General features: G+C 41.7%; 178 protein-coding genes and 2 tRNA genes (2 of these 180 only partly in view). 112 read left to right on the forward strand and 68 right to left on the reverse strand.

Features of this window, described 5'->3' with window-relative positions:
* The 19 genes from rplN to carA all read left to right on the forward strand — a co-directional run.
* Window positions 1–100 carry the 3' portion of a 50S ribosomal protein L14 gene (gene rplN / locus AAG747_RS01350; RefSeq protein WP_346819319.1) on the forward strand. It extends 269 nt beyond the left edge of the window, so only the last 100 of its 369 coding nucleotides appear in the window; the start codon falls outside the window, past its left edge; it ends in the stop codon at window positions 98–100.
* Window positions 101–103: 3 nt separating this feature from the next.
* Window positions 104–439, forward strand: a complete 336-nt coding sequence (gene rplX, locus AAG747_RS01355) for a 50S ribosomal protein L24 (protein ID WP_346819320.1) — start codon at window positions 104–106, stop codon at window positions 437–439.
* On the forward strand, window positions 439–990 hold the full coding sequence (rplE, locus tag AAG747_RS01360) for a 50S ribosomal protein L5 (RefSeq protein ID WP_346819321.1): 552 nt from the start codon (window positions 439–441) through the stop codon (window positions 988–990). The genes rplX and rplE overlap by 1 nt, the downstream gene beginning before the upstream one ends.
* 6 nt (window positions 991–996) lie before the next feature.
* Window positions 997–1,266 carry a 30S ribosomal protein S14 gene (rpsN, locus tag AAG747_RS01365; protein ID WP_346819322.1) on the forward strand — a complete coding sequence of 90 codons (270 nt, stop codon included), beginning with the start codon at window positions 997–999 and terminating at the stop codon, window positions 1,264–1,266.
* 50 nt (window positions 1,267–1,316) lie between these two features.
* On the forward strand, window positions 1,317–1,715 hold the full coding sequence (gene rpsH, locus AAG747_RS01370; RefSeq protein ID WP_346819323.1) for a 30S ribosomal protein S8: 399 nt from the start codon (window positions 1,317–1,319) through the stop codon (window positions 1,713–1,715).
* 54 nt (window positions 1,716–1,769) lie between these two features.
* A complete protein-coding gene (gene rplF, locus AAG747_RS01375; RefSeq protein WP_346819324.1) occupies window positions 1,770–2,324 on the forward strand; it encodes a 50S ribosomal protein L6 in 555 nt (184 codons plus the stop codon).
* Between the two features lie 8 nt (window positions 2,325–2,332).
* Window positions 2,333–2,683, forward strand: a complete 351-nt coding sequence (gene rplR, locus AAG747_RS01380; RefSeq protein WP_346819325.1) for a 50S ribosomal protein L18 — start codon at window positions 2,333–2,335, stop codon at window positions 2,681–2,683.
* A gap of 18 nt (window positions 2,684–2,701) precedes the next feature.
* Window positions 2,702–3,217: a 30S ribosomal protein S5 gene (gene rpsE / locus AAG747_RS01385; protein WP_346819326.1), complete on the forward strand. Its 516-nt coding sequence runs from the start codon at window positions 2,702–2,704 to the stop codon at window positions 3,215–3,217.
* A gap of 16 nt (window positions 3,218–3,233) precedes the next feature.
* The gene (gene rpmD, locus AAG747_RS01390; RefSeq protein ID WP_346819327.1) at window positions 3,234–3,413 is read left to right on the forward strand and encodes a 50S ribosomal protein L30; all 180 of its coding nucleotides are present in this window, start codon (window positions 3,234–3,236) and stop codon (window positions 3,411–3,413) included.
* A 69-nt stretch (window positions 3,414–3,482) separates the two neighbouring features.
* Window positions 3,483–3,929, forward strand: coding sequence for a 50S ribosomal protein L15 (rplO, locus tag AAG747_RS01395; protein WP_346819328.1), 447 nt, complete (start codon window positions 3,483–3,485; stop codon window positions 3,927–3,929).
* Between the two features lie 6 nt (window positions 3,930–3,935).
* Entirely contained in the window at window positions 3,936–5,261 is a 1,326-nt protein-coding gene (gene secY, locus AAG747_RS01400) for a preprotein translocase subunit SecY (protein ID WP_346819329.1), read from the forward strand.
* 35 nt (window positions 5,262–5,296) lie between these two features.
* A complete protein-coding gene (gene infA / locus AAG747_RS01405) occupies window positions 5,297–5,515 on the forward strand; it encodes a translation initiation factor IF-1 (RefSeq protein ID WP_346819330.1) in 219 nt (72 codons plus the stop codon).
* Between the two features lie 22 nt (window positions 5,516–5,537).
* Window positions 5,538–5,654 (forward strand): type B 50S ribosomal protein L36, encoded by a 117-nt coding sequence (gene ykgO, locus AAG747_RS01410; RefSeq protein ID WP_028981563.1) that lies wholly within the window; start codon window positions 5,538–5,540, stop codon window positions 5,652–5,654.
* 39 nt (window positions 5,655–5,693) lie between these two features.
* Window positions 5,694–6,071 (forward strand): 30S ribosomal protein S13, encoded by a 378-nt coding sequence (rpsM, locus tag AAG747_RS01415; RefSeq protein WP_346819331.1) that lies wholly within the window; start codon window positions 5,694–5,696, stop codon window positions 6,069–6,071.
* A gap of 38 nt (window positions 6,072–6,109) precedes the next feature.
* On the forward strand, window positions 6,110–6,502 hold the full coding sequence (rpsK, locus tag AAG747_RS01420; RefSeq protein ID WP_346819332.1) for a 30S ribosomal protein S11: 393 nt from the start codon (window positions 6,110–6,112) through the stop codon (window positions 6,500–6,502).
* A gap of 43 nt (window positions 6,503–6,545) precedes the next feature.
* Entirely contained in the window at window positions 6,546–7,151 is a 606-nt protein-coding gene (gene rpsD / locus AAG747_RS01425; RefSeq protein WP_346819333.1) for a 30S ribosomal protein S4, read from the forward strand.
* Window positions 7,152–7,212: 61 nt separating this feature from the next.
* On the forward strand, window positions 7,213–8,202 hold the full coding sequence (locus AAG747_RS01430; protein WP_346819334.1) for a DNA-directed RNA polymerase subunit alpha: 990 nt from the start codon (window positions 7,213–7,215) through the stop codon (window positions 8,200–8,202).
* 40 nt (window positions 8,203–8,242) lie between these two features.
* Window positions 8,243–8,761 (forward strand): 50S ribosomal protein L17, encoded by a 519-nt coding sequence (rplQ, locus tag AAG747_RS01435; RefSeq protein ID WP_346819335.1) that lies wholly within the window; start codon window positions 8,243–8,245, stop codon window positions 8,759–8,761.
* A 103-nt stretch (window positions 8,762–8,864) separates the two neighbouring features.
* Window positions 8,865–9,953: a glutamine-hydrolyzing carbamoyl-phosphate synthase small subunit gene (gene carA / locus AAG747_RS01440; protein WP_346819336.1), complete on the forward strand. Its 1,089-nt coding sequence runs from the start codon at window positions 8,865–8,867 to the stop codon at window positions 9,951–9,953.
* Window positions 9,954–10,153: 200 nt separating this feature from the next.
* Here carA and AAG747_RS01445 read toward each other — a convergent pair whose 3' ends face one another.
* The 4 genes from AAG747_RS01445 to AAG747_RS01460 all read right to left on the reverse strand — a co-directional run bounded on the left by AAG747_RS01445 (window position 10,154) and on the right by AAG747_RS01460 (window position 17,084).
* A complete protein-coding gene (locus AAG747_RS01445; protein ID WP_346819337.1) occupies window positions 10,154–10,807 on the reverse strand; it encodes a response regulator transcription factor in 654 nt (217 codons plus the stop codon).
* A gap of 218 nt (window positions 10,808–11,025) precedes the next feature.
* Window positions 11,026–12,396: a sensor histidine kinase gene (locus AAG747_RS01450; protein ID WP_346819338.1), complete on the reverse strand. Its 1,371-nt coding sequence runs from the start codon at window positions 12,394–12,396 to the stop codon at window positions 11,026–11,028.
* 65 nt (window positions 12,397–12,461) lie between these two features.
* The gene (locus AAG747_RS01455) at window positions 12,462–16,199 is read right to left on the reverse strand and encodes a PAS domain S-box protein (RefSeq protein ID WP_346819339.1); all 3,738 of its coding nucleotides are present in this window, start codon (window positions 16,197–16,199) and stop codon (window positions 12,462–12,464) included.
* A 150-nt stretch (window positions 16,200–16,349) separates the two neighbouring features.
* Window positions 16,350–17,084, reverse strand: a complete 735-nt coding sequence (locus AAG747_RS01460; protein ID WP_346819340.1) for an L-type lectin-domain containing protein — start codon at window positions 17,082–17,084, stop codon at window positions 16,350–16,352.
* Between the two features lie 298 nt (window positions 17,085–17,382).
* Between AAG747_RS01460 and AAG747_RS01465 the strand changes: the two genes are divergently transcribed.
* Window positions 17,383–17,814, forward strand: a complete 432-nt coding sequence (locus AAG747_RS01465) for a Fur family transcriptional regulator (protein WP_346819341.1) — start codon at window positions 17,383–17,385, stop codon at window positions 17,812–17,814.
* 256 nt (window positions 17,815–18,070) lie between these two features.
* The gene (lpdA, locus tag AAG747_RS01470) at window positions 18,071–19,465 is read left to right on the forward strand and encodes a dihydrolipoyl dehydrogenase (RefSeq protein WP_346819342.1); all 1,395 of its coding nucleotides are present in this window, start codon (window positions 18,071–18,073) and stop codon (window positions 19,463–19,465) included.
* A 144-nt stretch (window positions 19,466–19,609) separates the two neighbouring features.
* On the opposite strand, the gene AAG747_RS01475 is transcribed toward lpdA, so the two are convergent.
* The 4 genes from AAG747_RS01475 to ruvC all read right to left on the reverse strand — a co-directional run bounded on the left by AAG747_RS01475 (window position 19,610) and on the right by ruvC (window position 23,856).
* Window positions 19,610–21,127: a GH3 auxin-responsive promoter family protein gene (locus AAG747_RS01475; protein ID WP_346819343.1), complete on the reverse strand. Its 1,518-nt coding sequence runs from the start codon at window positions 21,125–21,127 to the stop codon at window positions 19,610–19,612.
* Between the two features lie 113 nt (window positions 21,128–21,240).
* The gene (gene lptB, locus AAG747_RS01480; RefSeq protein WP_346819344.1) at window positions 21,241–21,978 is read right to left on the reverse strand and encodes an LPS export ABC transporter ATP-binding protein; all 738 of its coding nucleotides are present in this window, start codon (window positions 21,976–21,978) and stop codon (window positions 21,241–21,243) included.
* Window positions 21,979–22,274: 296 nt separating this feature from the next.
* Window positions 22,275–23,087: an enoyl-ACP reductase FabI gene (locus AAG747_RS01485; protein WP_346819345.1), complete on the reverse strand. Its 813-nt coding sequence runs from the start codon at window positions 23,085–23,087 to the stop codon at window positions 22,275–22,277.
* A 199-nt stretch (window positions 23,088–23,286) separates the two neighbouring features.
* Window positions 23,287–23,856: a crossover junction endodeoxyribonuclease RuvC gene (ruvC, locus tag AAG747_RS01490; RefSeq protein ID WP_346819346.1), complete on the reverse strand. Its 570-nt coding sequence runs from the start codon at window positions 23,854–23,856 to the stop codon at window positions 23,287–23,289.
* A 168-nt stretch (window positions 23,857–24,024) separates the two neighbouring features.
* Between ruvC and AAG747_RS01495 the strand changes: the two genes are divergently transcribed.
* The 8 genes from AAG747_RS01495 to AAG747_RS01530 all read left to right on the forward strand — a co-directional run bounded on the left by AAG747_RS01495 (window position 24,025) and on the right by AAG747_RS01530 (window position 32,400).
* Window positions 24,025–25,023, forward strand: coding sequence for a hypothetical protein (locus AAG747_RS01495; protein ID WP_346819347.1), 999 nt, complete (start codon window positions 24,025–24,027; stop codon window positions 25,021–25,023).
* Window positions 25,024–25,184: 161 nt separating this feature from the next.
* Window positions 25,185–26,255 (forward strand): M42 family metallopeptidase, encoded by a 1,071-nt coding sequence (locus AAG747_RS01500; protein WP_346819348.1) that lies wholly within the window; start codon window positions 25,185–25,187, stop codon window positions 26,253–26,255.
* A gap of 619 nt (window positions 26,256–26,874) precedes the next feature.
* Window positions 26,875–26,946 (forward strand) — tRNA-Glu (locus AAG747_RS01505).
* A 33-nt stretch (window positions 26,947–26,979) separates the two neighbouring features.
* A tRNA-Glu gene (locus tag AAG747_RS01510) sits at window positions 26,980–27,051 on the forward strand.
* Window positions 27,052–27,384: 333 nt separating this feature from the next.
* A complete protein-coding gene (locus AAG747_RS01515) occupies window positions 27,385–28,716 on the forward strand; it encodes a cytochrome ubiquinol oxidase subunit I (protein WP_346819349.1) in 1,332 nt (443 codons plus the stop codon).
* Between the two features lie 106 nt (window positions 28,717–28,822).
* Complete coding sequence (locus AAG747_RS01520; RefSeq protein ID WP_346819350.1) at window positions 28,823–29,815, forward strand: cytochrome d ubiquinol oxidase subunit II; 993 nt, start codon at window positions 28,823–28,825, stop codon at window positions 29,813–29,815.
* Window positions 29,816–29,908: 93 nt separating this feature from the next.
* Window positions 29,909–31,609 (forward strand): DNA polymerase/3'-5' exonuclease PolX, encoded by a 1,701-nt coding sequence (gene polX, locus AAG747_RS01525; RefSeq protein WP_346819351.1) that lies wholly within the window; start codon window positions 29,909–29,911, stop codon window positions 31,607–31,609.
* A gap of 287 nt (window positions 31,610–31,896) precedes the next feature.
* Window positions 31,897–32,400 carry an outer membrane beta-barrel protein gene (locus AAG747_RS01530; protein WP_346819352.1) on the forward strand — a complete coding sequence of 168 codons (504 nt, stop codon included), beginning with the start codon at window positions 31,897–31,899 and terminating at the stop codon, window positions 32,398–32,400.
* 165 nt (window positions 32,401–32,565) lie between these two features.
* Here the strand turns inward: AAG747_RS01530 and AAG747_RS01535 are convergent, their stop codons facing one another.
* From AAG747_RS01535 to AAG747_RS01545, 3 genes are all read right to left on the reverse strand, one after another.
* On the reverse strand, window positions 32,566–32,907 hold the full coding sequence (locus AAG747_RS01535) for a YraN family protein (RefSeq protein ID WP_346819353.1): 342 nt from the start codon (window positions 32,905–32,907) through the stop codon (window positions 32,566–32,568).
* 149 nt (window positions 32,908–33,056) lie between these two features.
* Window positions 33,057–34,232 (reverse strand): sensor histidine kinase, encoded by a 1,176-nt coding sequence (locus AAG747_RS01540; protein WP_346819354.1) that lies wholly within the window; start codon window positions 34,230–34,232, stop codon window positions 33,057–33,059.
* Between the two features lie 90 nt (window positions 34,233–34,322).
* Window positions 34,323–35,921, reverse strand: a complete 1,599-nt coding sequence (locus AAG747_RS01545; RefSeq protein ID WP_346819355.1) for a leucine-rich repeat domain-containing protein — start codon at window positions 35,919–35,921, stop codon at window positions 34,323–34,325.
* Window positions 35,922–36,216: 295 nt separating this feature from the next.
* On the opposite strand from AAG747_RS01545, the gene AAG747_RS01550 reads away from it, so the two are divergent.
* Together AAG747_RS01550 and AAG747_RS01555 are read left to right on the forward strand one after the other, a co-directional pair.
* Window positions 36,217–37,971: an alanine/glycine:cation symporter family protein gene (locus AAG747_RS01550; RefSeq protein WP_346819736.1), complete on the forward strand. Its 1,755-nt coding sequence runs from the start codon at window positions 36,217–36,219 to the stop codon at window positions 37,969–37,971.
* Between the two features lie 377 nt (window positions 37,972–38,348).
* Window positions 38,349–39,326, forward strand: coding sequence for an NAD(P)H-dependent flavin oxidoreductase (locus AAG747_RS01555; protein ID WP_346819356.1), 978 nt, complete (start codon window positions 38,349–38,351; stop codon window positions 39,324–39,326).
* Between the two features lie 57 nt (window positions 39,327–39,383).
* Here AAG747_RS01555 and AAG747_RS01560 read toward each other — a convergent pair whose 3' ends face one another.
* Entirely contained in the window at window positions 39,384–41,801 is a 2,418-nt protein-coding gene (locus tag AAG747_RS01560) for a penicillin-binding protein 1A (protein WP_346819357.1), read from the reverse strand.
* A 1,260-nt stretch (window positions 41,802–43,061) separates the two neighbouring features.
* On the opposite strand from AAG747_RS01560, the gene AAG747_RS01565 reads away from it, so the two are divergent.
* The 3 genes from AAG747_RS01565 (at window position 43,062) to AAG747_RS01575 (ending at window position 46,308) form a co-directional block, all read left to right on the forward strand.
* Window positions 43,062–44,360 (forward strand): mechanosensitive ion channel family protein, encoded by a 1,299-nt coding sequence (locus tag AAG747_RS01565; protein WP_346819358.1) that lies wholly within the window; start codon window positions 43,062–43,064, stop codon window positions 44,358–44,360.
* A 74-nt stretch (window positions 44,361–44,434) separates the two neighbouring features.
* Window positions 44,435–44,986, forward strand: a complete 552-nt coding sequence (locus AAG747_RS01570; RefSeq protein WP_346819359.1) for an HdeD family acid-resistance protein — start codon at window positions 44,435–44,437, stop codon at window positions 44,984–44,986.
* A gap of 239 nt (window positions 44,987–45,225) precedes the next feature.
* Window positions 45,226–46,308, forward strand: a complete 1,083-nt coding sequence (locus tag AAG747_RS01575) for a transporter substrate-binding domain-containing protein (RefSeq protein ID WP_346819360.1) — start codon at window positions 45,226–45,228, stop codon at window positions 46,306–46,308.
* A gap of 1 nt (window position 46,309) precedes the next feature.
* Here the strand turns inward: AAG747_RS01575 and AAG747_RS01580 are convergent, their stop codons facing one another.
* Complete coding sequence (locus AAG747_RS01580; protein ID WP_346819361.1) at window positions 46,310–48,022, reverse strand: FAD-dependent oxidoreductase; 1,713 nt, start codon at window positions 48,020–48,022, stop codon at window positions 46,310–46,312.
* Window positions 48,023–48,282: 260 nt separating this feature from the next.
* Window positions 48,283–48,855 carry a hypothetical protein gene (locus tag AAG747_RS01585; protein WP_346819362.1) on the reverse strand — a complete coding sequence of 191 codons (573 nt, stop codon included), beginning with the start codon at window positions 48,853–48,855 and terminating at the stop codon, window positions 48,283–48,285.
* Between the two features lie 175 nt (window positions 48,856–49,030).
* Between AAG747_RS01585 and AAG747_RS01590 the strand changes: the two genes are divergently transcribed.
* Window positions 49,031–49,870 carry an SDR family oxidoreductase gene (locus AAG747_RS01590; protein ID WP_346819363.1) on the forward strand — a complete coding sequence of 280 codons (840 nt, stop codon included), beginning with the start codon at window positions 49,031–49,033 and terminating at the stop codon, window positions 49,868–49,870.
* Window positions 49,871–49,980: 110 nt separating this feature from the next.
* Here the strand turns inward: AAG747_RS01590 and AAG747_RS01595 are convergent, their stop codons facing one another.
* From AAG747_RS01595 to AAG747_RS01615, 5 genes are all read right to left on the reverse strand, one after another.
* Window positions 49,981–50,130: a hypothetical protein gene (locus AAG747_RS01595; protein WP_346819364.1), complete on the reverse strand. Its 150-nt coding sequence runs from the start codon at window positions 50,128–50,130 to the stop codon at window positions 49,981–49,983.
* Between the two features lie 70 nt (window positions 50,131–50,200).
* Window positions 50,201–51,508 carry a ribosome biogenesis GTPase Der gene (gene der / locus AAG747_RS01600; protein WP_346819365.1) on the reverse strand — a complete coding sequence of 436 codons (1,308 nt, stop codon included), beginning with the start codon at window positions 51,506–51,508 and terminating at the stop codon, window positions 50,201–50,203.
* 283 nt (window positions 51,509–51,791) lie between these two features.
* Entirely contained in the window at window positions 51,792–52,895 is a 1,104-nt protein-coding gene (locus AAG747_RS01605; RefSeq protein ID WP_346819366.1) for a mechanosensitive ion channel family protein, read from the reverse strand.
* A 403-nt stretch (window positions 52,896–53,298) separates the two neighbouring features.
* Window positions 53,299–54,333, reverse strand: a complete 1,035-nt coding sequence (mltG, locus tag AAG747_RS01610) for an endolytic transglycosylase MltG (protein WP_346819367.1) — start codon at window positions 54,331–54,333, stop codon at window positions 53,299–53,301.
* Between the two features lie 319 nt (window positions 54,334–54,652).
* Window positions 54,653–55,930: a UDP-N-acetylmuramoyl-tripeptide--D-alanyl-D-alanine ligase gene (locus tag AAG747_RS01615; RefSeq protein WP_346819368.1), complete on the reverse strand. Its 1,278-nt coding sequence runs from the start codon at window positions 55,928–55,930 to the stop codon at window positions 54,653–54,655.
* A 343-nt stretch (window positions 55,931–56,273) separates the two neighbouring features.
* On the opposite strand from AAG747_RS01615, the gene AAG747_RS01620 reads away from it, so the two are divergent.
* Window positions 56,274–56,987, forward strand: a complete 714-nt coding sequence (locus AAG747_RS01620) for an RDD family protein (protein ID WP_346819369.1) — start codon at window positions 56,274–56,276, stop codon at window positions 56,985–56,987.
* 246 nt (window positions 56,988–57,233) lie between these two features.
* Here AAG747_RS01620 and AAG747_RS01625 read toward each other — a convergent pair whose 3' ends face one another.
* Window positions 57,234–57,401 (reverse strand): hypothetical protein, encoded by a 168-nt coding sequence (locus AAG747_RS01625; protein ID WP_346819370.1) that lies wholly within the window; start codon window positions 57,399–57,401, stop codon window positions 57,234–57,236.
* Between the two features lie 94 nt (window positions 57,402–57,495).
* On the opposite strand from AAG747_RS01625, the gene AAG747_RS01630 reads away from it, so the two are divergent.
* From AAG747_RS01630 to AAG747_RS01660, 7 genes are all read left to right on the forward strand, one after another.
* Complete coding sequence (locus AAG747_RS01630; protein WP_346819371.1) at window positions 57,496–59,247, forward strand: peptidase domain-containing ABC transporter; 1,752 nt, start codon at window positions 57,496–57,498, stop codon at window positions 59,245–59,247.
* Window positions 59,225–60,592: an HlyD family secretion protein gene (locus tag AAG747_RS01635; protein WP_346819372.1), complete on the forward strand. Its 1,368-nt coding sequence runs from the start codon at window positions 59,225–59,227 to the stop codon at window positions 60,590–60,592. Before AAG747_RS01630 ends, AAG747_RS01635 begins: the two co-directional genes overlap by 23 nt.
* A 136-nt stretch (window positions 60,593–60,728) precedes the next feature.
* Window positions 60,729–62,126, forward strand: coding sequence for a TolC family protein (locus tag AAG747_RS01640; RefSeq protein ID WP_346819373.1), 1,398 nt, complete (start codon window positions 60,729–60,731; stop codon window positions 62,124–62,126).
* Between the two features lie 462 nt (window positions 62,127–62,588).
* The gene (locus AAG747_RS01645; RefSeq protein ID WP_346819374.1) at window positions 62,589–65,042 is read left to right on the forward strand and encodes a bifunctional UDP-N-acetylmuramoyl-tripeptide:D-alanyl-D-alanine ligase/alanine racemase; all 2,454 of its coding nucleotides are present in this window, start codon (window positions 62,589–62,591) and stop codon (window positions 65,040–65,042) included.
* Between the two features lie 828 nt (window positions 65,043–65,870).
* Window positions 65,871–68,507 (forward strand): tetratricopeptide repeat protein, encoded by a 2,637-nt coding sequence (locus tag AAG747_RS01650; RefSeq protein ID WP_346819375.1) that lies wholly within the window; start codon window positions 65,871–65,873, stop codon window positions 68,505–68,507.
* 47 nt (window positions 68,508–68,554) lie between these two features.
* Window positions 68,555–69,112 carry a SiaB family protein kinase gene (locus AAG747_RS01655; protein WP_346819376.1) on the forward strand — a complete coding sequence of 186 codons (558 nt, stop codon included), beginning with the start codon at window positions 68,555–68,557 and terminating at the stop codon, window positions 69,110–69,112.
* 5 nt (window positions 69,113–69,117) lie between these two features.
* Entirely contained in the window at window positions 69,118–69,519 is a 402-nt protein-coding gene (locus AAG747_RS01660; protein WP_346819377.1) for a DUF1987 domain-containing protein, read from the forward strand.
* Window positions 69,520–69,605: 86 nt separating this feature from the next.
* Here the strand turns inward: AAG747_RS01660 and AAG747_RS01665 are convergent, their stop codons facing one another.
* The gene (locus tag AAG747_RS01665) at window positions 69,606–70,526 is read right to left on the reverse strand and encodes a WD40 repeat domain-containing protein (protein ID WP_346819378.1); all 921 of its coding nucleotides are present in this window, start codon (window positions 70,524–70,526) and stop codon (window positions 69,606–69,608) included.
* Window positions 70,527–70,847: 321 nt separating this feature from the next.
* Between AAG747_RS01665 and AAG747_RS01670 the strand changes: the two genes are divergently transcribed.
* A complete protein-coding gene (locus AAG747_RS01670; RefSeq protein ID WP_346819379.1) occupies window positions 70,848–71,465 on the forward strand; it encodes a 4'-phosphopantetheinyl transferase family protein in 618 nt (205 codons plus the stop codon).
* A 15-nt stretch (window positions 71,466–71,480) separates the two neighbouring features.
* On the opposite strand, the gene AAG747_RS01675 is transcribed toward AAG747_RS01670, so the two are convergent.
* Window positions 71,481–73,886 carry an alpha-ketoacid dehydrogenase subunit alpha/beta gene (locus AAG747_RS01675; RefSeq protein ID WP_346819380.1) on the reverse strand — a complete coding sequence of 802 codons (2,406 nt, stop codon included), beginning with the start codon at window positions 73,884–73,886 and terminating at the stop codon, window positions 71,481–71,483.
* A 437-nt stretch (window positions 73,887–74,323) separates the two neighbouring features.
* Here AAG747_RS01675 and AAG747_RS01680 point away from each other — a divergent pair, with 437 nt between their 5' ends.
* Window positions 74,324–75,079, forward strand: a complete 756-nt coding sequence (locus AAG747_RS01680) for a DUF1573 domain-containing protein (protein WP_346819381.1) — start codon at window positions 74,324–74,326, stop codon at window positions 75,077–75,079.
* A gap of 82 nt (window positions 75,080–75,161) precedes the next feature.
* Here AAG747_RS01680 and AAG747_RS01685 read toward each other — a convergent pair whose 3' ends face one another.
* A complete protein-coding gene (locus AAG747_RS01685) occupies window positions 75,162–76,355 on the reverse strand; it encodes an acetate/propionate family kinase (protein WP_346819382.1) in 1,194 nt (397 codons plus the stop codon).
* 269 nt (window positions 76,356–76,624) lie between these two features.
* On the opposite strand from AAG747_RS01685, the gene AAG747_RS01690 reads away from it, so the two are divergent.
* From AAG747_RS01690 to AAG747_RS01705, 4 genes are all read left to right on the forward strand, one after another.
* Window positions 76,625–77,035 carry a thiol-disulfide oxidoreductase DCC family protein gene (locus AAG747_RS01690; RefSeq protein WP_346819383.1) on the forward strand — a complete coding sequence of 137 codons (411 nt, stop codon included), beginning with the start codon at window positions 76,625–76,627 and terminating at the stop codon, window positions 77,033–77,035.
* 437 nt (window positions 77,036–77,472) lie between these two features.
* The gene (locus AAG747_RS01695) at window positions 77,473–77,883 is read left to right on the forward strand and encodes a MaoC family dehydratase (RefSeq protein WP_346819384.1); all 411 of its coding nucleotides are present in this window, start codon (window positions 77,473–77,475) and stop codon (window positions 77,881–77,883) included.
* Between the two features lie 191 nt (window positions 77,884–78,074).
* Window positions 78,075–78,761, forward strand: a complete 687-nt coding sequence (gene mnmC2 / locus AAG747_RS01700; RefSeq protein ID WP_346819385.1) for a tRNA (5-methylaminomethyl-2-thiouridine)(34)-methyltransferase MnmC2 — start codon at window positions 78,075–78,077, stop codon at window positions 78,759–78,761.
* A 288-nt stretch (window positions 78,762–79,049) separates the two neighbouring features.
* Entirely contained in the window at window positions 79,050–82,292 is a 3,243-nt protein-coding gene (locus AAG747_RS01705) for a hypothetical protein (protein WP_346819386.1), read from the forward strand.
* 174 nt (window positions 82,293–82,466) lie between these two features.
* Here AAG747_RS01705 and AAG747_RS01710 read toward each other — a convergent pair whose 3' ends face one another.
* The 4 genes from AAG747_RS01710 to AAG747_RS01725 all read right to left on the reverse strand — a co-directional run bounded on the left by AAG747_RS01710 (window position 82,467) and on the right by AAG747_RS01725 (window position 87,461).
* Window positions 82,467–84,830 carry a TonB-dependent receptor gene (locus AAG747_RS01710; protein ID WP_346819387.1) on the reverse strand — a complete coding sequence of 788 codons (2,364 nt, stop codon included), beginning with the start codon at window positions 84,828–84,830 and terminating at the stop codon, window positions 82,467–82,469.
* 315 nt (window positions 84,831–85,145) lie between these two features.
* Window positions 85,146–86,540 carry a methyltransferase RsmF C-terminal domain-like protein gene (locus AAG747_RS01715; RefSeq protein WP_346819388.1) on the reverse strand — a complete coding sequence of 465 codons (1,395 nt, stop codon included), beginning with the start codon at window positions 86,538–86,540 and terminating at the stop codon, window positions 85,146–85,148.
* Window positions 86,541–86,564: 24 nt separating this feature from the next.
* The gene (locus AAG747_RS01720) at window positions 86,565–86,999 is read right to left on the reverse strand and encodes a hypothetical protein (protein WP_346819389.1); all 435 of its coding nucleotides are present in this window, start codon (window positions 86,997–86,999) and stop codon (window positions 86,565–86,567) included.
* 102 nt (window positions 87,000–87,101) lie between these two features.
* Window positions 87,102–87,461 (reverse strand): DUF4296 domain-containing protein, encoded by a 360-nt coding sequence (locus AAG747_RS01725; RefSeq protein ID WP_346819390.1) that lies wholly within the window; start codon window positions 87,459–87,461, stop codon window positions 87,102–87,104.
* A gap of 124 nt (window positions 87,462–87,585) precedes the next feature.
* Between AAG747_RS01725 and AAG747_RS01730 the strand changes: the two genes are divergently transcribed.
* The 3 genes from AAG747_RS01730 (at window position 87,586) to AAG747_RS01740 (ending at window position 90,471) form a co-directional block, all read left to right on the forward strand.
* The gene (locus tag AAG747_RS01730) at window positions 87,586–88,458 is read left to right on the forward strand and encodes a DUF58 domain-containing protein (protein WP_346819391.1); all 873 of its coding nucleotides are present in this window, start codon (window positions 87,586–87,588) and stop codon (window positions 88,456–88,458) included.
* Between the two features lie 74 nt (window positions 88,459–88,532).
* Window positions 88,533–89,435 (forward strand): hypothetical protein, encoded by a 903-nt coding sequence (locus tag AAG747_RS01735; protein WP_346819392.1) that lies wholly within the window; start codon window positions 88,533–88,535, stop codon window positions 89,433–89,435.
* The gene (locus AAG747_RS01740) at window positions 89,428–90,471 is read left to right on the forward strand and encodes a vWA domain-containing protein (protein WP_346819393.1); all 1,044 of its coding nucleotides are present in this window, start codon (window positions 89,428–89,430) and stop codon (window positions 90,469–90,471) included. The genes AAG747_RS01735 and AAG747_RS01740 overlap by 8 nt, the downstream gene beginning before the upstream one ends.
* Window positions 90,472–90,724: 253 nt before the next feature.
* On the opposite strand, the gene AAG747_RS01745 is transcribed toward AAG747_RS01740, so the two are convergent.
* Window positions 90,725–91,339: an FMN-binding negative transcriptional regulator gene (locus AAG747_RS01745; RefSeq protein ID WP_346819394.1), complete on the reverse strand. Its 615-nt coding sequence runs from the start codon at window positions 91,337–91,339 to the stop codon at window positions 90,725–90,727.
* A gap of 426 nt (window positions 91,340–91,765) precedes the next feature.
* On the reverse strand, window positions 91,766–93,046 hold the full coding sequence (locus AAG747_RS01750; protein ID WP_346819395.1) for a DUF5689 domain-containing protein: 1,281 nt from the start codon (window positions 93,044–93,046) through the stop codon (window positions 91,766–91,768).
* Window positions 93,047–93,470: 424 nt separating this feature from the next.
* Between AAG747_RS01750 and AAG747_RS01755 the strand changes: the two genes are divergently transcribed.
* The gene (locus tag AAG747_RS01755) at window positions 93,471–94,961 is read left to right on the forward strand and encodes an aminotransferase-like domain-containing protein (protein ID WP_346819396.1); all 1,491 of its coding nucleotides are present in this window, start codon (window positions 93,471–93,473) and stop codon (window positions 94,959–94,961) included.
* A gap of 156 nt (window positions 94,962–95,117) precedes the next feature.
* On the opposite strand, the gene AAG747_RS01760 is transcribed toward AAG747_RS01755, so the two are convergent.
* Window positions 95,118–97,931, reverse strand: a complete 2,814-nt coding sequence (locus AAG747_RS01760; protein ID WP_346819397.1) for a CHAT domain-containing protein — start codon at window positions 97,929–97,931, stop codon at window positions 95,118–95,120.
* 76 nt (window positions 97,932–98,007) lie between these two features.
* Complete coding sequence (locus AAG747_RS01765) at window positions 98,008–98,811, reverse strand: hypothetical protein (protein WP_346819398.1); 804 nt, start codon at window positions 98,809–98,811, stop codon at window positions 98,008–98,010.
* Between the two features lie 484 nt (window positions 98,812–99,295).
* Between AAG747_RS01765 and AAG747_RS01770 the strand changes: the two genes are divergently transcribed.
* The 7 genes from AAG747_RS01770 to AAG747_RS01800 all read left to right on the forward strand — a co-directional run bounded on the left by AAG747_RS01770 (window position 99,296) and on the right by AAG747_RS01800 (window position 109,680).
* Window positions 99,296–101,014, forward strand: a complete 1,719-nt coding sequence (locus AAG747_RS01770; protein ID WP_346819399.1) for an amidohydrolase — start codon at window positions 99,296–99,298, stop codon at window positions 101,012–101,014.
* A gap of 345 nt (window positions 101,015–101,359) precedes the next feature.
* Window positions 101,360–101,977 carry a YceI family protein gene (locus AAG747_RS01775; RefSeq protein WP_346819400.1) on the forward strand — a complete coding sequence of 206 codons (618 nt, stop codon included), beginning with the start codon at window positions 101,360–101,362 and terminating at the stop codon, window positions 101,975–101,977.
* A 362-nt stretch (window positions 101,978–102,339) separates the two neighbouring features.
* On the forward strand, window positions 102,340–102,687 hold the full coding sequence (locus AAG747_RS01780; protein ID WP_346819401.1) for a PadR family transcriptional regulator: 348 nt from the start codon (window positions 102,340–102,342) through the stop codon (window positions 102,685–102,687).
* Window positions 102,684–105,164: a PspC domain-containing protein gene (locus AAG747_RS01785; RefSeq protein WP_346819402.1), complete on the forward strand. Its 2,481-nt coding sequence runs from the start codon at window positions 102,684–102,686 to the stop codon at window positions 105,162–105,164. Before AAG747_RS01780 ends, AAG747_RS01785 begins: the two co-directional genes overlap by 4 nt.
* Before the next feature lie 507 nt (window positions 105,165–105,671).
* Complete coding sequence (locus AAG747_RS01790) at window positions 105,672–108,302, forward strand: AAA family ATPase (RefSeq protein ID WP_346819403.1); 2,631 nt, start codon at window positions 105,672–105,674, stop codon at window positions 108,300–108,302.
* A gap of 8 nt (window positions 108,303–108,310) precedes the next feature.
* On the forward strand, window positions 108,311–109,048 hold the full coding sequence (gene lipB / locus AAG747_RS01795; protein WP_346819404.1) for a lipoyl(octanoyl) transferase LipB: 738 nt from the start codon (window positions 108,311–108,313) through the stop codon (window positions 109,046–109,048).
* Between the two features lie 221 nt (window positions 109,049–109,269).
* On the forward strand, window positions 109,270–109,680 hold the full coding sequence (locus AAG747_RS01800; protein WP_346819405.1) for a response regulator: 411 nt from the start codon (window positions 109,270–109,272) through the stop codon (window positions 109,678–109,680).
* 69 nt (window positions 109,681–109,749) lie between these two features.
* On the opposite strand, the gene guaB is transcribed toward AAG747_RS01800, so the two are convergent.
* Window positions 109,750–111,219: an IMP dehydrogenase gene (gene guaB, locus AAG747_RS01805; protein ID WP_346819406.1), complete on the reverse strand. Its 1,470-nt coding sequence runs from the start codon at window positions 111,217–111,219 to the stop codon at window positions 109,750–109,752.
* 733 nt (window positions 111,220–111,952) lie between these two features.
* On the opposite strand from guaB, the gene AAG747_RS01810 reads away from it, so the two are divergent.
* The 3 genes from AAG747_RS01810 to AAG747_RS01820 all read left to right on the forward strand — a co-directional run bounded on the left by AAG747_RS01810 (window position 111,953) and on the right by AAG747_RS01820 (window position 117,642).
* Window positions 111,953–115,141, forward strand: coding sequence for a CHAT domain-containing protein (locus tag AAG747_RS01810; protein WP_346819407.1), 3,189 nt, complete (start codon window positions 111,953–111,955; stop codon window positions 115,139–115,141).
* Between the two features lie 66 nt (window positions 115,142–115,207).
* Window positions 115,208–116,758, forward strand: coding sequence for an NFACT RNA binding domain-containing protein (locus AAG747_RS01815; RefSeq protein WP_346819408.1), 1,551 nt, complete (start codon window positions 115,208–115,210; stop codon window positions 116,756–116,758).
* 452 nt (window positions 116,759–117,210) lie between these two features.
* Window positions 117,211–117,642 (forward strand): hypothetical protein, encoded by a 432-nt coding sequence (locus tag AAG747_RS01820; protein ID WP_346819409.1) that lies wholly within the window; start codon window positions 117,211–117,213, stop codon window positions 117,640–117,642.
* Window positions 117,643–117,744: 102 nt separating this feature from the next.
* Here the strand turns inward: AAG747_RS01820 and AAG747_RS01825 are convergent, their stop codons facing one another.
* The gene (locus AAG747_RS01825) at window positions 117,745–118,833 is read right to left on the reverse strand and encodes a leucine-rich repeat domain-containing protein (RefSeq protein ID WP_346819410.1); all 1,089 of its coding nucleotides are present in this window, start codon (window positions 118,831–118,833) and stop codon (window positions 117,745–117,747) included.
* Window positions 118,834–119,231: 398 nt separating this feature from the next.
* Here AAG747_RS01825 and sufC point away from each other — a divergent pair, with 398 nt between their 5' ends.
* Entirely contained in the window at window positions 119,232–119,993 is a 762-nt protein-coding gene (sufC, locus tag AAG747_RS01830; protein WP_346819411.1) for a Fe-S cluster assembly ATPase SufC, read from the forward strand.
* Window positions 119,994–120,079: 86 nt separating this feature from the next.
* On the forward strand, window positions 120,080–121,450 hold the full coding sequence (gene sufD, locus AAG747_RS01835) for a Fe-S cluster assembly protein SufD (RefSeq protein WP_346819412.1): 1,371 nt from the start codon (window positions 120,080–120,082) through the stop codon (window positions 121,448–121,450).
* Window positions 121,451–121,656: 206 nt separating this feature from the next.
* Here the strand turns inward: sufD and AAG747_RS01840 are convergent, their stop codons facing one another.
* The 3 genes from AAG747_RS01840 to AAG747_RS01850 form a co-directional block, all read right to left on the reverse strand.
* A complete protein-coding gene (locus AAG747_RS01840) occupies window positions 121,657–123,078 on the reverse strand; it encodes a DUF5723 family protein (protein WP_346819413.1) in 1,422 nt (473 codons plus the stop codon).
* Window positions 123,079–123,255: 177 nt separating this feature from the next.
* Complete coding sequence (locus AAG747_RS01845; RefSeq protein WP_346819414.1) at window positions 123,256–124,749, reverse strand: DUF5723 family protein; 1,494 nt, start codon at window positions 124,747–124,749, stop codon at window positions 123,256–123,258.
* Window positions 124,739–126,796, reverse strand: coding sequence for a hypothetical protein (locus tag AAG747_RS01850; RefSeq protein WP_346819415.1), 2,058 nt, complete (start codon window positions 126,794–126,796; stop codon window positions 124,739–124,741). Before AAG747_RS01850 ends, AAG747_RS01845 begins: the two co-directional genes overlap by 11 nt.
* 523 nt (window positions 126,797–127,319) lie before the next feature.
* On the opposite strand from AAG747_RS01850, the gene AAG747_RS01855 reads away from it, so the two are divergent.
* Window positions 127,320–128,294: an aldo/keto reductase gene (locus AAG747_RS01855; protein WP_346819416.1), complete on the forward strand. Its 975-nt coding sequence runs from the start codon at window positions 127,320–127,322 to the stop codon at window positions 128,292–128,294.
* Window positions 128,295–128,373: 79 nt separating this feature from the next.
* Here the strand turns inward: AAG747_RS01855 and AAG747_RS01860 are convergent, their stop codons facing one another.
* From AAG747_RS01860 to AAG747_RS01870, 3 genes are all read right to left on the reverse strand, one after another.
* A complete protein-coding gene (locus tag AAG747_RS01860) occupies window positions 128,374–129,009 on the reverse strand; it encodes a peroxiredoxin (RefSeq protein ID WP_346819417.1) in 636 nt (211 codons plus the stop codon).
* Between the two features lie 378 nt (window positions 129,010–129,387).
* The gene (locus tag AAG747_RS01865) at window positions 129,388–131,193 is read right to left on the reverse strand and encodes a caspase family protein (RefSeq protein WP_346819418.1); all 1,806 of its coding nucleotides are present in this window, start codon (window positions 131,191–131,193) and stop codon (window positions 129,388–129,390) included.
* Between the two features lie 350 nt (window positions 131,194–131,543).
* Window positions 131,544–132,455, reverse strand: a complete 912-nt coding sequence (locus AAG747_RS01870; protein ID WP_346819419.1) for an ROK family protein — start codon at window positions 132,453–132,455, stop codon at window positions 131,544–131,546.
* A gap of 545 nt (window positions 132,456–133,000) precedes the next feature.
* On the opposite strand from AAG747_RS01870, the gene AAG747_RS01875 reads away from it, so the two are divergent.
* Entirely contained in the window at window positions 133,001–137,953 is a 4,953-nt protein-coding gene (locus AAG747_RS01875; RefSeq protein WP_346819420.1) for a translocation/assembly module TamB domain-containing protein, read from the forward strand.
* 80 nt (window positions 137,954–138,033) lie between these two features.
* Window positions 138,034–140,376 (forward strand): translocation and assembly module lipoprotein TamL, encoded by a 2,343-nt coding sequence (gene tamL, locus AAG747_RS01880; protein ID WP_346819421.1) that lies wholly within the window; start codon window positions 138,034–138,036, stop codon window positions 140,374–140,376.
* A 47-nt stretch (window positions 140,377–140,423) separates the two neighbouring features.
* Here the strand turns inward: tamL and AAG747_RS01885 are convergent, their stop codons facing one another.
* Window positions 140,424–141,230 carry an exonuclease domain-containing protein gene (locus AAG747_RS01885; RefSeq protein WP_346819422.1) on the reverse strand — a complete coding sequence of 269 codons (807 nt, stop codon included), beginning with the start codon at window positions 141,228–141,230 and terminating at the stop codon, window positions 140,424–140,426.
* Window positions 141,231–141,731: 501 nt separating this feature from the next.
* Between AAG747_RS01885 and AAG747_RS01890 the strand changes: the two genes are divergently transcribed.
* From AAG747_RS01890 to AAG747_RS01905, 4 genes are all read left to right on the forward strand, one after another.
* Entirely contained in the window at window positions 141,732–142,184 is a 453-nt protein-coding gene (locus AAG747_RS01890; protein WP_346819423.1) for a GNAT family N-acetyltransferase, read from the forward strand.
* Window positions 142,185–142,477: 293 nt separating this feature from the next.
* Window positions 142,478–143,434, forward strand: a complete 957-nt coding sequence (locus AAG747_RS01895; protein ID WP_346819424.1) for a DUF4178 domain-containing protein — start codon at window positions 142,478–142,480, stop codon at window positions 143,432–143,434.
* A gap of 307 nt (window positions 143,435–143,741) precedes the next feature.
* Window positions 143,742–143,993 carry a hypothetical protein gene (locus AAG747_RS01900; protein WP_346819425.1) on the forward strand — a complete coding sequence of 84 codons (252 nt, stop codon included), beginning with the start codon at window positions 143,742–143,744 and terminating at the stop codon, window positions 143,991–143,993.
* Between the two features lie 308 nt (window positions 143,994–144,301).
* Window positions 144,302–145,048 carry an IclR family transcriptional regulator gene (locus AAG747_RS01905; protein ID WP_346819426.1) on the forward strand — a complete coding sequence of 249 codons (747 nt, stop codon included), beginning with the start codon at window positions 144,302–144,304 and terminating at the stop codon, window positions 145,046–145,048.
* 73 nt (window positions 145,049–145,121) lie between these two features.
* Here the strand turns inward: AAG747_RS01905 and AAG747_RS01910 are convergent, their stop codons facing one another.
* Window positions 145,122–146,804: a sodium:solute symporter family protein gene (locus AAG747_RS01910; protein WP_346819427.1), complete on the reverse strand. Its 1,683-nt coding sequence runs from the start codon at window positions 146,802–146,804 to the stop codon at window positions 145,122–145,124.
* Window positions 146,805–147,091: 287 nt separating this feature from the next.
* Here AAG747_RS01910 and AAG747_RS01915 point away from each other — a divergent pair, with 287 nt between their 5' ends.
* Window positions 147,092–147,268: a hypothetical protein gene (locus AAG747_RS01915; RefSeq protein ID WP_346819428.1), complete on the forward strand. Its 177-nt coding sequence runs from the start codon at window positions 147,092–147,094 to the stop codon at window positions 147,266–147,268.
* A 74-nt stretch (window positions 147,269–147,342) separates the two neighbouring features.
* Here AAG747_RS01915 and AAG747_RS01920 read toward each other — a convergent pair whose 3' ends face one another.
* Both AAG747_RS01920 and AAG747_RS01925 read right to left on the reverse strand, forming a co-directional pair.
* A complete protein-coding gene (locus tag AAG747_RS01920) occupies window positions 147,343–149,718 on the reverse strand; it encodes a PIG-L family deacetylase (RefSeq protein WP_346819429.1) in 2,376 nt (791 codons plus the stop codon).
* A gap of 416 nt (window positions 149,719–150,134) precedes the next feature.
* On the reverse strand, window positions 150,135–150,752 hold the full coding sequence (locus AAG747_RS01925; RefSeq protein ID WP_346819430.1) for a DUF2911 domain-containing protein: 618 nt from the start codon (window positions 150,750–150,752) through the stop codon (window positions 150,135–150,137).
* Between the two features lie 38 nt (window positions 150,753–150,790).
* Between AAG747_RS01925 and AAG747_RS01930 the strand changes: the two genes are divergently transcribed.
* Window positions 150,791–150,973 carry a hypothetical protein gene (locus AAG747_RS01930; RefSeq protein ID WP_346819431.1) on the forward strand — a complete coding sequence of 61 codons (183 nt, stop codon included), beginning with the start codon at window positions 150,791–150,793 and terminating at the stop codon, window positions 150,971–150,973.
* 79 nt (window positions 150,974–151,052) lie between these two features.
* Here AAG747_RS01930 and AAG747_RS01935 read toward each other — a convergent pair whose 3' ends face one another.
* The 3 genes from AAG747_RS01935 to AAG747_RS01945 form a co-directional block, all read right to left on the reverse strand.
* A complete protein-coding gene (locus AAG747_RS01935) occupies window positions 151,053–153,689 on the reverse strand; it encodes a type ISP restriction/modification enzyme (protein WP_346819432.1) in 2,637 nt (878 codons plus the stop codon).
* A gap of 110 nt (window positions 153,690–153,799) precedes the next feature.
* The gene (locus AAG747_RS01940; protein WP_346819433.1) at window positions 153,800–157,195 is read right to left on the reverse strand and encodes a hypothetical protein; all 3,396 of its coding nucleotides are present in this window, start codon (window positions 157,193–157,195) and stop codon (window positions 153,800–153,802) included.
* A 561-nt stretch (window positions 157,196–157,756) separates the two neighbouring features.
* On the reverse strand, window positions 157,757–158,977 hold the full coding sequence (locus AAG747_RS01945; RefSeq protein ID WP_346819434.1) for a tetratricopeptide repeat protein: 1,221 nt from the start codon (window positions 158,975–158,977) through the stop codon (window positions 157,757–157,759).
* Between the two features lie 931 nt (window positions 158,978–159,908).
* On the opposite strand from AAG747_RS01945, the gene AAG747_RS01950 reads away from it, so the two are divergent.
* From AAG747_RS01950 to AAG747_RS01965, 4 genes are all read left to right on the forward strand, one after another.
* Window positions 159,909–160,538, forward strand: coding sequence for an AlbA family DNA-binding domain-containing protein (locus AAG747_RS01950; protein WP_346819435.1), 630 nt, complete (start codon window positions 159,909–159,911; stop codon window positions 160,536–160,538).
* 179 nt (window positions 160,539–160,717) lie between these two features.
* Window positions 160,718–161,110: a YbjN domain-containing protein gene (locus AAG747_RS01955; RefSeq protein ID WP_346819436.1), complete on the forward strand. Its 393-nt coding sequence runs from the start codon at window positions 160,718–160,720 to the stop codon at window positions 161,108–161,110.
* Window positions 161,111–161,120: 10 nt separating this feature from the next.
* Complete coding sequence (locus AAG747_RS01960; RefSeq protein ID WP_346819437.1) at window positions 161,121–161,870, forward strand: PspA/IM30 family protein; 750 nt, start codon at window positions 161,121–161,123, stop codon at window positions 161,868–161,870.
* 145 nt (window positions 161,871–162,015) lie between these two features.
* On the forward strand, window positions 162,016–162,354 hold the full coding sequence (locus AAG747_RS01965; protein WP_346819438.1) for a hypothetical protein: 339 nt from the start codon (window positions 162,016–162,018) through the stop codon (window positions 162,352–162,354).
* Window positions 162,355–162,376: 22 nt separating this feature from the next.
* On the opposite strand, the gene AAG747_RS01970 is transcribed toward AAG747_RS01965, so the two are convergent.
* The 5 genes from AAG747_RS01970 to AAG747_RS01990 form a co-directional block, all read right to left on the reverse strand.
* A complete protein-coding gene (locus AAG747_RS01970; protein ID WP_346819439.1) occupies window positions 162,377–162,943 on the reverse strand; it encodes an HD domain-containing protein in 567 nt (188 codons plus the stop codon).
* 51 nt (window positions 162,944–162,994) lie between these two features.
* The gene (locus AAG747_RS01975; RefSeq protein WP_346819440.1) at window positions 162,995–164,239 is read right to left on the reverse strand and encodes a DUF3570 domain-containing protein; all 1,245 of its coding nucleotides are present in this window, start codon (window positions 164,237–164,239) and stop codon (window positions 162,995–162,997) included.
* Between the two features lie 95 nt (window positions 164,240–164,334).
* Complete coding sequence (locus tag AAG747_RS01980) at window positions 164,335–164,544, reverse strand: DUF4266 domain-containing protein (RefSeq protein ID WP_346819441.1); 210 nt, start codon at window positions 164,542–164,544, stop codon at window positions 164,335–164,337.
* 29 nt (window positions 164,545–164,573) lie between these two features.
* Window positions 164,574–165,974, reverse strand: a complete 1,401-nt coding sequence (locus tag AAG747_RS01985; RefSeq protein ID WP_346819442.1) for an FAD:protein FMN transferase — start codon at window positions 165,972–165,974, stop codon at window positions 164,574–164,576.
* Window positions 165,975–166,125: 151 nt separating this feature from the next.
* Entirely contained in the window at window positions 166,126–167,379 is a 1,254-nt protein-coding gene (locus AAG747_RS01990; protein WP_346819443.1) for an ABC transporter permease, read from the reverse strand.
* A 302-nt stretch (window positions 167,380–167,681) separates the two neighbouring features.
* On the opposite strand from AAG747_RS01990, the gene queA reads away from it, so the two are divergent.
* Complete coding sequence (gene queA, locus AAG747_RS01995) at window positions 167,682–168,728, forward strand: tRNA preQ1(34) S-adenosylmethionine ribosyltransferase-isomerase QueA (RefSeq protein WP_346819444.1); 1,047 nt, start codon at window positions 167,682–167,684, stop codon at window positions 168,726–168,728.
* 128 nt (window positions 168,729–168,856) lie between these two features.
* Here queA and AAG747_RS02000 read toward each other — a convergent pair whose 3' ends face one another.
* The gene (locus tag AAG747_RS02000; RefSeq protein ID WP_346819445.1) at window positions 168,857–169,489 is read right to left on the reverse strand and encodes a hypothetical protein; all 633 of its coding nucleotides are present in this window, start codon (window positions 169,487–169,489) and stop codon (window positions 168,857–168,859) included.
* 490 nt (window positions 169,490–169,979) lie between these two features.
* Between AAG747_RS02000 and AAG747_RS02005 the strand changes: the two genes are divergently transcribed.
* The 10 genes from AAG747_RS02005 (at window position 169,980) to AAG747_RS02050 (ending at window position 179,373) form a co-directional block, all read left to right on the forward strand.
* Window positions 169,980–170,606: an L-threonylcarbamoyladenylate synthase gene (locus AAG747_RS02005; protein ID WP_346819737.1), complete on the forward strand. Its 627-nt coding sequence runs from the start codon at window positions 169,980–169,982 to the stop codon at window positions 170,604–170,606.
* A 5-nt stretch (window positions 170,607–170,611) separates the two neighbouring features.
* Window positions 170,612–171,475: a glucose-1-phosphate thymidylyltransferase RfbA gene (gene rfbA / locus AAG747_RS02010; RefSeq protein WP_346819738.1), complete on the forward strand. Its 864-nt coding sequence runs from the start codon at window positions 170,612–170,614 to the stop codon at window positions 171,473–171,475.
* The gene (gene rfbC, locus AAG747_RS02015; RefSeq protein ID WP_346819446.1) at window positions 171,476–172,030 is read left to right on the forward strand and encodes a dTDP-4-dehydrorhamnose 3,5-epimerase; all 555 of its coding nucleotides are present in this window, start codon (window positions 171,476–171,478) and stop codon (window positions 172,028–172,030) included.
* Window positions 172,002–172,892: a dTDP-4-dehydrorhamnose reductase gene (gene rfbD, locus AAG747_RS02020; protein ID WP_346819447.1), complete on the forward strand. Its 891-nt coding sequence runs from the start codon at window positions 172,002–172,004 to the stop codon at window positions 172,890–172,892. The genes rfbC and rfbD overlap by 29 nt, the downstream gene beginning before the upstream one ends.
* Window positions 172,889–173,911, forward strand: coding sequence for a dTDP-glucose 4,6-dehydratase (rfbB, locus tag AAG747_RS02025; RefSeq protein WP_346819448.1), 1,023 nt, complete (start codon window positions 172,889–172,891; stop codon window positions 173,909–173,911). Before rfbD ends, rfbB begins: the two co-directional genes overlap by 4 nt.
* 123 nt (window positions 173,912–174,034) lie before the next feature.
* Complete coding sequence (locus AAG747_RS02030) at window positions 174,035–175,369, forward strand: UDP-glucose dehydrogenase family protein (protein WP_346819449.1); 1,335 nt, start codon at window positions 174,035–174,037, stop codon at window positions 175,367–175,369.
* Entirely contained in the window at window positions 175,369–176,301 is a 933-nt protein-coding gene (locus AAG747_RS02035) for a UDP-glucuronic acid decarboxylase family protein (protein WP_346819450.1), read from the forward strand. The genes AAG747_RS02030 and AAG747_RS02035 overlap by 1 nt, the downstream gene beginning before the upstream one ends.
* 163 nt (window positions 176,302–176,464) lie before the next feature.
* Window positions 176,465–176,830 carry a hypothetical protein gene (locus AAG747_RS02040; RefSeq protein ID WP_346819451.1) on the forward strand — a complete coding sequence of 122 codons (366 nt, stop codon included), beginning with the start codon at window positions 176,465–176,467 and terminating at the stop codon, window positions 176,828–176,830.
* Between the two features lie 256 nt (window positions 176,831–177,086).
* Window positions 177,087–178,685: a sensor histidine kinase gene (locus AAG747_RS02045; RefSeq protein ID WP_346819452.1), complete on the forward strand. Its 1,599-nt coding sequence runs from the start codon at window positions 177,087–177,089 to the stop codon at window positions 178,683–178,685.
* Window positions 178,672–179,373 carry a response regulator transcription factor gene (locus tag AAG747_RS02050; RefSeq protein ID WP_346819453.1) on the forward strand — a complete coding sequence of 234 codons (702 nt, stop codon included), beginning with the start codon at window positions 178,672–178,674 and terminating at the stop codon, window positions 179,371–179,373. The genes AAG747_RS02045 and AAG747_RS02050 overlap by 14 nt, the downstream gene beginning before the upstream one ends.
* A 68-nt stretch (window positions 179,374–179,441) precedes the next feature.
* On the opposite strand, the gene AAG747_RS02055 is transcribed toward AAG747_RS02050, so the two are convergent.
* A complete protein-coding gene (locus AAG747_RS02055) occupies window positions 179,442–180,956 on the reverse strand; it encodes an NAD(P)H-hydrate dehydratase (RefSeq protein ID WP_346819454.1) in 1,515 nt (504 codons plus the stop codon).
* Window positions 180,957–181,377: 421 nt separating this feature from the next.
* Window positions 181,378–183,018 carry a tetratricopeptide repeat protein gene (locus AAG747_RS02060; RefSeq protein ID WP_346819455.1) on the reverse strand — a complete coding sequence of 547 codons (1,641 nt, stop codon included), beginning with the start codon at window positions 183,016–183,018 and terminating at the stop codon, window positions 181,378–181,380.
* A 342-nt stretch (window positions 183,019–183,360) separates the two neighbouring features.
* On the opposite strand from AAG747_RS02060, the gene atpD reads away from it, so the two are divergent.
* Both atpD and atpC read left to right on the forward strand, forming a co-directional pair.
* Window positions 183,361–184,866, forward strand: coding sequence for a F0F1 ATP synthase subunit beta (atpD, locus tag AAG747_RS02065; RefSeq protein WP_346819456.1), 1,506 nt, complete (start codon window positions 183,361–183,363; stop codon window positions 184,864–184,866).
* Between the two features lie 33 nt (window positions 184,867–184,899).
* Window positions 184,900–185,151 (forward strand): ATP synthase F1 subunit epsilon, encoded by a 252-nt coding sequence (atpC, locus tag AAG747_RS02070; RefSeq protein WP_346819457.1) that lies wholly within the window; start codon window positions 184,900–184,902, stop codon window positions 185,149–185,151.
* 216 nt (window positions 185,152–185,367) lie between these two features.
* Here the strand turns inward: atpC and AAG747_RS02075 are convergent, their stop codons facing one another.
* From AAG747_RS02075 to topA, 4 genes are all read right to left on the reverse strand, one after another.
* A complete protein-coding gene (locus tag AAG747_RS02075; RefSeq protein WP_346819458.1) occupies window positions 185,368–187,767 on the reverse strand; it encodes a TonB-dependent receptor in 2,400 nt (799 codons plus the stop codon).
* Between the two features lie 187 nt (window positions 187,768–187,954).
* Window positions 187,955–188,764 (reverse strand): DUF4625 domain-containing protein, encoded by an 810-nt coding sequence (locus AAG747_RS02080; protein WP_346819459.1) that lies wholly within the window; start codon window positions 188,762–188,764, stop codon window positions 187,955–187,957.
* A gap of 505 nt (window positions 188,765–189,269) precedes the next feature.
* A complete protein-coding gene (locus tag AAG747_RS02085) occupies window positions 189,270–190,106 on the reverse strand; it encodes an energy transducer TonB (RefSeq protein ID WP_346819460.1) in 837 nt (278 codons plus the stop codon).
* 214 nt (window positions 190,107–190,320) lie between these two features.
* Window positions 190,321–192,657 (reverse strand): type I DNA topoisomerase, encoded by a 2,337-nt coding sequence (topA, locus tag AAG747_RS02090; protein ID WP_346819461.1) that lies wholly within the window; start codon window positions 192,655–192,657, stop codon window positions 190,321–190,323.
* A gap of 916 nt (window positions 192,658–193,573) precedes the next feature.
* Between topA and AAG747_RS02095 the strand changes: the two genes are divergently transcribed.
* Window positions 193,574–194,860 (forward strand): citrate synthase, encoded by a 1,287-nt coding sequence (locus AAG747_RS02095; protein WP_346819462.1) that lies wholly within the window; start codon window positions 193,574–193,576, stop codon window positions 194,858–194,860.
* Window positions 194,861–194,942: 82 nt separating this feature from the next.
* Here AAG747_RS02095 and ppk1 read toward each other — a convergent pair whose 3' ends face one another.
* Window positions 194,943–197,009 (reverse strand): polyphosphate kinase 1, encoded by a 2,067-nt coding sequence (gene ppk1, locus AAG747_RS02100; protein ID WP_346819463.1) that lies wholly within the window; start codon window positions 197,007–197,009, stop codon window positions 194,943–194,945.
* Window positions 197,010–197,297: 288 nt separating this feature from the next.
* Here ppk1 and pruA point away from each other — a divergent pair, with 288 nt between their 5' ends.
* The 6 genes from pruA to AAG747_RS02130 all read left to right on the forward strand — a co-directional run bounded on the left by pruA (window position 197,298) and on the right by AAG747_RS02130 (window position 202,233).
* Window positions 197,298–198,929: an L-glutamate gamma-semialdehyde dehydrogenase gene (gene pruA / locus AAG747_RS02105; protein WP_346819464.1), complete on the forward strand. Its 1,632-nt coding sequence runs from the start codon at window positions 197,298–197,300 to the stop codon at window positions 198,927–198,929.
* Window positions 198,930–199,032: 103 nt separating this feature from the next.
* Window positions 199,033–199,389, forward strand: coding sequence for an arsenate reductase family protein (locus AAG747_RS02110; RefSeq protein ID WP_346819465.1), 357 nt, complete (start codon window positions 199,033–199,035; stop codon window positions 199,387–199,389).
* Window positions 199,390–199,511: 122 nt separating this feature from the next.
* Window positions 199,512–199,925, forward strand: coding sequence for a Holliday junction resolvase RuvX (gene ruvX, locus AAG747_RS02115; protein WP_346819466.1), 414 nt, complete (start codon window positions 199,512–199,514; stop codon window positions 199,923–199,925).
* A gap of 79 nt (window positions 199,926–200,004) precedes the next feature.
* Complete coding sequence (def, locus tag AAG747_RS02120; RefSeq protein WP_346819467.1) at window positions 200,005–200,562, forward strand: peptide deformylase; 558 nt, start codon at window positions 200,005–200,007, stop codon at window positions 200,560–200,562.
* 132 nt (window positions 200,563–200,694) lie between these two features.
* The gene (locus tag AAG747_RS02125) at window positions 200,695–201,180 is read left to right on the forward strand and encodes a CAP domain-containing protein (RefSeq protein ID WP_346819468.1); all 486 of its coding nucleotides are present in this window, start codon (window positions 200,695–200,697) and stop codon (window positions 201,178–201,180) included.
* 177 nt (window positions 201,181–201,357) lie between these two features.
* A complete protein-coding gene (locus tag AAG747_RS02130; protein ID WP_346819469.1) occupies window positions 201,358–202,233 on the forward strand; it encodes an N-acetylglucosamine kinase in 876 nt (291 codons plus the stop codon).
* A 12-nt stretch (window positions 202,234–202,245) separates the two neighbouring features.
* Here the strand turns inward: AAG747_RS02130 and AAG747_RS02135 are convergent, their stop codons facing one another.
* Both AAG747_RS02135 and AAG747_RS02140 read right to left on the reverse strand, forming a co-directional pair.
* Window positions 202,246–202,536 carry a hypothetical protein gene (locus AAG747_RS02135; RefSeq protein ID WP_346819470.1) on the reverse strand — a complete coding sequence of 97 codons (291 nt, stop codon included), beginning with the start codon at window positions 202,534–202,536 and terminating at the stop codon, window positions 202,246–202,248.
* A 181-nt stretch (window positions 202,537–202,717) separates the two neighbouring features.
* The gene (locus AAG747_RS02140; protein ID WP_346819471.1) at window positions 202,718–203,371 is read right to left on the reverse strand and encodes a protein-L-isoaspartate(D-aspartate) O-methyltransferase; all 654 of its coding nucleotides are present in this window, start codon (window positions 203,369–203,371) and stop codon (window positions 202,718–202,720) included.
* Between the two features lie 339 nt (window positions 203,372–203,710).
* On the opposite strand from AAG747_RS02140, the gene AAG747_RS02145 reads away from it, so the two are divergent.
* From AAG747_RS02145 to rpsP, 5 genes are all read left to right on the forward strand, one after another.
* Complete coding sequence (locus AAG747_RS02145; RefSeq protein ID WP_346819472.1) at window positions 203,711–204,967, forward strand: DUF819 family protein; 1,257 nt, start codon at window positions 203,711–203,713, stop codon at window positions 204,965–204,967.
* Window positions 204,968–205,074: 107 nt separating this feature from the next.
* Window positions 205,075–205,599, forward strand: coding sequence for an acyl-CoA thioesterase (locus AAG747_RS02150; RefSeq protein WP_346819473.1), 525 nt, complete (start codon window positions 205,075–205,077; stop codon window positions 205,597–205,599).
* Between the two features lie 356 nt (window positions 205,600–205,955).
* On the forward strand, window positions 205,956–206,423 hold the full coding sequence (locus AAG747_RS02155; RefSeq protein ID WP_346819474.1) for a c-type cytochrome: 468 nt from the start codon (window positions 205,956–205,958) through the stop codon (window positions 206,421–206,423).
* 43 nt (window positions 206,424–206,466) lie between these two features.
* On the forward strand, window positions 206,467–207,255 hold the full coding sequence (locus AAG747_RS02160) for an SDR family oxidoreductase (protein ID WP_346819475.1): 789 nt from the start codon (window positions 206,467–206,469) through the stop codon (window positions 207,253–207,255).
* 150 nt (window positions 207,256–207,405) lie between these two features.
* Window positions 207,406–208,002 carry a 30S ribosomal protein S16 gene (gene rpsP, locus AAG747_RS02165; protein ID WP_346819476.1) on the forward strand — a complete coding sequence of 199 codons (597 nt, stop codon included), beginning with the start codon at window positions 207,406–207,408 and terminating at the stop codon, window positions 208,000–208,002.
* A gap of 75 nt (window positions 208,003–208,077) precedes the next feature.
* Here the strand turns inward: rpsP and recG are convergent, their stop codons facing one another.
* The gene (gene recG, locus AAG747_RS02170) at window positions 208,078–210,171 is read right to left on the reverse strand and encodes an ATP-dependent DNA helicase RecG (RefSeq protein ID WP_346819477.1); all 2,094 of its coding nucleotides are present in this window, start codon (window positions 210,169–210,171) and stop codon (window positions 208,078–208,080) included.
* Between the two features lie 183 nt (window positions 210,172–210,354).
* Here recG and AAG747_RS02175 point away from each other — a divergent pair, with 183 nt between their 5' ends.
* Window positions 210,355–211,410: an ArnT family glycosyltransferase gene (locus tag AAG747_RS02175; protein ID WP_346819478.1), complete on the forward strand. Its 1,056-nt coding sequence runs from the start codon at window positions 210,355–210,357 to the stop codon at window positions 211,408–211,410.
* Between the two features lie 354 nt (window positions 211,411–211,764).
* Window positions 211,765–214,692, forward strand: coding sequence for a DEAD/DEAH box helicase (locus AAG747_RS02180; RefSeq protein WP_346819479.1), 2,928 nt, complete (start codon window positions 211,765–211,767; stop codon window positions 214,690–214,692).
* Window positions 214,693–214,768: 76 nt separating this feature from the next.
* On the opposite strand, the gene AAG747_RS02185 is transcribed toward AAG747_RS02180, so the two are convergent.
* The 3 genes from AAG747_RS02185 to trpS all read right to left on the reverse strand — a co-directional run bounded on the left by AAG747_RS02185 (window position 214,769) and on the right by trpS (window position 218,123).
* Window positions 214,769–215,584, reverse strand: coding sequence for a hypothetical protein (locus AAG747_RS02185; protein ID WP_346819480.1), 816 nt, complete (start codon window positions 215,582–215,584; stop codon window positions 214,769–214,771).
* A 100-nt stretch (window positions 215,585–215,684) separates the two neighbouring features.
* Window positions 215,685–216,809 carry a DNA polymerase III subunit beta gene (gene dnaN, locus AAG747_RS02190; protein ID WP_346819481.1) on the reverse strand — a complete coding sequence of 375 codons (1,125 nt, stop codon included), beginning with the start codon at window positions 216,807–216,809 and terminating at the stop codon, window positions 215,685–215,687.
* Window positions 216,810–217,148: 339 nt separating this feature from the next.
* Complete coding sequence (trpS, locus tag AAG747_RS02195; RefSeq protein WP_346819482.1) at window positions 217,149–218,123, reverse strand: tryptophan--tRNA ligase; 975 nt, start codon at window positions 218,121–218,123, stop codon at window positions 217,149–217,151.
* 367 nt (window positions 218,124–218,490) lie between these two features.
* Here trpS and AAG747_RS02200 point away from each other — a divergent pair, with 367 nt between their 5' ends.
* Both AAG747_RS02200 and AAG747_RS02205 read left to right on the forward strand, forming a co-directional pair.
* A complete protein-coding gene (locus AAG747_RS02200) occupies window positions 218,491–219,009 on the forward strand; it encodes a gamma carbonic anhydrase family protein (RefSeq protein WP_346819483.1) in 519 nt (172 codons plus the stop codon).
* Between the two features lie 64 nt (window positions 219,010–219,073).
* A complete protein-coding gene (locus tag AAG747_RS02205; RefSeq protein WP_346819484.1) occupies window positions 219,074–221,311 on the forward strand; it encodes a DUF4838 domain-containing protein in 2,238 nt (745 codons plus the stop codon).
* A gap of 107 nt (window positions 221,312–221,418) precedes the next feature.
* Here AAG747_RS02205 and sppA read toward each other — a convergent pair whose 3' ends face one another.
* Complete coding sequence (gene sppA / locus AAG747_RS02210) at window positions 221,419–223,182, reverse strand: signal peptide peptidase SppA (RefSeq protein ID WP_346819485.1); 1,764 nt, start codon at window positions 223,180–223,182, stop codon at window positions 221,419–221,421.
* 344 nt (window positions 223,183–223,526) lie between these two features.
* On the opposite strand from sppA, the gene AAG747_RS02215 reads away from it, so the two are divergent.
* Both AAG747_RS02215 and AAG747_RS02220 read left to right on the forward strand, forming a co-directional pair.
* Window positions 223,527–225,098 carry a DUF4384 domain-containing protein gene (locus AAG747_RS02215; protein WP_346819486.1) on the forward strand — a complete coding sequence of 524 codons (1,572 nt, stop codon included), beginning with the start codon at window positions 223,527–223,529 and terminating at the stop codon, window positions 225,096–225,098.
* Between the two features lie 367 nt (window positions 225,099–225,465).
* Window positions 225,466–226,794 (forward strand): CsgG/HfaB family protein, encoded by a 1,329-nt coding sequence (locus AAG747_RS02220; RefSeq protein ID WP_346819487.1) that lies wholly within the window; start codon window positions 225,466–225,468, stop codon window positions 226,792–226,794.
* Between the two features lie 104 nt (window positions 226,795–226,898).
* Here the strand turns inward: AAG747_RS02220 and AAG747_RS02225 are convergent, their stop codons facing one another.
* Complete coding sequence (locus AAG747_RS02225) at window positions 226,899–227,246, reverse strand: mercuric transporter MerT family protein (RefSeq protein WP_346819488.1); 348 nt, start codon at window positions 227,244–227,246, stop codon at window positions 226,899–226,901.
* 295 nt (window positions 227,247–227,541) lie between these two features.
* Between AAG747_RS02225 and AAG747_RS02230 the strand changes: the two genes are divergently transcribed.
* From AAG747_RS02230 to AAG747_RS02240, 3 genes are all read left to right on the forward strand, one after another.
* Window positions 227,542–228,393 carry a helix-turn-helix domain-containing protein gene (locus tag AAG747_RS02230; RefSeq protein ID WP_346819489.1) on the forward strand — a complete coding sequence of 284 codons (852 nt, stop codon included), beginning with the start codon at window positions 227,542–227,544 and terminating at the stop codon, window positions 228,391–228,393.
* Between the two features lie 97 nt (window positions 228,394–228,490).
* On the forward strand, window positions 228,491–229,042 hold the full coding sequence (locus tag AAG747_RS02235) for a carboxymuconolactone decarboxylase family protein (protein ID WP_346819490.1): 552 nt from the start codon (window positions 228,491–228,493) through the stop codon (window positions 229,040–229,042).
* Between the two features lie 113 nt (window positions 229,043–229,155).
* The gene (locus AAG747_RS02240) at window positions 229,156–229,497 is read left to right on the forward strand and encodes a tRNA-binding protein (RefSeq protein ID WP_346819491.1); all 342 of its coding nucleotides are present in this window, start codon (window positions 229,156–229,158) and stop codon (window positions 229,495–229,497) included.
* Window positions 229,498–229,565: 68 nt separating this feature from the next.
* Here AAG747_RS02240 and ilvA read toward each other — a convergent pair whose 3' ends face one another.
* On the reverse strand, window positions 229,566–230,686 hold the 3' portion of the coding sequence (ilvA, locus tag AAG747_RS02245) for a threonine ammonia-lyase (protein ID WP_346819492.1). 145 nt of this gene lie beyond the right edge of the window; 1,121 of the gene's 1,266 nt are visible here — the last part of the coding sequence; the start codon falls outside the window, past its right edge — the gene reads right to left on this strand; its stop codon occupies window positions 229,566–229,568.

Raw genomic sequence — 230,686 nt, forward strand, 5'->3', positions numbered from 1 at the left:
TGACGAGCCTAGAGGAACCCGTATTTTCGGCCCGGTGGCCAGAGAGTTGCGTGAAAAGCAATTCATGAAAATTGTATCTTTAGCTCCAGAGGTATTATAAATTATGAAAAATACGAAGAAGTTTAAATTCAACATCAAGAAGGGAGATAAAGTCGAGGTGATTGCCGGAAACCATAAAGGTAAGACTGGAGAGGTGCTGGAGGTGTTGCGTGAAAAGCAACGGGTGATCGTAGAGGGAGTCAACCTGGTGACCAAGCATATCAAGCCTTCTCAGCAGAACCCAGAGGGTGGTGTGAAGAAAACTGAGGCCGGAATTCATCTGAGCAATGTGATGCTGATCGACCCTAAGACAGGGGAAAAAACCCGGGTAGGTCGCAAGCAGGATGAGAATGGTAAATTGAAAAGATTTTCTAAGAAAACTCAAGAATTTATTGACTAATGGCTCAAGCTAGATTAAAAGAGAAGTATCTCAGCGAAATCGTGCCAATGCTTAGGGAAAAGTTTGCCTACAAGTCAGTGATGCAGGTTCCTAAACTTTCCAAAGTATGTATCAATAAGGGCATTGGCGATGCTGTGGCTGACAAAAAGTTGATCGATACAGGCATTGAGGAGTTAACATTGATTGCAGGACAGAAAGCGGTGCCTACAATTGCCAGAAAGTCCATTTCAAACTTCAAATTGAGAGATGGGATGCCGATCGGTACCCGGGTGACCTTGCGTGGGGAGAAAATGTATGAGTTTTTGGACCGGTTAATTGCCATTGCCTTGCCGCGGGTACGGGACTTCCAAGGAATCAACGAGAAAGGATTTGACGGAAGAGGAAACTATACCTTAGGCGTAAAAGAGCAGATTATCTTCCCTGAAATTTCCATCGACAAAGTGAAGCGGATTTCGGGAATGGATATCACTTTCGTAACTACGGCTGAAACAGACGAAGAAAGTTACGAGCTCTTGAAAGCATTTGGAATGCCTTTCAAAAATCAAAAATAATTCGATATGGCTAAAGAATCAGTAAAAGCAAGAGAAAGAAAAAGAAAAAAGTTGGTGGCCAAATATGCTAAGAAGCGGGAGGAATTGAAAGCCAATGGCGACTGGGTTGGATTGGACAAGTTGCCGCGCAACTCTTCGAAAGTGCGTATGCACAACCGTTGCAAGCTGACGGGTCGTCCAAAAGGATATATGAGAAAATTTGGTATCTCTCGGGTTACGTTCAGAGAACTAGCCGCCCAAGGGAAGATACCAGGTGTTACAAAAGCAAGCTGGTAATTTAGAATTGATAACTTGAGTCTTCAGCGAAGGATAAAATATAAAAAGTAATGACAGATCCTATTGCAGATTATTTAACAAGAATACGGAATGCTATTAAAGCGGGCCGTAGGATTGTGGAGATTCCTGCTTCCAATGTGAAAAAGGAGATCACCAAGGTGCTGTATGATAAAGGCTTTATTCAAGGCTACAAATTTGAAGAAGGAGTGAGCTCTCAGGGCTTGATTAAAATCGCCTTGAAGTACAACCCCTCTACAAAACTTTCAGCCATAGTCAACTTAGAAAGAATCAGTAGACCTGGTTTGAGAAAGTATGCGAAGGCAGGTGAGTTGCCTCGCGTTTTGAATGGCCTGGGAATAGCTATTTTGTCCACTTCAAAAGGTGTGATGACCGACAAAGAAGCGCGTCAGCATCATGTGGGAGGTGAAGTGTTGTGTTACGTTTACTAGCCAACACCAACCTCATAAATGTAGAATAGTCTTGATCTAAAAAATATAGTTAAAATGTCAAGAATAGGAAAAAAACCGGTAGCAATTCCAGATGGCGTGACTGTGGATGTTCAAGCAGGGAATCTGGTGACTGTGAAAGGCCCCAAAGGTACTTTGTCTCAACAGGTTGATCCTGAGATGAAGATTGAGGTAGAAGGGAGCGAACTGACTATCGATAGACCGAACGAACAGAAGAAATTTAAGTCGATGCACGGTTTGTACCGCTCGCTTATTTTCAATATGGTGGAAGGGGTAACCGATGGTTATAAAAAGCAACTTGAATTGGTTGGTGTAGGTTTCCGGGCGAGTACTAAAGGCAACCTCTTAGAACTGAACCTAGGATATTCTCATAATATCTTCTTCCAGGTGCCTGAGGAGTTGACAGTCATTGCCGAGACCCAAAAAGGAAAGAACCCTACCATCACTTTGGAAGGTATTGATAAGCAGTTGATCGGATATGTGGCCGCGAAGATCAAGAGTCTGCGGAAAGTGGAGCCTTACAAAGGAAAAGGTGTTCGATTCGTTGGTGAAGTTATTAGAAGAAAAGCTGGTAAAGCTGCTGGTAAATAGAAATTGATATGGCTACTAAGAAGATATTACGAAGACTTAAAATTAAAAAAAGCATCAGGAGTAAAATTTCCGGTACTCCTGAAAGGCCTAGGCTTTCAGTTTTCAAAAGCAATACTGCTATTGTGGCCCAATTAGTAGACGATACTAAAGGCCATACTCTAGCATACATAACCTCTCGTAGCGTATCCGATGCCAAATCGGTGAATATAGAACTGTCGAGAAAGGTGGGGAGTCTTTTGGCTGAAAAAGCCAAAGAAAGCGGAATTGAAACAGTGATATTTGATAGAAACGGATATTTGTATCACGGAAAGGTAAAAGCGTTAGCAGAGGGAGCTAGAGAAGGAGGATTAAAATTCTAATTTTGTAATCATATTCTAATGAAACAGAATTTAAAAAGAATTAAAGCGAGCGAAATTGAACTACAAGAAAAAGTAGTGGCAATCAAGCGCGTAGCGAAAGTGGTAAAAGGTGGTAGACGGTTTAGCTTTTCTGCAATTGTAGTAGTAGGTGACGGAAATGGAGTTGTAGGGTACGGTTTGGGAAAAGCAAATGAGGTAACGAACGCTATTACCAAAGGGATTGATGACGCTAAAAAGAACTTAATCAAAGTTCCGGTATTAAAAGGCACTATCCCGCATGAAATGATTGGGAAATACAGTGGAGGTCATGTCTTGATCAAGCCTGCGGCTGCCGGTACAGGAGTCATTGCCGGTGGGGCAATGCGTGCCGTATTGGAATCGGCCGGTATTCATGACGTTTTGGCAAAATCAAAAGGATCGTCGAACCCTCACAACGTAGTGAAAGCGACTTTTGACGCCTTGTTAAAACTGAGAGACCCTTACACCGTAGCCCAACAAAGAGGAGTTTCCTTAAGCAAAGTATTCAACGGTTAGTCGAAAAAGAATTGTCATGGGAAAAATTAAGATCACGCAAATTCGCAGCACCATCAAACGCCCCGAAAGGCAAAAACGGACAATCGCTGCTCTAGGGCTAGGTAAAATCAACCGCTCAAAGGAAGTAGAAGCAACTCCCCAGATTCTTGGCATGGTGAATTCCGTAAGTCACCTGTTGAAAGTTGAAGAGTTGTAATATCTTTCATAACTTTGCAAATTATTGCAGGCAAAATCGTATTTTTAGATTTTGAATTTAGGAAAAGTCATGAAATTACATACATTAAAACCTGCTCAAGGTTCAACTAAGAATAATAAACGAGTAGGACGAGGACAAGGTTCCGGACGAGGTGGTACCTCTACCCGTGGACACAAAGGAGCTAAATCAAGATCAGGATATTCGAAGAAACTTGGTTTCGAAGGAGGGCAAATGCCTTTACAAAGACGAATTCCTAAATTTGGTTTTAACAATCCGAACCGGGTGGAATATGTGCCTGTGAACTTAGATGTCATCCAAAAACTTGCTGAAGAAAAAAATATTCAGAAATTTGGCATGGAAGAGTTTATCGCAAACGGATTGGTTTCCAAAAACGACAAAGTAAAAGTGTTAGGCCGGGGTGAGATTAAAGCAAGTGTAAAGGTAGAGACACATGCGATTTCCGCTTCAGCAAAAGAAAATATTGAAAAAGCAGGAGGTTCAGTAACAATTCTCTAACAGATTATGAAAAAGTTTTTCACAACCATCAAAAATATCTTTTCGATCGAAGAGCTCAAAAACCGGATCCTCTACACTATTGGCCTCTTGGTCATTTTCCGACTTGGCTCTTTTATCGTACTCCCCGGAGTCAATCCCGATCAGTTGACCGGTAGCTCCGAAGGTATTTTTGGAATGCTTAATGTATTTTTAGGAGGAGCATTTAACCGGGCATCTATCTTTGCCTTGGGAATCATGCCTTATATTTCGGCATCCATCGTGATCCAATTGCTATCCGTAGCGGTGCCTTACTTCCAAAGAATGCAGAAAGAAGGAGAGTCTGGCCGTAAGAAGATTAATCAAATTACCCGGATTCTGACAATCATAATCTGTTTAGCCCAGTCATCAGGGTATTTGGTGACAACTATCCCTTCTGAAGCAATCACCATCAACCCCTTATTTTTCAAGCTCTCTTCTACCCTGATTCTGACTTCCGGTACCATCTTCTGTATGTGGCTGGGAGAGCGGATTACAGAGCGGGGAATTGGTAATGGGATTTCCATGCTGATCATGATCGGTATCATTTCGGGACTGCCAGCTGGCTTATACGGCGAAGTAGAAACCCGGGAGTTCAATGGAATGTTGGTGTTGCTCATCGAATTTATCGTCTTGTTTTTCATCGTGATGGGTGTGGTAGGCTTGACTACCGCAGTGCGGAGAGTACCCGTGCAATATGCCCGCCAAGTAGTAGGGGCTGGCCGGAAGCAAGTCGGTAAAAGCCAGCGTTCATACTTACCGTTAAAGGTGAATGCAGCGAATGTAATGCCGATCATTTTTGCTCAATCGTTAATGTTTTTACCTTCTTTGGTAGCGGGCATTTGGGCAGAGACCAACGATACGGCCCATTACATTAATACGAAGTTTTCTACTTTTACCTCTTGGGAATACAACCTGACATTTGCAATTCTGATCATTTTATTTACCTTCTTTTATACTGCAATCACCATTAATCCGAACCAGATGGCAGATGATATGAAGCGTAATGGTGCATTTGTGCCCGGAGTGAAGCCAGGAAAACCAACCTCCGATTTTATCAGTACAGTGCTGGACCGTATTACTTTACCAGGGGCACTGTTTTTGGCTGTTGTGGCCATTTTACCCGCCTTTGCCAATGGCGCAGGGGTGACTTATGGCTTCGCACAGTTTTTCGGAGGTACTTCGCTGATCATTATGGTTGGGGTAACGTTGGATACCTTGCAACAAATCGAGAGCTACTTGCTGATGCGTCATTATGAAGGAATGATGAAATCCGGCAAGATGAAAGGCCGCAAAAATGTAGCCGCGGTACAATAGCATGAGAATCAAGAACACAAAAAACTAGAAAGTATATGCCAAAACAATCTAATATCGAGCAGGATGGCACTATCGTGGAGGCGCTTTCTAATGCGATGTTTCGAGTTGAGTTAGAAAATGGACATCAAGTGATTGCTCATATTTCCGGAAAAATGCGGATGAACTATATCCGGATTCTGCCGGGTGACCGTGTAAAGCTGGAGATGTCCCCTTACGATTTATCAAAAGGAAGAATTGTTTATCGATATAAATAATTGCTAGTAAAAAGATAGTATTATGAAAGTTAAGGCTTCAATCAAAAAGCGCAGCGCTGATTGTAAGGTGATCAGAAGAAAGGGTAAATTATACGTAATCAATAAGAAAAACCCTCGCTTTAAGCAACGACAAGGTTAATAGTATAGGCTTGGTTAAAGTACAATAAATAGAATATTTATGGCACGGATTTCAGGAGTTGATATTCCAAATAATAAAAGAGGGGTGATAGCCCTCACATACATTTTTGGTCTCGGAAAGCCTTCTGCTCAGAAAATTTTGGCAAATGCCGGAGTCGATGAGAACAAGAAAGTAGCCGATTGGACAGATGATGAAGCAAGTAAAATCAGGGACATCATCAATCAAGAATATAAAATCGAAGGTGGGCTTAAGTCAGAAGTACAATTGAATATCAAGCGATTGATGGATATCGGTTGTTACCGTGGATTAAGACACCGTAGAGGTCTCCCTGTGCGTGGGCAAAAAACTAAAAATAATTCCAGAACCAGAAAAGGTAGAAGAAAAACGGTTGCTAACAAGAAAAAAGCAACAAGGTAATTCTTCCTTGAGTAGCAATTTTTAACTATTGTTATAAGATGGCGCAAAAAAGAAAGGACAAAGCTAAAAAGCGAGTAGTAGCTGTTGATGCAGTAGGAGAAGCTCATATCAGGGCTTCATTCAATAACATCATTATTTCTCTGACCAACAAAGACGGACAAGTGATTTCTTGGTCTTCGGCAGGGAAAATGGGATTTCGCGGTTCGAAGAAAAATACTCCCTATGCCGCCCAAACGGCAGCAGCTGACTGCGCAAAAGTTGCCTATGATTTAGGCCTGCGGAAGGTAGAGGTGTTTGTGAAAGGACCTGGTTCAGGAAGAGAGTCTGCGATTAGAACCATCCAAAACAGTGGGATCGAAGTTACCTCCATCCGTGATGTAACCCCATTGCCGCACAATGGATGTAGACCTCCAAAGAGAAGGAGAGTATAACAAAGTTGGATTTTGTTTGATTATCTTTTAAAAACATAAATAAATGGCTAGATACACTGGTCCTAAATCGAAAGTAGCAAGAAAGTTTAACGAACCTATATTTGGCCCTTGCAAGGAGTTAAAAAGGAAAAGTTATCCTCCTGGTCAACACGGTCGTAACCGAAGAAGAAAACAGTCTGAATACGCTGTCCAATTACAGGAAAAGCAAAAGGCTAAGTACACTTACGGGGTTTTAGAGCGGCAATTTAGAAACGTGTTTGAAAAAGCTGCCCGAAAGCAAGGTATCACAGGTACTAACTTGCTGCAATTGTTGGAGTCTCGTTTGGACAACACCGTATACCGCTTAGGTATATCTCCTACACGTAGAGGCGCAAGACAATTGATCTCTCACAAACATATCACCGTAAACGGACAAGTAGTTAATATTCCTTCTTATTCGGTACGTCCGGGAGACATCATCGGAATAAATGAAAAGTCAAAAGGAAGAGAGTTTATCAAAAATACTATCGAAGGTAGACAAACTTCTCGTTATAGCTGGCTAGAGTGGGATTCCTCTCAAATGCAAGGCAAATACTTAACATTACCTGAAAGGGAAGAAATTCCGGAAAACATTAAGGAACAATTAATTGTAGAATTATACTCAAAATAATTTCTGCATACTATACAAGTTTGTTTACCTTATTTTCAAGTAACTTTAGAACCAATCACTTATGTCTATTTTAGCTTTTCAGATGCCCGATAAGGTGGTGATGGAGAAGGCGGATGATTTTCATGGAACGTTTGAATTTAAACCACTGGAAAGGGGGTACGGAGTTACAATAGGTAATGCCCTGCGCAGGATCCTAATGAGCTCGCTGGAAGGATATGCTGTTGTGGGGGTGAAGTTTCCGAACGTTTTACATGAATTTTCTTCAGTAGAAGGAATCGTAGAAGATGTAGAGGAATTAATTCTGAATCTTAAAATGTTGCGGATTAAACGCCAAGTGGATAATCCCAACTTAAAGATTAACGTCAACATATCAGGTAAAGAAACCTTCACCGCAGGAGATATCGGAGAGTTTACCTCGGACTTTACCGTCTTAAACCCCGATCATATAATCTGTCACCTGGATCCTTCCGTTAATTTGCAGATGGAAATCCACGTCCAAAAAGGAAGAGGTTTCGTACGGGCAGAGGAAAACCGCACAGGGGATGAACCTTTTGGCTATATTGCTACGGATTCTACTTTTACCCCGATCAAAAACGTGATGTTTAGTGTGGAAAACACCCGGGTAGAGCAGCGAACGGACTATGAGAAGTTGATCCTCGAAATCAAGACTGATGGTTCTATCCATCCGGAAGATGCATTGAAAGGAGCTGCCAATATTCTGATTCAGCACTTCATGTTGTTCTCAGATCAGACCATGACCTTCCAGCACGAAGCCAAGCCTGAAGAGGAACCGATCGATGAGGAATTCTTGCATATGCGAAAGCTGCTGAAAACACCTCTGTCTGATTTAGACCTCTCTGTAAGAGCTTATAACTGTCTGAAAGCAGCGGATGTGAAAACGTTAGGAGATTTGGCAAGCCTTGAGATCTCTGATATGATGAAATTCCGGAACTTCGGTAAGAAATCATTGACTGAATTAGAGCAGTTGATGGCCGATAAAGGGCTTACTTTTGGGATGGATGTATCTAAATATAAATTGGACGAAGATTAGGAGTACAATCCTGTTGGGATAGATAAACTTTTTCTTAAAAATGAGACACGGGAAAAAATTCAATCATTTAGGTAGAACTGCGTCACATAGAAAAGCTATGTTGCAAAACATGGCCAATTCTTTGATAGAGCATAAAAGAATTTCTACAACCGTAGCGAAAGCGAAAGCTTTGAAGAAATTCGTAGAGCCTATTCTCACGAAAGCGAAAAACGATTCGCAACACTCTAGAAGAGTAGTGTTCTCTTACCTGCAAAATAAACAAACTGTCAGTGAACTCTTTAACCGAGTGGCTGACCGTATCGCGAACCGACCTGGAGGATACACCCGTATCATCAAAACTGGCAACCGTTTGGGTGATAATGCTGATATGTGTATCATTGAGCTAGTGGATTATAACGAAAACTTGTTAGCTCCAGTAACCGAGAAGAAGGCTAAGACTAGAAGAAGCCGCAGAGGTGGAAAATCAGCTTCCAATGAAACGACTGCTACCGAGGCTGTAGATGAGTCTTCAACTCAAGAAGAAGGAACTGATACTACAGAAAAAAATAAAGATGAATAAGGAATTGGTTTCTTTATCGGCTAAAAGGAAATAATCTTAGTATTATTTCCTTTTTTTATATCTACTATTTTATATTAATTGATTTAACTCGAAAAATTATCCAATGCAAAGAAGAGCTGTGTTGTTACTTGATGATGGAAATGTGTATCATGGCAAGGCAATTGGTAAAATTGGTACTGCTGCTGGTGAAATCTGTTTTAACACCGGTATGACCGGTTACCAAGAAATTTACACAGACCCGTCTTATTATGGTCAAATCATTGTAAATACCACATCCCATATTGGTAATTATGGAACGTACAAGCCCGAAGAAGAGTCGGAAAATGTGCAAATCAGAGGGGTGGTAGTCAAAATGTTTTCGGAAGTAGCTTCCAGAAACCTGGCTGATGACTCCCTTCAAAACTATTTGGAAAAAGCTGGTATTGTAGGTATTTGTGGTGTAGATACCCGGAAAATCGTAAAGCATATTCGCCAAAAAGGAGCGATGAACTGTATTATATCTTCTGATATTGAAGATATTGCGGAAATAGAAGCAAAACTGAAAAAGGTGCCTAGTATGGAAGGCCTGGAGCTTTCTTCTGAAGTAACCTGTAAAGAACCTTATTTCCTTGGAAAGGAGGATGCGGCTTTCAAAGTGGCGGTTTTGGACTTAGGGGTCAAAAAGAGTATTTTAACAAACTTGGCCGAAAGAGGCTGTTATTGTAAAGTGTTCCCTGCTAAAACCTCTTTTGAAGAAATGAACGCATGGAACCCTGACGGATTTTTTATTTCCAATGGGCCTGGCGATCCGGCAGCTACGGATTATGCATTGGAAACCATCAAAGAAATTCTGAATCAAGATTTACCTCTGTTCGGCATTTGTATGGGACATCAACTTTTGGCCAGAGCCATGGGAATCCCTACATTTAAAATGCACCAAGGACACAGAGGCTTGAATCATCCGGTCAAAAATCTTGTGTCAGGTTTGTCGGAAATCACTTCCCAAAACCATGGTTTCTGTGTAGAAAGAGAAGCTGTAGAAAAACACGAGCAGTTGGAGTTGACACATATCAACTTGAATGACGAAACAGTGGAAGGAATCAAATTGAAGAATAAAAAAGCTTTCTCAGTGCAATATCACCCTGAATCATCTCCGGGGCCGCATGATTCACGCTACTTATTTGACAATTTCATTGAAATGATGAAGGCCTAATAATAATTTTATTGAAGTGGTTTACACTTATAGTTTTTGCCCGAACATGGAATCAAAATCGACTCGTCAAGGTATTTTTTGAAGAGAATAGCCAAAGCTATTGTTGAAAAAAGTAACACAGAGGAGGCGTTTTTGAAACATTTTTTAGGAAAAAGAAAAAGGGTATTTCACTTCATTAGTATAAATATACCTCGGAGCAACTACCACTTGTTGATGCTTTCGAGGTATATTTTTACTAATTCTACCGTATTGGTAACATCGCATTTTTGAAGCATATTTGAACGGTGATTGGATACCGTACTCTCACTGATAAATAGCTTCTCCGAGATTTGCTTTGTATTGAGCCCTTCAGCCAGTAAACTTAAGACCTCTTTTTCCCGCTTTGACAATTGGTCAATGGGGTTCGCACCATTGCCATCTTTCCTGCTTTTATATCCTTTTACAATGACTTGAGTGATCTCATAACTATAGTATTCTTTGCCTTTGTGCAAGTAGCGAATTGCTTTGATCAGCTCTCCTTCTTCGGTGATTTTTGTAAGATAACCCGATACACCATATTCCAATGCTTTGAATACATAATCGGGGGTTTCGTGCATGGTCAATAAAAGGATCTGGGTAGAATAATTACTATCTTTGATCTGTTTAATCACTTGAAAGATCGATTTTCCCGGCATATCGATATCGGAAACCAACACATCCGGCTGATATATATCCACTAATTTTTGTACTTCGTCTCCATTTGAGGCCAAACCCACAATATCAATATCCTCATAGTCCGAAAGGATAGCAGCAGTACCTTGACGTAATATGGAATGATCATCTGCAATTACGACCTTTATTTTGTTATGATTCATACTACTTAAAGATTAAAAAAATAAGATATATAACTCCAATAGTATACAGTTTGTAAGATTTAGCCCCCCTTTACTTTCATAGCTCAAGCATTTTCCGAATTGAAGCAGTAGTTGGTTTTTCCCTCGGGTTGGAAGGCATAAAAAATTACCTGTTAGAATGAACACGCTGATTCCTATGTAATTAAGGGGATGAAGGAGTGTATATAAAAAATCTTTACTTAAAACTTAATCGTTACACAAGCACCATTATCATTAAAAACGTCCATTTCTCCGTTTAAGTCTTGTGTGAGCATATTTATTAACTTGATCCCAAGGGTCTTTCTTTCACTTTTGGCGTCCGAAAATCCTTTCCCGTTATCTTTTATTTTTAATTGGTAGGAAGTATCTGAGTTGGTAAATTCGATCGTAATACGACCCGGTTCGTTTTGAGGTAAACCGTATTTAAAGCAATTGGTCACTAATTCGTTGGTAATTAATCCTATGGCAATGGATTTATTTAAATCAAAACTGACAGGGGCTACTTTCAATTGGAGTTTGACTTGCTCCTCTTCGTAGCGAAACGATTTGGAAATATGACGTACCAATTCTTCTAAATAAGAAGACAAATCAATTTTATCCAAGGTATGTGATTGGTAGAGGTTGCGGTGAATAATGGCCATGGAGTGGATTCTCCTTTTTAAATTTTCAAAAACTTTTCGCAACTCCTGGTCTTGGGTCATTTGTTTTTGCAAAGTCATAAACCCCTCAATCATTGCCAGGTTGTTTTTCACCCGGTGGTATACCTCTTTCAGCAGTACTTCTTTTTGTTTTAAAGCATCTTTTACTTGTTTTTCAACAATTTTTCTTTCTGTAATATTCCGGGAGTTGGCCACGATTCCTTGGATAGCAGGATTTTCCAGCATATTGTTCGCCAAGGTTTCTATCCATAAATACCCTCCGTCTTTTTGCTGAAGGCGGTATTCAAATTTTACATTTTTATGATGAGAGATACCTTGGAGAATTTCTTGTACTTTGTCCACATCTTCGGGGTGAATGAACTGAGTGTAGGGTTGTTTTGCAACTTCTTCTTCCGTGTACCCGAGTAATTTATAAAAAGAAGGACTTTGGTAAAGTACATATCCACTGAAATCCAATACGGTAATGATGTCCGAAGCATTTTGAACAAGCGCACGGAAACGGGCCTCACTCTGCTTCAATTTCTTTTCCATCTCATGTTTGTAGGAAGCAATTTCTACCGCTACTTTCAATTCCGTTTCCTCAAAGGGTTTTAAGAGGTAGCCGAATGGACCTGTGGCTTTTGCCCGCTCTACAGTAGTTTTATCAGAGTTGGCAGTTAAATAAATGATCGGAATGTCCATATATTCCAAGATCCGCTCGGCACTGGCAATCCCATCCAGCTCTCCTGAGAGGATTACGTCCATTAAAATAATATCCGGGCGGCTTTTTAAAGCCGTTTCGATGGCCTCTTCACCGGTAGATTCGGTACTGACCACCTCAAAGCCAAACAGCTCTAATTGCTGCTCTAAAAGCAGAGCCGTTACACTTTCATCTTCAACTATGAGAATGCGTTTTTTTACGGTTTCATTCATGGAAATTGTAATTTTGAATCAAGTACTGTTGAGTATACCTCGATAGTCTTTCCTTTGAAAGGAGTTTATCCTTCTTTGAAGGCAGTTTTAAACTGAATCCTGAATTCCGTACCTGAATGATTGTCAAACTCTATTTCTGCTTTTAGTTGCTTACTCAAGGCATTGATGAGTGTGAGTCCAAGGGTTTTTGATTTTTTCAAACTGACCTCTTGTTCAAAACCTACTCCATCATCTTTCAAAATTAGTGTATATAAATCTCCCAGTTTGTCAAATTTTATATAAATATGCCCTTTGTCTCTACCCAGAAAAGCATGTTTATAGGCATTGGATAAGATTTCATTGATTAACAACCCACAGGGAACAGCCATATTGATATCCAGATAAGCCGGGGATAAATCCAATTCTGCCCGGATCAAGATTCCGGGAGGGCAATATGCATTTTTGATATATCCGATAATGTCTCGTATATAATTACTGAACTCTATCTTCGAAAGGGTGTCGGATTGATAGAGTTTTTCATGAATCATGGCCATTGACCGGATCCGGTTGGCACTTTCCTGAAACAGGTTTTTATACATGGGGTTGAGTATGTAGTTGGATTGCAACATGATTAGCCCTGATACTACCTGCATATTATTTTTGACCCGGTGGTGAATTTCTTTCAGCAGAATCTCTTTCTCATGTAGTGATTGTTTAATCTTTTCTTCCGCTTTCTTTTGGACGGAGATATTCTGAGAAACCACCATGATTTTTTCGATATCCCCGTTTTGTTCAACCAAAGGTACCGTATGCATTGCATAATGATTTCCATGTACTTGTAGCTGGAAATGTTGCGAAACCCCTTTAAAGCTTTCTTTATACTTAGTTGTTACCAAAGGCTTGTTTTCCGGAGTTACAACTTCTTGCATGGCTTTGCCAATGATATGCTCGGCATTAATGGGAATATTGTCAAACTCCCGGCCTTCCGTGAACACTATCCGGTAGTGGTTATCCAAGAGCGTAATCGTACCGTTAGGAAAGTTTTTGGCAATGGTACGGTAGAGTTTCTCGCTTTCAATAACTTTTTCCGAAGACCGGGTACGTTCTATGGCATGGCCGATAAACTCTGCCAGAATTTTCATCAAAAATACATCGTCCGAGTCCCATTGTTTGCTTTTGGAAATAGTGTCAAATCCCAAAATTCCCAACATTTTATTGTTGACCTTGATAGGGACACTGATATGAGATTCTATGTTCAGCTCCCAAGGAATATGAGGTTTGTCCTTTTCCATAAATGGATTTTGTTGGAGGGAGGGTAGGCAGAGAACATCTTCGTTTTTGAATTTCTCAATCCACCACTGCAGGTTGTTCACGTCTAAATATTCGGCAATACTATGGGTAGATTTAAAGCCTTCCTGCACCCACTTACCCTGTAACTGCATCCTTGTATTATCCTCTGACAATACATACAGGTAAGAAGAATCAACTTTGGCAAACTGCCCTACCCGGTACATGGTGTCTTGGATTTGCTTCCGTAACTTCCAAATAGTTTGTGTATTGACAAAATTGGAAGAGATGGATGTGATAAAATTCTGTAGGTCCAAGTTGTGTTTTAGTTTTTGCTCGGATTGTACCCTTACAGTCACATCTTTGGCAAATACGGATACTTTTCTGGAATCTGGAGCTCCCTTGACAAAGTTGTAGGTGAACTCGTAGTATTTGTTAGGTTCGCCTGTATGTTGGATAATTTTCGTAAAGGATTCACCTTGCAAAGCGCGTTCGATAAATGCTTTATGAAGGATATGGTAATCTTTATGAATAGAGGCAAACAGTTCAAGAAGGTTGGCCCCCTCTTTAAACTCGACCTGGTAGCTTTCTTTGTAGAGTTGATAGGCCATATGATTAAATGTCTCAAGGCGGTAGGATTCATCTACTAACCAAATGGCCAAATCATTACTTTCTAAGATGGAGCGTACGGTTGCCTCACTATGCTTTAGTTGGTTTTCGGCTTGCTTCCGTTCGGTAATATTCGTGAGAATGATAATGTACTTCAGTAAATTCCCTCCTTCATCCAATACAGGAGAAACATTCATATGTGCCCAATAATGTTGACCGTTTTGCTTGGTATTACATACTTCGGCATTGAAAGCTTGTTGTTTCTCAAGTTGTGCTTTTACCTGTTGAAACTCATACTCACTTCCCAAAAAAGCCTGAGGGGTGCTTCCTATCACTTCCGGGTACGAAAAGCCGCTTAGTTGAATCAAACTTTCATTGGCCCATTCCACCCGGTTTTTATGGTCTACTATGAGTACGGCATTTTGAGTTTTACTGGCTACTAATGAAAGTGTTTCCAGCTCCACTTCCAATTGTTTTTGGGGAGTGATGTCCTGAATGGTGCCAATTAATTTGGTGATCTTATTTTGTAATTGGATGGGGTTGCAAGTTACCCGGCACCATTTGGCTTGTCCTTTGGCACTCTTAATTTTAAAGCTTACATCAAAGGCTTCCCCTTCGTTCAAAGCCTGAATCAGGTGCTTTCTTAATGTGAAGTAATGGTTTTTTTTACAAAAATTAAACAGACTTTTTACCGTGATGGGCTGATCATCGGGAATATCCAAAATTGCGCTGAATTCGGGAGAATATTCAAAGCGAGGGTAGGTGAGGTTGTATTCCCATCCTCCGATTTGGCTAATTTCCTGTGTGTCCTGTAGCAAGGCTTTGTAACGCCTGTACTCCGAAAGGTCCTTTATAATGCAACATAAAGTAGAAGGACGGCCTTGAGCCGAACACCGGCTGATATGCAATTCGATTTCTAATAAGTCTCCGTTTTTTTTTCGTATCAGCCATTCCCCATTGCTGGATTGGTTTTTTTCCAGTACCTCCCGGATGTTAGTATCAATCGATTGGTCCTCTTTATGTTCTACCAGTTGTGATATGGGTTTTCCTATCAGTTCCGAAGATAAATACCCACTTAAATCGCTAAAACCTTTATTGATACGGGTAATACAAAAGTTTTCATTCAGTAGAAAAAAATTAAGACCGGAAGATTGTATGATGTTTTGGACAAAGTTTTTCTGAAAGATAAGCTCTTCCTGTAATTGCTTCTGATGAGTGATATCTTGTATCGTAAGCAGTGCGAATGTTTGCTTTTGATATGTAAGTGAACCAAGTGTACAGCTCAGCCAATGCTTATTCCCTTCGAGGTCTTCTAGCTCAATCCGGTTTCTGCTTTCTTGGCCGTTAATGGCATTGATTGTATTAGTCTTGAAAGCTTCCGTTTGGTCTTTGGGTAGGTAGGGTAGTAAAGAATCGGATGTTTGCAAAGGTTTTCCCTTTAACTTGGAACTGGTTTTCCGGGCTTCATCGCTGAAAGCAATTACCTGACAGTCTTGGTTCAGAATGACTTGAATTTGAGTGGAATACGTTAAATATGTGGAGACACCGCTTGAGTGTTGAGGTGCGTGAACGGTTTTTTCAATGAGCTGTTGCAATGAAGCACCTAGTTCCGCTTTTTCGAAGGCAATCAGATAACCTTGAGCCTCCGAAGATATAATAATGCGGCCCGAAAGTATTTCTCCATTACATTCGAAAACTCTGAGTTTTCCCTGTATTTTTTGGGAAAGGGGAGGCGACTGTAAGATCAGTTCTACGTCCGGATGAAATTCAGACCGGAGATGATTCAGTAAATAAATATTGGTCTTTCGTACCGAGGGAAGTAAAAAAGGGGCTTTTTCTTTGGATTGAGCGGTGATTTTCAGCGCATTATTGGTCCTGATCCATGCGGTATTTTCACTACTCACTTTTGAGGTATGTTCAGCATGCATTCTGCTTGTATAATAATTGGTTTACAAAATATCCGGAATGTCTCAATTATTATACCTTGTTGAGCCCCTGTATATTGTTTGTTCGTTATATATTAAAACTACTTCTTGTAATAATGCAAGTAGTGTTGTATTTATTTGATATTCAGTATTTTAATCCCCTTCTTTTTCTGCGGGTTTTACTTGAGGAAGTGTGTATTTAGCCCATCTTCTCAGGCAAAAGTATTGCAAATTGTGGGCTCTTCCCGTTGAGGCTGTAAATCCCCAGATCACTTGTGTTTCCCCGGCAAATATTTCATTGACCAAATCCTTATTACTTTCATATACCTTTTGGCGGTCCAGCCATACTTGAAGTTGATGATTTTTGGGGTTCCAGTTCAGGCGAAAATTGTGCATCAGGTCATCTTCCAAGTTAAAGTTTTTATTATTGCTGTTCCAGTATACTTCGTGGTAGTTTGTCCCATTTTCCAAGTAGGCGATATGATCACTGGTCGGGTCATTTTGCCGGAAGTTTTCATAGGTATCGAATTCGATGGCAATAGAAGGGGAGATGAAATCACCGGAAACATAAAACTTACTCCAACGGCCATAACTCATACATTCGCCCCAGGTACCGTAGGCATTAAATCCGCGGGGGTCATTGTGCATGACAAACACAATTCCGTCAGCACCTTCGTCTTTATTGCCCAAGTAGATATCGAATTCAATTTCAAACTGATTGCTTAAATCTACTTTGGTGGTGTGAAAGGCAAGGCCCCGTACATATTGTTCATCGGGGGTAAGCATGATGCAGTCGGCATTCATGCGTTGGGCAGCTCCACTTAATTTAAATTGGCTGTAGCCGGGGAGACAGGTAAAAAATAAGAAGGCTAAGAGTAAAATTTTCATAAGATGCAAAGGTGTGATGGACCAAAAAAGTAGTCGACAGGAACATTTGGTTGGGAGGATCATTTCTAATGACTAAGCATGTAAGGAGGTAACAAAATCCGGGGTGGATTGATTTAAGCGGAAAACAAGAAATTTTACCTTCTTGAACAAAGAATAAGAAGGCCGCAGGAATATCTTGCAAGAAGTTGACACGTGTATTGCTTGAGCCGAACGGGAAAGGGGGGGATGAACCCAAGTCTTCTTCTTTTGATTTTTAAAGTAGAGGTACTAATTTAGTTCGGATTTATCAGGGATATGTATGAGTATTGAACAACAAATCAGATCAATTTTAAAAAAACATAGCTTACGCAAAACGGCTGCCCGGCAGGAAGTCTTAAGTGTGTTTTTACATTCGGATACGGCTTTGTCGCATAGCAAGTTGGAAGAGGTGTTTGATAATAAATTTGACCGGGTCACTTTGTACCGTACGTTGAAAACCTTTGAACAAGAAGGCTTGATTCACAAAGTGTTGGACGACAATGCAGTGGTCAAGTGGGCGGTGTGTAAAGATGACTGTTCTTCCGGCCATCACCATGACGATCATGTGCATTTCAAATGTGATATTTGCCATGAAACCTACTGCCTGACCAATGTACCCATACATTTGGCCCAGCTTCCAAAAGGCTTTCAAGTCAATAGCTTTCAATTGTTGGCCACCGGAGTATGTGATAAATGCAATGCTTTGGCTTAAGCTAACTGGTACGCCTTGTGGCTCCTTCGAATGGGAATAGAGTAGGTGCTGGAGGAGACTTTTTATTTGTTAAGTTCATCCTAATAATGGAATACTTGCCTCCATTTACCCTGCCTATAGCCGTGTGGATAGAACAAATACAAAATGATTTCACGCAATTTTTTTATGACCGCAAATGAATTAAATTTGCGATGCCTTCTCGTGGGGCAAAGGACTTGTCAATCAAATTTTTAAACTTACTAAATCAATATATACTATGTCATCAACATTTGATCTGATCGTCATTGGTAGTGGACCGGGAGGTTATGTAGCAGCGATTCGGGCTGCTCAGTTGGGTATGAACGTAGGAGTGGTGGAGAAAGAAAACCTGGGCGGTATTTGCTTGAACTGGGGCTGTATCCCTACCAAGGCTTTATTAAAAAGTGCACAAGTTTTCGAATATATCCAACACGCAAAAGACTATGGAGTAGATGTAGGAGAAGCCACAGCGAATTTTGAAGGAATGGTGGGCCGTAGCCGTCAGGTTGCTTCAGGAATGAACAAAGGCATTGAGTTTTTATTTAAGAAAAATAAAATCACCAAAATCTTTGGCTTCGGAAAGCTCGTTTCTAACAATACGGTGGAAGTCACTGCAGAAGATGGCTCAAAAGAAACTTACAAGGCTAAAAATATCATTTTAGCAACCGGTGGCCGTTCCCGAGAGCTTCCTAATATCAAAATCGATAATGAGAAAGTAATCGGCTACCGCAAAGCCATGACTTTGGAAAAACAACCAAAGAGTATGTTGGTGATTGGATCCGGAGCGATCGGGGTGGAGTTTGCCTATTTTTATGATGCAATTGGTACAGAGGTGACTGTCGTGGAATTTATGCCAAGCTTGGTGCCTTTGGAAGATAAAGATGTTTCCAGAGAGTTGGAGCGCAACTTTAAGAAGAAGGGCATTAAAGCAATGACCAAGTCTACTGTGGAAGCTGTCGATACTTCTGGCGAAGGGTGTAAAGTAACGGTAAAAACTCCTAAAGGGGAAGAAATCATCGAAGTCGATGTGGTTCTTTCTGCTGTAGGAATTGCTACGAACATCGAAGGTATCGGCTTGGAAGAAGTAGGTGTTGCGACTGACAAAGGAAAAGTATTGGTAGATGATTATTATCAAACCAATATCCCGGGAGTATATGCCATTGGGGATATCGTAAAAGGTCAGGCGTTGGCACACGTAGCTTCTGCCGAGGGAATTATTTGTGTGGAAAAAATTGCCGGACAAGATCCCGAGCCGTTAAACTACAACAACATTCCCGGGTGTACCTATTGTAGCCCTGAGATTGCTTCTGTTGGTTATACGGAAGAGCAAGCAAAAGAAGCAGGTTACGAAGTGAAAGTAGGTAAGTTTCCCTTCTCGGCATCAGGTAAAGCCAAAGCTGCCGGAGCTCCGGAAGGTTTTGTGAAGGTGATTTTTGATGCGAAATACGGTGAGTGGTTGGGAGCGCATATGATCGGAGCAAACGTAACGGAGATGATTGCCGAAGTAGTAGCCGCCAGAAAACTGGAAACTACCGGACATGAGATCATCAAATCGGTACACCCTCACCCAACCATGTCAGAAGCTGTGATGGAAGCAGCCGCTGCCGCTTATGATGAAGTGATTCATATCTAAAATTAATGCACCTCTTGTGAAAGAGGTATTATACCTTGAAAAGGGTTAAATCTTATCACATTTGTGTTGAAGGTTTAACCCTTTTTCTATGATGTATAAGAAAGGCAGAGCAACGTATAGGGAGTTGCCGTAAAATTTTGTCTGTTATAAGCTCGCCATCATTGTCAACAAGTCATCCAGGTATTCCCGGTTGTTTGCAAGCCGTGGCACTTTGTTTTGGCCTCCTAACTTCCCTCTTTTTTTCATCCATTGATAAAAAGTATGTTCCGGTGCGGCATGGACTACCGGTTTTACCAAAGCAATATCCATATACCGTTTGGCATCGTAATCCGAATTGACCTTCCGCAAGGTTTCATCCAATGTGTCTACAAAAAGCGTAAAATCACTAGGACTTTGAATAAATTCAATGACCCATTCATGCCCTCCTTTCTTTCCTCTTTCCAGGTAGATAGGGGCTGCCGTAAAGTTATTAATACGAGCTTGGGTGATTTTGCAGGCTTCAGTAATGGCTGTTTCCGCATTTTCGATCACCACTTCCTCCCCAAAGGCATTGATAAAATGCTTGGTCCTTCCGGTGATTTTAATGCGGTAAGGGGTTTGAGAGGTGAACTTTACCGTATCCCCAATTAAATAGCGCCAAAGCCCTCCGTTGGTGGAGATCACCATTGCATAATTTTTCCCCAACTCCACTTCATCTAAGGTCAGTGCTTTCGGCTGCTCCTTATCCATCTCTTCGATAGGAATAAATTCGTAAAATATTCCATAATCCAGCATCAACAGGAGTTCGTCAGGGTTGTCCGTATCCTGCATTCCGAAAAAGCCTTCGGAAGCATTATAGGTTTCCATATAGTGCATCTTTTCACTTGGAATCAAGGGAGTAAACGTCTCCCGGTAAGGGCCAAAAGCTACGGCTCCGTGGAAAAAACATTCCAAGTTTGGCCATACTTCCGTGATGTTGTCTTTGCCCGTAATTTCCAAGATGCGTTGTAAGAGTACAAGTGTCCAAGTGGGAACTCCGGCAATATTGGTGACATTTTCTTTGGCAGTCAATTGGGCCATTTTTTCAATTTTCTCCTCCCATTTATCCATCAGAGCTACTTCCAGGCCCGGAGAGCGGATAAACTCAGCCCACATGGGCAGGTTTTTCATGATAATGGCCGAAACATCTCCGTAATACGAATCGGAATTCAGATGGTTTTTTTGGTAACTCCCCCCGATGGAAAGGCTTTTTCCTAAAAATAACCTGCTTTCAGGGTTTCTTTGAAAATAGACCGATAGTAAGTCTTTTCCGCCTTTATAATGGCAGCCGTCCAATGCCTCGTTTGACATGGGGATAAATTTACTTCGGGCATTGGTTGTACCGGACGATTTGGCAAAATTCTTAATTTCGGTAGGCCAGAGGATGTTTTGTTCGCCTTTCATCATCCGTTCGATGTAAGGAAATAAGTCTTCATAACTGGAGATGGGCACCCTTTGTTGGTACTCACGCACAGAGCTGATTTCAGAGTAGTGGAATTTTTTCCCCCATTCCGTATGACGGGCGGTACCTATCAGGCTGCTGAATACCTCATATTGTACATCATGAGGATGCTGCATAAAGTGTTCAATTTGCTTTATCCGCCTGCTCATTACCCAGTTAAAAAACTTATTCAGTAGCTCCATAGGTTTTTGCAATCTAGTAGTTAGGAGTTAAGGAATTTTAGCGTGTTGTTGATAATATGAATATTTCCCTTTGTAGATAGGATCATTTAGTTTGTTGATCAAGAAAATGATTACTAGAAAAAGACCTTTCGTTTGAATTCGTAATGTTTTCCTAAGTAAGCTTCCCGTACCGTTTGGTTTTCGGCTAAATCTTCAGGGATTCCTTCGGCCAGTATTTGTCCTTCCGATAAAATATAGGCACGGCTGGTAATGGAAAGGGTCTCGGTAACGTTGTGGTCTGTAATCAATACCCCAATATTACGCTCCTTCAGTTGGGCCACAATTTTTTGAATTTCTTCCACTTGAATGGGATCTACCCCGGCAAAGGGCTCGTCCAACAGTACAAAGTTCGGGTCTACGGCCAGGGCCCTGGCAATTTCCGTTCTTCTTCTTTCTCCCCCGGACAATACCATCCCTTTACTTTTACGCACTTTTTCCAAGCCGAACTCTTCCACTAAGGCGTCCATTTTGTGGCGTTGTTCTTTCCGCGATAGTTTGGTCATTTCCAAAGGGGCTAAAATATTCTCTTCCACGGTGAGGGTACGGAACACAGAGGCTTCTTGGGCCAGGTAACCAACGCCTCTCCGGGCCCTTCTGAACATCGGCAATGCCGTAATGTCTTCTTTGTCCAAAAAGATATGCCCTTGGTTAGGCTTGATCAAGCCTACAATCATATAGAAAGTAGTCGTTTTCCCGGCTCCATTGGGGCCTAATAAACCCACAATTTCACCTTGGTTGACATAGACTGAGACATCGTTGACAACATTTCTGCTTTTGTAACGCTTAATAAGATTTTCTGCCTTTAGTACCATATATCGTGGATTATTCTTGGTGAATCGCAAAAATACTGCTTGCCGTACATTTTTTATGGAAACCGACTTGGCCTCATCTGTTATTAAGACGCATTTGTACAGCCGTTTGACAAAAATATATAAAAGTTTGGATAACAATTCATCCCTGCCCTCTTAGCACTTCACCAAGATGAGCCGTCAAAAGTTGAGAGTGGCCGGTAGAGAAAACCTGTTTCTTCTGTATCCCCTCCATAAACATTCAGGGAACCCAATTCCATTGGGCTCCCTGAATAAGAAAAGACTGTATGAAACCTTCGTTATTTGCTAAGCTTTTCTACTAACTCTTCCGTGATCCCTGAAGTAGAGAAACCTCCGTCATGGAAAAGATTTTGCATGGTTACTTTTCGGGTGAGATCAGAGAAAAGGCTGAGGATATAGTCTGCACATTCAGCGGAAGTGGCATTTCCCAAAGGAGAAAGCATTTCTGCATAATCGAAGAATACATCAAACCCGGAAATTCCCGATCCGGCAGTAGTTTTGGTAGGCGATTGAGAAATCGTATTGACTCTTACCTTTTTGTTTCTACCCAAGCGCTGGCCATAGCTGCGGGCAATGGACTCCAACATTGCTTTGGCTTGCGCCATATCGCTATAGTCCGGATAGGTGCGTTGTGCTGCGATATAAGATAAACCTACCACAGAGGCCCATTCGTTGAAAAAGTCCATTTTCTCAGCCACTTGCATCATCTTGTGGAAAGACAAAGCCGAGATGTCTAAGGTTTTTTGAAACCAGTCATAGTTCAGGTCACCATAGGTTTTCCCTTTTCTCACATTAGGACTCATGCCGATAGAGTGCAACAAGAAGTCAAGGTTTCCTCCCAAATGCTCGGCGGTTTGAGTATACAGCTTTTCGATATCTTCTAAGGAGGTTGCATCTGCAGGGATCACAATGGTCTTGCATTTTTCTGCTAACTCATTGATTTTTCCCATCCGCATGGCTACGGGGGCATTGGTCAATACAAATTGAGCACCTTCTTCATGAGCGCGCAGAGCTACCTGCCATGCAATAGAGTTTTCGTCCAAAGCACCGGTAATAATCCCTTTTTTACCTTTTAATAAGTTGTATGCCATATTCCGTGGTCTTTATTAGTTTATTATAAATATTACTTTAAAGCACATATAAATGCCAAACGAGAGTACAATTTCAGAAAATGCGTTCCCCGTTTTGCTTGTGAAGAGATAAAACCCTCCCGCAAAAATAGTGTTTTTTAAGAATTCGGGATTATCCGGTGTAAGGGTTTCATTATGAGAGGACTCAAAACGCTCCTGTTTATCGCTTCACCCTGTCCGGATTTTCTTCAATGAATGAAGCCCAGGATTTGGTTTTTCTCAGGTTATCCCCTTTTTGATAGAAATGACAAAGTGCTACGCCCAAGGCGTCTGTAGCATCCAACATTTTATTTTCGTCTAAGTCAAACTTCAAAATATTCATCAACATTTTAGCGACCTGTTCTTTGCTGGCATTCCCGTTTCCGGTTACGGCTTGCTTAACTTTTTTAGGGGCATATTCCACAATGGGGATTTCGCGGGATAATGCAGCGGACATGGCAACGCCTTGTGCCCGTCCCAGTTTTAACATAGATTGCACATTTTTTCCAAAGAAGGGGGCTTCCAGGGCCATTTCATCCGGGTTGTAATCATCGATCAATTGTAAGATACGGTCAAAAATTTTTTTGAGCCGCAGTGCATGGGTAGCATACTTCTTTAAGTGAATTACGCCATATTGTAAAAGTGTAGGCTTGTTGTTTTGTATCAAAAGCAGACCGTATCCCGTTACCTGGGTGCCAGGGTCTACGCCTAAAATAATTCGCTCCTTGATATCTTTGTTTGTTCTCGCCATAGTCTATCTATTAAACGGCAAGTTATAAAATATCTAACAGTAATCCGTGAAGCCTGATCAGTTATCAAGAGTGTCTGTCAAGGCCAGGGAAATTTTAACCTGTAAGGAGGGACTTGTTACCCAATTGACCGGGTTTAAAATTGGAGCCTTATTTGAAAGAAAATAATTATGGAACATACAAAGCGTAAGTATTCGGAAAGTCTTTTTACAGGGTTTAAAATCCTGGTATTGGGAGGGGCTTTGTATTACATCTATTTTATCTTGCAGGGGAATGAAAATCTCAATGAGCAATTCATCCGTTTGTTCACCGGTAGTTTGTCGGTATATAGTTTGCCTCTGTTTGCACTGTTGATGGTATTGATGTTATGCAACTGGGGAATAGAAGCTTTTCGATGGCGATTTTTAGTGAGCCGGGTACAGTATATTACCTTTCCGAAGGCATTTAAAAGCGTGTTGACCGGTTTGGCTTTTTCTTTTTTTTCCGAACAAAATCTGGGGACTTTTTTCGGGCGGGTGTGGCAGCTTCCTACAGAAGACCGCTACAAGGCTTTGGGGCTTACCATAGCCGGAGGTATTTGTCAAAATTATATTACCTATGTAGCCGGGGGCTTGGGCTTGGTAAGTTTTTTATACAAAAAAGCAATTATCTCTTCTTCGTTGGGCTTGGGTTTGTTATCCTTTACCATTTTGATAGCCATAGGAGGCTTGCTGTTGTTGGCCCAAATGAATAAGCTCAAAACATTGATTGAACGCCTGCCCCGCTTCAAGGATTACTTGTTGCCTATGACGGAGTTTTCCCCCAAAGAAATTTTGTACCTGATCGGCATGTCATTGCTCCGGTACGGAATCTTTTTCTTTCAGTTTTATAGTGTGTTTTTGCTGTTACAGGTGCTCATCCCGGTAAGCGATTTTCTCTGTGGTATTTCTTTGGTGTATTTGTCCAAGTCTTTAGTGCCTAAGTTTAGTTTTTTAAGTGACCTGGGCATCCGGGAGTTTTCCGCTTTATTTTTTTTAGGGCAATTGGGGCTGGAAGATCCTGTGATCCTTACCGCTACCTTATCACTTTGGCTGATCAATATCTTACTTCCTACTTTTTGGGGTTTGTATTATAGTTGGCACTTACCGGTAAAGCCTTCTGTTTTCAAAATCCGTACACCTTGGAAGTAAGACTTTTGGTGTGTTCTGCAATACTCGGTTTTATGAAGTAAATTTAGACTCAGAATGTTTGGCGATGCTACCGGATTCTTTGGGGGCAATGCTTCAATAATTCCGTTTAACGTTTAATTTTGAGAGTTCCGTTTTAGCACATTTATAAATTTAAAATAATTATGAGCGCAGATCCTAAGAAATTTTTGTACGAATATTTGAACAATGCTTCTCCTACAGGTTTTGAAGCCTCCGGGCAAAAGTTGTGGCTGGATTATGTAAAACCCTATGTGGACAATTATTATACGGATACCTACGGTACGGCTGTAGGAGTGATTAACCCGGACGCTCCGTATAAAGTGGTGATCGAAGCACATGCCGATGAAATTTCCTGGTTTGTGAATTACATCTCTCCGGAAGGCTATATTTATGTGATCCGGAACGGGGGTTCCGACCATCAAATCGCACCTTCTAAGCGAGTAAATATCCATACGAAAAAAGGGGTTGTGAAAGCGGTGTTTGGCTGGCCGGCCATTCATGTTCGCGACAAAGCCAATGAACCAAGCCCCAACCTGGATAATATCTTTTTGGATTGCGGGTGTAGTTCGAAAGAAGAAGTAGAAGAATTAGGTGTACATGTAGGGTGTGTGATTACCTATGAGGATGAGTTGACCGAGCTGAATGGAAAGTATTACACCGGAAGGGCTCTGGACAACCGTATTGGAGGGTTTATCATTGCCGAGACGGCACGCCTTCTCCACGAGCGCGGAGTGAAACTACCTTTTGGATTATACATTGTCAATGCCGTTCAGGAAGAGATCGGTTTGCGTGGTGCGGAAATGATCGCGGCCCGTATCAAGCCCGATGTAGCCATTGTCATAGACGTATGCCATGATACCACACCTCCTTTGTACGATAAGAAAAAACAAGGAGAAACCAAGTGTGGCGCAGGACCTGTCTTGACTTACGGCCCGGCCGTGCAAAATAACTTGCTGAACATGCTGTTCCAACGGGCAGAGGAAGGTAATATTCCGGTGCAGCGCTCAGCCGCTTCTCGGTTTACAGGCACCGATACGGATGCATTTGCCTATTCCAACGAAGGAGTAGCATCCGCCCTGATTTCTCTTCCGATGCGATATATGCATACTACTGTGGAAACGGTAAATAAGGAAGATGTACAACATGTGATTGATTTGTATGTGGAATTTTTGACAAAACTGGAAGCAGGTCACGATTTCAGATATATAAAGTAATCCAAGTTGCGAAGGGTAGTTTCTGATTAGTGAAGTGGTTTACACGTATAGTTTTTGGCCGAAAATGGAATCACAATGGGCTCATCAAGGCACTTTTTGAAAAGATTTGAAAAGAATAGCCAAAGCTATTGTTGCAAAAAGTAAGACAGAGGAGGCGTTTTTGAAACCTTTTTTAGGAAAAAGAAAAAGTTTAATTCACTTCAGTGTATGAATGAGTGAAAATTGAAGAGGCATTGCAAAAAAGGTTGAGATCTCAATATAAAGTTTTGTGCCGGTGCAATCCAGGATTAGTTTCAAACAGTCTACTCACTATTTCACTCGATGATTTATTTCAATAAATGATAGACTGCCACTTGATCCGGAATAGATTGTCGAAATCAACACAAAGGGGTATGCATTTGTATACCCCTTTGTGTTGATTTGTAGGGTGTTGTGATTTTTTTTTGAATTTTTTTGTGAAAATTTTGGGAAAAGTGATTTGCTCTTTTATATCTTTGCACCCGCTAAGACAGAGAAAATCCAGGGAAGCTGGAAGCAAAATAAAAAGTTCAGGAAAAAAATCCGAAAGTTTTTGGAAAAAGAAAAATCTTGAATACTTTTGCATCTCCTTAGAAAATATGCTCCGTTCGTCTAGGGGTTAGGACGCCAGGTTTTCATCCTGGTAGCAGGGGTTCGAATCCCCTACGGAGTACGATAAGTTTAGTAAACGTGGCAGTGCAAAAATGCTCCGTTCGTCTAGGGGTTAGGACGCCAGGTTTTCATCCTGGTAGCAGGGGTTCGAATCCCCTACGGAGTACTACAGGTCAGCTTGAAAGAGCTGACTTTTTTATTTTATACTATTTATTCCTGTTTGTTACCCCCTTATAAACCTCTCTCTAACCCCTTAATTCCTTACCTGTTTTTTCTTCTTTTTTTCTGCATTTTCATTGAGGAATTAGATTTTATAGTCTTACTTTGTAACACACCTGAAATGTTGGAAAAACTTAAATAGATTGCCTTGTAAGTGGTTGAATTTAAGTGGTTTGTAATTGTTTTGCTTTGGTTTTTACAGTAAAATGATATCGTCAGAATCACACGATTATATATTTCTTTTCATATATTATCTTCAACCTGTTAATAGTTTTCAGCTATGGATGACTTACTAGCTGCCAGACTTCAAATGGCAATTTCTTTAGGTTTTCACATCGTCTTTGCATGTATCGGTATCGCCATGCCCTTTTTTATGGCCTTTGCCGAATATAAATGGCTCCGGACCGGAGACGAACAGTATAAAAAACTGGCCAAAACCTGGTCGAAGGGAGTGGCGATTTTTTTCGCTACGGGAGCCGTATCGGGCACGGTACTTTCTTTTGAATTGGGCTTGTTATGGCCGACTTTTATGGAGCATGCCGGGCCGATTTTCGGAATGCCCTTCTCCTGGGAAGGAACCGCTTTTTTTCTGGAAGCCATCGCTTTGGGTTTGTTCCTGTACGGATGGAACCGCTTGAATAAATGGGTGCATTTTGCTTCCGGGATTGCCGTAGGACTTTCCGGTGTCGCTTCCGGTATATTTGTGGTAGCAGCCAATGCCTGGATGAATAGCCCCTCCGGTTTTGATTGGGTCAACGGGCAAGCTATCAACATCGATCCGGTAGCGGCCATGTTTAACGATGCCTGGTTCAGTCAGGCTTTGCATATGACCATTGCCGCTTTTGAAGCTACGGCTTTTGCCGTAGCCGGACTGCACGCCTTTCTTCTGTTACGCAATCCTCAATTTGATATCCACTTAAAAGCGCTGAAAATTGCACTGACCATCGGAGCGATCTCTGCAATTTTACAACCTTTAAGCGGTGACATTGCGGCCAAGGATATTGCCGTACGGCAACCCTTAAAACTGGCAGCCATGGAAAGCCATTTTGAAACCTCTAAAAATGCCGGTTTGTTGATTGGTGGTTTGCCAAACGTAGAAGAAGAAAAAGTTGACTATGCGATAGAAATACCCGGTTTATTGAGTTTCCTGGCCTTCGGGGATTTGGATGCGGAAGTAAAAGGGTTAAAAGAATTTCCCAAAGAAGAATGGCCTCCGGTATTGGTGGTCCATATCGCTTTCCAAATCATGGTAGGAGCAGGGTCTGTTATGGCCTTGATTGGTCTGCTGTTCTTGTTGTTTTACTGGAAGTGGCCTCAACAAATTACAACCAAATGGTTTTTGAAAATTCTGGTTGGGGCTACTCCTTTGGGATTTATAGCCGTAGAAGCGGGTTGGACAGTGACGGAAGTAGGAAGACAGCCCTGGATCATTTATGGCATCATGAAAACCAAAGATGCCGTCTCCAATATGCCGGGATTGGAAATTCCGATGCTAACGATGACCTCGGTATACTTGTTGTTGACCGTTGTGTTGGTTTGGCTGATGCAACGTCAGATCAGTAATTTACATTATGAGCTGTCTTCTAAAAGCGAGGAGTCAAAAGTGATGTAAAACATTCCTTCTCATGATGAAAAGCCTTCCTTCCCGGAAGGTTTAACAGGGCTGTTCTTTTTGGAAATAGGCCCTTTTCTACCAAATCTTTAAGCCTGATAGTTCTATGTTAGCAGTTATTATTTTCTTCCTGTTTACCGCTTTAATCTTATATGTTTTATTTGGAGGCGCGGACTTTGGTGCAGGTGTGTTGGAGACCTTCTTACCAAAGAAAAATAGAGAAACCATTGCCCATGCCATTGCACCGATCTGGGAGGCCAATCATGTGTGGCTGGTACTGGTGGTGGTAATTCTGTTTGTGGGCTTTCCCAAAGTATATGCTACGGTCAGTAATTATTTGCATATACCTATTTTGATTGTTTTATTAGGGGTAGTTCTTCGAGGTACGGCTTTTACCTTCCGCTATTACGATCCTCAAAAAAAGCGTTCCGAACCTGTGTATTCCATTATTTTTCAAATTTCCAGTTTTGTCACCCCGTTATTTATCGGAGTAACGGCCGGAGGCATGTTTTTGGGTAAAATCCATGTGCAAGCCAATACTTTTGCAGAGGGGTTTATCAATCCCTGGTGGAATGCCTTCTCTTTTTCCCTGGGTTTATTTACCTGTTGTTTATTCACCTTTTTAGCTGCGGTTTACCTGATAGGCGAAGCTGCCAATGAGGCTGAAAAAAAGAATTTTATCAATGCTGCTAAAATCAGCAATATCATTTTAGTGGTTTTGGGCGGTTTGGTGTTTATCACAGCTAATTGGAACGGGTTTCCCTTATTAGAAATGTTTTTAGATTCGACCGGGGCGATTGTTGCCGTGGTGATTGCCACCGTGAATTTGCCTTTGTTATGGCGTTTTATTCATCATGGGCAGGTGCAGTTAACACGTATTTTGGCCGGAGTCCAAACCATATTAATCATCGGTGCATTTTTATTAGAGCAGTATCCCGTTTTGGTGCATATTGCCGATACCGACTCCCTGACCATTCAAAATACCGTGGCACCTGATGCCGTCATCAAACAATTGATGATTGCTTTGATTATTGGCTCCAGTTTTATTTTTCCAAGTTTAATTTATTTATTTAAGATCTTTAAAAGAGAACAGTTTTAAACGGCTGTACTACTTTTGATACATTCATGACCCAATATTGACTCTGTCGTTTAAGCAAGTTACTTTTGGGCATCTGTTTAATAAAAAAACTGCATGGGTTTGACAAATAAAGAAATCGTAAAAATATTAAAGACCGCTTCTTCTTTAATGGAGCTACATGGGGCCAATGCGTTTAAAGTGCGTGCATACTCATCGGCAGTGATGCATTTGGAGCGCTTGGAACAGGCGGTAGAAGGAAAAAGCAAAGAGGAATTGTTGGCATTGGAGTTTTCCAAAAGTATTGCAGAAAAAATTGCTCAGATTGACCAGACGGGTAGCTTTACGGAGCTGGAGGAACTGTTGGAAAAGACCCCTGAAGGCGTAGTGGAAATGCTGGAAATTAAAGGCATCGGAGCAAAAAAGATTGCCACTCTTTGGAAAGAACTGGGAGTAGAAACCATTTCTGACCTTTTGAAAGCATGCCAAGAGGGAAAAGTGGCGCAACTCAAAGGCTTTGCAGAAAAAACACAAAAGCTCATCATTGACCAGATTACCTTCCGGGAGGGAAATCAAGGGAAGTTGCATTTTTCAGATGCAGAGCAATTGGCAAAAAAGCTTGCGGACTATTTGTCCGGACAGGTGGAAGGAGAGGTGAGTATGACCGGGCAATTGCGAAGGAATTTGGAAATCATTGATACCGTGGAATTGATTGTAGGGACTGATGATTTTGAAAAAGTGCGGAATGCCTTAAACGAACAGCCCGAGCTGGAGTATTATGAAAAAAAATCGGGACCCTTTGTATGGCGGGGGGAAATCAAAGACGTTAGTATGCCTTTGGAGGTGCTGCTCTCTTCTCCACAGGACTTTGCCAAAAACCTATTCATTCATTCTTCCTCGCCTGAACATTTGGCCGCTCCGGTGGAAGCCTATGGAACCCTTCGACAGGCGGCAGCCCAATTGCATCCTTCTTCGGAGCAAGAATTGTATGAAAAGCTTTCCATGGACTTTGTACCTCCTGAAATGCGGGAAGGGACCTTTGAATTGAAATGGGCCAGAGAGAAGAAAATTCCCCGGTTGGTAGAGATGGAAGATCTGAAAGGAATTTTGCATAATCACTCTACCTATAGTGACGGGCAACATACCCTGGAAGAGATGGCGGCTTATTGTAAAGAGCTGGGATACGAATACCTGGGAATTTCCGATCATTCCCAGTCGGCATTTTATGCCAATGGTCTTTCTCCTGAGCGGGTAGAAGAGCAACACAAAGAAATCGATGCCTTGAATCATAAGCTGGCTCCTTTTAAAATATTCAAGGGAATTGAATCCGATATTCTCAACGATGGGAGTTTGGATTATGAAGAGGAGGTATTGGCGAAGTTTGATTTTATCGTGGCCTCTGTTCATTCCAATTTAAAGATGGATGAAAAGAAAGCTACAGAGAGATTGTTGAAGGCTATTCGAAATCCTTATACCACCATACTCGGTCATCCTACGGGGCGCTTATTGCTCAAGCGGGAAGGCTATCCGATAGATCATAAAGCCGTGATTGATGCGTGTGCAGAACACAAGGTTTCCATTGAAATCAATGCAAACCCCTGGCGCTTGGATTTGGACTGGCGTTGGGTGCGCTATGCCTTGGACCAGAATATTATGATCAGTATCAACCCCGATGCACATGAGAAAAAAGGGTATCATCATATGCGTTATGGATTGTTGGTAGGGCGTAAAGCAGGGCTTACCAAAGACATGACCTTGAATGCGTTGAGTGTGGAAGAAATAGAAATTTTTTTTAGTAAAAAGGGAAAGAAAGTGTAGCAACCTTACCCGAAGCTCAGTAGGTTGAGTGGGGAGTGTATCATCTGGCCTATATGCCTTTTGTTCTTTTACTATATTATTGTAAATAAAAAGATATGGTAGAAAATTAAAGGCACATAGGCTTTATAGTTAGAGCATTATGAACAAAATAAAGGCTGTGTTTACTCCCTTTAAATACTGAAAAAATACCCTACTTCTTACTTATGGCATACTTTTTAATGAATTTGTACTTTATTAAGAAGAAACTTCTAATTTTTTAAAAAACATTGAGTTTAAATTTTTTTACAATGAAGAAAATCGCAGCAACTTTATTTGGGGTTTTACTTATCAGTACAATGGCCCTGGCACAGAGTCCGATAGGGAAAGGTGGAAAGCAAATAAACTTTGGTATTGGTCTTGATGGGTGGGGAGTGCCTATTTATGGTGGAATGGACTTTGGTGTTCACCCGGATATCAGTTTAGGTTTTGAATTGAGTTATCGTTCTTATGGTAGAAAATATAGGACCCATAAGTATAATAGCAGCATTTTTGGTGTAGCTGCCCGTGGTAATTATCACTTCAATACGGTATTGGATATTCCTCAAGAGTGGGATTTATATGCAGGGTTAAACCTTGGATATTACCACTGGAGTACAGACAATGACTATCCATGGGATGACGATTCTGGTGTAGGATTAGGATTACAACTTGGTGGCCGTTACTACTTTTCAGACAAATGGGGAATCAATTTGGAGTTTGCCGGAGGTAATGCGGTATCCGGAGCAAAATTTGGTTTGAGTGTGAAAATCTAAAGCACTTTTACCTATACATTCTATAAGCCCGCTTTGAAGATGCAAAGCGGGTTTTTTTGTGAGTACAGCTCCGAGAAGAAAGAGAAATCACCAAAGCTTCAACTCATCCATCAATCCTCCCTTCCTTCAATCCATCAATCCTTCCATCCTCCAATCCCTCTGAAATTAGCCGATAGCGTCTTCAAAATGCCGTACCGTACTCCGGTTGGCTTGAAGCGTGATGCTGAGAATATCAAACCGTATCTGGCAATGTTTGTTGGGGTGGGTGTGTAAATAATGCTCAGCTGTGGCCAGAAGTAATTCCTCCTTTTGGGCCGAAATACTTTGCTCCGGATAGCCATAGGCATCGTTGTTTCTTACCCTTACTTCTACAAAAATCAACCAGTTATCCTTACTGGCAATTAAGTCGATCTCGCCTTTTTTATATCGGTAATTTTGCTCCAATATGTCAAATCCCCGCCGTTTTAAATACCAACAGGCTATTTCTTCCCCGCGTTTTCCTATCATTAGATGTTGATTATTTCTCTTCATATGTCCACCGGATGTTCCTAATTTAAATGATGGCCGGCAACAAATATTTTTGAGTAGTGAAGTCAATTCAATGAAGTTCCTGAAAGAATGCTATGGATCCTGAAGAAGGTGCAATCGCCACAGCATTATTTTTTAGGAATCAATATCCGGAAGGTGGTTCCTACTCCCGGTTCGGATTGCCACACAAATATTTTTCCTTGATGATACTCTTCCACAATGCGTTTTACCAAGGTAAGCCCTAGGCCCCAGCCCCGCTTTTTGGTTGTAAACCCCGGTTGAAATACGGTTTTGAGTTTTGATTTGGGAATCCCCTTTCCCGTATCACTGATATCGATCATCAATGTTTTATTGTCGCGGGAGTTGCGGAGAAAAATATCGATTTTCCCCACTCCACTCATCGCATCTACGGCATTTTTACACAAGTTTTCAATTACCCACTCAAACAAGGGTTCGTTGATATTTCCCGAAAACTCTTCGCCGTGTTTGGGAACGATATTAATCCGTACTTTGGTAGAAACCCGCTTGCGCAAGTAAGTGACAATCCTTCTGACAGAGCGGAGTACATCGGTGGATTTGGGAACCGGCACGGAACCGATGCTGGAAAACCGAGATGTAATCATTTCCAAGCGTTGGGTATCTTTTGATAATTCTGTTAGAATGGATTCATCCACAGCATTGTCGGCCCGTAGGTATTCGATCCAGGCCATCAAGGAAGAAATTGGAGTTCCCAATTGGTGGGCCGTCTCTTTGGCCAAACCAACCCATACCCTGTTTTGCTCGGCTTTGCGGGTAGTGCTAAAAATAAAATAAGCCAAGATGCCCAGTATTCCGATAACGGTCAGCTGGATATAAGGGTAGTACCTAAGCAACGTGATCAAACGGGAGTTGGAGTAATAAACATAGTTACGGATGCCTTCCAGGTTGATTTCAATTGGCTCATACTCCTCTTTCATTTCCTGCATTTTCTCTTCCAGAAAATCCCGCTTTTCAAAAGGGTTAAGTCCTTCGGGCATACGGATGTTCCGGGCATCATACGGAATATCATGCTCATCCGCTACAATACAAGGCACTGACTCGTTTGCTACAATCACCTCTTCAAATAAGGTATTGAGGTTTTCGCTGGGCTCTAAAGAGATGATGAATTCCAAACTCCGGGCATACAATTGCACCTGTTTTTTTTCCCGTTCGGCTAATTGCTTCACCAGCCAATTCGTATATAACAAGGAAAACAAACCAATGAGTAATGCCGAAGAAACGATGATCCATTTCGCCTTATTCTTATTATAATACAAGTTGATCAAAGCCAGTCAAATTTTAGTGATGGAAATTAAAAAGACATTGGTTACCCTGTTGTTAGCCAGCCAATGCCTTTCCCTTTGCTATCTCTCAACTTAAAATACGAGTGTGTTGGGTAGCATCGAGCGTATTTTAATCAATTGTTCTTCTTCAATCGGGTTATCCGCTAACATGATGATTTGCAGTTTGCCAAGGCTACTCATGGAAGCCGGTAGTTGAGTTAATTCGTTCCCATTTAAATACAATTGCAGCAAATTACCTAATTCTCCTATCGTTTCGGGTATTTCCTTGATTTTGGCATTGCGAATACTGAGCACTTGAATAGTAGGAAGCTTTTTGAGTATATCCAGACTTTGCCGGAGATCCAGGCCGGGGTTTTCATCCAAGACTAGTTTCTCCAATTTTGGCAGTTGTGTGACCAATTCCGAAAGTTGTTCCAGATTTTGATTGGTCAGGTTTAATACACGCACTTTGTTGGGCTCTTTCAAAGCTTCTGCGATAGACGTATACTCTTTGGCAGGAATCAAGCTTTCCGGTTCTGGCTGAATGACAGTTGCGGGTAATTTCTTTTTCAAGGCAAACAGGGTGTTGACCGGAATAGGGTTGTTTACCAAAAGCAATTGTTGCAGGTTAATGAGCTTTTCAAAACTCACCGGGAGTACTTCCAGGCGGTTATTGACCAAGTTTAACTCTCTCAAATTGTTGAGGTTTCCAATAGAAGATGGTAAAATATCCAGGCGGTTTTGTCGGAGGATCAACTTTCTAAGATTGGTCAAATCGCCAATTTGGGAGGGAATAATGGAGATTTGGTTTTCGCTCAGTTCCAAAGATTGTAAGTTTTTCAACTCTCCAATGGCAAAGGGAACCAAGGAAAGTTGGCAGTACGAAAGGTCCAAGCTCTTCAATCCCGGTACTTTTTGAAGGATATGTACGGTTTGTTCGAAGTCAATCCCGGGGTTTCCGGCCAGGTTAAGAATGATTAAAGACTTTAATTGCCCCACTGTGGATGGAGTGGCCTTTAAACTGTTTTGTTGCATATTAAGGGAAAGCAATTGCTTTAGTTGTCCCATTTCCGAAGGTAAAGTCTTTAGTTGATTTCCGGCCAGGTTCAGTTGTTTGAGTTTGCTTAATTTTCCGGTAGAGGCTGGCAAACTTGTCAGTTTGTTGAAACTCAAATCCAACAACAAAAGGTTGGGTAGTTGGGAAAGCATTTCAAAAGACTTGTCCCAGTTTAGCGCAGGGTTATTACTCAAATGTAAAATTTCCAAGCCCTTAAGCTCCTTTATTGCTTCCGGTAGAGTCGTTAATTCATTATTGCTCAAGTATAATTCCCGCAAATTACTGAGGTTGCCCATACCACCGGGAAGCTGTTTCAATTGATTTTGAGACAAGTTTAAAGCAACTAAGTTTTTGAATTTTTTTACGGTTTTGATGACCTCTTCTATATTCAATTGAGGGTTATTGGTCAAATCCAGTACATATAAGTTTTTTAGCTTTTTTAAGTCTTTGGGCAATTCTTTTAAGTCTTGTCCTTCCAAACTCAGTTTATATACCTTATCCGTTTCCTTCAGTGCTTCTTCCAAACTGTAGTAATATTTTGCTTTCGCCAGCTGCTGGTTGTTGAACTCTTGGGCTACTGTTTGGAACAGTGTGAATATTCCAAGTAACAGAGCCATTACTAGTTTCCTGATCATTGATGTATTTTTTAGTGGATTGTCAGTTTATTTAAATTGAAAACGGTCATAGCCAAGCGGCTTTTTCATCCCCTTTTACAAAGATGACCATCACCAAAGATAGAAAACTAATACTGATTCGAAAAAAGGAGGCGGGCGTAAGCTTTATGAAAGCGAATAGGAGGGAACGAAGTGCAGAGGGATTACTACTATAGTTACCTGTTTTATTGAAAATTGGATATTTACTCATTAGGCTGTATCTTCCGGGATTGAGTCAAAATCAGAAGCCTTGAAGACGTTAGAACTGTACTTAAAGATGTTTAGCGAAGTAGCTTGGGGGACCCCCTTGTTACTTTTATTGTTAGGGGGAGGGTTGTTTTTTACGGTGTACTCCCGCTTCCTGCCTTTCAAATATTTAAAACATGCCATTGATGTACTCCGGGGAAAATATGACAAAGACGATGATCCCGGGGATATCAATCACTATCAAGCTTTGGCCTCAGCAGTAGCGGCTACTGTCGGAATGGGTAATATCAGTGGTGTGGCAGTGGCCATTACTACCGGAGGCCCCGGTGCATTGGTGTGGATGTGGTTGAGTGCCGTTTTAGGAATTTCCACCAAATTTTTTACTTGCTCTTTGGCCATTATGTACCGGGGAAAAGACTCTGCCGGGCACTTGGAAGGCGGACCCATGTATGTGGTGCGGGAGGGCTTAGGCCCCAAATGGAAAGCATTGGCAGTTTTATTTTGCGTAGCCGGACTGTTCGGTTGTTTGCCTGTTTTTCAAGCCAATCAGTTGACACAAGTCATCCGGGATTTGCTTCTGATCCCCAATGGATGGATGTTGCAAAACAGTTGGTTTGAGGCCAATTTGGGGCCTACAGCCTATTCTGATTTTTTGACCGGCACGGTGATTATGCTGATCGTGGCCACTGTCACTTTTGGAGGTTTACACCGGATTGCCAACGTAGCGGGAAAGTTGGTGCCTTTCATGGTGCTTACCTATATTTTGATCGTTTTATATATTCTCATCACGAATATCAGTGAAATTCCGGCAAGCTTTGCATTGATCTTTTCCGATGCCTTTACAGGAAAAGCCGTATTGGGTGGCCTGGTAGGGGAAGTAATCCGGCAAGGAGCCAGAAGAGCGGCCTTTTCGAACGAGGCGGGTATCGGTACGGCCCCGATGATGCACGGTGCAGCCAAAACCAAAGAACCTATTCGCGAAGGGCTTGTGGCAATGCTGGGCCCCGCCATTGACACCCTTTTAGTTTGTACGATGACGGCCCTGGCAATTATTGTAACCGGTGTGTGGGATCAAAAACACAAACTCAACATAGAAGTATTGGATACGCAAGGGAACCCTGTGATAACAGGTAAAATATATACACCTACCGATGAAGAGGAAAACAATGCTGATGCCTATCCGATTATTTATACTTCCACCACCTTGCTTGACAACATAGATTATGAACAAGCATTAGGTGTCTTTCATTTGGATTCATTAAATTCTACCGTGCAGTTACAATTACCTGTTGCTGCTTCGGAGGTATCCCTTGGTACGATCCGCTTGGTAGTCAATACTCCTTTCAAATCCTATAAAAAACACCAATGCATTGCTACGGCTTCTATGGGTGCTTTTCAGCTGGAAGGTGATCATACCTTAAAAGGAGCTTTAAGCACTCCGGGCGGTTTTTATCAGAGCTTTGTAGAAAGTAAAGTGAAAAATGGTGTGACCCTGACCGCTACGGCATTTCAAGCCGAAATGTCGACCACTGGCATATTGCTCTTGGGTATTTGTGCTGCGGTATTTGCCTTTTCTACCTTGTTTAGTTTTTCCTATTACGGAGCCAAATGCAGTTCGTTCTTGTTTGGGAGTGAATCTGTCAAAATTCACCGCTATTTTTATGTATTGACGATTTTGTGGGGAGCGGTTGTGTCCATTGATTCGGTGATTAATTTAATTGACGGAATGTATGCCTTGATGGCGATACCGACCATGGTGTCGGCTTTATTACTTTCACCGAAAGTGCTACAAGAAGCCCGGAAATATTTTGAAAAATACGGTTGATACGAATAGTGATTGGGGCTGGGCTTTGAGAAACAGGTCAACATAAAAGCACTCAGGAAGTAATTTGTATAGGTGAGTTTACTGATATCGAACTTTAATCACCGGAAGTTTGAATGCCTAATGACAGTTTTAATTTATGAGAAAATTATTAATTTCGTGATAACTAACATTTTTGCCTCTTCTCTCTTTCCTATTAAAAGCAAATAAAACTCCCGCATATTTACTTCTGAAGCGAGGGTCGTTTTCAATATATTTTATTAAGTGTGGACTGGTGAACAAGGTTATACTTTTTATGCTTGTTCATTTTTTTATTGGAGAATAAAAGCAGGAGGTATTGTCATTAATGTATTTTACAAAAATCAAGAAATCCACACTTTATGAAAATGGAAAAAATTGATACCACGCTTACCCGAATGCTAGGCATTCGCTATCCGATTATCATGGCTCCTATGTTTTTGGTATCCAATACAGCGATGAGTATTGCCGCCATCCAACAGGGGATTACAGCGGCTATACCTGCTTTAAATTACCGGACTGAAGAAGAGTTTAAATCGGCTATCCGTCAAATCAAGGCACAGGCAAAAGGTCCTATCGGAATTAATTTAATTGTGAATAAGTCGAATTTCCGGATGAAAAAAGACTTGCAGACCTGTTTGGATTTGCATGTGGATTTTATCATTACCTCCTTGGGAAGTCCTAAAGAAGTCATCCGGGCTTGTAAAAAAGAAGGGATTAAAGTGTTTTGTGATGTTACAGAAGAAACCTATGGCCGGAAAGTAGAAGATCTAGGGGCGGATGCTCTGATTGCTGTGAATAATCAGGCCGGAGGCCATGCCGGAAAGCTGTCTCCGGAAGAATTGATTTCCATCTTAATAAAAACTTGTGAGATTCCGGTGATTTCTGCCGGAGGAGTGGGAAATGGTCAACAATGGAAGAAGGTGTTGGAATTGGGGGCTTGTGGCGTTTCCATGGGCAGTCCTTTTATTGCTTCGCACGAGGCGGCTGTTTCTCAGGAATATAAAGAGGCGATAGTACAGTATGGTGCCAAAGATATTGTGATGACCACGAAGCTTTCGGGGACTCCCTGTACCGTCATCAATACTCCTTATGTACAAAAAGTAGGAACCGACCAGAGTTGGTTGGAAAAACTGTTGAATAATAATAAGAAGTTGAAAAAATTTGCCAAGATGCTTACCTTCCGGAAAGGCATGAAATCACTGGAAAAAGCAGCTTTCAACACAACCTACAAAACGGTATGGTGTGCAGGGCCATCTATTGAGTTTGTCAAGGAAATCCGGCCGGTAAGCGAAATCATAGCTGCAATGGTGGAGGAGTATGAGGCTGTGCCCCAATGACCGAAACCCGGAACGGACTTATGCTATAGGCAGTGACAATTCCGGGTTTCTTTTGTATTATCTTCTTTTTCTGAATTTGATACGGGGATGCGATTTGCGTCTCCGTTGGTTTCTTTTTCGTTTTTTCTTGGCCTGTTTTACATTGGGCTCTTTCTTGCGAGGACCAAAGAGGCTTTCAAAGAAATTGGCCATAAAGGGGGCATTGTCTTTAAAAGCCGGACAGTCCAACAGTCGTAACACTTCTCCGGAAGGCCTTTTAAAACGGGCCCGTGATACGGCCTTGAGACTTTCGTCTTTGTTAAGTTGTTGCATGAATTTCCCCCAAATGGGCAGGGCCATGGTGGCGCCTTGTCCTAACTTAATAGAGCGGAAATGAATGTTGGGGTAATCAGAGCCTACCCATACCCCCATCACCAAATGAGGAGTATATCCCATAAACCACCCGTCAGCATGAGATTGAGTGGTTCCGGTTTTTCCGGCAATATCATTGCGCAAACCATATCGCGAACGCAAGGAAGCCGCTGTACCACTATCTACCACACTTTTCAACATTTCCGTAATGAGTTGTGCGGTTTGAGTGGACACTACTTTTTGGGGGGAAGTAGCTGGCCGGAAGTTTTTCAATACTTTTCCATGCTTGTCTTCTATCCGCAGTAAATAATGGGGCTTTACTTGATAACCTAGGTTGGCAAAGACAGAGTAGGCGTTGACCATTTCGTACAAAGAAATATTGGCTGCTCCCAAGGCGATAGAAGGGACCGGTTCGATATCGCTTTCAATTCCCAGTTTTCTTGCAAACTGGATGGTATTATCGATGCCGTTTTCTAATATTAGTTTTACGGAGACCGTATTGACCGATTTGGTCAGGGCTCCGGTCAGGGAGTATTTTCCTTCGTAGTTTCCATCGGAATTTTTGGGTGTCCAATCGTCGTATTCCGCATAGGAGACAAGCTCGTTGGAAAAATATTGACAGGGAGAAATGCCGTTTTCCAGGGCAGCTGCATAGACAATAGGCTTGAAGGTAGAGCCCACTTGCCGTTTGGTTTGGGTATTGACATGATCGTACTTGAAATACTTATGATTAATACCGCCTATCCATACTTTCACAGCACCGGATTTGGGGTCCATGGCCAATACTCCCGCGTGTAAAAAATGCAAATGATGCTTGACCGAATCCAAAGGACTGATTTCTTTCTCTTCCTCACCTTGCCAAGTGAAAATAGTAGTTTTGACAGGTTGTTCAAAAACTTCCCGGATCTGTTTTTCTTTCAGTCCTTGTTTTTGTAATTGTTGATAGCGGGGAGACTGTTGGGCCAGCTTCCAGACAAAGGATTCATCTTTGCCCCAGGGAGTGCGGTTTTTCCAATGTTGGAAGAAGAGTTTTTGCAGCTCTTCCATATGTGAACTCATTGCCTTCTCAGCCATAGTCTGAGCGCGAGAATCTATCGTTGTATAGATTTTAAGTCCGTCTGTGTATAAATTATACGGAGTGCCGTCTTCTTTTTGTAAGGACGCTACTTGCTGTTGAAGTTCTTGCCGGAGGTGTTCTCGGAAGTAAGTCGCCAGGCCTTCGTTATGGGTTTGATATTGATAGTCCAGCTCAATGGGAAGTTGTTGTAAGGAGTCTTTTACACTACTTTCCAAATAGCCATATTTTTCCATTTGACTCAGGACTACATTTCTTCGCTCTTGAGATTTTTCCGGAAATAACCGGGGATTATAAGTATAATTGGCCTTGAGCATCCCTACCAATACTGCGGCTTCCGCTACATTTAGTTCAATCGGTTTTTTATTAAAAAACCGCTCCGCAGCAGTCTCAATTCCGAAAGAGTGATCGCCAAAAGGAACCGTATTGAAATACAAAGTCAGGATTTCCTCTTTACTATACATCTCTTCCAAGCGATTGGCAATGATCGCTTCTTTAACTTTGCTTACTAATAATGCAAAGATACCGTAAGCCTCCCGGGGGTATAAGTTTTTGGCCAGCTGTTGGGTGATGGTGCTTCCTCCACCGGAACTGGCATCCTGCATCAGGATAGTTTTGAAAAATACTCTGAATAAACTTTTGTAATCGATACCGTTGTGTTCGAAAAAACGGGCATCTTCTGTTGCTACCAAGGCATCCGTTACATTTTTAGAAAGCTGTTCATAAGTAATATTGGTTCTTTCCTGAATGAAATATTTACCCAGTAGCAGGCCATCGGCCGAGTAGATTTCGGAAGCTTCGTGATGTTGAATATGAGAAAGCTCTTCGGAGCTAGGGAGTTTGCCAAAGCTTCCTTGGTGGACAGCCAATAAAAAACCGAAGGCGCAAAGAAGACCAAAGAGAAAAATGCCTATGATTCCCAATAATAACCACTTCCATTGGAAGTGCGTCCGTAGGTACTCTCCCATATGCCGGGCCTTGGCCGGGAACTGCTTGAGCTTTTTACGAAGATAGGTCAGTACGTTTTGTAAGTTGTTTGTCAGTTTCACTAATTCCTCCTCTTTCAGTTTGTTTATATAATCTTCACAAGCACAATGCCGTTTCTGAACACATGTGCGGGGAAGTAGTAGTTATTCTGCAAGTAATAGGGGAAGTAATTAAGATAAGTTGGGGAAGCATTTTTCTCTTGATGCCTCCAACAGTTTTTTCGTAAATTTGTACAAGGGCTTTTTGGCTGAGTGCAATAGCTCATGTGCAAACGTACTCTTGGTTAATTAATTTAAGCGAGTGTTAGCTAATTAAAGAAAATATTTGAGAGAACGATGCCTAACGGTGATTTTTTTGAATATGTAAAACAATTAACCGCCAGGTATTGACCCGTTTAGCTAAGAGTGACTTGGCTGAGTCCGTACAAAAGTACACACAAATCATGAGCTCCATAAAGATAGATATGATATTTTGATGTTAAATTTGTAAGAAACCCAAAAAAAGTGTAGAAAATATGTAACCTTTGTCAGTTAGGTTGCATTCATATAGATAAAGCTTTTAACAAACGGAATATCGATCTCGATGGAGGTTACTTTTTGACCTGAAATAAACAAATAGAACACTTACTTCGCTAGCTATTTTGACCAACTACTTCATGAAAAACTGAAACCAACCAAAAAATAGTTTTAACAAATAGTGTCAAGTTATGTTTTTGCTTATTTATCTCCGTTTTTTGGTCTTTTGCAGCATTTTTAGCGTATTGCTTCAATGTCCTTCAAACTCCACACAGCATCCTAAAGAAGAAGCTGAGCAAGAAGTCGAGTCCGGGGTATCCTGGTTGGGGGTGTGAGGTGTGTCTGTAGTTTTCGCTTGGTAGATGACCGTGAAAAGGTACATTGGAAAGTCGTAACGGAATTGATGTTCTTTTTTTGATGATGAAGTCGGGTGGTTTGCCTGTAACTCTTTTCAAAAAAGAAAAGCAAACCCGGTTTACTTTTTCTTTGGAAAAAACGACACGGCCATTATTACGCTACTCAAGGCATTTTGATGTTCGCAAGATTCGGTACCTCTGTCAGCACACAACTGTTCGCTGATGGAAGTACTTTTTTACTTTACAGCTAGTTCTATATTCTCGATCGACTATTCCTTCCAATCTCTCGTACAGCCTGGCAAAACATTGAGATTTGATAAATGTCCCATCCGGTAGCGGACTGCTATTAAAGAAATTTTCCTGTATTTTTGATGCGCTTAGTATTGGAAGTTTTTCCTTGACAGTGATGTGAAGGAACGAAATTAACGATGTGCTCTACTCGATTGCGATTATGAAAGAACAGAGGTTAAACATGCTGGATAGTTGGTTGGAACAAATACTGTCCGACTACGCTATCCCGGAAGATTGGATCATTTACATCATCCTTTTTATCAACTTAGCCCTTATAGGATTTCTGGGGGTTTTGGGATACTACTTTATCAAGGAAAGTGTCGTTCGTTTTTTTTCGAAGTATTACCAACGAACCGAATCAAAAATTGTTCAGGTACTGCTTAAGGATGAGATCGTCCGGGCCATAGCCCGTTTGTTTCCGATATTTCTGTTCGTATCGTCCGAGCCTTATTTGTTGCGAGCGTTTAAAAATGCACAACCTATAGTGTTGAAGCTTTCATATCTGGTTCTTCTGTACTTTATTTCTTCCAGTATTATCCGTTTTCTGGACTTTTTAAGGGAAATTCTCACGATTAGTGCCCGTACCAAAGACAAACCCATTGATAGTTATATTCAACTGTCCAAAATCATAGTATATGCCTTTACCACTATTTTATTCCTGTCCATTCTGGTAAACAAAGACCCCTTGTTGATTTTGGGAGCTTTAGGTGCTACCTCTGCCGTAATGCTATTGGTGTTTAAAGATACCATCTTAGGTTTGGTAGCCAGTGTTCAAATATCGGCTTTGGATATGGTAAAAGTGGGAGACTGGATACAAATGCCCAAATACGGTGCTGACGGAGATGTTATAAAAATCACATTGAATACGGTGAAGGTTTTGAATTTTGACAAAACGATTTCCACCATTCCTACTTATGCTTTGATTTCCGAATCGTTTAAAAACTGGCGTAATGTGTATGAAGTAGGGGGGAGAAGGATTAAACGTTCTCTGTTGATCAATATGAACAGTGTGAAATATTGTGAGCGGGAATTGTTGGAAAACCTACGTTCATACCGGCTTATTCAAAAAACAGTTGATAATTTGTTAACAAAGCTAGAGGAGGAAGAAAGCAGTAATACTATCGAAGAGCTGAAGAAAAACCAGGCCGATGAACAAAACTTCACCAATCTGGGACTGTTCCGGCAGTATGCCGAAAATTATTTAAAACATTCTCCCCGGATCCGGCAAGACATGTTTTTGATGGTGCGTCCTCTGGAGCCCACACCCCGAGGAATTCCCTTGGAGGTTTATGGTTTTACCAACGACACCTATTGGCCCAATTACGAGCGGATACAGGCCGATATCTTTGATCATTTAATTGCAGTAACCCAGGATTTTGATCTGGAAGTCTATCAGGAACCTACAGGTTTGGATTTTCAAAACCTTTCCAAAATGGGTTTCAACGGGGAAAAGAGTTGATATTGAGGAAGAAGAGTGATATCTTATTAAAAGAATCTCTTTATTTCTACAAAGTAAACTCTAAACCAAACACTATGGCAAAACTTATCAAAAAACGCTTGATCAGAAACTGGTGGCTGTTTCTGTTAAGGGGGATCCTGATTTTGGTATTCGGTATACTCGCTTTGATAAACCCGGGCAGTACACTTTTGGCCCTGGCAGTGGTATTTGGCAGTTTGATCATGGTAAGCGGTTTCTTTTTCATTTTGGCCGCTTTTTTTAATACGCAAAACGAAGGTTGGGGCTGGGTACTTTTTGAGGGCCTGGTGGATGTGTTGTTTGGAATTGTCGTGCTTTCCTACCCGATAGAGGTTGTCAAAATATTCATTCTGATTTTAGCTATCTGGGTCTTGATGATTGGAATTGTTCAAATTGTGGCTTCATTACATTGGCGGAAAATTTACGATGGCTGGTGGATTGTTTTTACCGGAGGGCTGGCATCCGTGATTTTTGGCTTTTTGTTTTTGTCGAATCCCTTCGGAGGAGCAGCAGCACTGATGATTGTGATCGGCATTTACGCAATGCTCCTTGGCGCTTCCGTCATTTACTTGGCTTTCCGTATTAAAAATCTCACTTCAGACGGATAAGAATCCATCCTATCCAAACGGATGAGATAACGCTGCGTTGAGCAATGCAAAAATATGAGTTTCAACGTTGCGACTGGCTCATCGTCTTGGTTTCCTCTCAAGCAATTCTGAAACGAAGGGTTGAGAGGAAATACCCTGTTGTTTTATCCTTGAAAAAGGTACTTCGAAATTGATCTTTTCAAAAGATTAAATATCATTGGAGAGATTTGAAAAATGAAATTAATTTTTTTACACATTACATGATGCGGATATTTTTACTGATCTTTTTATGCTCACTCTCCTCTTCTTTTTTAAGTCAAAGTTTTGCTCAAGATACTCTTCGAGTGGGCTATTCTCCTTCTCCTCCTTTTGTTACCACTACAGCCAATGGCTCTGTGGAGGGAATCAGTGTTTGGCTATGGGAAAAAATTGCCGATGACCTTAACATTACTTACCAATTGGAAGAAATGCATTTGAAAGAGTTGCTGGCAAAATTGGAAACCGGGGAAATCGATATGAGTCTGAACCCCTTGACCGTGACCAGCGAACGAAATGAAGTGATCCGGTTTTCCTATCCTTTTTTTGTTTCGAATTCCACCATTGCCACCAGGTCCCAATCCACTTTTGAGCAAAGTATTGCATTTATCACTTCTTTCTTCTCATTTAATTTTTTTAGTGCTGTGATGGCCTTGTTTGTGGTGATTTTGTTCTTTGGTTTCTTTGTTTGGCTGTTTGAGCGAAAGCAAAACCCGGAAGAATTTCAGCCGGGTATCGAGGGTGTTTGGAGTGGTATCTGGTGGTCAGCCGTGACTATGACAACGGTGGGGTACGGAGACAAATCCCCTCAGACTACCGGAGGCCGGTTGGTGGCTTTGGTTTGGATGTTTACGGCGATTGTGATTGTTTCGGGGTTTACGGCCAGTATCGCATCCGCACTTACGGTGAACCAACTTAGCTGGGATCAGAATAAAGTTGAAGATTTTAAAGAAATACAAGTAGGCACGGTAGTATCTTCCGCCACACAGGAATATTTGGATAAAAAATTCTTTAAAAGTGTTAATTCCTATTTGAATATTGATGAGGGGTTACAGGCTTTGGAAAAAGGAGAGATCAGGGCGTTTATGTACGATGAACCCATCCTCAAGCAAAAAATTTACGGTGATAGTTTGTACAGTACGATTGAAATAATGCCAATCAAATTCAATTTACAATTTTATTCTTACGGTTTCTCCCAACAGGTCGATTACGATTTGCGGGAACAAATCTCCGGAAGAATCATCGAAATGACCGAACGGGCAGAATGGAATATATTGCTTGCCGAGTTCGATTTAGTCCGTCAATAGTTTAAGGCAACTGCTTTGCTACTTTAGGCTTTGGAGAAGGGTTGTTTGGTTTTTTCTCTTCCAAAGGGTTTGTGATCTGTTGCCAGGCTGTATACCCCCCGGCCAGGTTACGCACATCCTCAAAACCATAGTGTTGCAAGATCAAACAGGCCAGATAGCCCCGGAGTCCTTTTTGGCAGTAGACGATGATAGGCTGGGTACTGTCCAATGTTTGAATATGCTCGCGTAAGGTATCTAAAGGAATATTATGAGCTGTTAAGATTTGTCCGTGCCGTAACAGTTCCTCCGGGTTGCGTACATCCAGTAGAGTAAATGCACTGGAGGGATGTGAGCTTAGTATGCGTTGCAACTGAATACTATCGATCAGGTTAAATTGTTTGCGTTGGAGGTTTGAAGCGATATAGCCCGCCACAATGACCGGATCTTTGGCCGGGGAAAAAGGAGGGGCATAGGCCAAGTCCAATTGAGGCAGTTCATCAATAGTAAGTTTTGCATAAATACAAGTACTGAAAACATCTACCCGTTTGTCTACTCCTCTTTTGCCAAATACCTGTGCGCCCAATAGTTGATGGGTTTCCGTATGATGATAAATTTCCACAAAGATATCCGAACTATCCGGGTAAAAACCGGGAGTAGCTTGCGTAATAAAAAATGTAGATTGGAAAGGAATGCCTTTGCTTTCCAATTCCCGGGGAGTGCAACCGGTTTTGCCCAAGGTATATTCGAATATTTTTAAAATGGCCGTACTGTTGGCTCCTTTAAATTGCTCTTTGCCCCCGGCGGCATTGGCACCGGCCGTGCGGCCTCCTTTATTAGAGTGGGTTCCCATGGGGAAAAAACTATGCTCTCCGGTAACCAGGTTTTTCAAACTGGCACAATCACCGGCAGCATAAATATCCGGAAGGTTGGTTTCCATTTTTTCATTGACGAGTAATGCTCCGTTTTTTAATGCCACGGCTCCCTTGCTGGTGAGCAATTCCGTATTGGGGCGTACTCCCGTACCGATTAAAAGATAATCCGTTTCAATGCTTTTATCATCGTCCAGGTATAGGATGGAGGTTTGAGGGTCAATATAATTAATTTTCTTTCCTGTGTATAGAGTGATGCATTTTTCTGCCAGCAAGTGTTTGGCCATCAAAGAAAATTTGGTTTCGAAAGCCGGGAGAATGGTAGGAGCCATCTCTACAAGGCTTACTTCTTTCCCTGCTTTAAACAGGTTTTCGGCTACTTCTACTCCGATTAAGCCCGCTCCGGCTATGGTGATATGCTTCGCATTGGCAAGCACTCCTTCCCGGACGATTTTATCAAAATGTTCTAAGGTTTTACAAGGCGACCATGCTTCAAAAAGTTCGAGCTTGCCAATGGGTGGAATCACGGCATTTCCTCCTGCCGCATAAATCAATTTATCGTAGTTATATTCTCCCTCAGTAGTGTACACTTTATGCCGGATCGGGTCAATTTCTACCACCGGTTCATTCAAGCGCACGTCAATATTAAACCGTTGGCGTAATAAGTCGGGTTTTACCACCATCAATTGGTCTCTATGGCTGATTTTTCCTGACAAGGCATAAGGAATACCACAGGTGGCATAACTGATATTGGCCGTTTTTTCAAAAAGAATGATTTCACAGTGCTCATCGGTTCTCCGGGCTTTGGCTGCTGCGGACGGACCTGCCGAAAGCCCTCCTACTATAATGATTCTCTTGGGAGTCATGGTTCTTATACTGATGGATATTTATTAAGGCTGTATTGTTATTGTATGCATTTCCCCACTGGTCCGGGTAAATGGCTTGTATCATGCACTTTTGGAAAATTGATATACGGTTTTCCAAAGTGGGTATTTCTCACGAGTACAAAGAACTACAGAGAACGCCTGAATTCTAATGACTTAAATCATTAGAATATGAAACAATCATCATGTGAGAAAGGCTGCGTCTGGTAGAGACTAAAAGCGGAAATAAAAGGGCGGGTTATTTAAATCAAGCTTATCCGTTTCTGAATTTTTTGGTCAATCAAGTGGCAAAATACCTGGGGCTTTAAAGTACGCCAGTTGACAATCTCCATGTCTCCGCCATAATTGATGTACCAGTCGAGGTTGTATTTCTTCCATTCATCGATCACAAAATCCCGGAAGTTGATTCCGGCTATCCAACCTTCTTCCACATCATCAAACCACTCTTCGTAATAACAATCGTCCGATCCATGGAAATTCAGCACGTTTTCTCCGATAAGAATAAATTTGTTGATGGATTTTTTTAGAAAATGATCGACAATATTGCGCTTGAGAAACATGATATCGTTGTACAAAGTATCGTTCCACTCACCCAACATTTCAATGATCATATACCCTTCGTCATAATTGGCATAAAGCACTTTGATATAGAGCGTCTCCGAACCTATATAGTCCCAAAAGGGATGGATGTAATAGCCGTAAATATCATTGGTATAATAAGTCGTTTCGTATTGCTTGCCATAGAAGGGAGATTGGGCGTCTTCCGTGGCGTTGTAATATTTTTCCCACCGGTAAAAAGGCTCGATTTCGTGCATGATGGGTAATTGATTTTCAATAATTTTAATATAACACAGCTCCTTTCAGAGAGCTGGATTAACTTTACAAAGGTACGCTTTCTGAAGAGAAAGCAACTCGCTTTTTTCTGAATTTTCAAAGGGATTTTTACTTTGCGAATAAGGAGTGAAGTGGAAGTAATAAAGAGCATAATTTATGGAAAAAAAGAATACTATTAGCCTGTTGGGCTGTGGTTGGCTGGGCTTGCCTTTGGCAACCGCATTAGTCAAAGAAGGATATGACGTGAAGGGCAGTACAAGGCATACGGAGAAGTTTGCGCTTTTGGAAAAGGAAGGGGTAAAGCCCTACCGGATTGATTTGGATGATGAGGAAGAGCGTTTGGATTGGGGGGACTTTTTGGATACCGGTATTTTGTTGATCAACATACCGCCCGGAGTAAAAAGAAACCCTTCCGAATCGGCCTATGCACAAAAGATGGAAAAAGTAAAGTCGGCTTTGTTAGTGAGAGGACTTAGACAAGTGATTTTTGTCAGTGCCACATCGGTGTATGCCAACACAAATGCGGAGGTGGATGAGACGGGGCCTTTGGAGCAAAGCCCCAGAGCAAAAGCCCTTTGGAAAGCAGAAGAAGTATTTGTGAAAGACCCTCGGTTTCAATGCACGGTTTTAAGGCTTTCCGGACTCTTGGGGTATGACCGGGTTCCGGGAAAATACTTTGCCGGGAAACAAAACCTAACTACCGGCAGTATTCCCGTGAACTACATCCATCAAGACGATGCCGTCTTGCTGTTAAAGACTTTGGTGGAGCAGCCCCATTGGGGGACTGTTTTCAATGGGGTGGCTCCCTTGCACCCGGTCAGAAAGGATGTATACGAAGCGAATGCCAAAGAATTAGAATTTACTCCTCCCACATTTGCCGAACCTGAGGAAATACCTGCTTTTAAAGTGATCCGGGGGAGAAAGGCGGAAGAGCTGTTGCATTTCACCTTTAAATATCCGGACCCGATGAAGTTTTATTATGAGAAAAGCGAGTAAAGAAGGGTAGGGGGGCAGGTCGGGAGACAAGTTAAAATAAACCAATTAAAAAAGGAAATACCTAAGGTACTTCCCTTTCTCATTTGTTGCATACAAGTAGAACAATAAAATTAAGGAAATTTAGATTGAGTGATTTTAATATCTTTATCTGCGGCTTGAGATTCTATGTCAATATTTTCAGTTGAATGAGCTTGCACATGGTAAATGACGAAGGCAAACATACTGGCAATCAGTATGAAAGCAAGTAGTTTTTTGTTCATAGGTCATAGGTGTTGTGGTGTGATCGAGCACACAAGTAAAGAAAATAATTATACTATTTCAAGTATTTTTTTATTTTTTTCTGAAGAAAATTCTCAAAGGTACCCCTTCAAACCCAAAATGCTTGCGAATCTTGTTTTCCAGGAAACGCAGATACGCTTCTTTGATATGTTTGGGGTGATTACAGAAGAAAGCAAATACCGGAGATTTGGAGGGTAATTGCGTAATATACTTGATTTTAATATGTTTTCCCCGGTAGGAGGGAGGCGGAGTTCGTTCGATTTCTTTTAATAAAATATCGTTGAGTTGTGAGGTCGGAATCTTTTTGGTTTTGTCTTCATAGACTTCAATGGCTTTCTCAATCACTTTGAAAATCCGTTGTTTGGTCAGTACGGAGGTGAAAATAATCGGCAAATGGTCGATGCCGGAGAGCTTTTCCCGGAGTGCCTTTTCAAAGGTGTCTGCCGTACGGGAATCTTTTTCTACCAAGTCCCATTTGTTGATCATCAATAAGATCCCCTTATTGTTCTTTTTTGCCAGGTGAATAATGTTCAAATCCTGGGCTTCCAAGCCACGGGTTGCATCGACAATAACAATACAAACATCCGAATGCTCAATGGATTTGATGGCTCGCATCACCGAATAAAACTCAATGTTTTCACTGACTTTAGCCTTTTTCCGGATTCCGGCTGTATCGGTTAGGATAAAGCTTTTGCCATAGGCCGTATAGTGAGCATCCACAGAGTCGCGGGTAGTGCCGGCTTCATCCGTAACAATGCTGCGGTTTTGATTCAATAAGGTATTGACAAAAGATGATTTTCCCGCATTGGGCCTTCCCACTACGGCAATTCTGGGAATTTCTTCCTCTTCCACCTCTTCTTCGGGTTCGTCAAAGTGGGATACGGTGATGTCCAACAGGTCTCCGGTACCGGTGCCATTGGCAGAAGAAATGGCATGTACTTCTCCCATTCCCAATTCGTAAAATTCTGCGGAAGCATGCATGCGCTCGGTATTATCCGCTTTGTTGGCAACAATCAATACCGGTTTTTTCGAACGTCTCAGGATTTTTGCAAAATCCTTGTCCAAATCGGTGAGACCGGTATTACAATCTACCATAAACAAGATGATAGAAGCCTCTTCAATCGCTATGTTTACTTGTTCCCGGATGGCCTCTTCGTATTTATCGTCTGATCCGACTACATACCCCCCGGTATCAATGACGGTAAAAGGTTTTCCTATCCACTCGGCTTTCCCGTAATGCCGGTCACGCGTCACCCCACTGACATCATCCATAATCGCTTCCCGCTGCTCTATCAGCCGGTTAAACAAGGTAGATTTCCCTACATTCGGCCTTCCTACAATCGCCACTATATTCGCCATAGCTTTAAATATGTTTTTTGGATCTCTTTGAATCTTTCAGTTAAAGGCAAAACCATCCCAGAGGCTTTGCCAACAAACTTCTGTTGAGCGCTTTCCAGACAGGTAGAAGGAATGCTAAACAGAACGAACCCGCAAATATCGCAATCATTTGGGAAAGAACAGAGTATTCCGCAGGGAAATCAACGAAAGCTTTATGAAGTGGCCTTGTGTAAACTGCTCCGGTCATTTCCTTTGATAGAGAGAAAAGCGTATTGGCAACGTATTTTTTCTACAAAAACAGTGTTTAACGATTGACTTCTTGTTGTTGCTCTTTGGGTGCCTTTGCAAACCCGTTGTCGGAAGGGCTTTCCAGGTATACTCTGGATTTGGGCAAGTACTCCGGGTAGTGGTGTTGGATATAGTGGATTAATTTTTCCCGGACGCTACAGCGGAGGTCCCAGGTAAGACCGGAATTGCGGGCAGACATCAAGGCCCTCAGTTGAAGGGTACGTTCCGTATTGTCTACCACCTGAAGCACACAGGTATTCCGGTCCCAGTGAGGTTCCTCTTCCAGGATTTCTTTAAGTTTTTGACGGATTTTATCGACCGGCATTCGATAATCAGTATATAGAATCACATTCCCAATTAAGTCGGCAGTGGTTTTTGTCCAATTTTGAAAGGGCTTTTCTATAAAGTAAGTGATGGGTAAGATTAACCTGCGCAAATCCCAAATTTTGACCACTACATACGTGAGGTTGATTTCTTCGATTTTTCCCCACTCTCCTTCTACCAGTACGGCATCATCCAGTTTGATGGGTTGCGTAAAGGCAATTTGAATGCCGGCCAGCAAATTGGCGATGGACCGTTGGGCGGCAAATCCTACAATGATACCCGCCACTCCGGCAGAAGCCAACAGGCCTTTTCCAAAGTTTTGCAGGGCATTGATATTCATCGAAATAGCCGCAATGCTAATGATCACAATGGCGATGACGCCTATGCTTTTTAAAAACTTCAGTTGGGTTTGCATTTTCCGGGCCTTGAAATTGTCTTCTACCGAAATATCGTATTTCTCCAACAGCAAATCTTCAAAAAGATATAACAAACGGATTCCTATCCAACTTAAAGAGATGATGAAGGCAACCTGAAAGATTTTAATCCAATAAGGGTTTACCAGTTCTTTTTGTTGGGTGAGAAGGAATAAGGTAATGAAGAAAGGAAGCAGGCTATATAAGGTACCGTGCAAGTGTTTTAGCACCTTGTTTAAAAAAGAGTGGTTTTGCTGCTTTTGATAAAATTCGAGGGTTTTGATGACCATAAACCGCAATACCAAACCGCTGAAAAGCCCGGTGGAAATTAACAGACTATGGATCAAGAGAGAACTTTCTATTTGCCAGTGTAAAACGTTCATGTTTTTGAAGTTTATCTTTTATCGGATATGATAGTAAATTGTCAAAAACAAGCCTGTTGTAAGTGGATAAAGATTCCATGTTTGAATGTCGGAGTGAGACTTTTAATTGACAAGCTTTCCTAGGGGAATCGTACGATAGAAGGTAATAAAAAATAAACATTATCAGGAGCTTATACAAGAAGTGCTCGCTTTCTTTTTACAAAGGATTGGAGAGGCAATACGCTTTGCCGCGGATGAAAATATAGGAGGAGTTTGTAAATAAAAAGCTTGGGGAAGGAAAGGGAAGTGAAGTCTTGTTATATATGCCAATGACTGACGAATGTAAAAATACGGAGCAAGTTATATGTCCGAAGTTCAACATACAACTTGCTCCGCCTTGAAAAATAAGCTACTTGGAAAAGGCTTAGTTCTTAATGCCTCTTCTGGACAATGCTCTCCGGTAGCGGTTAGCATTGTTGACGTGCTCCCGGTTGGTAGCGGCAAAATTATGATAGCCTGAGAAATCTTCTTTGGCACACATAAAAATATAATTGTGCTTTTTATAATTTAAAACCGCTTCAATGGAAGAAATCTCCGGGATGTTGATTGGGCCGGGAGGCAGGCCGGAGTATTTATATGTATTATACGGAGAGTCTACTTTTAAGTGTTTGTTCAGCACCCGGGTAATGGTAAAGTCTTTATTGGCGAATACCACTGTAGGGTCGGCTTCCAATAACATACCCCGGTTGAGCCGGTTGATATACAGTCCCGCAACGGTGGATTTCTCATCGGACTTGATGGTTTCAGCTTGTACGATCGAAGCCAAAATAGACACTTGAATAGGGGTGAGCCCAAGCGCTTCGGCTTTTTTTCTCCGCGCTTCATTCCAAAACCGGTCATATTCTCGTTTCATCCGGGCCATGAGTTCTTCGGCATTCGTAGTCCAATACATTTCATAGGTATTGGGCAAAAACATGGCGGCAATGGTGAGGGAATCGAAACCCAGCTCTTTTACCTTTTTTGGGTTGGTCAGTAAGGCATAAAACTCATCCGGGTTGGCAGTGATATTCCGGCAAAGCTTTTCGGGAAGCTCTTCTTTTAAACGAGCATTGGTAAATGTGACATTGACAGGCGTCTGGGCTCCCGAGCGTAAGCGCCTGACGGCATCGATGTTTGTTAAATTTTTGCTCAGGATATACCGTCCGGGTTTTATATTATCGTGGTAGCCCAACAGTTTACTTACAAACATAAATGAAACAACATCCTCTACGTATTGATGGGCCGTGAGAGAATCAAGGACTTGTTGGATGGTGGCCTTTTCGGGAATCAATAACTCCCCTTGCTCCTGACGCACGATCAGGTTTGGGTTTTTAAAAACCTGATAGGAATATACGATCAACATAATTCCCAATACGGATACTCCGGAAAATACGACCAAATATATGTTTCTGGCTTTCATTATAATGAGATCATTGGTTAAAAATACGAACCACTTCAGGAGTATATCTTACTCTTTCCTGAGTTGGACGTACATGACAATTTGTAAAGTGTTGGAAACCTTTTTCGATGAATACATTGCTTTACAGAGTGATTTTCATTGTGTTTATGTATTGCTCATAGCAAAGGCTCCGGATAGCAAAGTTAATGAGCACTTATCAAAATCAGGAAATCAGAGGAAAGAGTATTTTGGTCGGCAGGTACTTGAAGGGGTGTTTTGCTTTGTCCTAAAATAGGAAAAAGGATAGCAGGTAATACATTTGCTATCCTTTTTCTTGTGGTTATAGGGATTTTAAGACCGATTCCAGAGCCATTCCGCGAGAGCCTTTGACCAAGATAAATCCTTTGGATATTTTTTGTTCTCTCAGGTAGGTTTCAAGATCTGATTTATGCCGGAAAAAGAGAGAATCTTTGCTCTTGGCATTGAAAAAATGTTCTCCGCAAAACAAATTGAGGTAAAAATTTTTGCTCTCTACCAAGTCCACAATTTTTCGGTGTTCTTCTTTGCTGATTTCCCCCAGTTCGTACATATCTCCCAAAATGATGATTTTCGCCTTTTCGGTTTTCATTTGCGAAAAGCTCTCAACAGCGGCCTCAATGGAAGAGGGGTTGGCGTTGTAAGCATCCAGTAAAATTTCATTTTTGCCTTGTTGGATCAGTTGTGAGCGGTTGTTGGAAGGAAGGTAGTTGCGAATTGCATCATTCATATCAGCCGTTTCGATTTCAAAATACTTTCCGATACAGAGGGCAGTCTGAATATTTTCAAAGTTATACTTGCCCAATAGTTGAGTAGAGATAACCTCTTGGTTCAGCCGGTAGCGAATATAGGGGTCGGCTCCTATAAATTCGGCATTGGAAAAGTCGCCTTCATTGCCATAAAAAACAGGTTTTTCGAAGCGTTTGGCCATATTGGCAAGGAGGGGATCTTGCGAATGGATGAATGCCTTGCCCCCATGCTGTATAAGGTAATGATAGAGTTCGCTTTTGGCTCGTACATTGTTCTCAAAACTGCCAAAACCTTCCAGGTGATCTTTGCCGATATTTGTGATGAGACCAAAGTCAGGCTCGGCTATTTGGCACAATTCTGTGATTTCTCCCAAATGATTGTCGCCCAATTCGATGATCGCGATTTCAATATCTTTTTCCAATGCGAGCAAAGTCAAAGGTACGCCAATGTGGTTGTTAAAATTACCGGGCGTGGCAGCCGTTTTGTATTTCTTTTTCAATACCTCAAAGCTCAGCTCTTTGGTGGTGGTTTTGCCATTGGAACCGGTAATTGCGATAAAAGGAATGTTAAATTGCCTGCGGTGATGGCGGGCTAGTTGTTGTAAGGTTTTCAAACAGTCGTCTACCAACAGACATTGCTCCGAACTTTGGTATTGGGCTTCATCTATCAGGGCATATTTTGCCCCGTTTTCCAAAGCTTGTTTAGCAAATTTATTTCCATTAAAATTGGGCCCTTTTAACGCAATGAAAAGTTGGCCGGCTTGGAGCTGCCGGGTATCAGTACAAACTCCGTTACAGTCTAAAAAATAGTGATATAGTTTCTCAAGGTCCATAGGTATTGTCGGGTCAGATTGTTTGAAGTAAATTTACAAAAAAACAGAAGGCTTCGTCAGAAATCAAGAAGAATGCCTTAAAAAACATACAAACCGGGAGTGGTGGGGATGTATGGACAAAAAAGTTGTCTGTATATTTATGGATGAAAAACAACTAAGACCGGAGGAGGAGGATGGCTGAAATGCATAAAAATATGTTTTTTGTAACTCAAGACATTCCAATGAAAGTATATACAAGTCTGGCCCATATCCTGAAAGGGTGAAGTGAACAATAGGTTGTTCGTTATGAAAACATGTGTGAATCCCATGCATTTGTACTTTTGTTAAAATTAACTTTATCATAATGTCTAAAATTCATATTCAAACCACCCAGAACGTTGCTGTTGAATACGAAATAGCAAGTGCCGGAGACCGTATGATGGGATACTTGATTGATATGTTCGTGATTGTAGCATACATTGTTTCGGTTTCATTGCTCTTTACGGAAACATTGGGAAATGTGCCTATGTACATCTGGGTGATTGTCTACCTACCGGTTCTTTTTTATGATCTGCTTTTCGAAGTGTTTTTTAATGGACAGTCTCTTGGGAAAAGACAAATGAAAATCAAAGTGGTAGCCCTCAACGGAGGAGAAGCTACCCTGGGAAGTTACTTGATTCGCTGGATTTTACGGCCGATCGATTTTTCCCTGTTTGGGCCATTTGTCGCGTTGGTTACGGTAGCGGCTTCGGGAAAAGGACAACGTATCGGAGACTTGGCAGCGGGTACTTCGGTGGTGTATGTAGCGGAAAAACGCAAGCGTTTTACTCCCCGGATGCCGGATATGGAAACCGAGTATATACCTACTTTCCCTAGTGTGATCACCCTATCTTCCAGAGATATAGCGATTGTAGAGCAAGTAATGGCCAGCTATGGCAAAGGCGATAATAACGATGCCTTGTATATCATGCAAGAGAAAGTAAAACAAACCTTAGAGGTGGAAAGTGACTTGCCTCCCATGACCTTTTTACGGACGATTGTCAAAGATTACCATCATTATATGACCACAGGACATTAGTGGAAAGTTAAACATGCTCTAAATTGAATACTATTGACAGAGCCTTCTGCCAATGTTATGTCCGGTGAGTGTGCACCCCTTTCTTTTTCCAAGCCTCCTCCGGAGCTATTTGTAGCGGGTCTATCTTTATAAAGGTTCACCCCTTCAAAACATACTGTGTAGGGAGGTACCGTGTTTTTACCCGGACCGGAGCCGTTGTTCGAAAGCAAAGGCTACTTTCTGAAAAAAAAATCCGGGATTTTGAGCTCAATGGGTGGTCCGGTCCATTTTATCGGCCAGTTCGGAAAACACCACCGAACGGCTGGCGATTAGCCCAAATACCAGGGATACTAAAGATTCCTGAGACTTTTTGTGTTTGATCACCTGTAAGCTTCTGGCTAATTTGTATATCTTTGTGCGTAGATCTTTTTCCATAAAAAAGCTGGTTTTGCGGTGTGGAAACTTCAAAATTCAGCTTTTCTTTTTAATTATACATCACTCAAAACATAAATCACCGTGTAGAGTACGAATGATGAATAATATAGTCAGTATATCGCCTATAAAGCGTTTCATCAATTTGCTTAAAATTGACAAACAGGGAATTTTGAGCATTTATATTTATGCACTGTTCAATGGACTTGTTACTTTGTCGCTTCCACTTGGTATTCAGGCTATTATTAACCTGATTAGCGGTGGGCAGGTCACTAGCTCTTGGATCGTGTTGGTTATATTTGTAATTGCTGGTGTGGCAATTTCAGGGGTGATGCAGATTATGCAATTGGTTATATCGGAAAACCTTCAGCAAAAGATATTTACCCGTTCCGCTTTTGAATTTGCCTACCGTATTCCGAAAATGAAACTGGAAGCGGTAGACAAAGCCTATATTCCGGAATTAGTCAACCGTTTTTTTGATACCCTCTCCGTTCAAAAGGGCCTGTCGAAGATTCTGATGGACTTTTCAAGAGCTTCCTTACAAGTAATATTCGGACTTGTTTTGCTTTCCTTATACCACCCCTTTTTTATACTGTTTAGTTTGGTTTTGGTGACCATAGTGTATTTAATATTTCACTTTACGTCACCACAAGGGCTAAAAACCAGTTTGATCGAATCTAAATACAAGTATGAAGTAGCTCACTGGCTTGAGGAACTGGCCAGGGTCATGGGAACGTTCAAGTTGGCCGGGAAATCTCCCTTGGCAATGGCTAAAACGGACAATGCCGTTGCCGGATATCTTACTTCACGTAAAGCGCATTTCAAAACCCTGATGGTACAATATATTAACTTGGTGGGTTTTAAAGTGATCATAGCTGCCGGGTTATTGCTCATTGGGGGGCTCTTGGTAATCAATCAACAAATGAATATCGGGCAGTTTGTTGCCTCGGAAATTATCATCATTTTGGTATTGACTTCAGTGGAAAAACTCATCTTAAGTATGGAAATTATTTATGATGTGTTGACGGCCATTGAGAAGATTGGGAATGTGACAGATATCCCCCTTGAGAGAGATACCGGTACAAAGCTTATCTTAAAGAAAGAAGAAGGCCTTTCGGTTAACCTGAACAACCTCTCTTACCGCTTTAGCGATGTGAAAGGCGATATTTTGAAGGAGATTCATTTGGACCTTAAGGCAGGGGATAAGCTTTGCCTGTCGGGCTTTGAAGGCTCGGGCAAATCGTTGCTTCTTCAGATTATAGCGGGGTTATATGATGACTTTTCAGGAGTGATTGCCTACAACAATATTCCCCTTAGGAATTTGAATAAAGAAGAGCTCCGTTCGCTCATAGGTGATAGCCTGAACATCGAAGATATTTTTAAAGGAACCCTGGAAGAAAATATTACCCTGGGCAAACCGGGCATAGACCTTGAACAGCTTCGAAAGGCAGCCGAAGTTGTAGGGTTGACGGAATTTGTGAGAGCTCTTCCGGAAGGTTATGATACGATGTTGCTTCCGGAAGGGAAAAACCTGCCCAAAAGTGTCCGGTTGAAAATAATGCTGGCAAGAAGCCTGGCCGAAAATCCCCAGCTTATTCTGGTGGAAGATAATTTTAACCATCTGAACCCTATAGATAAAAATCGCTTCCTGGATTATTTGCTTACTAAAAAGTGTACCGTAGTAGTGGTGTCTAATGATCCCTATGTGGCAGCAAAATTCGGTAAGGTGGCCGTGTTGGATGACGGGCGGTTGATAGCCCATGACCCGTTTGAAACAATAGTAAATAAGGAATGGTATTTCAAGGTATTCCAAACCAAACTTACTTATGCTGAATTTAAGTCAAAATAGAATCGAAGGAAAAGTAGACATTAATTCCCTTCATTCATTTTCAATGCTAGAGGATTATCGAGCGAGTAAAATATTTTCCAGCCTTCTCGTCATTTTATTTTTTCTCTTATTTATCGTGATGTTTTTACCTTGGACACAAAGTATCCATTCCAAGGGATATGTGACTACCTTGCAGCCTAGCCAACGCCCTCAAACGGTACATTCGATTATTGGCGGGCGAATTGAAGAATGGTTTGTTCATGAGGGAAGCTTCGTCAAGAAAGGGGATACCATTTTATTTATGTCAGAAATAAAAGAGGATTATTTGGACCCTCAACTTCTGTCTCGCACGGAAGATCAGGTAAAAGCCAAAGAACTGACCGTAGAATCTTATACGAACAAAGTGGCAGCTCTCAACAGCCAAATAGGGGCTTTGTTAAAAACCAAAAGGCTAAAAGTGGAACAGGCGAAGAATTATATTCAACAGATCAAATTCAAGATACAGTCAGACAGTATCGATCTTCAGGCGGCAATAACCAAGAATGCGATAGCCCAAAAACAATGGGAACGGATGGAGCTGCTTTATAAGGATGGCTTGAAATCTTTGACCGAATTGGAAACAAGTAAGTTGAAATTACAAGAATCCCAAGCCAAAAAAATCAGTGCGGAAAATAAGCTGTTGAGTAGCAAAAATGAACTTATCAATGCAAAAGTAGAACTGCTTTCTGTTGAGAATCAATATAGGGATAAATTATCCAAAGCGGAATCGGAAAAATACACGGCGCTATCCAGTAGGTACGATGCAGAAGCGATGGTTACCAAGTTGCAAAACCAATATATGAATTATTCCGTAAGGTCAGGATTATATTACGTCACAGCTCCTCAAGATGGGTATATTATCAAAACGATCCGGTCCGGAATCGGGGAAACGGTAAAAGAAGGGGCTGAATTAATCAGCATTATGCCTACCCGTTATGAACTTGCTGTCGCAATGTATATCCGCCCGATGGACTTACCCTTGGTTTCCAAAGGCCAAGACGTCCAGTTTATCTTTGATGGTTGGCCATCAGTAGCTTTTTCAGGCTGGCCTAACCTTTCTTACGGAACCTTTGGTGGGAAAGTGGTCGCAGTTGACAACTTTATTAGCGAGAACGGTCAGTATCGTGTGTTGGTGGTTCCGGATCCTCAAGGGGAAAAGTGGCCTGTTGCATTGAGAGTAGGCTCGGGCGCATTTGGAATGGCCTTACTCAAAGATGTACCGATATGGTATGAGTTGTGGCGAAATTTCAATGGTTTCCCGCCTGACTATTATCAAACACAGTTTGAAAAGAAAAACACTCACAAAGCATTATCAATAGATAAATGAAATGCCTCTCGTGAGAACCACAAAAGAACATTGAATCTTGAAGTTCTTTTTGAACATATGTTTTCTGGGATATGCCTATTTATTAGCCCATCTTTTACGATAATTTTTAGCTTGTCAAAAAAAATCATTGTTGGCCATGCACTACTTATTGCTGTTAATGTTGGGGTTGCCTCTTGCTGCATTAGGGCAGGACTCTACAACCGAATTTACCCAAGAACAGTTGATTTGGTTTGTTAAAAAGTATCATCCGGTTTCTGTTCAGGGAGCATTGTTCTTGAAGGAAGGAGAAAGTACCGTAAGAAAAGCCAGAGGAGCATTTGATCCGTATCTTTTTACTCAACTGGACCAAAAGTATTTTAAAGATAAAACATACTTCAGCATCTTAAACGGAGGGTTAAAAGTGCCAACCTGGTACGGTGTTGAAGTGAAAGCTGAGTTTGAAAAAAACAAGGGCTTGTTTCTGAATCCGGAAAACAAGGTCCCTCTTTCCGGTTTGTGGAAGGTCGGGGTATCCGTCCCTATCGGGAAAGGGCTATTTATAGACAAGCGCAGGGCAATATTGAAACAGGCAAAACTTTTTGCTGAATCGGTACAGGCAGAGCAACAGAAGTTAATGAATGATCTATATTATGATGCTATCCAACATTACTGGAAGTGGGTAGGAGTATGGCATCAGTATCAGATATATGTTGAATCGGTACAACTGGCTTTGACCCGTTTCAATGCGGTGAAACAAAGTTTCTTATTGGGAGATAAACCGGCTATTGACACCCTGGAGGCCTTTATACATCTTCAGAACCGGATGATGGATAGGAATCAATATCAGCTTCTTTATCAAGGGGCTACTTTAGAGATGTCTACTTTCTTATGGTTTGAAAACAATACTCCTTTGGAGATTACGGATAGTTTACGTCCGCCCGTTATTGAAAAAATAAATTTAATTAATGCAGTCTCTTCGGATACGCTGGAAACCTTTTTGACGCAATTGGAGGCAACCCATCCCGAAATGCAATTGTACCGTTATCAGTTGACTTCTATGAAAGTGGAAAAGCGATTGAAAATCGAAGGCTTAAAACCTAAAATCAATTTGAACTATATGCTATTAAATGAGCCATCTGGTGTTGATTTTATAAATGGTTTGTCCAGTCAAAATTATAAGTGGGGGGTAGAGTTCGGATTTCCTCTCTTTTTGCGACAACAAAGGGGGGATTTGCAACTCACCCAATTGAAAATGCAAAAGACGGAATTGGGACAACAACAAAAGTTGTTAGAACTACAAAATAAGGTAAAAGACTATTATAATAAACAAATAAGTTTGCAGGAACAAGTAGTGCTTTTTACGGGTGTTGTAAATAATTATCGCCGGTTATTGCAAGGCGAAAGGCAGAAATTTAACAATGGAGAGAGCTCCCTGTTTCTGATAAACTCAAGGGAGAGAGATTTAATCCAGGCAAGGGCAAAGCTCATTGAGTTGCTCGTAAATTTTAATACAGCCCGTATGGGTTTGTATTGGGCTGTGGGACGCTTATATTGATACATCGCTCTACTATTTTTCGAAAGCCGGTCCACCGAATGTCGGTCCACCGAATGTCGGACCACCGAATGTCGGACCACCGAATGTCGGACCACCGAATGTCGGACCACCGAATGTCGGACCACCGAAATGTCGGACCACCGAAATGTCGGACCACCGAAATGTCGGACCATAAAGATGACCTTCTGAGCATTCTAAACTGAAAATTTTCATCCTCAAAAGGGGGGGACTTGAAGGGGCATCTCCTACAGCGAATTTGTAAAACTGTTATACAGTTCTTGGCTACAGCTTCTACTGGTTTTTGTTCGAAACTTACCTGAAGATTGAATGCTAGTGTATAAATTTGAAAACATAAGTCTTATATAGTTGTTTTTGAGGCTTCCTTGCGCAATTTTTTACAATTCCTCCTCAAAAAACCTTATAAAGAATAATGTTTTAACCTGATAAAACCAGATTCGAATCATGTTTCCTCTACAAACCGATTTCAACGAAGCCTTTTGGCAATGTGAACATATCCTGATTGACAGCCGGAAACTGATCAGCGGGGAGGGAACGGTATTTTTTGCTATTTATGGAGAAAGGCACGATGGGCATCACTATATAAAAGACTTGTACGAACGGGGGGTAAGGCGCTTTGTTGTGGAAAAAGATCTTTCGGAAGAAATTCATCAACTACCAGGAATACAATGCTGTCGGGTGAAAAGCTCTGTCAAAGCCTTACAAGAGTTTGTGGCGTATAAACGGGCACGGTTTTCACTTCCGGTGATCGGGATTACAGGAAGCAATGGCAAGACGATTGTCAAGGAGTGGTTGTATAGCTTACTGGAAGATGATTTTTCCATTGTGAAAAGCCCTAAAAGTTATAATTCCCAGGTAGGGGTACCCTTGTCCGTATGGGAGTTGAACCAACAACACAATCTGGGCATTTTTGAAGCGGGTATTTCGAGGGTGGGCGAAATGGAACATTTGCAGAAAATGATTCAACCTACCATAGGGATATTTACCAATATAGGTCCGGCTCATGCAGAAGGCTTCTCATCTCAAGAGCAAAAAATTAAAGAAAAACTGAGTTTGTTTACTGCTTGCCAAGTGTTGGTGTACTGCAAAGATCACCGGGCCATTGATGAACAAGCACAAAAACTGCCCTGCAAAAAACTTACTTGGGGTCAAGCGGAAGAGGCGGATATTCACTTTCAATTGTTTTCAAAAGATACCTGGAAATCCAAGGTGAAAATTGTTTGGCAAGAGCAATCCTTTGAAGTGGAATTGCCCTTTTCCGACCGGGCTTCCGTAGAAAATATCCTTCATTGTATTGCGGTTTATAGCTATCTGGGTATGCCGTTGGACGATTTGGAAAAGCGTCTTCAACGCTTGCGTTTACCCAAAATGCGTCTGGAGATTAAAGAAGGAATTAACAACTGTGTGTTGATAGATGATGCGTATAATAACGACCTGGCGGGCTTATCAGTAGCGCTTTCGTTTTTGGACCAACACAGTGAGTTTCGAAAGAAAACCTTAATTTTGTCCGACATGCTGGAAGCGGGAGGAAATGAGCGGAAACAATGCCAAGCCATCCAAAATCTACTTTCGCAAAAAGGATTACACAAGTTTATCGGGATTGGACGGAAGCTACTAGCCCATCAGGATGTATTTCAGTTTTCCGAACAGGCTTTTTATCCTTCTACTCAAGACTTTTTAGCTCAATTTCAACCGGAAAGATTTCAAAAAGAGGCGGTATTAATCAAAGGGGCCAGACGGTTTAACTTCGAACGAGTAAGTGCTGCTTTAGTCCAAAAAGTGCACGGTACCCGCTTGGAAGTGAACCTGGATGCAATTGAAGCCAATCTGAATTTTTATAAAAGCCTTTTACATGCGGATACGAAGGTGATGGTGATGGTAAAGGCTTTTGCCTATGGAAGTGGAAGCTATGAAGTGGCCAGTTTGCTGCAATACCACCGGGTAGACTACCTGGCGGTCGCCTATGCTGATGAAGGAGTATACTTGAGACAAAAAGGTATCCGCTTGCCGGTGATGGTGATGAATCCGGCCACGGAAACCTTTGATAAGTTGTTGGCTTATAACCTGGAACCAGAGATTTATAACCTTCATTTATTGGAAAGCTATGCCGGGTATGTAAAGCATTCCCGGAAAAATCGAAAATCTCCGGTGGCAAAAGTTCATATCAAATTTGATACGGGAATGCATAGGTTGGGCTTCGAAGAGAAAGATTTTGAAACACTCGCTCGGCAACTCCACCAATATAAAAATACCCTGAAAGTAGTCAGTGCCTTTTCACATTTGGCCGGAGCCGATGATGAAATGCACAATGCATTTTCAAAACAACAGATCGAGACCTTCAACACATTAAGCCATCGTTTGGAAAAAGCCTTGGGCTATTCCTTTATCAAACATATATGTAATTCAGCGGGCATTACACGCTTTCCGGAGGCGCAATTGGATATGGTTCGCTTAGGTATTGGTTTGTACGGGGTTGATGTTAACAACTTGTATCAGCAGCAATTACAATGTGTGGGAACCCTGAAAACGTCTATCTCTCAAATTAAAGAAATAGCAAAGGGAGAAACCATTGGATACGGACGGGCCGGGCTAGCTTCTAGTCCCCTCCGGATTGCTACGATTGCCATTGGGTATGCGGATGGCTTTGACCGCCGGTTCAGCCGAGGTACGGGAGAGGTGTTTATCCGGGGAAAATTGGCTCCGGTGATTGGCAATGTCTGTATGGATATGACGATGGTAGATATTTCTCATATTCCCGAAGCAGAAGAGGGGGATGAAGTCATTGTATTTGGCGAACAACCTACGATTTCTACCTTGGCAAAAGCGATCGGAACGATCCCCTTTGAAATTTTGACCAACGTGAACGGCAGGGTCAAAAGGGTATTTTTTACAGAGTGATGATTACTGGTAAATGACTTGGAAGTTGAATGTGTTGAAATAGAAGTGGTTTAAACTTATGGTTTTTGAACGAAGGTGGAAGCCAAATCGGCTCATCAAGGCACTTTTTGAAGAGAACAGCCAAAGCTATTGTTGAAAAAAGTAACACAGAGGAGGCCTTTTTGAAACATTTTTTAGGAAAAAGAAAAAGGTTAATTCACTTCATATAGTCTTTTATGTAGTTGTTTGATTTGTGCCGTAGTACGCGTTTTAATTCGTATTTTTTTTTATTAAAAAACCTCAATTCTTCCTTCTTTTTATCCTTTTTTGTTGTGCAAGTAGCTGATTGTTAATGCTTTTGTTCTTTGCTTTTTTCTGAATAGTTCATTTTGGGTTTATATAGTTTTGATCACTTATACTTGGTAGTTAGTAAGGTATGAAACGTATTGTTTCAAAGAATTGCCAATTCATAAGAAGTGTTATTTGAACCTTACTTGCCGATTGTTTGATGAGGACTTAAAAAGCTATTCTTTTTAGTTGTAAAATTACATTGATAGGTTTTTCTGTGAACCTTGTAGTAATTTCTCGGATTTGAAAAGGTATTGTGGAAAATGATTGTATTTTTTGAAGTAATAGAGGGGCTGGTTTCTTTAGGTAGGTGTAGTTTGTGTTGAGATAATGCAATTTTTGAACGGTGATAAATGCAAATTGAGTATTTTATCTTACATATACTTTTGCTCGTATTTTGTCATTTGTTTTGATTATCCTGAAAAAAGAAACTAATTATCGTTTTAAAAGTACTTTTTACATAAGAAGTTTTTTAATCTCTTACTCTAAATTTTATTGGGTATGCACGATAAAAAAAATCGCTTTTTAAGAGCGTTTTTCCCCTTAATTCTCCTAATTATCGCATTATGTCAACTAGCATTAGCTCAGGACATTGAAAAGCTACAGGACCAACTTGCGCTCTCCAAAAGTGATACGGCTAAGGCCACGGTTTTGGCAAGGTTAGCGGAAGCGGAATTACAAAATGACCGTCTGGAAGAAGCCCTGGAACATGCTTCACAGGGGTACCGACTTTCCCAAAAACATCAGTTTTATAATGGAATTGTTGGCTCTGCCAGGGTGCTTGGAAAGATTGAAATGATCAAACGGCAATTTCCGGCATCATTGGATTATTACCTCAAAGCCATGCAAGCCGTGGAAAGAGGAGGAAATGATCCTAATCAAAAAGTGGATTTGAATATCGACATCGGAAATTTGTATCAGAACTGGGATGCCAATGACAAAGCAACAGACCATTATGTGAAGGCTTTGGAAATAGCAGAGGAAGTGAACGATGAAGCCTTGCAAATTAAAATCCTGCAAGTGATAGGGTATGCACGGCTCAGAGTGAACGACTATAAGGAAGCCATGAAGTACTTTCAGGAGGTAGCGGAATACTACCAAGTGAAAAACGACTTACACAATTATGCCCTCTCCTTAAAGCGCCTTTCTGATATCAGCCTTCAGGCCAAAAAGTATGAAGAAGCCTTGGATTATAATGTGCAAATTTTAGGCATTAAACGCGCACAGAATGACAAGGAAGGCGAAAGTCACTTCTTGAATGAGATTGGAGTGATCTATAAACAGTTAGGAAAAGATGATCTTGCCTTGAAGCATTTTGAAGAGGCGTTGAAAATCAACCGGGATAATAATCTGGACAAAGAGGCTAGCATCAGTATGTTGATCAATGTGGGGGTGATTTACCAACGAAACCGCGAGTTTGACCGGGCCTTAGATTCCTTTAACGAAGTATTGGACATCCGGAAGCAAATTGGCGAGCCGGTAGGAATTGCCAATGCTCATATATACTTGGCTTCCATCTACCAGGGCTTGGGCGATTTGCCCCGTGCCCGGAACCATATCCAAAAATCCATCGATATGGCTGAAAAGGGTGGTGACCGCAGGTTGATGGAAAAAGGTTATCGTAAGCTGGCCGAGATATACGAGGCTACCGGAAGTAATAAAAAAGCCTTGCATGCATACAGGCGCTTTGTGGAGCTTCGTGATGAAGTAATTGAGCAAGAACGTAAGTATCAGGAGGAATTGCTACAACGGCAGTTGGAAGCAGAAAAGAAGGAAAAAGAATTAAAACTTTTATTGAAAGACCAGGAAGTGTCCAAGCTTTCCGTGGAAAAGCTACAAGTGGAAGCCGACCGGAAAGAACAGGAACTGGCACTCTTGCAACGGGATAAAGACTTATTGGAGCGCGACCGAAGGTTGAAGGAAGCCACACTCCGTGCTCAGGAGCTACAAAAAGAACAAGCATTACAAGCATTGGAATTGGCCAAACGAAAACTGGATGCCGAGCAAAAAGACAAGGAAATTACCTTGTTGAATAAGAATAAGCGTATCCAAGAGTTGGCTTTAAAACAAAAAGAGCTACAGGATAAAGAACAAGCGAAAGCCATTCAACTTCTGGAAAGGGAAAAAGAACTGCAAGATGTGAAGCTGGAAGAAGAGAAGACCATGAGGAAGTTTGGGATTGGTATTATCGTATTGATTGTGGCCGTTTTGATCTTGATTATTGCCGGATATATCGGAAAACAAAAAGCCAACCGGAAGCTGGCGGATCAAAACGAGAAAATCCAGAAGCAAAAAGAACAAATTGAAGCCTCTGCCAACCAGCTGCGGGAAGCCAGCATTGAGATCAACCAGCAAAAAGAAGAGTTGGAAGAGAAAAATGCCAGCATGACAGCTAGTATTCGTTATGCAAAACGTATCCAGAATGCGATCCTTCCTCCTCCGGAAGTACTGAATAAGCATTTTGCAGAGCATTTTGTGATCTATCGCCCGAAAGATATGGTATCCGGAGACTTTTACTGGTTTACCCATGCAAAGCCCTATTCCTTTATTGCGGCTGTGGATTGTACGGGGCATGGTGTGCCGGGCGCATTTATGTCGATGATTGGAAATACATTGCTCAACCAGATCGTCAAAGAAAAGAAAATCTATCAACCGAATAAAATCCTGGAAGAACTTCACAATGGGGTGAGAGAAGCTTTGAAGCAACGAGACTCCACCAATGTAGACGGTATGGATGTTTGTTTGTGCCGGATTGAGCACGGTGAAGGAGATATCGTAAATGTGGAGTACAGTGGGGCGAAATGTCCTCTATTATTTGTGAGCGATGGGGAAGTCGTGATGCTGGAAGCTGACCGGAAGTCTATTGGAGGTTGGCAAAAAGAGAAAGTCCATACCTTCTCCAACCACAAAACACAATTGCAAAAAGGCAGCATGGTGTACTTGACTACCGATGGTTACATCGATGCAGCGAATGGTGACAGAAGACGTTTAGGCTCTAAAAAGTTGCGTGAAATTGTGCGCAATGAGGCTTATCATGATATTCAAACCCAACTACAGCGTTTGGAAGAAACGTTGGATACTCATCAAAAAGACGCAGATCAGCGGGATGATATCACTTTGATTGGGGTGCGTTTATAGCATTTTTTCTACTAATATTAATTAACTCGACAAATTTATAGAAGACAATGACAAGTTCAATCCAAAATTTAAGCTTGTACGATTACTACAATTTCACCAATCGTAGTAGTGTAGTCATATCTTACAAAGGACCTATTACAGATGTGTTGATGGCTGAAATAAGTAGGGACATCAGAGACAAGTTTAGTGACAATCCCCGAGTAAGCAGAAAGGTGTTTTCGGTATTTATGGAGCTTGCGCAAAATATGCTTTTTTATTCCTCTGAAAAAGTGTTTTTTGCCAATCGGAAAGATAGTGTCGGTACACTGTTGCTCACAGATTCTGACAATGCCTATAAGTTTTCTTGTGGCAACTTGGTTAAAAATGAATATGTGGATGAATTGCTCTCCAACTGTGCCATTATCAACTCTTTGGACAAAGAGGAGTTGAGAAAGTATAAACGGGAGCAACGGAACAAACCCCAAGGCGAACGCAGTAAAGGTGCGGGGATTGGGCTGATTCACGTAGCGTTATTGACGGGCCAACCTTTAGACATAGAGGTCAGAGAAGTCGACAACGATTATTCATTTTTTTCATTAACTGTTACCATCACAAAAACTGTATAATTCTCATGGAAACAATCAAATTAGACAGACTGGAATTTGAATCAGAAAACAATACCTTCTTTAAACCTCATATCCTTTTTGATGCGGAAACAGGGGAGTGCCTTATTGAAGGTGAATCGTATTTGGAAGATACCTGGGAGTTTTACTCAAAGCCTATGGAATGGTTGAGAGCCTATACGACTGCTGAGGTGAAAAAGCCAATTGATTTTAAATTTAAATTGAGTTATTTTAATACCAGTTCTTCCAAGTGTATCCTGGATATTTTGAAATTGCTCAAGCAATATCAAGAGAACGGAGGAGAAGTGACCGTGAGTTGGTACTATCCGGAAGATGATGAAGACAACTTGATGGAAGCGGAAGATTTTATTGCCGATACCGGCATTGATATGAAACTGGTTGAGTACTAGTAAATCCTTAGAGCTTTTCATATAAGCAACAGCGGGTACTCTATCTGAATAGAGTACCCGCTGTTGCTTGTTAAAGAGAGGGAGAACTACACTTCGTAAAACTGAAGCTCCCATAGAATAGCAGAGCGGTCATCACTGATCGTAATCAGTTTATGTTCATCCACCCAACGCACTTTGTTGACCGAATTAGCGTGGCCTGTATGCCTTGCTTGGTCGATAACTTTTAACAATTGATGTTTTTTGCCATCCCAGATCTTTACGGTTTTATCCTTACTGACGGTAGCAAAGTAGTTGCCATCCGGCCGGAAAGCAATATCATTAATGGTGTACATATGTGCCACAATATCTTCACGTTGGGTATAGTTGCCCTGCTTCCAAACTTTTAAATGCGCGTCCATACTACCACTTAACAACAGGTCATTTTCCGGTGAATAGGTTAAGCCAAAAACCGATTTGGTATGAGCAGCCAGCTCTTGTTTTAGCTGAAAGGTATTCAAATCAAATATCCGGATACATTGATCGCTGAATCCTACGGCAAATTCTTCATCTTTTGTGTTGATGGCAATTACTCTGGCATTTTCTTTGGAATATTGTTGATGGTGTAGAATTCTCCATCGGTCCAAATCCACCACGAAAACCCCTCCGGTACCGGTAGCAATGTAGCACTTTTGCCGGTGGTATTTAATATCATAAATAAAGGTATCTGCTAACTTTAGCGTTTTGATTTCCTTCTTCTCCACCAAATCCAATAAGTGTATGCCTTGGGTGTTTTGCCCTACCAATAGCAGGTCTTTGCCGGGTATTTCTTCCAGGGTGTACACGGAGTTAGGCATTTGGGCAATGACTTCTCCTTGATCCGGACTTTCCAGTGACCAACGTACCACCAACTGATCGCCTCCACTGGTATAAAAAACCGAACTTCCCACTAAAGAAGATAATGCATAAATACTATCGCGATGCCCGGTAAAAGAGCTGAGTTTCTTTACGTCAACGTTAGTTCGCCTCATAAGATCTGTATACTTTTCAATGAAAACCTCCTTGCAAGTTTATCCTAAACAAGTCAGAAAGTAGTTGGCACAAGGGAAATATTTATATATAAGGCTTTATGGCATCGGTGGTGAAGGAGGGGTGCCTATTCTTTTTATAAATTTTCTTATAAAAAGAATATCATTCTAACAGGATAAAAGGTAGTTTTGAAAGATCATTCAATTTGTATGTGAAATTTTCCGGCCATCAAACAATGCTGAAAACCGGATGAATATCAGTACACTTGAATGGCTGATTTTGGAAATTGTACTATGAGCCGTCTGTTCACATAAGTAAGAGAAATGCCTTTAATAAATATCCGACAAATACATAAACACCTGCATTGGGGAATTTGGGAAATAACCGAGGAGGAACACGTCTTGTCCGAATGGTTAGACAATACCTGTGATTTGACAGAAGTAGGACAAATCCGGAATGTTTTGAAACGCAAACAATCCTTGGCTGGAAAGGCGGTAGTGAAAGCATTGATGGAGTATAAACAGTTGCCATTTGCCGGAATGGATAAAGATGCTTGTGGCAAACCCTTTTTGAAAAATAGTAATTTTCATATCTCGGTTTCCCATTCGGATACATATGCATTGGGTATTCTCCATGAACAAAAACCTGTGGGCATCGATATCGAAAAGGTTACTCCCCGGATTTTCCGGGTGGTTGATAAATTTTTGTCTTCAGAAGAAAAAGCTCAACTTTCCATGGAGGATGCCCATGAGTTGACCCGGTGTTGGTGCGCCAAAGAAGCCTTGTATAAATTTTTTGGCAAGAAGCAATTAAGCTTGAAAGAGGATATATTTCTGGATTTGGCATCGTCTGAAGGCACCATAAAAAAAGGAGAACATATACATCATGTTCCCCTTCATTTCCTACGGCAGGATCAATATATGATTGCACTGACCAGTTGATTTGGCATCCTCTCTCTAATAAAGTGGTGGAAATTGAGTCGGGTTTACCTCATGCATCATCTCGTACACGGTATCAAAAACGTCTTCCGGATTCGGTTTGGAGAAATAATCACCGTCACTGGCGTATGCAGGACGGTGCTCCTTGGCCGAAATACATACCGGCTTGGAGTCTAACCAACGGTAGGCGTTTTGTTCATCCACCACTTTTTGCATCATATAGGCGCTGGTACCACCCGGTACGTCTTCATCGGCAAAGATCACCCGGTTGGTTTTCTTGATGGATTCTACGATTTTATGGTCGATGTCAAAAGGCAGCAAAGACTGTACGTCAATTACTTCGCAATTAATCCCTGTCTGCTGTAATTGTTCGGCTGCTTCCATCACTATCCGGCACATAGACCCATAGGTGACAATGGTGACATCGTCTCCCTCTCGAATGGTTTCCGGTATACCCAGCGGTGTCGTGATTTCAGCAATGTTCTTTGGCATTTTTTCTTTCAGGCGGTAACCGTTGAGGCATTCGATAATGATAGCAGTGTCATCCGATTGCAACATGGTATTATAAAAACCGGCTGCTTTGGTCATATTGCGGGGGACCAACATATAGATTCCCCGGGTACAGTGCAAAATAGAACCGATGGGAGAGCCGGAATGCCAGATGCCTTCCAGGCGGTGCCCCCGGGTCCGGATGATCATAGGAGCTTTTTGCCCGCCTTTTGTGCGGTATTGGATGGTTGCCAAGTCATCCGTCATCGTCATAAAGGCATAGAAGATATAATCGATGTACTGAATCTCCGTGATAGGGCGAAGGCCTCTGAGGGCCGCTCCGATGCCTTGCCCGATGATGGTTGCTTCGCGAATCCCCGTATCGGTAACATGCAGCTCTCCGTGCTTTTGTTGCAAACCGGCAAAGCCTTGGTTCACATCACCGATTTTCCCTACGTCTTCTCCGATGGCAAATACGCGCGGATCCCGGCTGATCATCTGATCAAAACAGGCATTTAAGACTTCTCGGCCATCTACTATTTTACTTTGCTCGTTAAATTCCGCTTTGACTTCCGCTACATTTAAAGCCGATTCCGCTGACTCACTGTATAAATGTGAACTATAGCGTTCCCGGTTTTCTGCCATCACCTGTTTTAGCCATTGCCGGGCTTTTTCTTTGACTGGGTTTTGCTCAAAACGCAATTCCCGTAAAGCAATTTTGATAGCCTTAATGGCATCCAGGCGGATCGGGTTTAAAGTTTTCTCCAGCTCGGTTTTAATTTGTTTGAGCTCCTGGTTGTTTCCTGCCAGTTCCGAGATTTCGCTTAGAATGGAAACTGCTTGGGAATGTTCGTCTTTCATAGAGTTGACAAAGGCCTTCCAAGCATTTTCCCGGGCTTCTTTGGTTCGTTTTTTAGCTGCACTTTCCACTTCCCGGATTTCTTCTTCAGTGGCCAATTCTTGGCTCAATATCCACTCCCGGAATTTTTTATTACAATCGTATTCTTTTTCCCAGGCTAAGCGCTCTTTGCTTTTGTACCGTTCGTGCGAACCGGAAGTAGAGTGGCCTTGGGGTTGGGTTAATTCGTTGACATGGATCACCACCGGAATATGTTCCTCCCGGCATAAGCTTTCCGCATTTTGGTAAACCGCACATAACTTCTCATAGTCCCAGCCATTCACTTGATATAGTTCTATTCCGTTGGATTCCTCGCTTCTGTGCATCCCTGATAACAAATGGTACAGGTCTTTTCCGGTGGTTTGATATTCATGCGGTACGGAAATTCCATACTGATCGTCCCAAATGGACATCAACATGGGAATTTGTAATACCCCGGCCGCATTGATGGCTTCCAGGAAGGGGCCTTCGGCACAAGCTGCATTGCCAATGGTACCAAAAGCAATTTCGTTTCCATTGACTGAAAAGCCTTTGATTTCGGCCAGTCGAGGGTTGTTGCGGTAAAGTTTGGACGCATAACCCAAACCCACCAAGCGAGGCATTTGCCCGGCGGTAGACGATACATCCGGACTGGAGTTTTTTTGTTGGGTTAAGTCTTTCCAGCTACCGTCTTCATTCAAACTGCGGGTAGCAAAGTGAGCGTTCATGCAACGGCCGGCAGAAGAGGGGTCTGCCTGTACGTCTGTATGAGCATATAGTTGCGAAAAGAAGGCTTCCAGCGTCAGTTGACCGATGGCAAGCATAAACGTTTGGTCCCGGTAGTACCCTGAGCGGAAATCTCCGTTCTTGAACGCTTTTGCCATGGCAATTTGAGCAACTTCTTTTCCGTCACCGAAAATCCCAAACTTGGCCTTGCCCATAAAAACTTCTTTGCGCCCGATATAACTGGCTTCCCGGCTTTCGCATACAAGGCGGTAGTCGTTTAGCACTTCCTCTTTGGTAAAGTGGCTTTTTTTAGTAAGGTCTTCTACGTACACGGTAATGGGGTTTTAGTAATTGTTAATGGTGTTTTGATTGATTAAGGGTCTAGCAAATTTAATAAAAATAAGGCATTGTACGTGGCTGCCTTTATAATATAGCCCCTAGGGCTTTTTAACAAGGTTTTTGGAATAGAAAAGAGGTGGATTTACTTGAGTAACAAGGGAAACGGAGGAAGGGTTTGACTTCATGGCAGTGGCTTTTGCTTCAGAAGATTTGACTTGTAGAAAAATCTCTTTTACCTTTCGGAAATAATTGTGACGTACCATTGATATAAAACGAACTTGAAGGCTTAGGCTTAAGTATATCAGAGGGGACCTCTTTCATAAAGGCTTGAAAAGTAACCAATAAGCAGACTTGGGTACGTTGAAGTATTGATGTAATTTAGTAGTCTTTCCTATTTTTGTATTATTCAATACTATAACCATATAAAGAAATGAAACATCTATTTGCCACTATCATCAGCGTATGCATCGCTTCCTGGTGTTTTGCTCAAGGGGATTTTAAGTTTGAAGCCACAGAACATGACTTTGGGCAAATCTTGGAAGGGGAGTTGGCCAAACATACGTTTAAATTTGAAAACATCGGCAATGCCCCCATTGTGATTTCGGCTGTAAGGGCTTCTTGCGGATGTACGACTCCGGACTGGCCTAAAGAACCGGTCATGCCAGGGGAGACCGCTAATATCCAAGTGGTTTTTAATAGCAAACACCGGCCGGGAAATTTCTATAAAAGCATTACCATTACTTCCAATGCCAAATCTCCATCCATGGTGCTGAAAATCAGAGGGTTTGTGATTCGGGAAGAAACGGATAAAGTAGATCCCGAAAAATCACCGGAACTGAACTTAGTGGATAAAGAATACAACTTTGGCAAAGTAGAGGTGGGGGAGAGAGTTACCCACAAATTTACTTATGAGAATACCGGGAAAGGGGATTTGAAAATCAAGTCCTTGTACAGTGATTGCCGTTGTGTGGCATACCGCAATTCCAAATTAATCCTGAAGCCGGGAGAGAAGGCGGAACTGGAGGTGATTTATAATCCTAAAAAAGTGAACGACCGGCCGGAGAAAGTATATGTCATTACCAATATTCCTAAAAAGTCCTCTGACTATTTGTTGTTGAAGGGGCAGGTGGTGAAAAGCATTGTGCCGAAAAGTGTAGTGCAGGAAAATATGGTAGGCTTTAATTAATACGGAATAAAATAAGGAAATGGTAAAAAGGGAAGGGGCTCTCAAGCTCCTTCCTTTTTTTATGTAAGTGGGCAGGACAGCATCATTTTAATAGTTCAAAACTTTGCCGGGCTATTTCCAGTTCTTCATTGGTGGGAATGGCCAATACTTTGACAGGACTTTGACCGCTATGAAGCTCTATAATTTTGCTGGCCCTGCATTCGTTCTTTTCCCGGTCCAAACGAATGCCCATATTTTCCAGTCCCTCACAGGCATGCCAACGGACATAACTGCTATTTTCTCCTACTCCGGCTGTAAACACCAATGCATCCACCCGGCCTAATGCGGCATAATAAGCCCCGATGTATTTCTTGATCCGGTAGGTATACATATCCAGGGCCAATTGTGCCTGTGTATCGCCCCCTTCGCTCATTTTTAAAATATCCCGGAGGTCGTTACTGCCTGTCAGGCCTGTCAGGCCACTTTTCTTATTGAGCAATTGGTCAATTTCTTCAAAAGACATTCCCAGCTTCGTACCCATGAAATAAGGAACGGTTGGATCGATGTCACCACTTCTCGAACCCATCATCAAACCCGCCAGAGGGCTTAAACCCATCGTAGTGTCGATGCACTTTCCTCCCCGGATAGCGGCCATGCTACAGCCATTACCCAAATGAAGGGTGATCAGGCTGGTTTGCTCCAAAGGTTTTTGCAGGTAGTTGGCTGCTTGGTTGGTTACATACCTGTGAGACGTTCCGTGCATGCCATACGCCCGGATACCGTGTTCTTGATAAAAACTGTGAGGGATGGCGTAGCGGTAAGCTTTTTCCGGCATGCTTTGATGAAAAGCTGTGTCAAATACGGCTACTTGTTTTGCTTTGAAGAATACTTTTTGGGCTACTTCGATTCCCGTCAGGTTCGGTGGATTGTGTAGCGGAGCCAATGGAAAGAGTTCTTTGATTTTCTGCTTTACGGCTTCATCTATCAGGGTGGTCTTCCGGAACAGTTCTCCTCCGTGTACCACCCGGTGACTTACGGCAAAGACTTCTTCGGGCTGTTGTATACTTCCATACTGTTTGTCCATTAGCAAGCGGGCAATGATCTCAAATCCTTCTTGATGGTGTGCAACCGGCTTGTCTTCCGAATAAGTGTTCCCTTGAACATTGCTATGCCGGGTATGCCCCTGTTTTTCTCCGATTCGCTCGATGATCCCGGCTGCCAGTACTTTTTCTGCCGGCATTTCATACATTTGGTATTTGATCGAAGAACTTCCGGAGTTAATGACTAATATTTTCATAAATACGATGAATCAGTTGATGTTTCTTAAAAAGGACAAAGCATTGTCCTGGCTCAGGTAAGGTGCTGAAGGTTGGTGGTTTTATTTAATGTTGCAAAAATTCGAAATTAGTACCTGACTATAGATGATCTAGGTCAAATATAGAAAATTACCTTTATCAATAAATCAACGAGAGCAAAAGGGATTTTTTTGAGTGAAAAGGAGGTCGTGATACAAAGTGAATCGCTTTCGCAATTGTAAATTGTAATAGGTATAAATAGGAGAATACGATGAGGAAAACAAATATCATCCTTTTTGACGGGATTTGTAATTTCTGTAATGACAGTGTCAATTTTATCATTGACCATGATCCTAAAAAGAAATTTAAATTTGCTGCATTGCAATCGGAGGTTGGAAGGCAGCTGCTACGCTCCCTGGGTCAAGACCCGGATAAGATGGACAGTATAGTGCTCATAGAGAAGGGGAAAGTGTTTAAAAAATCGACTGCTGCTTTGAAGGTTGCCCGCTACTTGTCTGCGCCTTGGCCCTTGGCCTATGGCTTTTTGATCGTGCCGGTGTTTATTCGTAACCTTGTTTATGACTGGATTGCCAGGAACCGGTATAAGTGGTTTGGAAAGCGGGAACAGTGCAGAATGCCCAATGAGGAAGAAAAACAGCGATTTCTGGGGGAAAATTTTTGAAAAGAAAAGATTAAGCTTATATTAGCCATCGCTTTAAAATAAAAAAGGCCTCGTCAGTGACGGAGCCCTTAGTCTAGTAAATATGAAAATGAAAAAAATTTATCTTTAAAGCATCTCTTTACTCAACCTAAATTCTTTAGAACTTATTTGCTGATCTGTGCAGGATCAGCTGATTGATTGTAGTACAAAAGTACATTCGATTATACAAATATCAAAATTGTATACACGAATATGCAAATTGGAAACGCCTTTTCTGAGGATTTAGATTGTCTCTGTTTTCTTGTTTTATTGAATTATTTGAAATAAAAAAGGAGGTAACTTGCAAATATGGCAATGCTACCCCCTTTTTTATTTGTGTTTTTTAAAATTTCAAAAACAGGCTTTTTCTAAAATTAACAGTAAAATAACTTCATTTTTAACAAAAATTAATATCAACAATGGCGAAGTTACAAGTAGGGGATATGCACGAAAGCGAATTTTCGCTTTTGCAAAATCAGGTAAATGCTTTTGCCGAACTGACCGGTGATCACAATCCTTTACATCTGGATGCGGAATATGCCGCCAAAACGGTTTTTAAAAGGCCGATCATTCATGGCTTTTTGTCAGCGAGTATTTTTTCGAAAGTCTTAGGAACGGAATTTCCCGGAGAGGGCTCTGTTTATTTGTCACAACAAATGGCTTTTAAGCGCCCTATGTATGTAGAGACGCTTTATAAAGCCGTGTTTACGATCGAAGAAGTGAATGAGGCCAAACATACCGCCCGGATTTCAACCCGTATCTTTGATGCCACTACGAATAAACTAACCGTTGAAGGTTCGGCAGAGGTGATGAATAAAGAAATGCTGTAAACGTAAAGAAATCTGAAAGAGCGCTGCCTGAAGAGAATGCTCCGGACCCATTTGTAAAATGATAAATGGACGGACTGAGTAAACGGATCTCCTTTTCTTGTTCGATATGTACTCATGTATATTGAACAGGAAAAGGAGATTATTTTTCTTCTTGGCAGTTCTTCTATACCTTTGGATATAGTGTTATAATCATGGAAAAACATCCATCTGATATTCAAGTAATCAAAACAAGTGATGGTTCTTCCACTTTGTATAATAAAAACTTGGATGAAACCTATCACTCAAGTCATGGTGCCATTACGGAATCAAGGCATGTCTTCTTAAAAGAAGGGATAGAGTTCTTTTTGCAACGCCAACCTAAAAAAATCAGCGTGTTGGAAGTGGGGTTCGGTACGGGTTTGAATGCTTTGCTCACCTTAGAGTTTGCCAAGAAGCATTCTATAGAAATGAAGTATGTTACCCTGGAGCCCTTTCCGGTCAGTGAATCCTTGGTAAAGGAGTTGAACTATCCGGAATATTTTGAGTCCGAAGAACTGCGTCAGGCTTTTTATCAATTGCACGAGCTGCCTTGGGACAAAGAGCATTCTCCGGAGAGTAATTTTTATTTTAAGAAAGTGAATGCTCCCTTGTTGGAGTATAGTGAAGAGGGTTGTTTTGATGTGGTCTATTACGATGCCTTTGCCCCCCGTAAACAGCCGGAAATGTGGGAATTGGATAACTTGCAAAAAACCTTTGACCTGTGCAATCCCCAAGGAATTTTGGTGACGTATTGTTCCAACGGTCAATTTAAGCGGAACCTGAAAGCCGTAGGGTATAAAGTGGAAGGGATACCTGGCCCTCCCGGCAAAAGGGAAATGACCCGGGCGTACAAACTATAATTGATAAAAAATTCCGGGAATGGGTGGAAGGCATCCATTCCCGTTTCCCTTATGTTTTTACAATACCGTAGTTGATGAATTCCGGGTGGAAGGAATGCATCGCATTGAGAATACAAAGGCTTCTCCAAAAGCCTCCTGTTAATCTTAGTATTAGTTAAGGCCCTGTTCTTCCGAGTGAAGATTCCTGTGGGAAAGGAACCTTAAAAGCAATTGAACTATCCCTATTTTTAAAATAAACTAAAACCCCTGGCCTTGTCATAATCAGAGGCTATCCAAAAGAATTTTTATATGTTAGTAGTAGAACAATGCCGTGCTTATTTAAATGAAGCATTCAATGAACAAGAGTCCAATACTATAGGCAATCTCAAACAGATCATAGAAGCGGGCAGTGAATTATCCGAAGGTGAATTTTTAGAATTTGCTCAACAACATCACCGGGAGATGCTTTACCTTTCTTTTTTATTTTTGATTGCCAAAGGCCCTCAAACGGGACTTTCCCAACCGGCATTGCAAAAATTAATCAAAGTAGCTCTTCCCTGGCTTCAACAGAAGCCTTGCAAAGGCCCATCCAAGGAACTGGTGAAAGAATGGATAGAGGCTTGCTATGAGTTATATGGCCTGGAGACCACCGTATTACTTATCAAGAATTCTTATTGGAAAGACTATGTAGCAGCGAATTTGGTACATCCGCTGTTGCTTGCACAACACTATACTGAAGCCTATGCCATAATGAAATTAATTTCGGTACAGGAAAGGAAGTATATTGTAAAAGCAAGAGTAGAACTTATCCTTTTGGCTGAGGGTTGGGTAAAATCACATACGGGTATTAGTGATTCGTGGACATGGGCGTTGCAACCGGCAATGGAGCGCTCTTATATTCAGGATGGGGATGAGGAAAGCGAGGGATTTCAACAGGCGTGCATGTTGATTTTAAATGACGAGAAACAAGCTGAAAATCCGAAAACAGTAGCACTGCTTGAAAAAATATTCTCCAAGGTGAAGAGATTTGCCTGGTACAAAGGCCAAGCCTACCGTTGGTCAAGTTTGGCTTCCGGCTTGGTGCAGTGGTGCTTGGAAAACCGGGAACATTCCTTGGTCGCCCTGTGTATGGATTGGGCCAAGCAGTTTTACGAATGGCATGGAGTGCACAATCTGTTGTATTATGTAGCTCATTACCTTCTTTTGAAAGAACCGGAAGAAAAATTTCTTAACGCTTTAGGGCGAGTCAACCACTTTGAAGAGTTTGAGCAGCTTGAGCAATACATAAGCGATACCGTATTGCTTGGGAAAGTATACGATGTATTGGCAAAGCAATTGATGGAAGGGGAGGAAATTATGGACAGGTATTCAACAGTCTTGATGTTGGCAGAAAAGATTACCACCGACCATCCCATTCACGCATGGATGCAAGAGAAGGTGGCGAAAGGTACCTACAAGGAGGGTTTGGTTGCCTATGCGATGAAATACAGTGGAGGGAACCACTTAGATGCTTTGATGAAAAGTGCAGAGGAAAGCCCTTCTTACTGGAGCAGTATATATGCAAAAAGCGAATACATTCAAGCCTTGGCTTCCACCCAAATAGACGAGGCCATTTCCAGGGTGAGTGAGAGACCGAAGCTTACGATTATTAATCAGTTGATTAAGTCTTTTACAAGAGAAGAGCATTGGTTAAAACTGTTTGAGGTACTCAAATCAGTTGACAATCATGACAAGGAAGATATTGTAGAGGGTTTGAAGAGTCTTTGGACGTCTCCGGCAGTGATCGAGGCCTTTGTGGATTTGGCAACCGGGTTGACAGAGGAAGAGGCCAAGATTGCTGCCATTGCTTTGTTGTCTCATTATGAGGATACAAAGGCTACGGCTCAATGGATGGAACGGCTACAAACCGGTAGGCCCAAGTTAAGCGGCCGGCTCTATGGCAGCGGCTCTGTTTGGACCATTGCCAAAGCGGAAGGGGGAGATATAAATACATTAAATAAATATATCATCGAAAACCCGAGCATTAAAAAACTGAGTGAAATTGAATTTGCACATTATATACAATCCGGAAAAATATCCACGGAGGCTTGTAAACGTTTGCTGGAAGCGGTAAGTGATGAACCGGAGAGCCTTCAGTATTCCAGAGAAGGCCGGACCTCTTGTACACCGACAGCTTCCATCATTCATACCTTGCAATTGCTTGAGTCGGACCCGGCGTACGAGAGTCATCTCAAAGCGTTGTTTACAGCCATCCGGCAATGCCCTTATTACTGGCAAGTTACCTACCATTGTGCTGTCAAACATTTCCTTGCGACTGCTTCTTTAGATCAACAAGAGAAATATATGCCTTGGATTTTTGAAGAAGCGAGGGGAATGGAGTATTATTCACTGCTGGGAAGTTTTGCTCCTTGGTTGGTAAAAAATAGCTCATTCGACGAACTCATTGACAGGGTAAAGAAGATTGAAAGTGAGAAACCAAGAAACTTTGATATATCATATGATGCCTTGGTAATTGCCTTTGCCGTGGCACTTTCTGATCAGAAAAGGTACGGAGACAGTTATCAATTGATTGTTCAATTGGATTCTCATAAACGGAGGCAGTTAGAAAAGCTTGCCGATGTGGCTGGGACTTCAAACCATGGAGCCGAGTTTGCTCAAACGGCAATACACCTTTTGTTTTCGTCTAGACGGCCACGGCCTACAACATATCGCTATGGAGGTTTACAAAAAAATCAATTATGGCTTGCCTGGACAGCTTTGGTACAATTGGCGGTACAAGCCGGAGACGATGCTTTTGCCACAACCTTGATACAAAATGTGCCGGCCTCCGGAGTGAATAAAAGTAAAAGGTTTGCAACCGCTTTGACTGAATTGATCGCTTCTACAGCGGACCAGGCCTTGATAGAATTGTGTCTGAATGCAGTGTTTCCTCATCTGGGTGCGGATTATTTTGAAAAACATGCAAAGTGCATCTTTCAAACCATCATGGTTGCCGAAACTTCGAAGTTGAAAAAGTTATTGGAGATGATTTTTGGTGCACAAAAGCTTACACGAGGAGTGGCCTTGGTGGTGAAGTATACGGCTGTGATTGCACTTTGGGAAAGAGGTGAAGAAACGCTTTATCAGGAATATGCTTCGCAACTGAATGGTAAACCTAACTCTTTGAACGACCCTGCACTCATCAGTTTGTTGTTGAATGACATTCCTGCCGGAAATGTAGAGCAGCACTTTAGCCAGGTAGTCAACTTGTATGGAACAGAACATATCGCTTCGGCCTTGAAAAAATGCGGACAGAGTGATCGCTTATGGGACTGTCTTTCGTGCTTGCAATGTTCTGATGTGGAAATACAGTCCATTGTGCGTTTGTTCTTGTTTGAGTTTACCCAAAGTAGCTTCATTTTACAAGCAGTGCCTTATGTACTCAGTAATTACAAAGCTTTATTTTTGGCACTTTGGAACTTGTCACTGGCTTTATTAAAAGAAGGAAAGTTAGAGGAAGCCGAGGCGATCGTTTCGGAAATTGAGGTAATTGATAAAAGCGCTTTATCATAATACTAGTTATGGATACTTCACTCAGGTTGAGGACGCATTGCGATTGGCCTTTCTTTGTTAGGATCATAACAATAAAGTAAGCGGACCATGTACGACCAAAAACTCTGAGCATCCACAAGTAATCGTGATTTGATGCTCAGAGTTTTTATGGTTCAATTTAAAATGAACGTACCCTTAAAACTGAAAAAACACGCTCATTTTAGCATTTATCCCTTGGCCTTTTACAATGAATTTACCCAGAGGAGAAGACCATTGCGATCGGGCCGGGAAGTAGTCCGTGTTCAAAATATTGTTGATGGTTCCCGACACTTTGAGGCTTTTGTGTACTTGATAACTCGCAGAAAAATTCACCAAATGGTAATCTTCTTTTACGGAAGTTTTTCCATAGTCGTACACCCCTTGGTCGTTTGTTGAAAAGCGATCGCGCTCCCCTACATATAAATAGGAGATTAACAATTCCAACTGACGGGTTGGTTGTATGGAAACAAAGGTTGTAAACTTTGGAGGAGCGATTTTGTCACCGCCAATGTACGTGTAATTGTTTGTATTCTTTACTTTGGTCAACCCCTCGACCCAGGTATAAGTGGCTCCGGCTTTTAAATAACCGGTAAAGCGGTAATCGACAGACAGTTCCGTGCCGAAAATCCGTTGAGGGGCTCTTTGTAATTCAAAGCGATTTTCCGCCTCATTCAAGGACAGGCCGGTGCCTAATTCGGAAGTATTTACAAACCCGGCAACTTCTAAACGGAAATTTTTGAGCCGGCTGCTAAAACCCAACTCATAGTTATTGGTCAGCACGGGTTCCAGGTGAATGTCTTGGATGGAAGCTGCTGAGGCATTGCGCAAGGTGAGTCCTAGGTCAGGTAGGGAAAAAGCCTGGGAAAAGCTAAGGTAAGGGTTGAAGACCGGGTCTTTCATCAAGCGCAAACCAATATTAAAAATCAAACTGCTGTAGTTGAGTGATCCTCCGGTTACGCTTTTGGATTTTGTAAAATTGCCGTCTTCTTTAGGGCTGTAGGGCAAGGTGTTATAGTCATCTATAGCAAGGAATACGTTTTCATACCGGAGGCCGGACTTTATAACCAATGCTTCACCGAGATTGAGTTTGAGCTGGGCATAGGGTGCAACACTGTGCATTTTAATTTCCGGTACCCATTTTCTGCCGTCCGTCAGGGGTTGCGAGGTGATATCTCTTAAATAATCGATACCATACAATAGGTTTCCTTTAAGTTGCGCAGAGAGAGGCAATGAAGTGGTGAACAAGGGTCTGGCTCCGTATTTTTTAGATAGTATCCTGGATTGCCCGCCCCCTTCAAAGGTATTGGCATAGAAAAAAGTATTGTCTGTTTTTTGATAGTAGACGTCCATAGAAAAATCCGTATGTCCGCCAATAAGTTTTTGATGGCTGTATTTCAAAATGGCATTGGTCGTTTTGGTTCCCGGAGTTGTACCCGGGTTTTCTCCTTTGAGCCCATAGGCCTTTTCCAATCGGTAACCGGACTCATCGGCAACCTGCCGACCGAATACCGGAATGTATTCGGTATCCTGATGACTGTTGTAATAGTTGTAAGTTGCCTGAAGGCGTTGAGTAGGAGTGAAATTGTAGCCGGCTTTTGCAAACAAATTATAACTTTTTGTGTCAAATACGCCATAAGTAGGCACCAGAACATCCCCTTCGCTGTCCCGTTGTACTCCGGTATGTTCCCAGCCGGCATTGCTAACAAAATCAACTTTACCGGTTTTTCCGGATAGCATAAGATTAGCACCATAGCCCAGTGTTTCATTGGTTTGCTTAAGTGAACCCATACCGTCCAATCTTAACCTTCCACTGAAGTCTTGGCCGGAAGCTTTTTTAGTAATGTAATTGATAATCCCTCCATCGGCCCCGTTGCCGTAAATGGCGGTTGCACCTTTGATTACTTCCACTCTTTCAATGACATTCGGGTCCAGTCCCCTGATGTCCAGTTGTCCGTTGCGCAAGGTTGTGGATTGAGGTACACCATCTACCATGACCAAAACACCTCTCCCTCGCATGGTTTGCCCCCAGTTGCTTCCGGTACCTGTGGAAGGGGCCAGGCCGGGTACCAATTGTGCCAATATTTCATTCACGTTGGATGTGGCGTTGAGTTGGCTTTCAAGTTCTTTTGCCGATAAAGTAGTGATTGCCCCAGGTACTTCGTCCAGTGCTTCCGGTGCCCTGGTAGCAGAAACAACCAGCTCCTCTAGCATGGTATCTTCTTTCTCTATGCGAAGGGTCAAAGTCAACGTTTGTCCGGCTTGTACGTTAATCGTTTGCCGTGATGGACGATAGCCGACACCGGATACCGCTATTGTATAGGTTCCTGATGTAATGTTGCGTAGTTCAAAACTACCGGAAGGATCGGTGGTCGTACCTATTTTGGTTTGGGTTAAATAGACATTCAAGTAGGCCCCGGGCTCCCCGGAGGAATCGATTACTTTTCCTTTTATTTGAGAGGACTGTGCCAGTAGTTGTAAGGTACTTAATAGCAATAGAATAGTAAAGTTGTAGATTTTCATTCGATGTTATTTAGACTAAATATAAATAATTGCACGAAGCTAAAAACCAAGAACTTGTTTCACAATACTCAGGGTAATAAATTTACAGCCTTAAGAAGGCTTTTTGGAGAAAGCGATAGGACGCAGTGTGACCACTGATGTAGTGTTTTGGTAATTTGTACCAATACAATAGACACAGCAATCGCCAAAGGGGGCAGTAAACCAAATGCATACTTTAATTCATACATTCACAAGAGAGTTGTGCCTATACTTTGCAACTTGAAGGAAGGTAAAGCCCCTTGGACATCTGAGCAATCCAAGGGGCTTTACCTTTATCTAAATTTCTTTCCGGATTCGCCAATCCATCGGGTAGTAGTTATTGATACGGTTAGAGAGAACTTTGATCCATCCCAAAGTATTCCCCTGATAACTCACCTGAAACCAGCCTTGTTTTCCGGAAGTATCCAGGGAAAATTCGGCTCTTCTCAAATAGCTGATGGCCTGTTCATAGTCCAATTCTACGGACGGCAAGTCTTCATGCCCGAGCGGACTCATCGCCAAATGGTGTGAAGGAATGAGTTTTTCATTTTTAAATTTTCCGACTTCTATTCCCGCCAGTTCGATGTTGAGTTTGTGTTGCAGCAATTTGAAATCCTCTTGCAGGAAAGGAGGCAAAGCCCACAATTGGTCGCCTTGCATTACATAAAAATGCTTTTCGGAATCCTTCACCCACTTTTTCAAATGATTTAAATATTTCTTAGGGAAAGGTTTGAACTTCTCTGCTTGTTTTTTCTTTTTCGAAAGTTTGATTTTGGGAGGTTTAAATCCATGCTCTTCTTTGCGAAGGCAAGACAAGAAGAAGCCCTCTCCCTCTGTTTGGTGAAAGTAAAACCGGTAGCCGTATTGCTCTGCTTGGAATTGAGTTTCTTCGATCTGCCAAGAGGCATCGATAGGGATTCTGACAGATTGAAAAGGGTAATTTTCCATTAACCATTGTACATTTTTCTCATTTTCATCCATCGAAAAGGTACAGGTACTATAAACCAACAAACCGCCCGGTTTCACTGTATCGGCAATGCTGGTAAGGATACTGCGCTGCGTGTGTGCGCATGATTTTACCAGATGTTCCGACCATTGTGCCCGGGCCTTGTAATCCTTCCGGAACATACCTTCGCCCGAACAAGGGGCGTCAATCACGGCAATGTCAAAAAACTCTTTTAAATCTTCAAAGTCCTGTGGGTTGTTATTGGTTGCCAAGATATTCGGGGCTCCCCAACGCACGATGTTTTCGCTCAAGGCATTTAAGCGTTTTCTCACCAATTCATTGGAAATGAGATAGCTGTTTTCATTCAATAAACTATTCACCAACGTACTCTTGCCTCCCGGAGCAGCACAAAGGTCTAGTACGCGTAATGGAGCCGTCAAGTCAGCAGTTTGTTCCAAGGCATGTTGTAAAAACATGGAAGAGGCTTCTTGCACATAGTAAGCACCGGCAAAAATATGCGGGTCTTTCACAAACTCCGGACGTTCGGGCAAGTAGTAGCCGTTTTTACACCAAGGGATCTTTTTCCAAGTCTCTGGGATGGTAAATTTTTTCAGGGGGTTGGTACGCAAAGTAGTGGGTTGCTCCTCTTTGCTTATGGAAGCTGCAAAATCCTCAAAGGTATCCCCTAATTGCGCTTGCATCCGGGCGACAAAGTCCTTGGGCAATATATCTAAAGTTGTTGACATCAGTTTATGGGTTTCTTTTTTTCCTTACGGGCACTCATCTATCAGCGGGTATCGCTTCATTTCATCTTCTTTGACAAAAGCCAACTCCTGTTCAAAAATCATCATCAGGTATTCCCGGGTTACCAGGTCAAAATACAGAATGGCCATTTCAGGGTTTTGTTCTCCATCCTGATAGCGCAATAAAATTTCCGTGTCAGATTCTCCGGCTTGTATCTCAAGGATTTGGTACAGGGTGTCCCTCAGTGCAAAGTAACCGCTTTGCTGGTTGCTTTCAAATACAAAATAAAGTTTGCTTACTGCTTGTTGGCAGTGGGTGTGGATGATGGAATTCCCTACCGTATCCAAGTCCACTTCGATGAGCTTTTGTTTATGTAGGGAAGACAGAAATTCCGGAGATTGGGCTTTGGCCATTTGAGGCATGAAGCACATAACTAAAAACAACGCCAGTAAAACGGGCATGATGTAGCATTTTCGAAGTTAAAAAAGCTGGTCGTAGGTTGTAAGAATCTATTTAAGAATGCAAGAAATAATGTTCTTTTTTCTAAATAGAGCCGGTAACTTTTAGGGAGTGTCGCCCTTGTCCATTCTTTTCTGCATTATCCGCTCCATCCGTTGATTGAGTGTGTCTTCCAGGGCTTTGTAAATTGTTTGCAGTTCTTGAGGGTTATCGTTGTAATACCGATCACTGTGCTTGTAAGTAACCGTATCGATACCTCTTTCCTGGAGTTTTAAGAAAAAAAGACTGTCAAACAATATCTCTTTGACATTCATGGATGTCTTCTCTTGAAAAACCTGAACTTCCAGAATATTTCTATCGGCTAAAACCTCGATCATGGTTTTGTGATCCAACACACCTTCCGGTAGTTTCTCATTGGAGCAGGCTGCGAAGAGCAACAGAAATAAGGGTAAAACTCGTTTCATGGCTTAAAATTAGCCAGATTCCCCGTAACTTTGATGGGTGCAGGGTTAAAATCTGTTAAATCCTGTGATAGATGTATTGAATAATACATATTCGCATTAGAATCGATTCAAATTGCCTGTTGACATGAGGGACTTAGTAAAAAGACTGCGTAAGTACGAAATCCGCATCCGGAAAGCCATTAATTCTCAAATGCAAGGAGACTTTCATTCGGTATTTAAAGGCTCGGGGTTGGAGTTTGATGATGTGCGTGCCTATCAATACGGAGACGATGTGCGACATATCGACTGGAATGTTTCTGCCAAGGGGCATGGTACTTTCGTCAAAACATTTAAGGAAGAGAAAGAGCAAAATATCTTTTTTATTCTGGATGTCAGTGCCTCTCAGGACATTGGCAAACCCTCACAGAAGAAAATTGACATTGCCCGGGAAATTTGCGGTATTCTTACCCTGTCGGGCATCAAAGAATCCAGTTCGGTGGGCTTGCTTTGCTACAGCGATACCAAAGAAAAATACATCAAACCGAACAAAGGCATTAAACATGCCTATGAAATTGTCAATGCAGTGTATAAATTAGAGCCCAAGTCGACAAAAACCGATATTAATGCGGCTTTAAGTTTGGCCTTGAGTACGATCAAGCGAAAAAGTATTTTTGTCATCATCTCGGATTTTGTAGATGACGGTTATGAAAAGAACCTGAAAGCCATTGCACGGAAGCACGATTTGGTGGTGATTCACCTTGCTGACGACCGGGAGGCCAAATTCCCCCGAATCGGAATTGTGCCCTTGTATGATAAAGAAGCAGGTAAAACCGTGTGGGTGAACACTTCTTCCGCAGATTTTCGGGGGAAATTAGACCGCTACTACAGCAAAAACCGGGAAGAACTGGACGAACTTTGTCGGAAAAACAATGCCAATTACCTCTTTGTCAACACGCAGGAAGATTATGTTCCTAAATTGGTAAAACTGTTTAAGATCCGCAACCGGATTCGAAGGTGATCATCCCTTGGATTCGTTCAAACGATTTTAGGGTGTTCCGGTTCAATCTTTGTCTCATGACTACTAATTAACAAATGACCAAAAATATAGCTATACTTCATAGAATAGTGATTTTGCTTGTGCTGTTGGGAGGAGGACAAGTGCTGGCTCAACAGGCTTTACCAAATGGCCGGTTTCTACAAGACAGTGTAAAACTTGGAGAGCCTGTCAAGTATATTCTTACCTATAAGCACTCTCCGGATCTGGAAGTTTTCTTTCCTGATTCCTCTTATGATTTTTCTCCTTTTGAATATATCGATAAAGAATTTTTTCCCACAGTTACCGATTCCACCGGGAGCCTGGACAGTGTGGTATATACTTTAGCGACCTTTGAAATCGAAAACATTCAAGGGCTTGCCGTTCCTGCTTTGATCCACAAGGAAGATCAGGAGGAATCGGATAAAATCTACCCGGAAAAAGATCAGGTTGCCCTGATAGAATTGGTAGAGCAAGTATCCGACCCTGCTGAACTATTTGAAAACACCACTGCAGCAAAAGTTAATCGGCAGTTTGATACGGAAAAATGGAGCCTGATAGCCGGGGGCGTGCTTGGAGTGGTCGTGATCCTTGGCTTGGTATTTAATAAACCTGTTCGCAAAGCGTACCGTCTGAAAAGGTTACGTAACCAACATCGTCATTTTATGGCTACTTATGAAGGTTTGATTCATAAGGATATAGATGATCAGAAACTCGAAAAGGTGATAAAATTGTGGAAGGGATACACGGCCAAACTGGTAGATATGCCGCTGTACAGTTATACCACCAAAGAAATCCAACGGACTATTCCCGATGAAAAACTCAACGATTCCTTGAAAAATATTGACCGCTATATCTATGCAGGTTTGCAAGATGACCAAATCAAAGAGCACTTGCACTATTTGAGGGACTTTTCATTGGATGCCTTTAATAAAAAAGTGGAGGAGGTGAAACATGCTTGATCTGTATAAAGATTTTTGGAGTATAGAATGGTTTCTACCCGAAACCTTTACCAGCTTTGACTGGGAACACATGTATTTTTTATATTTGATTCCGGCCATTCCTTTATTTTTTCTGTTCCGTTGGCTGTTTCATGTGAAGTTCCGGCAAAAGCTGGATATTGCCATTCCGGAAAGAAAACTGGAAGGTAACTGGACGGCCTGGATGCGGTTTGTCCCCAAAATTTTACTCTCCATTTGTTTGGGGTTTATTTTGGTAGCCTTGGCCCGGCCTCAAAAAACCAGCGAGCAGGTGGACCAATGGACCGAAGGAATTGACATTATGCTGGTGTTGGATATCTCCGAATCCATGCAGATTGAAGATTTTTCACCCAACCGCCTGGAAGCGGCCAAAGATGTAGCCCGTAAGTTTATTGCCGGGAGGTTTCAAGACCGGATCGGACTGGTCATTTTCTCCGGGGAGGCAATTTCCTATGCTCCTTTAACTACGGATTATGCTTTGCTGAATACCTTGGTTGACGAGATCGATTTCACGATGATTGATAAAGGAGGAACAGCGATAGGCAGTGCCATAGCTGTAGGAATCAACCGGATGAAAGAATCGGATTCCAAGTCAAAGGTGTTGATTTTACTGAGTGACGGAGAGAATACGGCCGGAAGTATTGATCCGATAACAGCAGCCGAACTGGCTCATGCTTATGGTATTAAAATGTATTCTATCGGGGTAGGTAAAGAAGGAAAAGTGCCTTTTGGAACAGATATGTTTGGCCGGCCCCGTTACATTGAGCAAAGTCTGGATGAAACTGCCCTACGGGAAATAGCCCGGATCGGGGAAGGACAGTATTTCCGGGCCACCAACAACCAGGCCTTGGTAGAAGTCTTTAACCGGATTGACACTTATGAAAAAGCCGAAATCAAGGAAACGCGCTTTAAGGACACCAAGGATTACTACCAAGTGTATTTGCTGTATGCCTTTTTGTTGTACTTTATTTGGATGTTAACAAAGAGTACTTTTATGGTGAATGCTTTGGAAGATTGACGCTTTCACGATGAAGTGGTTTACACGTAAAGTTTTTGAACGAAGATGGAATCAAAATCGGTTCATCAAGGCACTTTTTGAAGAGAATAGCCAAAGCTATTGTTGAAAAAAGTAACACGGAGGAGACGTTTTTAAAACATTTTTCAGGAAAAAGAAAAAGTTTAATCCACTTTGATAAAAAAGTCTGATTTTCATTGTCAGGTATTTACAATCTTCCGGTTTCTCCGAAAGACTGTAAATCCTTGGTTTCTGGTTATTCGGCGATATCCTTCTTCATATAAACACCTAAAGCCTGTTCTACTTCACTATCACTACTGGTGAGGTGTTCGATAATTTTTTTCTGCTCATTTGCAGTTTTGTTTTGGCTTAACTTTTTCTGCCCCTGAAGTTCGGTGATTTCGATTTCAAAGGCTACAATCCCATTCAGCATTCCATTTTTAAAGCGTTCCGGAAGGCCATCCCATTGTGCTTTATAATCTTTTTCATAAAAGGCAATCGTTTTTTCTATTGCTTTTTGCTTTGAAGCAATATCGCTAATGATTTTTGCTTTGCCATAAGCATGAACTGTAATATAATCCCAAGTGGGTACATTCTCATTTCTGTCGTAGTGATTTGGAGAGATGTATGCGTGGGGTTCTGAAAAAATGATTAATGAGGTGGTGTTTTCAAGTACCTCAATCTGTTCATTCGCTTTGGCAAAATGTGAACTGATGAAGATGCTATCATCAATCTGTTCAACCACAAATGGTAAATGTGTGGCTATAGGTATACCTTCTTTTGCATTTATAATCGTAGCAAAGCTATATTGCTGCATAAATGCAAGGATTTCTTTTTGATTAGTGAATCTGAACGAACGAGGAGTATACATATTACTAGTTTTAATTTTTCAGTTTATTGTGATGGTTTTATTTTTCTGCCAGCCTATTGGCTACTTGATCGTGCTCTACATGCTTTTGGCATAGAGCTAAAGCTTTGGAGCATGTTTAAATTTTACCCTTTGGATCAAAACCTCCCGTTTCATGAACCTCAGTGCAGTATTTTGTGTGGTCGGCATTCCGATGGCCGGCATTCCGGTGGCTGGCTACCGGTCAAATAATGCTATTATTCTCCGGTATGCCGGACCATCGAAAGTCGGACCACCGAAATGTCGGATCACAACAATATTATGTTGAGAACCCTAAACTGAGAATTTTTACCACCAAAGGGGTGCTCCTTTGAGGGGCACCCCTTTGGTGATTACCAATGTCCTCCTTATTCGAGACATTGGTCAGGTTCAAGCGAAAGAGATGGTTCTTTACTGTCCAGCTTTTTCCGTTTCCGTAGGTTGGGCATAATTGTCCAGATCTATCACTCCGGGTTGATCATAGAACGTTCGCAATGACCCGCTCACCCGTAACACTAGACCCAGCTTTTCCGGATTGTCCAGTAAGTTTAGGTTTGTTTGAGCATAATTTTCCAATTCAACGGGCATTACTTTGACGGGGTTGGTTTCGCCTTGTTTATCTGCGATGGCCAAATTACTGTTTACCGCTCCTTCCGTACCCGGGTAGAAGGTATTGTCTTTAAAATATCCTACGATATATCCTATTACCCATTTATTGTCAGGGTTTCCCTGGTTAGCCCGGGCGGCACTGATATTGTAAGGATTGGCCAAGGTGCCGTTTCCTCTCGGAGGCTCAAGGGTATTCGGATCGTCAAAGCGGAGGTTATTAAAGTTTACATCTTCCGTACGATTTAAAAATAACTGCAAAACTCCGTTGTCTACACTTAAAATACCACTGACAGTTCCGCTTCCATCGTGAAGAGGCGCTTTGGCAAATGAAGCATTGTTACTTGTATGGACGAAGATGGTTTCTCCCGTACGGGTAATCAAGGTACGATTGGTAGGGGCTTCCCCTTCAGTATATAGAAGTTGATATTCATCATCAGGAAACATCACGTCTGACACTTTTACCCAAGTACCGTAATGGTTCTCCATATTTGTAGGCAGGTTGGTGAGGTCCAGGGCAAAGGCTTCGGGTTGTCCACCTGTTTCTCCTTCCACCACATGGTCTTTGATACGACCTTCTTCCAGGCGGCCAAACTGACCGTTGTCATTTCCTCCCAACTGAATCATACCTTGATCATTGCCCATTTGCATTCCTTTGGCTTTGATATACAGCTTTTTTCCAATCGGGTAGCTCTTGTACAAATCGCTTTTGTCCAGACGCACTACAATTCCGGCAGACTCGTCCTGTAGGTAGAGTTCTTTGTGAATATTTCCGGTTTCGTCCGTAGAAATTACCACTCCACCAATCACAATTTCTTCTTCAATCGTATACATTTCGGGCCTGTTGGCATCAATGTATATCTCTTTAAGCGCAGTAATGGTATGGGTTACTTCTACTGTGGGATTCGGGTCAGGATCTGGGTCTGGGTCAGGGTCCGGTTTAGGGTCCGGGTCAGGTTTGGGATCCGGATCCGGTTGTGCAGGAGGAGGAGGCTCCACCGGGTCACTGTTATCACAGGCCGTAAAGGGTAAGGCAAAAAGCAATCCCAGTAGAAGGATGCGATAGATGGTTGAAAGTTTTTTCATTGCGTTAATTAATTTGTTTAGAAAAATAGGGTTTGATATAAATTTTACTGGTTAAAAATTTCATCTTCTGGATCAAAACCTCCCATTTCAGGAACTTCAGTGCAGTATTTTGTGTGGCCGGCATTCCGGTGGCCGGCTACCGGTCAAATAATGCTATTATTCTCCGGTATGTCGAACCACAACAATATTATGTTGAGAACCCTAAACTGAGAATTTTTACCACCAAAGGGGCAATCTCTTGAAGGGTCAGAACCTCTCAAAGGAGCACTTCTCGAAGGCGGGTCGGCCCCCGTAACGAATTTCAAACATGCTCTTTTCTAAGCTATTCTTTGTATAAAAAATACTCCATATAGAGTACTTTTTCTTTTTCTTATGGCAAAAGTAAGATTATATTGGATTATCTTTGTAATCCAATTTTTATAAAATGAGTAGTCCAATATTGATTAGTTTATTTGGTGGTATTAAATTAAACCCATCCTCAGACAGGGCCATATATCTCCAATTAGCAGATATGATCCTGGCATTGATTAAACAAGGCAAACTGGGTTCTGATCAAAAATTGCCAAGCTCAAGAGCAGTAGCCGATTTGCTTAGCCTTAATCGTCTTACGGTGACGAAAGCTTATGCTGAGCTACAAATGCAAGGCTGGTTAGAAAGTTTTGTGGGTAAAGGGACTTTCGTTTCTACTCATGTTCCGGAAATTCAACCAAAACAGTTAAAGTCTACATCCACTACAAAGGGTCAAAAACAAGCTGGTTTTGCGCTCGACAGCAAGTCATATCGTAAAAATCCTTTTTTTGTTTCAACCGCTCGACTGCATTTGGATCACGGTTATCCGGATCCTACGTTAGCGCCATTAAAAGAACTATATCGCGCATACCGTACCCAACTTAGCTGTGAAAGCCGCTTATATCCGAGATTTGGAAGTTACGGTCAACCGGATGGGGCCGATTTTTATAAGGAGGCTTTGTCTAAATACCTTAATGAAACAAGAGGTTTAAAAACAACACACAGAAATATTCTTTCTACCAGAGGGACTATAATGGGTATCAACCTTGTGTGTAGTGCCTTGATTAAACCGGGTGATGTAGTTGTTTCGGGAATACCGGGTTGGCAAAGATTAGAGCATAATTTTATACACTCTTGGGCAAATCATATTGGAATACCCGTAGATGAAAACGGTATTGTTGTAGATGAATTGAGAAAGATTTGTGAAAAGAGAAAGGTGAGGATGGTGTACATTACTCCTCACCATCACTATCCTACCACGGTATCACTCAGTATTGATAGAAGGCTGGAGTTATTAGCGCTTGCCAAGGAGTTTGGTTTTATCATTTTTGAAGATGATTATGATTTTGATTTTCATTACAATCATCGCCCTTTGTTACCTCTTATAAGTGCTGATGACCAGGGTATGGTAATCTATGGTGGCTCTTTCAGTAAAAGTATTTCCCCTGCATTTCGCGTGGGGTATTTGGTCGCTCCGGAAAATGTGATTGAACACCTATCTAACACACGCATGCTATTGGATAGACAAGGAGATCATATTTTAGATAATGCCATGGCTGAACTTTTAAATGACGGAACTATTACGCGATACCTGAGAAAAGCGTTGGCGGTTTATGAAAAAAGACGTAACCATTTTTGTGATTTATTGAGAAGTGAGTTGAATAATGTGGTCGACTTCGTTGTCCCTGAAGGAGGGATGACCGTTTGGACAACGTTTGATAAATCGATAAACCTTTCGGAACTGTCAACGCAAGCCTATGAAAAGAACCTTTATATTTCAGATGGTCTTGTCCATAAATATCCTGATTATGATGAGAATGCCATAAGGCTAGGGTTTGCTTCCTCTACCATAGAAGAATTGTCTGAAAGTGTAAATATTTTAAAAAGCCTGATTTTTAAAGGGTAAATCTCAAGGTAATTACTTGTGTTGGCAATGTATTCTTTGAAAATCTTTCATCGCCGGACGGACCCAGCCGTTAGTCGCTTTTTTATAATAAAAACTCGCACCCAAATGGCTTTTTTCAGGCATCATATAAAGCACAGCCCAAAAGTTAAATATGCTCTAAGGAGTGTACATTTTCCTCTTTTTCCAAATCCAACCACCTGCTAAAAGCATTATCAGAAGCAAAGCACCTGATCCTACAATGTACAACCACTCCATGGAGAAATACATGGGTTGGGGATCTCCGACAAAGACAAAGTTGGCCCAATAGAAGGGGTCGCGGAGGTGAGGGTCTTGATTGGCTTTGAGATAATCTGTTTTGGCTTTTTGCAGAGCTTCATCTTTAGAAAATCCTTCTTTTAAATACCGGTGAAGTGCTACGGATAGTTGAGCGGTAATATTGTCTTCTGCTTTCCATAAAGTAGTGATGATGTTAGGGCAACCCGCATAGGTAAAACCCCGTGCCAGACTGATAATCCCTTCTCCCCGTACTAATTTTCCCATACCCGTTTCACAAGCACTCAATACCACCAATTTTACATTCTTCAGATTCAGGTTGTAAAGCTCATTGGTATAGAGGCGGTAGTCAGAAACGGAATCGAAGTTTTGCGGATAAAAAGCAATATAAGAATTGAGAGGGTCTTCACTATCGGCATTGGCATGAGTAGCTAAATGAATGATATTGAAATCACTTGAGGTTTTTAAAAACCGGGATTTGGTGGCTTTTTCTTTCAGGTAAACTTGGCCGCCAATGGTTTGAACTTCCCGGGCAGAAGCATTGAGCGGACGCAAATAGTTATTGCGGTATTTTTCTTGGGAAGAACCGCTAAAGGGTGCCATGGCCAGCAATAAATTTTGCCCGTTGTGTTGTTCATGCAAGGAGGATTCCAACATCAGTTTGGCCGAATAGCCATAGCTCATCACATAGGTTTGGATCAGGAAAGGTGCGTATTGTCCGTTGGATTCCGTAAGAATCTCGAAAGGCAGGTAGTGTAAATCACCATCCGGTACAATGCGAAGGTATTTCTTTCCTTGTACCATGTCCTCGATAGGCGCGATCAGATGTTGGTATAGCCGTTGGGAATGTGTATAGCCTTGGTAGGCCTTACCGGCCGGGTGCTGATAATGCCAATCTTTTAAATAATGAAAACTTTCCCAGAATGCAGGGCTTAGGTCGATCTTTTTCAGGCTTTTTTGTGTAGAGGTCAGTACAAAAATATAGAGATGTTTTTTACCCAAAAAGTATTCAACCAATGCAGACTGGCGATTCAACAGATTTTCTTGTACTTGCCGGGTAGTAATGGCACTGGTGTCGTATTTCAACCGGTAAAACTCAGGGTTGGCTTCAAACGCTTTATACACGTTCCCCAATTCGATTTCCAAATCACGGATTTCACCTTGCAATTGAGCGGATTGACCACTGTCTGCGCTGGAAGTAAGACGGATTTTTAATGCTGTCACCTGTTTTTTCATATTACTTTCTTGGGAAAGCAAGGAATCGGGAATATGTGCCACTGACATAATTTCCAAATTGCGCAATGATTCGCTTAATACAGTGGACTTACTTTTTTCGGAAAGTTGAAAGGCCGCCTCCAGATTGCTTTCGGTCGGGTTGAGTTGATACAGTTGATAAGCCACTTCAAGGGCTTTTTCAAATACGGGAAATACCTGGTTGACAAAAAACAATTTGGCTTCGTCCGAATCATAGCTTTTACGGATATGCTCTGACAGGTATACGGCTTGTTGATAGGTTGCCAGGGATGCTTCCAGGTATTTTCCGGAGCGATTATGTGCATAGGCTGAGTGTAATGCATGAGCTTTGGCATCCAAAACTTCAAACATCTTTAAGCCGGAAATGGTGAGGGTAGGGGTTTCAGGATTAGCAAAAATATCCGCAGCTTCGTCAAAGCTACTGTGTAGAGTAACTAGCGCCTTTTGATAAAAATTTAAACTTTGTGAAAACTCTTTTTTCTCTTCATAAATTTTTCCTAGACCGATATAAGACGTTGCCAGGTCTTCATTTTTGAAGTGGAATTGCTCTGTATTTAATTGTATGGTTTTTTTATAAAGCTGTTCGGCATGATCGAACATTTTAAGTCCGGAATACGCTTGGGCCATTCCATTATTCTGTACAATTTTATCTTTAATTGTCGTGAACTTTGCTTTATTGAAATAGTGTAAAGCACTGTCATGATTCGCTAAAGCCAGGTGCATTAATCCGATATTGTTGAAGAGGTTATTTTGATTGGTATTGAATCTTAATAAGTGATAGCAATGAGTCAAAGCAAGGTTGTATTTTCCCAGTTTTTTTAGAGCTGAGGCTACGTTGTTTTGAATGGGGATGGTTTTCTCTAATGAATTAGGGTAATTATGCTTGATCACTCGGATAGCCTTGTTAAAGTAGTTAATACTTTGTGAATAATTCCCCAGGCTGAAATACATGGCTCCTATAGAGTTGTAAAGACGCTCTTGTTCATATACTTTTTCTTGTGTAGTGGCCGTCTTTTCAGCTAATTTGTAATAATATTCACTAGAGTCAAATTGAAATTGGTAGTAATAAATATTTCCCAAGTACAATTCCGTAGAGAAGGAAGAGTAGTTTTTTAGCGGTTTTAGCCGCTCAATCAGGTTTAGCCTTTTTATATAGTATTTTTTTGCTTCTTCGAATTGCTCGGCTACTTGGTATAGAATCCCGATTTGATTATAGACCGTAAGCAAGGTAGTGTCTTGTGGCTGCTCGTTCCGGTAAAAGTCATTGGCTTTTAAATAGAATGACAAGGCAATGCTATCACTTTGGGCGGTAGGTGCCGGAACGTTGAAGAGGCTATCTGCCTTTGACAATAGATGTATGATCTCTTGATGTGTTTGGCCTATTAAGGGATGTGAGAGGCTAATTAGGCATATATAAAAGACCAATTGTTTGGAGTATTTCATGTTGGGAGACATTCATTTTTAAAACCTTATTGTCAGGAACCTCCTTCGGCCCCTGACAATATTTGTTAACCAAAGCTTATTGATACTTGCCATATACAATCACATAGGGAGGCCTGGTGCCGTCCGTCTTTCCACCTTTCGGATATAATTGCTTTTCTTCCAAAAGTTGCAATAATTCTTCTGGAATCCTGTCTCTGGATGTAAAATAAAATACCTGGAGGGTGATCCTGGATTTTACCTCTATGGGTTGATTGTTTTGAATGACATTGTAGGAATAAGGGATTTCAAAGCGTTTGGTAAAACCATCTTCCAAAGGTGTCCCTTGTAGACTTTCCTGGTTTTGTAAAGTTTCTTTCAGTTTGATTGCACCGGTGACGAGGTCTATTTCCAACCCTTCTTGAACGGCACCACCTTCCGCATCAAAAAAGATAGAACTCGGAAGGGCTAAATCCGGGTCCTCGTCCAGAATGGGCAAGGCCAGGTCTTGTCCTTCGTCCAAATTATAAAGGCTGTCTGCATAATCAATCCCGGAAATCAATAAGGAGGTATCGCCAAGGTAGCGGTTATCGTCCGAAGTAAAGTTAATGTAATAACGCTGCCCGGCTTCGGAGGTGTTTACGTTGATTACCCCGGTACGGGAATCGATATCCAGGCCTTCGGGCTTTACGGTGAAGGTCCCTTCTATATTTTCCGGGCGCAATTGTGGCTTGATCAGGGTTGTTTCATTGGCATCTTCGTTGGCATAAAACACCTCTGCGCCATAGTCAATCGTCAGGTTGTTGATGGGGGTTTCGTCATCATCGTCTTTACAAGCCCATAAAGCAATAGGAAGCAGAGCTATCAGAAAATAGCGAGTGAAGAGTGTGTTTGAAAATTTCATCGTGAGTTTGTTTCGTTTTAAGTTTGGTATCAGGATAAAACCCGATCTTGTATCGAGGTAATTCGTTGATAGTCGATCCTCCTATAGGAAACATCAATAGGTGGATATCTTTTTTGTCAAAAGGTCAGGATATTTGGTAGTCAGTCAAAATGTATCCGTACCAAATACATAGAGTATGCCGGGGGATACCTGTTTGCAAGCTAGCATTTTAAAGAGAATAATGCTGTTAAACGTATTCTTTTATTATGCCAAAACTGTCCCTATGACACCTGAAGCCAAAGTATGAACCATGTTATTGAGATTTATTAAGAAATTAGATTGACAACTTTTGGGAAAAGCTTCGGGCAGTCCCAAAATTCTTATCCTGAGAGTAGCGCTTTTCGTACAGGTTACTCTCTTGTAAAAACCTTTATTTCAACTTGAATTACCTGTTGAAAGGGTTAATTTTGAGAAAACTTTATCCTACAAAAACAACACTCCAAAAATGATGAAACAGATTATCCCGATACTTCTGCTTTTGAGTGCACTATTTTCCTGTGAACCTAAGCAAACTTTTTACGATATGGTCATTTATAACGGCATTGTCTATACTTTGGATGAGGAGCAACCTCAGGCGGAAGCCGTAGCAGTGGAAGATGGAAAAATCGTATTTGTGGGAAGCAATGAGGAGGTACAAGCGTTTATTGGCGACAGCACACAAGTGTTGGATTTACAAGGGAAAACCTTACTGCCAGGTTTGATTGATGCGCATGCGCACTTAATGGGAATCGGTGAAAACCGGATTCAGTTGGACTTGAGCCAAGTGAAGAGCTACGAAGAATTGGTAGAAATGGTAAAGAAGAAAGCCGGATCACTGAAACCGGGAGAGTGGGTGCTGGGAAGAGGTTGGCATCAAGATAAATGGATGCAAATGCCAGAACCCTCGGTCAAAGGTTTTCCGGTGCATGAGCTTTTAAGTGCCGCCTCACCGGACAATCCTGTGTTTTTACGTCATGCCAGCGGACATGCCGGGTTAGCTAATCAGAAAGCGATGGAAGAAGCGGGGCTGATTCAGTTAACAGCCCAGGAAATAGATGCCTTGGAAGGCGAACGGGGAGAAATCATCCGGGATGGAAAAGGGAAGCCTACCGGAATTTTTAATGAAACAGCCATGGAGGCCATTGCTTCTCATATTCCCACTAGTTCTGCGGAATACTATCAAAAAGTTTTGCAATTGGCCATTGAGGAGTGCCTTGCCAACGGAATCACTTCTTTACACGATGCCGGAGTGGGGCCTGAGGTTATAGAATTGTATAAAAAACAAGCGGCCGAAGGACAGTTAGACATGCGTTTGTATGTCATGTTGGATGGTAGTAATGAGGAATTGTTGAAGCAATATTTTCAATCAGGACCGGAATTGAACCTGGGGCAAGGTTTTTTGGATATCCGTTCGATCAAGTTGTTTGCCGATGGGGCTTTGGGCTCACGAGGTGCTTGGTTATTGGAACCTTATGACGACCGGCATGAACATTCCGGTCATGCCGTCACTCCTATGGAAGAGATTGGAAATATCGCCAAAAAAGGGTTTGCAAATGGCTTTCAGGTATGTACTCATGCAATTGGTGACCGGGCCAACCGGGAAGTGCTTAATTTATATGAAGAGGCCTTTCGGCAATCTGCCGATGCATCCGAGGATCACCGTTTCCGTATAGAGCATGCCCAGCATATTAGTATAGAAGATATTCCCCGGTTTGCCGAGTTGGGTGTGATACCTTCCGTGCAAGCCATTCATATGAGTTCCGACCGGCCTTGGGCCATCGATCGTTTGGGAACACAACGGATTGAAGAAGGGGCTTATGTATGGCAAAAGTTATTGCAATCCGGAGCAAAGGTGATCAACGGGACGGATGCTCCGGTAGAACCTGTGAATCCAATGGCCTGTTTTTATGCGGCAGTGACGCGCAAAACGCTGAAAGGAGAACCGGAGGGAGGTTACGAACCCGGGCAGAAAATGACCCGGGAACAAGCGTTGAAAACGTATACCTTAGAGGCCGCTTACGGTGCCTTTCAGGAAACTTGGAAAGGCTCGGTGGAAGTGGGCAAGGTGGCTGATTTTACCATTCTTTCTCAAGATATTATGAAAGTACCGGAAGAGGATATATTGAATACTAAAGTGGCGTATACAATAGTAGATGGCAAAATAGTATTCGAACGGAAGGAGTAGACCGAAAAGCATCTTCCGGTGTAAACGGGGGAAATCCGGCTTTTACCCAATTGATTTCCCGTATACTCTGCTATTGGAGGACGCAGGTATTTTCCATTTCTTTCACCATCATTGTTATGTCCAAATTTTCCTTTGAACCGGGCACTCTTTAACGGATCTTGATTGTTGTATATACAAATTTCAAGGAGTTGTCAGATGGGTGACCGAGTTTGTGAAGAAAAAGATTTAAACTTGTTTGAAGAAATCAAAAGCTAATGTTACAACTCTTTGAATGTGAATCCTTGAAAAGGACTTGTAGTCTTCATTTTCAATAAACTGGAATTTTCATTCAAACAATCACGTATCATGAAAGCAAAGCTATCCACAGCCCTGATTTTGATGGCCTCCGGATTCTTAATGGCCTTTCAACTATCCACAGATCCCATAAAATCCTTGGATGCGCCCGAATGGGAAGTAGATCCGGCCCATAGCTCCATTTCATTTACGATCACCCACTTTTTTACCCCGGTACAAGGTCGCTTTGACGAATTTGAAAGTATGTTGATGTTTTCTCCCGAGCACTTGGAGGAAAGCAAAGCGGAGTTTACCGTAAAGGTGGCCAGTATTAATACTCAACAAACCAAACGGGACAATCACTTGAAGTCCGTAGATTTCTTCCATGCAGAGAAATTTCCTGACATGCATTTTGAGTCTACAAAGTTCAGAAAGAAAGGCCGGGATGTGTATGTAGTTCATGGAAATCTCAAAATCAGAGATGTGATCCAAGAAGTAGCAGTGCCTTTCCAAGTATTGGGAACCATGGACAATCCCATGAAAGAAGGATATGAACTAACCAGTTTACGAGCCGAATTTACCATTGACCGAACGGAATTCGGGGTGGGTACAGGAAGCTGGGCGGCCACTACTGTAGTAGGAGACGAAGTAAATGTAACCCTCTTTTTCGAAGCAAACAGAAAAAAATGATTGATTGTTAATAATGGCCGTTAAAAGCTTTTCTACTTTAGAAGGGCTTTTTTTATGTTTATACAGCCGGTACAATGAGTGTTAAATTTGCGGATAGGGTGTTCGTATTTGGACAAAATTTTCGGAAGTGAACAATTGAGCTATGAGCAATTTTTGATGATAAATAAAAAAGTATCTTTTGTAAGTAATTGATTATTAATGGTATATATGGCTTGTTTAAGAGGGTACTATGCATTGCCAAGTTCTTAGCATTGAGTTTGTAAATTTGATACTAGCGAATGAAAAAGTGGCCATAAGTGAGTCGGATAAGGAAGCGAGCTACTTTTTGGAAGGTAAATCTTAGGCTTATTGAAACCTGAACGATGAAACTAGCCAATACACAAGTACAAATGCGTAAAGGAATTTTAGAATATTGTATCCTCACCATTATCTCAAAAGGCGAAGTGTATGCTTCGGACATTATTCAAGAATTGAAAGAGGCGAAAATGATGGTAGTAGAAGGAACAATGTACCCTTTGCTTACCCGCTTACACAGAGCCGGATTAGTTGAATACCGTTGGGTGGAGTCCAATGCCGGTCCTCCCCGGAAGTACTATCAACTGACTTCTCAAGGAAAAGCTTTTTTGGAAGGCTTACAAATGACCTGGGAGCAGTTGACTTTTTCGACCAATCATATCATTTCTAATTTTGAAAAGCCGGACGAATCATGAAAAAAAATATATCCATCAATATCAGCGGTATCATCTTCCATATTGAGGAGGAAGGGTATGAAACCCTAAAGGAATACTTACAGGCCATCAGTGCTTACTTTTCGTCTTATGAAGACCATCAGGAAATCGTGTCGGACATTGAAAGCCGGATTGCCGAGATTTTTTTAGCCAAGCTGGATGAACACCGGCAGGTAATCACCCTGCAGGATGTAAATGAGTTGATTGCGAATATGGGGCAAATTTCTGATTTTGAGGCGGCCGAAGCCATTTATGAAAGTCCCTATGAGCCTGCGAAAGAAGCCGAAAAACAAGAGGAAACGGTGTTTTATCAAGAATATACCGGGCAGGAACAGTATGAACAGGAAGCTGCGGGAGAAGCCGGCAGCAAAAGAAAATTGTACCGCGACCAGAAACGAAAGCTGGTAGGTGGAGTGGCTTCAGGGGTTGCACATTATTTACGTATCGACCCGATTTGGATCCGGCTTTTGTTTATTTTGCCCCTTTTATTGTTGATCATGGATGTGTTCAATAATGCGGACAGCTTGTTTATCATGAGCATGGTTTTGTATTGCGGGATTTGGTTTTTTGTCCCTGCTTCCGATGCCTTGGAAGAAGATACCAAGGTGAAGCGCTTGTTCCGGGACCCGGAAGACCAGGTGATCGGTGGGGTGTCCAGCGGATTGGCAGCCTACTTTGGCATCGATGCTACCATAGTACGGGTTTTGTTTGTTGCCGGGATGTTTTTAGGCGCTGTAGGATTGATTATTTACTTGATCATTTGGTTTACCACCCCGGAGGCCAAATCCATTACCGAACGGATGCAAATGGAGGGAGAACCCATCACCTTGGAAAACATTGAGAAAAAAATCAAAGACAGTTTTCAACTGGATGAGGAAGGGGAAGAAAGCTGGTTTGCCAGGGTTTTATTGTTTCCTTTCCGGTGTATCGCAGCCGTTCTTACTTTTTTAAGTGAAAATTTAAAGCCTGTTGCCCAGTTGCTGTTCAAATTGTTTTTAGTCGTACTAGGGGTGGTACTTGCTTTGGAGTCGATCTTTGGCGTATTGGTATTGTCGATATTATTGTTTTTGATTTTAGGCCTCTTGCACAATTGGGATGTTATCATGCAACTTCAACAGTATGTCTTGTATGAAATCGATGCCTTTGACCTCGAAGTATTAACAGCCATCAGAGATATTATTCCTGTCAATGCCGCGGTTTCCGTATACGTGACCAGTTTGATTCCCTTGATTTTTTTAGGAATTATCGGTTTTTCTTTAATTAGCAGACGGATCATGATTTCTAAACTGATGACTTGGGGGCTGTTGTCGGTATGGGTGCTGGGTATTATTGGCACGGTGATTACCGTTCCGGCTGTGGCGATGGAGTTTAAATCCGAAGGTGTGGTGAAAGAAGTTCAATACTTTGCGCTTCCGGCAAAAGGAGAAATGCTGCGGATTGCATTGAATGATATCGGAACCAGTGAAGTGAGGGAAGTAAACTTGACCATCCGAGGGCATGATAAAGAAACCATAGAAATGATACAACGAACCTCTGCCAAAGGAAAGAGCCGCCAGGAGGCTTTGGACAATGCCAGGGCTGTGCGTTATCAAACCAAGCAGGAGGGCAATCTTTTATCCTTTGATTCTAAATTCACTTTACCGGAAAACCAGCCTTTTCGTGTTCAGTCATTAGATATCAATTTATATTTGCCTTACCATATGGATTTTGAAATGGACCCGGCATTGGGCAATATTTTGAATGCCACTTTGTATCCTAATGGCTATCGTGTGGGGCAATTGGAAGGCAACTTCTGGACCTTCAATCAAGAGGGCTTACGGTGCCTGAGTTGTCCGGACCAGCATGGAATTGCAGCTGAAGCCAAAGAAGGAGAACGCGTATTTTCACCGGAGGAGTTTTCTTTTGTAACCATATCCGGAATGTACGATGTAACCTTTCGGGAAGGCCCGGCTAAAATACAGGTAAAAGGGAGGGAAGAAGACTTACAACACTTTGAATTGAAGATCGAAAACAAACGCTTATTGATTGAAAATCAATCGTCTGGTTCCAATGATAAAATTGAGTTACTTATCCAAAGTCCTGAAATTGTTGCGATTGACTTATCGGGGCGGATGTATGTCAAATTCCATGAGTTTCATCCTGAGGTGTTGCATATGAATATGGAAGGTGCCATCAATTGCGAGGCCGAAATGTTCAACGAATTGCTCAACCTGAAGCTGTCAGGGGCTTCGGAAATGAAATTAAAAGGAAGAGGGGAAGTGTTTAATCTCGAAGTAGACGGGGCGTCTCAAGTAGATGCATTTGATTACCCGGCTGAGGTGGTCAATGTGCAAAATATGGGAATGGGAAAATCAAAAGTTTACGCCCAAGAGGTGTTGAATATTTCTTCGAGTTATGCAGACAATGTAAGTTATAAAGGTTCCCCGGAGTTTGTGCAACAAAAAGAAAACTGGAAATAAAGGAGGCAATCCACAGGGCTGGTTTGTGAATGAGTGACAGGCATTTTGTAGAATCGTATAGACAGGGTCGGCTGTTGTGCCGACTTTTTTTATTATTTTAGAGAAAGAGTTTGTTAAATATTTGCAAATTAATTTTTAAAATAATCATACATATATCTATTTTGGCTTAGAATCTTGTTGTGTAGAGAAGGTACATTCCCTGTAGCATCTACAAAACTGAATAAAGGGAGTAGATTTTTGAAGGGGCTTTGACTGACAAAACTAAGAGAAATTGCGTTTGGGCTGGGCAACCAACAATATTTTGATAAAATAGACACCAATCTTAAAAATTACGGTATAAAACAATATAATCCTCCAGTTCTTTAAAGCATATTTAACACTTAGCCTTTTGCCTTATAAGGGAATGGCATCCATCTCAATTGCCATCCTTATCGTAAAACATTAAAGATGCTCTTAGTGATGTACAAGACCATTCCACCAGCGGAGAAATTTAACCGTAGTAATTAGATGATTTTCAGGAATAAAAAAAATAACGGGCGGAAATATAAATTCAGAGACCTGAAAGTATATGCGTCTACAGAATGGCTGGCCGAAGGCAAAAAAAAGTACCGGAAGGTATTTGAAAATAGTGAGGCCACTTATCTGTATGCAGAATTATCCTTTTACAATAAACTGTTTGATGACGAAGAATGGGATGCTGATATACGCCTGAAATGTTTTCGTTTTGTGGAAACCGGAAAAGAAGAACTTTGCGACTTGGATATTCATCAAAAGGTTTCGGTCGACCATAATATTATTTATATCCGCGAAGGCTGGGGGCATGAAGAACCAGGCTATTTCTGGAAACGGGGCGATTATTTATGGGAAGCGTATATCGATGAGGAGTTTGTCGGCTCCACCCGCTTTTATGTGGAAGACGGAGGGCCTGTTTCCCAAAATTTTAATCCCTATTTTGACATTGATACCATCAAATTGTATGAGGGTTCTAATGAAGGAGTAAGGCCGGAAGACCGCACCTTTTTGAAAAAGTTCAATGCCTCGGACACTCGCTACATTTGGGCGGAATTTATCCTGGACAACCTTCAGGACCGGCCTTGGTTTTGTGAATTGATCTTTAACTTTTACAACGAAGCGGGGCTGCTGAAAGGTACTACGGCCGAACTCAAACAAATCAAATCCGAAGAAGATACGATTACAATTATTACCGGCTGGGGGTCCGACTCGAAAGGGACATGGTATGAAGATAAATACACCCTGGAGGTCATTTTTATGGACCGCCTGATTGCCGTGGTGCCATTTGAGTGCGGAACGGAAAACGTACCCGGAGCCGTACAAATTCTGACAGGTGAAGAAACCAGCTTGAAAACCGCTCCGGAGCCGGAAGAAATCCAGGAAGTGGAAAGCCTGGAGAGTATCATGGACCAGCTAAAAGAGTTGGTAGGGCTAAAGGACATTAAAAATAAAATCAACGATTACCTGGAATACCTGGAGTTTTTGAAATTGCGCAAAGAAAAGGGTTTTGACGAAAACGAAAGGATCAACCTGCATTCTGTTTTCACCGGAAATCCGGGGACCGGAAAAACAACCATTGCCAAACTACTGGGGAAAATTTATCATAAAATGGGTTTTCTCAGCCGGGGCAATATTACGGAAGTGGGGCGTGCCGAATTGATTGGGCAGTACATCGGGCAAACAGCTCCGAAGGTAAAGGATGTGATTGAGAGTGCCCGGGGGGGAGTATTGTTTATCGATGAAGCTTATGCTTTGGTGCGCAATGAAGAAGATGACAAAGATTATGGTCATGAAGTGGTGGAGGTATTGGTAAAAGAAATGTCCGATGGGGAGGGAGATATCGCTATTTTTGTAGCGGGATATCCCAAAGAGATGGATGTGTTCCTTAACTCGAACCCCGGTTTGAAGTCTCGCTTCAATATGTTCTATGACTTTCCTGATTACCTGCCACAGGAGCTGATTAGTATTGCAGATCTGATCGTAAAGAAAAGAGAAGTGGTGTTGACTCCCAAGGCCCGGAAGTTCCTGGATAAGAAGTTGACGGATTTTTACCGGAACCGGGACCGGAGTTTTGGAAATGCCCGCTTGGTCGCCTCCATTGTAGACGAAGCCAAAATGTCTATGGGATTGCGTGTAATGCGCGATCGACACCTTAGCGAAGTGACCAATGAAATGCTTCAGACGATAGAGTTACAGGACCTGCAAAAGGTTTTTAAAGAGAAAAAACAAGGAACACCTAAAATCGGCATTGATGAGGCCTCGTTGACGGAAGCCTTGAGCGAATTGAATACCTTGGTGGGCTTGCGTAGTGTGAAAAATGAGATTCACGAGCTGGTGAAGTTGGTGAAATTCTATCTGGAAACCGGAAAGGATGTATTGAATAAGTTCTCTCTGCACACTGTATTTAAGGGCAACCCCGGTACGGGAAAAACCACCGTAGCCCGGGTATTGGCCAAAATTTATAAAGCCTTAGGGATTTTGGAACGGGGGCACTTGGTTGAATGCTCTAGGCAAGAGCTGGTAGCCGGTTTTGTCGGACAGACCGCCATTAAAACCAAAGAACTTATTGATAGGGCCCATGGAGGGGTATTGTTTATCGATGAGGCCTATTCCCTGTTTTCCTCTCATGGCGGACATGATTATGGCAAAGAGGCCATAGAAGTATTGCTCAAAGAAATGGAGGATAAAAGAGGGGAGTTTATTGTGGTGGTAGCGGGCTATACCGAACCCATGGAGAAGTTTCTGGAAATGAATCCCGGCTTTAAATCGCGATTTGATAAAGAATTATTCTTTGAAGACTTTACAGAAAAAGAATTATACGATATTTGCACATATATGCTATCGGAAGAAGAGCTGGTATTGGATACAAAGGCGGAAAAGCATTTGCAAGATTACCTGAAATTCTTGTTTATGCACCGGGATAAATTCTTTGGCAATGGCCGGGCAATGCGTAAAATTGTCAGCAAAACGGTGAAAAACCAACACCTGAGGATGGCATCGTTAAAACCTGAAGAACGGAGTGAACAAATGCTTCAGGAAGTAACCTACGAAGACATTAAGGAATTTGATAATAACCGGGAGGAATTGCTTCGCAGTCAGAAGACAATTGGGTTTAAGATTTATTAGACATTTTGATGTACCAACAACCAAATAAACAAACTGTTTTTCGGCATTTAGGCCTTATTGACTATCAAGAAGCCTGGGACTACCAGACGAACTTGTTTCAACAGACGGTGCAACAGAAATTGCAAAACCGCAAAAACGGAGAGGCTGGTTTGCCATTTACACCCACTCAAAACTACCTTCTTTTTTGTGAGCACCCGCATGTGTATACCCTTGGAAAGAGTGGCAAAGAAGATAACCTTTTGCTCAATGAAGAGGGCTTACATGCCAAGCATGTACAGTTTTACAAAATCAACCGGGGAGGGGACATTACGTACCACGGACCCGGACAGATAGTAGGCTATCCGATTCTGGATTTGGACAATTTTTTTACGGATATCCATAAATACCTTCGCTTAATGGAAGAAGCCGTGATTCTGACCTTAAAACAGTATGGAATAGAAGCCGGAAGAATTGAGGGCTTGACCGGAGTGTGGTTAGATTATGAAAAACAACAGAACCCCCGGAAGATTTGTGCCTTGGGGGTAAAGGCCAGCCGGTGGGTTACGATGCATGGTTTTGCGTTGAATGTTAATGTAGATTTATCTTATTTTAATAATATTGTACCTTGTGGTATTTCTGACAAAAGTGTAACCTCTATGGCCCGAGAATTGGGAACAGAAGTTGCCATTGAGGAAGTGCAGGAAATTTTAAAAGGACATTTGGTCGAATTGTTTGACATGGAATTAGTGCAGGAATCCCAAGTCTAAACAATTATTATCAACATATTGAGGGTGAGTTGCTTTCTTTGAAAGTTACTGCCCTTTCTCTTTTCAAGGTGAAAAAACTCAGAACTTTTTTATGCCTTGAGTAGTTTTAAAGACTATTCACTTTTTTAAAGAGTGACTAAAAGCTGACTTTGAAGCAATTTTACATACTTAATTATCATTTAACTATAAAAAGTATCTCTTTAACCCAAACCTAATTTCCAATGACAACTATCAGGACCGTGTATACGCCAACCAGCACTGATACACATGCCAAGAGCATCTTGTTGGTAGATGATTTTTCAGCAAAGCGGCAAATCGCTTCTCAAGCGCTGGAAAAGGCCGGTTTTCATACCATCCAAGGAACGGATGGAGGAGAGGCCTTAAGTCAATTAAGAGCTGAACATAAGGTGGATTTGATCGTTACCGATTACCATATGCCTTATATGGACGGCATTAGTTTTATAAAAAAAGTCCGGAAAATGGCCCAATTTAAAGACGTACCGGTCATTTTGGTTTCCTCTACCATCAATGAAGAAGTCAAGCAGAAAGCGGCAAAGTATGGAGTGACTGCCTTTATGCAGAAGCCATACAAAGCAGAAGATTTGATCCGGAAAATCAATGAGATGTTATAAAGTTCATATCCCCAAAAAGAAAGGCCTCTGAGTTCTCAGAGGCCTTTCTTTTGAGTACAAATATTTGAATTATCTACTGTAGTTAGGAGCTTCCCGGGTGATGGTGATATCGTGCGGGTGGCTTTCTCTCACCCCTGCAGAGGTGATTTGAACGAATTGAGATTGTTGTAGAGCCTTGATGTCTTTTGCCCCACAATATCCCATTCCGGCTCTTAAGCCTCCTACAAGTTGATAAAGTACTTCAGAAACCAGCCCTTTGTAAGGGACTCTGCCGCTGATTCCTTCCGGCACTAATTTTTTGATATCATCTTCGGCATCTTGGAAATAGCGGTCTTTAGAACCTTTATCCATCGCTTCCAACGAACCCATCCCTCTGTATGATTTGAATTTTCTTCCTTCGAAGAGAATCATTTCTCCTGGTGCCTCCTCGGTTCCGGCAAGTAATGAACCCACCATGACGCAATCAGCTCCTCCGGCAATGGCTTTAACCAAGTCTCCGGAAAAACGGATACCACCGTCTGCGATGAACGGAACGCCTGTTCCTTCCAGACCTTTGGCGGCTTCCATGACTGCAAACAGTTGAGGAACACCCACACCGGCAATAACACGCGTGGTACAAATACTTCCGGGGCCTACACCTACTTTTACTCCGTCTGCTCCTGCATCAGCCAAGGCTCTTGCACCGGCTGCCGTAGCAATGTTTCCGGCAATTACATCCAAATCAGGGTATTGGGCTTTCACCTTCTTTACAGTATTGATGACATCTTTGTGTTGGCCATGAGCCGTATCGATACTCACAACGTCTACCCCCGCTTTTTTCAATTCGTGAATTCGCTCCATTATGTCAGGAGTGACTCCCACTGCAGCACCTACACGAAGTCTTCCGAACTCATCTTTACAAGCATTCGGGCGGTCTTTGTTTTTCAGGATATCTTTGTATGTGATAAGCCCTACCAATTTGTAATTTTCATCTACAATGGGTAGTTTCTCAATTTTGTGTTCCTGTAAAATCTCTTCGGCGTTTTCCAAACCAATACCTTCCTTGGCTGTAATCAGGTTTTCTTTGGTCATAATTTCCTTGACCGGAATGCTTAAATCCTTTTGAAAACGCAGGTCTCGGTTGGTGAGGATTCCAATGAGTTTTCCGTCATTGTCTATAACAGGAATCCCTCCAATCTTAAATTCCCGCATTAAGTGATTTGCCTCCGCTAGTGACACACCGGGTTTGAGTGTCACCGGGTCTAAGATCATTCCACTTTGTGACCGTTTCACTTTACGGACTTGCTCCGCTTGTTGCAGGATGCTCATGTTTTTATGAATAAAACCTAAGCCCCCCTCCAAAGCGATCGCAATGGCCAGCTCATATTCCGTTACGGTATCCATAGCAGCCGCCAGGATAGGAATATTCAACTTGATGTTTTTGGTCAAATAAGTGGAAGTGTCCGTCTCACGTGGTAATACCTCAGAATAGCTCGGCACCAGAAGCACATCGTCATAGGTTAGCGCTTCTTTCAAAACTTTAGGATGATCTGATGACATGGCAAATAAATTAGTTCACATTATTTGCCGGACAAAATTAGATAGAATTCTTGATTATAAAAAACAACCCAGGTGAGAAAGAATATTTTTTTTGAAAAGCAGGCATTTTGTTACTTGTAAAAATCGAGGTGGAAAATTCCTTTTTCCGGTCTTAATGAAGGAAAAAGGCCATTCTTCCCCCTTTGAAACTAAGGAGATTTTGAGAGGTATTTTTTTATACGGTCGTTTCCTTGGATTGTGTTTACTGGGACAAGGCAGCACTTATCGCTCCAAAAAAGCATATCCCTCCCCAAGTTGTCAACAGGGAAAATCCGGCTACAAAGAGGAGGGCTTCATTGTAGCACCTCTGAATATTTGACAAATTTTGCTGTAAAATACCACATTGCCGGCGTAAATGACTTCATGTATACAGCATATTGTTGACTAAGTTAGTAGTGGTAAAACCTATGCCCTTTTTTTCAAGGCCTTTACCTCAGACTGAAGAAGACCCTATACATATTCGGTTTTTTATATTCACATCAAAATAATCTAATCGGCTTGGCTTTGTTACTATAAGAATTTTTACGATTGGATGAAAAACAAATCCGGAGGCAAAGAGCTTTTACAGGCATACAGTCAGAGATTGGATGGTCGTGGTATGGCTCGTACGAATTTTGAGTGGCATCCTCTTGTATGTCAATAATTTGATAGGAAATTAGAATAGTAAACGTACTTGACAAAACAGCTTTATCCCATGCGCGTTTTAGTTTGTTTGAGTGTTTTTCACTTTGTTATATCTGTTGCCTTTGCACAGTCCCCACAGTCATTGCAAGACGCTGATAAAACGTATCTTACAGTCGATTCGTTGATCCTGGAATTACAATACGATCAGGCAGTTGGCAAACTCCGAGAAATCTACCCGGTATATGAACAACACAAACAGTGGGAAAAGTATTTTCAGTGCTTGTATATCCTCAAAGATATCATGGCCAGTAAAGGGGATAGCACAGAGGCCCAACACTATGCATTGAACCTTCGAACAAAAAGCCAGGAACTGAGTACTGCTGCAGATCAATACTTTAAAGCGGGTAATCAATACCTCAACCAGGGCAATTATGATATGGCAGTGGAATATCATCAAAAGGCGATTGCTATTCGGGTAGCCGTATCCAGTGACCAACCTTTGTCGACCGAAGCTTCTTTTGAAGAAGTAAGTGAATATTACGAAGAAAAAATCCGCTCCGGGATTGCCTCTTTAAGTTATTTTCAAAAGTCCATTGAAGCATACAAAAAAGCTGGGAAGGGTGAAAGTCCTGAAATGGCTTTTGTGTATTTGCAAATGGGAAAGCTTTACTTCCGGCTAAAGAGCTATGGATTTTCAGAGCAGTACTTACAAAAAGCACTGGGTATTTATCAACATCGATATGGAGCCGAACATATTAGTTTGGTGGAGATTTATCAAGAGTTGGGCAAGACGTACGGTGCTTCTCTCCAATACGAGGATGCCATCGATGCCTATAAAAGTGCTTTGTTGATTCAACGCAATGTACGGGGAGACCGGCAGGGCCTGACCGTAGCATTTCTCAACCAAATAGGTACGTTGTATTTGCAATTGGGCTCTCTGAATCAGGCGCTGGATTATATTCAACAGGGGCTATCGATACATATAAATTTGTATGGTAAAGAAAGCCCTTCATTAGTAGAGTCCTACAACAAATTAGGAGATGTTTACCGGGCATTTTCAAAATGGGACAAAGCCATTGAATATTATCAAAAAAGTTATCAGTTATTGCTCAAAAATCATGGCTATAGTGAAATGTTGGGGGAAACCTATATAAAATTAGGAGATGCTTATCACTATCGACAAAGTTTCGATACTGCGCTGAACTACTACCAACAAGCATTTGACATATTGCAAAAGCTTTACGGTACCCGTCATCAAAAAGTAGCGATGGCCTACAGCCAGTTGGGAAAAGCGTACCGGAGCATTAAAAATTACCGGAAGTCTGTAGATAATTATCAAAAAGCCTTGGGAATTTACAGGTCGTTGTACGGGCTCAAGCATGCAACGGTGGCCATAACCTATTTTGATTTGGCTGAAATGTATTTGGAACGAGGGCAATCCGGCCGGGCACTGAACAATTTTCAACAGGCAATTATGGCGAATGTGGAGGGATTTGACAATACAAATATGTATGCCAATCCGGGGTTAAAACGGTATTACGATCAGCGTTTGTTGTTACAATCTTTACGGAAAAAGGCCGACTTATTGGAGCAGCGTTTTCAAGAGTCCCGAAGCAAACAAGACTTGCATGCGGCTTTGGAAGTGTATCAGCTCTGTGATACATTGATTGATCATATCCAACAGTCGTTTGTATCTCAATCAGATAAATTGATGTTGGCACAGACCGCTACGGAAGTCTATCAAGCCGGTATCAGCTTGGCCTATGTCATGGAAAATCCTTACTTGGGCTTTTACTTTTCCGAAAAGAGTAAATCGGGTGTACTGTTGGAGTCAATTGTTGATTCGGAAGCAAAAACGTTTGCCGGTATACCGGATTCGCTTTTGCGGAATGAACGAAAGTTGAGAGCAGAATTGGCAGCTTTGAACAAACAGTTGGTTGAAGAAACAAGTACAGCTTCGTATGAGACCCTACAGGAAGAACTTTTTAAGAAAAAGCTGGCGTTTGAAGAGCTTACGCGCCTGTTTGAATACAAATACCCCAAATACCATGAATTGAAAATAAAGAACGAAACAGCACAACTCCCGGAGATTCAAAAAGTCCTTCATCCCGAAATGGCTTTGATCGAATATTTTTTAACAGATGATGCGTTGTACGTCTTTACGGTGTTAAAGGATGATTTTTTTATGGATAAAGTCTCCTTGGAAAAAGACTTTTCCCGTCAAATTACCGGGTTGCGCAATAGCATTCTGTATAAAATTGACGATCTCTATGTTTTGTTCGCTTCTGAGTTGTATGAAACTTTGTTCCCGCGCGAATTACCTGCTCAAGTGAAAGAAGTCGTAATAATTCCTGATGGTCCTCTTAGTCAGGTTCCTTTTGAAGCCTTGTTGACCCATGGCGATGGAGATCCGGAAGCTTTGAGTGAGTTGCCTTATCTCATCAAAAAGTGGGGAATGAGCTATGCCTACTCGGCCACCTTGTTTGAAGAAACCGTAAGCCGGTATTTGCCCCTTGCCAGTTTTGATTTCGTAGGGTATGCTCCGGTTTTTTCCGAAAAGAAATCCACTTCTGCGAGTCATACGACCCGGAGCTTATTGTCTCAGATTAATACCTTGGATTCTACAAAAACCAGAGGACTACTGGACGAAAGGGGAAACATCGTTCCGATTCCGGGTACTGAGGTGGAGATAAAGAAAATAGCCCGGATTTTCCGGAAAAACGATAAAATTACCCAACTCTATACCTATGATGATGCCCGGGAAGGTTACTTAAAAGAAGGGCGGTTGGGGGATTACAAATTTTTACATATTGCCACGCACGGCTTTGTAAATGAGGAAGAACCGGAGCTTTCCGGGATTTTATTTGCTCAAGAAACTGACGATAAAGACGATGGCGTTTTGTATTCGGGAGAATTGTATAACTTACAGCTAAATGCTCAATTGGTGGTCTTATCCGCCTGTGAAACGGGTTTGGGAAAATATTCCAAAGGTGAAGGAATTATAGGATTGACCAGGGCTTTGCTCTATGCCGGCACTAAGAATATTCTGGTGTCACTATGGCAAGTATCCGATAAATCTACTACGGAACTAATGGTAGATTTATACGATGAGGTATTGCAAAATGAGTTTGAAGACTTTTCCTCTGCACAGGAAATGCACATCACCCGTGCTTTGAGAGATGCCAAACTGAAGATGATAGAAAAGGGCAACTTCGCACACCCTTATTATTGGTCACCATTTGTTTTAATAGGCCGCTAAAGTTTCCTTTGTAGCTTTGGGGCATTGTGGTGCTCTGATTACGTCATTGGGTAAAGATCGAGATTCATGCATAATAATTATTATTTTCTCAAACATTTGAGTACGGCTTTGGCAAAACCGTTGACCGGTTTGGAGTTGGCCACATGTTTTAGCCAAAATAAAGATGAACTGGTTCTGGGTTTTTGCAACCCGGAAAGCGAGTTTTGGATAAAAGCATCTTTAGTCCCCAATCTAAATGTGCTCTCTTTTCCCAAAGACTTTAAACGCTCAAAGAAAAACAGTGTGGATTTGTTTAGTGATGTGTTGGGGAAACAGGTTACCGGAGTCCGGCAGTTTGCGAACGAAAGGTGTTTTGGAATTGAGCTAGGGGAGGAGATGTTGTTGTTCAAGTTATTTGGCAACCGGTCCAATATTTTGTGGATCTCCGATGGAACAGTACAAGAGGTTTTTCAAAATAAATATCAGGATGATTTTGAAATAGACATCCGGCAGTTGGACAGGCCTTTAGACCAAACATTTGAAACTTTTGAACATCAGGGCTTAAAAGCGACTTTCCCAACTTTTGGCAGGGTAGTAAAAAAATACTTGGAAGCACAAGGTTGGAAGGATCTATCAACTCCTGCCCAACAATGGGAGCTCTTGCAACACGTGTTGTCGGAATTAGAGACGCCTTCTTTTTATGTGTGCAATATTGAGGAGAAGATACAATTACTTTTGTTTGAGCAAGGGGAAGTCTTGGCGAAGAGTACAGACCCTATTCAGGCCAGTAATGAGTATTATTATCATTTTTCCAAGAGCTTTTTTCTAGGCAGGGAGAAAGATCAAATCATAAAAATATTAGAAAAAAAACTCAGCAATGCGGAAAGCTATATTGCCAAAAATGAGGCGAAATATGGCGATTTGAGAGACAATTCCCGCTATGAGGAATTGGCGAATATCCTGATGGCCAATATTCATCAAATTCCTCCGCGAAGCCAAGAGGTGGAGTTGTTGGATTTTTACCGGAATGAAATGATAAAAATCAAATTGAAAGAAAAACTCTCTCCGCAAAAAAATGCCGAAATACTGTACCGTAAGGCTAAAAACCAAAAAATAGAATTACAAAAACTTCAGGAAAACATAGACCGGAAGTATTCGGAATCAGAAGCCCTTCAGGAACATTTAGAGGAGATTCGAGGCATTGAAAATGTCAAAGAGTTAAGAAAGTATTTGAAGCATCATCATTTGGAGACTAGTAGAACACAGGAAAACCAGTTTCCTTTCAGAAGGTTTGAAATAGAGGGTTTTGACATTTGGATCGGTAAAAATGCCTCTAATAACGATTTATTGACTCAGAAGTACGCGTATAAAGAAGATTTGTGGTTACATGCCAGGGATGTATCCGGTTCGCACGTTGTCATCAAATACCAGGCAGGAAAAAAGATACCGGATACGGTAATTGAGAAGGCAGCCGCAATAGCCGCATATTACTCCCAAAGAAAAAATGACTCTTTGTGTCCGGTGATTTATACCCCGAAAAAATTTGTGCGCAAGCCGAAACACCTTCCTCCGGGAGCAGTGATTGTCGACAAAGAACAAGTGATTTTGGTGGAGCCCAAAGCGTATTCAAAGATTTAAAAGGCTTTTCTGAACGGACTTTTTTGCAAAAAATCAGAATACCTTACTTCTATCAAAATATTGAGCGTTTTGGAGATAAATAAATAGAGTATTCTTGTATTTATCTCACAATCAGTTGCCTGTGTGTTCCCCGGATGGGAAGGAAGTGCCTTGCCCGGCAAATGAAATTTTACCGGATGCCCGTTGAATGCATTTTCGTTCTATGAAAGGTACAATTTCACAAGAGAATAGTTAAACGATGAGCACTGAAGGTTTAGAAGATATTGGAAAAGTACAAATCAATATCAGGATTGTGAGTCGAAGACCGTAGTGCCTGTCTTTTATCATTCCTCATGGGATTTTTTTTGATTGCTCTTCAAAAATTACCTCCTGAAAATATCCCCTTATTTTTGATGATCTCAGAAATGATTAACTTAGAAATGTTATTTTTTTGATTTTAAATCAATACGGCCATGAGTCTGAGAATACTTTTACATTTGTTGATGCTTTTTTTGTTTTTACTTGCCATTGCAGCTTGTAATCCTTCTGCTGAAAGCTCCCAAAAGGACTTGACTGTGAACATTACAGGAACGTTTGAAGGGGTGTGGATGGCCACCGGAGGTACTCCGCAAACCGTATCCGTATCCATTGAAAAAGTTGATAACGATGAAATACGTTTTACGAGTAAAGGCCACACCCTGTTGGTGAATTTAAGTGGTGATCCTGAAAAAATAATATTCAATGTTCCGAAACAAGATTACAAAGATATTGTAGTAACAGGTACTAAAAAGGAGCATGGAGGGGCTGGAGATTTTAATTTGAAAACCAGGAAATTATCCTTATCTATTCATGCGGATGAGAGTTTTGATGAAATTTATCTGGAATCGTTTGCCTTGGAAATTTAATATAAATGTAAAATAGATTTATCAGAGTTATAACTTAGAAAAAAGGTATAGCGTTTTGCTATACCTTTTTTCTTTGCGGATAAAATGGAGTGTTGTTTTTTATTAAAAATAATCGGTTTCCACATTAGGGTATTTATCTTGGAAAGCTTCAATTTCTTCATCCGGTATTTTGCTATCTCTACAGTACAACACAGTCAATGCTTTGGCATTTTGAATAGGAGACAGGCTGCTGATTGGGGTTTCTACAAAAATTAGAATCGAAAGATTCGGCAATTCAGTCAAAGGACTTAAACTGTCAATTTGCGTTTGGGAAAAAGTAAGTTCTTTTAACATTTTTAGTTTGGTGAGAGCTCCGATATCTTTCACTTTCGTATGGGAGAAGAAAAGCCTTTCCAAGGATTTCAATTCTTTGACAGCGTCAAGAGAAGAAATTTCTGTTTCATTCAGGTTAAGAGTTTCCAGGGCTTCCAGCTCTTTTAGCGGGTGGAGGTCAATGACCTTTGTTTTCCGGATCTGCAGGTGCTTGAGGAGCTTTAATTTTTTCAGGGGTTCAAGGTCTTCCACATCCGTTTCGGATAGTTGAAGAGACTCCAGTTTTATCAGTTTAGCCAAAGGTTCTAATGATTGAATATTGGTATTATCCAGTGAAGCTTTCTTGAGAGAAGTAAAGGCACTGAGTTCGGACCAGTCTTTTAACCGAACCTCAAATAAGTCCACCTTCTCAAGGTTGGCCAAATCATGGATGGAAGCCAAAGAGGTAATCCGGGTGCCGGCACAAATTAATTCTTTCAGCCCTACCAGTTCATTGAGCGGAGCCAGGTCTTCCACATATGTGTATGCACAGTTTAACTTGGTTAGGTTTTTTAAAGAAGAAAGGGGACTAAGGTCATTTATAAAAGCATAGGAACAATCTACTTCTTTCAGATGGATCAATGATTGAATTGGTTCAAGAGAATTGATATTCCGTTCGTCACCAAAGTCATCTATTCCCGTACAAGTGATTTTTTCCAAGGCGTATATTGTATCCAGCCCTGCCTGGGTGAGGGGTTCTTCCAGCCCCGTTTCATTGAGAAAGCATTCTTTCCATTCTTTAGTCAAACCGTTCCACCAATCCAGTGTCAATGGTTGCTCTTGTGCTTGTACAGTGCCTCCTAAACAAAGAAGTCCTAGAATAAGTATTTTCCATTTCATGTAGCACTAATTGATTAATATGACTAATTAAAAAGCAAAACACTTCATTGTTTACTTTTTTTACTTTACCATTTAGTATAATCTTACGCTTTTATTACGGTGTAATGTTTAAAATCTGATTTAAAAAGGATAAAATTTGATAAGTAAGCGAAAAAGGGATATGAGTATGGGTTATCTCCGGTTAACAACATGGGGGCTGTGCTAAACCGGAGCGTGATCCGGCGTTTTTTGTAGAGGATCCTGATCACTTATCGCATTTTAACTCAATAGTTTAGAATAATTTTAAATAAAATAACTAATTTTGAAGCCCCTGTGGCTTTGCCAAGCAATTTTAGGGAAAATTTATAAAATAAATATACAAGTTTAGCTGGCTGATTTTAAACAGAAATCTTTTTACAATGCTGAAAATTGAGAATTTACACGCTTCGATAGAGGGAAAGAAGATTTTGAATGGAATATCTTTAGAAATAAACCCTGGAGAAATACATGCGATTATGGGACCCAACGGCTCCGGAAAGAGTACTTTGGCTTCTGTATTGGCAGGCCGGGAAGAGTATGAAGTGCTGGAGGGTAAAGTTACATTTGCCGGGCAAGATTTGTTGGAGATGGGGCCTGAAGAAAGAGCACAAGCAGGCTTGTTTTTAGCATTCCAGTATCCGGTCGAAATTCCTGGAGTAAGTAATACTAACTTTTTGAAGACGGCTGTCAACGAAGTGCGCAAAAGCCGTGGACAAGAGCCTTTGGATGCGGTGGCCTTCCTGAAGTTGATGAAAGAAAAAATGAAAGTGGTCAATATTGATCAATCTTTAATGACTCGATCGTTGAACGAAGGTTTTTCCGGTGGAGAAAAGAAACGAAATGAAATATTCCAAATGGCGATGTTAGAGCCAACCTTATCTATTTTGGATGAAACGGATTCCGGTTTGGATATAGATGCGCTTAAAGTAGTAGCCAATGGGGTAAATACTTTGAAAAATGATCACAATGGTTTTATTGTGGTTACCCACTACCAACGCCTGTTGAACTATATTGTACCTGACTTTGTGCACGTATTGTACAAAGGAAAGATTGTAAAATCCGGTACGAAAGAGTTGGCTTATGAGTTGGAGGAGAAAGGCTATGACTGGATTAAGAAAGAAATAGAGGGAGCCGTGTTATAATCTACCGGGTGAATGCCTATCCATCCGAAAAGAAAACGGAGGAATGGCACCGTAGAAAACCAAATTTTTTATACCAACCGGAAACGATGAGCTTGAAATCTCCTTTTGACCGGATTGGTAGCATCAAAATCGGAATTTCTTTTATCATGGACGCAGAATTGACGTTAGTCGACTTAAAAGATAATATTACAGAAACCTTTGCCAAGTTTGAAGAAAACTTGAACGGGGCCGGAAGCTCTCCTTTAAAAGCATTGCGTGCACAAGCACTTACTGCTTTCAAAGAGACGACTTTCCCAACGATTAAGCATGAGGAGTGGAAGTATACGAACTTACGAAAATTACTGAGTATTCCTTTTGCTTGGGAAGGAGTGGAAGAATCGCAATCCACAGAGTTGAATCCAGATTGGTATTTTGGCTTGGAAGAGGCGAATTTACTGGTGTTTGTCAATGGTAAGTTCAGTGTAAACCTTTCCAAAGTAGTGGATACCGCGTTTGAAGTAACTTCAATTGCCGAGGCCGACGGGGAGTTGATTGAACAACATTTTTCAAAATATGCAAAAGTGGAAAGTGAGCCGTTTACAGCGCTTAATACTGCCTTTGCAGCTGAAGGAGTATTCATTCATGTTCCTAAAGGAAAAGTTGTTGAAAAGCCCGTGGTCTTGTTGTACATCAACAATGTGCAAGAAAAAGCCGTTTTTTCACAACCTCGAAATTTGATTGTGGTAGAAGAAAGTGCCCAAATCAATTTGATCGAGAATTTTGTGAGTGTAGGAGCTGAAAAAAGCTTTAGCAATCTGGTTTCTGAAATTGTGGTAGAATCTAATGCCCGGGTAAACCATTACAAATTACAGAATGAACAACCGACAGTATTTCATATAGGAACGACACAAGTCTTGCAACACCGGGATAGTTACTATAACAACCTGACCTTTACACTGGCCGGGGGCTTGACCCGGAACAATGTGAACTTGGTGTTGGATGGGGAGAATTGTGAGTCGCATTTGTTTGGGCTTTATATGATGCATCGCCAAGATCATGTGGACAATCATACCAGTGTGGATCATAAACAACCGCATTCGTTCAGCAATGAGTTGTACAAAGGTATATTGGACGATGAAGCCAAAGGGGTGTTTAACGGGAAAGTATATGTGCGGCAATATGCTCAGAAAACCAATGCCTTTCAATCCAATAAAAATATTTTGCTTTCTCCTAAAGCTTCTGTGGATACAAAACCACAGTTGGAAATTTGGGCTGATGATGTGAAATGTTCGCACGGAGCCACTACAGGTGCGATGGATGAGGAACCCCTGTTTTATTTGAGATCCAGAGGTATCGGAGAGGACAAAGCTAAAGCGTTGTTGATGCATGCATTTGCAGCGGATTTATTAGAGGAAGTAAAAATTCCTGAAGTAAAAGATCATATTGAAAAATTGATAGACCAACGGTTGTTGGTATAAGAGGAAGGGGGGGCTTTTTTAGCCCCCTTTTTATGTTTATGAAGTGAATTAACCTTTTTATTTTTCCTAAAAAATGTTTCAAAAACGCCTCCTCCGTGTTACTTTTTTCAACAATAGCTTTGGCTATTCTCTTCAAAAAGTGTCTTGATGAGCCTGTTTTGATTCTATTTTCGATCAAAAACTATAAGTTTAAACCACTTCTATAATTAATTTCCGTTCAATGAATTCCTCTCCTTTCTTTTTTCTATAGCCATTTTATGTCCGAATACTAAATTCAGGCCTACACGTGCACTTAAAGACCTGCTGTCTCTGTAGCCGAATGCACCGCTAATCATTTGGTCACTCACCGCATAAAGTTGCACAGGTCCCAAGTTGAAGTTGACTCCCAAACCCATGTTTGTATAAGAGTGAGGGTATATAGAATAACTGGCGGCCAGCCCAACCCATCGGCTTATGTCTTTTCTGATATTTATACCGAACCCCGGCTGAAAAACACCTTTATAGTAAATAGCAGAAAATATTGCCCCAGTTGTAAAGCCTTTGGTCAGTTCATAACTCATGGCAAGGTGAGTACGCACCGGGAGTCCTGTAGAGTAAGAAGAGGGTTCTTCTCCGTCATCTTTTTTTTGGATAAAAGTGTATACTTTCTCTAAACTATCGGCAAGCGCTTCAAAAGCCTCCGAATCTTGCTCTTCATTGACCAGAGTAGCTAAATTCAGTGCATCAAAGGTTAGAGTGCGGTCATTGCCATTGATGTCACCCAGCCGGAATTCTTGTAAGTTTGACTTCCATTGGATTCTCCCAATATCCAAAATACTTGCCTCGAGTTGTATTTTGTCCGTAAGTTGATACGTTGCTCCCAAATCAATGGCAAATCCGGGGTTCCCAAAGTTTGCAAAATAATCCTCGGCATCTATATCATCATCTATCAAATTAATAATGCCGGACGTTTGTGCTATACCTCCGGAAGTAAAGGTAACCGGGTAATTATCAGTGTTTTCCGTATAAATACTGCTATGAAGATTAGTGCGGATATGCCCAATCCCAAAAAGAACTTTGACATTGGCACCAAGGGTTAATTTTTCGCTGAGGGAATAGGCCCCTCCCACAGCAAACTCCCGCCAGTGAATAAATCCCATCTTAGGTTCAATAGAAATGGTTTTACCTAAATAATCCACATGGGTATTCCCTTTTTGAATAACCTCTAAAATAGCTTGAGGGGACTTGGCAAATGTTTCTACACGTTCTCTGACAAATACATTGAAATTTACTTTTTTCGTATTGATATACACTCCCAAAATGTCAACACTGGAACTACTGGTAACTTGAGGGTTTTTCTTAAAAGCCTTGATAATACCAGGAATGGAGGCAATATTCTCATTATCCCGATTTTTTTCTACAACCTTATTGTAAGAGCCTCCCTGGTAGATGGACGCATAGACAGAAGATATACCCGGAAGACTGAGGGATACCTTGTGATCTAATTGTTTAGCAGGGTTATACCCTGTGCTTTGAGGAATTCCATGCATATGAAAGAGTGTTTTTTCTGTTTGCGCAAGCGCGGAAATTCCAAACATTTGCAATAATAAGACGTAAAGAGCCAATTGTTTTCTTGTACTTATTGTCATTATTTTTTCAATTTTGACTATTAAAATTTCGTGCTCTGTTCCTCATTATTACATTTCTCAGTAAGAAAAAGTTGAGTGAAAACGAGCATTTCTTTCAAACAATTACTACTGGTTTCAATGAAAAAAGGGAGCTTTTAAAGCTCCCTTTCCATGAATTTTCATTTTCTATCATCCTTCTTAAAAATCATCTTCCAACAAGGCCTCTTCTTTTCTAAGGGTTTGTTTATGACCGAATACGAAATTTACTCCCGCTCTGGCAGTGATCGTATGTGTCTTTTGATAATTTAATGCAGTGCTGATCAACTGGTCGCTTACTGCATAGACTTGTAAAGAACCTAAATTCAGGACAAGGCCAGCTCCAAGGTTTTGAAAAGAGTGAGGAGAGGCCGAATAACTTGCCGAGAGGGTGATCCAACTTCCAAAGTTCTTTTGAAGACTAAGCCCCAAGCTGGGTTGAAATATTTGATCATGAATGACGCCTGAAATTAGCAAGCCGGTGGTGAAGTTACGGGCAATTTCATATTGAAGGCTTAAATGGCTCCGGATCGGCAATGTGGTAGTGTAGGCTTCCGGTGATTTTCCATCTTCTTCAATATTGGTAAACGTTACGACTTGCTCCAAGCTATCCAATACCTCTTCAAAGGCCTCTGATTCGGGGTCTTCTGTGACCAGTTTGGCTAAATCCATTCCTTCAAAAGTATAGGATTGATCACTGCCGTCTTGATGGCTCAGCCGGTATTCCCTTAAATTTGTTTTCCAGGTAATTTTACCTAAGTTTAACACACTGGCTTCTAGTTTTACCCGCTTGCTAAGTTGGTAAGCCATTCCAAAATCTATCGCAAATCCAGGGTTTTTGTAATTATTCAAGACATATGCATCTTGGGTCATTTTTTTGTCAAGGACGTTGAAAATTCCTGCGGACTGTACCCTTCCCCCGGAAGTAAGGGTAACCGGGTAATTGTCAGAATCTTCTGTCAAGAGGCTGAAACGGAGGTCCGGGCGGATATTCCCCATGCCGAATACGGCTTTTGCATTCAGGCCAATGGTGAGTTTCTCGCTGAAAGTATAGGCTCCTCCGATTCCAAATTCCCTCCAGTGGATCAAGTTCATGTTGGGTTCGATAGGAATACGTTGATTCAAATAATCTGCATGCCCGTTTCCTTTCAATAATACCCCGAGTAGTTCTTTGGGAATGCTTGCATAGGATTCTCCCCGTTCTTTGACCGAAAGATTAAAATTGACTTTATCATCACTAAAGTGTACACCGAAGATATCCATTGAAAAGCTACTGCGCACCAAATTGTTTTTTTGGAGAGCATTGACGAGCCCGGAAATAGAAATAATTTTATCATTATTATCGTCCAACTTAACCACATCTTTATAAGTGGCGCCCTGGCTGCCCGCTACATACAAGGATGATACGATCGGTAAGGCGATAGCAAACTCAAAATCCATTTTTTTTGCAGGGTTGTAAGAAGTGCTCTGAGGAACAGAATGCATAAAGTAAAATGTCTTTTCCTCTTGTGCCGTGGCCGTTTGCAAACAAAGTTGACTGAAGATAAAGATGTATAAACTCGTGAACACAACTTGATATGGTATTATCAACTGTTTTACAAGAGCTGAAATTCGAACCCATAGTGGCTGGCTGGAAAGCGTAATTTTATTCATCATGATTGATAGTGATTTTGAGGTTAGAAAGGATGCCCATTTTGACTTTTAATTCGTAATGATCCAAGATTTTGACATCTTTAGCTCCTCCGCCTTCACTGGCCAACTCGGCTGCGATCACTATCTTCTGAGCATTCAATAAATGTAAGAGTTGCTCTTCTTCCAGGTCCGTTTCATCCGCTTTTACAAAGTTTTCTATGGTAACCCCGTTTACATCGGTTTTTGCTGATTCTACCAATAGTTGAGCTCCTTCACGGTAAAGAGAATCGGTCACTTGGTTTTCACTATCGACAAAATAAAATTGAACCTTCATGGCTAAAGGAAACTCATTTTCTACCTTGGTTTTAAGACTGGCATTTCCCACCCCTAAATCACTGGTATTTATTTCTAAGCCAATTTCCACCGTATCCTGAAACTGGATACTTGTTAAGCTTCCGTATAAAGGCACTTTGGTAGTGGCAGTAATATAAACATTGGAGGTATCAGTCAAAAAGTTTACGGATTTCCCATGAGGGTTGATATGCATGGTGCCTCCATAATTTAGCTTTGTCGGTTTAAATGGAAGAATTTCGGATGTATTGGTGATGTGAATGTCCTCCACAACTTCAGTACTTAGGTAATTGCTTGCGGCAGGTACATGGATAGTACTTTCATTTACTTGTAACGGCAATTTGGACCGGTCTTCTTCCCTTTCTAATTCCAATTGATCCAAAGTAAGATCAATAGGAAACCCGTATTGGTTGTAAATCGCAAAATCAATGGAGAAGTCTTTTAAATTGAACTGGCCATTAGTAAGTGTATTTTGAAAAATACCGATGTCCACTGTTTTATTCGGGAGATTTCCATTGAACTGTCCAAAATACCCTTTTACAGACGAAATGTTAAGTTCTTTAAGCGTTATCTGACATTGGATTTTTTCATGGTTCGTTAGCCGGATGGTTTGCCCGGTTACCGGTAGACTTGTAGTCGTTTGAACAAGAAGCTCATTATACCCGGTATTTGTTTGTGTCAGGTCCAGAGAGGCTTTATCAATGGATATTTCCTGACTTTTACTTAGTTGGGAAGAAAATTGTAAGGGGGTTCCCTCCAGATGAATCCCGGGAAAAGAGACGTCAAGCGTAACAGCATTGGTAAGGTCTGATTCAACTTGTAAGTTAAGCGTACCCTTTTCTAAAAAAGCCTCATATATTTCAAAAGAAACGGCTAAGGGCAATATTTCTTCCGAATGGACTTCCAAAGGTTCTTCTAAAATCAATTCTACCTCTTCTACGGCTAAATCCAGGTAGGAAGCCTTGAAGAAAATCCCGTCAATGTATTCCAAGCGTCCATGAGGATTACCCGGACTGCTTAACTCCGTGATGATCACTTGCATCTCTTTCGTAATGGTCATGCCGGCCAAGTCAAGGTTCACGGTCTCCTTTCCGCCATTGTCTTCCAAATTCGATAAATTTATAGGGGTTCCTATCAATACACCTTCTGCATTGCGCACTTCAAAACTTAGGTTCACCATAGCATCAAACATATTGATGACTTCTAAAGAGATTTTTCCCTGTTGAAAACGGGCGTAGTTTAGGTTTTCGATTTCGGGAAATTGGAAAGGCTCAATATTGTCGATTTTGAAAGGCGGAAAAGGTTTGACATTATCTTTCAAACCGGTATTCGCTGCAAAATCAGCCAGTTTGGCGTATTTTTTTGAAATGGAAAGAGGCAACGGAATTTCCGTGAATTCCAATGAGAACTCATGGCGGATGTTGCTTAATTGAGTAAAAGAATTCAGAGAAGGCCCCATTAAGGTATCCGTGTACATAAAGCTTAATAGCCCATCCTTTTCGCTGTCTAGAAAATCTTGATCAACGGAGTTAATTAAATGGGAATAATTTAATTGAGAACTGAATAAAGGAAGAGCCAGGGTAGGTGAAATTTCTTCAAATTTCGCTTGATCAAAATTAAAGTCTTCTTTGTCAAAATTACAGCCTTGTAGCATTGCAAGCCCAAAGGAGACAATGTATACACAAAACCATAACTTCCTTGAAGTGGTAGTGTCTTTCATGTTAATATGGTATTAGGGGTAAAGGGTAAGTTTGTAGGGAGAACGAACGGAAGAAAACTATACGCTTGTGCGCTATAAGCCAAATGCGAAAAAGCTGAGAAAGCTATATGGGAATATGTCAGGAATAATTGTCGTGAAGCATGATCTGAGGAAAAGCCTTACTTGGATTATTCTGTGAAACAAATTTTGAGCTAGGCGAAATTTACAGGAAGAAACTCAAAGAAATCCTAATTTCTTACTTTATCTGCTTGCTCATGATAGGGCTTGTAATGACTTAGTGCAATTTATGATAGTGGATTATACCTATTTGGAAAATACGAACTGCTTCCCTTTTTACAGATATATTACATTGAAGGGAATCTTAAGTTTTATAAAAACATTTTGCTTAGGGTGCTAACGGACTTTGCAGCACAAATGCTGCTTATGGGAATTGTACAGTGTTATGCTTCTTTGAGTAGAAGGTAGTATCTTAAGGTAAGATATGAAAACACCTATTTCTTTTACATAAAAAAAAATTAGCTTTATGAAGTATAGAGGTTTAGGAAAAACGGGTTTAAAAATTTCAGAAATCAGTTTTGGTGCCTGGTCCATTGGAGCTTCTTGGGGAGAGCAAAGTGAAAAAGATTCGATTGCCGCATTGCATAAAGCTTTAGATCTGGGAGTGAACTTCATCGATACGGCTTTGGCATATGGGAACGGAAAAAGCGAAAAAATTATCGGCAAAGTGCTGAGTGATCGAAGTGAGGAAGTATATGTAGCTACCAAGATTCCTCCCAAAGTGGGTGCGTGGCCTCCTACACCTTATTGCAAAATTGAAGAGCGGTACCCTGAAGAATACTTGCGGGAATCTTTGGAAACTTGTTTGAAAAACTTAAATACCGAATGTATCGATATTTTACAATTGCATACATGGACCCGTGCCTGGAACAAGTACCCCAGTGCATTGGAAGTATTGCAAAAGTTTAAGAAAGAAGGAAAAATACGATATATAGGTGTTTCTACACCGGAGCACGACCAAAACGCCTTGATAGGATTAATGAAAGGCGGATGGTTGGATACCGTACAGGTCATTTATAATATCTTTGAACAGGAACCGGTAGCCGAGTTTCTTCCTACGGCATTGGAACAAGAAGTTGGAGTCATAGTCCGGATGGCTTTTGACGAAGGAATCCTTACCGGAAAGTATACCCCTGATCATCAATTTCCCAAGGAGGACTTCAGAAGTAAGTATTTTGAGGGCGACCGGCTGGAAAGGGCAGTCCGCCGGGTAGAAAAAATTAAGAGTGACCTTCAAACTAGTGGCTTTACCATGCCGCAAGCAGCATTAAAGTTTGCCATGAAGCCTCCGGCGGTAAGCACGGTCATTTCGGGTATCCGCAATGCCCAACAAGCAGAACGAAATACTGCAGTAGCCGATATGCCTGATTTGCCGGAGGAATATATGGAAATGCTTCGTCATCATTATTGGGTCCGTGCCTTTTGGTACACTGGAAAATAAAGTGGAAACCGCAGAAAGCTCAACAACCCTCCAACAGATAAGATCGCGGAGGGTTGTTAACTATTAAATGGGCACTATTTTATTTATTCGGTTGTGGGGTCATCCGTAAGTAAGGCTTAATCTCTTTAAAACCTTTTGGAAACCTCTCCGGGATTTCTTCGGTAGGAATGGCAGGGGCCACCACTACATCTTCTCCTTCTTTCCAGTCTACCGGAGTGGCCACACTATAATCGGCAGTCAACTGTAAAGAATCAATGACGCGAAGAATCTCATTGAAATTACGTCCGGTAGAAGCCGGATAAGTAATCGTCAATTTGATTTTTTTATCCGGGCCGATAATGAATACAGATCTCACTGTCATGTTATCGGATGCATTCGGATGTATCATATCGTATAAGGTGGAAACTTTCCGGTCTTCATCGGCAATCAATGGAAAGTTTACCTGGGTATTTTGAGTTTCATTAATGTCTTTGATCCAACCGGTATGCGAGTCCAGATCGTCTACACTCAAGGCCAGTACTTTCACATTCCTTTTTTCAAATTCGCTTTTAAGCTTTGCAGTTTGCCCAAGTTCTGTGGTACATACAGGAGTATAATCTGCCGGGTGAGAAAACAACAAACCCCAGCTATCGCCTAAGTATTCATAAAAATCTACTTCTCCTTCACTGGTTTTTGCAGTGAAATTAGGAGCGGTGTCACCTAATCTAAGTGCCATATGTTTCTTCGTTTTTAAGTTTAAAAATGCTCTGGTTCTATTAAGTTAAGTTAAATAGTTCGGTTGGGATTAGCAACTGAATAAACTGATTTTAACGGAGAATTTTTATGCGTGTAAAAAAACTTATTTTCAGGGTTTCAACATAAACTGTTAACTGATGACAGTTACCCTGTAAAACAGCAAAATCATCGGATTTTATAAGCCGAACACCTATGGGGGAATATTGTTGTCACCGAGTCAGTACCGGCTTTGTTAAACAGTTGTGAAGTCTATATGCTTTACCTGGTGTATATTATCAAATGAAAAAACTTACAAAAACAAGTGAGTGTTTTCGGTATCCTCACCTGCTTTTCCCAGTCAAAGCATTACAATAAACGTTTATTCCAATTCGATCAGCACCTTATCCAAACGGCCATACATTTCCGGTTGTTGATCTCTCCGGTATAGCTTACGGCTCATAGAGGGGACTTTGCTTTCGATATACTGACTCAATTCTTGTAAAGTAATACTTTTGTCCGAATCGAAGTCTGCAGAGCCGCGAATAGCTTTCAGGAAATAATAAGTGAACAAAGAGTGTTTTTTTTCAGGGTACCAGGAGGATACTTGGTCACCTCCCGTAGAGGTAAGAATAATCGCATTGGGATCTTGAAGAATTTTGTTTTTGACATTGATAAAAATGGGGGACGCGTTGCGGATTAACATGCCTTTGTTCGAGCCTCCGCTAAAACAGGCATCAATTACTACCGTGAGCGATTTATACGGTAAACGGGATAAATTTTGATAAAAAACATTGACTGGATATCCATTGAGAGTTACCGTGGATGGCTCACAATCTACCGGGACAAAATACCCCTCCTGGCTTTGAATATCCGGAGCTCCGTGCCCACTGTAGTATACAAATACATCGGAAACCCCCGGCTTGATCAAATCGTAAATGCGCCCTTTGTGATTCAACGAGGTACCAAATACACTGTTAAAATTTCCCTGAGTGGCATCTTCGTAATAGAGAATGTTTTCCTCTTGAAAGCCAAAAGTTTTAATCAAATAGTTTTTGACAATGCGGGCATCTTGTTGGGCAAAGTCTACATTGGGTACATCTCTGGCTACGTAGTTTTTATTCCCAATGATCACCGCTATGGCATCGGGGTTTACCAATCCGGTTTCCGGAATATCGATATCTACGTCCGAAAATGTATTTGTATCAGTTTCCGTTTCCGGGATGGAAGGGGTATGTGCGATAGGGTCGGGTCTCAATTGATCAATGGAGGAGGCCGTAGCATAAAAGACTTGAACGGAGGAGGCCGGTAGCCAACCTTTCTTTTGCCTGAAGGTAACTTCCAGCCAAGTGTCTTGAGTGTTCTTCCCGATGATTTCTCCTTGCATCCCGTAATTGGCCAGGCCCATTACCGGAGAATGCTCAAAAGGGGAACTATGTAATTTTACCGAACTCAGACCCACCCGGGCAATGGATTTCATCCAGGTGTTGCTATTGAGCGTAACCGACCCGGCATTTTTTCCTTGGTGTGCAAAATGAAAGTCGAAATCCCGGTGGTAACTGAGTTGGGGAAATTGAAAATCTTGAAGATGAACAGTTGTTTCTCCAAACGCATTGGTGAGGAAATTCCGGCTAATCCGGTTGGTTGATACACTTAATTGACTATCCTTGAGTGGAACAGGACTTTTTTGTTCGGTTTGAGGGGGACCGGGTACGGTATATTCCCGGTAATCCCAGTCAATATATTTCCCTTTGAATAAAGAAGTCAAAGACATGGAAGTAAAAAGTAACCCGCCTGCAAAATGTCCCCAACTGATATCGTCTTCTGCAAAATTGCTGGCTTCAATTCCTTTTGCCACGATTAAGGTGCCTATGGCAGCCGGTACCCCCACCTTAAAGATGAATTTCCCGGCATTAAATGTCCCTCTGGGTTTGTAATTAATATGTTGGGTTTGGTATTCATACGTATTACTGACGGTTACCCTGGCGCGAAAATCTTGGTTTTGCACCGAAGGGGGGCGTACCATATTGACTTGATATTGCCGGTCAACCAGCCTTTCAGAGCCTGCAATGCGCTGAATTTTCGGGGAAGGGGCTTGTGCGACTTTTTTTGAGCTGCCACAACTAAAACAAATGAATAAGAGACTTAACCCGGTAAATTGAATTAGGAAATAGGAAAAAGACTTCATTACATTGATTTTGGGGTTTGACAATACTTACGGCTTATCGCGGAATTATTCGGAAGGAGTAAAGGCATTACATACATAATTCTTTAATCATTGACTTTTAAAGGTAGTCTTATACACTAGCACGGGATTTCAAGTAGAAAGTTTCGGAATTTTTGCGGATTTTTTAGAGGTACTATTTATTAATAGATCGTCAGCAAAAAGTAACCTTACCAACGAAGTTTTAACGTCTGTAAAAATGAAAAAAATCTGCTGAAAACAGAATGCCCCACTTGAGTCTTTTTTTACTCAAGTGGGGCAAATGAACTATATTACTCGAGCGTAGCCTTATCCGGGAAATGTACGGCTGGCTTTTAGTCTTCGATAAAACACAAGGAAGCAGCTCCGATGATGCCCGCTTCGTTGCGAAGGGAAGCAAGCCGGATACGCAAATCGTCCGTGTAATAAGGAGATAAGAAATCGTAGATTTTTTTATACATGCTTTTTTCTACCAGGTGAAAGGTTTTGGATACGCCTCCACCAATAATGATGGTGTGAATATCAAAAAGCCTCACCGCAGATACAATGGCTTCACCCAGGTACTTACCTACCTCGTGAAAAATTTCCATGGCAAGTTTGTCTTCTTCTTGTGCGGCTTTGATTACTTTTTTGGCATTGAGGCTTCCCATGTCAGACAAAACCGATTTGCCTTTATAACCTTCCAATGTGGTCAGGGCCATGCCCAGGATTCCTTTCTTTCCGATATTGTTTTCGATGGTTTTGCCATTGCCGGCTATGATATGTCCGATTTCCAGACCGTTACCATTACCGCCTTTAAAGATCTTCCGGTCCATGATGCAAGCGCCTCCTACCCCGGTACCCAACGTGATAAATATAAAATCATCCGGCATTGTTGCTTTGGAAAAGTAGAATTCACCCAAAGCAGCCGCATTTGCATCATTTTCCATATGAAAGATAATATCCGGGTAAGCTGCCTTCAGAGTACCCATCACATTGGTATGGGCCAGATCAGGTATATTGGGCAAATCAATGGTGGAGTTGCGGTCTTTGGATAAGGTACCAGGGATACCGATACCCACCTTTTTTACATTGGAGTGTTTTTCTAACTCCCAACCAATTACTTTCACCAGGCTCTCCATGGTACTGTTTTCCTTCTGGAGTTCTGTAGTGGCGTATTTGGTTTTCTCTAATAGTTCTCCCTCACTGCTCACCAAGCCACATTTTACATTTGTACCACCGATATCAATACCTAAAAAATGCTCCATATTTGTTATTTTATATTACACATTTTAAAAATCTGCTATGCCTCTTTGGCGAGTAGCCATATCAAATCATTGTTCAATAACCTTAAGAAATAAGTTTTGCTTTCTTGAACTTTGAATGGTCAATTTGTGCTAACACAAAAAGAGTGAGTACTTGGCCTTGTATGGACTCCTTTTCGACTCAACAAAGAATGTATGAAAACGAAAGGGAATCGCTGCTTTTCCCAATACTCATTCTCCAATGATAATAAAAGTGGCATTTTTATTCAATAAAACTTTGTTTTAATTACATTTTAAAAAACAGACTTATTCACGAATTTTGTCAATGAGAATGGTTGAGTAGTCAGAAAAACACAGGGTGTTCCCTGGCAACAATTCAATGGTATAAATTTTAATTTGCTGATTTCCAGTTCCGACATTGTTAAGACGAATGTTGACCCATTGATTTGAGCCTTTCAAGCAAAATTCATGATCACAATAAACAAACAATAGCTATCAAACAAACAACTCACCATAACAAGATAGGGAAAAGGCTGCTCAAAATAGTCTTGTGGGTTTTATTGGTTCCGCATATACTATTACTCGCGATCTACCTTCTCTTACAAGTTCCCATAGTTCAGTCTTTGGTCTTGGAGAAAGCGGAGCAAATTCTTGAAGAACAACTCCAAACAGAAGTCAAGATTGGCCGCTTGCAAATCGATCTCCCTTCTTCTATCGCCATCAAGGAACTCTTGGTCAGAGACCTGTCCAAGGACACTTTATTATATGCCGGGAATATTTCTTGCGACCCGTATTTATGGGACTTGACAAGGCAGCGCATTTCTTTGGGAAATGTACAACTGCAAAATCTTACCGGAAAACTGAAACGGAATGTGCAAGATTCTACATTTAACTTTCAGTTTATTATCGATGCCTTTTCGGATTCGGTAAAAACGGCCAAACCGGAAGCGAAAGAACCCTCTCCCTGGCAATTTGTGCTTACTAACGGAACCCTGGAAAATATTCGCTTTGTCTTTGAAGACCCTGTTAGCGGAACAGACTTTTCAACGCAATTGGGTACGTTGGTTTTAGATATAGATGAGTTTGATCTGAATGCTAACCGGATTGCCTTAAAAGACATCATTTTGGAAAATACCAATGCTTCTCTGGCTTTTAGCGAAGTAGTGAAGGCGGTAGAAACGGAGGTGCAGGATACCTCTACCGAAGCATCGGGTATGATAGACATCGATGTACACCGGTTGACATTACGAAACTCTTCTTTTGAAATGTCAGGCCCAGGAAAAAATACGATGCAGGTGAAGATTGGAGAATTTTCCGGGACGTTGGAACGGTTGAATTTACCTGCCCGGGAAGTAATCATTGATGAATTAGAGCTGAGCAATTCCCGTTTTGAAATGGGGTCTGTAGCAAGTAAAGACACCGTGGCAGAGCCATTTGAAGGTTTGAACCTGGAATGGAAGCTACACGCACAAACCATTTCACTTTCGGGAAATGAGGTGAACCTGAAGCAACTTGACGCTCCGCAAAAGGGCCAGGGTTTTGACCCAGGGCATATATACTTGACTGATATGGCAACCCAACTGGAAGACATCTATGTGCATCAGGATACCGTATCGGCCATTTTGGCGGGTTTGAGTTTTCAAGAGCAAGGAGGGCTGTCTGTCAATGCATTGAAAGGAGACCTTTTTTTAAACCGGAAACAAGCACATGTTCATAAGTTTCTGTTGAAAACGCCACATACTCTCTTGCAAACTTCCACTGCGTTGAATTTTCCTTCTTTGGCTGCCCTTGCGGATTCATTGGAAGGGCTTGTAATGGATTGCTCCATCCCTCCTTCGTATATTGGCATTTCCGATATCCGGTATTTGATGGGAAACCAGTGGGACAGTTTAGGGTTCGGCATTTCTCCCACTGGCACCGTACATTTCTCCGGGGAGGTAAAAGGAGGAATCAAAAATCTGCAAATCAATTCTTTGAATGCTCACGGGTTGGATAGCTTTTCCTTAGCCCTTCACGGGAAGATGAAAGAGGTGTTAAGTGTAGACGCTATGGAAATGGATTTGGTATTGGATTCCTTGACTGCCACTCGCTCGTTTCTCAACAGTCTGGTGGCAGAAAGTCCGGTTCTTTTTCCCAAGTCTAACCATCTGAAAGGTAAGTTAAAAGGGACTCTTGGAAATATGAAGGGAAGCCTGGCTTATGCATCGGATATGGGACAAGCTTCCATCGAACTACAAATAAAGCCTGAAGATAAAAGCGAACGCTTTGATACACAGATTGCCTTATCTGATTTTCAGATAGGAAAGGTACTCCGGCAAGACAGCCTTTTAGGCAAGATGAGCGTTGACTTGACAGCCTGGGGGTACAATGTGTTGGAAGACTCCAGAAAGGTATTTTGGGAAGGAAACTTGCCTTTATTACAGCTTAATCGTTATGATTATTCTACCCTTACCCTTTCCGGTGAATACGGTGATTCCACACTAATTGCAGCGATAGAAGTTGGGGAAGAAGACCTGACGGCTAAAGTACAATCGCGTGTAGAAATAAAAGATACCATTCCGGTGATCTCATTGACAGCGGAGATTGAAAAAGCAAATATCACAGAACTGAATTGGTCGGAAGAGGAACTTCGTATGCACACGCGGTTACAAGCTGAATTGGAAGGCAATTCGATGGATGTGATGAAAGGTTTTGTACAGTTAAATGATTTTCATTTATTCTATGACCAAGATCCATTGGACTTGTCCATCATCCGTTTGGAAGTAGATAACTCCCCTTCCAATACAGCTGTTGCCTTGGGATCAGAGGCGTTTGATGGGAGAATAGAAGGGAATTTTGCCTTTTCCGAAATGCCCAAAGTGATTAAAAGCCATATTACAGGGTATTTGATCCAGGAAGACAGTAACCAACATGCTCACCAACTGGAAATGAAACTGGCAGTATCTGATCCGGTAAAAGTGATCAAGCCTTTTGCTCACGAATTGGATAGCATGGCTCCCTTAAACTTATATGCCTTTTTAAATACCGAAAAAAATAGCTTTGATCTGGACTTGTCATTGCCCAATGTCCAATACGGAGATTTAAAATTGGATTCCCTGAAATCCTTAGTACAGGTAACCAACAAAGGGCTGGAGTATTTACTGGGCTTTTCAAGTCTACAGGGAACGAGTTTTAAATTGCATCATACTCAGGCAAACGGTTTGCTTAAAAGAGACTCAATGAGCTTGGCATTATACATTGCTGATTCTGTTGGGACATCCCGTTTCGGAGTGCAAGGAGCTTTGTCCATTCAAGACAGTAGTTATTCCGTGCATTTGGACCCTAATGGTTTTTTGATTGACTATGTTCCTTGGATGGTGCCCGTTGACAACGCTTTACATTTTTCTAAAGGTAGCCTTCGTGTACATAACTTTTCCCTGACCCATCAACAACAACGGATACTGATCGAATCACAGCAAGGGGAAGAGGCCAGTTGGCTGACTGTCGGATTTCAACAATTTGATTTGTCATTGGTAAAAAGGATACTCAATTCTGAAGACTTGATTGGCGGAATATTGGAAGGGAAGGTATCATTTGCCATTTTACCGGAATTTTTCGGCCTGGAAGGAGATTTGAATATCCATCAACTAGCCGTTTTGGGCGATACCCTGGGCAATTTGGCTTTACAAGCAGAAATGCCAAACCCGGAACATATTATCTTTGATACACAATTGAAAAGTGCGAAAAATGATATACAGGCGAAGGGGCAATTGAACAACAAGGAAAAAGATCCTTTGGATTTGGCTTTGACAATTCACCATTTGGATCTCCAATCACTGAGTGGTATTCTGGAAGAAACCTTGGGGGACCTTTCGGGAAGTGTACAAGGGCATTTGAATTTGAAAGGCGAGCTCCCCCTTCCTCAGAGAGGAGATGGTGAATTTACTTTTGTAAAAACGGGCTTCAACTTTAAAATGCTCAACACCTACTTCACGGTGGACCAACAAAAGTTACGTTACCAGGATCGCAAAATGCTGTTTGATCAGTTTACTTTGATCGATAAACGGGAAAAGCAAGCCCGTGTGGATGGGAATATCACTTTGGATGAAGGCTTCAACCTTTTACTGGGTTTGGATGTCCATACGGATGATTTTCTGGTACTAAATACCACTCAGGAGGACAATGACCTGTATTATGGAACCATACTGTTGACAAGTGATGGAAAAATCCGCGGGACGGCTGAAAATCCCATTATCGATATGTCGATTCGTTTGAACGAGGGTTCGCAACTGACCTATGTGCTTCCGGAAGAAGAGTTGGAAGCAGTACATGGGGCGGGGGTCGTGCAGTTTGTAGAGAAAAATGCAGAGAAAGAATTGGTGCCTGTAGAGGAGGACTCCTTAAGTTCTCTGATTTCCGGGATAGGAATTGACCTGAATACCACCATAGAAATCGATCAGGCAACTGGGCTGAACATTATTGTGGACCCTAAAGCCGGAGACCATTTGAATATGACGGGAGGTGGAACCCTGAACTTTAAAATGGATCCCCTGGGGGATATGAAGCTGACCGGTGTTTACCAAATTGAAAACGGAGAGTACCAGTTTACTTTTTATGATCTGATCAAAAAGAATTTTACGATCCGTCAGGGAAGCTCGATTATTTGGAACGGTGACCCCATGAATGCTACCATGGATATCACGGCCAGTTACGAAACCCGGACTGCTCCTTACGGGATTATGAACCGCATTTCGGATAGCGAACGGGAAGCTTACCGGAAAAAATATTGGTTTGATGTAAACTTGAATCTGGACGAAGAACTGTTGGAACCGGACATTAGTTTCGATATTCAAATCAGTGATAAAAATTCTGACGGAAGAGTGAGTACAGCGTTGAGGTCCTTGAATGAGGATGAGAGCGAGTTGAACAAACAGGTATTCGCCCTGTTATTATTTGATTCGTTTATTTCGACCGCCTCAAGTTCAGGGGGAGGAATGAATGATATGATGGCTTCCACCACCCGGAACAGTGTGAGTGGTATTTTGACCGATCAATTGAATAACCTCTCCGATAAATTGATTACGGGAGTAGACTTGAATTTCGATTTACAATCTTATGAACAAAATACCGAATCGGGTAAACAGGAAGTTACCGAACTGGGAGTGCAATTAAAAAAACAGTTTTTAAATGATCGTCTGGAAGTGAATGTGGGAGGAAACGTAGAGTTGTCAGGGAATAAAACCGATAGCAACACTGGCTTTGCCGAAAACATTGTCATTGAATACAAACTTACCAAAGACGGTCGCTACCGTTTGAAGGTGTTCCGGAATAACCAATACGATGTCATTGTAGACGGGCAGGTGATCGTGAATGGCGTTTCTCTGTTGTTTACCAAGGATTATAACCGTTGGAAAGATTTATTCCGAAAGAAGAAAAAGCAAGAGAAGGCAAACGGCATTGATGAAAAAGAAGAGAAAAAAGAAACCAGTAGGAAGAAAAACAAAAAGGTAGAGGGGAATTAAGGGAAGAGCATTTGTGGGAAAATTACTTCGTGATAAGATCTTAAATACACAGAGGGGGACTCTGTAAGCTTTGTACAAAGATGAAGACAACATGTCAAAAGAGCAATAGCCGGCTTGTGATGCAAAAGCCGTTGTATTTTATTGGAATAACTTTACTTTTATTATCCGGCTGTACCGGTCTCAAGACCCTGAACAAAGGAGAAAAACTGTATTCGGGAGCCGAAATTCACTACAAAGGAAAAGGGAAAAAAAGCTTAAAAGGCAAAGTGGAAGCGGAGTTGGAAGAGGTGATCGAAAAGCCGGTCCCCAATGAAAAGCTACTTGTTTCTCGTCCTAAGTTATGGCTCTATCGTATTGCAGGTACACCCAAAAAAGAGAAGGGGTTTAAGTACTGGATGAAAAACAAATTAGGATCACCTCCGGTACTTTCCACGGAAGCCGACCCGGAAAGGGCCAGTTTGCTGTTGGAAAATCGTCTGGCTAATAACGGTTACTTTGCTGCAAAAGTGGACTATGAGCTTTTACAACACCCTAAAACGATGGGTGTCCGTTATTGGGCGGAATTGCAGAACCCCTATTACCTTGATTCGATTTATTTTCCGGAAGGAGATACCCCTCTCATTCAGGCCATTCAAGAGCAGAAAAAAGAAAGTAGTTTAGAACCGGGTAGTATGTACAACTTGACGGGTTTGAAATACGAACGGGCCCGGATAGAGGCCGCTTTGAAGGAACAAGGGTACTATTTTTTTCATCAGGAGTATTTATTGTTTAAAGTAGACAGCACCGTGGGAGATAAACGCATGCATGTGTACCTTGATCTCAAAGAGGAAATTCCCGAAAAAGCCAAACATCCTTACACTATTCGCAACATCTATGTGTACCTGGATCAAAATCGCAACTCGCTCCCGGAAGGGCAAGATACTCTGAAAATTGACCAATATTACTTTTTTGAAGGACGGAGAAAAGTAAAGCCCAAAGCCTTGATTCATAATATTCTGTTATCGCCCGGGGAAACATACAGCGGACTGGCCTTTCAAAGAACCCTCAAGCGGCTCAATGCTTTGGATATTTATAAATTTGTGAATGTCTCGTTTGAAGAAACCGGTTCCGGTGCACAGTTGGATATGCATATTGAACTCCTACTGAACCCTAAGCGCTCTTTGCAAATGGAGTTTAATTATGTCACCAAATCAAATAATTATACCGGACCTTTTGTCTCCATTACCCAAAGCAACCGGAATTTGTTTAGTGGAATGGAAAACTTGTCGCTTCGTTTGCGTTCCGGCTTTGAGACCCAGTGGGGACAAGAGCAGAATAACCAAACCTCTTATGAATTGGGCCTGGAAGGTGAAATCCGTTTCCCGAAGGCTTTTTTGCCGCTGGTCTTGGGAGAACAACGCTCCCGCAGATATTTGGCGCAGTCCAGGCTGAAGGCGGGGGTAACTTTACTCAACCGGCCCCGGTATTTTAAAACAGCTTCTTTTGATGTAAGCTTTGGGTACCGCTGGTGGACAACGGAGCGAAATAGCTTTTCCTTTGACCCGGTAGCCGTAAATTATATCCGCTTGTTGGAAGCACACGAAGGGCTGGATTCATTATTACAAGTGAATAAGCAATTGGAGGACCAAGTCGGAAATCAAATGATTTTGGGCAATCGATTTGTGTTTACCTATAATACGCCTTTTACCCCCAAGGATTTGACCTATTTCTATTGGAATGTGGATATTGAAATGGCGGGAAACCTGATGTATTTGGGAGATAAAATTTTCGGAGGCCGTACTGCTTCGGAAGGAGGTCCCAGAAATGCCCTGGGTGTGCCTTATGTGCAATATGCCAAAGTGAGTAATGAGTTCCGGTTTTATAAACGGCTTTCCAAAAATAGCCTTTGGGTCAATCGCTTGTTTGTAGGTGTGGGCTATCCTTATGGCAATTCGGAGCTGATACCTTATGCCAAACAGTATTTTGTAGGGGGGGCGAACAGTATCCGGGCTTTTGTGGCTCGACAAGTAGGCCCCGGTTCTTTCTTGGCGCAAAACTTACAAGAAAACCAAGTGTTTTTGGACCAAACGGGGGATATTCGTTTGGAACTCAATACCGAGTGGCGCTTTCCCGTATTCTCCTATTTAAAGGGAGCTTTGTTTGTCGATGCGGGCAATGTCTGGTTGGTACGAAAAGACGAACTGAGGAAAGGAGAAGGGGTGTTTTCCATGGACCGGTTTTACAAAGAACTGGCAGTAGGAGCGGGTTTTGGTTTGCGCTTGGACGTGGAGTTTTTCGTACTGCGCTTGGATTGGGCCTTTCCCTTGATGATTCCGTATTTACCAGAGGGAGAGCGTTGGGTAGGAGGAGAAGTAAACCCCCTGAAAAAAGAATGGCGACAGAAGAATCTGCTGTTTAATCTGGCAATCGGTTATCCTTTCTAAGAAAAAACACACCCTTCCGGCAATTCGCCGGAAGGGTGCTGACCGGATTATCTTGAGTTAAATTCACTCAATTTGATTTCCGTCAATTTATTCTTTGTATTTAATGGAAATTCTCCTTTCATCATCCAATCATAATAGCTGGGCTCTTGTTTGAGGACCTCCAGCACAGGACGGTTGCGGTGTTTTCCAAAGTTGAAAACCGGTACCCCCTGAAGGTTATACACCATTCTTCCGGCAAAGTCAATCATCCGGGATGAGGTGATTTCATGGAGCGCCTCCACATCATTTTTCACCGGGGTATACAACTTCCCGCTTTTATCTTTGATTTCTCTGCCTTCGTATTTTTTCACTTGTGCGTCCAATACTTCAAAGGTTGCCAAGGTATCGGCTTCGGCGGAGTGTGCATCGGTCAATTCTTTGTTACAGTAGAATTGATAGGCAGCTCCCAAAGTACGGGGCTCCATCATATGAAAGATTTTTTGGGCATCTACAATCTTGCGGTTACTCACATCAAACTCTACCCCTGCGCGCAGGAGTTCTTCCACCAACACTGGCAAGTCAAACTTCAATACATTGAAACCCGCTAAGTCGGCCCCTTCTAAAAACCGGGCCGTCTCTTTGGCAATTTCTTTGAAGGTGGGAGCGTCTTTGATATCTTCATCGTAAATTCCATGAATCATGCTGCTCTCGGCAGGGATAGGAATGGTAGGATTCACCCGCTTTGTACGGATTTCTTTGGAGCCGTCTGGCATCACTTTGACGATAGAAATTTCGATAATCCGGTCGCGGATGATATTGATTCCGGTGGTTTCCAGATCAAAGATAGCCAGTGGGTTTCTTAATTTTAAATGCATAATATGGTAAACGTGCGAGTTTTAAGTAATTGCTAACTTCTTAAATGTACAAAAAATATCAAATAAGTAAAGAGCAAAGATAGAAATAACGGGGAGCATACTGACGCTTCGTTCTACATTTTAAAAGGAAAGGGTAGGGGGCTGTCTTGTATAACCGGGGATTTCGCAATGGAAGTTAATTGGGCTGCTTTACGGTACTACAAGTATTCCAATGGACTGATGGGAATAAACCGGTACTGCAAAATGCAGAGAGAGTATCCTGTTTTGTTAAGTTTCTGTAAACATCGGATTTTTAATCGGTATTTAAAGGGATATTTGGCTACTTTGTAAGTTGGAGACTAAGCAAAAAGTAACTTGGGATAAAAGTCTTGTACTTGACAGAAGCAAAAAACGAGAAAAGTTATATTACAGAAGTGAGGCTTGATACAATGAACACTTCTTAGAGGGGCTTGAATGCTTAGGATTCAATTTTTTATTTTTTGACTATAAATTGACATTTTTATGAAAATTATCAGAGCAACTACCGATGATTTGGACCATTTGACTAGGTTATTTGATAATTACCGTCAGTTTTACCGGCAAGTGTCAGACTTGGATGGAGCCAAGGTATTTTTGAAAGAGCGGATTACTCAATTACAATCTGAAATATTTATTGCTTACGATATTAGTGAAAACGGCTATCAAGAAGGGATGGGGTTTATACAATTGTATCCGGTGTTTTCCTCGGTTTCGATGAAGAAATTGTGGTTATTAAATGATTTGTACGTAAAAACGGAGTATCGAGAACAAGGGGTAGGAGTTGCATTACTGGGTGCTGCCAAAGAGTTGGCCCGGGAAACAGGAGCAAAAGGCCTGATGTTGGAAACCGAATGCACGAATGAAAATGCTCAGCGCTTATATGAAAAGCAGGGGTTTAAGCGAAATGAAAACTTTTTTTACAATTTTGATATTTAGGTTTGGGAGGAGGCTTTCTATGCATGAATGCATAACTGGCGAAGAAATATAAAAGCTGCATTTCCGGGAGGGAAGCAAGGAGGGTTCTATATACTTCGGTGTTCCCCCTGAGGTATTTATGTTTTCCACTTATCTTCCTGCTCTTACCATTAAGCTTTGCCACTTACCATTCAAAATAACCCTATAACCCCCTAATATGAAATGCCGTTGAAATTAATAAGGGAGAAAAAAGATTTTTTCTTACCTTTCTTATGTATTTCAACTACTCAATAAAGTAGTACAACAGATCTAAAATGCCTGTGTCCCAATCCCATATCTTCGATAAAATTACAACGTTTTTTGGTCGTGTCAAACGGAGTTTTGAGCGCATCGGATGGCCTGTGTTTAGTGAAAGAGGGCTGCCAATTGCCATGCACCAACAAATACAGGACTTAACGCCCAAACAACGGCAATCGTTTTATTTCCTGTATACACAAGCCGTAAATACACATCGCAAAAGGCGGAATATTGCGATCGTATTATCCGCCTGGGCTTTTTTTGCCGGATGGTTTTGGGTAGGTGTGGGCCTGTTGGTGTATTTGTGGTATTTGAAAAACCGGACCATTCCGGAGACTTCCCAAAGAATATTCCAATTGGCAACCATGTCTGCTGCGAAACCCGGTAGTCGCTTTACCCCTTCCTCAAACAACCCTTATACAAGGTATGGCTTTACGGTTCGGGAGCCGAAAGAAATGGATTTTTCTTATGATCCGGCCAATTTATCCGTAGAAAATCTGGAAACCGGTTATTTAGTCGATTACGATTTGAAAACCTGGCAGGTCGCCCAACACGAACAGTATGACTGGAATGAGACGGCATCGGAAAAGGTGGTGACATTGGTGCACGAAACCGAAACACTGATTCTGCATTTGTGTAAGGAATATAATTTTACGGTGATTCAACGGATGGACCCCTTAAGTATTCACGCCATCCAAAACGGGTTGGAACAAAAATTATTAAAAGGAATAATGCCCGATAATATTTTGACTGTGAAAGACCGGCTTTTTTACCGGGATACCCGAATGGAAGGTTGGTATTTTAACTTAAGTAAAAATAAAAAAGCCCAAAAAGTGACCCTCTGGGAATATTTTGACGAGTCCAGAAAACAACATTTGCGTATAGAAGTACGGGGGAAAAATGTAAAAGCCTGGACGGGCGTTCAACTTTCTGTGTACGAGTTTGATGAAGTACTGCCAAATAAAACCAAGTAAGCAGCAGCGTAGTGGAAGGAGTTTCTTAAAATAGTTGTTTTGACAGTGAAGTGGTTTACACGTATCGTTTTTGACCGAAGATGGAATCAAAATCGGCTCATCAAGGCACTTTTTGAAGAGAATAGCCAAAGCTATTGTTGCAAAAAGTAACACAGAGGAGGCGTTTTTGAAACATTTTTCAGGAAAAAGAAAAAGTTTAATTCGCTTCAGTATATTCGTTTTCTATCCTGTACTGACTATGAGTTATATATTTTTTTTCATTGTACTAATTCCCATAATAGCCATCTTAAGCGACACCGTAGTGAAGATGAAAAAGCTACAAGTGCAAAAGGAAGGACTAAGTACAAAGGACAAACAACTGTTAGAGAATTTACTGGAAGAAAATAAGGACTTGAAAAAACGTTTGGAAAACCTGGAAGTGATTGCTTTGGAAGGTAGCACCATCGCCTTAGATAACCCCTCCTTAAAAGAAAAGGAATTGCAAAATCAGATTAATTACCTGGCGGATGAAATTAAAAAGCTCAAAGACAGCCAAAACCCTACTGCACCTGAAAGCTAGGGATGTTTGCGATCCGTTTCATTACCCGTATGCATAATTTCTATACAATGCCTTTCATTTCTGTTAAAAAGTCATTTTTTTGTACTACTGATTGCCCGGAGAATTTATCCGGAAAGCAGTAAGTCAATAAAAGTCTTCCAAAACAAATACCGGGAGAGACTTTAACTTTCAACATTATCGTGATCATATGATTTATTTGAAAAGCAAGTGGGCTGGGCTGTCTCCTAAGGCGCCGGTTTGCCTGTACCATTGGGATTGCGAGAATGTCTATTGTAAAACGAAAAATTAAAGTATCAAGCTGATAAGGGATGATTCAGGTAGTGAACAGGGCAATGGATATTTTGGAATATATTGCTCGCAATAACAATCAAGAACCTTCATTAAGTGTAATTGCCAATTATTTAAGTCTGAACCATGGAACTTGTGCCAATATTCTGAAGACCTTGGTGAACCGTAACTATGTAGAACAAATTGGCAGAAAAAAAGGCTATCGCTTGGGACCGATGGCCTATTACCTTACCGGCAATTATTCCTACCGGAATGAATTACTGAGCGCTGCCAAAATTCCTATCGAAGAATTGACCCATTCTATCAATGAGGGGGCGATACTGGCGATTCTGAAAGACAACCTCCGGGTAATCATCCACGAAGTAAAAGCCAATCATGAGTTACAAGTAATGAACCTGGTGGAGCGGAATGTGTATATGACTTCGACCGGGCGCTTGTTGATTGCTTATTTGAACGATCAGGAAAGGCAATTTTTTGTGGAAAAGTACGGATTGCCCAAGCGGGAGATTTGGCCGGAAGTGGAAGATACCCAAGACTTTTTTGCTCAACTCGATAAAATAAAAAGGGAAGGGATGGCCTTTCAAACCTCAGCATCTCATGTGACGGGTGTATCCGTGCCAATCTGGAAAAATGAAAAGGTCATTGCCAGTTTGGGCGTGTATTTGCCCGAAATGCGCTTTTCAGGAGAGTTGAGAGAGATTATTATCGAACGGCTTTTACAAACTTCTCAGATTATCAATAGTAATCTGAATACCCAGCAAAATTAAAAATAAAGAGAGTGTTGGCCCATTGTGGCAAACACTCTCTTCTACAAATTTTTATCTTTTATAAAATCACATCTTATTTCCTTAGAAAGGGCTGTAAAATGAGGCTAAATATCATCACAGCTCCACAGCCAATAGCATTGTACCATAAGTAGCCGATATCAGTAGTGGCAAACAAGATAAAGACCATCATTTGGGCCAGAATGGCACTGATAAAAACAGCATTTCCACGAATAAACCGCATGAAAAAAGCGATCAGGAAAATGCCTAGAATGGTGCCATAGAACACAGAACCCAGAATATTGACCATTTCAATCAGGTTTTCGGCCAGTTTGGCCAAAAAGGCAAATACAATGGCCATAACGCCCCAAAAAGCCGTGAGCATTTTTGACATGACCAAATAATGCTGCTCGCTGCCGTTTTGCCGGACGATCCGTTTGTAAAAGTCCACGGTGGTGGTGGAACCCAAGGCATTTAATTCCCCGGATGTGGAAGACATGGCTGCCGAAAAAATGACGGCCAGCAGTAGCCCGATGATGCCTTCGGGCATGTATTTCATAATAAAGGTCAAAAAGACATAATCCGAATCTTTCGTTTCATACTCGATGTCCCGGGTTTTTAACAATGCCTTTACCTCACTACGTATGGAATCCCCCTCTTGCTGGATCGCTTTTACATGTTGTTCGGCTCTTTGGATTTCCTCCTCCGAGCCGTTGTTCATCGCGTATGCAAAATTCTCCAACTGCTCTTTTTTATTTTGAAAATTCTCGGAATAAGCCGCATCCAGTTTTGAAAACTGTTCTGCATACTCGGAATTTTGAAGCAAGGTTACTCCTTGTTCTTTAAAAAAAACAGGAGGTTTTTCGAATTGGTAAAAAATAAAGACCATCACACCTACCAGCAAGATGAAAAATTGCATGGGAATCTTCAGCATCGCATTGAACATGAGTCCCAGCCGGCTGGCGGTGATGTTCTTTCCGGATATGTAACGTTGTACCTGCGATTGATCCGTACCAAAGTAAGAGAGGGCAAGAAACAAACCTCCTGTTAGCCCTGACCATAGGGTATAGCGTTTGGTATAGTCAAAGGAAAGGTCAACGACTTCCAGTTTGCCCATTTTACCCGAAATCTTCACAGCCTCCATAAAGCCAATATATTCGGGAAACCGTTGTATGATGAGGAAGAAAGCAGTAAACATTCCCAACATGATTACCCCCATCTGGTATTTTTGGGTGAGGCTGACGGCTTTGGTCCCTCCGGATACCGTATAAATAATTACCAAAATCCCGACAAATAAGATGGTATAATCGAGATTCCAATGTAAGATGGAAGAAAGGATAATGGCCGGTGCGTAGATGGTAATCCCCGCAGCCAATCCCCTTTGCAGCAAAAACAAGAAAGCTCCTAACAGGCGGGTCCTCAGATCGAAGCGTTTTTCTAAAAACTCGTAGGCGGTATATACCTTAAGCCGGTAATACAAGGGAATAAAAACGGCCGAAATAATGACCAAGGCTATGGGCAAGCCAAAGTAATTTTGAACAAAAGCCATCCCGCTTTCATATGCTTGGCCGGGCGTGGAAAGAAAAGTAATGGCACTGGCTTGTGTTGCCATCACGGAGAGTCCGATGGTCCCCCAACTCATACTCTTGTCGCCCAGGAGGTACTCCTGAATATTTTTGCTTCCCCGGGTTTTCCATACACCATAGATCACGATACAACCCAAAGTGCCTAACAATACGGTCCAGTCTAGTGTGCTCATTGGAAAATAACGGTAAATAAGTAAAATAGTAGAATCAATAATGCTAACTCACCCAATACAAAACCATACAGTTTTTTCCAGGATCGCATAAAGGAGGGTAAACCAAATTCCCTCAACTCCCTCTCTTCCTCATTATTAAGTTGCTTATTCATAGGTTGTGATTAGATAATATTTGCAGTTATCTGGAATTATTAACATCTGCTGATTTTTGTTAACGATTGAGCTAAAAGCAATTCTTTAAATTGAATTTATGTTTGAGAATTCATTCTTGGTTAAAGCATATCGTTATGAAATTTCTAGGAGCAGACCTACCCGGAACTTACCATAGACCAACCCCTTCCAGTGAGTACTATCCTATTGAGCCTGCTTTTAGCCCGGCACAGGAAAAAAAGTTTGTAAAACGCTTGGGATGGGGGGCTCTCGGATTACTTGTGATTGTTATCCCTTTGGTCGTTTTGATATGATCCGAAATCCCATTCCTTCAAAAAATAGGGCTTTTCTATTCAATCCATAATCAATAGAGCAGCCCTATTTCAATTTAATTTGCTTGTGGGTTCCGGTAGGAAATCAAATTGACAAATAATCGAAAGGCACCGGGCACTCCTGCCGGCAATTGCCTGAACCAAGAATATCCTGTATAAATATAGGACCCTTTGCCGTAATGAGTCACTAACAAACCTCCCGGTTTGGGGCTTTCTCCCGGGTCATGGGAAGAGAGAATCGGGATATAGTGCTCGTCCCATTTGTTGGGAAAATACAAACCCCGTTCTTGTACCCATCCTTCAAAATCCTTTGCCGTAATTTTATTGGGACTATTTAAAATTTCGTGTTCCGGTGTCAAAATTTTTACCGGACTTTCTTCTACGGTTACCCGGTCACGGGAAAGCTTTAGCGGATAGGGACCTAATTCATCCGTAACCAGACGGTGAGAAGTGTTATATTGTACAATTAAATTCCCCCCTTGATGTACGTAATTCATCAACGTTTCCTGAATAAATTTCATACGGGAGTTGGTATTGTAAGCCCTTACACCGGTAATGACCGTCCCGTATTTCTTTAGATTTTCCAAGGTAATATCGCCATTGGTGAGGGCATCCACCTGATAACCGATTTCCCGCAGAGCTTCGGGGATGGCATCGCCTGCCCCGGGAATATACCCTATGCGTTTCCCTCGGCTTTGCAAATTGATACGCACCAGTTTGGCTTCTGCCGGAGGAAACAGCGTTTGCACGGGGATATGAGCATATTCAATGCTTTTTAAACTGTATGAATAATGTTCTTTTCCTGTGTGAATGGAAATGGAAAGTGTACCTTCCGACTGAGTAGCCGGTGGGAATAATTCCACCTCTACGGTTTTTTCTTCAAATTTTTCCTTCAAATCAAAGGCGATGGTTGCAGGTTGGGCTTTCCATCCGGGTGGAACGGAAAGGGACAAGTTGCCTTGAACTTGAGCCGTATGCGCTTTAACTAACAGTTTTATCTTTTTACTTTTCTCCGCACTGAAAAGATAAACGGGTTGGGGCAAGTTGACTGTAACGGATGGACGGATTTCCAGAGGACGCAATCGCTCTCCGTCTACAGGGTCTACCCATTTGTAATTTACAGGAGCTGTTTTTTGAAAGGTAGCCCCTTGGATTTGAAAGGTAAAAGTCACTGGGAAAGGAACAGGGTTTTCCGGTAAACCGACCATACGTGGATCGGCCACTTTAAACATACCATTCGAAGAAGCTTCTTGTAGCCAATAAGGTTGGGTAATTGCTGTGTGCCCGGAAGTCTTGATGGCAAGGGGAAATTTGTATTCCCGGTTGGTAGTTAGCGTGGAATCAATACGTATTTCTTTTTTGCCCAATTGCACTTTCAGCAGCTTTACCGGAGTATCGCCTAGTTGTTTTACCAGTTCGGCTTCCAGTTTAAGACTGTCGCCCGGGCTAATGCTGTAGACCGGAGCATTGGCCTCACACCAAATTCCGGCACAAGCCAACATTACGTCTTCCAGCTCTTGTTTTTTTGTTTTCACCCAAAAGTTTTGTGCTTTTGGATATTTTTCCAACAATTGATAAGCCTTGGCTAATAGAGGTAAGATTCGATGAGGTTGTTCCACATCAAATTGCTCAAAAGCCGTTTGTAATTTGTCGCCAACGGCTTTGCCTTCGGGAATTCTTTCCCAGGAAAAGTCGATACCTTCAAAGAGGTCTTTCATGACAGAAGTACCTGCCAAATGTTGGAAATATTCCATTTCTTGCCCTCTGGCCATGCCTGAGCCAAAGCCTTGACTTTTATGCATGGTGCGACTGATGGCGGCCATTTCGCCATAAGATTTACCTAAAAGCGGGTTGAATTGTCCTACATCCAACTTGAGAAAGTTGTCTTTTTTCAAACTGGCATCCCGTTGAAAGCTCCACCAGGAAGCGTTCCAGAAGATACGCTTGGGTTGCCAGGGTTCTACATATTCCAACTGTTCGGGAAAGTTGAGTTTGTTTCCCGCTGCATGAAATGCTTCGAGGGCCAAAATGGCTGAGGTGGTATGGTGGCCATGAGTTTTTCCGGCACTGTTAGGAGAAAAGCGGGTAATGATGACATCGGGCCGGTATTGACGAATGGCCCAAACAATATCTGCCAGCACTTTTTGTTTGTCCCAAATATTCAGGGTTTCATTGGGGTGTTTGGAGTATCCGAAATCATTTGCTCTGGAAAAGGCTTGTTGACCCCCGTCTTTTCTCCGGGCAGCCAGGAGCTCTTGTGTGCGGATAATGCCAAGTTCTTCTCTTACTTCTTTCCCGATCAGGTTTTGCCCCCCGTCTCCCCGGGTAAGGGATAAATAACGGGTTTCAAAGCCTTTTTCATTGGCTAAATACGCAATCAGGCGGGTGTTTTCATCGTCAGGATGGGCAGCTATGTACAATACACTGCCCAAGGTTTGTAGTTTTTTGAGTGCAAGTTTAATTTCGGCCGAGTTTTTTAAAAGCCTGGGTCCGGGTTGTGCGTAAAGGCTCTGAGTCAAAAAAAGTAAGAAACCTATACAAAAAAAACGCATCTTGCTGGTGCTAAGCATTAGAGTGAAAATTGATCTGAAATGAAAAATAGTACTGCCCGTTCATTCGAAAATTTGTATTGCGAACTTTTAATTCTGCAAAAGTGAGGGGGTAAAAGTTATAAGTATTACCCTTGTAACCAATGACTGTATTGAGCAGATCATCGCAACCGTACGTCAAAACTTGGGGAGGACAGTTGATTTCCCCAACTGAAAGTTGTCAAAGAATGTAATATGAGCAAATGACAAAAAAGGCCTGTTTTAAATAAAGTTGAAAACAGGCCTTTTTATTTTTTAAATTAATTTTCAGGTTGCTGAAAAGCCGCTTCAATGCGTTTCATGTTTTGATCGGCTTTGGTATCTACTTCCATAGACAGCCATACTTTGTCCCAACCGAGCATTACGGTAGCCGTTTTGTTATCGCCGGCCGAAATCATATATGCCAGACGTTCCATCGCGTAATCACTCATTTGAGGTTTTACTTTAACACTTACTACCGCTTCAGAAGCTAATTTGGTCTCGTCTATTTTGTTGTCTTTCATGTAATTGTAGACGGATTTTCCTTCTTCGTGTAAGTAAACAACCCAGTCCCCGTTTTTCATGGGTTTTACCATTAGACTGTAGCTGCCAGGCCTCACATCTTTTCCTCCAATCTTTACACCAGTGCTGAAAGTAATCTTGGTAGGCGCATTGGCTCCTGCTCTCCAGGTAGTTCCATAAGGCAGGAGTTCACCAAATATTTTTCTTCCTTTTACTCCCGGAGAAGAGTAGTCGATACTGATTTTAGTAAAACCCACTACTTGTGATACCGAAGCAGCCGGGCTGGGTTGAGGCATTTCTGATTGTGCCTGTGTTTGAGTGCCGATTACTAAAGCAATAAGGAAAGCAAATAAGGTAAGAGAATTCTTTAAATTCATGAGTTTTCAAATTTTTAATGTTTATAAATGTTTCATTTATGTGGCCAAATGCATTTGCCAATAACAGTACAGAAATTGGTTACAAGGGTAAGAAAGGCAAAACTTTTCAAAAGTACATTGCTTTGATTTTTCTTTTTGTTAAGGAGATGTTAAAGGGTTTTTTGACTGATTATCCCTTGTTTTTATCTCTTGCAATTTTCATTGGCCAGTCTATTCCTTAAATATACAATTTGTTTTTGCTTTGTTGGAGCTAGAAAAGCAGGTTTTCCCCTGTGATAAAGTCCTTGTTACCACTTGTTCCTATTCAGCTTGGGTCAACGCATGTAATTCTTCCAACAGTAAACCACTTTTGATAGCAAAGTATATTGCTTTGCTTACTTCGTCCTGAACGGGTACTGTTGGCTTTTCCGAATATCGGGTTTCTATTGAATGTAAAATCTTCTCAAGAACTGATTTACTTCCTACTTTGTACTTCCAGGCAATAGGAGGGATATTGCTCACTAGCAATTGCTGTTTGGTATAAATTTCCCCTTTGCGCTTGTTTACCTTTAATGGAGAAGAAAGTGTTTGGAGCTTTTTTTTATGCCAGTGTAACTCTACCTCAGCATTTTCAGGAATATCATTGGTTAAATGCAATTCGAAAAGTTGCCGGCCAAGCCGGGTGATTTCCCAAAATGAGTTATGAAAAGGGATTGAATCGGTTTGCCCGGAAACTTGCGCAATGGCAAAGAGGTAGTAATAAACCGTCTCTTTTGTAATCGCCTCTATTTTTGTCCGGATGTTTTTTTCTTCTTCAATAGCATCTTTTAAATAACTCCTTAATTCTTGACTTCTCCCAAATAGCTTGTCCAACGCATTTTTACGGTCTTTGGCGTCTTTTCTCAGCATCTGCACTTTTTTCTCAAGTTTATCAAGGCATTCATCTATGGCTAACAGTTGTTGAGCTCCTGGCGAAACCGTATGAAGTTGGTCATGTATCCTTTGGTTGAATTTATAGAGTACAGGCAAACTGCGGGTAAATTTGATCATTTCCTGATTATTGGCCGCTATTTGTTGATTCAGGCTTCCCGCATCGGTATGTGTTGACTGTTCTTGTTCAAGTACATTTTGATAATGGTCGATAAACTGTTTTAGCAGTGAATCTGTAATATTGATTTCTTCGGAGTTATTTCTGTAGAGTGGGTAAAACTTGCCTGAAGGTAAATATTTTATATCATACAGGCCTTGCTGAGCAAATGCCAGCCATTTGCCTTGAGCGTTGATTGATAAAATAAACCCCTTTGTGGTGCCTTCCTCCGAGGGAATGTTAAAAAACATAGGACTGGCATACACATAAGCGGATGTAAAAGGCTTTAATTGGATTTTACGGATGTATTTTGCGTTGAAAGTAAGTTTTTTCCCTTCCTTGATGTATTGTTTGATAGTAGTATTCCAAGGAAAGTCACTGGGGGGCCTTACCGGTTGTATCGTTGATTTTGCGACTTTCAACAGCGCTGAATATGTTTTGTGAAAGGCTTTCACTTGACGGATAAGTTGTGCTTCTGAATCAGCAAGTAAAATTTCATGATGTGAAAGAGATACACCGGGTATTTGCTCATAAAAATACTGCTTCAACGAACGGTTTTCCGAGGTGCTTTTCTTCCAGGGGCTTGTTGGTGTTTGCGGGTTTACTTTTTGAAAATCAAGCTCGTTCAATAGTGGTTTGCTTTTTAAAAGTTGCCAAGAGGTTTTGGCCAACGATATTCTGGCGGATGATTCCGGTTGCCGGTTCCAAAGGTAAAGTAAATGAAGTGTGGGAGTGCTCCCTGAAATGGACATTCCGTAAATATCGGAATAGTGTTGATTGCAATAGTTGCGAAAAGCAGCGAACTTGGCTCCTTCCCAAAGTGGTTCTTCTGTCAGGATTGTAATAAACCCTTGTGGGGATACATGGAGCTCGGCAAGGTAAAAATCAGCCCAAAAAGACCAGACAGAGCGGGAAAGCCGTGAGTTGAGTTTATATTTTTTGAGGATTTCCTGCTGCAATCCGGAAGAGAGCTTGTTTACTTGTGTTTGTTTGCCTCTTAAAATTTGTACCCATTCAAATGAATGTTGAGAAAGATGTTTGGCTTCTTCTGTATTTTGATTTTGTGAAAGCTCAAAAATCTTGGTTTGTTTTGCATTTTTCAAGCTTTCCCAACGACTAGTCGCTTCGGATGGCAAGGTAGTCTTTGTAACTGTAGTAGAAACACTGCTTGGTAAATAATTGAGAGTTACTTCACTGAAGTAGTAACCTGTCAAATTGGTTTTTCCGGTGACCACTTGCTCAAAAGCCGGAGATACATGGGATAAAGCAAAAGGTATATCCAAGGAAAGCCAGGAGCTTTGTATCCGGGAGCGGAGCCGGAGAGGAGACTTTTGCAAATGTTTTTTATACAGACGATCGGCTGTATCTCTTAAAAAATGAAGGAGAGCTTGGTTTTCAGGTTCATCGAAAGCCAAATCAGTTAAAGGTGTAGGAGATAATTGATTGATATATTGGCAGTATTCAAGTAAAAGCGTTGAATTTTCTTTTGAGAATAATGCTTTTTGGCTCTTCAGGGTGTTGGCATAATCCTCCAGCAGTTGACTGGTGGAAGAGTTGGTTAACAGGGGAAGTTTTTCTTCGATTTGTGTCGCAAGAAAATTCTCCTGAATAAATGTAGTCTGTCCGGTGACTTTAGCAATCACAGGTCGCAATAATACATGTTGAGTAAAGGCAGCAGCGACTAATTCGATATCAGTACTTCCAAATGCATTTTTTAGCAATGCTTGTACAGACGTATCGGGTGTAGTTTGGAGTTTTTGTGTAAAGGAAGCGTGGATTTGTTGGTAATAACTGGCCAGTTCTCTACGAAAAGAATTTCTGAGTTTTGCGTCCAATGTTGTAGAATGTGAATGTCCGTATTCTTTAGCCATGATGATATCCGGATCGAATGATTCTGTGCTTAATACCTTCCTTACTGCCTTTTGCCAGTCATAAAAGCAATAGTAAACACAAAAGGGAAAGAATACAAAGGGATTGGGAACTAGAATAGGGCCGTTACCTGCATCCTACCCAAGTGGATGCTGTCCTGTTGGGGAGGTTTCCGACCATGGTAGATGACTTTGAGTTGTAGTCCGTTGGTAAGGCGTTGTATCCAATTGAGGTTCCAGGTAAAGTTGGTGCCAGGTTGTAAAGCTTCCAGTATCTCGTAGCCTACCGGAGAGTTGACCACGCCCTCGTAATCAATATGGATCAAATTAAATTGGGCATTGATGGTGCGTTTTACAGCTTTTGACCATTTTAAAGAAAACTTCATTTGTTTGATGAGGGCATCTTCTGGAGGGACTTCCGTTTCCGACTGATCTTCTTTTTGTTTTACTTCCAAAGTAGTAGAAAAACGAAAGTAAGCATTGGGTTGCCAGGCCCATTCGGAAGCAAGCCGGTAGTGTTGGATCTGGTAATTTCGCTCCGTCAAAAAATTAGAGGTGTTCTCCACACTCCCTTCGGCCAATTCCCAACCTGAAAATAATACGGAAGTCAGGTTCCAACGGCTGTTCAGCAACCATTCGCGGTTGCTCCGGTTTTCAAAGCCATTGGATAATAATTGTTTGTTTCTGGCCAATAAGGTTCTTAATTCCATTCCGAATTTTGGACTTTTCCGGTTAAAAAACAAAGTGTTTCGTAACACACTTTGATCGGCCAGTAATTCTTCCTTGCTGATGCCGGTGTCCCAGGGAAGTATTCTGGTCCAGATGGATTCGCTGGTTACCTTTTTGTTGACAGCTACGGACGAACGCATGGAAAAGCGCTGCAAGAAACGTTTGAACCCCCTTTGGTTTTTCCAGCCTCTCGGCATTTCCCAGTAGAGTTTATATTGAAAATTAAGAGCAAAAGCATTGATGTATTCCGTGGAAGGCAAGAAAAATTTAGCATAGTTCATTTCATCGGGAAGAACAGCCGGGTAAAATTCATTCAAGTCCTGGATACCATCGTTATTGTCGTCTCGCCAGGTATGTGTTCCTTTACCTGGCTCTACTTTTACAAAAATATATTCCCGTTTAAGTTCTCGTCCGGAAGTCGAAGCATAACTGAGTTCCGAGCGGATATGCTTGTCGAGCCAAGAGGTATTCCAGTCCAATCTCCCCATTACCGTTTCTTCATCGGGTTGTTTGGCCACAGAAAGGTTTTCTAATAACCGGTAAGTAAATACAAAATTCAATTGTTGGTGTGTTTGCTGAATGGCGTAGTTTGCCTGAACCGTTTGTGAGTGGCTGCTATGAGAGAGTTGTCCTTCCAGCGGTTGGTAATCGTCCCGGAGTGTATAAGCAATCCGGTAGCGATTTTGAGTACTGTCTCCATTTTGAATAAACCATTCGTGGGCTTCGTAATTCATCAAAGAATTGACAATAGAGTCATTGGCAATTGTCCGTGTGCTGTTTTTATCCAGCTGGTATTGATACCCCGGTTGGAATTTGTTGCCTTGATAAGCCAATTGCATTTGCAAACGCTGCCAATCAGAGTTGACTTGAGGGTGTTCACTTTTGAGTAAAAAAGCCTGTGATTGTAAGTAAAACTTTCCAAGGCTTTTTTTGAGTTCGGCCCAGTGTTGGGTTCCCGAGACTACATTTTGTTTGTCACGTATCGAAAAACGGTATTTGACAGCGTTTTTCGAATCTTTTTTGAGACCGATATGTGCATTTAAAATCTGGTCTTCCCCGGTACTGTCTTGCTGTATGGCCCAGTTCCGGTCATATTCTATAGAGCGAAAGCGATCGATAGGTGTGAAGCTTTCCTGGTTAAACTCCCAATCAACCCCGTAGTCCAATCGGTAAGTATTGCCAGACGAAAGCGGAAGGTTTTGCGCATAATATCCTCCCTTTATAGCCATCCCACGGTCATCTTCCCGGTCCAATGAAGAGAATAAATTTTTATCAAATTCGGAAAATGCGCCTTCTACAAATACCCGGTGATGTTTGTTCAGCCGGATATTTACTCCTGTAGTCACCATTTGTTTTTTAGTAGGAGGCACCAACAAACGCACCGGAGCGTAATTGCCTTGGGGGATACCATCCACCGGAGGGTGCCAACGGTAAACACGACCATTCGCAGTATTTTGCTCAAGGCGATAATTGCCTTGGTTCGTCCCTACTTCCGAAAAAGCCACCCGGTAATAAGGAGCTGCCGATTCTTTCGGAGCCCATTCAAAATAAAAGCGCTTTTCCCCATCCACCAGAGTTTCTTTTTGTGTGTATAGAATTTGATTGACATCAAACTCTTCTAAGGTATCCACAGCAGGAGAAAAAGCCTGGGTTGTATTGTCGCCCAGGTCGCTGAGCAATTGTTTGTCCGCCTCGCTTAAAGAGAATAATAAGGAACTGTTAGGGTTGTCTTTTTCTTGGTAAAAGTGCACGTACGTATTGATGTTTTTTAACCGTTGTTGATGGCTTGCCTGGAAAATGCTACGACTGTATTGCTGCACAGCGTATTCGAATTCCACTTTGATCCGTGAAAACTTAGTGATGAGGATTTGATTGGTAAATGTAATTTCAGCCGTATTATAGTCAATGGTATAGTCATTTTGATAGCCCCTGGTGAGTTGTCTTCCGTCTAAGTATACTTTTTCCGAGTTGGCAATGACTACCAGGAAACTTTCGTGATTAGGACCTTGTAACCTGTAGGGACCTGATACTCCTTCCAAGGGACTGATATTATCAATATGAAATTGCCCTTTGGCTACGGAAACGGCCGCACTACTGGTAGATTCAAAGTCACCCCCTTGTCCCAAATACACTTTTGCCTGACCTCCTTGGATGTTTTTGAGATATTTCAGAAAATACGAAGAGTCGCTTTTTAATACGATATCCCCAGCTGAAAGCTCGGCATGTTTGTGTTTGAGTTGGACAAATACTTTGTCCAGTTCTTGTAGATGTAATGTGTTACCTTCCGGTTGGAAAGGAACATTTTGATCGTTGATCACAGCCGTTAAATGGATGTCTTCAGTAAGTTGGCCTTCCAGTTGCAAATTAAGAGCCGAGTTGACTACAACGTCCTGGCTGTTTCCCACCGAAATGCCTCTACTGATACTCCCGGTTTTATATAATTGATTACTACTGAAGATTTCTTCTTTCTCTAAGGGAGCTTGCTCCTTTGGCAAGGTTTCTTCCTCCGGGATGCCGTAGTAGCCCGTATCGTAGGCTTCCAGTGACCGGTGATAAGTCATTTCCGCAAAATTGACCGGGAATACTTGGTAGCAGATCCGGACGGAATCAATTTGTGGAGGTATTTGAAGTTGGTTGGAATCCAAACGAAATCTGAGTTGGTTGGTATTGAGGTCGTATTGAGTGGAAAGCCAATGTTGTTGAGCGGTGTTAGGCTGTATATCGGTTATCTGAATGGATGAGGCGTGAAGGGAAAGTGTGTCCACTTGTATTGCTTCCATGCTGAAGGGCACCCACTTGCATCGACTGGCCGTTTGTGCATGGGCTAACCGGGTGCTAAAGCTAAAGCAAAAAAACAGAACAATGAGGCGAAAAAAATGGCTATATGTAAGTCTCAAAAAAAATCCCTGCTTGAATGAAAAAACGAATGAGGCTTATATCCTTTGGTTGTATAACGTTATAAATGTATAAATTTTTTGGTACTAGCATCGTGGATGAGCATTTTCAGGAAATCTCCTCTCTTTTTCACCCATAGTCCGATGAATAACTCAATAAGTTTTATTTTCCAAACAAAAATAAAAAGTTATCTCAGAATACGTCTTTTCTATAGTTATAAGAGCATGTTTAAATTTCATCTATTGGGTCTGAAACTCTCATTTCAAGAACCTCCGTGCAGTATTATTTCGTTTAATAATGCTATTCTGAGAACCCTGACCTGAGAATTTTTTACGGCCTATTGAAAGGGGATCTCCCGTAATGAATTTTAGGTATGCTTGAAGTATAGCTATAAGATAGTGGGCATGGTGTGCAATGCTTTGGTTGTCGTAAATCCAGCCGGAGTTTTAAGAGCTGCAGTTCTGAAAATATTTTTTACGGGCCGGCTTCGAACCCTTCTGTATGGCAAGTAGCCAATCTTTACAGGCTGCCCCGTATTGGTGAAGCCGTTCTTTACAGTTGCCGCGCAAGTAGTAGGTAATGGCCTTGTCCGGACGAAGAAATACTGCCCAGCTACAGTCTTTCATTGCGTTTTGGTATTGTTCTGTTTCGAAATAAAGTTTGGCCCTGGTATAAAAAATTTCATAGTGAATGCTCGGCGTAGAGGAGGGATGCACTAACATTGAATAGGCTTCCCCATAGGTACTTTTATATTCGTCAATAATTACATCCCGTGCTTCGTCCAAATGTTTTAACGCTGCCCTATAATTTTGATAATTGTCGATATAAATATTAGCAATCTCCATCCGGGCTTTTAAATCATACGGATTGGTATTGATAATTGTGCTGAGTACCTCAATGGCTTCGTCATACATATTCAACTGTTGATAACAAATAGAAAGCTTATAATAATACCGGATGGGAAGGTTGTATTCAAAATCCTGAATGATTTGCAGGTTCTTCAGTGCTTTTTGATAAGCCTGGTTTTCAAAGTCAATTTCAAGTTGATCTTTCACCTTACTCAGGACTCTGTCTTTAAAGAGTTGCGCTTCAAGATCTTCCGGCCGAAGCGAAACCAATGAGTCCAGTTCATTGAGTGTGAGCCGGTATTGTTGATTCCGGTAGTATTCCAAGGCTTTGCCATATAAAGCCATCCGGGCTTTTTGCATTTCTTTTTCATGTTGCTGGTTGATATAGGAATTTACAAAGCCAAAAATGACAATGACTAACACCATGACCCCCATGAAGGCAGAAATCCAATAAAGTGCTATTTTCTCATCTCTGATCCGGTCTTCTTTGGAGTAGCTCTGAAAAATCGTAGAGCGTCCGGTGTTTTTTTTAGGCGCGGTTTTTTCAGCTTGATAAGCACTATGATATTGGTGGTTTTGGCTATAGGTAGTAGAAGTTTGAAAAGTATAATAGCTTAATAATAAGTCGTATTGCGCTTTTTTATGTTCATCCGAGAGTACCTGATAGGCATTATTGATGATTTTAAACAGTTCTTCTGCTCGGGGGTTATGGGGGTTGCGGTCCGGGTGGTATTGGAGAGCTAGTTTTTTATAAGCCGACTTTATTTCAGCTTGTGTTGCATCTGTGCGAATTCCTAATATATCATAATAACTATTCATTTATTTGGAGATAATGTAGAATAATTACGTATTTATTTGCATCTTTGTTGGTGTAACTTCTTGATTCTATTGTTTAAGGAAAACATTTTGAATCTTGATTGATTTAGAACTGCCTGTAAATTTAAAGTATTGTAAGTATTCATTCCATTTAAAAAAACAAATAATACTTAACAAATACTTTCCTAAAACAAGGCCTTTGAGTATCAAAAAGCGATAAGAGCATGTTTAGAATTCTTTGTGGGGAACCACCCCTTTGGTGGTAATAATTCTCAGTTTAGGGTTCTCAGCATAGTAGTTTTGTAGTTCGACACTCAAAATACTGAAATGAGCTTCCTGAAATGAGAGTTTTTGGATCAAAGAGTGAAATTTAAACATATTCTAACTTTACCAACACAAAATTTAATCCATTTCAGGAATCTGTGTTCTTGTCTTTTTTCTATCATGGAATGTGTAATTGATCTATATTATTACATTCTATCATTTCATTTCATCTTACTCAAAAGATACTATCAGAGAGGTATTGTGCTTTTGTATTCGAAATAAACCATTGTTTTTTTCGTAAATATTACAAGTAGGAACTTTCCAGGGCAGGCAGATTCACATCCGAATCTAACTATTTTAGCCGTATACTTTTAAAACTAAGGATAATATTGATTTTAATTGTAAACTAAGAAATCACATATGAAAAAAAATAAGTACTCAATTGAAGTAGAAGTGAATTCTGAAGAGAAGGCAAAAGCATTATATGCAATTATTGGGAAAGCAATGTCATCAAAAAAGCCGACAGATAAAAAATAAGGCATTATTTGAGAGTTCATATTCTCTAAAAGGAAGGCTACTGATAGCCTTCCTTTTTATTTTTCTCTTGGTGTACAGATTGGGATAATTGATCGATATCTTTTAACTTACATCAAACCTCAACCAGTTATCTGTGGAACTAAAAGAACTCAAAAGCTTGATCCGCAAAGGAGAATCCGGCACCTTGGATTTTAAACAACAAATATCCAGTGTTTATAAAATAGCAAAAACGATCGTGTCTTTTGCTAATACTAGAGGGGGGAGAATTTTGGTAGGAGTGACGGATGCCCGGGAACTGATGGGTGTGGACCCGGAAGAGGAAAAATATTTGATCAATGAGGCGGCTCGCTTTTACTGTCGCCCTCCGGTAACCCTTTCTTTTGATCAGATAGAAGAAAAAGGAAAAGTCATCCTGATTGTAGAGATCGCCGAAAGTGAGGTAAAGCCACATACTTGCTTGGGATTGGATGACACTTGGACGGTTTATGTGCGGATGAATGATAAAAGTGTGATGGCAAGTAAACTTGTGGAGGATAATTTACGTAAAAATGTTATCGAACCCATCAAGAAAACCGATTTGACTTCCAAGGAGAAGAATTTGTTGGATTTTTTGAAGAGACATGAACGGATCACCGTAAAACAATACTCCTCGATGATCAATGTCTCGGAAAGGCGGGCAAAACGCATTTTGATCGATTTGACGGAAAAAGGATTGTTGCTTTTACACGATTTTGAGAAAGATGTTTTTTATAGCCTCGCATAAGATAAGGGAGCGATGGGATAGCATTGTTTTTCAATGTTTATTCCAGTAAATTTATAGTAAAAGCAGAATCATCGCTTTTGATTTTTTGAGTGAAAGCAATCAAAATGATTAGGAAAAATTGTTCATTAACAGATTGAACACGATTTGACCTTTGTACAACAAGCATAATAGTTAATTTTATGAACCATTTTGAAAAAGTAAAAGATTATTTACGTGAACTGGACTATGACATTGTTCATGAAGATGAAGATGAACAGTTAGTCGTAGTGGACAAAGAAGATCATGGAATCAAAAACTTGGTAATCGATTGCGAAGATCCTATTTTGGTGATCGAGCAACACTTGTTTGATTTGAAAAATGATTCTTTGGACGTTTACAAACAGTTGTTGGTCAAAAACAGGGAAATAGTACATGGGGCTTTTGTGATGGATGAAAGTGGGAGAAAGGTCCTGTTTAGAGATACTTTGCAATTAGAAAATCTGGATTTGAACGAGCTGGAAGGTTCTCTCAATTCCTTAGCATTGCTATTGAGCGAGTATTACAATGAATTAATTGAGTTTTCAAAAAACTAAACAATAAGCTATGTCTTTTTTTAAGCGACTTTTTAATATAGGTTCAGCGGAAGTGCACTCTGCCATCGATAAAATTGAAGATCCTGTGAAAATGACAGAGCAGGGGATCCGCGATTTGAAGTCGGATTTAGATAAGAGTCTGAAGGGACTGGCCGAAGTAAAAGCCATTGAAATCCGTACCCGGAAAGAAGCTGAACAACAAAAAGCCCTTGCCTCAGATTATGAAAATAAAGCCATGATGCTCTTAAAACGGGCTCAGGACGGACAGGTAGCTCCTGAAGAGGCGGACCGTTTGGCAAGCCAGGCACTGACTAAAAAAGAACAGGCTTTGCAGCAAGCGGCCAACAGTCAGAAAATGCTACAAACTCACGAAGCTTCCGTGGCAAAAATGGAGCAGAATGTACATCGTTTGAAAAACCAGATCAGCACTTGGGAAAATGAGCTGAAAACCTTGAAAGCTCGCTCTAAAGTGTCTCAAGCGACTACAAAATTGAACAAACAGCTGGCTAATATTGATTCGGGAGGGACCATCACTATGTTGGAGCGTATGAAAGAAAAAGTGGACCAACAGGAGGCGCTGGCCGAATCCTATGGAGATCTTGCTAATACAGCAAAAAGTGTGGACGAAGAAATCGACCAAGCCTTATTAGGTTCGGGTTCCTCTTCTTCCTCCTCTTCCGATTCACTGTTGGCACTGAAAGCCAAAATGGGGTTAAATGCTCCTAAAGAAGACTCGGGTTCTCAAGGAACGAATTCATAAAGAAACAACTCATCATATCCCGATAGCGTCAGTGCACCACTGACGCTATTTTTCTTCTATGGTGTATACAATTGCTCCGTGTAGTTATTCCAACTCTGGGTAAATCAATCGGTTAATCCTGGAGTTTATCCGAAAAAATTTTACAATGATTGTGGTTACTGCCTCTTGGCTGAAATATATTAATCCCTTTATTCGAGCGATGGCTTTGTTCCCTTTTGTATTGGTAGCGGAAAAGTCATTTAAGGAAGATGATGTACTGATCAATCACGAAAAGATCCATTTACGCCAACAGCTTGAGTTGTTGGTGCTGCCTTTCTACATTTTATACCTCATACATTATTCCATTAACTTGCTCAAGTATAAATCCCATTGGGAAGCCTATCATCATATAGTGTTTGAAAGGGAAGCTTATCAAAATGAGCGAAACCTGGATTATTTAAACTCCAGAGGGGTATGGGCTTTTCAAGGCTATTGGAAGAAATGACTGAAGGCTAAGTCACTGCCATTTAGTTGTTGAAAAACTGCTGATACTCCTCAATTTTCCTCGTAAGCCGTTTTGCCAAAACTTCATTGGCTTGGGAAAGAGTTTGATAAATGACTTGAGCTTCTTCCCGGTAAGCGATTTTTTTCTCCGTATTCCAATAAAAGGGAGGTTGATACAGGTTGGTAACCCGGTCAGCCATTTTTACCATCCATATTTCCTTAGGCTGTTGTCGAATCCTTTCCAGGCTGTCAGCCATTTGGGCTTCTTTGGAAGGCAGGTTTTTGTTTTTGGTTAAGGCCTGTACCCCATGAGCCACTTCTTCGCCAAAGTGTTGTTGTAATTCGTCAAACGTATGATGGGTGTCTTCCAATATATCGTGCAATAAAGCACACTGAATAGCGAGATTTCCATTCAGTCCACCGGACTGCGCCAGGGCATTGATAACCTCCATTGCCACATTGCCAATATGGGTCAGGTAATCGAGGTATTGGTCCTTTTGGGAGCCTCCATAGTTTTGTCCTTGATGGGCTAGGCTGGCGAAGTGCCAGGCTTTCCGGTAAATTTCAGGAGACCAGTTACTCTTCTTCATTTGTATATCCTATTTAGTGAAATTTCATTGAGAGACATTGGGTGTGGGCCGTTACTTTTTTTGCCTTTTGAGCTTTTCCCGGTGTATTTCAAAATCGAACAATACACTGAAAATATGGGCATCTAGGCCATCACTTCTGGAGTAATAGGCGTACCGAAGGGTGGTTTCTTTGAAGTATTTTTCCTTCTTTCCCAGTTTTTTAAAGGGGGCAAAACGAACTCCCGCACCCAGTTTATAACTATAAAATCCGGAGAGGTCATAATCGGAAGTATAGAACAGGCTTTTTTCCAGATGTTCTTTATAAGGCCGGAAATAGTCGGCTTGTGTTTGATGGTAATACCTAAGGATCGGGTATACGGAAAATAAATGGTTGATTTTAAATGGAACTTCCAGGTTGATGGTGTGCGCCCGTATCCCAAAATTATCCCAGTAGTACCGGTAATAAGTCCGCAAAATCCACTGGCTCCCCAAAAAGTAATTAAATTGAATTCCCAAAGGAATTTTGACCCGTTCTTGAGGGAGGTTTTCCACTTTTGCTTGTTCTGATTCTACAAAATAAACCCTGTGAAAGGGAGTTGCTAATAATCCCTTTTGGTAAACCAGGTTGGGGAATATGCCCAGCGTCATTTTCGTGTTGATGACTTGGTATAGGCTCATAGACCAGCGAAGAGAGTTGCGTTTGTACTCATCAAACCACTCTTTGTTTCGAAGTTCTTCCGGGTAAATTAGCTTTTTTGCCTGTAAGAAGTGATTAGGATTTAACCTGCCCCAACGCAGATCGTCAAAATATCCTTGTAAACCTAAGGACCATTTCCGGGTTTGTGCCGGGTTTTGATGGCTAAGCCAAATATCTGCTCCCCGTGAGAAGTAATCCGATTCAATCGAAAAAGATAGAGTGCTTCCCCATTCCCAACCGCTTTGTTTCATTTTCCTTCCGTAACCTACGGAAAAATGAGTCCGTGCATCTTTACTGGATGCCGAAGACACATCAAAGTCGATTTTATCGGTGGATGCCGAGCTGATGACATCAACTCCCAGGTTAACGTGAATGGTATGCGTACTGTCGATTGTATGGGCGATGATCATCTCCGGCATGTTGGCTGTCAACTCCTCGGTGCCTTTTCCTCCGGTCACGGCAGAATGTTTTCCGCCTTGGGCGTAATGAGAATATAAAAGTTGTACGGATGTGGTTGAAACTTTCTTTTTCTGGTAATGGGAAGAACTGCTTTGTGGCGCTTGGCTAAAGGCGAAGTGAAGGATAAAAAAGCTAGTGAACAGGGTGAATATAATTTTCATAAGTCGGAAGAATGTTGTTTGTCAATTTTTAGGAATGATGTGCGACTACTGTGTAAGTGTATTGGTGTAGATGCGTCTCTGTCATTTCTTGTTAATTAATTACAACCACAGCCACCACCCGATTTTTTTCCCATTCCACCGGAGGCTCCTTCCCTGTAGGATTGAAAATTATCTTCAAATGATTCCAAAGGTTTAGTACCTAATTGCATTTCATGATCATTCAGGTAGGCTCTTTGGTAAGGCTTGACGGGCTTGCAACTGAATAAAAATAATAGGATGGCGAGAAGGGGAATAAGCTTTTTCATAGGTAAAAAAATAGAATATGACCGGGAAATTACTGTCTTTCCGTTAAGGCCCCGTCTGTTTGTTGATATTTAATATGTTGAGAGTAGTGAATGTTCTTTTGACTATCCACAATGATACATTCCGTATCAGGCAATTGGTTGATTAAGTCCAAGCCAACTTCTACTCCTAGTACGAATACCGCAGAGGCCAAGGCATCAGCCAATTCCGCACTTTTTTGGACTACTGTTACACTGACCACCCCCTGGGCCGGTTGGCCTGAGCGAGGGTCAATAATATGCGCATATCGCTCTTGCCCTACCTGAATGAATTTTTCGTAATTGCCGGAGGTGACAATGGCTTGGTCTTGTACTTCCAGCCACATGAGGATATCTTTTTTGTTAAAAGGATCTGCAATGCCTATTTTCCAAGGGCTGCCGTCTGCTTTTTTGCCCCAGGCTACCAAGTCTCCCCCTGCATTGATCAAGCCGCTTTTTACCCCTTGGTTTTGTAATAGTTTTTTTACCTTGTCAGCAGCATAGCCTTTGCCAATGGCTCCAAAGCCTATTTTCATGCCTTTAGTGGGTAAATAAATCTGATCAGGGGGGGTGAGTTGTATTTGTCGGTAGCCTATGAGTGGAAGTGTCTTATTTATCACTTTGGGATCGGGTAAGCGATTTTGAGTGCCGTCAAAATGGTAATACGGGTCCAAAGCGGCAAAAGTAATATCAAAAGCCCCTTGGGTTAATTGAGAGATTTCCGCACTCCGTTTGATCAGTTGAAATAGCTCATCATCCACTTTTACGGCTTTTACTCCTGATGCGTGATTAATACTTGCCGTCTGAGAATCGTCTTTCCAAGAAGAGATAAGGGCTTCAATCCGTTTGACCTCCGCTTCGCCTTGCTTTAATAAATGCTGAGCTTTGGCCGCATGGTGTGACGGTGCTACTACAGCAAATTCAAAAGCACTGCCCATCAATTGCGTTGAATACCGGTATTCTTTCCTGGGCAAAGGGGCTTTACCCAACAGTGCTTGCAGTTGTTCGATAAATTCCCTAGGAGTTTGATTTTGAAAGGAGAGGGTTTGGATCACCGTACGGTTGGAGTTCAGTAACAATATATGAGGGAAATACCCTTGAGGGTTGTATGTTTCGGCTAATTGGTCGTTTTGTTCCCGGATATGCTTGGAAAGCTTTTTACGTTGGGGAAAGTCGGCTTTTAAAATCGTCAGAGTCGATTGAGAAAAGTGTTGAAATGCCTCGTTTTGCAGTATTGTTTTATCGAAACGAATACAGGGGGCGCACCAGTCCGAACCCGAAAATACCAATAAAACCGCTTGATTTTTTTCACTGGCTTGTAAAAAAGCAGTGTCTGCCGAATGGAAAACTTGGCCTAGGAGAGCTTGGGTTGAAAGAATAAAAAAGGTCAGCCACCAGGATATTTTTAACATCATGATTGAATCGTTCTACTTAGTAAGGCAAAGGTAGAGGAATATCTCTTTTTTAGAAGCCTCTAAAACGGATATTTCAGTTGGTTAAACTCTACTTTACACAGCTTTGTTTCTTTCTACTGCTTTTTTCTTTCAAGGGTTGCCGGTTGTTCTGTTAGGTTGAGCGAATGGCAATCACCGGGTCCATCCGCGAAGCCATCATTGCAGGGATAATACCCGAAAGGATACCTATCACAGAGGCTACTGTTAAGCCTAAAAAAATATTTTCAATGGATAGGGTAATGATAAATGTCTCGGTGGAAAACAGGCTTAACAGGGAAACCAGTAATAAGCCGAACATCCCTCCGAACACACTGAGAAAAATGGCTTCAAAGAGAAATTGAAGCAAGATAAAGTAATTTTTTGCCCCTAATGATTTCTGAATGCCGATCAAGTTGGTCCGCTCTTTTACGGATACAAACATGATATTGGCAATGCCGAACCCTCCTACCAATAGAGCAAAACTACCGATACACCAACTGGCAAACTTTAATACGCCAATAAGGGATTGCATAAAGTCGGCGAACGCTTCTGTCCGGTTGAGGGCGAAGTTATCTTCCTCTTTGGGTTTCAATCTGCGATGGGCCCGTAACAAGCCTCTGGCCTCGGCTTCCAATTCTCGGAGCGAGGGGTCCGTACTTTTACCTTTCAGGGAAATGATCGGACTAAGTCCCCGGTTTCTTGATGCGTACATTTTGGCCATACTGTAATAGGGAATCATACACATCTCATCAAAGTTGGGAGTGGGCAGTAGGTTTTCTCCCTGTTTTTCCAAAATTCCTACCACATTGAAGCGAATGCCTTTGATCTTGATTTGCTTGCCCATGGGTTCCGCTCTTCCGAACAATTCCTCTGCCACCGTGCTACCAATGACCACCACATTTTTTGCATGATCGGCCTCTTGTTTGCTGAAGAACCGCCCTCTTTCAATCTTCATTTCCGACACCTGGGTTTGTGTGTGGGTAGCCCCCATGATGGCCACCGATGTCATACTGTTGTTTTTATATTTTAATGTAGCTCCCCCTTTTACATCAAACAAAGATATGGCTTCTACCTGAGTCAAATTGGCTTCCAAAAACAAATAGTCTTCCAAATCGGGTTGAGGGCGTTTGATATATTTCCACCAAGGGTATTCTCCGCCTCCGAATTGCCAGGGCCATTTTTCTACATAAATAACCCGGTCTCCCAGAAAGGAGAAACTTTTTTTCAAACTGCTGTCCAAGGCGTCCACTACTGTCAATACCGCTACGATGGAAAAAATCCCAACGGTCACTCCCAGAAGAGAAAGGGTGGTCCTCAGCAGGTTTCCACGCAAGGCTTGCCCGGCAAAACGGAAGCTTTCTTTGAATAGTTTGAAGAAAAGTATCATAGTGTTTGGTAAATAGGGTCAAATAACTATCTTGCTTAGTACCAGTAAATCAAAGGAGTATTAAAATGTTTAACAACAAATTATTAACTTTGCGTGCCTATTTTTGGATAAGTGGTATTTTATTAATTTATCTGTAGTTTTTACAATGAAGAATATTAGTTAGGTTTAAAGGGTCAGAAATTCTCTCTAGAGAAGGATGAATAGCAAGCAGCCTATTCTAAGGCAGTACTAACCCTTACCTGGAGCCACGCTGAATCCGGCATTTAAAATTTTACTTCTTAAACCCATATAGTTGCAGCTAAATGAAGTTATCAGCATTTAAGTTTGATTTACCTGAAAATCTCATTGCCAAGTATCCTACTGAGAACCGGGATGAGTCCAGGTTGATGGTGGTGCATAAAGACACTGGAAAAATCGAACATAAAGTATTCAAAGATATAGTTAACTATTTCGATGATGGGGATGTATTTGTGGTGAACGATACAATGGTATTTCCGGCCCGGCTTTATGGCAATAAAGAAAAAACCGGGGCTAAGATTGAGGTGTTTTTGTTGCGAGAGCTGAACAAAGAGTCTCATTTATGGGATGTACTGGTGGATCCGGCCCGTAAAATCCGGGTAGGAAACAAATTGTATTTCGGTGAAGGGGAGCTAGTAGCGGAAGTGATTGACAATACCACTTCACGAGGAAGAACCGTCCGCTTTTTGTTCGAAGGTACTGATGAAGAGTTTTACAAAACGATTGAGGAGCTTGGAGAAACACCTTTGCCCAAAGACTTGAATCGTGGGGCGGAACCCGAAGATCGAGAGCGCTTCCAAACAATCTTTGCAAGGCATAAAGGAGCTGTAGCAGCACCTACGGCAGGCTTGCACTTTACGCCTCAAATTACCAAACGATTGGAAATCAAAGGTGTGCAAATGAGTCCGATCACTTTGCATGTTGGCTTGGGTACTTTTAGAGAAGTAGATGTGGAAGATTTGACCAAGCACAAGATGGATTCGGAAAACTTTAATGTTCCGGAAGAAACGGTGACTATTGTCAACGAAGCATTGGACCAAAAGAGCCGGGTGTGCGCAGTCGGGACCACGGCCATGCGGGCCTTGGAGGCTTCCGTTTCCGCCTCAGGCAGGTTAAAAGCAAACAAAGGGTGGACTGACAAGTTTATCTTTCCTCCATATGATTTTAAAATTTGCCGGGCTTTAATCACTAATTTTCACAAACCAATGTCTACCTTATTGATGATGGGTTGTGCTTTCGGAGGATATGATTTGGTGATGGAAGCTTATGAAACAGCCCGTAAAGAGGAGTACCGCTTCTTAGATTACGGGGACGCGATGTTGATTATTTAATGATTGCCCCCACTTTGTACATGCTTTCAAAATATGAGGCAGTGCAATGACGGTTAATCTTATATGAGAAAAGAAAACCCCTCCTGGAGAGCTTCTTCAGGAGGGGTTTTTACATCATTGCGGCTAACTTACAACTTGTTGACAACGGAGTAGTACCCTTCGTGAATCTTACTCATATCAGGTCCGTAAAAGATGTACCAATCCAATTCTTTGGAATTAAGCGATAATTCCAAAGGCGTATTGGTGAAGCCTGAGAAATTGGGTTTGCTTTTGAATAAATAGCCATACCCCGAGCTACTGATGTAGAAAGCATTTTCATCAGGTAAGTCAATGGCATTTGCCGTGTAAAAGTGGTCTTTCTCTCCTTGGACTTTTACGGAAAAGTTTTTTGCCCATTCCGGGTTGGAAGAAAGCCGGATGCCATTTTTAACTTTGGTGATTTTTAGCTCCGCTACATTTTGTGTACCGGTACTCACCCCGTCCAGGCCTACTTTTAACGTAAGTTGGCTGGAACTCATGCTTTCAAACTCCATTGACTCCAGGGAAGAAACGTCAATGGTGATTCCTGTAACTTCTAAAAGCTTTTTGTCATCCGCAGCGATACTCAATGTGCCTTCTTGAAGAGTAACCTTGAAGTTATCATTGACCCAAGTATCCTGGGCCTGTGTATCAAGGTAAAGAAACGCGGTCATGGCTACAATCAGAATTTTTTGTAGCAAAGACGGCAAGCCGCCCTTAGTTTTAAAGGTTACGAATTTCATTGGTTGTTGGTGGTTTAATTGTTTATAAGCTTGTAGTAAATATAAATAATTTAATAATAAACCGTGCCAAAATGGGATGATGAAAGAAAAACTTTCGGGTATATTATTAAATACTTGTTAATAATTATAAGAAAATTACTATTCTTGAACTTGCCGGAAAACGCAGTATGCTGGATAAGTAACTTTCTGTGTATTACGAACTTGTCAATAAAAGGTTAAAGCTCTTATTGTAAAGAGAATTTACTAAATTCAGGTTGGAAATCAAATAAAAAACGGCTGCTTTTAAGGGAACCGAAGCAGAGGTAAGAAAAATTGTGAATTTGTACCTTTAAATGAAGATCCGGAGAGTGTGCTCTAAATGTTAATAAATATTACAAATAGGCAAATTATAATGTAAAATTTTTCTGCCTGGGATTTATTATCCAATTTTGGGGCTGTAAATGTAAATGATAATTTTTTGCTTTCAAAGTAGATTAACCCTGCTTTTAGTATTATGGCCGAGCTATTAAAGATCAACCCAGATAACCCGCAAATCGCTAAAATCCGGAAGGTGGCAGAAGTGTTGCAGAGTGGGGGACTGGTGATTTATCCGACAGATACTGTATATGGCCTGGGGTGTAACCTCTTCCATCAAAAAGCGATTCAGCGCCTTTGCCACTTACGCGGCCTGAAGCCCAATAAGCTGAACCTTTCGTTTATTTGTCATGACCTGAGCAATATCAGTACTTATGCGAAAGTCAGTGACCCGGCTTTTAAACTGATGAAAAAAGCCCTTCCCGGGCCTTTTACATTTATATTGCCATCCAGTAATAAGGTACCTAAAATATTGGAGGCTAAGAAAAAGCAAGTGGGAATCAGGGTGCCTGAAAACCTTATCCCCCGGGAAATAGTTAAGGAATTGGGGAATCCGGTGATCTCTGCTTCAATCAAAGATGAAGATGAAATTTTGGAGTATTCCACAGACCCCGAACTGATTTTTGAAAAATACCAAAAACATGTAGATATCGTGATAGATGGTGGGTTTGGGGGAAATATCGGTTCCACGATTATTGATTGTTTCACAGACGAATTTGAAATCACCCGCGAAGGAAAAGGAGATATTAATCAATTCTTATAATGACTATGAAAGGAATTATTTTAGCCGGAGGCTCTGGTACTCGTCTTCATCCGCTTACCTTGGCGATGAGCAAACAGTTGTTGCCTGTTTATGACAAACCCATGATCTATTACCCTTTGTCCGTATTAATGCTGGCGGGGATTAAAGATATTCTGATCATTACCACCCCTCAAGACGAGCATTTGTTTAGCCGCTTGTTAGGAGACGGCTCTCATTTGGGTTGTAACTTTACGTATACGGTTCAGGCTGCGCCTAACGGTTTGGCACAAGCCTTTGTGCTGGGGAAAGAGTTTGTGGGCAATGACAGCGTGGCTTTGGTATTAGGTGATAATATTTTTTATGGAAACGGGTTAAGTGAATTATTGCAAAAAAGCACCAACCCTGAGGGTGGTACCGTGTTTGCCTATCACGTTTCCGATCCGGAGCGCTACGGAGTCGTTGAATTTGATGAGAATCACCGGGCATTGTCCATCGAAGAAAAACCGGCACATCCCAAATCAAATTTTGCAGTAACAGGCCTGTATTTTTATGACAATAATGTCGTGAACATTGCCAGTGAGATACAACCTTCGGCACGGGGAGAATATGAAATTACCGATGTGAATAAAGTGTACCTTGAACAAGGAAAATTAAAGGTGAATATTTTTAACCGTGGCATGGCTTGGTTGGATACGGGGACATTTCCCAGTTTGATGCAAGCAGGTCAGTTTGTACAGGTGATCGAAGAGCGGCAAGGTTTGCGTATCGGCTGTATTGAAGAAGTCGCTTTCAAAATGGGCTTTATTGATGCAGAACAATTGACACGCTTGGCCGATCCTTTGTTAAAAAGCGGTTATGGTAAGTATCTAATGGATTTAATCAAAAGATAAATGAAGTTCATTGAAACAGAATTACAAGGACTGTATATTATAGAACCCCGTGTTTTCGAAGATAACCGGGGTCTGTTTTTTGAAAGTTTTAATGAGCGGGTATTCCAGGAATATACCGGAATTGAATGTGATTTTGTACAGGATAATCATTCTTATTCCACTTACGGAGTGCTTCGCGGTTTGCATTTTCAAAAAGGGGAACATATGCAGGCAAAGCTTGTGCGAACCATTTCCGGAAAAGTGCTGGATATTGTGGTGGATATACGGAAGGAATCTCCAACTTATGGCAAAAGCTTTTCCGTAGAATTGTCTGCTGAAAACCGCAAGCAACTTTTTGTTCCCAAGGGCTTTGCACACGGTTTTGTCGTGCTGAGTGACTCCGCGGAATTTGTGTATAAATGTGATACTTTTTATCACCCGGCATCCGAGTCCGGCATTATTTATAACGATGAGCAATTGGCACTGGACTGGAAAGTTCCGGAAAAAGATCTGATTGTTTCCGATAAGGATTTAGAACTTCCGAAATTTGAAGAAATCAGCCTTGAAACCTGTTAAAAACATATTAGTTACCGGAGCTCACGGGCAGCTAGGAGAGGAAATCAAGCGCCATTGTCAAAAAGAAGGAAGAGTGTTGGTCTTTACCGACCATACTGATCTGGATATTACCGACGTGCGGGCGATCAACAGCTTTTTTGAAAAATATACATTTGACTGTTGCATCAATGCTGCTGCTTATACCGCAGTGGACAAGGCGGAAGAAGATGTTGAAAAGGCCTTTCTGGTGAATGCAAAAGCCCCAGAAGCATTGGCGGGAATATGTAAAGAGTACGATTGTCAGTTGATACATATTTCTACTGATTTTGTCTTTGATGGGAAAACCTCAGTACCCTATCAGGAGGAGGATGCTACCGCCCCTTTGAGTGTATATGGAAAAAGTAAACGGGAAGGGGAACAAGCCGTAATGGCAACCCATCCGGGTGCCTGGATTTTTAGAACTTCCTGGCTCTATTCTACTCAGGGAAGTAATTTTGTAAAAACCATGCTTCGCTTGGGAAAAGAAAAAGAACAGTTAGGGGTGATTGCCGACCAAATCGGAACGCCTACCTACGCCAAAGATTTAGCTTTGTTGCTGGATAGGGCACTGGATATTTCAAAGGAGGAGGGAGTGCCAGGGGGAGTTTATCATTTTAGCAATGAGGGAGTGGCCAGTTGGTACGACTTTGCTCATGCGATTTTTGAATATAGCGGTACGAAAGTACAGTTATTGCCTATCAATACACTACAGTACCCTACTCCTGCCACTCGGCCTAACTATTCGGTAATGGACAAAACGAAAGTAAAAGAAACTTTCCGGATATCCATTCGTCATTGGCGGGAAGCCTTAAATGAATGTATTAATCAACTATTAAAATCGTGACGGATTTGAAAAGTATTTTAATTACCGGAGGAGCCGGGTTTATCGGATCGAACTTAGTTCCGTATTTTTTTAAAAAACATCCGGAGTATTTTCTGATCAACTTGGATAAGTTGACATATGCAGGCGATTTACAAAACCTGTCGGAAGTGGAAGGCTCCGATCGGTATAAATTTATACAGGGAGATATCTGTAACCGGGAACTGGTGGAATACCTCTTCCGGGAATACAATATACAAGGAGTATTGCATTTGGCTGCCGAATCACATGTAGATAATTCGATTACCGGCCCTGCAGAGTTTATACAAACCAATATTAACGGTACTTTTACCTTGTTGGATGCCGCCCGGAATTATTGGATGGAAGGGCCTTTTGAATACAAACCTGCTTATAAAGACTGCCGCTTTTTGCACGTATCTACCGATGAAGTGTATGGTACATTAGGAGAAACCGGATTGTTTGAAGAAACGACTCCCTATGCCCCGAATAGTCCTTACAGTGCTTCCAAAGCTTCGAGCGATATGATTGTCCGCAGTTACTTTCATACCTATGGAATGAATGTGGTGACTACCAACTGCTCTAATAACTACGGCCCGAAACAACACGATGAAAAGTTAATCCCAACCATTATCCGGAAATGCCTGAATGGAGAATCCATACCGATTTACGGAGATGGTAAGAATATAAGAGATTGGTTGTATGTGCTTGATCATTGTCAGGGGATTGACTTGGCCTACTGTAATGGACAGGCTGGGGAAACGTACAATATCGGAGGTAGAAATGAGCGCAAGAATATTGAAGTGGCCCAGGTGATTTGTCAAATTCTGGACGAATTAAACCCCCGATCCTCCCAAGAGTCTTACGAAGAATTGATTACTTTCGTGAAAGACCGGGCAGGCCATGACAGACGCTATGCAATCGATGCAAGTAAAATAGAAGGCGAATTGGCTTGGAAAGCGCAAGAAAACTTTGAAACAGGAATCCGGAAAACGGTTGAGTGGTATTTGACTAAGTATTTATAACGAAGATGGGCTGGGTTGATTTATTAATAAACCTTAAAGGAGTTTACGCTGTGTCGAATTAATTAACATATTTGCGTAAGTCCCTTTTAGTTAAACATTTATTAAACTAAAATATTAATAAAGATGAAAATTGCTGTAGTAGGCACTGGTTACGTTGGATTGGTTTCAGGAACTTGTTTTGCTGAAACAGGTAACCATGTAATATGTGTTGATAACAACGTGCAAAAAGTTGAGAGACTCAGAAATGGTGAATTACCTATCTACGAACCAGGTCTGGAAGTTATTTTCAAACGCAACACCGAAGATGGACGGCTCGAGTTTACCACGGATTTACTGGATGCGGTAAATAGAGCACAAATTATCTTTTTAGCTTTGCCAACTCCTCCGGGAGAAGACGGGTCTGCTGACTTGTCCTATGTACTTGGAGTAGCAGAAGAACTGGGCAAAATCATCACGGATTATAAAGTAATTGTTGATAAAAGTACTGTGCCAGTAGGAACTTCAGAGAAAGTAACTGCGGCTGTTGAAAAACATGCCAAAGTGGATTTTGATGTGGTATCTAATCCTGAATTTTTAAGAGAGGGAGTGGCTGTGGAAGACTTTTTGAAGCCGGACAGGGTCGTGATCGGAACTTCTTCCGAGCGCGCGAAGTCCTTGATGCATGAATTGTACGAGCCTTTTGTCCGTCAAGGAAATCCCATTTACTTTATGGACGAACGGTCTGCCGAAATGACAAAGTACGCAGCCAATTCTTATTTGGCAACCCGTATTACCTTTATGAACGAAATTGCCAATTTGTGTGAAAAAGTTGGTGCGGATGTGGACATGGTACGAATTGGTATGGGAAGCGACAGACGTATCGGGAAACGCTTTTTGTTTCCGGGAGTAGGATATGGTGGAAGCTGTTTCCCAAAAGATGTACAAGCTTTAGGAAAAACGGCAGGTGAGAATGATTATAACTTTCAGATTCTGAAGTCGGTCATGGAAGTGAACAATGCTCAAAAATATGTGCTGGCTCATAAAATCAAAAGCCATTTCAATAACGATTTGAAAGGCAAGCGTATCGCAATTTGGGGTTTGGCCTTTAAGCCCAATACGGATGATATCCGGGAAGCTCCCGCCATTTTCATTATCAATGAATTACTGGAAGCGGGCGCCAAAGTGGTTGCGTTTGACCCTGAAGCCATGGAGAATATGAAGGCCATCTTTGGCGATAAAGTTGAGTTTATCAAACATCGTTACGATGCATTGAAAGATGCTGATGCTTTGGCTATCGTTACGGAGTGGAGCGTGTTCAGAACCCCGGATTTTGATTTCATGGCCGAGCTGATGAAGGAAAAAGTCATCTTTGATGGTAGAAACCTTTATAAACTGGAGCAAATGAAGCAGTTCGGGTTTTACTATAACAGTATCGGAAGAAACACTGTTGAACAGAAACAACTAACCCCAGCAGAATAATGAAGAGAGTATTAATTACCGGTGTAGCGGGTTTTCTCGGCTCTCATTTGGCAGACCGCTTTATCAAAGAAGGGTTTCATGTGATTGGAATGGATAATTTGATCACTGGCGACCTTGCCAATATCGAACACCTTTTTCCTCTGAAGGAGTTTGAATATTACCACCATGATGTGAGTAAGTTCATTCACGTTCCGGGAGAGTTGGATTATATCGTGCATTTTGCCTCGCCCGCCAGTCCAATCGATTATTTAAAGATGCCTATTCAAACGTTGAAAGTAGGCTCTTTAGGAACTCATAATTGCTTGGGGCTTGCGAAAGCCAAAAATGCGCGAATCATCGTGGCTTCTACGTCTGAAATTTACGGAGATCCTACTGTTCATCCGCAAAATGAAGAGTACTGGGGGAATGTCAATTCCGTAGGTCCGAGGGGGGTATATGACGAGGCCAAGCGCTTTCAGGAAGCCATTACCATGGCTTATCATACCTATCATGGGCTGGAAACCCGTATGGTTAGGATTTTTAATACTTATGGACCCAGGATGCGGCTGAATGACGGACGTGCATTGCCGGCATTTATGGGCCAAGCTTTACGGGGTGAGGACATCACGGTGTTTGGCAATGGAGATCAAACCCGCTCTTTCTGTTTTGTGGATGACTTGGTAGAAGGTATTTACCGTTTGTTGATGAGCGATTATCATTTACCGGTGAATATTGGAAACCCTAGTGAAATTACAATTAAAGAATTTGCGGAAGAAGTGATCCGGCTTACAGGAACTTCTAGCAAAATAGTGTATAAAGAACTGCCTAAAGACGATCCGAAAGTTCGTTGTCCGGATATTACCAAAGCAAAGGAAATTTTGGGTTGGGAACCTAAAATAGACCGTGCGGAAGGTTTAAAGAGAACGTTGGATTACTTTAAAAATAAAGTGTAAGTTCTATCAAGTAAATAACAGGCATGAAGTGATTAGGCTTCATGCCTGTTATTGTATGGTTTTATCTAAAGAATTGTTGAGAGAGTAGAGAGCAGATTTTTTGTTCCTGAATTGAATAATCTTACAACTTACAGTACAAGTTCTTTATCTATTTGTAAACTCTATGACCAGTGAGGAAAAAAAAGCCTTCTTGCTCCTGAAATCGGTGATTTTTCACTACCATGGCTTGGACGAAGATGAGCAACAGATGTTAAATGAAACAGCCAGTCAGCTGAATGCTTTGGAAGAATTGGAATGGGCCAACCAGTTTATCAACGAAGATTATTTTAATGCCTTTGAAAGAGCTCGTGCCTATTTGAATTCCAGTATGGAGCATATTGATAAAAAAAAGCGGCTAGAGTTCTTGAGTAAGGTATGGTATGCCAATAACCGCAAAGGCTATATTAGCGAAATGGAAGCCACTGCTATGTTGAAATTAGCCAAAGACTGGGATATCGAAAGTGATTTAATCGAGTATATTAAAAAATGACCAGATGTTTCTCTCTGATTTAATACAATTTCCCTTCCAAAAATTACCCCTTGCAGTAATACTCCGAATTGATTTTTTAACAAAGAACTAAAGGTGATTTTCCCGGCTTGAATTCACTTAAATCCTTACATATTTATTTTTTGCTTGAATAGCTTGTATTTTTGAGGAAAAAGAAATTTGCCAGTTTTCATGATAACGTTTGAAAGAAGGTATGCAGCCTATTAATAAAACTCGGCTCAAATATATCATTGTGTTGATGAGTATCGCGTTGCTTGGCTTAGTTGGCTTGCAATTTTATTGGGTAAATATGGCTATGTCTGTACAAAAAGAACGCTTTCGCCAGGAAGTACATAGCCTTTTGAATACCGTTGTGAACAAACTAGAGCAACATGAGGCCTTGTACATCATCAAAAAGCAAGTGGAAAACAGTGTGAAAGTGACAGACGATTTCTTCTTTGTCGATTATGATTCTTCCGGGGTAGCCCGTTGGAATGAACAACAGACGATTAAAATAAAACAGTGGGTAGGTTCGGATAAATTACGGGAGGAAGGCTATGCGTATGAAGTGGAAGAAAAAGCGGTGATCAGTAAGTCGGGGATTGCCCGGAAAAATAAAATTGCCGACTTTGGAAAACTGGAACAACAGATGTTCCAAAGTATTCCGGATATAGAACCTATTGGCGACTCCTTGATTTGGCAGCGTTTAAGTTCTTCCATTAGTTCCAAATTGGCTCAACGGTCCAATATGGTGAGTTTTATCATGGATGAGCTCTTGTTGATGGACAAAAAGGTTAAAATTGAAGACCGGGTGAGCGAGGGCTTGTTGGACTCCCTTTTGCATACGGAGATGCAAAACCGTGGACTGCATACGGACTATAACTTTGGGGTGTTGAATCCGAAAGTATCAAGTAAAAAAATGGTGATATGCAGCAATCCCGAAAGTGAAAGAAATATTCTAACTTCCGAATTTCAAACCAAGTTATTCCCTTCGGATTTGTTTGGCGGCCACAATATTTTATATGTTAACTTCCCGAATCAAGAAGCTTACCTGATCCGGCAGAATTGGTTGGTTCTGTCTTCTTCCATCTTCTTTTTAATCATCATCTCTGTTTGTTTTAGCATAGCCATTCAAACCATTCTCAAGCAAAAGAAGCTTTCGGAAATTACGAACGACTTTATCAGTAATATGACGCATGAGCTCAAAACACCTATTTCTACGGTGTCCTTAGCTTGTGAAGCTTTGATGGATCCGGACATCCGAAAAATTCCCAGTTTGGGGACTCGCTATTTGAGTGTTATTAAAGATGAAAATAACCGGTTGGCAGAACAAGTGGAGCGGGTCTTGCAAATAGCCCGTTTGGATAAAGGTGATTTTAAATTAAAAATCACAAAAATTGACCTGCATGAAGTCATATGCAAGGCAATTACCAACATTAAAATCCAAATTGAAAACAGAGAAGGCACGATAGGGACTTCATTGAAGGCCGAAAATACCATGATAGAAGCCGATGAGGTGCACCTGTCGAACATTATTTATAACTTGTTGGACAATGCAAATAAATATTCCCCCGAGCAACCAAATATCCAAATTGCGACTTCTTCTATGAACGGGGGGATTGTATTAGAAGTGACCGATCAAGGTCAGGGAATCTCAAATGAAAATATTAATAAAGTTTTTGATAAATTTTACCGGGTTCCTACCGGCAATGTGCATAATGTGAAGGGCTTCGGGCTCGGCTTGAGTTATGTGCGCAAAATGGTAGAGGCCCATCGCGGTACCATCTCCGTAAAAAGTGAATTAAACCAAGGAAGTACGTTTACCATCTATTTACCTTATCGCCATGAACAAAATTAAGATATTACTAGTGGAAGATGACCCTAACCTGGGGCAGGTACTAAAAGAGTATTTGGAAGTGAAAAATTATACAACCGACTTATGTAGAGATGGCAAAGAGGGGTTGGATGCCTTTCAAAAAGAGGCATACGATTTATGTATATTGGATGTGATGATGCCTAAAATGGATGGCCTTACTTTGGCTGAAGAAATCAGGAAAAAGAACAAAGTGGTACCGATTATCTTTCTTACGGCTAAATCTTTAAAAGAAGATACCATTCAAGGTTTTAAGGCAGGTGCTGACGATTATATTACTAAGCCATTCAGTATGGAAGAGCTTTTACTGCGAATGGAGGCGATTCTTCGCAGAACTTCTTCTAACTTACCACAGGAAGAACAAAACAAGTTTCAAATAGGACGCTTTACGTTTGATTCGGATTCACAAAAGTTGATTTTTGATGATGGCAAAGAACAAAAGCTCACTTCCAAAGAATCGGGTTTGTTGCGTTTGCTTTGTATAAATAAAAATCAAATGCTTGACCGCTCGGAAGCCTTGAAAAAGATTTGGTTGGACGATAATTATTTTAACTCCCGAAGTATGGATGTTTACATTACCAAGCTTCGTAAGTTTTTAAAAAGTGATGAGAATTTACAGATCATCAATGTGCATGGACAGGGCTTCAAATTAGTCGAACTGAAATCCGAATAAATTTTGCTCTCTCAAAAAAGCCCTTGATGAGTTAACACCAAGGGCTTTTTTGAGAGAGCAACAAACGATTATTCTTCATTTTGGACATTTCTTAATACGGCAAATGCTTCTCCCAAGTATTCCACTATATCGGAAGCAATCAAGGCCTCTTCCCCTTCGGTTTCTCTGGCAAGGTCTCCTGCCAAACCATGGAGGTAAACTCCCAGAATAGCTGCATGGTCAGGAGTATAATTTTGAGCCAATAAAGATAAAATAATACCTGTGAGTACATCCCCGCTACCTGCCGTAGCCATTCCGGGGTTGCCTGTAGAGTTGAAGTAGATAGAACCGTTAGGCAAAGCAATGGCTGTATGTGCTCCCTTCAGTACCACGATAACGTTGCATTCGATCACAAACTCTTGCAAGAGTTTTAACCGGTCGTAGTCATTGATTGTCTCTCCGGCAAGTCGCTCAAATTCTTTTGGATGTGGAGTTAAGATAGAATTTTCCGGCACTTGTTTCAAGAGGTATTTATGCTCGGCCAATATGTTTAAAGCATCGGCATCAAACACCAGCGGTTGTTTGGCTTCTTGGATCAGCTTTTCCAAAACATGAATAGTAGAAACATGTTGATTGAGGCCTGGACCGATGCCAATAGCATTTATTTTGGCCAGGGAAGGGACTTCCGTAATATAATGTTCATGGTGATCTATGGAACACATGGCTTCCGGAAGAGCGGTTTGCATGATGGAATAGCCACATAGAGGCAGGTGGCAGGTGAGAAGGCCTACTCCTGTTCGGAGAGTCGCCTTGGCTGATAGTAGCGCAGCTCCCATTTTCCCAAAGCTTCCCGCCAACAACAAGGCATGCCCATAGTGTCCTTTATGTGAGAATTTTTTCCGTTTTTTTAAGAGATGGCTTGCATCTTCTGATGTGATAAAGTGATAAGAGGTTTCGCATTGCTCAATGAATTCCGGATCCAGGCCGATTTCTACAAGTTCCCAAGTGCCGGTAAACCGCTGGTTTTGGGGGAGCAAGAAGGAAAGTTTGGGCAGTTGGAAAGATACGGTATAATCCGCTTCTATAATATGTGTATCACTGTTATTACTACTGCAGTATAACCCGGAAGGGGTATCAATCGAAATCACGGTGGCTTGACTATGATTGATTTGTCTGACAAGTTGGGCTGTAAAGCCATCAATGGGCCGGGACAAGCCACTTCCAAAGATCGCATCAATAATAACGACCCCTTCTTCTATCAATGGAATATCCTCTTCCGAGTGTATATTTTGTATAGTAATGAGTTTGTTAAGTCTTTGCTCGTTGACTTGAAAATCCTCACTGGTTTTTTCTGAAAAACGAACCACCATTACCTCCACATTGAATTGCGCTTGGCATAACATACGTGCCACAGCAAGTCCATCGCCTCCATTATTACCAACCCCACAAAAAATAAGGACAGGGGTATTGTTGGGGAATTTTTGTATAAACCAATCGGCAAACTGGCCGGATGCCCGCTCCATTAAATCAATTGATGCGATCGGCTCATGCCGGATCGTAAAGGCATCCAGTTCTTTTATCTGTTGGGCATTTAATATTTTCATATACCTTTAAAATAGGGTGCTAAGTAATACAATATATCGAATTTCCATTGAAAGAATTAAGCCGGTTAGCAAAAGTTTTCAGATAGAATACTTTCCGGAGAATTTAATACATAGAGCATATTCAGGTTATGAATCCTTCCGGTAGAAAAACATCAAAAGAAACGAAAGGGTAAAACTATAAATAATTTTTTTTTCAATAGGTGGGTTACTTTTTCAAGATGTTGTAATTAATCAACAAACCAGCTATGAACAATCCTTATATTTTTTGTTTAGCAGTTCCTTTTTATGGTTTTAATGCTAATTGACAAAAGCTCGTGTATACTTCAATTTCATGCTTTAAAGCATGATCATTCAAACAGCTAAAAAAAAGTCCGGTCGATTTCGACCGGACTTTTTTTTAGCCTTTTTATTTCAATTTTTTTTAATGATTCTCTTTCGTTTCTTCATTAATTTCAGCAATCCTTTGTAGCACCCCTTGATAAATCAAACTGCGTTTGCCGTAAGAGGCGGCTATCAGAGGTAAAGCCTGGCGGTAAACATTGATTGCCTCAGTAAACTTGTTTTGTTTTTTGTACAAATCCCCCAATTTGATCACACTTTGGGTTTTTTCTTTGCTTTGGCTTCCGTAATACGCGCTAAAAATTTTACTTTCCTCTTTTAAAAGCGATTCCGCTTTTTCATACTTTTCCTGTTCCTGATATAAGTAGGCCATGCTTCCCAGAGCAGAGGCATAAGAAGCATGTCGTTTGCCCGGTTTTTTCTCTCTTATTCTAAGCAATTGGTTCAATAATGTGTCTGCTTCCACATATTTTTTCTGAGAGATATAGAAGTGTGCCAAGCTATCCAGTGCTTTAGTATAGGAAAAATTACTTTCTCCTAAATTTTCTTTTCGGGCTGCAAGCGTTTCCAGATAAATCTCTTCTGCTTCCTGATCTTTGGCCTGGCTGGCGAGAAGTCTTCCCAACTCATCTTTAGTCTCAAAAAAATCTACACTCTTTTCCCCACTGCTTTTTTGATAAATAGCAAGTGCATTTTGGATATATTGTTGAGCTGACTCGTAGTTGTTGTTTTGCTTTTGAACCTGGGCAATGGCCAGTTTTGTTTGAGCGATCTTTTTATCTTCCGCACCGTATTTTTTGATGAAGATTTCTTCTTGTGCCTCGTAAATCTTGATGATTGCAGCAAGTGCCTGAAATTCCTCTAACTTCTCAATAGTGCTTTTTGCTTCCCTTTCAAAGCGGGAGGTATCATCCTGGAAGGCTTCTTTTACCAATTGCATATAAGAAAGGTACTCTTTTACACAGGCTTCCTTGTCCTCTAAGATATAATACGACTGGGCGATTTTTTGTTGAGCTTCTAAATTTTGAGTGGGAGGGGCACTACTATGTTGTAAATACGAAAGGTTCTTTTCGTACAATGCGATCGCTGTTTTATACTCTTTTAAGGCAAAGTGCAAATCCCCTTTTTCTTTTGCCATATCGGCCAAGGCCGCAGGATATTTTTTTAAGGTTTTTTCTGCAATCGGCAAGAGCTCTGTGTAATACTGTTTGGCCGCATCGTACTTTCTTCCTTTTAAGTATAAAGATGCAAGATGGTGAAGAGTATGTGTATAGTCTTCAGTGTCTTTTCCTTGAACTTTTTTGCGTACCTCTACGGCTTTTTCATAAAACTCCACGGCTTTTGAATACCGCTTTCCTTCCGTATAAGTTTGGGCCAGTGCTTCCAGGTTATCCGCATACTCTTTGGACGTGTTTTCTCTGTTTTTTTCCATGATGCGCACCAACTCCAAGTAGTAATTACTACTATTTGCAAATTGACGGTGATCAAAATACACTTGCGCCAAAAGCTTTAGGGTTGCTTTGTAGTTAAAAGAGTTTTGCCCGTATTCGCTTTGAGCCTGTTGACGTGCCTGGATTAAGATCGGAATCGCAGTGGTGAGCTTCTTTTCTTTATAATACTTTTTCCCACTTTCGTACAGGCTGCTCCAGTTCTGTGCCGATGCAAATAAAGGGAGTTGCATCAACAGTAACATGAAAAAGTATTTGGTTAAGGCTTTGTCCATAATGATAAAGACTGTTTTATATAATAAAAAATACTAGCAAGTTTTGGTCATTTCTAGCTAATAATACAACGGTAAGGATAATTGACTATTTCATCTGTGAAAGGATTCGGTAAGGGAGCGCAAAAAAGGAGAAATTAGAAAGGAAGGGCGTTCTTGCAAAGAAAGAAAAATAGGGTTTAAAGGCCGGTAGAGGCCTATTTTAAGGAACCGGTCTTTGGATGTAACTTTAATTTCAAGCAATCTTGGAATAATACGATCTTTGCCCTAATTTTGTGCCGCGTTATGATTTTGTATTGAAAATCAAGTATATCTAAGGTTCATATAGTTTAATCCAGATATTAAATGTCAAATATTGGAAAAATAACTCAGGTTATCGGTCCGGTTGTGGACGTAAGCTTTGAGGCTGAAAATTCTAAATTGCCAACTATTTACAACGCCTTGGTTGTAAAAAAACAGAGCGGTCAAAAAGTAGTGTTGGAAGTACAACAGCACTTAGGAGAGGACATTGTACGTACTGTAGCAATGGAAGGTACTGAAGGGTTGTGTAGAGGAATGGAGGTAGTGGATACCGGGGATGCAATTGCAATGCCTATCGGAGAAGAAATCAAAGGCCGCTTGTTCAATGTGGTTGGAGAAGCGATTGACGGGTTATCACAGCCAACCAGTAAGGCAAAAATGCCTATCCACAGATCTGCACCGAAATTTGAGGAATTATCCACCTCTTCGGAAGTACTGTACACAGGGATTAAAGTAATTGACTTGATCGAACCGTACGTGAAAGGGGGAAAGATCGGTTTGTTCGGTGGTGCCGGTGTTGGTAAAACGGTATTGATCCAAGAGCTGATCAACAACATTGCAAAGAAATATTCCGGTCTTTCTGTATTTGCCGGAGTAGGAGAGCGTACTCGTGAAGGAAATGACCTGATGCGGGAAATGATCGAGGCCGGTATTATTAACTACGGAGATGAGTTTGTAGAGTCTCTGGAAGAAGGTGGCTGGGACCTCTCTAAAGTGGATGTTGAAAAATTAAAAGATTCTAAAGCGACCTTCGTATTCGGTCAGATGAATGAGCCTCCTGGAGCACGTGCCCGGGTAGCCTTGTCTGGATTGACCATGGCGGAGTACTTCCGGGATGGTGATGGCGAAGGTCAGGGAAGAGATATTCTTTTCTTTATTGATAATATCTTCCGTTTTACACAGGCGGGTTCTGAGGTATCGGCACTTTTGGGTCGTATGCCTTCAGCGGTAGGTTACCAACCAACCTTGGCTACGGAAATGGGGGCGATGCAAGAGCGGATTACCTCGACTAAAAGAGGTTCAATTACTTCCGTACAGGCGGTTTACGTTCCTGCGGATGACTTGACTGACCCGGCTCCTGCAACTACTTTCTCTCACTTGGATGCTACCACGGTATTGTCTAGAAAGATTGCTGAGCTTGGTATCTACCCAGCTGTAGATCCTCTGGATTCTACCTCGCGTATTATGAATGCGGACGTATTGGGTGACGAACACTACAATACCGCTCAAAGAGTAAAAGAAACTTTACAACGCTACCGCGAGCTCCAAGATATCATTGCCATCTTGGGTATGGAAGAACTTTCCGATGAGGATAAATTAGTGGTACACAGAGCAAGACGTGTACAAAGATTCTTGTCACAGCCATTCCACGTTGCTGAGCAATTTACAGGTTTGAAAGGTGTGTTTGTGGATATCCAAGAAACTATCAAAGGATTTAATATGATCATGGATGGGGAATTGGATCACTTACCGGAAGCGGCTTTCAACTTGGTAGGAACCATTGAAAGTGCAGTAGAAAAAGGTGAGAAAATTTTGGCTGAAGCCAAGTAATCAAGCGTTCAAAATCCTCAAACTTAATATTGCATGTATTTAGAAGTTGTTACCCCGGATAAAAAAGCCTTTGAAGGCGAAGTGAAGGCGGTGAAAGTGCCTGGTTCTAATGGCTCGTTCGAGGTGTTAAATAATCACGCTCCGGTCATCAGTACACTTACAGAGGGACAAATTCGGATTACTACCAAAAGTGACGTTCAGTATCTGAATATAGACAGTGGCATTCTCGAAATGCTGGATAACAAAATTGTGATCCTGGCAGAAGCAATTATTGATGCCGAATGATATAACTGTCAAACAAGCTTTAAATGCGTTGACTTTTCAATAAGTCAGCGCATTTTTTTTGTGATAAGTTGAATAGTATAAGAAATGGAAGCTCTGTATCTTTTAGTTGTAATAGCAACTGCTTGTATCCTTTCTTGTGAAATACGAACACCAGGAAAAATTCACTTTATACTCTCAAGTGTATTCCTGGTGTTGAATGCAAGAAATTAGCAACGGCTACCCTTCTTTTTGATGGGATGATCCTGTCAATTTGAAAATTGCTGTAATTACAAAATTTCTCCCGGGTTCAGGCAAGTTTAGAATTCTGTACTTACTTAAGTGATTTAAATACAGTCGGTCTGTGATATTCTGCGCCTGAAAAAGTAATTCCATAAAGCCTTTTCTCCCGAACTCCAAGCCCATGGAGGCATTGAGCAGTTCATAGCCCTTTGTAGTGGGCTCGTTTTGGTCTACCCGGTTTTGAGAACCGTATATACTGTAATTCGTTTTGAGAAAAGCACCGGACAGTATAGCGGTTTGGATCGGGAGATGGTACTCTGCATCCAGCTTGATAGAATACGGTGGGGTAAATGGGAGTGGGAGTTGGGTTTTTGTGTTTTGAATCCACACATATTCACCGCTTGCATATAATTTGAGCCTTGAAGTAGGCTTGTACTGTACATTCACCTCGCCTCCCCAGTGCATTGCCGGAGCTTGTTTATAGGCATATTCTTGACCCGATTCGGGGTAGGGGTACAGTTCTCCGTCTATCTCTTCTCTGGGAAAGCGGCCATTGGGACTCAGGTAAATATAGTTTTGAAAATAATTCGCAAACAAAGAAGTGGATATCATCCACTGGCTTCGCTCGTAAAAGATCCCTGCATCCAGTTGGTAGCCTTCTTCTGCTTTTAAGTCTGCATTGCCCTTTTCAAACCGGAAAGTACCGTGGTGTATCCCGTTGGCCGTCAACTCCGGAGGGCTGGGAATACGAAACGTTTTTCCCAGATTAAGTTTATAGCTCCAATAGGGGTCGGGAATAAACGCCAGGCCGATTCCGGCAGAATAATTAAAAAAATCGCGTTTTACAGCAGGATTGCGTTGCACATCGGCAATGTATTCACTGCGATACCAAAAGGGGTAGGTCGTTTCTTCGGCATCTATATGCGCCATATCGAGTCGCAGCCCTCCATTGAATACCCAACGATCGCTGGCGTGATATTTAAAGATCGAAAAGAGTCCTGCTTCATATTTGTGGTAGGCAGGAATCAAAAATTCAAACCCTCCGGTACGGTTTTGTTGATAGGCTGTTTGAAAACCAAAAATCGTTTCGAATTCCTCATGCTGATTGACAAAGTACCGGGCATTGGCTGTAAAAGTTTGTAAGGTCAATTCCAAGGCATCCACATTGGTACTGTCTACCGGACGGCCGTGTGCATGAGGATAAGAACGCTCCTGTCGCAAATTGTTTTGATACCCCAAATCCACTTCCAACCAGTTTTTTCCGATCATGATATTACTATTGGAGATCACTTTGAAATGGTTGATTTCCTGTGCGGGTAAATCTATATTTTTGAAGTCTCCATCGTGATCCAATTGATACGCCCGGGGGATCCCCACTGCCCCACTGAAGATTCCCGTATTTTGATGGAAGTTGGATACCGTAAGATGGGAGTACCCCCAGTTGCGATTGATACCGACCGTAGCCGAAAGGTGCCGTTCGTTTCCGGCCGTATTTTTCAAGCGTTGATGCTCAATGGGTAATATAAAGCGATTGTACTCAAACGTTTGTGCGGGTACCTTGTAATCTCCGTAATCCAAACCCGTCAGACGAAGCCGGTAGGATAAGCCTTTGTGATTGCCTTTGGCCTGTGCTGTCAAACCATAGGTGTCATTGTTGGTCTTCGCCAACAATTGTACTTTTGCCTGATGCTTGCCTTTAGGCAAACTGTTAGGATGTTTGATAATAATAACCCCCCCCAGTCCATCGGAGCCATAAGCCAAAGAAGCCGGTCCTTTCAAAATATCCATTTGCTCTACATTGAACTGGTCGATTTCCAAGCCGTGATCACTGCCCCATTGTTGGCCTTCTTGTTTAATGCCGTTATCTGCGACCACTACCCGGTTGTGGCTTAACCCCCGGATTACCGGTTTGGAGACTCCTACTCCCATATTGATATAATTAACTCCGGGCAATTGCGCCAAAGAGTGCATCAAAGTGGTACCCGTATTTTTTTTGATGAAATTTTCGTCTACCGATTCTATGAGGACAGAATTTTCCCTTTGACTGAGCTTTAAGGGGTTGCTCTCAATTACGATTTCATGCAGTTCGTTGACCGACTCTTCCAATTGGATTCGGAGTTGGCTGTTTCGATCTTTAATAATAGCCGTTTGGGTCAGAGCATGATAGCCTACATAGGAAAAGTGCAAATGGTAGGAACCTGGTTTTAGGTCTGTAATGGTAAATTGCCCATGAATATCCGTGGCGGTACCTTTTTTGGTTTCATGGATAAAAACGGTCGCACCAATCAACGGTTCGCCTTCTGTATCTGTAATGATGCCGGTAAGTGTAAAACGCTGTTGGGCCGTGGCAATAGTTGTTATAAGAACTCCGAAAAAAAATAGAATACTGTGTTTCACTTTAAGAAGTAGTTTGCCTTGCGATGAAGTTGAATGGTTTGGAAAGAGTTAATTGCTTCTTAAATAAAATGTCTAAACCTGATGGGAAAACAAGGGGGAATTCCTCCCTGTTCCATCAGGTTTAGCTCCTTGAATAAGCCATGATGAAGCTCACTCAATTATGGGTGCTGACTTAGTCGTTATTTATTTAATCTACATGCAAAACCCCCACAATTTGTGTAATATTTCCATCACTATCCATTGCCTTGATCATAAGTTCATAATGTCCGGCAGCTAAATCCGCAGGCAAAGGAATACTGTGTTCTAATTTAAAAAGAGTGTCATTATCCCCTTCCAAATCGATGTCGATGCTGTATACAGGTTCTTCGTTTTCATGGTGCTCACTTTCTCCGTGATCATGATCGTGATCATGTTCTTCGGCAATCTCAATGCTGATTTCCGCAAGGTCTACATCATCGGTTATTTTCCCCTGTAAGTCCAGATTCGTGCCGGGAGTTGCCACAATTTCTTCTTCCAGATTGTGAGAATCTACTGTAATAACCGGTTGCCCTTCTTTGGTGAGGGTCAAGTCTGCAATATAAGTTTCGGCTTCATTACCAGCTTTGTCAAGTACCACCGCTTCAAAATGATAGGGACCGGCAATTGCTTCCGCAGGAATATCTACAGTGATTTCATCTTTAAAAGCCTTCTGTTCACCCAAGTTTATAATTTTTTCCCAAGTGAATGGGTCCGCAGCCAAACGCCCGCCATGTGCATGGCCATCGAAGTTACTATGGATATCCATGCGTATTTCTCCCAGGGCTTGATTGTCGCTAAGCTCAAATGCGATTTTAAGCGAATTCCCTGCTTGTGCTACGGCTTTTTCGCTTTCCGCATTGAGAGTTATACTTTTGACAACTGGCGCCTCTACATCTTTTATAGCGTCATCGTCATCATTGTCGCAATTGGTCAATAATAAAATAGGCCAAATACTTAAGAACAGAGCGAATTTTTTCATAGTATTAAGTGAAATAGTATTTTAAATACAACTATGTTGCAAAAATAGAAAATGAAATTTGAATGCCATACTGTTGCATTTAAATTTTATAAAAAAATTGTAACGTATGATCCTCCCGAATTTAAATTGACAGTATTGAGCATTTCATGTTCGGTCAAAAACTATACGTTTAAACCACTTTACTGTTAAAATATCTATTATGAGAGGGGGGTATAGAGTAAATAGAAGGGAGGAACTTAGGAGTTGAAACGTAGATTTTTTTTGGAGGGAAATACATAAAAAAACCTAGTCCAATAAGGGCTAGGCTTTCCGAATCCATGATACAAATCTGAGATTTAACTTTTATTAATAGATGTACTGTTGTGACAATGGAATATGACTTAGAGTATGCTTAAAACGATGCCCCTTTGGCGGTAAAAATTCTCAGTTTAGGGTTCTCAAAATACTACACTGAGGTTTTTGAAATGGGAGTTTTTAACCCGAAAGATGAAATTTAAACAGGCTCTTATTCTAGTACAAAAGAGATGGGGATGACCATGTATTGTTTTACGGTTCTGCCTCGCTGTTTACCGGGCTTCCATTTGGGCGCTTTAGAGATAACTCTGACAGCCTCTTTGTCACAGCCGGCTCCGATGCCCCGGATGGGTTTGGCTTCTGTTAATTTGCCATCGGTATCCACGATGAACTGCACAAACACTTTGCCTTGCACATTGAGCCTTCTGGCTTCCGGAGGGTACTTCATATGATCTCTGACAAACTCATAAAAGACTCGATATCCTCCAATGGGAGCTGCGGGCTCTTCTACCACATGGAAGATTTCTTCCGCTTCAGGCTCTTCCTCCATCGTTACTTCGGGAGCATTACTTACGGTGACTTCTTCAATGACGGTTTCCTCATCAATTTCTATGTCCAGATCAATTTCAATTTCCTGTTCGATTTCCTCCTCATCAGCCACCGCAACAATATTGGGCTGCTGGATTTTGGGAGGTGGAGGGGGTTTGTGTATGGTAGGAGGAATTTCCTGAATCTCTTCGTACTCGGTTTCAATCGTACCCAAATCCACCAAATCACCTTTGTCTAAAGTCGGAAATTCAAATACGGCCAGGATGACAGCCAAGCTCAATGCCAAACTGAGATTCCGGATGATGCCCCGGTATCGATAGGTGTCTACTTCTTTGTACTTTTTGGATAAAACAGACGTTTCGACATGCTCTTTTGTACGAAGAATATCTTTACCGTTTTTGTCTGTTATGAACCGGAAAAGGAGGGTGATTCCGATGGTAGCGCCAATGAATAATACGGTGATACCTCCTATGCCCAATGTTTGTAATACCTGTACCATGATTGTAGGATTTTAAGGATTATTCCAGCTAGAAGTTGTGGTGCTAGTTGGATGTGGTAAAGATACCCTGAGCTAGGAGGGAATTTGATGATTGCCATTAGGAAAGAGTGGTGATTGATCTTATGGGGCTGATATGACTCAAGTCATATAAATTTGCACAGGGGAAATAGCTCAAAAAAAGCCCGCCTAATTGACTTTGGGCGGGCTTGGATCTTTATTCGCTTTTGGTGCTTTTGGCCTTGGAAGTAGTGGTTTTCTTCTTGGCTTTTTTAGCCGGAGGAGTTTCGATGATTTTCATACAATCCTCCAAACTGAGTGAGGCCGCCTCGGTATCTTTCGGAATTTTATAATTTTTCTTTTGGTAAGAGATATAAGGTCCCCAGCGTCCGTTCAGAATTTTTACGTCCGGGTTTTCATCAAATACTTTGATGGTTTTCTTGGCATCCGCTTCCCGTTTGGCCTTGATCAATTCGATGGCCACGTCCAGTTCTACGGTATGAGGGTCATGCTCTTTGCCCAGAGAGACAAATTTATTGTCATGACGAATATAAGGGCCGAACTTGCCGATGGCGGCCAATACGGGTTTATCTTCAAAGCTACCGATTTCGCGAGGAAGTTTAAATAACTCCAACGCTTCTTCCAATGTAATGCTTTCGATATATTGGTCTTTTCGCAAAGAGGCATATTGAGGCTTTTCCTCGTCTTCCATCGTTCCGATTTGCGCATACGGGCCGAATTTTCCCAGTTTGACACTGATCGGTTTACCACTTTTCGGATCGGTGCCTAGTACCCGTTGGGTAGCTTCCTTGTTGGCATTGGATTTGGTTTGCTCTACTGTTTCGTGAAAGCCTTTGTAAAAGCCTTTCAGCATCTCATTCCAGATCGTCTCTCCCTGTGCAATTTGGTCAAATTGTTCCTCCACCTTTGCCGTAAAGGAATAATCTACAATATTGGGAAAATATTTGTTGAGAAAATCATTGACCACCATACCGATATTGGTAGGAAACAGCTTGTTTTTCTCCCTTCCGGTAATCTCGGTTTTTTGACTTTCTTTGATTTCATTATCAGTCAAGATCATCTCCTGATAGTTGCGGGGCTTACCTTCTTTGGATTCTTTGATGGCGTAGCCACGCTTTTGGATGGTAGAAATGGTGGGAGCGTAGGTAGAAGGTCTACCAATGCCCATTTCTTCCAGTTGTTTTACCAGGCTGGCCTCCGTAAAGCGGGCTGCCGGACGGGTAAAGCGCTCCGTTGCTTTCATATGGTCGAGTGACAATTCCTGGCCAATGTTCAACGGAGGAAGCATTTTCTTTTGTTCTTCTTCCTGATCATCGTCAGTAGACTCGATATACAACTTGAGAAATCCGTCAAATTTGATGACCTCTCCGGTTGCTACAAGTTTTGCTTCATTGGTAGAGATGTTAATCGTAGCCGTGGTTTTCTCCAATTTGGCATCCGCCATTTGTGAAGCCACTGCCCGTTTCCAAATCAGCTCATACAAACGTTGTTCATTGCGGGCTCCGTTGATATCATGCCGGGAAAAATCCGTTGGCCGGATGGCTTCGTGGGCCTCCTGGGCGGATTTGGATTTTGTCTTATACTGACGGGTTTGTACGTATTTGTCTCCGTAGGCATTTTTGATCTGGATCGCTACGGCTTTGATCGCTTCTTCGGACAAATTCACAGAATCCGTACGCATATAGGTAATCATCCCTGATTCGTAAAGCTTCTGTGCCAGCGTCATGGTTTGAGAAACCGAGAAGCCTAATTTACGGCTGGCCTCTTGCTGGAGCGTTGAAGTGGTAAAAGGTGCCGCCGGAGATTTCTTTCCGGGTTTGACTTCCAGGTTTTCAATTTTGAATTGAGCCCCTTTGCACTGTTCCAAAAAGGCCAGGGTTTCTTCGCGGGTTGCCAGTCGTTTAGGTAGTTCTGCTACCAGTACTTTGCCATTGCCCAAATCAAATTCGGCGGATACTTTATAAGAAGATTTGGGCTCAAATTTATCGATATCCCGTTCTCTTTCTACGACCAGTCTCACAGCTACCGATTGTACCCTTCCAGCAGACAAACCGCCTTTAATCTTCCGCCAGAGCACAGGCGAAATCTCGAATCCTACCAAGCGGTCCAATACCCGGCGGGCTTGCTGGGCTTTTACCAAGTCCAGGTCAATTCCCCTTGGAGATTGGATGGCATTAACGATGGCATTTTTGGTGATTTCATGAAAAACAATCCTGCGAGTATTCGCCTCATTGAGTTTTAAAGCTTCTTTCAAGTGCCATGAAATGGCTTCCCCTTCACGGTCATCATCCGTTGCTAACCATACTGTTTCGGCGCCCTTTGCCAGTTTTTTTAACTCCGAAACAACCTGCTTTTTATCGCTGGTAACCTCATACTTCGGCTCAAACCCATTGTCAATATCAATGGCCATATCACCTTTGGGCAGGTCACGAACATGTCCATAACTGGATTTGACCATGTAATCCTTACCCAAGTATTTCTCAATGGTTTTTGCTTTAGCCGGGGACTCTACGATAACCAAATTCTTCGACATCGGAAAAATTTTGTTTGTTAAATAAATACTGTTCTCAGCCGGAAAATTACCTCGTTCAAAAATCTGAGAACATTGAATAGGTTTATTTCACTGAATCAATCTGAGTACCTGAGGAATCACTTCTGACCAAAAGTAAAAAGCCGGATCAAAAGGAAAAAACCTCAAGTAGGATCTTATCTATGGATTACAAAAATGATAGAAAAAGTTTCTAAAAAAAATTATTTGGAAGCCGAATTGTTTTTAAACACTCCAAAAACTTCTCATTTTTCCCATAAAAACCGCTGTTAGACCCACTTGTTTCCGGATGCTTGTTCTATAGAAAACCTCCGGTATCTGTTTGGGAGAAGCCTCTGTTACTCTTTAAATTTTGTATACAACTACAACGCAATCGAAAGTGTTTGAAGGGGGATGCAGCAAAGAGCTTTTTTTCTTAAGCAGCAGCCCGAATTGTTTCAATCATTTTCAAAAAAAATATTCAAAATCCACCCTCGAATTTCTATCTTTACGGCTAAACGTAGTATTGCTGAAGTGTATCTTGTACTGTACCTTTCAATTTTGAAAGTGGATTTGTGAAAAATAGAAACAGCGCCTATCTTCCGTAGGCCTTATGTGTGGATTATCTAATACTCACAAGCAAATCCAGAGGGCATCCGAAGGCCCAAAGTCACTATCATTGTAAGAGAAAATCAATTTGGTCAGCAAGTTTTATTTTTATATTTTTTGCTGAAATAGCAGGGGTGGACTTAAGAAGATCATAAGCCACAGGAATTGATGAGAGATGTTTTTCTGTTACACTAAAAGAAAGAAGAAAAGTTTTTGAATTATATATACTTCATTTAGGGTGTTATCTCTGAATGAATTCTAGCCGTAAACTTTTCGGTTATTGTTTAACCTACAATAAAAATCAGATAAATTCATGAGCAGTAAAGCAGAGTTACATTATGATGGTAAGGTATATGAACTACCAGTCATAGAAGGAAGCGAAAAAGAAAAAGCCGTTGACATTTCTAAATTGAGAGCTCAGTCAGGACTAATTACTTTAGATGTAGGCTACAAAAACACAGGCGCAACTACCAGTGAAGTCACCTTTTTGGATGGAGAGAAAGGCATTTTGAGGTACCGGGGATATTCCATCGAAGAATTGGCTGAAAAGTCTACCTTCCTGGAAGTCGCTTACCTTTTGATCCATGGTGAGCTACCAACCAAAGACCAGTTTGATAAATGGGGACATGAAATCACCATGCATACCTTGCTACACGAAGATATGCGTAAAATCTTTGACGGATTTCCTACCAGCGCCCACCCTATGGGAGTGCTTTCTTCTTTAGTGAGTTCGCTTACCGCATTTTACCCCGAGTCTTTAGACCCTAATCGCTCGCCGGATGGTGTGAACCTTACAATCACCCGCTTGATGGCGAAAATCCCTACCATCGCTGCATGGTCGTACAAAAATGAAATGGGGCACCCGGCGAACTATCCGGACAATAGCAAGAGCTATGTGGCCAACTTCTTATGGATGATGTTTGGCATGAGAACCATGCAATACGAGCCCGATCCGGTGATTGTGGATGCTTTGGATAAATTGTTGATCTTACATGCGGATCATGAGCAAAACTGCTCTGCTTCTACTGTCCGTATCGTAGGTTCTTCACAAGCAAGTCTGTATGTGTCTGTCGCTGCTGGGATCAATGCTCTTTGGGGACGATTGCACGGTGGAGCTAACCAGGCCGTAATTGAAATGCTCGAGCAAATCAAAGCGGATGGTGGCAATGTGGATAAATTTATCGCCAAAGCCAAAGATAAAGACGATCCGTTCCGTTTGATGGGATTTGGACACCGAGTATATAAAAACTTCGACCCTCGTGCAAGAATCATCAAGGCGGCTTGTGACAATGTATTGGAAAAACTGGGTGTACACGATTCTACATTGGAAATCGCTAAAAAGCTGGAAGAAGTAGCTTTGAACGATGAGTACTTTGTAAAAAGAAGCTTGTACCCGAATGTTGATTTCTATTCCGGAATCATTTATAGAGCAATTGGTATCCCTACAGATATGTTTACAGTTATGTTTGCTTTGGGTAGATTACCAGGGTGGATTGCTCAATGGAAAGAAATGAGAGAAGAAAACCAACCGATCGGACGTCCGCGTCAGATTTATACCGGACATAACCTGAGAAATTATGTCAGCATGAACGAGCGGTAAACGGGTTCGTTGTTGAAGGAATTAAAAAAGACACCCCGACAGGTGTCTTTTTTCTTGTCAAAAAACGGAAGGGCTGACAATCTTAAACCGAACAGCTTTCTAGTTTGCTTTTCAACAGTTGATAGGTGGCCCATTGCGCCCGGATTTCCTCACCTTTTTTGGCTTTGGGGCAGTTGTTCAACGCCGAATCCATAACCCGGCTTTTGGTGTTATCACTGAGCTGGTAATCGATAATTGTTTGCAGCTCTTTTTTAAGTTCTGTATTGAAAATAGGAAATCCCACTTCGATGCGCTTAAATAAATTCCGGTGCATCCAATCGGCTGAGGACAAATAAGTATCCCATTGCCCTTTGTTGTAAAATAGCAACACCCGCGCATGTTCCAAATAACGGTCTACAATCCGGGTTACGGTAATGCGCTCGCTTTGCCCTTCTATTCCCGGTACCAAACAACAAATCCCCCGGATAATCAAATCAATCTTGACTCCGGCATTGTTGGCCTCATAAAGTTTGTCGATCATTACTTTGTCTTCCAGGCCGTTGAGTTTGAGAATGATCCCGGCTTTTTTTCCGGCTTTAGCATTGGCAATTTCCCGGTCAATCAATGCCAGGTAGCCTTCTAGCATATTAATTTGCGCCACCATGAGGTATTGAAATACCGGTTTTTCTTTGGGTGAGTGCAAGAAGCGGAATACTTGTCGCAGTTCCTGAGTCAGGTGCTGGTTAGAGGTCATTAAGCCATGGTCTGCGTAGATTTGGGCGGTGATTTCATTGAAATTGCCCGTGCCCAAAAAAGCATAACTTTTCTTTTGAGAACCTTTATGACGGGTAATCAAGGCTACTTTCGCATGTACTTTCAGGCCCGGAATACTGTAGATGATTTTTACTCCTTGTTTTTCCATTTCTTCCGCCCACTTTAAATTGTTGGCTTCGTCAAAGCGGGCTTTTACCTCTACAAATACCGTTACTTTTTTTCCGTTTTTAGCGGCACTGATCAAGGCATTGGCAATAAAGGAATTAGCTGCAATCCGGTATACCGTTACCATGATTTCCTGTACAAAGGGATCTATGGCCGCTTCGTTGAAAAAGCGCAGTACATAATCGTAAGATTGATAGGGAAAATGAAGCAGAAAATCTTGTTCGTCAATGGCATCAAACAATTGGTTATACGGTCCTAGGGCAGGATGTTCCAAAGCGGGCCAAGGAGGGTTTTCCAGTTGGGGGGCTATGGGGTTGGGAAGTTTAAAAAAGTCATTGAAATTATGATACTTCCCTCCGTTGATCACCTCATCTTCTTCCAACTGTAATTTGTGAATCAAAAATTGTAATAAAGAAGCGGGGATATTCTGATCAAAAAGAAAACGGCTGGGCAATCCTACACTTCGCTTGTTAAGATTTTTCCGGATTTTTTCCACCAAATCCCCCGAAAACTCATCTTCAATCAAGAGATCTGCATCCCGGTTAATTTTGATACTGTGGCAAGATTGAATAGCATAGCCCGGAAAAATAATGGGCAAACTGTGACGGATTACATCGTCAATCAATACAAAATATGTATTGTCATTTTCACTGGGCAGCTGGAAAAAGCGGGATAACTCATTAGAAGGAATATTCAACAGGGCATAATACCATTCCGGCTGTTTTTTGTCATTGGTATGTTTAAGTTGCAGGATAAAGTACAAGGCCCCATTGTCCAAAAACGGAATTTCATCTTCTTCTTCAAACAGGATGGGTTGCAGGTAGGCCAATACTTTACAGCGAAAGTAGTGTTCCACACTTTTTTGTTGATGGACATTCAGTTCTTTGGGAGAAATGATGTATATATGATTTTTTCTTAATTCGGGTAGAATCGTTTGTTGATATACTTGTCCGAATTGCTCCAATTGATTGGCTACACTTTGGTTGATTTCATGCAATAAAGTTTTGGGTTGTATGCCCAGCGACTTGTTGATTTTCTTTTTGTCTAAACGGGCAAAACTGTTGATTGCTGCCACTCTGACACGAAAAAACTCATCCAGGTTAGAAGAGTATATTGCCAAAAATTTCAAGCGTTCAAAAAGAGGGACGGAAGGACTGGCGGCTTCCTGTAAAACTCGCTCATTAAACGAGAGCCAGCTCAAGTCCCGGTCATAATATTGGTATTCTGCCATGATTGTAAGTAATTGAAGACCTAATTTCTGAATTATTCGCAAATTCGACCTACTATGACTGTAAATAATTTCTGAATAATCCCAGAGAAATCATGCAAGCAGAGGAGGGGGAGCAGTGTTCAAAACAGGAAGAAAATATGTAGTTAAATCAAGTACTTGGCCATTTGCAAGCATTTTAAAAAAGCATCTTAAGCCTTAAAAACGAATCAATTGCAAGATTCCTCGAAGATTTGCTAATCATATTGTAGCTTTGCCCAAAGACTTTATCAACAAAATAAAATAATTATCATGCTGAAAGGATTCTTTAATGTACCGGAAGCGAAAAACGAACCGATACTGTCGTATAAGCCCGGATCACCAGAGAAAAAAGCCGTGAAAGAGATGTTGGCTAAATTAAGAGCCACTGAAATAGATGCGCCAATGTACATTGGTGGTGAAGAGGTGAGAACGGGAAATAAGAAGCCTATGACTCCTCCATATGACCACCAACATGTGTTAGGATATTATCACGAAGGAGATGCTTCGCATGTAGAGCAAGCGATCAATGCTGCATTAGGTGCCAAAGCTGCTTGGAACGACCTTTCATGGGAACACCGGGCAAGTATCTTTTTGAAAGCTGCGGATTTGATTGCCGGACCGTACCGTGCAAAAATGAATGCCGCCACCATGTTAGGACAAGCAAAAACCATCTTCCAGGCAGAAATCGATTCGGCTTGTGAGATTGTGGATTTCTTGCGCTTCAACGTCCAATACATGACGGAAATCTATCAACAACAGCCTAATTCTTCGGATCAGGTATGGAACCGGGTAGAGCACCGTCCTTTGGAAGGTTTTATCTTTGCCTTGACTCCGTTTAACTTTACGGCCATTGCAGGGAACTTACCAACAGCTCCGGCTTTGATGGGAAATACGGTGGTTTGGAAACCTGCCGAAACGCAAATTTACTCTGCTCAAGTATTGATGGAAGTATTCCGTGAAGCCGGTGTGCCGGACGGTGTGATCAACTTGGTATATGTGGACGGGCCTGCTGCCGGAGAAGTGATCTTTAACCATCCTGAGTTTGCCGGATTGCACTTTACCGGAAGTACTGCTACTTTCCAAACCTTATGGAAAACCATAGGCGAAAATATCACTAAGTACAAAAGTTATCCGAGAATTGTCGGAGAAACCGGAGGAAAAGACTTTATCATCGCTCATAAATCAGCGGATGCGAAAGCATTGGCGACTGCTATTATTCGTGGTGCTTTTGAATTCCAAGGACAAAAATGTTCTGCTGCTTCCCGGGTGTATATCCCAAGCAACCTGTGGGAAGAAGTAGAAGGATACCTGAAAGAAGATGTGGCCAACATCAAAATGGGTTCTCCTGAAGACTTCCGTAACTTTATGTCTGCGGTGATTGATGAGAAAGCCTTTAACAAGATTACCAAGTATATTGACGATGCAAAAGAGTCACCTTTGGTAGAAGTAATTGCCGGAGGTAATCATGACAAGTCTAAAGGGTATTTTGTAGAGCCTACGATCCTGAAAGTAGAAGACAACCAATACACCACGATGTGCGAAGAAATCTTCGGTCCGGTTGTTTCTATTTTCGTATACAATGAAGACCTCTTCGAAGAAGCCTTGTATTTGGTGGACTCTACCTCTCCATATGCATTGACCGGGGCCATTTTCTCTCAAGATCGTTATGCCATTGAGTTAGCGTCTCAGAAATTACAACAGTCTGCCGGTAACTTCTACATCAACGACAAGCCTACCGGAGCCGTAGTTGGTCAACAGCCGTTTGGTGGAGCAAGGGGCTCGGGAACCAATGACAAAGCAGGCTCTCAATTGAACTTGTTGCGTTGGGTGAGTCAAAGAACCATTAAAGAAACATTTGTATCGCCTACCGATTTCCGCTATCCGTTTATGGAAGAAGAATAGGTATAGGAAGTACCAAAGAGATACTCTCAACCTCCATCGCTTTTAAGGCTGTGGGGGTTGTTTTTTAAACGGATTTTCAATAGTTAAAACCACACAGACAAACATGAAAAAGATCTATTACCTTTCTACTTGTGATACTTGTAAACGGATCATGAAAGAATTGGGAATCGGAGAGGAATTTGAAAAACAAGATATCAAAACGGAAGCGATCACTGAAAGCCAACTGGACGAAATGGCAACGTTAGCAGGAACTTATGAGTGCTTGTTTAGCCGGGTGGCCAGAAAGTATAAAGCCATGGGGTTGAAGGATCAAACCTTGACAGAGGAAGATTACAAGCGCCTTATTTTAGAAGAGTACACTTTCTTAAAGCGTCCGGTATTTTTGATTGAGGGAGAGATTTTTATTGGAAACAGTAAGAAGAATATCCAAAACGTAGCGGAAAAATTACAAGGAAACTAATTTCCAAGAACTCAAAAAAAGGAATGGGTATCAAGGGGTTGGCAAAGCTTTTTTGCACGAATCTCTTTAGGCTAAGCGACTAAAGCTGAAAATTTTATAATTTTGTAGCTTGAATATAAACTATGGGAAGAATAATTGCAATTGACTACGGGTTAAAGCGTGTGGGGATGGCGGTGACAGATCCGTTGAAGATCATCGCGAGTGTGCTGGAAACGGTTCCTACTCAGGAAGTCACGGAGTATTTGAAAGACTATTTCGGAAGGGAGGAGGTAGAAGCTATTGTGCTGGGCATGCCGGTTAACTTGGATGGGAGTGATACGGATTCCACTCCTCATGTAAAAGGTTTTCATAAGAGATTAAAAAAACTATTTCCTGAAAAACCGGTGCACCTGGTAGATGAACGCTTCACCTCTAAAATGGCTCAGGATGCTATGCTTCGGGGAGGAATGAAGAAAAAAGACAGACGGGTGAAAGGCAATGTGGATAAAATCAGTGCCACTATCATATTACAATCTTTTTTGGACCAACAGCTCTAAAAGACAACGTTGAGGACAGTAGCAAGAAACAAAAAATCTTTCTGAAGTATTAACTTGTAAATTTTACAGTATTAAGTCAATGATATATCCAATAGTAGCTTACGGAGATCCGGTTCTTAAAAAAATGGCTGAAGATATTGACCCTAAGGGAGATATTGATGTAAAGAAGCTGGCCGAAGATATGTTTGAAACCATGTACAATGCCAATGGGGTAGGGTTGGCAGCTCCCCAAATCGGGAAAAGCATCCGGATGTTTGTTGTGGATGGCTCCGGTTTTGAAGAAGACGACATGATGGATTTTAAGAAAGTCTTTATCAACCCGGAAATTGTAGAAGAACATGGAGAAGAGTGGGGGTTTGAAGAAGGATGCTTGAGTATCCCGGGGATTCGGGAAGAAGTTTTCCGGAATGCCAAAGTGTTGATCCGGTATTTTGACGAGGAGTGGAACGAACATGAAGAAGAGCTGGACGGCTTAAAAGCCCGGGTAGTACAACACGAATACGATCATATCGAAGGCATCTTGTTCACGGATTATTTAAGCGGTTTGAAAAAAAGATTGCTAAAAGGCAAGTTGGCAAACATCAGTAAAGGAAAAGTGAAACATGATTATCGTATGCGTTTTCCTGTGAAAAAATAAGTATTTGCTTGTTTGGAAGAAAAAAGAAGGGAGTGAGGGCTGTTCGTGTCGCCTTGGCTCCCTTTTGTTTTTGAGAATTGTATTTGGATTTTTTTGTGAAATCCGCGTAATTGACTCTGCAAAAGATTGCTCATGAATAGATATAAATTACTTGTTTTTATCCCTTTTGTCTTTTTGTTGATGCTAACAGGCTGCCTTTCGGATAGTGACCCTGACCCGGATGGAAGAAGTGCTTTGGACGTTGAAACCTTAAACCTGATCAACCAATACCGGAAGGCGAAAAGTTTACCTCTTTTAAAACATAGCCTGGTTGTATACGAACAGGCCCGTATACATTCTCAAAACATGGCTGATCACAACAGCCCGTTCGGGCATTCCGGATATAATTTCAGGTTAGAGCAAATCAAAAAGTTTATCTCGGTAGGCATTGCCAGTGAACTGGTGGCGTTTAATGCTGTAGACAATCCCGCCTTCCAAGCATACGATACCTGGGTAAATGATTCCACCAGCAAATCCCACCTGGATAATTCTCGCTATAGCCATGCCGGATTGGCGGCTGTCAACTCCTTTGACGGCCGGTTCTATTTTACCTTGATTCTCATCCAAGAAAAACAATAGCATTGAACAAACATAGTGGAATGGGTACGTGTTACAGTTAAAGAGAGGTGCTAACACTGTTCGACCCATACAAGCAAAAAAACGCAAATCGGTGCCGTTTTGTGAAGGATTCACGGAAAGGGGTTGTCTGCCAAGTATCTCCTTCTTTAATTTGCCGGAAAAACACACACTTTTTTTATGATTTTAATTGCAGACAGCGGCTCCACAAAAACGGATTGGCGGATCATCCATGAAAATGATGCGATCACTCAAGTAAGTACCACCGGGTTGAATCCCTTCTTTATCAGTGCTGATGAAATAGGAGCATACCTTATCGAAAACCTATTGCCCAAAATCGAGCTTCCCATTCGGAAAATCTATTTTTACGGGGCCGGTTGTAGTACCGGGCAAGCCAAGGCTACTATCCGGACAGGGCTTTCTCACGTGTTTTCGGAGGCGTCCATTGAGGTTTATGATGATATGTTGGCTGCCGCCAGAGCGGCTTGTAACCATGAGGAAGGCATTGTGTGCATCCTGGGCACGGGTTCAAATTCCTGTTTATACAAAGAGGGAAAAATAGTACAGACCTCACCCAGCAACGGCATTTGGTTTGGCGATGAGGGAAGTGCCGGTTATATGGGGAAAATGTTGATTCAGGCTTATTTAAACCAGGAACTTCCCGAAGAGTTGGTTCGGAAGTTCGAAAAGAAATATGACCAACGGAGAGCCGATATTTTAGAAAACGTATATTCCAAACCACATCCTAATCGATATCTGGCTTCTTTTTCCCGTTTCGTTTTCCATCATATGAACCATCCTTTTATTTACAAATTAGTATATGAAGGTTTTCAGACTTTCTTTCGGAAAACCGTTTGTAAATATCCGGACTATCAGCGTTATCCGGTGCATTGTGTGGGTTCGGTGGGGTTTTATTACGCCAATGTTCTTCGTAAAGTGGCCAATGAATTACAAATTCCTTTGAAAAATATTCTGGAATCACCCATTGCAGGGCTTACCTTATTTCATCAGGAAGAATACAGACAACAATTGGCCAAAAAGAAAAAAGCTGAATAGAAAAGATTCTACTCAGCTTTTGCTCTCTTGTTTTAATTTTTGAATTTGTTCTTTAAACTCATCAATCTCCCGGATTTTTTCTTGAATTTCCGGGTGCTGACTATCTATCGTTTCCCCGTTTTGATTTTCATGGTAAATAAGACTGCCAATATCCCGGTAGTGGGTGTTGACTTTCCATTTCAATTGGTTGATTTCCAGTTGGGCTTTGCCGGAGTCGATGAGTTTGTGGGTGCGGTCCAGAAGGCTGGATAAAGCCATCCGTACTTCGTGCCAGAATTCGTTAATTTGTTTTTCCAGGTTCATGGTTTTTAAGGGGAAATGCCGGGTTGATTAACAACCCGGCGAAAAGTATTGAATAATGATTCGCGTTATCAATGACAACTGGTGTCTTGGTATTTTTTACGGAACATTCGGGACGAATGTTCCTTTAGGCTTAAAATCGAGCCTGTTACAAGGGCCGTTTTTGTTTGGAAGAAAATATGTTTTATTGCCCCCACCCGTAGTCTCCCCGCAGTTGAACAAAGGCAAAGTTACCACAGTCGATTTTCCGGATTTTTCGCTCACCTTCCTTCACGATTTTCAGCATATGTTGGCTGGTCAGGTTGCCTACGGGTATGACCAAAATTCCCCCTATTTTTAGTTGAGCGAGCAAGGCTTCGGGTACGGAAGGGGCCCCGGCGGTTACAATAATTTTATCATACGGTGCAAAGTTTGGAGCCCCTTTGCTGCCATCTCCATATAAAAAAGTGGCCCGGTAACCCAACTTCGTTAAGAGTTTGGTAGCTTTTAAATGCAGTTTGCGATTGTACTCAATGGTCACTAGTTCCGTGTCCAATTCTAATAAAATGCTTGCCTGGTAGCCGGATCCCGTGCCTATTTCCAGTACCTTATCACCTTCCTCTAGTTCTAAAAGTGAGGATTGGAAAGCTACCGTATAAGGTTGTGAAATCGTTTGACCTTCGCCAATGGCAAAGGCTTTGTCTTGATAAGCATGTTCTACAAAAGCACTGTCCATAAAAAAATGTCGGGGAACTTTACGCATGGCAGCCAGTACTCGTTCATCTCTTATTCCCTTTTTTTGTAAAGAGTCAACCAGGGCATTGCGCATTCCTTTGTGTTTGTATGTATCTTCCAGCATTTTTCCAGTAAGGTAATAATCTTTCTATAGTGCAATCTTAACAAATATGAGAGAAAACAGGGGCAGCTTCTCTCCGGAGCTGCTTTTTGCTTGTGAACAATATAGGCTTGTACCTTTATAATATCAACAAAATATTCACAAACAAGGATCTTCTCTGAAAAGCTATGGTTATTTGCGTTTTGGTTTGTTTTTTTACAGGAGAAATCCTTAAACAAAGAGTCAAGAGAGGGAGTTGGGAATTAGTTTACTGATGCCACCGCATATCCATTACAGGTCGCAGATGCCTAACAACCAGGTAAACCCCTCCGAATTAAACATCAATTTTCAACCATAATTTAAATGGAACCACTATTTACCAACGATGCCATCGTTTTGGGGCTACTAACTATTGTACTTGCGCTAATATTTATCACAGCAGGAAGCTCCAACCCTTTTTGGAAGAAGTTTTATACTTACATCCCCTCTTTATTACTCTGTTATTTTATTCCCGCCTTTCTCAACTGGCCTTTAGGCTTGGTTTCCGGAGAAGAATCGAACTTGTATTTTGTCTCTTCCCGTTATTTACTGCCTGCCAGTTTGGTGCTTTTATGTTTGAGCATCGATATTAAAGGAATTATAAAATTAGGGCCTAAAGCCATTATCATGTTTTTAACCGCTACGATGGGAATCGTAGTAGGAGGGCCGATTGCTATTTTAATCATCTCTTTGATTGCCCCGGGATTATTGAACCTCTCCAGTACGGAAGAGGTTTGGAGAGGGCTGGCCACGATTGCCGGTAGCTGGATTGGGGGAGGAGCAAACCAAACCGCTATGAAAGAAATTTTTAAAGTAAGTGACAGTTTGTTTGCCTCTATGCTGGTGGTGGATGTGGTAGTCGCTAATATCTGGATGGGTTTTTTGCTGTATGGAGCGAACATTACCAAGAAAATAGACCGCTGGTTAAAAGCGGATGCTTCGGCCATTGATGAACTGAAACACCGGGTGGAAAATTACCAGGCAAGCATTGCCAAGATCCCGAATGTGACGGACTACATTATGATTTTAGCTGTGGGCTTTGGGGCTACCGCTTTGGCTCATATGGGTTCTGATTTGATCACACCTTATATGAAGCAATTCACAGATACCTTGGAACAGCTGCGTCTTAATTCTTTGACCTCTGGCTTTTTCTGGCTGGTAGTCATTGCGACTACGTTGGGATTCATATTGTCTTTTACCCGCTTTCGCAAATTAGAAGGAGTCGGGGCATCCAAAATCGGTAGCGTCTTTATTTATGTACTGGTCGCTTCCATTGGCATGAAAATGAACTTAAAAGAAGTGTTAGACAACCTCGGTTTGTTTGCCATAGGCTTGATTTGGATGTCGATCCATGCGTTGGTTTTGATCCTTATGGCCAAGCTTATCAAAGCCCCGTTTTTCTTTGTGGCTGTGGGAAGCCAGGCCAATGTCGGTGGGGCGGCTTCCGCTCCGATTGTCGCTTCTGCATTTAGTTCTTCTTTGGCACCGGTAGGGGCGCTGATGGCCGTGTTGGGATATGCATTGGGCACCTACGGGGCCTTGGTTTGTGCACAACTGATGCAGTTGGCATCCTCTATGTAACAATAGGATGAACAACCGATTTCCAAATTATCAGACCCTTATTGAGCCGGATCTCAATAAGGGTTTGTTACTTTTGCAATTGAAAAAATCACCAAAAACTTTTAATCGTGAAAAAGCAAAAATTTGCGCATGAGTCACTGGTAACCACCACCGAGATGGTGTTGCCTAACGATACCAATCCATTAAACAACCTGATGGGCGGACGATTGATGCATTTGATGGATGTGGTGGCTGCTATTTCGGCCCAAAAGCATTCGAACCGCATTGTGGTGACCGCATCGGTCGACAATGTTTCTTTCCAACATCCCATCGCATTAGGAGATGTGGTTTACCTGGAAGCGAAGGTAACAAGGGCTTTTAACTCCTCTATGGAAGTACATATTAGAGTTTCTTCCGAAAATGTGCCTTCTGCCACTACCAGCCAAACCAATGAGGCTTTCTTTACCTTTGTAGCGGTGGATCAATCTGGTAATCCGATTGGTGTGCCGGAATTAGTACCCGAAACCAAAGATGAAATCGAATTGTATGAAGGGGCTTTGCGAAGAAGACAATTACGCTTGGTGTTGGGAAAACGGATGAAACCCGAAGATGCTACGGAATTGAAATCTATTTTCTTTGATACTCAAAAATAAAAAGAACACTTTTTACAGAAAAGGAACCCGTCTTGACCTTATTTCCATAGGGTGAAGGCGGTTTTTTGTTGATGTAGCATCCAATCACCTCTTTGTTTTTAAGTTATCAACATTGTTGATAAGTGTGTTGATAACTTTTTTAGAAAGTAAGCCCCTCCCAGATCCTTTGAGTTGAGTGCGTAAATGTACCCGGTGTTTTGAGGTGTAAGTACAATGGGACTGTTTTTCCAAAGAAGAATTCTCGCAGAAGGCTTACAAAGTTGATTTTCCCGAACATCTTCGGAATCGTACCTTACAAGTCAATATTTTCTTCTAATTTTAAGCCAATTAAAAACACGATGACTAATTATTGAAAAATGAAAAAATTAACGTATTTCAGCTATGCTTTACTGCTGGGCTTGACCATAGCCTGCGGTTCAAAAGAAGAAACAAACGATCAAAAAGCACAGGAAGTTGCCACCACCACTCCTAAAACCGAAACAGCGGCAAAGCCGGCGATACACCCCGGTAAAGGCGTTTACTCCAGAGTTTGTATGGTTTGCCATCAAAAAGACGGAACCGGTATTCCGAACATGTACCCTCCCTTGGAAAAATCAGACTGGGTAGCAGGGGATGAAGAGCGTTTGATCAATATTATGCTCAATGGCCTGGATGGGGAAATTACGGTAAATGGTGTAAAATACGAAGGAAATATGCCCCCGGTAAGCTATTTGAGTGATGCGGAAATTGCCAATGTGTTGTCCTATGTTCGGCAAAGTTTTGGCAATGATGCCCCGGCTGTTACCGAAGAAGCGGTTGCCAAAGTCCGGGCAGGAGGAAATTAACTATAGAGAAAGGGTCTTTTACGAAATATTACCTTGAAATCCAATGGATTTAAATTTAAAAAAGAAACAGGCAGTGGTCTGCGGGTCTACGCAAGGGATTGGCAAGGCGGTAGCTTTGGAACTGGCAAGTTTGGGGGCTTCGGTGACTCTGGTAGCCAGAAATGAAGAAAAGCTTCAACAGGTATTGTCAGAGTTGGATACTACACAAGAACAAGTACATGACTACTTGGTAGCCGATTTCCAACAACCTGCACAATTGGCGGCAAGTATCGCTCGCTATGCTTCGGCAAAAGCGCAAGTGCATATTTTAGTTAACAATACCGGTGGGCCGGCCCCCGGTCAGGCAATAGACGCTCCGGTAGATGCATTTACCCAGGCTTTTTCGGCTCATTTGGTTTGTAATCAACATTTGGTACAAGCCTTGGCGCCTTTGATGAAAAAAGTCCGGTATGGCCGGATTATCAATATTATTTCTACTTCGGTAAAAGTTCCTATTCCCAATCTGGGTGTTTCCAATACGATCCGGGGAGCAGTAGCCAGTTGGGCCAAAACTTTGGCAAGAGAATTGGCTCCTTTTGGCATTACGGTGAATAATGTGTTGCCCGGCTTGACAAAAACGCAACGACTGGATTCACTTATTGCAAATAATGCTCAAAAAGCCGGGGTTACCGTAGAAGAACTGGCGCGTTCCATGCAGGAGGCTATTCCGGCCCAACGTTTTGCGGAAGCCAGTGAAGTAGCCAATGCCGTAGCGTTTTTGGCCAGTCCGGCTGCTGCATTTGTCAATGGGGTAAATTTGCCGGTAGACGGAGGAAATACCCCTTGCTTGTAGCTTTTGTATACGGCTCATTTGGGTTTGTCAAAAATGTATGGGAAAGATCCCTTGGTAGCTGTTATTCTTTGAAAGAATTTTTATAAATTTGCAGGCTTAAAAGATGGACGTGTTCCATTCTCTAATTTATTTTTAAACTGTTTTAGAACAATGCCAGTAAAAATCAGATTAGCCCGAAGAGGTAGAAAAAAGAGAGTAATGTATGATATCGTGATTGCAGACTCTCGTTCGCCACGTGATGGTAGATTCATAGAGAAAATCGGTAATTTTAACCCTAACGTTCACCCTGCATATGTAAGGTTGGACACCGGGAGAGCTTTACACTGGTTGATGGTAGGTGCACAACCTACAGATACCACACGTTCTTTGCTTTCAAGAATGGGTATCATGTTGAAAAAGCACTTGCAAGTAGGGGTGAACAAAGGAGCCATCACTCAAGAAGTAGCTGACAAGCGTTTCGAGGAGTGGAAAAAATCCAAAGACTTCACCAACCTGATCGACATTGTAGATGAGCAAACAGCACTTGACGCAGGTGAGGTACTTACTGGAATGGTGGATAAAACCGAGCACAAAGGTATCCAACCCATCGTAGTGAAAGAAGAGGCTCCTAAAGAAGAGGCTGCTCCTGCTGAAGAAGAAGCGAAAGCGGAAGAGGCTGCTACCGAAGAAGCTCCGGCAACTGAGGAAGCATCCGCTGAGGAAGCTCCTGCCGAGGAAAACAAAGAAGAAGAGAAAAAAGAAGACTAATCTTTCTAGTCTCTTTTCATGAAATAAAAAAAGACGGCTCCAGAGCCGTCTTTTTTTATGTACTTGTTCAGTTTTTTATGAAATACGGCCCCAATGTGCCGCTCCTTTTTTCATCAATTGAGAGAGCTGTTTGGTAATCACCCTATGCTCATTTTGTTGCAAGTCAGGGTCTTTTTTGATTACGGATTGGGCCGCCTCTCTGGCTTCTTTGATGATTTGGTTGTCTTTGGCCAAGTCGGCAAATTTTAAATCCAGTACCCCGCTTTGCTGGGTTCCGGATAAATCTCCCGGGCCACGTAATTTCAAATCCACATCGGCAATTTCAAAACCATTATTAGTTTTGACCATCGTTTCCAGTCGCACCCGCCCATCTTTACTAAGCTTGTACTTGGTCATCAGGATACAGTAGGACTGTTCGGCTCCCCTTCCCACCCGGCCGCGTAGTTGATGCAATTGAGCCAAGCCAAATTTTTCGGCATTTTCAATGACCATCACAGAGGCATTCGGAACATTGACCCCTACTTCAATCACTGTGGTGGCCACCATAATTTTGGTTTCCCCTTTTACAAAGCGTTGCATCTCAAAATCCTTGTCCTGGGGTTTCATCTTACCATGAACGACACTTTTGGGGATCTCCGGAAAGGCCCGGTCCACGCTTTCATAGCCATCCATCAAGTTTTTATAATCCAGTGTTTCCGATTCCTCAATCAAGGGATAGACGATATATACCTGGCGGCCCAGTTGAATTTGCTCTTTGATAAACCCCCACAACTTCAACCGCTGGGAATCATACCAGTGCATCGTTTGAATGGGCTTTCTTCCGGCGGGCAATTGATCAATGATAGAAACATCCAGGTCTCCGTACAAGGTCATTGCCAAAGTCCGGGGGATGGGTGTGGCCGTCATCACCAAAATATGTGGAGAGGCCTTGCTTTTCTTTTTCCACAATTTAGCCCTTTGGGCCACGCCAAAGCGGTGCTGTTCATCGATTACACACAAACCAAGGTTTTGGAAATCTACCGTATCTTCGATTAAGGCATGTGTTCCCACTATAATTTTTAACTCCCCACTGAGCAACCCGGCAAAGATTTTCTTCCGTTCGCTGCTTTTAGTAGAGCCCGTGAGTTTGGCGATGCTGATTCCCAGCAAATCGGCAAACTCCTTTAAACCTTGATAATGCTGGTCGGCCAAGATTTCCGTGGGAGCCATCATACAGGCTTGTGCTTCGTTGTCCAGCGCAATCAGCATACAGATAAAAGCCACAATGGTTTTACCGCTTCCCACATCTCCTTGCAATAAGCGGTTCATTTGATGGCCTGACTTCAAATCCTGGTAGATTTCGCGGATGACGCGCTTTTGGGCATCTGTCAGGTCAAAGGGTAAATGCTTTTTATAGAACTCATTAAGGGTGGGCACGCGGCTCAATACCTGTCCCCGGTAGCGGACCGTCCGGTTGTTTTTTTGTTGTAATAATTTCAGTTGTACATAGAAGAGCTCTTCAAATTTTAACCGGGCAATGGCTTTTTGCAAAATTTGAGTGTTTTTGGGAAAATGAGCCCCGATCACCGCTTCTCTTTTAGATACAAATTTATATTGTTCCAACAGGTAGGAGGGCAAGGTCTCGTGGATTTTGTCATGGACTTCCTTGAGCAGATTGATTTGAAGTTTGGCAATCGCTTTAGAATCCAGGAATTTTTTCTTGAGCTTTTCCGTGGTGGAATAGACTGGTTGAAGTCCCCGGTTTTGTTCGTTGGCCTCCGTCAATACTTCATACTCCGGGTGGGTGATATTGATACGGGAATTAAAGAACGTGGGCTTTCCGAAAACCAAATACTGTACACCCGGTTTGAGTTTTTTGACCACCCAGTTTACTCCCTGAAACCAAATTAATTCAATGGCTCCGCTGCCATCGGTAAAGCGCGCTACCAAGCGTTTCTTCCTGCCTTCTCCCAGGGTTTCTATATTCGTAATACTGCCTTTGAGCTGTACAAAAGGCATGTCTCCGTGGATTTCCCGGATTTGGTAAATCTTGGAGCGGTCTTCGTGCCGGAAAGGGTAGTGTTGTAACAAATCACCGAAAGTAAAAATATCCAGTTCTTTATTAAGCAAATCCGAACGTTGTGGGCCAACTCCTTTCAGAAATTCTATTTTTGTATCGAAGTAATTCAAAAAAATAAATGTTTTGTTGCCAATCGACAGCTAGGGGCGAACCTGAAAACCATATTTCCCATTCGGAAATGCTTATTTGTTCTCAAAATCAGCCCGGTTGAGCAAGCCTGTCTGAGCCGGTGGCCGCTTGAATTCTATGAAAAATACACCAGGAGTGGAACCCCGGTGCTTATCTTTGTCCGTATGGAAATTTTTCAGCTAAAATATAGGAAACAATGGATTAAAATGAGCCTGGGAGCTTATTTTTTTATTTACCTGTTCGTACATCTGTATACGTTGGATTTGCATTCCATGCCTTGGTTTGACGAAACTTATATGAGCTCCCTGACCAAAGAGTTTTCAGAGACGGGGGAATTCAGGCGGTCCATCGCTGCCGATAATTTGGAGAAACCCACAGAGCCTACCTACGGGCCGGTGTTTTTTGTACTGACTACCCTGAGTACACGTTTATTAGGCTTTGAAATTTTTTCCTATCGATTAGTCGTTTTTTTCTCGGGGTTACTGCTTGTGGCAGTGCTTACTCTTTTTTATAGATTGTTTCATACTTCTCTCTATGCTTCACTTGGGCTGGCCTTTGTCTTGGCACACGATCCTTTTTTTTCTTTGGCTATGCATGAAGGACGTAATGATCTGACGGCCGCTTTTTTCATGCTATGCGCTTTGTATTTTTTTTTCAAAGGCTACAAAAAGGCTGTCATATTGCAAAAGGGCCCGGTTGCGTTTCTCCGACCGGCCATATTTTCAGGAATATGGGTGGCCATAGCATTGCTTACATCGCCAAGAGCCGGGTTTATTTTGCCCTTTATTGCCCTATTCTTTTTGAGTTTAGGAAGGCGGTATTGGACCTGTTTTGCTATCTGGTCGGGCATTATCGGGGCTTTGTATAGTATTTGGGTATTTTATGCCTATGGGGGATATCCTCGATTTTTTCAGCATTTTTTAGCTTTGTCTACCGAGTTTACCAAGCTCAATGAAAACAGGGTATTGTATATACCCAAGCATCAGTGGTTGTTGATTCCCGTTGCCTTGGTGGCTTTGTGCTATCAGTTGATTATCTACCGTTTACAAGCGTTTCGCAATATTGTATTCTCGGTAGGGTTGGCAGGCTTGTGCTTGTTTTATGTGCTGGTCTTTGACCTTGGTCCTTATTCTTCGTACGCCATTCCCTACTACTACCTTTTGATTTTCAGTGCGCTGATCCCCATGGCCCGGTTTATACCTGCCTCCCGTGAAATTTGAATTTTTCCTATAAAAATCAATCATATTTTGAACTTTTCTTTAGAGGCCCCATCCTTTTATTGCTTGCCCAAAGAGGGAATAGATGATTCGGTATAGCCAGTGAAGCTGTCTTTGTTTTTTGTAGGAAAAACATTTCATAAACTCATCTTTGTGGACTATTTTTAAAAGTTTAATACCAGGCAAGATTACGATGCACTTCGGGAAAGAGCAAGAGCGAAGCAATGGGCTTCCATAGCCCTCACTTGTTCAAGGCTTTAATGAAAAAGCAATGCCCTTTTAAGTTCATCAAAACAGAGCATTCGTAATAGAATTTGCCATCTGGAATACTTGTAGAACCGATTACTAAACTCAATAATGGAAGTTTCAACGGACAGGCCATTTCAAATTGTTTACTCCTTATTTGAGCATCAGTTTTTGGGTTATTTGTTTGAGTCCTTTGTTGTGCAACTGGACGACCTGAACAGATTAACCTTGCAACATCAGAATATCTCTTCGCATAATGCTAAGGAATTTGCGAATGGGTTGGATGAGATAGATTATCAATTGATCAAATTGATGGATGCCATGCAACCCGAGAGTATTATCAAGAAGTTTTTCAGCACAAAAAAAGTAATTAAGAAAAACGATTTTTTTCTGAATGTATATCACGAAGAAAAAGGAGATAAAACCCTTCAAGCAGCCATTGCCGAATACATGGAAGAGCAACGGTCGAAGATCTTAAAGCTCTTGCCGGGCAAATACCTGTTTGAAATGGGCAATGACGGAGAACCTACTTACAAACAATTGCATATACAAGAAGGTAAAGCGACCGTGTTGTTCCATTTCATGCGCAATGAGGAGAATACTCATTATTTTCCTACTATTAAATTTGCGGGAAAAAAGCTTGAATTTCAGTACAAAGGCGGAATTGTGATTTGCAACAAGCCTGCCTGGCTGATGGTGGAAAACCATATTTACTCCTTTGCCGAAAATGTGGATGGCAGTAAGTTGAAACCGTTCTTGAACAAGCGGTTTATCGTCATTCCTAAAAAGCTGGAAGAAACGTATTATAAAAAATTCATTGTCAATGTTGTACAATCTTACGATGTGCATGCCAAGGGCTTTGAAATCCTCAATGTAGATTGTCAGCCGAGTACGGTACTTTCCCTGACGGAAGTGGGCAAACAACAAAGCTTGCCTTTGAATGGAAATGGCAACGGACAGAAAGAGGCGGACGGTGAAAAAATCATCCTGAGCTTACAGTTTGCCTATAAAGATTTTATGTTGAATGGGCAGGGGAATGAAAAAAACAGTGTGAAACTGATCCGGGAAGGCAATGATTATATATTTTATAAAATCAAACGGAACCAAAAGTACGAAAGCGAAAAGCGGGCTTTGTTCAAAACCTTTGGCTTGAATTTACAGAAGGGCAAGATTTTTATCGAAAAGTCCAAAGCTTTTGAAATCATTACCCAGAATGCGGAGCTGTTGAAAGAACAACAAATAGAAATTCAACAGAATTCTACAGACAAAGTCTATTTTATCGGTAACTCGGAAATCAATCTGGAGATCAAAGAAAATAAGGACTGGTTTGATGTGCATGCTATTGTACGGTTCGGAGAGTTTGAAATTCCGTTTGTGAAGTTGCGAAAGTTGATCCTCTCCGGCAAAAAAGAATTCATGTTGCCTAACGGAGAAGTGGCTGTCATTCCTGAGTCTTGGTTTAGTAAATATGCGGACCTCTTCCATTTTATAGAAGATGCCAAAGACTCATCCCGTCTGAAGAAATATCACCTCTCTTTGGTGGAGGAGTTGAAAACCGGGAACCTGGCCAAGGTAACCATAGACCGCAAACTGGAACAACTCAAAATCTTCGAGCAAATTAATGAATATTCCATGCCCAATGGCTTTCAAGGGCAGTTGCGTCCTTATCAGAAAGCGGGGTATAATTGGTTGTGTTTTCTGAATGATTATAACTTTGGCGGTTGTCTTGCCGATGATATGGGTTTGGGGAAGACCGTACAAACCTTGGCTTTGTTGCAAAAAGAAAAAGCCAAGGAAAGTGTCAAACAAGCTTCATTGTTGATCATGCCTACTTCCCTGTTGTACAATTGGGAAATGGAAGCAAAAAAATTCACCCCGGAATTGAAGGTGTTCAGTTACATTGGTACCAATCGGGAAAAGAACGTAGAAAATTTTGATAATTACGACTTGGTTCTGACTTCATATGGTATTACCCGGATTGATGTGGAGTTGTTGGAACAGTATTACTTTAATTATGTAATCCTTGATGAATCGCAGGTGATCAAAAATCCGGAGTCCAATATTGCTCGTTCGGTACTCAAGTTAAAATCGAAAAAGCGTTTGATCTTGACGGGTACGCCCATCGAAAATACCACTATGGACCTCTGGTCGCAAATGCATTTTGTCAACCCGGGGCTGCTTGGTACACAAGGCTTTTTCAAGCGACACTATCAGCAGCCCATCGAACGGCTCAAAAACGAGGAGCGGACCAAAAAGCTGCATACCATTATTAAGCCGTTTATTCTTCGCAGGCATAAATCCCAAGTAGCAACCGAGCTGCCGGAGAAAATTGAGAAAGTACAGTTTTGCAATATGTCGGAAAAGCAAGAAAAGCTGTACGAAGAGACCAAGTCATACTATCGGAATAAGATTTTGCAACAAATCGAAGATAAGGGGGTTTCCGGCTCTCAGTTTATGCTTTTGCAAGGGCTTACCTTGCTGCGGCAACTGGCCAATCATCCTAAAATGGTGAACCAGGATTATGAGGCCGATTCCGGTAAGTTGAACGATATTCTACATGCATTGGATAATGCCATTGGAAAGGATCATAAGATTTTGATATTCAGTCAGTTTGTAAAGCATTTGCAAATTATCCGGGAGCATTTGGAAGAAGAAAACGTGCCGTATTGCTATTTGGATGGTTCTACCAAAAACCGGAAAGAGCAGGTAGATCAATTCCAGAACAATCCGGATATGCCGGTATTTTTGATTTCATTGAAAGCCGGGGGATTGGGATTAAACCTTACCGCTGCGGACTATGTATTTATTTTGGACCCTTGGTGGAATCCGGCCATCGAAAACCAGGCGGTAGACCGGGCGCACCGTATCGGTCAGAAAAAGACCGTGTTTACCTATAAGTTTATTACAAAAAATTCTGTGGAGGAGAAGATTTTGGCTTTGCAAGAAAGTAAAATGAAGCTGGCGAATGATTTGATTACTACGGAAGAAAGCTTTGTGAAAAACTTAACCAAAGATGATATAGAAAGCCTGCTTGCTTAATGTAGCCGGTGAAAAGAATCACAAAGAGGTATGGAAGGGATGGTTGTTAATCAATAATCGCTTGTATATCTCTTTTTTATCGCTTTCTTTTTCTGAGTTTCCAACGGGGTTGTATCCCTTGGAGTTGGAAGTTGACTTTTAAGGAATAGAGATAGTATTGGTCATTGAAATTATTAGTTTTTTGTTCTCCTGATACTCCATCAATATAATCACTGGAAGTAAAGCGCATACTGGCTTCTCCGTGGATCGATACCGATTCGGTAAAATGATAAGACAAACCCAAGCCCACCGGAAGTATTGCGGCAGTGGTTGAATAAGTCGCGGAGCCATGTGTTTGACCTTGCGAGCCGTTACTACTTTTATCAACACTTTTCGGAGAGAATTTGCTGACGCCTATTCCGGCAAACAGATAGGGGTTGATACGGATTTTACCATGATCGATATTTTGTTTGGGAAAGAGGTCTTGTACCACACCCACATAGGCGTCTATTCCCCGGGTCGTTACACTTTTGGCTAATTGGGGATAAGGGCTATCTGTGTACAATTGGAAGGCGCTGAGTTCCATCCGAAAGCTAAGATGCTGTGTCCAGCGGTATTGGACCGCCAAGCTGGCATGTGGGTTGAAAAAGTACCTTTGTAAACGGAGGCTTTTAAACGTGCTCAAATCACCGTTGTAGGCAGACAGGCCAGCACCCATCATAATAGAGAAGTTACTAAGCCAAGGATGTTGATATCGAATTATTTTGGGACTGTATTTTTTGTACATCCGGGGCTTGTATTTTTGGGGTTTGATCCGGAATTTGATTTTGGGGTTGTCTTTTTTCCCGTCATGAGTAGGAAAGGCCATGCAGGAAGTGCTAAACAGTAGTAAAATGAGTAACAGATGTTTCATAAGAAAAGCCAGTTAGTAGTAAAAGAAGTTTAATCTTTCAACTACCATACTGGCTTTTCAATTTCTACTATTAATATCTGTTTGGTTAATGCCTGTTAAACTATGCGTAATTGTGTAGCATAATTGGCATGACCAGCATCAGTACATCTTCATCATCTTCTGTTTCGGTAGGTACGACTAAGCCCGCACGTCCCGGTTCTGACAATTTGAAAATAATCTTTTCCGAATGCAGGTTATTGAGAATCTCAATTAAAAATTTCGCATTAAAACCGATTTCCAAGTCATCGCCCTCGTGTTCACAGAATAAGCGTTCGGAGGCCTCATTGGAGAAATCCAGGTCTTCGGCTGACACCTTCAATTCGCTGCCCATAATTTTAAAGCGCACTTGGTTGGTGGACTTATTCGCGTAAATGCTGATGCGTTTCAAACAGCTCAGCAGTTCTGCTCTGTCAATCGTCACCAAGTTATTATTATCAACCGGGATTACATTTTCATAATCCGGGAAGCGCTCATCGATCAGGCGGCAGATCAATTTGATATTGCTAAAGGTAAAGATGGCATTGGCCGAATTGAATTCCAATGATACAATTTCCCGCTCACTTGGCAAAGAATTTTTCAACAGCGAAAGCGCCTTTTTGTGAATGATCAAAGAGGCATCGTATTCCGATTTCAAATCCTCTCTGCGATAGCGGATCAGTCGGTGGCTATCAGAAGAAACAAAGTTTGCGTGGTCACCGGTCACATTGATAAACACCCCGTTCATGGCGGGTTTCATATCGTCATTGCTGGTGGCAAACAGGGTATAGCCAATAGCTGTGGCCAATACGTCAGAGGGAATTTCAATGGTATCCACCCGGCTGAGTTCCGGTATTTTAGGAAAGTCAGCGGCATTTTCCCCGGCCAGTTTATACCGTCCGTTGTCAGAGCTGATTTCGATGCTGTACGTATCAAAATCGATGGTAAACGTGACAGGTTGTTCCGGCAGGTTTTTTAAAGTATCGATCAACATGCGGGCAGGAATGGCAATACTTCCATTCTCTTCGGCTTCCACAGTGACTTTCGTAATGATGGAAGTTTGTAAATCAGAAGCTGTAATGCTCAGAACCCCTCCATTGATCTCAAAAAGAAAGTTCTCCAAGATCGGTACCACAGGATTCGAAGGAATCACTCCGCTGATGGCTGTGAGTTGCTTGAGCAATGTAGAGGTAGATACTAAGAACTTCATAAATTTATTACTGCGTTTGGCTTTTAGTTAATGATAAGTGAAGAAAGTATTTAAGCATCGAATAAAACCGGATGTTAAATGACGTTCTTTAGTGATCGTGATCGAATTTTAAGACTTTTATGTCAATTGTGTAAAAATAAAATTTTTTGGCAAAAATGCACCATTTCCATGGGAAAATGGCCCGCTTTCGCTCCTTAAAAAGTCGATTGCAAAAATGCGCAATCGCAGAGTCAAAAAATCCGTTTTTCCCCGGTACGTTTTTGACTGGGGAAATAATGGAAAAAAGCCGGGAATTATCTACCCGGCTCAGTGATTTTGTATACGTTTTAAGGTTCGTCCTTATGATTGATAACCTAACTGTTCCCTGACTTTTTCCAATACTCCCTGGGCTACGGCTCGGGCTTTTCCTTCGCCTGCTTGCAAGATTTCTTCCAGAACATCCAGGTTGTCCATATAGTAATTGAACTGTTCCCTTTCTTTTTCGAATTTGGTCAGAATCAGTTCCAAAAGTGCATTTTTGGCATGGCCATAACCATAGTTGCCTCCTTGGTAGTTGGCCCTCATTTCGGCAATTTGCTCCTCCGTGGCCAAGAGTGTATAGAGCTTGTACACATTACAAATGTCCGGGTTTTTAGGTTCTTCCAGAGGTGTACTGTCCGTAACAATACTCATCACTTGTTTTTTCAATTGCTTTTTAGGCAGGAAAATATCCACGATATTGTTATACGACTTGCTCATCTTTTCTCCGTCCGTACCCGGCACCGTCATCACGCTTTCGTTGATGCTTGCCTCCGGAACTACGAATATCTCTTCGTATTGGCGGTTGAATGTATTGGCAATATCCCGGGTGATCTCCAAGTGTTGTCTTTGGTCTTTTCCCACGGGTACAAATTCGGCATCGTACAAGAGAATGTCCGCAGCCATTAATACCGGATAGGTAAACAAACCGGCATTGACATCCGACAATCGATCGGATTTGTCTTTAAAGGAGTGGGCATTCGCCAGCATCGGGTAAGGTGTATAGCAGTTCAAGTACCAAGTCAACTCACAGACTTCAGGGATGCGTGACTGGCGATAGAACACATTTTTGCCGGGATCAAACCCAAAAGCCAGCCAGGAAGCCGCAATCGAATAGATATTGTGTACACGGGTTTCCGCATCTTTGATGGTAGTGAGCGAGTGTAAATCGGCAATAAAGAAGAAAGATTCGTTTTGGGCATCTTTCGACATTTCAATAGCCGGAATAATCGCCCCCAGCAAATTCCCCAAATGGGGCCTTCCTGTACTTTGAATTCCTGTGAGTACTCGAGCCATTTTGTAATAGGGTTAAAGTAATTTATAATTTTTCGGATGAGGGTATGAATACGCATGCTCGCAAAGCTCATCCAAAGCAATATTTAAAGCAGCAAAAGTAAATAAATTCTGACGATAAATGTACTTTTATATGTCGAAATGGAAATCTCTTGCCCCTTATCGGGGAGCCCTGGTGTAAGAAGGAGTAGAAACGGAGCACTTTGTCTTCTGACAGGCATCTTTCCTTTCATAAAGGCTAAAATTTTGTAATTCGGATTCGGCTGAATGAATTTATTCATAATTCCATAATCATCCTTAAATTTACCTTCCACCCTTTGCCGGGTGCCTATTATCTCTCAACCCTTCAATCTTTAAAATAAAAATAGCCATGGCTTTAATCAAAACTGTCAGAGGTTTTACTCCCACCTGGGGAGATAATTGTTTTTTTGCGGAAAATGCTACTTTGGTCGGAGATGTAAAAATGGGAAAGGACTGTAGTGTATGGTTCAATGCCGTTGTGCGAGGAGATGTCAATTCTATCACCATCGGTGATAAAGTAAATATCCAGGATGGAGCCGTGATTCACTGTACTTACCAGACGGCTCCTACTGTGATCGAAAATAATGTTTCTATAGGGCACAATGCTTTGGTACACGGTTGCACCATTCATGATAATGTACTGGTGGGAATGGGTGCCATTGTGATGGATCATGCCGTGGTAGAACCCGAAGTCTTTATTGCTGCCGGGGCTATTGTCTTGGAAAATAGTGTGTTGGAATCAGGGTATTTGTATGCAGGAGTACCGGCTAAAAAAATTAAGCCTTTGGACGATCGCTTACACAGGGTATTTGAGCGTACAGCCAATAATTATGTGATGTATGCTAAATGGTTTGAAGAGAAGCCGTAATTAAAATCCGGACGGACATCAATCATTAAATAAATTCCCCCTCAATAAATTTCTTACAAAATCTATGAAACTCTTACAATTTTTGTGTCTGGGCTTGTTGAGCATGTTCATTGCCTGTCAGCAAAACACAGACCTGACCCTAGCGCGAAATAAGGCCTCGGACTACCGGATCAGCCATGAGGCTAATGCCGATGAAAAAGTAGCCAAAGCGGCCCAAGAATTACAAAATTACTTACGACAAATCACAGAAGTAGAAATGCCTGTCGAAGTAGAAAATACACAGGATTCCACTCGTAAACTTATCTCCATAGGGCTTTTGCCCGAACCGGCTTCGGAGGCGGAGATCCGTATCAAAACGGAGGGCGACCGGGTGTGGATTCAAGGAGGCAGCCCGCAAAGTACCCTGTATGCCGTGTATACTTTTTTGGAGGAATATACGGGTTGTAGGTTTTATACACCCGAAGCAGAACTCGTGCCCAACCAGCCTGTTCTTACCCTGAAAAAAGGCTTGGATTACCGCTATATTCCGGAGATTACTACCCGTACGGTGCATTCCCGGCTTTATTATCAAGACCATTCGTTTGCCGATAAACGGAAAGTTACCTATGAGGCTTTTCCCTTTTATGTGCCTGGAGCCGGAGTACATACATTTCATCGCTTTATGCCCTCAGCGGTGTTTTACAAAGACCACCCCGAATACTATGCTTTACGGAATGGCAAAAGAATCCCTACCCAACTTTGCTTGAGTAATGAAGATGTGTTTCAGATTGTAAAAGATTCGGTGGCAGCTTATTTGGGTCGTCATCCGGATGCTCAGGTGATTTCCGTAAGCCAGGATGACAATCAACAGTATTGTCAATGCGAACACTGCCAGGCGGTAGACTTACGGGAAGGTTCACCCTCAGGATCGATGATAGAGTTTGTGAACAAGATTGCCGCATCCTTTCCCAATAAGATGATTTCTACTCTGGCTTATCAGTATACCCGTAAAGCTCCTCGACAACTTAAGCCCAGAGAAAATGTGTTGATTACCCTCTGTTCCATTGAGTGCGACCGCAGCGGCCCGATTTCGGAGAAATGTCAGGATTTTACCGAAGATCTGATCGCTTGGGGAAAAATTACCGATAAGGTACGGATTTGGGATTATACCACACAATTTACCAACTTTCTGGCTCCCTTTCCCAATCTTCATACACTTCAACCCAATGTGCAATTATTCCGAGATAATCAGGCGAAATGGGTTTTTGAACAACATAGCCATCACCCCAGCGAATTGTTTGAGCTCCGCTCTTACCTGACAGCCAAGTTGCTTTGGAATCCCGATCTCGACCAAGAAGCGCTTGTGAATGATTTTCTGAATGGCTATTATGAAGAAGCAGGGCCTTATGTAAAAAAATATATCGACCAAGTACATACAAGCTTAAAAGAGCATCCCGACTTTTTTCTGTTTTTGTACGGAGATCCGTCTCAGGCGTTTGATGCCTACCTGAATGCGGATTTGCTTTTGCAATACGATCAATGGTTTGATACGGCTGAAGAGGCAGTGATAAACCAACCGGAGGTATTACAACGAGTAAAAGCAGCACGCTTGAGCGTGGATTATGCCATTCTGGAAGCTTCCCGAAAGAACCTATCAAAATCATTTTCCCTGACTGAGCAAAATGAAAATGGGGAGTGGAGTGAACCTCTGCGTTTGCGAGAGCGCTTGGAGCGTTTCCGAAAGACTTGTCAGGAGCAGGACATCGTATTAATGAATGAAATGGGGTATACTGTTCAGGAATATCTGGAATTTTATGACCGTACCCTGAAAAGAGCACAACAGCCGAATTTGCTCCGTGGAAAGCCCGTAAAATTGCTGCAAAAGCCTAAAAAATATGCCAATGAAGATCCACAAACCTTGACGGACGGAGCTTTGGGCGGTGCGAACTTTTATGCCAATTGGCTGGGCTTTGAAGGGAATGACCTGGAAGCGGTCATTGATTTGGGTGAAGAAACAGAAGTGCGTGAGGTATCCTCCGCATTTTTGCAAGTGGTCAATCATATTGTCTTTTTGCCTCAGCGTGTTACCTATTCCTATTCCTTGGATGGAAATCATTACCAGTCCTTAGGCACGGTTTCTAACCCGGAGCCACTGAGTGCGAAAAGTAAAATTAATGATATTCAATATTTTACCCTTGAGGTTTCTCCTGTAAAGGTGCGGTATCTTAAAGTGGTTGCGGATAATATGGATACGGCTCCCCATTGGCATCATGGAGCAGGAATGCCATCCTGGATATTTGTGGACGAAGTAATGGCCCGATAAAAAAAGAGCCTTCCAAGTGATGAAGACCCGGAAGGCTCTTTTTTTACTTAAATTGTGGGTTGAGGGACCAATAGTCTTTTCGCATTCACAATATACACAACTTTGGATTACTTAATATCAATGTCAAAAGGAAGCCGTGCTTGTACACCTTGCTTGTATTTCAGGCCGTCAATGGTTTGATACACTGGATAAAACTCGCCCAACTCTTGTTTTAAAAAATACTGTCGTAGTTGTGTAGCCGAATCATCTAACAGGGATTCCAGGAAGCTCTTTTTTCTAGGGTAATACGTCACCTGGTAATCCTCTTTGACACCAGCCTTTTGAGCGGCAATTGCAACGGCCTCTTCCAGCCCCCCCAATACATCGACCAAGCCATTGGTTTTTGCTTGCTCACCGGTCCATACCCGTCCGGCAGCTAGCTTTTTGAGACTGTCCAGGCTCATATGTCTTCCTTGGGCGGCTTTGGAAGTGAAGTCTTCATATCCTTCGTCCACGATGGATTGGATAATGTCTTTTTCCAGTTGGCTGAATTCTTTGTTGGGGTTTCCGATGTCGGAGAGAAGACCAGTGTTGACCCCGTCAAAGGTGATTCCGATTTTATTTTCGAAAAACTTATTTGTCTGAAACAGCATGGCAAAAATCCCAATAGAGCCGGTAATCGTGTTGGGATGGGCCACAATGGTATCACAGGCCATGGCCATATAATAGCCTCCTGAAGCAGCCACATTAGACATCGAAGCTATCACAGGTTTTTCCTTTTTTAGCAACTCTACTTCCCGCCACATTACATCTGAAGCCAAGGCACTCCCTCCGGGGGAATTAATCCGCAATACAACAGCCTTGATTTTATCATCATTCCGCAATTTCCGCAAAATGCCGGCAAGCTTCTCTCCTCCGATCTTTCCAAAAGAACCGTTTCCTCCTACGATTTCGCCTTCACCGGTGACGACAGCCACTTTGTTATCTGAAAAATGAGGGGTAATGACCCGCTGGGCCTGGCTATACTTATTATAGGAAATGAAATTGATCTTGTCGTCTTCCTCCAGGGCCAGTTTGTCTTTTAAGGCTTGTTCAAACTGATCGTAATACAAGGTGTCTTGTAATAATTGGAAGCGAAGGGCATCGCCTGCATTTCTCACCAACATGCTGTCGGAAATGCTACGTAAACGATCTGAGGGTAACTGTGTGGCCTCAGTGATTTTATCCAAATAATGCCGGTACATGGATTCCAGGTAGCTTTGCGTCTGTTTGCGGCTTGCTTCGCTCATTTCTTGTTGGATAAAAGGCTCTACGGCACTTTTGTATTCGCCTACCCGGAAGATTTGCGGTTCAATCCCCAGGTTTTCAAAGAGCTTTTTAAAGAAGACTTGTTGAGAAGTAAAACCATTAAATTCCAAGAGTCCGCGCGGGTGCAAAAAGGTTTGATCAGACACAGAAGCCAGGTAATAAGCATCTTCTGACATAAACTTGCTATAGGTGTAAATAAACTTTCCGGATTCTTTGAAGTCCAACAAGGCGTTCCGGATTTCTTCCAGAATGGCATAACCTGTATTAGTATAGTTTAAATCCAGATAAATTCCCTTGATACGATCGTCCTCTTTGGCATTGGCAAGAAGTTCTTTTACTTCTTTCAATTCCATAGGGTTTTCCCTGTTGATCGGAAGACCTAACTCTTGAAAGGGATCTTTTTGCGTAAGTTCTTTTACGGAATGATTAAAATTGATTTTTAAAACGGAGTTGGCCTTTACCTTTACCTCATCTTTGGAGCTTTCGGCTACCATGACCAGACCCAATAGGGCAAAAAACAGCACGACAAAGGTGATCATGAGGCCCACGATACTTGCGAATACATATTTAAAGAATTGCGCCATAAATGTGTTTGGTTCTATGAGTTCCTTACTGTGTATAAATAGTAGAAACGTTGTTTATTTAAGTTGATATTAGAATTCCCTAGGGCAAATATATTACGTTTCCGTTCAGGATGGGGGTGTGGTGTAGGATTCTCTCATTATTTTGCTTGTTTTCAACAGTTCTTTCTGTGTTCCGCTTACTTTCCAGGACAGGCATTAGTGTATTGATCCGTAGATAGTAAAATTTAATACTCCTTTGCAATTAACAAAACAGAAAGGGATATTCGGTAGAATACGATACTTAAAAGGCAAAAATTGTCAGGTAACTTAATTGAGTAATTTTCGTTTGGATAAGTATTTTAAAATTGAAGCAGAACCTAATCCCCTTAAAAACCATGCATGTGCCCAAGCTACTGTCAACATTTGTACTAGTACTGACATCGCTTAGTTTGTTTGCCCAAGAGCCTTTCTGGACCGATTATGCTCGTAGAAAAGCAAAACTGCCCGAAAGCCGTTATTTGGTAGGCTTCAGTTCCCAAGCTCAGGTATCGGCAGCCCGCAAAGAGGATGCTATGGAGGCTTTGTTGGAAATGGCTAAAAAGCAGCTGGTTGAATCTGTTCAAGTGACCGTCAAAAGTATTTCTACCATGAATATTGAAAACCTGGATTCCAAAACCTTGGAGTATTTTAAACAAAGCAGTGTTTCTTATTCGAACTTAAATATTTCGGGACTGAAGACGGAAACCTATTACGATGCCAAAAAACAAGAAGCCTTTGCCATTGCTTATGCAAGACGTTCTGAGGTAACGGAAAACTACCGGCAGACGCTTCTCAAAAATCTACACACCTTGGAAAGCTCTTTGAAAGAAATAGGCCGCTATTTTACCGAAGAAAATCAGGAAATGGCCATTAAAACCTGTTTTGGCTCCCAAACTCTTTTCAGGGAAATCGAAGAAGCACAAACCATCATTATTGCCATGGGGCAAACTTCTCAGGAAGAGATCAAAGCGTCTATTGAAAAATATCATCTGTATCAAACACAGGTAAACCAATATTTGACTCAATTGACTTCTTATGAAAAACTGACACTCAATGAGGTAGCCTTTTATATCTCTGCGGGGTTTAAAGCGCAAATCGGCCGTCCGGTAGCCAGCACACAATTGTACAATTTTACGTATGAGAATACCCAAGTGGGCAGTGAGTTTTCCCAGCGCTTATCTCTGGCCCTTGAGCAGAAGTTGATTCAGGAAGGGGAATTTGAAATCGTGAAACCCACAGAATATTCGGAAAACTTTAAGCCCTTGCACTTGATTACGGGTACCTATTGGAAAGAAGCCAACCGCCTGAAAATTGTCGCGATATTGCGCAATGCCCGAAACGGCAAAGCCATTGCGAGTATGGAGGGATACTTGCCGCTTCAATGGCTTACACAAAATCAAGTGGATTATGTACCGGAAAATTTTCAACAAGCTCAGCAGGAGGAAAAAACGTTTGTGGAGGAAGCTACTAAGCATCAGGATTTTTATATAGACATGTGGACGAACAAAGGCAAGGATGGGTTGGTGTTTTCCGAAGGGGAATTGTTGAAAATATCCGTCAACACCAATGAGAGTTGCTACTTGCGGGTCATTTATCATCTGGCGGACGGTTCAAGGGTTTTGTTATTGGACAACTACTATATAGCAGATGCCCATACCAATACCACATATACCTTGCCTCATGAGTTTGAGTGTGCAGCTCCTTTTGGAGTGGAAACCTTACAAGTGAACGCGCAAACACGCAAATTTAAACCCTTGGAGGTAGAAGAAGAATACGGGTATGTGTTTATTCAGAATGATTTGGAATCACTGTTGGAAAACACCCGTGGTTTTGTAAAAGTAAAGAAAGTAAAAACTGCCGAAAAACGTTTGACGATTACCACTGTAGGACATAACTGAAAAGTGCAAAGCCGGTTTCGGAGCAAAATAGAAGTAGGTAAAATATACTCTGTAAAAGTTGTTGGGCCGCTTTAAATTAATTTATAAGTTTGCTCTGCCATTGCCTTGAAAAAGCGCTTTAACTTGATGGCAACCGCACTGTTCTAAATATGGGAAATAAACCGTTTTTTTACTTACTCCAGCTCCTGTGTACAATCAAAATCTTCTATTGAAGGTTCTACTAAATATGGGGTATTCTTGATGAAACAGGCAGTTTTAAGAAGGAAACTTAAGTGAGGCCTGAGGCATGAATCCGTATTTTTATTCGTAGTAATTAAAGAATTTCATTTTTTCAAAATATAAACTTAAAAGCAAACCCTTTGGTATTATGAAAGGTGTACAATACAACCTGTTATTTCAAACAGTATTTTTACTATTTTTACTCAATTCCTCTACATCATGTGCCCAGTCAGCAAGAAAGCTGCGGGTTGACGGAGAAAAGTATTTTGAAAGCCGACAGTTCGACCATGCCGTCACCAGTGCAATTAATTCATTGTACAAGAAGCCGGATAAAAATAAAAAAGCGCAAGAGTTACTACAGCTATCTTTTCCCCGGTTTGTTACGGATTATAAAGACCAGATTGCCCGGCTAAAGGCCTCTTCCAAAGATTTTCAGGATGACAAGACGGTTGATATGCGGAAGGAAATTGTGGTGAGATACGAGAAGTTGATCAATGTAGCAAAAGATATCCAAAATTTACCGCCGGAGGCATTTATAGTAAAGAGAAGCAAACCTATTAGTTTTGAGTATGAAGATTTTTACGAAAAGTTAGCTGAGGCAAAAAGTAAACTTAACAGTGGTATTGAAGATGCCGCTGAGTATCATTACCAAGAAGCTTTGCGCTTGATGGAGTTGGGTGGTTTGGAAAATAGTAAAACGGCTGCCAAAACCTTTAAAAAAGCAATGAGCTATGTACCTGACTACAAAGATTCAGCTGATAAGTATGAAACTGCCCGAAAAGCCGGAACGTTACGTTTGGCAATCATTCCTTTTGATAACAAAAGCGGTACAAGCCGGTATGGAGCCGTAGGAGAAATGATTACGGATAAAACCATTTCCACATTGTTCAAAGACAAGTCGGCTATGGAGTTTTTGGAAATCATTGACCGTGAACAATTAGAATTGGTGCTTCAAGAACAGAAGTTGGGTGTTTCGGGGATCTTGGATGACAATACATTGGTAGAGTTAGGTAAAGTATTGGGAGTGCATCAGATCATGACCGGTAGGATTACACAAATCATTTCGGACAGGGAAAAAGTCAACAAAAAGAATTATCCGGAAGAAAAGACCATTAAGGTAAAGGTAGGTACCAAAAAGAACGATAAAGGAAAAGAAGAAGCCGTGTATGCCGATCGCAAAGTGAAAGCTACGGTGACAATGTATAAAAAGGAAGCCGGTGCCCGGATGGAAGGGGCTTATAAAGTAATTGATGTGCAAACGGCCAAATTGGTAAAGAGTGACTCTTTTTCAGAACGCTACGATTTCGAATGTACTTGGGGGTCATTCTACGGGGATGCCAGAGCTTTGAGTTATAATTCGAACCGCTTGGTAAAACAGCAAGAACAAAACCCTTTGTCTGATGGAGAGCGGGTGAATGAGATGGGTAAAAAATTGGCTGTGAATTTGGCGAAAACGATAAAACAATACGTTCAGTAATCACCGGTTTGCCGGTGTGTGAAAAAGGGACTTCCTGAGCAGGAAGTCCCTTTTTTACTTTATCGAAGTAAGTACTTTGAAAAACGAGTTGAATGGGGTCGTGACTAGTGTTGATGAATTGAAAAATGTACCAAGGTCACTACCAACATCACCAAAGAAAAAATAGCGGCCACCCATAAAACTTGTTTGTTTCTTTGGTTCTTTTTCTGATGGTCTTCGTCACAAGTACAATCGTGCTCTTTGGAAGGCTGGCCGTAAACTTTGTAAAAGGCTACTCCCAAAAATGCAAAATTTGCCATAAGTAAATAAGGCTGCATATGGGTTAACCAGTCGAAGGAAGCTGCCATCCCTGAAATTCCTGCCAGCATCGCCAATAAGGGAACCACACAGCATAAGGAGTGGGCAAAAACAGAGGCAAGTAGGGTTGCTATAATGGAAAATTTTGAATTCATACGTACAGTGAATATTCTGTGTTGAATGGCTACAAAAGTATAAATAATTTTCTATTAATGAAACAGTATTGCATAAGCAATTTTATGTATTATGCAAATAAATTAAGAAAAAGTCGTCGAAAAGATTGATTTACTTTATGTTGCATTGTCCGCTCTCTGACATATGCCATTAAAAAATGATTGCCCAGGAACTTGTAGTATGGAGATGGTGCTTTCAGTAGGGAAGACACAGAATTAATGTTGTATTTAATTCATTGAAAAACAAAAGCAGTTATAGTTTAAACTTACACTACGAATGAATTTTCATTTGAATGAGTCTGTTTTAGGAGGACAATTTTTCCTGAAAAATTCTTGGGACGACTCGAATATTCAGCAACTGGACTGTTACACAATTTTTTGGAACAGGGGCGGAGAGGTACGCTACTCAGTAGACGGTCAGCATTTTATATTGCCAGCACATGCGCTGGTCTGTTTGTCACCCGGGCAGTGTGTGGCGTTTGAGACACAAAGTGCTCAACCGGTTGTGGTGCAGTTTAACAAAGAGTTTTATTGTATAGAATTGCATGAGCGGGAAGTCTCGTGTAACGGCTTGTTGTTTAACGGGATTTTGATGAATCCCATACTTACATTGAGTCCGGCCGATTCACTTTCTTTTCACTCCCTTTTGCAAGTAATTGTGGATGAGTTTCAGTACCAGGATAATGTGCAAACAGAAATGCTGCGTTTGCTTTTGAAGCGCTTTATCATCAAATGTACCCGTATTGCCAAACAACAAATGACCCATCAAACAGCAGTTGAATACATGGAGGTGGATATAATCCGTCAATTTTCCGCCTTAGTTGACAAGCATTTTCGAAAGTACCGTCAAGTAGCGGACTATGCCGAGATGATGCATTATTCACCCAAAACCTTATCCAATGTATTTAATAAGCTGGGTGAAAAAGCCCCTTCCGAACGCATTCAGGAGCGTGTGCTCTTGGAAGCCAAACGCATGTTATCCGTTACAGAGAAACCGGTTAAAGAAATCGCATATGATTTGGGATATGAAAGCGCAGCTCACTTCAGCAGGTTTTTTAAAAAACACATGGGGTATTCGCCCTCAGCATTTAAAGTCAATCGCTTGCAAGTAGCAGAAAAGGAAAAATAGACAAGTCTTTGGGAAGTTTGGCTATTTACGAGCGGCCTTTTTCAACGGAACTTTGAAGTATCAATTGAAAATGTTTAACCAAAAAATTAAGAATACCATGTCAACATTTAAAGTTCCGAGCAAAGAAGAAGTACAACCGGAAGCACAAGGCATTTTTGACCAGTTACAATCGAAGTTAGGGTTTGTGCCGAATTTATATGCATTCACCGGGAAGTCAGCCAATACTTTGGGTGCTTATCTCACTTTCCAGAACGAATTGACCAAAGGGGCCTTTAATGCCAAAGAAAGAGAGGCGATATTCTTGGCAGTATCGGAAGCAAACGGGTGCAAATACTGCCAGTCAGTGCATACGGTATTGGGAAAAGCCAATGGGTTTTCGGAAGAAGAAACAATCCAATTACGGGCCCTGAGTCATCCGGATAAAAAATGGAGCGTGTTAACCGCATTGGCAGCAGAACTCGTCACTGCCAAAGGCCGGCCTTCTGACAGTTTGTTGAAAGAGTTTTTCGCTTTAGGGTATGACGAAGCCGCTTTGATAGATTTGACGGCATTGGTCGTTGATAAAACTTTTGCTAATTATATTCATAATTTTTCTCAAGTGCCCATAGACTTTCCTTTAGCGAAGGATTTGACTGAAGTAGAAGTGTAAATTCATAAAGTATATCAGTAGTAAGAGGTCTTTCACTAAGACCTCTTTTTATGCCTTACAGATTTTAGTGTATAATTTTATGGAATCAAGTAATCTGTAAACTATTATTCATTATGAAAGAACCTATTACCTGGACAGATTTTGCCAAAGTAGATATGCGAGCAGGGACCATCGTAGAGGTGCAAGACTTTCCCGAAGCCCGGAATCCGGCCTATAAGCTTTTTATTGATTTTGGTGAAGAAGTGGGAATGAAAAAGACCAGTGCTCAAATTACTTCACTTTATCAAAAAGAGGAATTGGTAGGCAAACAAGTGATTGCGGTGGTGAATTTTCCTCCGAAACAAATCGCTAACTTTATGTCCGAATGTTTGGTGTTAGGAGTATTGGGTAAGGGTAAAGAGGTCATTTTACTACAACCGGGTAAAGACGTAGAAAACGGCTGGAAGGTAGGGTAAACATTTGTCAAAAGCAGGAAAAGAGAAGAAGAATATTTCCCAATCTCTTTTCCTTATTTGCCTTATATTTAAATCAAAAAGTTAAACAAGTCGAAGCGGTCGTTAAGCAATTCGTAGTTGATATTACGTTCGGTCATTCGCTGAATGAGGTCGGCAAAATCATCCGCTTGTTGCACTTCAATACCAATGATGGCAGGTCCCTTTTCACGATTGATTTTTTTCGTATATTCAAAATGTACGATATCATCTTTGGGGCCCAGTACTTCCGTGACAAACTCGCGCAAGGCTCCGGCCCGTTGTGGGAAACGGATGATAAAGTAGTGCTTCAAACCTTCGTAAAGCAAGGAACGCTCTTTGATCTCTTCCATACGGGTAATGTCGTTATTGCTTCCGCTAACGATACAGACCACGTTTTTGCCTTTGATTTGCGGTTTGTAAAAATCCAAGGCAGAAATCGACAAGGCTCCGGCCGGCTCCACTACGATGGCTTCTTCATTATACAGTTTCAAAATGGTAGAACATACCTTTCCCTCAGGTACCAACACGATGTCATCCACCACCTGTTGACTAATATGAAATGTCTTTTCCCCTACCCGTTGTACAGCAGCTCCGTCCACGAATTTATCGATGGATTCCAAGGTGACCACTTCGCCTTTTTCCAAGGAGGTTTTCATGGCAGGCGCTCCTTCCGGCTCCACACCGATAATTTTGGTAGAGGGGCTGATTTGTTTAAAATAACTTCCGACTCCTGACACCAGTCCCCCTCCTCCGATGGGGGCAAATAAGTAATCAATGGTTTGGTTGGTATCTTCCAGAATTTCCATACCCACTGTAGCCTGACCTTCAATTACTTTTTCATCATCAAAGGGATGAATAAATATGCTCTGATGCTTCTGGCAGTAAGCCATTGCTTCTTTAAAAGAGTCATCAAAGGTGTCGCCAATGAGTACGATTTCAATCTGGTCTTTGCCAAACATACGTACTTGTTTCACCTTTTGGCTGGGGGTAGGGCTGGGCATAAAAATCACTCCTTTGATCCCCAGTTTGTTACAAGCATAAGCAACTCCTTGGGCATGATTGCCCGCACTTGCACATACAATGCCTTTTTTCTGTTCTTCTTTGCTAAGAGATGCGATTTTGTTAAAGGCTCCGCGAATTTTATACGAACGGACAATTTGTAAATCTTCCC

Source organism: Rapidithrix thailandica, assembly GCF_039710355.1.
Classification (GTDB): Bacteria; Bacteroidota; Bacteroidia; order Cytophagales; family Flammeovirgaceae; genus Rapidithrix; species Rapidithrix thailandica.

Bases quoted from the DNA above. Each gene is read 5' to 3' on its own strand.
- AAG747_RS01465 (WP_346819341.1), top strand. From the start codon at position 17,383: ATGAGTATTGAACAACAAATCAGATCAATTTTAAAAAAACATAGCTTA.
- mnmC2 (WP_346819385.1), top strand. From the start codon at position 78,075: ATGGAAAAACATCCATCTGATATTCAAGTAATCAAAACAAGTGATGGT.
- AAG747_RS01720 (WP_346819389.1), bottom strand. From the start codon at position 86,999: ATGCCCGTTTTACTGGCGTTGTTTTTAGTTATGTGCTTCATGCCTCAA.
- polX (WP_346819351.1), top strand. From the start codon at position 29,909: ATGGGTTTGACAAATAAAGAAATCGTAAAAATATTAAAGACCGCTTCT.
- sppA (WP_346819485.1), bottom strand. From the start codon at position 223,182: ATGGCGCAATTCTTTAAATATGTATTCGCAAGTATCGTGGGCCTCATG.
- AAG747_RS01665 (WP_346819378.1), bottom strand. From the start codon at position 70,526: ATGAGGCGAACTAACGTTGACGTAAAGAAACTCAGCTCTTTTACCGGG.
- AAG747_RS01910 (WP_346819427.1), bottom strand. From the start codon at position 146,804: ATGAGCACACTAGACTGGACCGTATTGTTAGGCACTTTGGGTTGTATC.
- secY (WP_346819329.1), top strand. From the start codon at position 3,936: ATGAAAAAGTTTTTCACAACCATCAAAAATATCTTTTCGATCGAAGAG.
- AAG747_RS01625 (WP_346819370.1), bottom strand. From the start codon at position 57,401: ATGGAAAAAGATCTACGCACAAAGATATACAAATTAGCCAGAAGCTTA.
- AAG747_RS02175 (WP_346819478.1), top strand. From the start codon at position 210,355: ATGGAAATTTTTCAGCTAAAATATAGGAAACAATGGATTAAAATGAGC.
- AAG747_RS02240 (WP_346819491.1), top strand. From the start codon at position 229,156: ATGAAAGAACCTATTACCTGGACAGATTTTGCCAAAGTAGATATGCGA.
- AAG747_RS01715 (WP_346819388.1), bottom strand. From the start codon at position 86,540: ATGTCAACAACTTTAGATATATTGCCCAAGGACTTTGTCGCCCGGATG.
- AAG747_RS01965 (WP_346819438.1), top strand. From the start codon at position 162,016: ATGATTGTGGTTACTGCCTCTTGGCTGAAATATATTAATCCCTTTATT.
- AAG747_RS01565 (WP_346819358.1), top strand. From the start codon at position 43,062: ATGAAAGAACAGAGGTTAAACATGCTGGATAGTTGGTTGGAACAAATA.
- AAG747_RS01635 (WP_346819372.1), top strand. From the start codon at position 59,225: ATGCTGAATTTAAGTCAAAATAGAATCGAAGGAAAAGTAGACATTAAT.
- ykgO (WP_028981563.1), top strand. From the start codon at position 5,538: ATGAAAGTTAAGGCTTCAATCAAAAAGCGCAGCGCTGATTGTAAGGTG.
- dnaN (WP_346819481.1), bottom strand. From the start codon at position 216,809: ATGAAGTTCTTAGTATCTACCTCTACATTGCTCAAGCAACTCACAGCC.
- rpmD (WP_346819327.1), top strand. From the start codon at position 3,234: ATGGGAAAAATTAAGATCACGCAAATTCGCAGCACCATCAAACGCCCC.
- rpsH (WP_346819323.1), top strand. From the start codon at position 1,317: ATGACAGATCCTATTGCAGATTATTTAACAAGAATACGGAATGCTATT.
- carA (WP_346819336.1), top strand. From the start codon at position 8,865: ATGCAAAGAAGAGCTGTGTTGTTACTTGATGATGGAAATGTGTATCAT.
- pruA (WP_346819464.1), top strand. From the start codon at position 197,298: ATGCTGAAAGGATTCTTTAATGTACCGGAAGCGAAAAACGAACCGATA.
- AAG747_RS01750 (WP_346819395.1), bottom strand. From the start codon at position 93,046: ATGAAAAAACTTTCAACCATCTATCGCATCCTTCTACTGGGATTGCTT.
- AAG747_RS01925 (WP_346819430.1), bottom strand. From the start codon at position 150,752: ATGAATTTAAAGAATTCTCTTACCTTATTTGCTTTCCTTATTGCTTTA.
- AAG747_RS01460 (WP_346819340.1), bottom strand. From the start codon at position 17,084: ATGAAAATTTTACTCTTAGCCTTCTTATTTTTTACCTGTCTCCCCGGC.
- AAG747_RS02220 (WP_346819487.1), top strand. From the start codon at position 225,466: ATGAAAGGTGTACAATACAACCTGTTATTTCAAACAGTATTTTTACTA.
- AAG747_RS01840 (WP_346819413.1), bottom strand. From the start codon at position 123,078: ATGACAATAAGTACAAGAAAACAATTGGCTCTTTACGTCTTATTATTG.
- AAG747_RS01740 (WP_346819393.1), top strand. From the start codon at position 89,428: ATGCTTGATCTGTATAAAGATTTTTGGAGTATAGAATGGTTTCTACCC.
- rfbC (WP_346819446.1), top strand. From the start codon at position 171,476: ATGAAGTTCATTGAAACAGAATTACAAGGACTGTATATTATAGAACCC.
- AAG747_RS01755 (WP_346819396.1), top strand. From the start codon at position 93,471: ATGAGTAGTCCAATATTGATTAGTTTATTTGGTGGTATTAAATTAAAC.
- AAG747_RS01725 (WP_346819390.1), bottom strand. From the start codon at position 87,461: ATGAAACGAGTTTTACCCTTATTTCTGTTGCTCTTCGCAGCCTGCTCC.
- atpC (WP_346819457.1), top strand. From the start codon at position 184,900: ATGTATTTAGAAGTTGTTACCCCGGATAAAAAAGCCTTTGAAGGCGAA.
- AAG747_RS02140 (WP_346819471.1), bottom strand. From the start codon at position 203,371: ATGCTGGAAGATACATACAAACACAAAGGAATGCGCAATGCCCTGGTT.
- AAG747_RS02080 (WP_346819459.1), bottom strand. From the start codon at position 188,764: ATGAAAAAATTCGCTCTGTTCTTAAGTATTTGGCCTATTTTATTATTG.
- AAG747_RS02050 (WP_346819453.1), top strand. From the start codon at position 178,672: ATGAACAAAATTAAGATATTACTAGTGGAAGATGACCCTAACCTGGGG.
- AAG747_RS01945 (WP_346819434.1), bottom strand. From the start codon at position 158,977: ATGAATAGTTATTATGATATATTAGGAATTCGCACAGATGCAACACAA.
- rpsK (WP_346819332.1), top strand. From the start codon at position 6,110: ATGGCGCAAAAAAGAAAGGACAAAGCTAAAAAGCGAGTAGTAGCTGTT.
- AAG747_RS01455 (WP_346819339.1), bottom strand. From the start codon at position 16,199: ATGCATGCTGAACATACCTCAAAAGTGAGTAGTGAAAATACCGCATGG.
- AAG747_RS02045 (WP_346819452.1), top strand. From the start codon at position 177,087: ATGAGTATCGCGTTGCTTGGCTTAGTTGGCTTGCAATTTTATTGGGTA.
- AAG747_RS01730 (WP_346819391.1), top strand. From the start codon at position 87,586: ATGAGGGACTTAGTAAAAAGACTGCGTAAGTACGAAATCCGCATCCGG.
- AAG747_RS01860 (WP_346819417.1), bottom strand. From the start codon at position 129,009: ATGGCACTTAGATTAGGTGACACCGCTCCTAATTTCACTGCAAAAACC.
- AAG747_RS01800 (WP_346819405.1), top strand. From the start codon at position 109,270: ATGACAACTATCAGGACCGTGTATACGCCAACCAGCACTGATACACAT.
- rplO (WP_346819328.1), top strand. From the start codon at position 3,483: ATGAAATTACATACATTAAAACCTGCTCAAGGTTCAACTAAGAATAAT.
- rplE (WP_346819321.1), top strand. From the start codon at position 439: ATGGCTCAAGCTAGATTAAAAGAGAAGTATCTCAGCGAAATCGTGCCA.
- AAG747_RS02085 (WP_346819460.1), bottom strand. From the start codon at position 190,106: ATGGTACAGGTATTACAAACATTGGGCATAGGAGGTATCACCGTATTA.
- AAG747_RS02145 (WP_346819472.1), top strand. From the start codon at position 203,711: ATGGAACCACTATTTACCAACGATGCCATCGTTTTGGGGCTACTAACT.
- AAG747_RS01745 (WP_346819394.1), bottom strand. From the start codon at position 91,339: ATGTATACTCCTCGTTCGTTCAGATTCACTAATCAAAAAGAAATCCTT.
- AAG747_RS01450 (WP_346819338.1), bottom strand. From the start codon at position 12,396: ATGAATGAAACCGTAAAAAAACGCATTCTCATAGTTGAAGATGAAAGT.
- lpdA (WP_346819342.1), top strand. From the start codon at position 18,071: ATGTCATCAACATTTGATCTGATCGTCATTGGTAGTGGACCGGGAGGT.
- AAG747_RS01590 (WP_346819363.1), top strand. From the start codon at position 49,031: ATGGAAAAAAAGAATACTATTAGCCTGTTGGGCTGTGGTTGGCTGGGC.
- rpsN (WP_346819322.1), top strand. From the start codon at position 997: ATGGCTAAAGAATCAGTAAAAGCAAGAGAAAGAAAAAGAAAAAAGTTG.
- AAG747_RS02230 (WP_346819489.1), top strand. From the start codon at position 227,542: ATGAATTTTCATTTGAATGAGTCTGTTTTAGGAGGACAATTTTTCCTG.
- rplF (WP_346819324.1), top strand. From the start codon at position 1,770: ATGTCAAGAATAGGAAAAAAACCGGTAGCAATTCCAGATGGCGTGACT.
- AAG747_RS02040 (WP_346819451.1), top strand. From the start codon at position 176,465: ATGACCAGTGAGGAAAAAAAAGCCTTCTTGCTCCTGAAATCGGTGATT.
- AAG747_RS01670 (WP_346819379.1), top strand. From the start codon at position 70,848: ATGCCTTTAATAAATATCCGACAAATACATAAACACCTGCATTGGGGA.
- AAG747_RS02095 (WP_346819462.1), top strand. From the start codon at position 193,574: ATGAGCAGTAAAGCAGAGTTACATTATGATGGTAAGGTATATGAACTA.
- AAG747_RS01790 (WP_346819403.1), top strand. From the start codon at position 105,672: ATGATTTTCAGGAATAAAAAAAATAACGGGCGGAAATATAAATTCAGA.
- tamL (WP_346819421.1), top strand. From the start codon at position 138,034: ATGAAGACAACATGTCAAAAGAGCAATAGCCGGCTTGTGATGCAAAAG.
- AAG747_RS02200 (WP_346819483.1), top strand. From the start codon at position 218,491: ATGGCTTTAATCAAAACTGTCAGAGGTTTTACTCCCACCTGGGGAGAT.
- AAG747_RS01900 (WP_346819425.1), top strand. From the start codon at position 143,742: ATGAAAAAGCTACAAGTGCAAAAGGAAGGACTAAGTACAAAGGACAAA.
- lptB (WP_346819344.1), bottom strand. From the start codon at position 21,978: ATGGTACTAAAGGCAGAAAATCTTATTAAGCGTTACAAAAGCAGAAAT.
- atpD (WP_346819456.1), top strand. From the start codon at position 183,361: ATGTCAAATATTGGAAAAATAACTCAGGTTATCGGTCCGGTTGTGGAC.
- AAG747_RS01535 (WP_346819353.1), bottom strand. From the start codon at position 32,907: ATGATAGGAAAACGCGGGGAAGAAATAGCCTGTTGGTATTTAAAACGG.
- AAG747_RS02130 (WP_346819469.1), top strand. From the start codon at position 201,358: ATGATTTTAATTGCAGACAGCGGCTCCACAAAAACGGATTGGCGGATC.
- sufD (WP_346819412.1), top strand. From the start codon at position 120,080: ATGAGCTTGAAATCTCCTTTTGACCGGATTGGTAGCATCAAAATCGGA.
- AAG747_RS01595 (WP_346819364.1), bottom strand. From the start codon at position 50,130: ATGAACAAAAAACTACTTGCTTTCATACTGATTGCCAGTATGTTTGCC.
- AAG747_RS02185 (WP_346819480.1), bottom strand. From the start codon at position 215,584: ATGAAACATCTGTTACTCATTTTACTACTGTTTAGCACTTCCTGCATG.
- rpsE (WP_346819326.1), top strand. From the start codon at position 2,702: ATGAAACAGAATTTAAAAAGAATTAAAGCGAGCGAAATTGAACTACAA.
- AAG747_RS01660 (WP_346819377.1), top strand. From the start codon at position 69,118: ATGGAAACAATCAAATTAGACAGACTGGAATTTGAATCAGAAAACAAT.
- AAG747_RS01570 (WP_346819359.1), top strand. From the start codon at position 44,435: ATGGCAAAACTTATCAAAAAACGCTTGATCAGAAACTGGTGGCTGTTT.
- AAG747_RS01865 (WP_346819418.1), bottom strand. From the start codon at position 131,193: ATGAAGTCTTTTTCCTATTTCCTAATTCAATTTACCGGGTTAAGTCTC.
- sufC (WP_346819411.1), top strand. From the start codon at position 119,232: ATGCTGAAAATTGAGAATTTACACGCTTCGATAGAGGGAAAGAAGATT.
- AAG747_RS01445 (WP_346819337.1), bottom strand. From the start codon at position 10,807: ATGAATCATAACAAAATAAAGGTCGTAATTGCAGATGATCATTCCATA.
- AAG747_RS01930 (WP_346819431.1), top strand. From the start codon at position 150,791: ATGTGGCCAAATGCATTTGCCAATAACAGTACAGAAATTGGTTACAAG.
- AAG747_RS01820 (WP_346819409.1), top strand. From the start codon at position 117,211: ATGAGTCTGAGAATACTTTTACATTTGTTGATGCTTTTTTTGTTTTTA.
- lipB (WP_346819404.1), top strand. From the start codon at position 108,311: ATGTACCAACAACCAAATAAACAAACTGTTTTTCGGCATTTAGGCCTT.
- AAG747_RS02235 (WP_346819490.1), top strand. From the start codon at position 228,491: ATGTCAACATTTAAAGTTCCGAGCAAAGAAGAAGTACAACCGGAAGCA.
- AAG747_RS01690 (WP_346819383.1), top strand. From the start codon at position 76,625: ATGAGGAAAACAAATATCATCCTTTTTGACGGGATTTGTAATTTCTGT.
- AAG747_RS01780 (WP_346819401.1), top strand. From the start codon at position 102,340: ATGAAACTAGCCAATACACAAGTACAAATGCGTAAAGGAATTTTAGAA.
- AAG747_RS02000 (WP_346819445.1), bottom strand. From the start codon at position 169,489: ATGAAATTCGTAACCTTTAAAACTAAGGGCGGCTTGCCGTCTTTGCTA.
- AAG747_RS01915 (WP_346819428.1), top strand. From the start codon at position 147,092: ATGAAATTTCTAGGAGCAGACCTACCCGGAACTTACCATAGACCAACC.
- AAG747_RS02055 (WP_346819454.1), bottom strand. From the start codon at position 180,956: ATGAAAATATTAAATGCCCAACAGATAAAAGAACTGGATGCCTTTACG.
- AAG747_RS02110 (WP_346819465.1), top strand. From the start codon at position 199,033: ATGAAAAAGATCTATTACCTTTCTACTTGTGATACTTGTAAACGGATC.
- AAG747_RS02155 (WP_346819474.1), top strand. From the start codon at position 205,956: ATGAAAAAATTAACGTATTTCAGCTATGCTTTACTGCTGGGCTTGACC.
- AAG747_RS01630 (WP_346819371.1), top strand. From the start codon at position 57,496: ATGATGAATAATATAGTCAGTATATCGCCTATAAAGCGTTTCATCAAT.
- der (WP_346819365.1), bottom strand. From the start codon at position 51,508: ATGGCGAATATAGTGGCGATTGTAGGAAGGCCGAATGTAGGGAAATCT.
- AAG747_RS01500 (WP_346819348.1), top strand. From the start codon at position 25,185: ATGAGCGCAGATCCTAAGAAATTTTTGTACGAATATTTGAACAATGCT.
- AAG747_RS01885 (WP_346819422.1), bottom strand. From the start codon at position 141,230: ATGCATTTAAAATTAAGAAACCCACTGGCTATCTTTGATCTGGAAACC.
- AAG747_RS01765 (WP_346819398.1), bottom strand. From the start codon at position 98,811: ATGAAATTTTCAAACACACTCTTCACTCGCTATTTTCTGATAGCTCTG.
- AAG747_RS02030 (WP_346819449.1), top strand. From the start codon at position 174,035: ATGAAAATTGCTGTAGTAGGCACTGGTTACGTTGGATTGGTTTCAGGA.
- rplQ (WP_346819335.1), top strand. From the start codon at position 8,243: ATGAGACACGGGAAAAAATTCAATCATTTAGGTAGAACTGCGTCACAT.
- AAG747_RS01545 (WP_346819355.1), bottom strand. From the start codon at position 35,921: ATGATCAGGAAACTAGTAATGGCTCTGTTACTTGGAATATTCACACTG.
- AAG747_RS02160 (WP_346819475.1), top strand. From the start codon at position 206,467: ATGGATTTAAATTTAAAAAAGAAACAGGCAGTGGTCTGCGGGTCTACG.
- AAG747_RS01850 (WP_346819415.1), bottom strand. From the start codon at position 126,796: ATGAAAGACACTACCACTTCAAGGAAGTTATGGTTTTGTGTATACATT.
- AAG747_RS01975 (WP_346819440.1), bottom strand. From the start codon at position 164,239: ATGAAAATTATATTCACCCTGTTCACTAGCTTTTTTATCCTTCACTTC.
- AAG747_RS02180 (WP_346819479.1), top strand. From the start codon at position 211,765: ATGGAAGTTTCAACGGACAGGCCATTTCAAATTGTTTACTCCTTATTT.
- AAG747_RS01970 (WP_346819439.1), bottom strand. From the start codon at position 162,943: ATGAAGAAGAGTAACTGGTCTCCTGAAATTTACCGGAAAGCCTGGCAC.
- AAG747_RS01485 (WP_346819345.1), bottom strand. From the start codon at position 23,087: ATGGCATACAACTTATTAAAAGGTAAAAAAGGGATTATTACCGGTGCT.
- AAG747_RS01760 (WP_346819397.1), bottom strand. From the start codon at position 97,931: ATGAAATACTCCAAACAATTGGTCTTTTATATATGCCTAATTAGCCTC.
- AAG747_RS02125 (WP_346819468.1), top strand. From the start codon at position 200,695: ATGAATAGATATAAATTACTTGTTTTTATCCCTTTTGTCTTTTTGTTG.
- AAG747_RS01990 (WP_346819443.1), bottom strand. From the start codon at position 167,379: ATGATACTTTTCTTCAAACTATTCAAAGAAAGCTTCCGTTTTGCCGGG.
- AAG747_RS01645 (WP_346819374.1), top strand. From the start codon at position 62,589: ATGTTTCCTCTACAAACCGATTTCAACGAAGCCTTTTGGCAATGTGAA.
- AAG747_RS01735 (WP_346819392.1), top strand. From the start codon at position 88,533: ATGACCAAAAATATAGCTATACTTCATAGAATAGTGATTTTGCTTGTG.
- AAG747_RS01530 (WP_346819352.1), top strand. From the start codon at position 31,897: ATGAAGAAAATCGCAGCAACTTTATTTGGGGTTTTACTTATCAGTACA.
- infA (WP_346819330.1), top strand. From the start codon at position 5,297: ATGCCAAAACAATCTAATATCGAGCAGGATGGCACTATCGTGGAGGCG.
- AAG747_RS01495 (WP_346819347.1), top strand. From the start codon at position 24,025: ATGGAACATACAAAGCGTAAGTATTCGGAAAGTCTTTTTACAGGGTTT.
- rpsP (WP_346819476.1), top strand. From the start codon at position 207,406: ATGCCAGTAAAAATCAGATTAGCCCGAAGAGGTAGAAAAAAGAGAGTA.
- AAG747_RS02205 (WP_346819484.1), top strand. From the start codon at position 219,074: ATGAAACTCTTACAATTTTTGTGTCTGGGCTTGTTGAGCATGTTCATT.
- rpsM (WP_346819331.1), top strand. From the start codon at position 5,694: ATGGCACGGATTTCAGGAGTTGATATTCCAAATAATAAAAGAGGGGTG.
- AAG747_RS01940 (WP_346819433.1), bottom strand. From the start codon at position 157,195: ATGGAAGCAATACAAGTGGACACACTTTCCCTTCACGCCTCATCCATT.
- AAG747_RS01475 (WP_346819343.1), bottom strand. From the start codon at position 21,127: ATGGAGCTACTGAATAAGTTTTTTAACTGGGTAATGAGCAGGCGGATA.
- AAG747_RS01810 (WP_346819407.1), top strand. From the start codon at position 111,953: ATGCGCGTTTTAGTTTGTTTGAGTGTTTTTCACTTTGTTATATCTGTT.
- AAG747_RS01775 (WP_346819400.1), top strand. From the start codon at position 101,360: ATGAAAGCAAAGCTATCCACAGCCCTGATTTTGATGGCCTCCGGATTC.
- AAG747_RS01845 (WP_346819414.1), bottom strand. From the start codon at position 124,749: ATGATGAATAAAATTACGCTTTCCAGCCAGCCACTATGGGTTCGAATT.
- AAG747_RS01985 (WP_346819442.1), bottom strand. From the start codon at position 165,974: ATGATGTTAAAAATATCCTGGTGGCTGACCTTTTTTATTCTTTCAACC.
- AAG747_RS01605 (WP_346819366.1), bottom strand. From the start codon at position 52,895: ATGAACGTTTTACACTGGCAAATAGAAAGTTCTCTCTTGATCCATAGT.
- AAG747_RS01550 (WP_346819736.1), top strand. From the start codon at position 36,217: ATGTTTAGCGAAGTAGCTTGGGGGACCCCCTTGTTACTTTTATTGTTA.
- rpsD (WP_346819333.1), top strand. From the start codon at position 6,546: ATGGCTAGATACACTGGTCCTAAATCGAAAGTAGCAAGAAAGTTTAAC.
- AAG747_RS01620 (WP_346819369.1), top strand. From the start codon at position 56,274: ATGTCTAAAATTCATATTCAAACCACCCAGAACGTTGCTGTTGAATAC.
- AAG747_RS01555 (WP_346819356.1), top strand. From the start codon at position 38,349: ATGAAAATGGAAAAAATTGATACCACGCTTACCCGAATGCTAGGCATT.
- AAG747_RS02225 (WP_346819488.1), bottom strand. From the start codon at position 227,246: ATGAATTCAAAATTTTCCATTATAGCAACCCTACTTGCCTCTGTTTTT.
- AAG747_RS01770 (WP_346819399.1), top strand. From the start codon at position 99,296: ATGATGAAACAGATTATCCCGATACTTCTGCTTTTGAGTGCACTATTT.
- topA (WP_346819461.1), bottom strand. From the start codon at position 192,657: ATGTCGAAGAATTTGGTTATCGTAGAGTCCCCGGCTAAAGCAAAAACC.
- AAG747_RS02035 (WP_346819450.1), top strand. From the start codon at position 175,369: ATGAAGAGAGTATTAATTACCGGTGTAGCGGGTTTTCTCGGCTCTCAT.
- rplX (WP_346819320.1), top strand. From the start codon at position 104: ATGAAAAATACGAAGAAGTTTAAATTCAACATCAAGAAGGGAGATAAA.
- AAG747_RS01650 (WP_346819375.1), top strand. From the start codon at position 65,871: ATGCACGATAAAAAAAATCGCTTTTTAAGAGCGTTTTTCCCCTTAATT.
- ppk1 (WP_346819463.1), bottom strand. From the start codon at position 197,009: ATGGCAGAATACCAATATTATGACCGGGACTTGAGCTGGCTCTCGTTT.
- AAG747_RS01430 (WP_346819334.1), top strand. From the start codon at position 7,213: ATGTCTATTTTAGCTTTTCAGATGCCCGATAAGGTGGTGATGGAGAAG.
- AAG747_RS01695 (WP_346819384.1), top strand. From the start codon at position 77,473: ATGGCGAAGTTACAAGTAGGGGATATGCACGAAAGCGAATTTTCGCTT.
- queA (WP_346819444.1), top strand. From the start codon at position 167,682: ATGAAGTTATCAGCATTTAAGTTTGATTTACCTGAAAATCTCATTGCC.
- AAG747_RS01955 (WP_346819436.1), top strand. From the start codon at position 160,718: ATGAACCATTTTGAAAAAGTAAAAGATTATTTACGTGAACTGGACTAT.
- AAG747_RS01855 (WP_346819416.1), top strand. From the start codon at position 127,320: ATGAAGTATAGAGGTTTAGGAAAAACGGGTTTAAAAATTTCAGAAATC.
- AAG747_RS01705 (WP_346819386.1), top strand. From the start codon at position 79,050: ATGTTAGTAGTAGAACAATGCCGTGCTTATTTAAATGAAGCATTCAAT.
- AAG747_RS01580 (WP_346819361.1), bottom strand. From the start codon at position 48,022: ATGACTCCCAAGAGAATCATTATAGTAGGAGGGCTTTCGGCAGGTCCG.
- AAG747_RS01655 (WP_346819376.1), top strand. From the start codon at position 68,555: ATGACAAGTTCAATCCAAAATTTAAGCTTGTACGATTACTACAATTTC.
- AAG747_RS01520 (WP_346819350.1), top strand. From the start codon at position 28,823: ATGTTAGCAGTTATTATTTTCTTCCTGTTTACCGCTTTAATCTTATAT.
- rplR (WP_346819325.1), top strand. From the start codon at position 2,333: ATGGCTACTAAGAAGATATTACGAAGACTTAAAATTAAAAAAAGCATC.
- AAG747_RS01515 (WP_346819349.1), top strand. From the start codon at position 27,385: ATGGATGACTTACTAGCTGCCAGACTTCAAATGGCAATTTCTTTAGGT.
- AAG747_RS01815 (WP_346819408.1), top strand. From the start codon at position 115,208: ATGCATAATAATTATTATTTTCTCAAACATTTGAGTACGGCTTTGGCA.
- AAG747_RS01585 (WP_346819362.1), bottom strand. From the start codon at position 48,855: ATGCACGAAATCGAGCCTTTTTACCGGTGGGAAAAATATTACAACGCC.
- AAG747_RS01960 (WP_346819437.1), top strand. From the start codon at position 161,121: ATGTCTTTTTTTAAGCGACTTTTTAATATAGGTTCAGCGGAAGTGCAC.
- AAG747_RS01785 (WP_346819402.1), top strand. From the start codon at position 102,684: ATGAAAAAAAATATATCCATCAATATCAGCGGTATCATCTTCCATATT.
- mltG (WP_346819367.1), bottom strand. From the start codon at position 54,333: ATGAAAGCCAGAAACATATATTTGGTCGTATTTTCCGGAGTATCCGTA.
- guaB (WP_346819406.1), bottom strand. From the start codon at position 111,219: ATGTCATCAGATCATCCTAAAGTTTTGAAAGAAGCGCTAACCTATGAC.
- AAG747_RS01935 (WP_346819432.1), bottom strand. From the start codon at position 153,689: ATGGCTAAAGAATACGGACATTCACATTCTACAACATTGGACGCAAAA.
- AAG747_RS01710 (WP_346819387.1), bottom strand. From the start codon at position 84,830: ATGAAAATCTACAACTTTACTATTCTATTGCTATTAAGTACCTTACAA.
- rfbA (WP_346819738.1), top strand. From the start codon at position 170,612: ATGAAAGGAATTATTTTAGCCGGAGGCTCTGGTACTCGTCTTCATCCG.
- AAG747_RS01895 (WP_346819424.1), top strand. From the start codon at position 142,478: ATGCCTGTGTCCCAATCCCATATCTTCGATAAAATTACAACGTTTTTT.
- AAG747_RS01685 (WP_346819382.1), bottom strand. From the start codon at position 76,355: ATGAAAATATTAGTCATTAACTCCGGAAGTTCTTCGATCAAATACCAA.
- AAG747_RS01640 (WP_346819373.1), top strand. From the start codon at position 60,729: ATGCACTACTTATTGCTGTTAATGTTGGGGTTGCCTCTTGCTGCATTA.
- AAG747_RS02135 (WP_346819470.1), bottom strand. From the start codon at position 202,536: ATGAACCTGGAAAAACAAATTAACGAATTCTGGCACGAAGTACGGATG.
- AAG747_RS01890 (WP_346819423.1), top strand. From the start codon at position 141,732: ATGAAAATTATCAGAGCAACTACCGATGATTTGGACCATTTGACTAGG.
- AAG747_RS01680 (WP_346819381.1), top strand. From the start codon at position 74,324: ATGAAACATCTATTTGCCACTATCATCAGCGTATGCATCGCTTCCTGG.
- ruvC (WP_346819346.1), bottom strand. From the start codon at position 23,856: ATGGCGAGAACAAACAAAGATATCAAGGAGCGAATTATTTTAGGCGTA.
- AAG747_RS01980 (WP_346819441.1), bottom strand. From the start codon at position 164,544: ATGAAAAAGCTTATTCCCCTTCTCGCCATCCTATTATTTTTATTCAGT.
- AAG747_RS01905 (WP_346819426.1), top strand. From the start codon at position 144,302: ATGATTCAGGTAGTGAACAGGGCAATGGATATTTTGGAATATATTGCT.
- AAG747_RS01615 (WP_346819368.1), bottom strand. From the start codon at position 55,930: ATGGACCTTGAGAAACTATATCACTATTTTTTAGACTGTAACGGAGTT.
- AAG747_RS02060 (WP_346819455.1), bottom strand. From the start codon at position 183,018: ATGGACAAAGCCTTAACCAAATACTTTTTCATGTTACTGTTGATGCAA.
- AAG747_RS01575 (WP_346819360.1), top strand. From the start codon at position 45,226: ATGATGCGGATATTTTTACTGATCTTTTTATGCTCACTCTCCTCTTCT.
- trpS (WP_346819482.1), bottom strand. From the start codon at position 218,123: ATGGCTCGAGTACTCACAGGAATTCAAAGTACAGGAAGGCCCCATTTG.
- def (WP_346819467.1), top strand. From the start codon at position 200,005: ATGATATATCCAATAGTAGCTTACGGAGATCCGGTTCTTAAAAAAATG.
- ruvX (WP_346819466.1), top strand. From the start codon at position 199,512: ATGGGAAGAATAATTGCAATTGACTACGGGTTAAAGCGTGTGGGGATG.
- AAG747_RS01870 (WP_346819419.1), bottom strand. From the start codon at position 132,455: ATGGAGCATTTTTTAGGTATTGATATCGGTGGTACAAATGTAAAATGT.
- AAG747_RS01825 (WP_346819410.1), bottom strand. From the start codon at position 118,833: ATGAAATGGAAAATACTTATTCTAGGACTTCTTTGTTTAGGAGGCACT.